Origin of the sequence: Octadecabacter sp. B2R22, assembly GCF_018861045.1 — a bacterium.
Taxonomy (GTDB): domain Bacteria; phylum Pseudomonadota; class Alphaproteobacteria; order Rhodobacterales; family Rhodobacteraceae; genus Octadecabacter.
In genome coordinates this window covers 57,672-282,563 of record NZ_JAHKQJ010000007.1, presented here as the reverse complement: position 1 = coordinate 282,563, position 224,892 = coordinate 57,672, and the positions used below count along the sequence as shown (strand labels likewise).

Below are 224,892 nucleotides of genomic sequence, written 5' to 3'. Positions count from 1 at the left end.
AAATCCATCCCGAAGATGGGGGCTACGGGGATCGCCTATGATATTGCAACCCAGTTCGGGCTAAGCATGAGCGAGACCCGCGCGGCGCTTGTCCCTTTCACCTTTTCGGATGAAAAATTCAAACCCCTCGCCGGTGTGGCGGCCCCCGCCCGCGTGATCACGACCGACGGAACCAGTTTTGACGAGGCTCTGCTGTTCACCCATCGCGGCCTGTCCGGCCCCGCCGTATTGCAAGCCTCAAGCTATTGGCGCGAAGGCGAAGACATCACCGTGGCCCTGTCACCGGACATTGATCTTGCGACCGCGTTGAAAACGGACCGCACGCAGGAAGGTCGCAAAGCGTTGAGCACAACGTTGGCGAAATACCTCCCCTCCCGACTGATCGATTTCCTTTCGGCCGACCTCACCCTGAGCGGCAATACGGGGGATTTGTCGGACGCCCGCATAGATGAGCTGACGGCAGCTTTGCGCAACTGGTCCCTGAAACCCTCAGGCACGGAAGGTTACCGCACCGCCGAGGTCACATTGGGCGGCGTGGACACGAACGGGCTTTCGTCCAAAACCATGGAAGCCAAAGCGCATCCCAACCTGTATTTCATTGGCGAAGCCGTGGACGTTACGGGCTGGCTTGGTGGCTATAATTTCCAGTGGGCATGGTCATCGGGCTATGCTGCGGGCACTGCGATTGCACAGAACTCGTAACACTAAGCACACCAATGTGACTTCTCGTTGGCTTGCTTTTGGGCCTGTCCCCTCCTTTATCAGTTCAAGACCACAGGCTGAGAATGGAAACACGAAATGCCCAAAGCAACTTTGCACCGTATGGACCTGCCCAACTACACATGCGGTTACGGCACCGCTGCACGCGACCTATTGCGCGACAACGGGTTCGAAATAGAAGAACACATCCTTCGTACGCGCCGCGAAACGGACGATTTTAAAGACAAACACCGCGTCGCCACGACGCCACTGATCATAATCGATGGCGTAAAAGTCGGCGGGTATACCGAGCTTAAGAAACACCTAAAGGCGCAAAAATCCAAGCCGCGGCAGATATGGAAACGGCGAACCGCCTAGAGCGATTTGGCGACCTGTTCTGCGAAATCATCGCCACGTGTCTCAAAGCTATTGTACTGATCAAACGATGCCGCAGCAGGCGCCAACAGAACGGTCTCGCCCGTCTGCGCCTCTGCTGCGGCCTTTGCCACAGCCGTCGCCATATCGCCGCAGACTTCTACATCGAGACCCTTAAGCTTCATGGCAAAGGCCCCAGCCTCCCGCCCAATCACATAGGCTTTCACGACAGTCGGCGCAGGCAACAGGGCCTCAAGGCCGCCCTCTTTTTCCAAGCCGCCACAGATCCAGCGGATCTTATCAAAAGCCGCCAATGCTTTGGCCGCGGAATCGACGTTGGTGGCTTTGCTGTCATTCACAAACCGCACCCCATCGCGTTCAGCGATCAACTGGCTGCGGTGCGGCAAACCCTTAAAACTGTGCAGAGCTTGTTCAATGACACGCGGCCCGATGCCAAGACTGCGGCAGGCAGCAAAGGCCGCACAGGCGTTCTGGTGATTATGCGCACCGGGCAATCCAGCGATGGCGCGCAGATCAATCGAGGCCACCTGCCGTCCTTTGCGTGTTTCGCTCAGGAACCCTTTGCGGGCAAAAACATTCCAGCCGTCACCGCCAAGCTTTTGACCGGACGACACGCGGATGACGCGATCATCGGTTGGTCCTTCGGACATCTGGTTGGCGATATAAAGGCCCTCGGGCTCATCAATGCCAATCACGGCACGATCAGGACCACCTTCGGAAAACAGGCGACGTTTGGCGGCGAAATAACCCCCATGGCCCGCATGACGATCAAGGTGGTCAGGCGACAGGTTCGTAAACACAGCCACATCTGGCGTCAAAGACCGCGCAAGATCCGTTTGGTAGCTGCTGAGTTCCAAAACGATGACTTCGCCATCATGGGCTTCGTCGATGTCCAAAACCCCGCGTCCGATGTTGCCCGCCAGCTGTGTCGGCCTGCCGGCTTCTTCCAGAATATGATGGATCAGCGCCGAGGTCGTGGACTTGCCATTGCTGCCGGTCACGGCGATGACTTTGGGGATGGTTTCGAAGTTGTCCCACTCGGAGGTCGCGAAACTGCGAAAGAACAGCCCGATGTCATTGTCCACAGGGCAGCCTTCGGCCATGGCGCGCGCGATCGCTGGGTGTGGTTCAGGGTAGAGATGCGGAATGCCGGGGCTGGTGATTAACGAAGCCACGTCCTTATAGGCATTGGGCTTCGTGAGGTCGCGCAGGGTCGCATCCGCATCATCTGCTTTGGTTTGCGCATCTGGGCTATCGTCCCAAACCACCACATCAGCGCCGCCTGCCTGCAAGGCGGCAACAGTGGCCAGCCCTGAGCGGCCAAGACCCAAAACGGCAACGGTCTTGCCAGAATATCCCTGCACTGGAATCATGATTTAGCGCCCTTTTCCAAACTCGCCGCAGAGTGCCGCGCACGGGTGCGCGACGCAAGACAGGTTAACGCTAAAAACCGCATAGAACTAATGTGGTTCCTTTGTTCGACATCAAGGCCACCAAGATCGCGGGCTAGTAGACTCCAAAGGAACCAACAGGAGGTAACCGATGCTAACGATCCACAAAACGACCCTTAACCGTCTCGATATTGAACTGAGCGCCGTTCTGGACGGTGACATGATGGCCCTTGCGCTGGATGATCTGGTCGAGAAATCCAAAGACATCAAAAACGGCGTGATGATGTATAAGATTCCGTCATTTTCCATGCCGACTGGCGGGGCCTTGGTCGCTGAAATGCTGCGCCTGCCCAAGCTGTTTAAAGTGATCCATCACTTTGATGTCTGCGCTGTTGTCACAGACATCGCTTGGGTGCGCACGGCGGCCGAAGTCGAAGGCGCGATCATCCCCGGGCTGACCATCAAAGCCTTTGCGTCTGATCAAGAGGCCGAGGCCGAGGCTTGGCTTTCGCAGCGTGATGTCACGGCCAGGGCCGATCTAGAAGAAGAGGATGACGACGAATGGAACGTCCCCGTTTAGGGGCTTAGCGCACCTTCAACGTGGCCAGACCAATCACCGCGAGGATGAGGGAAATGATCCAGAAACGGATCACGATCTGGGGTTCTGCCCAGCCCTTTTTCTCGTAGTGGTGGTGGATCGGTGCCATCAGGAAGACGCGTTTTCCTGTGCGCTTGAAATATAGCACTTGGATGATGACGGACATAGCTTCGAGAACGAAAAGGCCGCCAACAATCGCCAGAACGATTTCGTGCTTTGTCGCGACAGCGATAGCACCAAGCGCGCCGCCCAAAGCAAGCGACCCAGTGTCGCCCATGAACACCGCCGCAGGTGGCGCATTGTACCACAAGAAACCCAAACCGCCGCCAATGAGGCCCGCTGCGAAGATGGCTAATTCGCCCGTCCCCGGCACATAGTGGAGGCCCAATTCAGTCGTAAAATCGACACGCCCGACGAAGTAGGCAAACACGGCGAATGTGCCCGCGGCGATCATGACTGGCATAATCGCAAGCCCATCAAGCCCGTCGGTCATGTTGACCGCGTTGGCCGCGCCCACGATGACGATCATCGCAAACGGGATAAACAGGAAGCCAAGGTTAATCAGCGTATCTTTGAAAACGGGCAGCGCCAGTTGATAGGCAAGGCCGTCGGGGTGGTATTGTGCGGCCCAATAGGACGCAATGCCTGCAACGATAAACCCGAGAAGCAGGCGCAATTTGCCTGACACACCAGCTGTATTCTGCTTGGAAACCTTGGCGTAATCATCGGCGAACCCGATCAGCGCAAAGGACATTGTGACAAACAGCACCATCCACACAAAAGGGTTATCCCAACGCGCCCAAAGAAGGGTTGAGGTCAGCAATGCCCCCACAATAAGCAAGCCGCCCATCGTGGGTGTGCCAGCTTTGGCGAAATGGGTCTCTGGGCCATCATCACGGATTGGCTGACCTTTGCCTTGGCGTTTGCGCAAAACACGGATCAGGCTCGGCCCAAAAACAAAGCCGAAAATCAGCGCTGTCAGAAAGGCCCCACCGGCACGAAATGTGATGTAGCGAAACAAGTTAAAGACATCGCCACCATCAGAAAGTGCCGTTAGCCAATACAACATATGCGAGAACCCTTTTTGTGCGCTACTATATCATGTCGGTTGCGAGGCAACCGCTAGAGCGTATCGGGATGCCCCAGTTTGCGGATGGCGTCAACGACAAGGCTGACTTTTGATCCTTTTGAGCCCTTCACCAGCACAACATCGCCACTATCCACAAGCTGTGATGCGCGGGCTGACAACTCAGCCGCGGTTTCGGCCCATTCGCCGCGCTGGCCTTCCGGCAAAGCATCGTAAAGGTGACGCATGCGTGGTCCCGCACAATGAACGAGGTGCAGCGCCGGAATGGACGGATCATCAGCAACACCTGAGTGCATCTCCATTTCATTGCTGCCCAGTTCCAGCATGTCGCCCAAGATCGCCACGCGGCGGCCCTTTACGATGCGGCCCACATTGTCACGCGGTGTGTATGACGCGAGAACCTCAAGCGCAGCCGTCAATGATGTCGGGTTCGCGTTAAATGCGTCATCCAATAGCGCCAAGGTTTCGCCTTGGGTCGCCGGATCTATCGTCACGGTTTCAAGGGTTCCGCGTCCCTCGGGCGGTGCCCATTGGCCGAGATCAAGCGCCGCTTGGACTGGATCAGCGCCCATGGCATCGCAAGACGCCAGAATGCCCAGCCCGTTCATCGCAAAATGGCGCCCCGCAGTGGAGAGTTTGAACATCAACGGCCCGTTCGGGGTATTGGCCTGAACCAGCGTCTGACCTTCGGCCAAGGACACATGTTCCAATTCCCACGTGCGCGACATTTGCCCGAACAGCACCTGACGCACTTCGCGTTTGGACGCGTAGTTTTGCAGCACCGCGCTGGTTTCCGTGTCGGCATTCAAAACGGCCACGCCGTTTGAGGTCAGCCCGTCAATAATTGAAGCTTTTTCGCGAGCAATTCCTGTGATGTCGTCAAAGGCTTCGAGGTGTGCGGCGGCGACCGTTGTAATCATTGCTACGTCAGGGCGTGCCATGCGGGCGAGCGGCGCGATCTCACCGGGGTTGGACATGCCGATTTCGATCACAGCAAATTCGGTATTCTTTGGCATCCGTGCCAGCGTCAGCGGCACGCCCCAGTGGTTGTTATAAGACGCCTCAGCGGCATGGGTCCGGCCTTGGCGCGACAGAACAGTGCGGGCCATTTCCTTGGCTGAGGTTTTGCCGACAGATCCCGTAATCGCCAGAACCTTGGCATTGGTGCGCGCCCGCGCCGCCTGCCCGAGTGCTTCGAGCGCCTTTAAGACATCGGCAACAATCAGCAGCGGCGCATCGTCTGGCACGTTGTCAGGGCGATGGGTCACAAGGGCCGCTGCAGCGCCCTTTTCCAACGCCATTTTCACAAAGTCATGGCCATCGCGTTCCGCCTTGAGCGCGACAAACAAATCACCCTGTGCAATCGTACGGGTATCAATAGAAACACCCGACGCGTCCCATTTTACGGCGGGGCTTCCGCCTGTCGCTTTCGCAGCATCTGCCGAGGTCCAAAGGATCATAGCAAATCTCCATCCAAGGCGCCGACTGCGACGCTTGCTTGTTCCACGTCGTCAAAGGGTAGCACATCATCGCCAATGATCTGTCCGCTTTCGTGGCCCTTGCCTGCAATCAAAAGCGCATCACCAGGTCCAAGCGCATCAACACCGCGCAAGATTGCTTCGGCGCGATCACCAACCTCAATCGCATCAGGACAGCCTTCCATGACAGCGGCTCGGATGGTGGCTGGGTCTTCGGAACGCGGGTTATCATCGGTCACAAAGACCACGTCAGCATGTTCCGCAGCAGCGGCCCCCATCAGCGGGCGTTTGGACGCATCGCGGTCGCCCCCCGCCCCCACGATCGCAATCAATTTGCCCATCACATGCGGGCGCATCGCCTTCAGGGCGGTCGCCACCGCATCAGGTGTATGGGCGTAATCCACAAAAACCGACCCGCCGTTTTTGCGGGTCGCTGCATGCTGCATGCGTCCGCGCACGGTGGTCAGGTAGGGCAACGTGTCAAAGGCTTCTTCTGGATCACCACCTGCGGCAATGACCAATCCAGCAGCCAGCAAAACGTTGTCGGCTTGGAACCCGCCGATCAGGTTGAGGCGTGCTTTGTGGCTGCCGCGCTGCCAATCAAACAGGATTTCCTGCCCCGTCGCGTCAAAGCGCTGCGCCGTCAAACGTAAGCGCGCGTCATCTCTGCGACCGACAGTGATCACCTCCAACCCACGGGCTTCGGCGATGCTCACGACCTCAGGCCCTTTTGGGTCATCGATATTGATTACAGCCACGCCATCCTCAGGAAGCAGGCGCGTGAACAGGCCCATTTTGGCGTCAAAATAAGCCTCAAAGGTTTGGTGATAGTCCAGATGGTCTTGGGTGAAGTTGGTGAACCCCGCCGCTGACAGCACAACACCATCCAGACGGCGCTGATCCAACCCGTGGGACGATGCCTCCATCGCGACATGGGTGATGCCGTTCGCTTTGGCTTCGGCCAAAGTGCGGTGCAGCGTGATGGGTTCAGGTGTGGTGTGTTTAAGCGGATGGGTCCATGCGCCCTCAACACCCGTGGTGCCAAGGTTAACCGCAGACAATCCCATTTCGATCCAGATTTGGCGCGCAAATGTGGACACGGACGTTTTACCATTGGTGCCCGTCACGGCCATCATGGTTGCGGGATGCGCCCCGAACCACAGGCTGGCGGTTTGTGCCAAAGCGCCGCGTGGGTCTTCTGCAATGACCAATGCAACATCACTGTCGGCCAGTTCTTTCGCTGCGATTTCCGCACCTTTGGCATCGGTCAAAACGGCCGCCGCCCCCATGCGCAGCGCATATTGAATAAACTCGCCGCCATGCACCGTGCTGCCCGGAAGCGCGAAGAACAACGTGCCTTCACGCACCTCGCGGCTGTCCACAGTCAGGGATGTTATTTCAGGATTGCGCCCACCTTGGGCACGCAGGCCAAGGGCAGATAGCGCCATTGTCTTTGGGGTTGTGTCGTTGCTCATGGCTGCCCTCGTGGTTGGTGGTCCAGCCCACCGATCCTAGTTTGAGGTCAGTGTTACACCTGTTGGCGTGCTGGTTTCAACGTCCGGTCGCATCCCAAGCAAAGGCGCCACGCGGCGGATCATCTCAGCGGCGACGGGAACGGCCGTCCAACCTGCTGTGCGGCGCTCTTCGCCCAAGGCGTCAACTGAGGGCTCATCGAGCGTTACAATCAATACATATTGCGGATCGGACGCAGGAAATACGCTGGCAAAGGTCGCGATTGTGCGATCGTCATAATAGCCGCCAGAGGGGCGCGGTTTGTCGGCTGTACCGGTTTTGCCGCCAACCTCGTAGCCCGCTACATCCCCAAAGGATGCCGTTCCGCGATCCACAACCGCCCGCAACATGTTACGCGCAGCCGCTGAAACGGATTCGCTTACGATCCGTTCACCGTGCTGAGGGCCGTCCTGACGGATCAGGGTTGGTTCTACACGATACCCACCATTCAACAGGCTGGAATACGCCGTCGCAAGGTGCACCGGAGAGGAGCTTAGCCCGTGTCCATAAGAGATTGTCATTGTTGAAATTTCAGACCAGTTGGGCGGAAGCAGAGGGCGGCCTGTCGGGGCCTCGACCATTTCAACCGGCGTGGCCTCAAGGAAACCGAGGGTTTCCAAGAAACTGCGCTGACGTTCAGCACCGATCATCATAGCGATGCGGGCTGTGCCGATGTTGGAGGATTTAACAATCACATCCGTCGCAGTCAGTTCAGCGCCGTAATCATGGAAATCACGGATACGGAAACGGCCCCATTCCAGCGGTCCACGCGTATTGATCATCGTATTGGCATTGATCAAACCAAGTTCCATGCCCTGTGCTGTGGCGAAGATTTTGAACACACTGCCCAGCTCGTAAACACCCTGCACCGCACGGTTAAACAGGGGGCTATCAGACTGATCGCCTGCCCCATCCGCAGCCGTCAGAACACGCGGGCGGTTATTGGGGTCAAAGTCTGGCAGCGACACCATCGAAACAATCTCGCCAGTGTGCACATCCATCAACACAGAGGACGCGCCTTTTGCAGACATCAGCATCATGCCGCCCTGCAACACGCGTTCACTTGCGGCTTGCACAGTTAGATCAATGGACAATTCCAGCGGCGCGCCTTCGTTGGCGGGGTCACGCAGGAAATCATCGAAGTATTTCTCAACACCAGCGACGCCAACAACTTCGGCGCTGTTCACGCCTTCACGGCCATAGGTCGCGCCACCAAGGATGTGCGCGGCAACGGACCCATTCGGGTAAAGGCGCATTTCACGTGGTCCAAACAACAAGCCAGGATCGCCGATGTCGTGCACGGCTTGCATCTGTTCTGGGGAAATTTCACGTCTGATCCAAAGGAAACGGCGCTGGCCTGTGAAGTCCTCAAGCAGTTCTTCGGCATCCAGTTCAGGGAAAATCGCAGCCAGATCAGTCGCCGCCTTTTGTGGATCAATCATGTCAGGAATTTGCGCATAAAGGCTGTGCGTGTCGAGGTTGGTCGCCAAAACACGACCATTTCTATCAATGATATCAGCGCGCTGACCAACAATCGGCGAGCCAGAGGCTTGCGCAGTTGGCTCCTCTGGAACCGAGCCCGCCAATGTTCCCATACGCGCACCAATCACCACAAATGCACAAAAGAACGCGATCCCCATAACCAGAAGACGCCCTTCGGCGCGGGTGCGGTCACGGTCTCGGTCATCCTCATGGCGCAGCCTGATGTTCTCGGCCTCGATTGCATCAGGGTTTTGCCCTTGATCGCGGGCTTTCAAGATACGGGCAAGCGGGCGAAGAGGTGTGCGGATCATTGTGAAGGTTCCACGGGCAATTGAGTATCAAGGAGCGGCGCGTTGTCAGACGAAACGGTCACGGAATTGGCGATGTCAAAGACGATACCTGTCGGATAGGCGATCTGTTCGACCCGCCCAAACGCATCCGGCATCAGCGGCAAAAGACCAAGACGGTCAAAGTTCAGCTCGGCAAGGTCGCGCAGACGGTCGGGACGGTTCAAATAGGCCCATTCGGCCTCAAGAATATTCAAACGTTCATGCGCCGCACCAATCTGGCGGTGCAAACTGCGCACATCTTTCAATGAGGCCTGCGTTTCATAGTTCTCGTGATAGGCCCAATAGCCCAGCCCAATGACAATCATTGCCGACAAAATGTAAAAAATAGAACGCATTACCTGTGGCCTTTCAGCTGCGGCATACCGAGTTTATTGCGATCGACCGGCCCTGCTGGGGCATCGGTGCGACGTGCAACACGCAGCTTTGCAGAGCGCGCGCGCGGGTTTTGCTCCAGTTCGGCCTCATCAGGGCCAACGGCTTTTTTGGTGAGTATATCGAACGCTGGTTTTACGGCTTCGATTGCAGGGGCATAGCGATTGGCGTTTCCGGTGCCGCCGCCACGTTGCTGCAAGAACCGTTTGACCATGCGATCCTCAACGGAATGGAACGTCACAACCGCAAGATGCCCACCAGGTTTCAGCGCGCGTTCTGCGGCTTCTAGCCCTTCGGCAAGTTGACCGTATTCGTCGTTCACAGCGATGCGGATCGCCTGAAAGCTTCGCGTTGCTGGATGGCTTTGCCCTGGTTTGGAGCGCGGCAAGCAGCTCTCAATCAGCTTCGCGAGGCGGAGCGTGGTGGTAATAGGTTCACGATCACGTTCTGCGACGATTTTACGGGCAATACGCCGCGACGCACGTTCTTCCCCATACGTAAATAGAATGTCAGCAAGATCGGTTTCGCTTGCTTCATTGATAATGTCAGCTGCACTTTGTCCCTCCTGTCCCATCCGCATATCCAGCGGACCGTCCCTCATGAATGAAAAACCACGCTCCGCTTGATCAAGCTGCATGGACGAAACCCCAAGGTCGAGAACGACCCCGTCTAAATTGGATGCAATCGCATCAAGATTGGAAAATGTATCTTCTACAAGCTCAATTCGCGGGTCATCGACCGCCCATTGTGCGTTTTTGAAAACATCAGGATCACGATCAACGCCGATAATCTTCGTGGCACCTGCGTCCAGCAGTTGCTTGGAATAACCGCCAGCACCAAATGTGCCATCAAGCCACGTGCCCTGAACAGGCGAACAGGCCGCAACGAGCGGCCCGATCAATACGGGAATATGTGGGGGAGAGGCGGCAGCTTTCTCCATCTATTCAGACCCTGGCGGGTAGATCAGGGAAAGCGGATCGAAATCACCGTCGAATTCTTCTTCCATCGCGGCAGCTTCGGCAGCCTCGGCTTCGGCGTAGGTCTCGGCATTCCAGATTTCAAAGAAGTCGCCCATGGCAACCATCGTGGCCTCGCCTGTCAGACCAATCTGCTGGCGAAGGCGCTGGGGCAAAACGATGCGCCCATCTTTATCAACTTCGGTGTCCCATGACTTACCAAGGATCATCCGGCTTGCGCGCTTGCGGGCCTCAGAGCCACGCGGCAAGGCCTTGATGCCCTCTTCAATCTCTTCCATCGCCTCAATCGTATAGGCGTGGATTGAATCTTTCAGGTGAGTGCCGTGCAAGACGACCATACGCGGGAGAGGATTTTCGGGGCATCGCGGATCGCCATCTGCAAGCACAGAACGAAAATCGGCGGGGATCGACATGCGCCCCTTTCCGTCAACCTTTTGGTTGAATTCGCCTCTGAAACTCAGACCCACTGTCCCGCGGCTCCCTCACTCGTCCCCCGATAAAAACTTGGTTTAGAACGGAAAACGGCGGATTGATCTGCTGCCACTGATCAATCCGCCGCCCTCGTCCCGCTTTGCGGGCTGTCCAGCTGCGCGCGCCACCTGGGGGGATGTCTGCTCGCTCGCGCGCCGGATCTCTTCGTTCAAGAATTTGGGTGCCTGTATGAAACCTGACCTAAGTTTTCTTAGTGTCGGTGGGGTCGTTTGGTGCCCCGTATTGTCTGCCCGTCTTCTTGTCATCATGTATGCACGGGAATTCATGGTCCGCCAAGTACTTTCTGGGACTTCATGGTACTAGATGGTGTTTTCAGGGTCCATTGAACACAAGACTTTGTGCCGAAACCACCGAGATTGAGCAAAATGCTGTTAGTGAAACCCAAGCAGGCACAAGATGTAGTCACTCAAGCCGCGTTAAAAAAAGTTCCAGACTTTCCCAGAATTTTTGCCGAATCCCCCAAAAACCACCATACGAGGGGCAAGAATCTTGCTCTAGACACGATTCCACGGCGTGAATCCGTCCGATTTAGTAAACTTGATTCGGATTGGCGGTTAAGTGCCATGGTTTCCCAAGAATGCGAAACCGCCCTCCCCGTCAGAGTGTCTTCCACATGATGTGCGCATCAACGAAGCCAAGCTTCGGATGATCAAAGACAGACGGCAACGTGCCGACGATGTCGAACCCCAATTTTTGCCAAAGCGCCACAGCGCCGACATTGGACGCCAGCACAAGATTGAACTGCATTGCGCGGTAGCCGAGATCTTTGGCCTGATGAAGGGAATGGGTACACATCGCACGCGCGATGCCCCTGCCCTGAGCCGCTGCTGCTGTAACGTAGCCGCAGTTGCAGACATGGCGCGCGCCGCCCGCGTGGTTGGTCTTTATATAGTAGGTGCCCAAAACCTTGCCGTCGTCCGCAACAAAGGTAGCGGCGGGCGCGTCCATCCAGATTGCCTTTGCGGCGCCCTCGGATATGTCGCGATCCACCGCATAGGTTTCGCCCGCGCGAAACACAGGTTCCAGAATGGCCCAGATAGCGGGCCAATCGGCATCTGTGGCGCGGCGTATCAACTCATGCCACCATCAATCAGACGTTTAGCGAGTACCGCGTAGGCCTGCGCCATATCGCTGTCGCCCGCCGCGATTGGTGTACCCGCATCACCAGCCAACCGTGTATCCAGATCAATCGGCAGTGAACCAAGGAACGGCACATCAATCGCGTCTGCTTCTTTGGCAACGCCACCATGGCCGAATAGATGTGCCTCGTGGCCGCAGCTGGGACATATATATGTAGACATGTTTTCGATCAGCCCCAGCACAGGGGTTTTAAGCGTGTTAAACATGTCGAGCGCCTTACGCGCATCAAGCAAAGCCACATCCTGCGGTGTCGAAACAACGATAGCCCCCGTCAATGCGGTTTTCTGGCAAAGCGTCAACTGCACATCACCGGTACCGGGCGGCAGATCGACCAACAGGACATCCAGTTCACCCCATTCAACCTGCGTCAGCATCTGTTGCAACGCACCCATCAACATAGGACCACGCCAGACAACGGCCTTTGCGGGGTCAACCATAAGACCAATGGACATCATCGTGACGCCGTGCGCTTGCAGGGGAATGATGGTTTTGCCGTCAGGGGATGCAGGGCGTTTGCTGACCCCCATCATGCGCGGCTGGCTTGGCCCGTAGATATCGGCATCCAACAGGCCAACTTTGCGCCCCTGCTTGGCCAAAGCGACCGCAAGGTTGCTGGAGACAGTTGATTTACCCACCCCGCCTTTACCGGACCCAATGGCAATGATCCGTTTCACACCTGGCACACCTTCTGGTCCGGCTTGTGGCGTCGGATGACGACCAATGGTCAGATTCGGCGGCGTCTTATCCGCAGGTGGTGGCGGCTGGTTTGACGTACCAGCGTTCGTTGGCGCTGTCAGCACAACGGATGCAGAAGACACGCCATCCATTTTTGAAACGATCATTTCCGCCGCTTGGCGGATGGGTTCCATACGGCCAGCCGTAGCCGCGTCTGGCGCTTCGATTACGAAACGGACCGAGTCGCCCTGTACCTGCAAGGCACGGATCATGTCGCGGGACACCAAATCACCGCCGTCAGGCAAACCAATCGTCTTAAGGGCCGCCAGAATAGTTTCATTATTTTGCGTCATGGATTCACCTGCCTGAGTTCAGTGGATACTTAAACTGCCTGACGTCAGGACAACAACGATGAAGTTTTGTGCAATTTTAAGGGTGACCCTACGTCCGATCCCTTAGATGGCGCTAAACGCAACAGTTTCAAGACATTAACCATGCAGTTTCTGCATAGCGGCATTGAGCATCGGGGGGATTGTGCACCTGCAGCAATTGCCTATTTTCAATCAGGAAGGCGCAATACGGCGCTAGAGCAGAAAGCCCCGGAGTTCGGGGCCGACTTAGAAAAGAGACTAAAGATGGCACACGCTACTGACACAAATTTTTCCGCTGGTAACGCACAAGCAGTTTCCAACGCCCGCACATTCGCTTCTGGCTTGGTCCAGTCCATCCGCACAAAGATGGAACAGCGCCGCGTATATAACTCCACACTGGCTGAGCTTCAGTCTTTGACAACTCGCGAGTTGAACGACCTTGGCCTGCACAAGAGCCAGTTGAACACAATCGCTCGTGAGGCTGCTTACGGCGAAGCATAAGAAATACCGGAATCGATGCGGCTTTACCTCCCTTTAGACGCATCGTGATCGCACCTAACCCCGCTTCTCCTCCCTAGGGGTCGGGTGCACAGATCAAGACACGGCGGTGTCTTCCTCCTCCCTGACACCGCCGTTCTTGATCTCAAAGAATACAAGGATCGGGGCTTTTCTTCCTCCCAGAAGCCGCCCTGTGATCGCGCTCTAACCGTCCTCCCACGGGGAAAGCGCATAGATCAAGACGCGGCGATGTCTTTCCTCCTCCCTGACATCGCCGCACTTGATCAAGCTAGACTGGGCCGCCTGTCCTCCCACAGGCTGACCCACCACAAAGGCGATGAAATCCTCCTCCCAGGGTTTCGTCGCTTTTTTGTTTTCGGCAACTTACTGTTGTGAGCGTCAAGCGCGGGTGTCTTTGGGCGACCCCATGACCATATGGCTTGTGATAGATCGGACATGGGGAACTGTGCCCAATTTATCCGTATGGAACGTCTTGTAGGAAGGCAGGTCTGCCACCTCGACCCGTAGCAAATATTCAAAGGCTCCGGCGATGTTGTGGCATTCGGTCACCTCATCGAAACGCGCCATCGCAACCTCAAAACCCTCTTGCGCGGCCTTGGAATGCTCAGCAAGGCCAACAGCCACATAGACCACGTAGGCTTTGCCAGTTTGTGCAGGATCCAGTTGGGCGCGATAGCCCGTAATCACTCCACGACGTTCGAGATCATGAACACGTCGCAGACAGGCAGACGGCGACAGCCCCACCTTGTCTGCCAAGGCCAAGTTGCTGATCCGCCCATCGATGCGAAGCGCGCGCAATATCTGAGCATTTATCGGGTCAATATCCATCATATATTGTGAACTTAAGGAGTTTCGTCACAACTATGCAATTACATTGCGTCATCCTTCGCATAAAATCGCAGTATGTCATTTGAAACCTTTATTGCCCTCATCAGTTTTGCATTCGTCGGAACCGTTACGCCGGGGCCGAACAACGCGATGCTGGTCGCGTCGGGCGCAAATTTCGGGTTGCGGCGGACGCTGCCGCATATGTTCGGGATCACCATAGGGTTCCCAACAATGATCGCGCTTGTTGGTCTTGGGTTGATGCAAGTTTTCGATGCATTTCCGGTTGTCGATCAAACACTTAAGGTCGTTTCAGTCGCCTATTTGCTGTGGTTGGCCTATAAGATTGGCACTGCAGCGCCAAAACTTCCGGATGCGCCCCAGACCGGAGGGCGTCCAATCACATTTTTGCAGGCCGCCGCCTTCCAATGGGTCAACCCCAAAGCATGGTCCATGGCCGTTTATGCGATCACCCGATTTGCGACGGATGCGGACGGCACGCGATCACTGTTGGCCGTTGGGATCGTGACGCTGGCCTTTTTCATGGTGAGCTTCCCCTCGATAACCATTTGGACAGTTCTCGGCCAACAAATGCGGCGGTTCTTGACGTCACCGGCGCGCCTGCGGGCTTTCAATTGGACCATGGCCGCCCTGCTGATCGCCACGCTGATCCCATTGGTTTTCCCAAACCTGTTTACGTCTGCAACCTAGCGGCCATGCCAAACAGGTTAGGCGTTACAAAAGACACTCGAGCGGTCGCATAACCGGAGGCGGAATATGCTCCATCATAGCCTGTGCCTCTTTCATCCGCAGCACTGGGCGCGCGGCCTTCATGCCGTGCAGATCGACCATGGACAGCACATCAGGGAAAAGCGCCCCTGCTTCTGCCGTCGCGTCGTCACTGGGTGCGCGCAAAACGTTCATCGACATTTCACCCAAAAGCAGGCTTTCGCAGGCGACGTCCTCGGCGAGCACGATTTCATGACGATCAAATAGCAAGTGCACATAGGTCACCCGATCAACAGGCGTTTGCGTCACCCCGGGTTGCCCAACAAAGGCGCGCGCCGGCAACAGCACCTCGTCATGGCCAAACATAAGTTCCGCCTTCCAAGACTGCGTTAAAATTCTGTGTTGGGGTGAAACGCAAAGTGGCAGGGCGTTTCCCAGTGCTTCGGGTTCAAACACCACAGGGGCCATAGCATAGCGCCCGCTGATCTTGCGCTGCCCTATCCAGCGCAGTGGTTGCGGCCCATGATCCAGCGTCAAAACGAGGTCGCCCGCCTTCAGGTGCTCAACCCGTGTGATGCCACCGGGGGTCGCGATGTGGGTTCCCTTCACGAAACAGACATATTGATACTGTTCGGCCGCATTCTGGTCGGTTGTGTAGAACCCCGGGGATTCCCCGCCCGAGAAATTGTCGAAATACCAGTCTTCAAGATCGATCCCGGGGGACCAGACAAGGTGAACAGGGTCGCCGTCTTCATCCGTGCCCTCGAAAACGACCGCATGGCCATCTTGCCCCTCATAGCTAATAGGGTCGGAGCGAATGACGGAAAACTGGATCGGGTCTTGCCCGCCGCCCATGCCTGTCCAGCTGATTTCATAGGTATCGCCGACAGAAAAGACAGTTGGGCTATCGTCCCCGTCATACGAGCTAATCGTCAGGTTTTTCGTCGCCGTCGGCGGATAATCAAACGTGCTGATTCCGGCACCGCTGTTAACGTTGTCACCCGTGCTGGCAGCGAACTCATTGTCCGATGCGTATATTGTATAAGCCATTTTCCCACCTCATTCCACAGAGCGAGGGTTAAGGCAGGGCAATGAAGACGCGCTAAACGGCGGGCCTTAATCTATTGAAAGCTTGAGCTAATATTTCGAACGACTTGTCTAAACTTATCAGAATGGCACGTCACTGGCCGCGTCAGCATCAACGACGAATTTCGCCACGACCTTTTTCTCACCCGCTTTGTCGAACTGGATGACAAGCTTGTCACCTTCGATCTCCATCACTTCGCCGTAGCCGAATTTTTGATGGAACACCCGATCACCCGTGGTGAACGAACTGGTCGCGGCCATATCGATCACCATGTTGCGGCTCTCTTTGGGTTGGCTGACGGGGCGTTGTTGGCTGCGTTGTTGCAGGCGGCGCCAACCGGGGGAGTTGTAGACATCCGCACTGGCGACGCGCTCGTGCAGGTTCGAGTGCATGCCGTCGCTGGCGGGGTTGGCTTGGGCGGACATACCGCCCATCCCTGCGGCACCATAACCACCGCCATAAAGGCCGGGCGGTGTGAGCACTTCGACATGTTCTTCTGGCAGCTCGTCAATGAAACGGCTCGGCAATTGGCTTTGCCATTGACCGTAAACGCGGCGGTTGGCGGTGAACGAAATCGTGCACCATTCCTCGGCCCGCGTGATGCCGACATAGGCCAAGCGCCGTTCTTCCTCGAGGCCCTTTAGCCCGCTTTCATCCATACTGCGTTGCGACGGGAACAGCCCGTCTTCCCAACCGGGCAGGAACACCGCAGGGTATTCGAGGCCCTTGGCCGCGTGCAGCGTCATGATGGTAACTTTGTCGTCTTCTTCTTCCTGCGCGTTGTCCATGATCAACGACACATGTTCGAGAAACCCTTGCAGGTTTTCAAAATTTTCCAATGCCTTGACGAGTTCTTTCAGGTTTTCCAACCGCCCCGGACCTTCGGGTGTTTTGTCGTTCTGCCAAAAGCCCGTGTAGCCGGATTCATCTAGAATCACTTCGGCCATCTCGACATGCGTATCGGCTTCGTCGTGCAATTGGCGGTGCCAGCGATCCAGCCCCTGCACCAGCTCGCGCAGGGCATTGCCGCCCTTCCCCTTTATCAAGGCCCCTTCGACACAAAGACGCGCGCCCTCAATCAGGTTGACCCCGTTTGCACGGGCGGTTGTCTGGATCGTTTGCACGGCCTTGTCACCCAGCCCGCGTTTAGGAGTATTAACGATGCGTTCAAACGCAAGGTCGTCGTCTTGCGACACCGCCAGCCGGAAATAGGCCATGGCATCGCGGATTTCTAAACGTTCGTAAAAACGCGGACCACCGATGACGCGGTATGGTAAACCGATGGTCAGAAAGCGATCTTCAAAGGCACGCATCTGGTGCGAAGCCCGCACAAGGATCGCCATACCATTCAACGGCAAAGGTGGATTGCCACGGGTGCCGCGTTGCATGGATTCGATTTCCTCACCGATCCAGCGAGCCTCTTCTTCGCCGTCCCAATGACCGATCAGGCGCACTTGATCGCCGTCTTCACCATCGGTGAACAGGGTCTTGCCAAGGCGGCCCTTGTTGGCGTCAATCACGCCCGCCGCGGCACCAAGGATGTGGCCCGTCGAGCGGTAGTTTTGTTCCAGACGCACGACATGGGCGCCGGGAAAGTCTTTTTCGAACCGCAAGATGTTGCCGACTTCTGCACCGCGCCAACCGTAGATGGATTGGTCATCATCCCCGACACAGCAAATGTTTTTGTGGCTTTGCGCCAACAGACGCAGCCAAAGGTACTGGGCGACGTTGGTATCCTGATATTCGTCCACAAGGATATATTTGAACCAGCGTTGATACTGCTGCAGCACGTCTGGATGGGTCTGAAAGATCGTCACCATATGCAAAAGCAGATCACCGAAATCGCAGGCGTTCAGTTCTTTAAGGCGGAGTTGGTAGGCGGCATACAGCTCAATGCCCTTGCCGTCATAGGCACTGCTTTCGGCGACGGGCACTTGGCTCGGCGTCCATGCCTTGTTTTTCCAGCCGTCAATAATTCCCGCCAACATGCGTGCAGGCCAGCGTTTGTCATCAATCTCAGCGGCGCGGACCAGTTGTTTCAGCAGGCGAAGCTGATCATCGGTATCCAGAATAGTGAAACCGGATTTCAGGCCCACCAGTTCCGCGTGGCGACGCAGTTGTTTCACACAGATGGCGTGGAAGGTGCCCAACCATGGCACGCCTTCAACGGCTTGGCCCATCAGAGCACCCACACGATTCTTCATTTCGCGCGCCGCTTTGTTGGTAAACGTCACCGCGAGAATTTCGTTGGGCTGCGCCCTGCCCGTCACCAAGAGATGCGCAATGCGGCAGGTCAGCGCCTTTGTTTTACCGGTTCCGGCACCCGCGAGCATCAAGACAGGTCCATCCAGCGTTTCGACGGCTTCGCGTTGGGCCGGGTTCAGCTCATCCAGATAGGGGGCCGCGCGTGCGCCCATCGCCCGTTGTGAAAGGGATTGCCCGCCTGCTTGTTGCGGGGCTGCTGCGGCCTCAAAGGCGTCTTCGTCGGAATAACTGCTCATGACGGGTAATCTAGCGTTAATGCCCCGCCAAGAAAAGCCCATGTTCGCGCTATGTTCGCAAACACAACTATCGGTTTGAATTTTTCGTCGCCGCAACGCAAAAAGCGGTTAGCGCTAAATACCCAGTATCAACCAGTTTACACTTCGGAAAATATCGATTTTATTGCTGCAAGTGCAAAACAGAGGACCCAATAATGGCCGACTTTAAGAAAATCCTGATCGCAAACCGGGGTGAAATCGCCATCCGCATCATGCGGGCCGCTAACGAAATGGGTAAAAAGACGGTCGCCGTCTATGCCGAAGAAGACAAGCTGGGATTGCATCGTTTCAAAGCGGACGAAGCCTACCGCATCGGCGAGGGATTGGGTCCGGTCGCTGCCTATCTCAGCATTGAAGAAATTATTCGCGTCGCGCTTGAGTGTGGCGCAGATGCGATCCACCCAGGTTATGGCCTGCTGTCAGAGAACCCTGATTTTGTAGACGCATGCGAAGCCAACAACATCAAGTTCATCGGCCCAAAGGCTGAAACAATGCGCATGTTGGGTGACAAAGCCAGCGCGCGCGATGTCGCGGTAGACGCAGGCGTCCCAGTTATTCCGGCAACTGATGTTCTTGGCGATGATATGGCCAAGATCAAAAAGCAGGCGGCCGAAGTTGGCTACCCGTTGATGCTTAAGGCGTCATGGGGTGGCGGTGGTCGCGGTATGCGCGCCATCAATTCCGAGGACGAGCTGGAAGAGAAAGTGCTTGAAGGGCGCCGCGAAGCTGAAGCTGCGTTTGGTAACGGCGCGGGTTTCCTTGAAAAGATGATCGTGCGGGCCCGTCACGTAGAAGTACAAATCCTCGGCGACAGCCACGGCGCGATTTACCACCTGTGGGAACGGGATTGTTCCGTTCAACGCCGCAACCAAAAAGTTATCGAACGCGCCCCTGCCCCGTATCTGTCGGGCACCCAGCGCGAACAGCTGTGTAACTTGGGTAAGAAAATCTGCGAACACGTCAATTACGAATGCGCTGGTACAGTCGAATTCCTGATGGATATGGACAGCGGTGAGTTTTACTTCATTGAGGTAAACCCGCGCGTTCAGGTGGAACACACTGTTACCGAAGAAGTTACCGGCATCGATATCGTACAGGCGCAGATCAAGATTGCCGAAGGCAAATCCTTGGTCGAAGCCACAGGTTGTGCATCCCAGTATGACGTCAAACTGGATGGCCATGCGTTGCAGACCCGTGTCACCACAGAAGACCCAACCAACAACTTTATCCCAGACTATGGCCGCATTGGGACGTACCGTACGGCAACCGGCATGGGCATTCGTTTGGATGGCGGCACGGCCTATAGCGGCGCTGTTATCACCCGTTACTACGACAGCTTGTTGACCAAAGTGACCGCATGGGCGCCGACGCCCGAAGCTGCGATTGCCCGCATGGACCGCGCATTGCGCGAATTCCGCATTCGCGGCGTCAGCACAAACATTGCTTTCGTTGAGAATCTTCTGAAGCACCCGACGTTCCTGAATTACGAATACCACACCAAGTTCATCGACGAGACACCCGAGCTGTTCAACTTCAAGGCGCGCCGTGACCGTGCGACAAAAATCCTGACCTACATCGCGGATATTACCGTGAACGGTCACCCAGAAACTCAAGGCCGCGCCAAACCGGGTGCGGATGCTTTGCCACCCAAGGCCCCTGCGCCACGGACCAAAGACAATACTCCCGGCACGCGGCAGATCCTTGACCAGTTCGGCCCCGAAGCCGTGGCGGACTGGATGCGTGACCAGAAGCAACTGCTGATTACCGACACAACGATGCGCGACGGTCACCAGTCCTTGCTGGCGACGCGTATGCGCTCCGTGGACATGATCCGCGTTGCGCCGACGTATGCGGCGAACATGTCTGGCCTGTTTTCAATGGAATGCTGGGGCGGTGCGACGTTTGATGTGGCCTACCGGTTCTTGCAGGAATGCCCATGGCAGCGTCTGCGCGACATCCGTGAAAAGATGCCAAACATCATGACGCAGATGCTTTTGCGGGCGTCCAACGGGGTTGGCTATACCAACTACCCTGACAACGTCGTGCAAGAATTCGTGCGCCAAGCCGCCACGTCCGGCGTAGATGTGTTCCGCGTGTTTGACAGCCTGAACTGGGTAGAAAACATGCGCGTCGCGATGGACGCCGTCATCAAGGCGGAAAAGGTCTGTGAAGGCACGATCTGCTACACGGGCGATATGATGGACCCTGACCAGTCTAAGTATGACCTGAAATACTACGTCGCGATGGCCAAAGAGATGGAAAAGGCCGGCGCGCATGTGCTGGGCCTCAAGGACATGGCAGGCTTGATGAAGGCCAACACCGCGACCGCCCTGATCAAAGCACTGAAAGAAGAGGTCGGATTGCCGATCCATTTCCACACGCACGACACATCTGGCGCTGCAATCGCCACGGTTCTTGCGGCCTCGGCTGCGGGTGTTGATTGTATTGATGCGGCGATGGACAGCTTCTCTGGCAACACATCCCAACCGACGTTGGGCTCTATTGTTGAAGGACTGAAAGGCACTGAACGTGACACGGGCTTGGATATCTCTGCAATCCGCGAGATTTCGAACTACTGGGAAACTGTGCGCGCCCACTATGCACCGTTTGAATCCGGCCTACAGGCCCCTGCCTCTGAGGTTTACCTGCACGAGATGCCAGGTGGTCAGTTCACCAACCTCAAGGCGCAGGCACGATCCTTGGGTCTTGAAGAACGCTGGCATGAGGTCGCCCAGACCTATGCGGATGTGAACCAGATGTTTGGTGATATCGTTAAGGTTACGCCATCTTCCAAAGTGGTTGGCGACATGGCGTTGATGATGGTCAGCCAGAACCTGACACGCGAACAGGTCGAAGACCCAGAAACTGACGTCTCCTTCCCTGACTCCGTGATCGACATGATGCGCGGTAATTTGGGCCAGCCTCCGGGCGGCTTCCCAGACACAATCATCAAAAAGGTCCTGAAAGACGAAAAGCCGAACCTCGAGCGTCCTGGCAAATCGTTGAAACCAGTGGATCTGGAAGCTGTTCGTAAAGAACTGTCCGAAAAACTGGACGGTGCAACGATCGATAACGAAGACCTGAACGGTTACCTGATGTACCCAAAGGTCTACACCGATTACGCAGAACGCCACGAGACATATGGCCCTGTTCGCACACTGCCAACGAAGACGTTCTTCTATGGTATGGAACCTTCCGAAGAAATCTCGGCTGAAATCGACCCAGGAAAGACCTTGGAAATCCGTCTTCAGGCCGTGTCAGAGACCACCGAAGAAGGTGAAGTCAAAGTCTTCTTCGAACTCAACGGTCAGCCGCGCACGATCCGTGTGCCAAACCGTGCGGTCACATCTTCAACCCAACAGCGCCCTAAGGCCGAAGCTGGCAACGAAAACCACATTGGTGCGCCAATGCCGGGTGTTGTGGCCACGGTTGCCGCGACTGTCGGTAAAGAGGTCAAAGAAGGCGATCTGTTGCTGACCATCGAAGCAATGAAGATGGAAACGGGTATCCACGCAGAGCGCGACGCAGTGATCAAAGCTGTGCATGTTCAGGCGGGTGGGCAGATTGACGCCAAAGACCTGTTGATTGAGTTGGAGTGATGCTGACACTCACATCCCTCTACGCTGGCCTCTTGGCGATGCTTTATCTCGCGCTGTCATGGCGCGTGATCCAAGGGCGTTTTGCTGCTGGGGTCAGCCTAGGGGATGGTGACGACAAACCTTTGCAACGGCGGATGCGGGCGCATGGGAATGCAGGCGAAAATATTCCACTTGGCCTTATCCTTTTGGCTTTGGTCGAAGTTCAGGGCGCACCTGTTTTTGCCGTCCACGGTTTAGGGGTGATGCTGTTGGTCGGCCGTGTCTTGCACGGGGTTGCCCTGACGCGTTCCACGCCTTGGCCGTTTGGCCGATCCGTGGGGATGGGGCTGACCTATCTGATGATGATCTTGACCTCACTTGGCCTTGTGACGCACGCGATCTTCTAGGCCTTTGCTGATTTTGGCGCTGGAATGGCGTGTGATCTGTGCTTAGATCGCACATATCCCCCCTACTTGCGCACAAGAGGCTCTAATGACCCAGCACGATCTTCCCAAAACAATGTCTGGCGTTGCCACGCTTGGGCATGGTGGCCCCGAAATGCTGGTCTGGCGCGATGATCTTCCTGTGCCTGTGGCGGGCGCCAATGAGGTCGTGATCAAGGTCGCAGCGGCGGCGGTGAACAACACTGATATCAACACGCGGATTGGCTGGTATTCCAAGACGGTTACAGGCGCGACCGATGCGGTGGGCGATATGGATGCTGATGATGGGGGCTGGGCCGGAACACCGCTGAACTTTCCGCTGATCCAAGGCGCGGATTGCTGCGGTCATATTGTTGCTGTCGGGTCCGATGTGGACCCGTCGCGCATTGGCGAGCGGGTGATCGTGCGCGCGATGCAATCTACTGGATCAGGCAATCAACCGTTTATCACCGACACCTTCGGGTCCGAGCACAATGGCGGTTTTGCGCAATACACCAAGACCTTTGACGCCGAAGCCTTTCGCGTTGACGACAGCCTGAGCGATCTTGAATGGGCGACCATCCCCTGTGCGTTTTCCACAGCAGAAGGTATGTTGCAGCGCGCATCGGTCGGGGCGGAAACCGTGCTGATAACTGGCGCGTCCGGCGGTGTCGGGGCCGCGGCGGTTCAGCTTGCCGCAATGCGCGGGGCTGACGTGACGGCCATGACACAAGACAGCAAAGCCGACGCCGTTCGCGCTCTCGGTGCAAAGAACACTGTGGGGCGTGACACAGAACTGCCCAAACACCACTTTGACGTCGTAATCGACCTTGTCGGCGGCCCGTCTTGGCCTGCCCTTTTGGAATGCCTGAAACGTGGCGGGCGCTATGTCACGTCGGGCGCGATTGCGGGGCCGATGGTCGAACTCGACCTGCGCACGCTTTACCTGAACGATCTGACGTTGTTTGGCAGCACCTACCAACCCGCGTCCGTGTTTTCGGATCTGATCGGCTATGTGCAGGCCGGAAAGCTACGCCCTACAATTGCGGCCACTTATGACCTACGGGATATCCACGCCGCGCAAGACGCCTTCGCAGCCAAAACCCACGTCGGAAAGATCGCCTTGAGGGTCCCACAATGAACCAACGACTGTCGACACTCTCAATCCTCGTGCCGGATTATGAAGCTGGCATCGCATTCTTTGTCGACCAGCTGGGGTTTGATCTGCTGGAAGACACGGATCAGGGCCACAAACGCTGGGTCAAAGTGGCACCAAAAGGGGCTGAAACCGCGTTCTTGATCGCAAAGGCTTCGACGCCAGAACAGATCGCGGCCATTGGCAACCAAGGCGGCGGGCGTGTTTGGTTGATTCTCGAGACGGACGATTTCGCCCGCGACTACGCCGCGTTCACAACCAACGGCATCACATTCGAGGAACAGCCACGCCATGAACCCTACGGTACTGTCGCGGTTTTCAATGATCCTTTCGGCAACCGCTGGGATTTGATCGAGTTCGCCTAGTACCACCCGGATTGACGATTCTTCGTTCGGCCAGACGCCGCACATCCTCCAACACCATTCACTCGGTCCAGCCTGCCGTAGCGACACCCAATTTCCGTGAGAAACATTCCGCCGACTACCCCCCAAAAGATGGAGGTAATCCGCCTATTCTTGCTCGACCAAAGTGCACATTTTTTGACCAGATGGCTGGCAAGAATCCACCTACGAACCATGACCCATCACGGCGATAAATGCACATAAGGTACTATTTTTAATATACTTTATTTTACCTTTACCAAAGAAACCGAGCCGCCAAGCAGCCCCCTTAAAGCACCTTTCACGCTCTCGAAAGATCACAACGAGTTCACAAAAACGGGAGTGTTATGGAACCGTTTCTTTTCCCCCTCGTTTCTCTCTCAGGTGGCTCATAGGTCTCCTACACAGCGCACCTCTCCCGTGCGCAACAATGCATTGAAGGAACGAAAACAATGAAAAATACGACACTCTTCTTCGCGGGCACAGCACTGTCCATTCTTGCGACTGGCGCGACTGCCCAGACATTCGGCGACAGCGCCGTTGATACACGCAACGAACAGCTGGCCGAAAACATCGCAGATGACTTTGACCGCGACGTCAGCACGTTCGGCAACACAGGCCGCGCATTGGGCTTTGACGGCTCCATGTCCCTGCAAGGGTCTGCAACATCCGGCAACACAGACAGCTCCTCCATCGGCATCGGCGCTGACTTGGGCTATTACGATGGCACAAACGGCTACACAGCACAGTTGAGCTATCTGTTCTCCGAAAATGACGGCACAACAGACGAAGACAGCCTGTTGTACGATCTGGAATATACACGTGACCTCGGCACGTCCTACTACGGCTTCGCAACACTGCAAGGTAGCGTTGAAAGCATTCCGCTGGACACATCCGACAACTTTCTCGGCTTCGGGGCCGGTTACCGCATCTATGACACAGCCAAGACATACTGGGCCGTTCAGGGTGGTATCGGATACCGCGTTGCAGATCTAAGCTCTGCTGACGATTTGGACGAAGGCGCGATCACAATCGGGTCCGCGTATTCCAACCAGCTCAACGAGACACTGGCTGTCACCATGGATACTGACATCATCTCGTCTGATAGCGATACTGTGGTCTACAACGATTTGGGCCTTAACGTGGCAATGACAGAAGTTCTGGCACTGCGTACATCCTTGGTAACCGAATACCACACAGAGCCAGAAGCAGGCCTGGCCAGCACTGACAACACATACGGCGTTTCCCTCGTTTACAACTTCTAAACGAAACAACTCGCGTTTGCAGGAAGAGGCGGTTGCATCAAGCAGCCGCCTCTTTCATGTTTGGCGTCACCTTAATTATCGGAGCCTCCCATGATCACTGGTCTTTACGCCGCTCTCGTCGCCATTGTTTTCATCGCACTCAGTGCTCGGGTTATCTTGTACCGCCGTGCCCATCAGATTGGCCTTGGGGATCACGGGAACAAAAGCCTGATGAAACGTATGCGCGCGCAGGCCAATTGTGCGGAGTATGCGCCTTTTGGGGTGCTGCTGATGGCACTGGTCGAACTCCAGAATGGCTATGCCCCGCTTTTGCACCTGATCGGTGTGACCCTTTTGGCGGGGCGCATAGTGCATGGGTACGGGTTTTCGGCCTCTCCACCCATCATGGCGATGCGCCAATCCGGAATGATGCTGACGCTGGCGTCTTATCTGCTGAGTATTTTGGCTCTGATTATTCTTGTTTTCTGAGGTTTTCCCAAGCTTTCACAAAAAGGTTCGCGAATTACGTTTTTTCCTCTTGCGGGGTCCCGCGCGACTTTGTAAATGCTGCCTCACGAAACGGTGCGGGCGTAGCTCAGGGGTAGAGCATAACCTTGCCAAGGTTAGGGTCGGGCGTTCGAATCGCCTCGCCCGCTCCATTTCGATCCAGTTCACCCAGCTGGAAGTGCAAAGGCCGCCCTCGGGTGGCCTTTTTGCTTTGGTGGGTCTGAAACGCTCCGGTTTTGATTATTCAGGAATGATCGGCAATTGCGGGGTACTGTCTTTTGGCAAGGCGCCCACAAGCCTAGGATCATCCGCAATTTCGATTTCCCGCTTAAAGGCTGTGAACCCGCTTCGGACGTAGAACGGCAGGGCTTGTGGACTATCTAGCGTGCAGGTGTGGACGTGCAGTCGCGTGATCGGCTCGGCCCATGCCTTGCTCAGGGCCTGCTCCATCAACCAGCGCCCTGCCCCCGTTCCGACCATATCGGCGATCAGTCCAAAATAGCCGATCTCGCATTCACCAGCGATGCGAAAGTCCAGCTCAAGCATCCCGACATCGCGGCCATCAACAGTCACAGAATATATCTGGTTTGCCGGATCGTTCAGAATCGCTGCCAATTCATCGTCGCTCATCCCGAGGCGCGAAAACCAAAGCCAGTCCTGTCCGCCGACCCGCGTGAACAGATCGCGATACCACTCAAGGTCAGGTGTGACGTGGGCGATCAATGTCCCCGCATCAAAGTGAGCCGGGCGTTCGGCGGGCCTCTCAAACATCTGCAAATGCGTAACCACGGCGGCGATTTTGCCCTGCGGCACATCCCAAAACTCAGATTTCATTATGGTACGTCCTTATTCTGCTCAAACCATTACCCGCCAATAACCAAACTCCTGCCCCATTCCCGTCACACCGAAACGATTTGTTTGGTGACAGGAAACAATGACCCTAGCAGGACACGACATGCCTATTGCAACGATGCACGTATCAGACGCCAAACCAGACGCGACATTCAACCCCGATCAAGGGACTGACATCCAAGAGGTGCGCGAAAAGCTGGATGAGTATCGCCAACGCCCAAGAATTGGGTTCGAAGCGATCCGTGACAACACGGATGTCTGTGCCGACCCACAGATCGCGGCCGTCTTTGTGGAATGTTGCATCGCTGCAGAACGCCCTGATGTTGCAGTAATTGCTTTGCCGCTGGCTGACGACCCGCAAGGATGCTTGGCGGCTACGCTGCACATGGTGAACGACGAACCAGCACAAGCCTTGGCAGCGCTCAAGGGGCGCCCACAAGATGCCCGACATCGTTCGCGCATGTACGGGCTGCGGATCCGTGCTCATAGCGCGACAGACAATCATATGGGGGCCGTTCAGGCCGCTCATGAATGGTCCAAGGACGTACCGAATTCACCAGCGCCGATGCGGGTTATGGCCAAAACGCTGGCCCAAGCCGGAGATGCGCGTGCCGAAGCGTGGTTCAAACGCGCGATCAAGGTTTCAGGCGGGCGTCCTGCGCTTATTATGGACCTCGCCGAGTTCTTGATGGGGCAAGGCAAGGCAGAAGCGGCCAAAGACCAACTCAGCACGATCACCCACGCATCCAAACAAGAAAACCGTCGCAAAGCCCGACTGTTGCAGGCCATTTGATGGCGGTTGCCCGAAGGCCCAAACGCGGCCTATAAGGGCGCTGAACCTAAGGGACTGGAATTATGCGCAGCGCAACAATCAGCCGGAAGACCGCTGAAACAGATATTTCTGTGGAACTGAACCTCGATGGAACCGGGGTCTATGACAACCAAACAGGCGTTGGTTTCTTTGACCACATGCTGGATCAATTGTCGCGTCACAGCCTGATTGACATGACCGTGCGCGCCACGGGCGATTTGCACATTGATGACCACCACACTGTTGAGGACGTGGGCATTGCCATTGGCCAAGCCTTGGTCGAAGCACTGGGCGATAAGCGCGGCATCAACCGCTATGGCGACTGCCACCTTGCGATGGACGACGCACAGATCCGCTGTGCGCTTGATCTGTCCGCACGCCCCTATTTGATCTGCAACTTGGATATTCCTACTGCCAAGATCGGCACGTTTGACACCGAATTGGTGCGCGAGTTCTTTCAAGCGCTCGCCACACACGGCGGCATCACGTTGCACATCGACCGTTTGCACGGATTTAACAGCCACCACATCGTCGAGGCTGCGTTTAAATCCGTGGCCCGTGCGTTGCGTGTTGCTGTTGAATCCGATCCTCGTAAATCGGATGCGATCCCGTCCACTAAAGGCGCGCTGTAACGCCATGACAACGGTTCTGATCGATTACGACAGCGGCAACCTTCACTCCGCCCAAAAAGCGTTTGAACGCATGGCGCTGGAAACCGACGCGGGCGACGTTGTTGTCACCGGCGACCCTGATGTGGTGCGTCTCGCGACGCGTATCGTCTTGCCTGGTGATGGCGCGTTCCCCCACTGTCAGGACGAATTGCACGGGATCTCCGGTCTGGCCGAAGCCATCGTCGAAGCGGTTGAAACCCGCGCCGTGCCTTTCCTTGGCATTTGTGTTGGCATGCAGATGATGGCCAAACGCGGTTTCGAATACGAAGAAACACCCGGCTTTGGCTGGATTGACGCCGAGATCAGAAGGATCACACCAAGCGATCCGACCTTCCCCGTGCCCCACATGGGCTGGAATGATCTGGTCATCGACATACCGCATCCGGTTCTGGACGGTATTGCGACAGGGGATCACGCCTATTTCGTCCACTCATGGGCTATGCAAATGGGCGACCCAAAGCAACGTTTGGCCCATTGTGACTACGCTGGCGACATCACTGCGATCGTTGGTCATGACAATATCATCGGGATGCAATTCCACCCCGAGAAAAGCCAAGATGCTGGTTTGCGGATGATTGCAAACTTCCTGAAATGGGCGCCATAGAAAAAGCCGCGCTCGGAGAAATCCAAGCGCGACTTCAAAGAGTCTTATCAAATCCCTAAAGGACGATCCTAACGTGACGCTTTAGTTGCGTGTCCACGTGCCGCCATCGCGACAAATGCCCAGAACGCAGCCTGACACGGACAAGGTATTGCCGTTCAACTGCAGGCGCGAGTTGTAGGTCTTGTCACGGTCAGGGGACCAAACTTGCCCACGATATTCGCCACCACCATTCGGTGTCGTATCAAAGATGATCTGACGGCCAATATTTGCGGATTGCATAGCGGCCCCATTGCCGTCGAATGCTTGTGTCAGCGTGCCGCAAAGCGCCGCGCCACAAGGTGCGACGTTGACGATGCCAGAGTTGCCATTGTCGTCCGCAGGTGTGCGCCAATTGCCTTCCAGTGGATCAGCAAACGCCGCGCCAGCGAAACCCAGCGTCGCCGCAAGTGTAAGTGCGATAGTCTTCATTTTGATATCTCCTCCCTGAGATTGGACGCAGTTTGCAGGGCTTGGGCGATTCTGTTCAAGGATAACGTAGGGTCGCAACGGGTCTGCGCTGAAACGCACCGTGCGTTGCATCCCCTGCTCACCCGTGCATAAAGCGGCCAAACACGTGAAAGGCACTGCTATGATCCTCTACCCTGCTATCGACCTCAAAGACGGACAAGCCGTGCGACTGGTGCATGGGGACATGGACCAAACCACAGTGTTCAACGACGACCCTGCCGCGCAGGCGCTTGAGTTCGTTGAGGCCGGTTGTGAGTGGCTGCATCTGGTTGACCTGAACGGGGCCTTTGCAGGCGAACCCGTAAACGCCGCCCCGGTTGAGGCGATCCTGAAGGCCTGTAAGGTGCCCGCGCAACTTGGCGGCGGCATTCGAGACATGAAAACCATCGAACGTTGGATTGATCGCGGCCTACAGCGCGTGATCCTTGGCACTGTGGCGGTGGAAAACCCTGACCTCGTGCGCGAAGCTGCAAAAGAATTCCCCGGTCATGTGGCTGTTGGCCTTGATGCGCGCAACGGGTTTGTCGCGACCAAAGGCTGGGCGGAAGAGACTGATGTGCAGGTCACAGACCTTGCCAAATCGTTCGAAGACGCGGGCATTTCGGCGATCATCTACACCGACATCATGCGCGACGGCGCCATGAAGGGCCCCAATATCGCCGCCACCGAAGCCTTAGCCCGTGCAGTCGATATTCCAGTCATCGCGTCAGGTGGCGTGTCGTCTATGGCTGATCTTGAGGCGCTCAAAGCGACTGGCGTGATTTCGGGCGCGATTTCTGGACGTGCCTTGTATGATGGTGCCATTGATCTAAAGCAGGCGCTCGAAACGCTCGCGTAAGCCCGCCCGTTTGCGGTCGTGGTGTCTTGGGGTTTCTCGGCGTAAAAACGGCCCCGCTCCCTTGGGGGCCGTATTTTGGTGGCTTAGCCGCCTGTGGCCTGATTGGTCAAACCGTTCAACGCACCATTAATCCGTTCAATAAACGGAGCGTCCGGAGCTACATCCAAACCTTCAAACAATGTGCCTGCATCCTCAAAGCGGATCGTGGTTTCACCATTGTTGTTATAGATCAAAACATGCAGCGGCAGGACCAGTCCCGCGCGCAGATCTTGTTGCATGACGGGTGTGCCGATCATCGGATTGCCGAAAATCAACAACTGCGCATCGGGCAATTCCATCTCAATGGACACCGCGCCTTGTGAATGATCCACGCGGGCAAAAACAGTTGCGCCCGCATTCGTCACCGCATTTTCCAAGGCGTCCATCGCGTCTTCCACGTTCAAAGTACTCGTCTTTTCGACGGTTTCCGCCATCAAAGGCTGAACTGCCAATCCAAGAACTGCCGCTGCCGTAAGTAGATAATTTTTCATGTGTGATCTCCTTCTGGGTGCACCCTAGAAGCAAGCCATGAGCGACAACACTCACGGTTGCGTGAAGGGCACAACAGCCGCGGCGTTTTGGGCGATTGCCCACGGCCCTGAACGCGGCAACACTCCAGTTGAGTAACATTTAGGGACCAACCCGATGACCAACCGTGTTCAAAAGATCCACCTTCCTGCTGAGAGCGCACTTCATGCCCGCCATGAAACCGGTGACTTCCTGGATTGCTACTCAGTGGCGTCCAACATGCCCCCCCGTCAGGCCTCTGAAATTATTACAGACTTCCCCAAATGGGCGCAGTATCTTTTGGTGATCCGAGGGATCGTGACAGCCCCGTTTGGGCTCGACAATGACGGTCCTGAAGCCGCCGATAAGGCAGGGATCTTTCCGATAGAAAGCGAAACCGCGCAGGAGGTTATTGCGGGGTTCAACGACAAACACCTGAACTTTCGCGTCTCGGTTCTGTCCAAGGACGGCCAAGTAAGCCTTGCTACGTGGGTGTCGCCACACAACTGGGGCGGGAAACTCTACCTTGCGGCGATCCTACCGTTTCATATCTTGATTGCCCGAAATGCCCTGCGCCGCGTGTCCCGCGCGGGGTAAGCCCCCTTTTCCTTTTACACCAAAGGCCGTACACCAGCGCCATGTTAAAAACCCGCATCATCCCCTGTCTGGACGTCGCCAATGGCCGCGTGGTCAAAGGCGTGAATTTCGTTGATATCGTGGACGCCGGCGACCCCGTCGAAAGCGCGATCGCCTATAATGACGCAGGCGCAGACGAACTCTGTTTCCTCGATATCATGGCGACCGAAGAAAACCGCGGCACCATGTATGATCTGGCAACCCGTACCGCCGAGGCCTGCTTTATGCCGCTGACAATCGGTGGCGGCGTGCGCACCCATGAAGACGTGCGCAAGCTGCTGTTGGCGGGGGCGGATAAGGTGTCGTTCAACTCGGCTGCTGTGGCCAATCCTGATGTGCTGACCGAGGCCGCATTGCGTTTCGGGTCCCAGTGCATCGTTTGCGCCATTGACGCCAAAACCGTGGCCCCCGGAAAATGGGAAATCTTTACCCACGGTGGGCGCCGCGCCACTGGCATTGATGCTGTTGAATTCGCCCTAACCGCCGAAGCCAAAGGCGCAGGGGAAATCCTGCTGACGGCCATGGACAACGACGGCACAAAATCCGGTTTCAATCTGGAACTGACCAAAGCGGTGACCGATGCGGTCAACATTCCCGTTATCGCGTCTGGCGGTGTCGGCACGCTGGATCACCTCGTTGAGGGTGTCACAAAAGGCGGCGCATCCGCTGTTTTGGCTGCCTCGATCTTCCACTTCGGAACCTACACGATTCCCCAAGCCAAGGCGCATATGGCCGCCGCTGGCGTCCCAGTAAGGCCCTGATATGTCCGTAAAAAACCTCGCCCAGACGATTGCAGCCCGCGTTGGCGCTGACCCAAGCGAAAGCTGGACCGCAAAGCTATTGGCGAACCCCGACAAAGCCGCCGAGAAATTCGGCGAAGAAGCCGTGGAAGCCATTATTGAAGCCACCAAAGGCGACAAAGCCCGACTGACATCTGAGGCAGCGGACGTGATGTATCACCTGTTGGTCATGTGCGCGGCGCATGGGGTGACGCTCGATGATATCGAGGCAGAGCTGGCAAATCGCACCGCCCAATCCGGCATTGCCGAAAAGGCCAGCCGATGATCCGCCATATCGCCTTTTTCTCGGCCATTGATCCCAATGATCTTGATACCATCGAAGCAGGCCTTTGGGTTTTGAAAGACAACCCTCACGCCGAAAGCTTCGCGGTGCATCGCAACCTTAACCTTGATGAAATTCCGGGCCCCCACCCTGACTTCGTGGTCATGGCCGACATCAAGGACGAAGAGGCCCTCGCCGCATATAAAGCCCACCCGCTTTATGCAGAAAGCATCCGCCTTGTTCGCCCACTGCGTGACATCCGGGTGGCCGCGGATTTACGGCTCGATTAACGGCTAAAGTTTTGACGAAATGACGCCGGTGGCGAACCCACCCATGCGCAATTCACCAAACAACCTTTGATATTCGATCTTCGGACAGCGGTTCTGGATGACGGTTACACCCCGCGCCTGTGCTTTTGCTGCGGCCTCAGCGTGTTCAACGCCGATTTGCATCCAGATCGTCTGTAGGTTGGGCCATTTGGCCAATGCCTCATCCACGATGGCAGGCACGGCATCTGAGCGTCGAAAGATATCGACAAAATCCACATCAAAGGGAATATCGCTCAGCGATGCGTAAACTGTTTCGTCAAACAGCTTTTGCCCCGCCAATCCCGGGTTCACGGGCACGACACGCAACCCCCGCCGCTTAAGGTAACGCGCCACGAAATAGCTCGGGCGCACTTGGTTCGCTGACACCCCGACCACGGCCACCGTTTTGGCGCGTTGCAGGACGTCTTTCAGATGATCATCGCTATACATGTCGCTACCCTAACTCTGTTTCTTCAAACAAAAAAGCGCCCGCATCAAAGTGCGGGCGCAAGTGCGGAACGAGGGACAGTGAGACGAAACGAAGGGTTCCAGTCTTCGTTTCCTGATTAAGATATAGGAACGTTTTTCCGTAAAAGTAGAACAGATCAGGAAAACGTGATCTAGCCTAAGATCGTGGGCCAATACCCGTTCGCAAGCTCGATATTGCCCGGAATGTCTTCGGACCACACTTGGCGCACATTGACCGAGTAGTTGAGGTAAAGTTTACCATCATGCACGGTCCACGCTTCGGGCACGGAAGATGCGATCGAACCCTTTGACATCGCAAAGGCGCAGTAGCCACCATATTGCGGCGCGTAGGTTTCTGGGTTGGCCATGAACTGTTCCATGTTCTCGGCTGAGGCGAACTGCCATGTCGTGCCACGCCACATCACGGCGTTGGCAGGATCGCCCTGTGCCGGTGCGCCTTGGGTGAAATAGGCGACGGGATCAGCGCCCCGAATGGCAAACCCGCCGTCCGAAAAGACCTCCGGTTCGGCGGCCATAGCCGGGCGGTTAAACAGAACAGCCAAAGGGGCAGCGGCCGTTGCGGCCAAAAGAGTGCGTCGGGTCAGCATCGCAAACCTCCAATTAAATCAATTGCGTTGGTTCATATTTGGCGCAATCCGCGCCCCAAAAGAACCCACCTCGCCTCCTCGTGACCAAGCGAGAGCAATTGTTTCAATCAAATATATCTTCGATGTCGTCCCAAATCTCTTCGGCGATCTTGTACCATAACCCTTTGCGTTTCCTGCGCTTTTCCACCTTACGGGGGCGTGGATGGGGCTGCTTTGGATGGGTTGTTTTGGGTTTTCGCCGCGGTTTGGCTGGTTCGGCAGAACGCGTCTGCACAGCCTGTTTCGGTAACATTTTGAGATCATGAAGCGGCGCACCACAGCTGGAACAGCTCAATTCATGGCGCCCTTCGCCAGAAAAGACCAGCGCGGCGCGGGTCCCACAGTAACAACAGGTTGCTATCTTACGGACGGGCATAACTGGGTCCGACCTTTAACCACGGCTCGCATAAAGAGCGACGGCAGCGGCGTTTGACACGTTGAGGGACCCGAACTCGCCCGCAAAGTCGATCTTCACCAAGGCATCACATGTTTCTTTGGTCTTTTCACGCAATCCCGGCCCTTCGGCCCCTAGGACCAGCGCAATTGCACGGTCGCGTTTGCCCTCAACGGCCGCTTCGATTGTGCCTTCCGCTTCGCCATCAAGGCCAAGCACCAGATATCCCATGCCCTGAAGTTCAACGATAGCATCCGCCAGATTGCGCACTCGCAGGTAAGGTTGGCGTTCCATCGCACCACTGGCCGTTTTCGCCAAAGCACCGGTTTCTGGTGCCGCATGGCGTGACATGGCCACAACAGCCTGTGCGCCAAACACTTCGGCAGACCGCAAAATAGCGCCAACATTATGCGGATCCGTCACGCGGTCCAGCAAGACCACACGCGGAGGGCGAACACCGTCGCCCATGCAACGGTCCGCGATTTTGCCCCAATCCAGCGGCTTAACTTCTAGGGCGACACCTTGGTGCACCGATTGCGGATCAATTGGGGCCGCAAACCTGCGCGGGTCCGACATTTCCGGTTCAGGACAGCCGTTTTCACCGGGCGTCACGGCATCACCCAAACGATCCAGCGCATTGCGCGTCACGACAAGGCGCAGTTTCTCACGGGCGGGATTTTGCAATGCATCACGGACCGCATGCAGACCAAACAGCCAAACGGTATGATTGGCTGCGGCGCGCTTATCGCGTTCCTTATCGACGACCCACTGAGGTTTTTTCACGGTGTGCTCCTTTGTGATGGCCCTGCCCTAGCGATTAGCATGGTTTGGCGCAAGAGAGCGCGGTTTACTGGGCGCAACCGCACCACACCCTACAGGGCGGGTTGTGGTGATCAGCAACGGACATTTTGCACTGGAAATCAGGGGTATCGGCGCGCCTGAAACAAGGAAGTTTCAAGCACACCCATTTTCCGTCCGTTTTGCAGTTGACGCGCATTGGGGCCGCAGCTATTGACGCCGCCAGTGGGCGACAGGCCGCAAGGTGTGGCAGGGGACTGTAACTCCCTCGCGGAGACGCACGCCTGGTTCGATTCCAGGGTCGCCCACCACTACCACACACCAGTGTCTAACACCTGCGGAGCACGCCCGCAGACGACGTGCCCCCCGTGTGGGCCATTATGTAGGCCACGTGTCAAACGGTTGTTTTTCAAGCTGCATTGACCCATCTTCACCTTGATAGATGTTGATCCAAGCGCGCCAATTCACATCATCCATATCTGGATAATCCAACCTGTAGTGGCTGCCGCGGCTCTCCGTGCGCATTAGAGACGCGCGCATCTTCATTTCCGCGCTTAGGATCATGTTACGGGTCTCATGGGCCAATCGCAGCTCGTGCATGTTGGCGGCCCGCAGCATCGGCACATGGTGATCTCGAAGTTCTTCGACGTAGGCCAATGCGGCCGTCATCATGGACGCTTTCTTTATATACAGGACGAAGTTAGGAATCATGATCCCCTGCAGAGTTTGCGTGACCCAAGCAGGCCCGTAACCCGCATCAAGACGTAGGGGCGCAAGGATTTCGTCTACTATTTCAGAAATCCGTGCGTCGGGAATAACAGGCGTGTCCGCAGTATCGGCGTATTCTGCCGCCGCTTCGCCCGCAATTGCGCCCTGCACGGCAGACCCCGTAAGGGACGATCCGACCTGCGTATAGATGCCACCCGACATATGGCTGCCCAGCGCGTCGCCTGCCGCATATAGCCCCGCGATATTAGACGCGCAGCGACCATCAAACGGGACTAAACCTTCGGACTTGTGAATGGCCATACCCGCCGAAGCACCGCCAACATTGGCGCTTGGCTCAAACCCCGGAGGCGGAGCACCTGGCGCGCCGCCTTCGCCAGAGGGCGGGCCACCCCCTTCGTCGTCCCCACCCGGAGCGCCAAAATCGCGCTGGAATTCTACTGGCGTCTGGGGGCCGCCTTCGACCTCTACCGCGTCTTCATCACTTGGCGCAGAACCGGGGCCACCCGCGACGGGGTTGCCTGTCATGTAGGCCGTGTAGTTCAGATCGACGCCAAGGTCGTGGTGCACCTCAACGCCATTGGTCGAAGGCACGCGTTCAAACATATCGCCCCAGCCGTCATAACAGGCGGCGGGATTATCGGAGCGTGTCATATGCCCGTCATTCCATTCCTTGCCCGTGACTTTTGCGCCAATTTCATAGGCCATGATCGTGCCGTCATGGGTCAGATCACCCAATGGGAAACCGTTGGGTTTGAACCCACCTGCCCCCGTGCACAAAATCACCGACTTCGCGCGGATCGTGACAGTTTCTTCAGCGTCGATGCGAAAGCCTGCCGCGCCTGCAATCTTGCCGTCTTCCTTGATCAGGTGTGTTACGTGGACCCGTTCCAAAAGCGGAATGTCGCGATCTTCGATAGGTTTCATAAAGGGGCGATTGGACAGCGTTTGATCGAAATATCCCCACTCTCGCAGGTCTGCGGCCCGCGCCATTGAATGTTCGGCCATCTGGCGTGTGTAGGTCGGATTGCTTGTGCCCAGCGCCGAACGCGCGACCGTATCAACGAAGTCATCAATCGTGTCGGTTTCAACGTCAGGATCAAAGACAAAGAACCCCTTTCCGAACGGCGTAAGCCCGGATGAACCAAGCCGCCCTTTTGAGACGATCATCGTGGACGCCCCTGCATCATGGGCCTTAACGGCGGCAAACAGACCTGCCATCCCGCCGCCAATGACCAGAACGTCAGTTGCGTGATCTGTGTTGGTGATCGCATCTACGTCGATTTCAACGACGTTCTGCGCCCAAGCAGCCATCCCGAGGGACGCGGCCCCTGCCGTTGCACCAGACAGCGCAAGGAATTCACGACGGTTGGGTGCGTGTGTTTCAGTCGGCGCGGTCATGATGTGGCTCCTTTAGAAGCAGGTTTCTGTTTGGGTGTTGAGGTGCCCCAATACATGTGGGCCAGCATGGCGAACCCCAGAACGGTTAGGACGATAAAGAAGACGGACATCGCGACGTCAGTGTGACGGCCCAAGGCGATGGAATGCCACAGGGCAAACACGGTGAACGCGACCGCAAGCGCGCCATGGAAATAGCGCCAACCACGGTATTTGAGTGTGAATTTTGGGATCAGTTTTCTACGAAAGAAAACCGTCATACCCAGCACCACCATAATAACCCAAGCGATCAGACCCAAAACGATACCGGGGTTTCCGAAATCCGTGATCATGGTGACGAATGCATCCCATGGCTTGATCCCACCCTCAAAGTAACGGGGCAAAACGATCAAAACCGGATGCACAAAGATAATGGTAATCGCCGAATAGGCGATGACCTTATGGACCTTTTGAATTTGGGGCGGCTTGAACAGGCTCAGCAAGGTTTCGTTGCTGCGCGCTAAAAAGAACTGACCAAGCATCATGGTAAAGGCCAACAACGTGATCAGCGATAGGCCCTCTTTGAGCAAAGTGCGCCGCGGCGCATCACCGAGAGCATAAAACAACAGCGGCAGTCCGACGAATACGGCGAGAGCTGAAAGGATGGCATAGGTTTGGGCACTGAGTTTCATGACTTACCCCCACGGCACAATGACAGGGATGGATTTTTCCGGCGACATCTCGATGGCGTCAACGGGGCAATACATCCGGCACAGATGGCAAATTTGGCAATCCGCAGGATAGGCGATCACGGCTTTGCCGTGCTCCATTCGAATGACGTCACAGGGGCAGGATTTAACGCATTCCTGACACCCGATGCAGCCGTTGATACTCTTGATGGTCATCGTTTACCTCCGATACAAAGAGACGCCCAAATGGGGCGATTTATTCTACTACGTTTAAGCCGTGGCTTTCCGTCGTAGGTATCGTGCGGCATTCAGTCATTCGTTGATCTAACGCAAACACCCCGCCCAGAACGACTGGGCGGGGTGGGTTTTAGGGACAATGCCGGCGTTCAGGGAATTCGAACTTCGCTGCGCTCAAACTGGCCAAAATCGCTGGTCCCGTCATCATAGACGATCTCAACGTAGATGCTTTCAACGGACCCAGGCGGGAACGAAACATAGGGCCGATAGTTATCCAGATCGATCATCACATTGGGTTGTGCGTAGTCCAGATTACACGGCTCCATCGGCATCACGTTCGTCGCAGGTTCTCCGTTGATCCCGTAGCGGATATCCCAAAGACCGCAGCGCCACGCCATAAGATGGCTGAAATAAACCAGATCCTGTCCGTCATATTCACGCACCCCGACCCAGTTATTCTTGGTCATGCTAAGGATCGCACGGATTTCGATGGCCGTGGTGTATTTACCTGTCGGGATTTGTGGTTCTGGCTCACGGTCCGCATTCAGATCATCACCAGACCCAAGGGCCAACGGTAAAACCTCTTCTACGGCAGGCGCTGGGGCAGCGGCGGTTTCAGTTTGTTTGGGTTGGGGCGGCTCAATTCCGATCCCGAGCCCGATAATGAGCGGTAAAAATAGATCAATCATTCAGGTCTCCAATGCAAAAAATATGCGGCATTCGGCCCTTCCCTTGGGGGCTGTAGCACCCCTATACTGCCCCTAAAGAGCACACAGGCAAGCAAAATGGCGAAAAAGAAATCTTCCAAGGCGGCGGAACAGCTGTCATCGGACTTTGATATTGTCATCGTCGGTCAGTCCGGTCGGTTGCAGTATGAATGCCTCTTGCTTGCTGCTTCCCTGAAAGAAAATGCGCCGAGTTTTTCTGGCACGCTTTACGTGGCCGAACCCCAAGCGGGCCCGCTTTGGGACAAAGACCCGACCATGGCAGGCGATATTAAAGGCGCATTGACCGATCTTGGTGCGGTGATCCTGCCCTTCGAGAACACCGCTTTCGGAGAAAGCTATCCGAACGGCAACAAAATCGAAGCCCTTTGCGCGATGCCAGAGGGGCGGAATTTTCTATTCCTTGATAGCGACACATTGATTGTTGGCGATATTGGCACGCTGGCGACTGATTTCTCACGTCCGTCTGCCTCTATGCGGCGCACGGGAACATGGCCCGAAGAAGAACTTTACTGGCCGGGGTATTCTGCGATCTGGAAATCCCTTTACGACCGTTATGATCTGGATTTCGAAAGCACGCTCGACCCTGATCAGCCGGATGAATATTGGGAACATTACCTTTACTTCAACGCAGGCTGGGTGACGGGGCATGATGCGCCCACATTCGGTGCGCGCTGGCGCGATTGGGCCGTTGAAACCCGTGACAACCGCCCCGAAGAACTGGTGCTGCAATCCTTTGATCCATGGCTCGACCAAGTCACATTGCCCCTTGTGATCCATAGTTTTGGCGGGGGCCGCCCGGGTGATGATCTAGCTGGACTTGATGGGGATCTCACCTGTCATTACCGTCTGCTGCCCTTACTTTATGCCCGTGAGGCCGATGCCGTAGTGACAGCACTTGAAGACGTCACTGCGCCCAACAAAGTGAAAAAGTGGCTCAAGCAGTATGATCCGTTCAAGCGTATGATCTACCAAAAGCGCGGCCAAAAGGTGCGCGATTTGTTTGACCAGAACGACCTGCCCCCGCGCGAACGCCAGTTGCGCAATCGCATCAAACGCGAAGGCTTCTGGATGCGCTAAGGGCGTTTTATTTGATCGAGCGCAAAGACCGCCTCGATTCCCCCTCTTATCGCTGGGTCATGGAAAATATCGATCTTCTCACCCGCCACGGCCTGTTTGACGCCCAAGTCCCGCGTTACACAAGCTATCCGACCGCCCCCATCTTTTCACAAGACGTTGGCGCTGCTTTTCAATCCGTGGCCATTGCGGCCCTTGATCCCGCTGAACCTGTGTCGGTCTATATCCATATCCCATTTTGCGAACGCCTGTGCTGGTTCTGCGCCTGTCGCACCCAAGGGACCCGCACGCTCAGCCCTGTTGAGCAGTATATCGAGACCGTGAAACAAGAGCTTGCCCAGATGGCTGCCCTGTTGCCAGACGGTGTGCAGATGGGGCGTTTGCATTGGGGGGGCGGCACTCCGACGATCTTACCCCCTGCCCTGATCCATGATCTGGCCCAAGCGGCAAAAGCCACCTTCCCGCCCGCCGAAAAATTCGAATTCTCGGTCGAGATTGATCCAACCTTGGTTGATGATGCCAAGATCGCAGCCCTTGCGAGCGAGGGCATGAACCGCGCTAGCATCGGCATTCAGGATTTCTCGCCTGATGTTCAGGCCGCAATCGGACGCGAACAGCCGTTTGAGGTAACGCAAGCCTGCGTGCAGTCCTTACGCGCGGCGGGGATTACGTCGCTCAATGCTGATCTGGTCTATGGCTTGCCCTACCAGACCGCAGAGAAAATCACAGATACCGTGCAAAAGGTGTTGGAACTGAACCCTGACCGCATTGCTTTGTTCGGCTATGCGCATGTGCCACACATGGCAAAACGTCAAAAGTTGATCAAAGAAGAAACCCTGCCCTCGGACACCGACCGTTTTGCGCTGTCGACCCTTGCAGCCGACATGTTCTGCAAGGCGGGTTATCAGGCCATCGGGACAGACCATTTTGCCAAGCCAGACGATGAACTGGCACAGGCCGCAACGCGCGGCGATCTGCGACGCAACTTCCAAGGCTACACCACAGACACCTGTTCGACCCTTATCGGGGTTGGCGCGTCTTCAATCTCGCGTTTCGCCCAAGGCTATGTGCAAAACGCCGCTGCCACCGGTGCGTATACCCGGCGCATTCAAGATGGGGATCTGTCCGGCTTTCGCGGCCATGAACTCACTGTTGAGGACAAACTTCGCGCCCGCGTCATCGAAATGCTGATGTGCAATTTCGAAATCGATGATGCCGAGCTGGCTGACACCTTTGGTGAGCTCGCAGCCTCCCTCGACGCTACTCACGCACAGGCGCTTGCCAAATTCGATGGCGTGACCGAGCGCGGGCCAAATGGGCTGAGGATTTTGCCCGAAGGCCGCGCCCTCGTGCGGATCATTGTGCAGCTTTATGACGGCTACTCCGACACCAAGGCGATTTTCTCTAAGGCGTCGTAGGGCTATCCGCCTCTTTGGCGAGGTCATTGAGGTTGCTTGGCTTTGCCCTTACGTTGCCCCCCAACTGAAATTGGGAGGACACCATGAGCGAAACGACATCCTACGGCTTTGACACGCTGCAAATTCACGCAGGCGCACGGCCTGATCCTGCAACGGGCGCACGCAACACGCCGATCTATCAAACAACGGCTTATGTGTTTCGCGATGCGGACCACGCGGCGGCTTTGTTTAACCTGCAAGAAGTCGGCTACATCTATTCGCGCCTGACCAACCCAACGGTTGCGGTTTTGCAAGAACGTATCGCAACCCTTGAGGGCGGCGCTGGTGCAGTTTGCTGTTCGTCCGGTCACGCCGCTCAACTTATGGCGCTGTTCCCGATCATGTCGCCTGGTAAGAATGTTGTTGTCTCCACCCGCCTCTACGGCGGTTCGGTCACGCAGTTTAGCCAGACAATCAAACGTTTTGGCTGGGAAGCAAAGTTCGTCGACATGGACGACACCGATGCGGTGAAAGCGGCGATTGATGACAACACCCGCGCCGTCTTCGGCGAAGCGATTGCAAACCCTGGTGGCTACATCATGGACGTGCGCGCGATTGCAGATATTGCTGATGCGGCGGGTGTTCCGCTGATCATCGACAACACAACAGCGACGCCCTACCTGTGCCGCCCGATTGAACATGGCGCGACACTGGTTGTGCATTCCACAACCAAATACCTCACAGGTAATGGTTCCGTGACGGGTGGTTGCGTAGTCGACAGCGGAAAATTTGATTGGGCCGCGTCCGACAAATTTCCAAGCCTGAGCGAGCCTGAGCCAGCCTATCACGGCCTAAAGTTTGCTGAGACGTTTGGCCCGCTTGCCTATACGTTCCACGGCATCGCCATCGGTCTGCGCGACCTTGGCATGACAATGAACCCACAAGCGGCGCACTACACGTTGATGGGGGTTGAGACCCTGTCCTTGCGGATGGACCGCCATGTGGAAAATGCGACCAAGCTTGCCAACTGGCTGGAGGGTGATGATCGCGTGGATTACGTGACCTATGCGGGTCTTGAATCTTCCCCCTATTTCCACCGCGTCAAAGACGTCTGCCCAAAGGGCGCGTCGTCCCTGTTCACCTTTGCGGTCAAGGGCGGCTATGAGGCTTGCGTCAAACTTGTGGACTCATTGGAAATCTTCAGCCATGTCGCCAACCTTGGGGACGCACGTTCGCTGATCATCCACCCTGCATCCACGACCCACCGTCAGTTGACAGCCGAACAACAAGAGGCCGCGTCTGCCGGTCCGGGCGTTGTGCGTGTGTCTATCGGGCTTGAAGATGCCGATGATCTGATCGCTGATCTGGATCAGGCATTGGCCAAGGCGACATCCTAAACCTTAATCGTTTACATCATTGCAAAGGGCCCCTTAATCGGGGCCCTTTTCTTATGTCTTGTGCGGTCAAATAAACCTCCCTACCAATGTTCAAGAATTGGCATTGAAGGGGATCATGATGCAAAAAACTGTCGTTAACAGCTGGAACGAATGGGACCCGCTTCGCCACGTGATTGTTGGCCGTGCAGATGATTGCCACATCCCGCCAGAGGAACCCGCACTGGATGCGAAAGTCCCCGAGGACAGCGACATGCGCGGCCAATGGGGCCGCCGCCCGCAAGAAACCATCGACCGCGCCAATGAACTGCTGGATAACTTTGCATCCATGTTGGAAAAGCGTGGCGTTCGCGTGGATCGCCCGACGTCCATCGACCATTCCCTGCCCGCCACAACGCCGGATTTTCATACCGATAGCCAATTTGGCTGCATGCCACCACGGGATGTCTTGCTGACAGTCGGATCAGAGATGCTTGAGGCGACGATGTCCTATCGCTGCCGCTGGTTTGAATATCTCAACTACCGCCCGTTGATGCAGCAGTATTTCGATGAGGACCCGAATTTCCGCCACGAATCTGCGCCCAAACCACGCCTGACGGATGCGGATTATCACCCTGATTATCTGTCCGAGAAGATTGGCGATGCAAAGCGCTTGCAGTGGGCGGCTGAAAAGTTCTTTGTCACCACCGAAGAAGAACCGCTTTTTGATGCTGCCGACGTGCTGCGGTTTGGCCGTGATTTGGTGGTGCAACACGGGTTCACAACGAACCTTAAGGGCATCGAATGGCTGCGCCGCCACTTCCCCGATCACCGCGTCCACACCGTGAACTTCCCCGGTGATCCTTATCCGATTCACATTGATGCGACGTTCACGCCCCTGCGCCCCGGTCTGATCTTGAACAACCCGCAGCGCCGCTTGCCAGCCGATCAACGCAAAATGTTTGAAGACAACGACTGGGAAATCGTCGATGCGGCCCAGCCGTCCCACAACACGCCGCCGCCGCTTTGTTATTCTTCAACGTGGCTGTCGATGAATGTTCTGGTTCTAGACCCAAAGACAGTTTGTGTCGAAAAATCAGAGGTTTATCAGGCGGAACAGATGGATAAACTTGGTATGGAAGTGGTCGAAGTTGACCTGCGCGATGCTTATGCCTTTGGTGGCGGGTTGCATTGCTGCACAGCGGATGTCTACCGCGAAGGTACGTGCGAGGACTACTTTCCAAAGATGTAGTCGCACCACAAATCCGCATTACAAAACAATGGCTTCGCCCCAGAAAGGCGAAGCCAATTTCTTTAGTCGCCAATCGCATAGACCAACGAAACCGACGCCCGCAATTCGATCTTTCCAGCCGAGATGGGCACATCGTATTGGGGCGACGAAGCCGCCATTTCCAACATCACAGGTTCAGCGCGCATTGGGTTGTAGCCGCTTGAACCACCTTCGCTCAGACGCAAAAGATCACCTAAAGGAACACCCGCCGCCCCTGCATAAAGCGCGGCCAATCGAGCGCCTTCGGCGACAGCACGACGGCGCGCTTCGTCCATGGCTTCGCTTGGATCCTGAAGACCAAACTGGACACCATCCAACCGGTTCGCCCCGTCCCCGACCACTGCCGCCAGCAACCCACCAAGCTGATCCAGATCATTCACGATCACTTCGACAGAATTAACCGCCTGATACCCCGTGATCTGATTGCCCGAACTTAGAACGCTCTGGCTATAGCGCGGGTTAAGACGGATGGCGCCGCTTCTGATATCTTCAGGCAGAACCCCCTCAACGTCCAAAGTGGCCAGTATAGCGGCCGTCGCACCACTCGCACCATCCAGCGCCGTTGCGGCGTCTTCGGCTTCGGTCTGAACGCCGATGTTGATCGTTGCCATATCGGGCTCCACGCTGACCTCTCCGTTGCCGTTTACGGTTATTGTACGTGGTGTTTCTTCCGCTGACGCAGGGGCGACAAGTGCGGCGCTGGCCAAAGTGGCCGCCACGAGCAGCAGGGCAATAATTGAACGCATAAAATTTCTCCGAGAATTAGGACTGATGCTATGTATGACGTATATCAGACCCCGATCCTTGGGGAGAAAGACAAGATTCTTAACCTTGGCGTGCGCGATTCCTTGCTATACCTTGAATCTATAAGAAAAAGGGGTGTTTGCAGCCTCGATTGGGGATGCTAAGTCACGAAGATGAAAACGAATTTTGCACTGTCTTTGTCGTTTGATGGTTTGCGCCTCATGCACCGCGTTGCGGATGGTTGGCATTTGGTCGGTCAGGTGGCGTTGGACAACCCTGACCTGACTGGCGCTTTGTCGAACCTACGCGATGCCGCCGAGACGCTTGAACCCTCAGGAATCTCAACCAAACTTTTGATTCCAAACGACCAAATCAAATACCTCGCGCTGGACACCACCCGCGCAGAGGAGGCCGATGTTTGGGCGGCCTTGGACGGTGCCACCCCTTACGCGGTTGAGGACCTGTCCTTTGACTACGTCAAAGGTGGGGGCCGCACTTATGTCGCGGCCGTCGCCAAGGACACCCTAAGCGAAGCCCAGCAGTTTGCGAGCGAACACGGGTTTAACCCCGTTGGTTTTGCCGCAGTACCCGAACCGTTCACATACGTGGGCGAAGCGTTTTTTGGCGCGACCGAGGGCAATACAGCAGAGCGAGATGCAGAGCCGGTCATCGTAACGGGTCAGTCGGATGTGGTCATCGCGGCCACTGCCGCACCCGAAACGTCTGAAGTTGAAGCAGGTGATGAAGACGTCCCCGTCGAGGATGAACAGCCCGAAGTTGAAACCCTCATCGAGGACGCGGCAGATACCGAAACAGTCGACGTCGCAGAACCTGTACTTGAAGAGCCAGAGCCAGAGGAACCCGTCCACGACATTTTCGAAGATCAAACGCCCGCTGATCCTGAGCCTGAAGCGGCGCCCGAGGTTGAGGCACCCGAAGCAGAGGCTGAAACACCTGAAGTTTTGGTCGACGAAATCGCGGAGAACGTCGAAGCCGTTTCAGACGAGGCTCAAGAGGAAATAACTCAAGAGATCACTGAGGACACGCCCGAGGAAATCCCCGAAGAAGCGCCCGTGTTCGCATCGCGCCTTCGCGCAGATCGCAACGATGGTCACCCCGCGCCACAGTCTGCCACCGAAGCACCTGCCGCGCCCCAGCGCACGGAACCGGTATTCAGCCGCACGGCCCCGCCGCCTCTTGCGGTTCCAACAGGCAAAGGCACAGACGCAATGCCGCCCGTGTCCGCACCGGCCCGTGATGAAACAATGCCCCCCGTGCAGGCGCCAACACCCACTTTGTCGGCCAACGTGCCCGAGCCGGAAACGGCCCCCGCAATCACAGGCGAATCCTCTACCGCCCTGCCCGTAGACGCCGCTGTCGCGTCTGCGTCCTTGATGGTTGAACCCGATCACGTTGAAGACGAAGTGACGGAACCCTCAGACGGCAAAGGCGCTGCTGCGGCAGCACTTGGCGCGGCCGCCGCCGTTGGAAGCACCGTGGGTGGCATGTTTGCCAGCCGCCGCATGGCCCGCGCCGATGCAAAGGCCCAAGCGCCGGAACCAAAAGAAGCCGCTCCAGAAGAGAAATCCCGTCTTACAGTGTTTGGAGCACGCAAGCAGCCCAAGCCCAAGCCCGTTGTTGGCGGCAAGCCTCGGTTCTTGGGATTGATCCTGACAGCTGTTCTACTGCTTTTCTTGCTGGCGTTTGCGGCATTCGCGGCGATGTCAGAAGACGGCATCGCAGGTTGGTTTGGCTTTGGCAGCTCCGATACCCAGATCGCAGCCGATCCTGACACCGTTGACCCGTCGGCTTCGGAGGTGGCCGCGCTGCAGCCAGACGACGCCGACGCCGCGGTCAATGCGCCTGACGCTTTGGCCACACCGACACCCCCTTCTGGAGGACAGGTCCTTTCCCCAGAAGAAGCAACACGCATCTACGCCGCGACCGGCGTATGGCAAAGGGCCCCTCGCATTCCACTTACCCCCCGTACAACCAGCATCGACGCGATGGCGGTTGGTACAGCGTCGCAGGCGGTTCCACGTGTTCCGCCCAGCCCCCTGGCCAGTGCCAGCAGCGTGGCAGGCGACGCTTTGATCGCGACACCGATTGACCCACCGGCCCCAGACGAAACCTTTAACTTTGGCGCTGACGGCGTTGTTGTCGCAACGCCTGAAGGCAGTGCTACACCTGACGGGATCGTCGTGATTGCAGGCCGCCCAGCCCTGAACCCGCCAACACGCCCTGGCACTGTTGCCCCTGAGATTACTCCACAAGATCAACTCGCTGCAGTCATTCCTGACACAGCCGAACCTGTCGAAGACGCGCCGGACGGCGTCGTAATCATCAATGGCCGTCCCGTCATCGAACCGCCAGTTCGCACGGGGACCACGGCCCCAGCGCCCGCGCCCACGGTTGCCGCTGTTGAAGATGGCACAGGGCCTCTCGTTGCAACAGACGGTCTTTTGGTGCTGGCCGGTACACCAACAGTTCTACCGCCGATCCGGCCCGGGACGGTTGCCCCCACGGCGACGCCCGTCACGCCAGTTGAACCTGAAACGCCGGTTGCGACCGCGCCAGAAACCGAACTGACCTCGCCGCAACCCGAGGGGTTGAATGTTATCGCCGGTGCGCCACCGATTCTTCCACCCGCACGCCCTGGCACAACAGCCCCACAAATTGACGCCGCTGTTGAAACACTCTCCAGTGAGGTTGCTGCAGCCCTTTCGACCGGCACGGCCCAAACGCCAACGGCCGACACGCCACGCCCGCTTGTGCGCCCCGCGGCTGTGACACAAGCCGCCGCTGCAGTCGCCAACGCTCCTGTGCTTGGAGAACTCACCACGGCGCAGGCGTCTGCATTCAGGCCCCGCACCCGCCCTACTGGTCTAGCTCCCGAGCCACAACCTGATCCCGAAACTCCCGCCGCGCCAGAACCCGAAGTTGCCGTCGTTCCTGAGGACCCCGCTGGCCTGCAAATCTCGCCTGAGATTGCCGCCGCTGTGCAAGCCGCCGCAAACCGTCCGGATCCGATCATCAACGCGACATCCCAAGCGGTTGCCGTAAGTGAACGTCCTGACACCCGCCCGCGCAACATGGCCCGCATCGTTGAACGTGCGGCTGCCGCTCAAGAACGCGCGGCAACCCAAGTCGCCGCCGTGCCACGCGCCGCTGCGGTTGCGCCAAGCGGGCCGACGTCCGGTTCCGTGGCGCAGAACGCAACGCTGGAAAACGCCATCAACCTACGTGAAGTGAACCTCATTGGCATCTACGGTGGCTCAAGCGATCGGCGCGCCCTGGTGCGCCTGGCCAACGGCCGCTATGTGCGGGTCACGGTCGGGGATCGTCTTGATAGCGGTCGGGTGACTGCGATCAGTGCCAGCGCTCTGAGTTATACAAAACGGGGCCGTGCCATCACTCTTGAGGTTGGCGGCTAAGCTTTCATATTTACCCCGCCTATGGGCGGACAGGATACCGATGCAAGACACGCTCATTCTCGCGACATTGCTCTTGGGGGCAGCTGTGGTTGCCGTGCCGATGGCCGCGCGGCTTGGCCTTGGATCGGTGCTTGGCTACCTGCTTGCGGGGGTCGCTATTGGTCCCTTGTTAGGGGCGGAAGCCGCAGAGCTTCAACATGTTGCAGAATTCGGCGTCGTTATGATGTTGTTCCTGATTGGATTGGAACTGGACCCACGCGCCCTTTGGGGGATGCGGCACCGTCTGATCGGGCTTGGCGGCCTCCAAATCGGCCTAACGACGTTGTTGCTGATGGTGGGGTTCATGGCCTTAGGGCAAGCGTGGCAAACAGCACTCGCCATTGGCATGATCTTTGCGTTGTCCTCGACGGCGATCGTTCTGCAAACCCTTGATGAAAAAGGCCTTATGCAAACGAGCGGCGGGCGGAATACGTTCTCGGTTCTGCTGACCCAAGACATTGCCGTTATCCCCATGTTGGCGTTGTTGCCTCTTTTGGCGTTGCGTTCGCCGGTTGTAATGCAAGACGACGGTTCTATGGCTCTTGGCAGCGACGTAGACGACGCTGCACATCACACAATCAGCCTTGTTGACGGTCTCCCTGCATGGGGGGTGACGCTTGTGACCATTGCAGCGGTTGCGTCAGTCATCCTCGTGGGGATCTTCCTGACCCGCCCCTTGTTTCGCTACATCCACCACGCGCGCCTGCGTGAAATGTACACCGCGTTGGCCCTGCTTATGGTGGTGTCGATTGCGGCATTGATGAGCCTTGTCGGGTTGTCGGCCGCCTTGGGTACGTTTCTGGCTGGCGTGGTTCTTGCGAACTCGGAATTCCGACATGAGTTAGAAAGTGACCTTGCCCCCTTTAAGGGATTGCTCCTTGGGTTGTTCTTTATCACGGTTGGGGCTGGGATCGATTTCGGCACCCTTTTCGCCGCACCGGTTCGTATTTTCGGCATAACAATCGCGATGATGCTGGCCAAAGGGGCTGTGCTTTATCTGCTGGCGCGGATCTTTGATTTACGCGGTCGCGCCCGTTGGCTGTTCACACTTGGCCTCGCGCAAGCTGGTGAATTCGGTTTCGTGTTGCTGGCGTTTTCAGAGCAGCAAAACGTCATCGGAGCGGCGCTCAGTGCAGAATTGCTGCTGGTCGTCGCACTGTCCATGTTGATTACCCCGTTGTTGTTTATTGCCTATGACCGCCTGTCCCACCGCATGGGATCGGATGCCAAGGAACCGCACGAAGAAGACGATATTGACGAAAAAGGGCGAGTCATCATCGCAGGCATCGGGCGTTTCGGACAAGTTGTGAACCGCCTTGTGCAAGCCAGCGGTTACAGCACTGTGGTGCTCGATAGCGATCTGAATACGGTGCAATTGATGCGCACGTTCGGGTTCAAAGGGTTCTTTGGGGATCCCACCCGCCCTGACATACTGCATGCAGCAGGAATTGATCAGGCATCAGTCCTTGTGGTCGCTCTGGATGGCAAAGCTTCGGCGGTGAACCTCGTGAAATATGCCCGCACACACTATCCCGACCTGCACATTGTGGCACGGGCACGTGACCGTGTTCACGTCTACGAACTCTATGCGGCGGGCGCGAACGATATCGTGCGCGAATTGTTTGACGGGTCATTGCGGGCGGGCCGCTATGTTCTGGAAAATCTAGGGCTGTCAGATTACGAGGCTTCAGAGGCCGAGATGGCGTTCTATCACCATGACCGCGCCACCCTGCGTGACCTTGCAGAGGTCTGGGACCCAGACACCCCAATTGCGCAGAACAAAGCCTATGTCGAACGCGCAAAGGCCGCCAACCGCGATCTAGAAACGCAATTGGCGCAGGCTTTGGATGAAACAGAGCGCAATCAAAGCCGTCTCGGTGGCCGCGCGAAGCGGCCCAATCAAGACTAACCTGCCGCGACGCCTGCTTCAGAAAATGTTGCCATGCCGGAATGGCAGGCGATGGCGGATTTAAGAACGCCAATCGCCAAAGCCCCACCGGACCCTTCGCCCAAACGCAGCCCCATAGACAGGATTGGCGGTTTGCCCAAAGCATCCAAAAGACGGCCATGTGCGCCCTCTGCGCTCAGATGGCCCGCAACGGTGTGATCCAAAGACCCTTCAACGGCCTTTTCCAAAGTGGCGGCCGCGGCTGAACAAATGAAACCATCCAAGATCACTGGAATGCGGTGATGACGTGCCGCGGCAATTGCGCCAGCCATTGCCGCCAATTCACGCCCACCAAGGCAGCGCAGGGCCTCAAGCGGATCACTTGTGTCATGCAAAGCAAGTCCGCGATCAACAACATCTACTTTTCGAGCCAACCCATCATCATCAACGCCCGTCCCGCGCCCGACCCAGTCTTGCGCTGTGCCGCCCAAAACAGCCGCAGCGACAGCCGCGGCCGACGTCGTGTTGCCGATGCCCATTTCACCTGTCACGAAAAGATCCGCGGTTGGATCAACGGCATTCCACCCAGTAGTTAGTGCGGCAATTACCTCGGCTTCGCTCATTGCGGCCTCAACTGTGAAATCTTTAGTCGGCGTTTCCAGCTCCAGCGCATGAACATCCATTTTTGCGCCATTGGCCTTTGCCAACTGATTGATCGCGGCCCCGCCATGTTCAAAATTTGCCACCATCTGCACAGTCACTTCCGGTGGAAACGCAGAAACGCCCTGTGCGCAAACACCGTGGTTACCTGCAAAGATCACAATCTGGGGTGCCTCGATGCTGGGGCGGTCCGTATCACGCCAGCCCGCATACCAAATCGCAAGCTCTTCCAAACGGCCCAACGCACCCGGAGGTTTGGTCAGCTGGTTGTTGCGGTCCTTTGCCCCTGCAATTGATGCCATATTTGGGCCTGTCGCTGCCTCTAACGTGGCGCGGAATTCGGAAAGTGTGGTGAACGGTGCGGTCATGGCGTGGCCTCATTGCAAATTTGTGCCTCACTCTCTACCCAATGGAACGGAAATGACCAGACAGGAAACGGCCCGATGACACCTAAGGACGACACAACACCCCTTTTCTCGGCTGGTGATATGTTCGCAGCCTTGGGATTGTTAAGCCGCCTACCCGTTCCGGTGAACACCGAGCTAGCGACATCTCGCGGGGGGGCCGCCGCTTGGGCCTATCCCATCGCGGGCTTGGCCATCGGCGTGATCGCGTGTTGCGTTGGGCAAATTGCTCTTTGGTTGGGGCTACCGGTTTCGCTGGCGGCGGGGCTGATCGTTGCATCATTGGCCATCACTACGGGCGGGATGCACGAAGACGGGTTGGCCGACTGCGCAGATGGGTTCTGGGGAGGCTGGGACAGGATCAATCGTCTTAAGATCATGCAAGACAGCCACACGGGCGTTTATGGTGTCATTGCTCTGGTGCTCGGCCTTGGCCTGCGTTGGCAGGCGGTTGCTCTCCTGCTTGTGACCCCATTTTGGCTAGCGCTGATCTGTGTTGCGATGCTGAGCCGTGCGGCGATGGTGCCGATGATGGCCTACCTGCCCCATGCGCGGACCGAAGGGCTGAGCCACTCTGTGGGTCGCCCGCAGCCCGCTACAGCTTGGGTGGCCTTGGGGATTGCAGGGTTTGCTGCCATCATTCTTTTGCAGCTTGCAGCGCTATGGGTTCTGATCGTGACCCTGCTGGCGACACTGGTTTGTGCGCAAATTGCACGCGCCAAAGTCGGTGGTCAAACAGGTGATGTCCTTGGCGCGACGCAACAGATCACAGAAATTGCAGCGCTGATGACGCTCGTTGCGGTGCTGACTTAGGCGCTAAAGCCCGCAGTCTAGCGCCTCCGCCAACCGCTCTGGCGTAAAGGCCCCCAAAGAGCGCACCTGCCATTCCTCGACAAACCGGATCACCATAAGATCGCTCCAATCCGCATCCGCCGTGACCATTTCTGGCCCAGTCCCACAATCCCGCATGCCGCTGGAAAAGAACGCATCGCCAATCCGGTGGTTCGTCAGCCCTGACACTTCAGCATCCAAACGCAGCCCAACGCCGTCCCATTCAAAAATGCGCAAGGTTTTCGCCAAATGGGGACGATCGACAAATGCCACTTCGACACGCCCGTCACCATCAAAATCCGCTGCTGCGACGGGGGCCAGCCACCGGTTGGACCGACCAATATGCGCCGTTTCAGCGACTTTGCCAGTCTCGTCATAAACCGCCAATGACCCGCCACGCGCCATATCTGTTTCAACCACCACCACTTCGGGTTCACCATCACCGGTGATGTCCCAAAGACGCGGGGTCAAATCCTCGAACACATGATCGCTTGGCAATGTGGCACGGTATTGTATGCGGTTGTTGCCGTCACGGGTCTGGATCACCAGCTCCGAATATTCAATCGCATCGCCCAAAACACCATGCGCATACCGCTGCGTCGGGCCCGCGAACTCGGCCCCGACAATCTCTTCGGCAGCCGCATGTGACGCTGCACCTAGGCACAACATCACCCCCGCGCCGCGCACGAGACCCGTCAGCGGTCGCAATGGGAGACGCGGCGCCATGTTAAATCTGTTTTTCAGGCATACGAACGATCAGGCCGTCCATATCGTCTGTAACCTTCAACTGGCATGTCAGGCGTGATGTCGTTGCATCTGGCTCAAACGCGAAATCCAGCATGTCTTCTTCCATCGCGTCCTTGGCCGGGATCTTTTCGACCCAAGACGGATCCACATAGACGTGGCATGTTGAACAGGCACATGCGCCGCCGCAATCGGCTTCGATCCCGGGGATGCCATTGTCGCGGGCACCTTCCATAACGGTCAAGCCATTTGCAACGTCCACGACGTGTTCTGTTCCGCTATGTTCGATGTATGTAATCTTTGCCATTGTGTTGGCCCTTTTCAATCATTCCGTTGTCCCTAGATAGGCCGCAGCGCGCCCGCCTTCTAGCCCATTTGCGCGAAATTGGTGGCGGATACGACACCATTACCGCTCATTTTTGCGTCATCTAGGCTGTGTGCTTTGTAAAACGGCGAAATCGCGCTAACACGGCTCAATTATAGGGCGCAAAGACCCATAGGCAGAGCAGATGCAAACATCACCGATCCAGCGTACTCGCTTGGCCGCCCGTTTCGGCGCGGTATGTTCGGCTGCCGTTATCATAGGCCTGTCAGGCTGTGTTGAAACGCCGCCCACCCGTCTAGATCAAACCCCCGCGGATCACAGCATAGGGCCACTCGAAACGCCCGTGGTCGTGGACTCCAACATCGGCACTTGCTTTGCGCGCGACACGACACCCGCCGTCATTGAGACCGTGACCGAACAGATCATGGTTCAACCTGCTGTCGTGCGCAGCGATGGCAGTGTCGAGCAACCCGCCGCATTCCGTACAGTGACGCGCCAGCGTATCCTTCGCGAACGCCGCGAGGTCGAATTCGAGACGCCTTGCGGTCACGTTCAAACGCCCGAATTCATCGCCTCGGTGCAACGTGCATTGGTGGCGCGCGGGTACTACCGTGGCACGATTACTGGCGCCATAGATACACGTACAGTCTCCGCCATTGAGCGGTTTCAGACCGACCAAAACGATGTCCACACAGGTGTCCTAACCCTTAAAACGGCACGCTCCTTGGGGTTGGTCGCCCTACCGCGCGACCAGCTTTAAACGGAAAAGGGCGCCCCATTGGGACGCCCTTTCGTACTAGACTGATGTCTAATTTATTCGAGGCCAAGTGCCACAAACCGTGGCGCACCGTCGCGACGTACAAGCAGCAGCAAAGACTTGCGGCCAGCCTCTTGGGCTTCTTCAACACGCGCCTCGAAATCAACGATGCCTGTGATGGGCTGTTGTCCCGCTTCGGTGATGACATCGCCCGCCAATAGGCCTTTGGTCTCGGCTTCGCTATCCGTTTCGACTTCGACAACCACAAGACCGCTGCCCAACTCAAGACCCAATTCCTCAGCCATTTCAGGTGAAACCTCGGACAAGGTCATGCCAAGCATGTTGGTTGTGTCAGGTTCCCCTGCATCTGGTCCATCATCTGGGAAGGCAACCGATTCAGCTGTCTCACGGCGGCCAAGTACGACCGTCAGATCGATCATTTCACCATTGCGCAGTGTCGCGACGGGAACTTCTTTGCCCACAGGGCTGTTGCCAACGATCTGAACCAGCTCACGGGTGTCTTCGATCTCTACACCGTCAAAAGTCAAAATGATGTCGCCGGATTCCATACCTGCATCTTCTGCGGGACCAGCGGGAACATCCGTGACCATTGCGCCGCGTGCTTCGTCCAGCCCGTCAATCGCATCAACCATATCTGCTGTGACGTCCTGAATACGAACGCCCAACCAGCCACGGCGGGTCTCGCCAAATTCTTGCAACTGATCCACGACGTTGGTCACAACAGAAGACGACATCGCAAAGCCGATGCCGATGCTGCCGCCGTTCGGGGACAGGATTGCGGTGTTCACGCCGATCACGTCACCATCCATGTTAAACAGCGGTCCACCCGAGTTCCCTCGGTTGATCGCGGCATCTGTCTGGATGTAGTCGTCATAGGTCCCCTGCAGGGAGCGGTTGCGCGCCGATACGATACCCGCAGACACAGAGAACCCCTGCCCCAACGGATTGCCCATCGCCATCACCCAGTCACCAACACGAGAACCCGCGCCATCGCTGTCGCCAAAGCTGACGTATTGCAGGGGTGTGTCGTGTTCGACCTTGAGAACCGCAATATCCGTGTTCGGGTCTGTGCCGATCAGCTCGGCTGGCAGGAGTTCGGATGGCTGCCCATCACCGGGGAAAAATTCGATTTCGATCGAGTCAGCGCCCTCAATGACGTGGTTGTTCGTTACGATGAACCCATCTGCCGAGATCACAAAACCGGATCCAAGAGCAGACGAACGGCGCTGGCCGCCATCGTTGTTGTCATTAAAGAAGTCTTCAAACGGGGAGCCTTCAGGCACGACTCCCTGCGGGCCTGTCCGGCTGGCGATCACTGTGCTGGTGGTGATGTTTACCACCGACGGGCTGACTTGTTCCGCCAACTCAGCGAAAGTCGCAGGGCGATTTTGCGCATCAACCGGAACAACGGTCGCCACGGCGAGCGCCATACCGACCAACAAAGCGCCTAGCCATTTCTGACGACTGTCTTGTTGGGTTTGGGCACGCACGGCGGCCTGTGGGTGTGATCTCTTTGTCATCTGCACAAAGCGTCTCCTTCTTGAAACTTTAACAAGGGCGCGCGCGCCCGTTGACATAGAATGTAGGTCCAAAGACGCTGGGCGCAACGGCAAACACGTAACCGTCACCGAGACGTGAGCGTTCATAAGCTAAAAGTCGCGTCTATTCCAAGGCGCCCAGTGCGGCGGCCAACCATAACAATGCGACACCCGCGCAAAGTGCAGCGAACCCGACGATCCGCCGCGTTTCCAAAGGCATGGCCCGCAGCGCCGCAAGCATGTCTTCCACAAGCGAAGGGGCCAGTGCGTACACCAGCCCCTCTACGATCAGCACCAGCCCGAAGGCCAGGGTGATTATTCCGATCATTACTCGGTCGCACCCGTCGGTGAACGCAAGTATTCAAAGAATGCATCTGGTGGCGACATGACCATCCGAGCATTCCCTGTTGCCAGACCTTCACGGTATGCCTCGAGCGAGCGGTAGAATTCAAAGAACTCAGTGTCTTGCCCATAGGCGTCTGCGAAAATCGCGTTGCTTGCCGCGTCGGCTTCACCCTCAGTAATGCGCGCCTGACGGCTGGCGTCGGATTCAAGTTCAACCACGGTACGATCCGCTTGCGCAGTGATCCGTGTCGCGGCTTCGCGACCACGTGCCCGTTCGTCCTCGGCCTCACGTTGACGTTCTGAAACCATCCGCAAAAACGTACGTTCAAGGTTTTGGCTTGGTAGATCCGTCCGCTTTAGGCGCACGTCAATCACTGTCAGACCCAAGGAATTGGCCTGCGTAATCGCACCGTTACGGATACGTAGCATCAACGCGTCACGGTCCGTGGACAAGATGTCACCGGAAGAGACCGAGCCCAAAACCGCACGTGTTTGTGCGTTCAGGATACGTTCAAGACGTAGATCTGCGACTGCAATCGCTTGATCGCCACCGGCACCAGTCGCCTGACGGAACAGTTCCACATCCGAAATCCGGTAGCGGGCAAAGGCATCCACGATTAAGCGACGGTCATCGTTTGGAATGACTTCCTGAGCGGCCATATCGATTGAAATGATCCGGTCATCGTAGGTCACGACCTGATCCATCATTGGAATACGGAACCCGAGACCTGGATCTTCTTTGATCTGAACCACGCGGCCAAATCGAAGCACGAGAGCCTTTTCACGTTCATCCACAATAAAGATCGAGCTGATGATTGCCGCCAAGAAAATGACGATCACTGGCAGAATATAAAGTGACTTATTCATCAGTTCGACCCTCCTGTTGATGGGCTACGCAGTTGGTCAAGTGGGAGATACGGGACAACGCCGCCCCCGCCGTCGCCGCCTGTTTCGTCCAGCAAAATGATATTGCCGGAGCTAAAGACGTCTTCGACCATTTCTAGATACAGACGCTGACGGGTTACATCAGGTGCCTTCTGGTATTCCTCAAGAACGGAAACGAAACGCGCGGCCTCACCTTCGGCTTCGTTTACCACGCGAGCGCGGTACCCTTCGGCGTCTTCAAGGATTTGCGCGGCGTTACCACGTGCGCCAGCTGTTTCACGGTTTGCATAAGCGTCCGCTTGGTTTTGCAGCTGGATGCGTTCTTGTTCTGCATCCTGCACGTCACGATACGCGGCCAACGGCGAAGTCTTTTCTTCGACACCGTCAATATCTGTGGTCAGCACTTGGGTTGCGGGTGGATCGGCAGCACCAAGGTTGATCCGCACGATGTTCACACCAGAATCGTAGCTGTCGAGTGTTTCTTGAGTAAGTTCCTGCATCCGTTGTTCGATGCTGTCACGATCTTGGTTCAAGTTCGCCAGCTGAGACTGCGCGATGATTTCGCGCATAACGGATTCAGAAACCGCCGCGATTGTTTCTTCTGGCTCAGCTAGGTTGAACAAGAACTGATCAGGGCGTGTGATGTTCCAAACGACTTGGAAGTCGATATCGACGATGTTTTCGTCACCTGTCAGCATCAAACCGATGTCGCCTTCAAGCATCCGCAACACGGACGGATTGTCGGACAATTCTTGTGGAACAGGGTCTTCACCGATGTTGATGACTTGTTCGCGTGTCACCTGAACGATCTCGTATGTGACCAAAGGCCACGGGGCAAAGTTCAGACCACTGTCACCGATACACGGTTCCATACATTCGCCAAGAAACAGCTCAACCGACTTTTCTTCAGGACGAACTGTATAAAAGCTCGACGCGGCCCATAGGACGACTGCGCCCAATACACCAAGACCGATCATGCCACGGCTGACTTGTGGACCGCCGGCCCCACCGCCACCACCGCCGCCGACGCGACCACGGTCATTGCCACCGCCCATCAGAACACGCAGTTGGTCCTTGGTTTTATTGATGATTTCATCAAATTCAGGGATTTGCGGATCGTTCGGTGGACGTTGCCCGCCATTGCGGTTTCCGTCGCCATTTGGTCGGCGACGGTCATCGTCGTCACCGCCATCATTGCCTCCGCCCCCCCAGGGGCCGCCGTTGTTTCCAGCCATTAAGCCTGTCTTCCCTTGTTGCGACCCATTTCCTCCGGGTCATATTCATCTTGTCTATAAGTGTGCTTTTACGCGCAAAGTTCAAGCAGTTCGCACGGGATCGCGCATTGTCACAAGTTCCTCACTGATCGTTGGGTGAACCGCGCAGGTCGCATCAAACTGTTCTTTGGTTGCCCCCATCTTCACAGCAATGCCCGCAAGCTGGATCATTTCACCCGCATGCGGGCTGACGATATGACACCCCAGAACCTTGCGCGTTGCCTTTGATACAACGAGTTTCATCAACACGCGATCGGGCCGTTCTGCAAACGCCGTCTGCATCGGTCGGAAGGATGTGGCGTAGATTTCTACGGGTTCCTGTTCGGCGGCCTGTTCTTCGGACAGACCAACGGTGCCCATTTCAGGCTGGGTGAAAATCGCGGACGGGATCAGTTCGTGGTCTGGCTTTGTTGGGTTGCCGTTGAACACGGTCTCAACAAAGGCCATGCCTTCACGGATCGCCACCGGCGTCAGTTGCACACGGTTCGTCACATCTCCAACGGCGTAAATGCTTGGTACCTTGGTCTGGCTGTAATCATCCACGATGATTTCACCATTGCGGCCCAGTTCAACCCCGACCTCTTCAAGGCCAAGGCCATCAGTGTTTGGCGAGCGGCCCGTCGCATACATCACCTGATCGTAAACCGCTTCGGACCCATTGGTGCATTTGACCCAAATTCCGTCTTCGTGCTTCTCCATTTCAAGGACGTTTGTCCCGAGGTGCAGATCAACGCCCTTCTCGATCATCATCTCGGACACCAACCCACGGGCTTCGTCGTCAAAGCCACGCAGGATTTGCGCACCACGGTAGAACTGGGTCACCTCGACTCCGAGGCCGTTGAGAATGCAAGCGAACTCGGATGCGATGTAACCGCCGCCCACAACCAAGATCTTCTTGGGAAGCTCTTTCAGCAGGAAAATGTCGTTGGACGTAATCGCCAAATCCGCGTTCTTCATGTCCGGCACAGACGGGCGGCCGCCGACGGCAACGAGAATATGCTTGGCGCTATGAGTTGAGCCATCCGCAAGGGTCACTTCATGGGGGCCGCTGACAGTCGCACGGGAATCGTATATCGTGACGTCGGAATTGCCCAACAATTTGCGGTAGATCCCCTCAAGACGGTCTAGTTCAGCGTGAAGGTTGGGTTGGAACTTTGACCAATTGAACGATCCGTCTTGCACGTCCCAACCATACGCACGGGCATCGGCAAACATCTCTTGGTACTCAGACGCGAAAACCATCAGTTTTTTGGGGACACAGCCACGGATCACACAGGTTCCGCCCATCCGGAATTCTTCGGCCAGTGCAACCTTGGCCCCTGTTGCCGCAGCGACCCGCGCGGCACGTACGCCACCTGATCCGCCACCAATCACAAACAAATCGTAATCAAAATCAGCCATATCGGGCGCGCCTTTCTAAGGGGGATAATTTGGACCTTGGTAAAGCACAGCACTGCAGGCTTGGCCAGTCACAGTACCGTTCATTGGCCCGTCGATACAGACCTAGTCGTTCAGGTCCGCAAACAGGTTTTCGTTCTCTACAAAATCAATGCGGTCTTCTTCGACAGTGCCTTGATTGATGTCGCGAACTTCCACGCGGCCGTCGCCGTAGCCGATAACAACCACGTCACAAATGTCGATGAACAAACCGTTCTCAACAACGCCCGGTATCTGATTGACAACCAATGACAATTGCCGCGCGTTGCCGATCCGGTTGAGGTGAAGATCAAGGATATGGTTGCCTTCGTCTGTGTAGAACGGAGCATCCCCATTCATACGCAAGCTGATTTCACGGCCCAGCACATCCATGCCGATCAGTGTTTCTTCGACCAGTGTTTTTGTGGTCTGCCAACCGAATGGAACCACCTCAATCGGGAGGGGAAAACTGCCCAACGTCTCAACGGATTTGGACGCATCCGCAATGACAACCATTTGATCGCTTGCCGTTGCCACGATCTTTTCCTGCAACAGTGATCCGCCACCACCCTTGATCAGGTTGAGATTGCCATCATATTCGTCCGCACCGTCAATCGTGATGTCGAGCCATTTGGCCTCATCCAAGGAGATCACATTGATCCCAACTTCACGGGCAAGGTCAGCGGTGCGGGTGGATGTCGGAATGCCCTGAATTTGCAGACCCTCTTTCTCGACCATCTCTCCCAGGCATTTCACCATCCACGCAGCAGTGGACCCCGACCCAAGGCCGACTTTCATACCATCTTCGACGTATTGGGTTGCCTGTTTCGCAGCAACGAATTTGGCTTTGTCGATGGGGGACAGTTCAGACGGCATGGGGCAGCTCCTGCGCTGGGATAAAGACTTCCTGTCTATATACGATGCTCGGACGCGCGGCGCTATGGTCCAAATCGGGCTAATTTACGCAAAGCCCGTTCTATCGGTCGCGTTTGGGCGGGTTGGCGTGACTGGAATGCTGAATCCTTGAACCATGACAAAGCTGATCCTGCATTACGCCCCTGACAACGCATCGCTGATTATTCGCCTTGCGCTTGATCACTTGAACCTGCCGTTCGAGACGGTTTTGGTGGATCGTGCCAGCGCGGCACAGCGCGATCCGGCATATCTTACGATCAACCCAAATGGGCTGATCCCGACGCTGATCACGCCGGACGGCGCGATATTTGAGACCACCGCGATCTTGCTTTGGTTGGAGGGTCGGTTTGGGGGCCTGATGCCAACTGGCGATACCACGCGAACATCGGCACTTAAATGGCTGATATGGATTGGGAATACCCTGCACCCGAGTCAACGGATGATGTTCTATCCCGATACATACACCGACGGGGACATCGAAGACCTGCGCGCGCCCACACGGCGCCGCATCGCACGCCTGTTGACGCTGCTGTCTGACGCGAAAGACGCGGACTGGCTTGAAGCCGCACCATCCGCACCGTCCTTCTACCTTGCGCCATTGCTGCGATGGTGCGCGATCTACGGTGGGGATCACTGGTTTGATCTGGCGGATTACCCGCGCCTTTTCGCATTTGCGCAGCGGATGGAACAAACAGAACCCGCTTTTCGCGCAATGCGCACAGAGGGTCTTGGGGCGCACCCATTTACCGCCCCCAAGCCGCCCAATCCACCAGAAGGGAGCGCCGTTTAGATGTTCTTATCCGTATTCGATATGTTCAAGGTCGGGATCGGCCCGTCGTCTTCCCACACGATTGGCCCCATGGTTGCCGCCGCTCGGTTCTTGGACCACCTGCGCGCGCAACCGTTTAAAGTTAGTGGCTTACGGGCCAGCCTTCATGGATCATTGGCGTTTACGGGCGTTGGTCATTCAACGGATCGCGCCACGATACTGGGCCTCGCGGGGTTTCGCGCGGATGATTATGATCGCATCAAAGCAGACGCCGAAATGGCCCGTATCGCGGCTGAAGGTTGGGTTGCCCCTGACGGGTTAGGCCAACTGACATTTGCACCCACAGAACATCTTGAATTCGACTATGGACCCAACCTTCCCGGTCACGCCAACGGCATGAAGCTCATGGGGACGGACGCGCAGGGCGATGTGGTCACCGAAGTGACATACTATTCGATCGGCGGCGGGTTCGTTCTGACCGAACAAGAACTCGCGGCGGGCGTTGATAAAGACGAAGGTGCGCCAGTGCCTTTTCCGTTTAAGAGCGCCTCTGAAATGCTTGAAATGGCGCAACAAAGTGGAATCAGCATCGCACAGATGAAACGCCGCAATGAACTCAGCCGACGGAATGCTACGGACCTTGATGCTGGGCTAACACGGCTTTGGGCGGTGATGAACGACTGCATTGATCGCGGGCTGCAAACGGATGGCATCTTGCCCGGTGGGCTGAACGTCAAACGCCGGGCCAAGGGCATCCATGACGCGCTGAGAGCGGAGTCTGGTGTGAACCTCACTGCGCCCCATACGATCAACGATTGGATGTCGACCTACGCCATGGCCGTGAACGAGGAAAACGCAGCTGGTGGACAGGTTGTCACCGCCCCCACCAATGGTGCGGCAGGCGTCGTTCCCGCGACGATCCGGTACTACATGGATCATGTGCCCAGCGCGACGGCTACGAAGATACCAGATTTTCTGCTGACGGCGGCGGCCATTGGCGGATTGGTGAAATTCAATGCCTCGATCAGCGGAGCCGAGGCTGGATGTCAGGCCGAGGTCGGCAGTGCTGCGGCAATGGCGGCGGCGGGCCTTTGCGCCGTGCTGGGCGGTACACCTGAGCAGATCGAGAACGCGGCTGAGATCGCATTGGAACATCACCTCGGCATGACCTGCGATCCCGTAAAGGGGTTGGTTCAAGTGCCCTGTATTGAACGCAACGGCTTGGGCGCGATCAAGGCGGTGTCTGCGGCGTCCTTGGCGATGCGCGGTGACGGCACGCACCTTGTGCCGCTGGACGCCGCTATCGAGACCATGCGCCAAACCGGCGCGGATATGTCCGAAAAGTACAAAGAAACGGCTTTGGGGGGCTTGGCGGTGAACGTCCCGAACTGTTGAACCGAGCCGATCGTTATAGAAAGCGTCGTTTCCAGACTGGACGCGTTGTGCCGCGACAACCATACCACTTGGATGACAACAACATCTCAAATTTCGCAGGGCCCGGATCGGGTTCCTCTCGGCATGGCTCTGGTGATCGGGTTCTGCGTGGTCGCACCCATGCTCGACGTGTGTGCGAAGATCGCGGCTGACGCGATCCCTGTTGGCCAGATCACGGCTGGCCGATTTTTGGTGCAAACTTTGTTGATGTTGCCGGTGTGCCTGATGATGGGGCTGTCTTTGCGGCTGCGTGTTGGTCTTTGGGTCCCGGTCGCGATGCGCGCGCTGTTCTTGATGCTTTCGACCTATTTCATTATCGCCGCATTGCGGTTCATGCCCTTGGCGGATGCTTTGGCGATTGTTTTTGTCGAACCCTTTATCATCTTGCTGTTTGGCAAGATCATGTTTGGCGAAATCATCGGGCCGCGCCGTTTGCTGGCGGCGGCTGTGGGCTTTGCTGGCTGCTTGTTGGTTATCCAGCCCAGCTTTGTGGCGTTTGGCTATGTCGCACTTTTGCCTTTGGGAACGGCCTTTACGTTTGCCGCCTATGTGCTGAGCACACGGTCCTTGCGCGGGCAATTGCACCCCGTTGAAATGCAGTTTCAAACAGGACTGGCCGCGACGCTGATGATTGTACCACTGATATGGGTCGCGGATGGACGTGGTTGGGATACGCTTGATCCGGTCTGGCCCGAGGGGATCTATTGGCTGTTGATCTTCGGCGTCGGGTTCTTTGCAACTGTGGCCCATATGATGATGACCTACGCGCTGTCGATGGCCCCTGCAGCGACGCTTGCGCCCCTGCACTATCTGGAAATCATCACGGCGGCACTTCTTGGCTATCTGTTCTTTGACGACTTCCCTAACGGGCTGGCCTTGATCGGTATCTTCGTCATCATGGCATCAGGTCTTTATGTCATACACCGTGAACGGGTGAACGCCCGCCAGATCGAACTCCCTGCGGCACCGATTTAGGCCCATCTCTCTAGACGCGCCACGTGATCCCCCCTAGCGTGCCTTGATGACGTCCCAATCCCCTGATCGCCCGTTCCTTGGCATTCTACTGATGCTCGGCTTTTGTGTGCTTGCTCCGCTGGGCGACGCTACGGCCAAGCTATTGGGAGACGAGATGTCAGTGGGGTTTTTGGTGTTCATCCGATTTTCTGTGCAGGCAGCGCTGCTGCTCCCGCTCGTGGTCTTTTTGGGCTACCCGATGCCAAATGGCCGGCGATTGTTGCGCCTGACGGCGCTGCGCACTCTGCTGCATATCGCGGGCATTGGATTGATGTTTTCATCGCTTCAGTATCTGCCGCTGGCCGACGCGATCGCCATCGCCTTTGTCATGCCGTTTATCATGTTGCTGCTTGGGCGGGTCTTCTTGGGCGAAGACATCGGCCCGCATCGGCTGATTGCCTGTGCCGTTGGGTTTTGCGGCACGCTCTTGGTTGTGCAGCCAAACTTTATAGATGTGGGCGCGCCTGCGTTGCTTCCTTTGGGGGTCGCCGTTGTCTTTGCCCTCTTTATGTTGGTAACCCGTAAAATCGCCAAGGATGTCGACCCAATTGGCCTACAAGCCCTCTCCGGTCTGATGGCCGCACCGCTGGTTGGGATCGCACTGGTGATCTTCCCAACGGTTTCGATATTGGAGACCACCCCCGTCTCAGGATCGGCGTGGTGGTTGTTGTTATGGCTCGGCGTCTTGGGGACCCTCGCCCATCTGCTGATGACGTGGAGCCTGCGGTTCGCGCCCTCAGCCACATTGGCCCCGATGCAATACTTGGAAATCCCCATAGGGACTGTGATCGGGTATCTGGTGTTTCGCGACCTCCCCAACGGGCTGGCCGCTGTCGGCATCTGCATCACGATCGCCGCTGGGCTTTATGTTATCCTGCGCGAGCGGGCCATCGCCCAGAGCCTTGCAAAAGCGCCTGCACCGTAAGCTCCAGCGCGCCGCGCGGCAAAATCAACAACAACTTCGGTGCATCGGGCCGCAATGTGACAGGTCCAGTCGCCTTGTTTGATGTCCCGACCCGTCCGTCCGGTGCCAACCGCAACCCATCGGTCGGCCAGTGAAGCCCCTCGCTGGAACACCCTACATCCGCCATCGGGAAAAGTGAGACCAGTGACCCAACCTCGAGATCAAGGTTAATCTCAGGCGGACAAAGTAAACAAAACGTCTCTTCACCGATAAGGATGCAGGGCCGTTCAGGATAACGCACCAAAACGGTCAGGGCCGCCAGCTCATGATCTAGCCGCGCACCACTGAACCCCACGCCAAGCACTAAGGGCGCCTCGATATTGCGCAACGCCTTATCCAGATCGGTGCTATCCTGTTCGCAAATAGGGTGCAGCACGTCTCTCAAGGCATGTTTGCCCGACTCGGAGATCGAATCCATATCCCCCACAACTGCGGCAGGGTTCAGCCCCTCAAGCAGGGCCATATCCGCCCCGCCATCCGCGCAGACCACAGTTTCGCCCCACTTTAACGCAACGGTAAGAGCATCTGGTGCAGGGTTTGCACCGCCGATAAGCGTTATTGGACTGGAACTTGAAACAATTGGCCGGATCACGTTTGATTACCCTCGAGTTTGGAAACTTGCCTTGAAACGGTCACGAAATAATACCCAGTTTATCGCTGTTCTGTTCCGGATTGCGAACCAATTGATGGTAAACAAGGTATCACTGGTTGGGTAGAAAGCGAGCAAACAATGGTTGGAACAAGTAAGATTCTTACCGTCTCATACGGCACTTTCTCGTGCACACTTGAAGGATTCGACGATTCCTTCAGCACGATGAAAGCAATCGCGGAATATTTCCGCGGTCTGGCCGCTGATGATCGGTATTTTGGTGCGGAACCCCCCACCCCTGATGCAGACATGTTGGCAAAAATCGCCGAGCGTGAAATTTCACGCCGCGTAGATGCTCGCATGGATGATGGTGAAATCGTCCTGCGGGCCGCCGCATTGAGCGATCAATCTAGCGGCGATGATAGCGTTGTCCAAGAGGACGCCGACGATATTGCCGAGCGTACCGCACAAGCAGAGGCTGAAGCAGCCGCAGAAGCCAAAGCTGACGCAGAGGCAAAGGCCGCTCGCAAAGCCGAGAAGGCCGCCGCCAAAGCTAAACGCAAAGCGGAAAAGGTTGCTAAGGCGAAGGCCAAAGCCGAGGCTAAGGCGGAAGCCGAAGCAAAAGCGGAAGCTGAAATTAAAGCCAAGGCGGAAGCTGAGGCTGAGGCTGAGGCTGAGGCTGAGGCTGAGGCAACCGATGCATCACAAGATGAAACAACCCTTTTGGAATCCGTAAGCACTGCGACGGCAGAGGCGGCGGACGCGGCGCTTGGGTCCGACGTCGAAGAAACGCGCGATGACGCGCTGTCTTCTACGCTCGCGGCGTCAGACCCAGCGCCCGAAACAGAGGTGAGCGAAACGGTTGCCGTTCCAGCCCACCCTGACTCCGAAAGCGTTGCTGCAAAACTCCAGCGTATCCGCGCTGTTGTTGGCCAGTCTTCTGATATGTCTCCGTCCAATGATCACTCCGACGATCTAACGGAACCGTTCTTGCCAGATGCCGAAGACGCATCCGCACATGATGACGACGATACAACAGACGGGTCGGACACAATCTCCCGTGTGATGGCACACAATTCAGATGAGGCGGACATCCAAGACGCCGCCGTACAATCCGACGCCCCTCGTGCACGTGTTGTCCGGATGAAACGTGCCGATTTCGAAAAAGCCATGGCCGAAGAAAAGGCACCAGAATCAGCAGCACCAACGGGCCCTGATTTTGCCTTGTTGGACGGTGCCGATGATCTGGATGAGTATCTTGAAGACAGCGACTTTACAGACGCTGACATCAATATCGATACGGATGCTGACCTTGACGACGACCTCGCAGAAGACCTGAAATCGATCCATGAAGATGTGATCATTGAGGACGAAGCGGACGCAGTTGAAACGGTCGTTGAAGTTACGCAAGAAGACGATGCAGAGGCCGAAATTCTCGATGCTGAAACTGAAGAGCTGGAAGAAGATGCAGCTGCATCCGACGCGACCCTCAGCAGTGCAATTCTTGGCGTTATGGCACACCAAGACGAAGATGCGGTTGTCAGCGACGTTGACGACTCCGACATGGAAGACAGTGTCGAAGCTGTTGTCGAAGACGCCCCTGCTGCTTCTGAATTCTTCGCCGAAGAACCACAGGTCGATGATTCCGCTCTGGACCGTTTGATGTCTGAAACAGACGCTCAAATGCAGGAACCTGAAGGCAGCCGTCGCCGCGATGCAATCGCACAGCTCAAGGCCGCTGTTGCAGCCAAAGAAGCTGCGCGCATGGCTGGTGAGGCGGATGACGACGACCAGGACGTCGAAAACGCTTTCCGCAACGACCTCTCCGAGGTTGTTCAGCCTGAAAGCGGTGCGGTTCGTCCACGTCCGGTACTCCGTGACAAGACCCGCACTGAGCGCCCGCGCCCCGCTCCGTTGAAACTGGTTGCCGCCCAGCGCGTCGACCTCCCTGAAACGGAACAGCGCGATGGCCCAGTTGTGCCACGCCGTGTTGCCGCCCGTAAGGACGACACACAGCAGCAACAGGCCGCTGGTTCTTTTGCGGAATTCGCGGAAAACATGGGTGCGTCAGAATTGCCGGACCTGCTGGAAGCCGCCGCCGCCTATACCGCCTTCGTTGAAGGTGCGGATGAATTCTCTCGCCCACAGATCCTGCGCCGCGTGCGCACTGTGGCCAGCGACGAGTTCAATCGAGAAGACGGGCTGCGCAGCTTTGCAGACTTGCTCAAGGCAGGGCGTTTCACCAAAGTGCGCAATGGTCGCTTCCAAGTGGCCGATGACAGCCGCTTCAACCCTGAGAAGCGCGCAAGCTAATCTCTCTAAACGAACAAAAAACGGCGCGTCGGGACATCCCGGCGCGCCGTTTTCGTTTGTGATGCCCCGTCTCCGCGATGGGCTCAGGTCGCCACGATGTCTTATAAAAACAACGCCGCGCAGCGGCTCCGCTTGGGTCGTATCAGGCGTCGGGGTCCGCTTGGCCAATGCCTTTGAAGACAAACTTGAACGGAAAGGCCCAAAGAATTCCAAGCCCGACATAGATCGCGAAATTCACCCAGAAGGGCGGCTGATCCAGCGGATCGGGAAACAGCGTGTTCATCACCGTCACCGCGACCACCAGATACGCCGGAAGCCCGATCAACAAGATCACCAGCGACCAACGTTTGCGGGCTTTGTGACTCAGCGCCATCAGATCAGTCCGCGAACGGGTCAGTGACGAGGATCGTGTCTTCGCGTTCCGGAGACGTGGAAACAAGCGCCACAGGGCATTCGATCAGCTCTTCCACACGGCGCACATATTTGATTGCCTGTGCCGGAAGCTGTGCCCAAGACCGCGCACCTTCGGTGCTTTCAGACCAACCTTCCATTTCTTCGTAGATCGGCGTGCAACGTGCCTGAGCGTCCGCAGCCGTTGGCAGATAGTCCAGACGTTCGCCGTCCAGATCATAGCCCACGCAGATTTTCAGCGTCTCAAACCCGTCCAGAACGTCAAGTTTCGTCAGGCAAATGCCCGTGATGCCGGATGTCGCACAAGTTTGGCGCAGCAATGCCGCATCGAACCAACCGCAACGGCGTTTTCGACCCGTCGTGGTGCCAAATTCATGGCCGCGCTCACCAAGGCGTTGCCCATCAGCGTCGTCAAGTTCCGTCGGAAACGGTCCTTCGCCCACGCGCGTTGTGTAGGCTTTCACGATGCCCAGAACGTAGTCAATTGCTGTTGGGCCAAGGCCAACACCTGTCGCCGCCTGCCCTGCAATCACGTTGGAGCTGGTCACGAAGGGATAGGTGCCGAAATCAATGTCCAGCAACGCGCCTTGTGCACCTTCAAACAGGATACGCTTACCGGCTTTGCGTTTCTCGGCCAGCACTTTCCAAACCGGTGCGGCATAGGGCAGGATTTTCGGCGCAATCTCTTGCAGCTGCGCCAACAGCGCATCGCGGTCGATCTCGTCAAAGCCAAGACCTTTGCGCAGCGGGTTGTGGTGTTGCAATGCACGATCAACACGCGCTTCAAGTGTGGCAGCGTCCGCCAAATCCGCAACGCGGATCGAACGACGGCCAACTTTGTCTTCATAGGCTGGGCCAATGCCGCGCCCTGTTGTCCCGATCTTGGTGCCCTTGCTTGCGGCTTCTTCGCGGACACGGTCCAACTCGCCGTGGATCGGCAGGATAAGCGGCGTGTTTTCGGCGATCATCAGGTTGCCTGGGTTGATTTCAACGCCCTGCGCTTCGATCGTGGCGATCTCTTTCATCAGGTGCCAAGGGTCGAGCACGACACCATTACCGATGACCGAAAGCTTGCCGCCACGCACAACGCCGGATGGCAAAGCGTGCAGTTTGTAAACCGCCCCATCAATAACCAACGTGTGGCCTGCGTTGTGTCCGCCCTGAAAGCGCGCGATCACATCCGCCCGTTCGGACAACCAGTCCACGATCTTGCCTTTGCCTTCGTCGCCCCATTGTGCGCCGACAACTACCACGTTCGCCATTTTGAGTCCCCTAAGGTGCCAGAGTAATTCCAGAGTGTTCCAGTGTAAGGTCTGAAAACCCGTGCCCCTCTTAGGGCATCATGCTCCGGTGTGAAAGCGGACATTTTAGTGATCCTATGGACAGATCGCCCCGCCCCCGTCATCTTGCGCCAAAACAACGACACTCTAAGGACGATCATGAGCGGTTTTGCACTACGTTGGCTATTCGCATTTATCCTGTTGGCCGCCACCTATAACCCAACCCAATGGAATTACACGTCGTGGGTTATGGAAAACGGCTCTGAGAATCTATCGATTGCCGTTCTGTGCGGGCTGCTTTTGATTGTAGGTTACATCATCTACATGCGTGCCACGATGAGATCTATCGGCGTGTTCGGCATGGCGCTTGTGCTTGGGCTTGTCGCCGCCCTTCTTTGGGTCGCCTATGATCTGGGCTGGCTCAATTTCGAAAATCAAACTGCCAACACTTGGATCGGCCTTATCGCCATGTCCATCGTTCTGGGAATCGGCCTGTCCTGGTCCCACGTCCGCCGCCGCCTGTCTGGTCAGGCGGATATGGATGATGTTGATGAATAGGCCTAACCGCGGCGAAAGTCAGGTTTGAGCCCAGAGCTCCGGATGCTGCATCATCCACCGATGTCTGCAGTGCGTCGGGCAGCCACCGTCTTAAATCAGATGACGCCAAGAAGCTTCCACCACAGAAAATCAAGCGGCACGAGGACGAGCAGCGTGATGATCGACAAGACAACCGTCACCTTCAACAGCGGGCGTGTGTTTTCCCCCGCCAACCCCATAGCAACGATCAACGGGCCGACCTGATAAGGAAAGATGACGGTCGAGAACCCGATGACCTGTGTCATCAGAACAGCGGTGAGCGAGAACCCCGTGGTTTCCACCAGATCGCTCGCAAGCGGAGTCAAAACCGCCGGCGCGCCGGGCGCGGTAGTAAAGATCGACGTGCCCGTTCCCAAAACCGACAAGGACATGAAGTTCATAAAGTCCTGACCGGCTTGCAATGGAAGGACGGCAAATGCCTCGGTTGCGATGATATCGCCCAGCCCGCTAGAGGCCACGATCGTGCCAAGCGTCAAAGCGCCGGCCACAAACAACAGCATCGAGAAATCGACCGATGATTTGAAAACCGGCGGTGGCACGAACCCCAACTGCGGCACCATCAAAACCAGCGATGCGCCCAAGCCAATCCATGCAGCGTTGATCCCGTGCAACTGGTCCGTCGCCCATAGGCCAAGCGTCAGCAACAGGATTGCCATCAGCGCGGTTTGGCGCCCTCCCGCTACGGCACCTTGTTCCGTTGGGGTATCGGTAGACTGGACCTGTCCCGGAAAGAAATACAGCACGAGGCCGACGATGACGGCAGATTTCAGCACACCCAATACAGGGTAGTGCAGCAACAAGTAGTCGGCGTAACTGAAATGCACCCCGAAGGATTGCTCGGCCACGCCTGACAGGATGATGTTGGGGATGTTGGACGGCAGGATCGCAAAGCTAGGCATGTTCGTCCCGATCGCGATAATTACCGCAACGCCCGTGCGCCCTTTTGATCCTTTACCAAGCCCCAAGGCATCCGCCAGCGCCATGCCGACAGGTACCAAAACCGCAGCCCGCCCGAGAGAGGACGGCATCACAAACCCCAGCAGCATCCCCAGTATCATAAGCCCTGCGATCAACGTCGCGTAGCTTTTGGATAGATGCGGCCGCGCCAAGGCTCCCATGCGTGCGCCCAGCCCCGAATGGGTGATCGCCGCCCCGATGACAAATCCCGCCACCACCAGCCAGATCGCGGTAGATGAGAAGCTGGAAAAGACCTCTTGTGGGGTGGCCAGATTGCCCAAGATCAGCGCGGTGAACAAGAACGTCGACCCGACATAGCCTGGCACCACTCCCGTACCCCATATCGCCAAGGTGACAAGCATAATGCCAAAGGTCGTGGCCTGTTCGCCCGTCATACCTGCAGGCTGCGCGATCGCGGCCCAAGCCGCCAACGCCACCGCCAATACGAAGATAAAGTCTTTTGCGCGTGTCATAAGGATCACTTTGTAAATGGAGGGTTGAATGCAAGTCTTAAGAGGATGAGATTTCACCGGAAAGGGCAATCCGCCCGCAGTCGCAGTGCAGTGGCAAAGTGGCACAGGCTTACGCCGAAATTCTCATCAGAAGAGACAGGATGACATCAACGAAGTGACGTCATCCTGTAAAATGGGGCCGCTGGCTAACGGCTCTCAAAGTAGTTCAAGGGCACCTTCAAATAGGAACGGCCATTGTCCTCCGCTATTGGAAGGCGTCCGCCCCGAATGTTGATCTGTAGCGCGGCCAGCATCAGCTTGGGCAAGGCTAACGTCGCATCACGGGCATCACGCACGGCGCGATATTGGGTTTCGGTCGGGCCATCCTTCCAGTGGATGTTACTTTCTCGGTGCTGTGCAACCGTAGCTTCGCATGCGGCATCGCGTTCAGGGGCGTAGTCGTGCCCAACAAAGACGCGCGTGTCCTCTGGCAATGCAAGAATGGCCGAAATGCTGTCATAGAGCGCCGCCGAACTGCCGCCCGGGAAATCCGCCCGAGAGCTGCCGCGGTCCGGCATCATCAGCGTGTCATGCACGAAGGCCGCATCCCCAGCCACATAGGTTATCGACGCCATCGTATGCCCCGGCGAGAACATCACCGTAACCGGCACATTGCCCACCATGAACGTGTCGCCATCGGCAAACAGGCGGTCCCATTGGCTGCCATCCGTCGGGAAATCCTTGGGGAGGTTGTAGATGTCCTGCCATAGATTTTGAACACCCGTCACCTTTTCGCCAATTGCCGTGGGCGCGCCGGTTTGGGTTTTTAACCACGGAGCGGCTGAAAAGTGGTCCGCATGGGGGTGGGTGTCCAAGATCCAGACCAGCTCGATCCCTGTTTCGCGCACGTAGTCCAAAAGTATCTCTGCGTTCTTGGTCGATGTCGCGGCAGCCAGCGGATCATAATCTAGGACCGGATCAAGAATGGCCCCTTTCATGGTCTCAGGGTCGTGGAAAACATATTGCCAGCTTCCGGTCGGTTTGTCCCAGAAGCCCTTTACGATTGGATTGCTCATTGGTTCTCTCCTGTGCGTGAGTGGTTTGAAGGGTGGCCAAGCCCGAAGGCTTGGCGTCAGTGGGTCAGCGGGTGCTGGCCTTCATCATCCACAGTTCTTTTTCATGATACTCAAGACGGTCTGTCAGCATTCCCGCAGAGACTTCGTCGCCCGCGTCGCCGCTTGCCGCGATGGCACCGCGCAGCGTGTTGGCAAGGGCTTCATGTCCCGCGATCAGTTTTGTCATCATCTCGCCCGAGGACTGGGCGGGCGTGTCTTCCGGACCAGCCAATGCCATTAGGTCGGCCACGGAGGCCGGCGCATAGGCACCTTGCGTGCGGATACGTTCGGCGATTTCGTCCAAAGCGCCCCAGAGGTTCTGGTATTGCTCTTCAAACATCACGTGCAGCTGGCGAAAATTGGGGCCTTCTACGTTCCAGTGATACCCGTGGGTCTGGACATAAAGGCGGAATGTTTCACCCAATACGGCGTTCAGGGCATCAATGTTCTTTTGAGATACGTCAGTCATGGGGCTTTCTCCTTGGGCTATGAATTCATTGCGCTCGGCAGATTTAGAAAAGCGGGGCGGTGGAGAGCGGGCCGTGATGGCCCGCCCTTCGTGTCAGAGCATGCGGGTCGAGAAATACCAATCCACCGTCTCAAAGCCTTCATCAGCACGGGCCATCGCGGCCTCTGGGGTTGCTGGCGTCGGAACAATCACAGGCTCACCTGGTTTCCAGTTTTCCGGCATTGCGCAGGAATTTTCATCCGCGGTCTGCATCGCAACCAACAGACGGTAGATTTCATCCACCGAGCGGCCCGCGTTCATCGGGTAGTAAACCATCGCACGCAGCACGCCTTCGGGGTCGATCAGGAACGTTGCCCGCACAGCGGCGGTATCGGAAGCGCCCGGCTGGATCATCCCGTAGGCTTGGGCCACCGCCATATCAAGGTCGGCAATGATCGGGAACTTGATCTCAACGCCAAACTTTTCCTTGATGTTCAGCATCCACGCGATGTGGCTGTAGTGGCTGTCGATGGACAGACCCAGCAGTTCAGTATTGCGTGCGTTGAAGTCGTCCTGCTTGTTAGCAAAACCAATAAATTCCGTGGTGCAGACTGGTGTGAAATCAGCAGGGTGGGAAAACAGAACCAGCCATTTGCCACGGTAATCTTCGAGTGTTTTGCGCCCGTGTGTGGTTGGGGCGTCAAATGCGGGTGCGGCTTCATTCAAACGGGCGCCGGGCTGTTGTGCTTGGTCGGTCATGTCTGCTGTCCTTCTATTCAGCGTTTCGATGAGACAGGGATAGGCGCTGGACACAGATAGAGGAAATTGAATATAGAACTAATAATGATAGAGGAAATCTATAAGTGATCACGCTCCGCCAAATGCGCTATCTTACGGCCGTCGCGGATACGCTGAATTTTTCGCGCGCGGCTGAACTGTGCTTTGTGACGCAGCCCACACTCAGCGCTGGCATCAAAGAACTCGAAGATCGTCTTGGGGTTCAATTGATCGAACGCACCCGCCAAAGCGTGATGCTAACAACCGTCGGAGAAGACATCACGGCGCGTTCCCGTCAGCTTTTGCTGGATGCCGCAGAGATCGAGACCGTTGCAAAGGCCCATCGAAATCCGTTTGAGGGCGACTTGAAACTAGGGGCAATTCCGACAATTGGCCCCTTCCTGCTGCCACATGCCCTGCCCGCAATCCGCAACGCGTTTCCCAACCTGCGCGTTTACATGCGCGAAGAGATGACCGAGAGCTTGATAGAAGGGCTCCATGCAGGGCGTCTTGACTTGATCCTGATCGCGCTGCCCTTTGATACGGGGGCTTTGGAGATCATGCCGCTTTTTGAAGACGGATATCAGCTGGCCACCCCTGCGGACTGGCCTGTCCCGCGCGGGACAGAAATACTGACGAAGGGCGGGCAGCTTATGTTGCTGGAAAAGGGTCATTGCCTCCAACGCCACGCATTGGAAGCATATCCCGAACGCATCCTGTCCGTACAAGGCAGCTTCTCGGCGACCAGCCTCACGACATTGATTGCGATGGTGTCCGAGGGGTTAGGCGTCACACTTTTGCCGAACCTCGCAATTGAAGCGGGGGTCGTAGGCGGCAGCGACGTTCGCCTCACCCCGCTCCCCGACGCATGCCCACGTCGCGTGGTTCTTGCGTGGCGACCCGGATCGGCACGCGACGAATTTTTCAGAAAACTTGGCGGCCTACTGCAACGCGATGAATAAGGTCCACACGACTGAATGCCAGGTGCCCGTTGGTTTACATGTTTCCCCACTACGAGAAATACGCTTCTCGGTATGGGTTGATATATGCATGATTTGGAATATGTGTATCTCGTAAGATATTCAAAGGAGCTCCAGATGGCTTATACGACCAAATTCCAAACCTTAGCAGACCAAGCACGCGAAAAAGCGCAGGAGGTCTCACCCGAAGATGTTTCTGAATTGATGGAAAATGGCGCGGTTGCACTGGATATCCGTGATCCCGATGAGCACGCGAATGGCCATATTCCCGGTTCGATCAACCTTAGCCGGGGAAAGCTGGAAATGAATGTTGAAGGGATGCTGCCTGAGCTCGATACCGTCATTTTGTGCTATTGCAACGCATATAACCGGGGCGCCTTGTCTGCGGCGAGCCTCCTCGACATGGGCTATAGCAATGCAAAATTCATCGGCGGCGGGCTAAACGCGTGGCGCAAGATTCAGGATGAATTGTGATAAATCGGCGCACTTCCATTGTCACGGGTGCGGCAGCTGCAGCAGTAGCATTTGGGGTTGTGCGCTTCGCAGCTCCCAATACTCCTAGAAATTTAACCCTTGAGCCAACGTCTGGATCAGATCTTGCCTCTGATCAAAATACGCTCTTGGTCGATATTCGGCGTCCAGAAGAATGGAAACAAACGGGCGTAATCGAAGGGGCACTTCTGGTAACGTATGAATCACCTGAAGACTTTCTAAGGACCGTCATCCCAAAACTTGCAAACGGGCAACGTTTGGCTTTGATCTGTCGCTCGGGGAACAGAACCTCCCACGCCTCGAGGCAAATCGCAGGCTTAGTCGATTTTCCCGTTGTGGACATCGATGGTGGCATGCTGAGAGTTCTGGACGAGGGCTACCGATCCGTAGAGCCGACCCAAGGAATGGGCTGCCAAAGCTGCTAATTTCCTTAAAGACCAAAACGGACATTGAACAGCGCTGAACGAAAGGCAACCTCGTCCGCAAAGCGGACATTCACAAATCAACGAAATACTCAAAAACATTGCAATCAAATACCAATCAGCACCTTCACCCAACATTGAGGGGGTTGCGACGCACCACTTTCGCTTCTAGATACCCCCTGTCCAATCCTTAAAGGCTCCGATCCATGGAAAATGTCGTTCTTGTCGTCCACCTCTTGCTCGCACTGTCATTGATTGGCGTTGTGCTTTTGCAGCGGTCCGAAGGCGGCGGCCTTGGTATTGGCGGCGGTGGCGGTGGCGCCCAAGGCGGACGCCCAGGTGCGACGGCCCTTGGTAAGGTCACTTGGATCCTTGCGATTGCGTTTATTTGTACGTCGATTGCACTGACGATCCTGTCCGCTCAGAAGGCCAGCGATGCGTCTGTTGTAGATGGCGCTGGTGTTCCAACGGAATCAGTCGACGGCGAAGTTGCGCCAAGCGCGGGCGAGAGCCTGTTGCCGCCAACAGTAGATGCAGCGACAGACGAACCGCTGACACCTGACGCCGACTAAACCGGCCCTTTAGCCCTCAACACCACTAAGGGTTGCGGGCTAAGGCGTTCTATCCACAGTATATTGCGGTTTTACCGTCTAAAGTTGTTTGGGGCTGGTTGCCAAAGCCCCCCGAATCCGACTAGACTTAAATCCCGTGATACATGCTTTCCGGTGGTTATTCCGCCGGCAAGGTATCCACTCATTTAGCCAATTCTGGCTGGCAGGCTTCACGGGGGTTTCCTGATTTATGGCGCGTTACGTATTCATCACTGGTGGTGTGGTTTCATCACTTGGCAAAGGCCTCGCGTCAGCTGCATTGGGATCCTTACTGCAAGCCCGCGGGTTTTCCGTGCGGTTGCGCAAGCTAGACCCCTATTTGAACGTCGATCCGGGCACGATGTCCCCGTTCGAGCACGGCGAAGTGTTTGTCACCGATGACGGGGCTGAAACCGACCTCGACCTTGGGCACTACGAACGCTTTACGGGTGTGCCGGCACGGATGACGGATTCGGTGTCTTCTGGCCGTGTTTATTCCACCGTTCTGGAAAAAGAACGTCGTGGCGATTATTTGGGTAAGACCATCCAAGTTGTTCCCCATGTGACCAACGAAATCAAAGAATTCCTGCACGTCGGCGAAGACGAAGTCGATTTCATGCTGTGTGAAATCGGTGGCACCGTGGGCGACATCGAAGGCCTGCCCTTCTTTGAGGCCATCCGCCAGTTCAGCCACGACAAGCCGCGCGGCGAATGTATCTTTATGCACCTGACGTTGCTGCCATACCTTGCCGCCTCTGGCGAGTTAAAGACAAAGCCGACACAGCACTCTGTCAAAGAATTGCAGTCCATCGGCATCGCGCCTGATATTCTGGTGTGCCGCTCAGAGCACCCGATCCCTGACAAAGAACGTGAAAAGATCGCGCTGTTCTGTAACGTGCGCAAAGATGCGGTGGTTGCGGCCTATGATTTGAAATCAATCTACGAAGCGCCGCTTGCCTATCACGAACAAGGTTTGGATCAGGCAGTATTGGATGCGTTCAACATCTCGCCTGCACCCAAACCCGATCTGCGTATCTGGAACGATGTGTCAGATCGCATTCACCACACCGATGGCGAAGTGAATGTCGCGATCGTCGGCAAATACACGCAGCTTGAAGACGCCTACAAGTCCTTCAAAGAGGCCCTGACCCATGGTGGCATGGCCAACCGTGTGAAGGTCAACGTATCATGGGTCGATGCCGAAGTTTTCGATTCCGAAGACGCAGCCCCGCACCTTGAAGGCTACCACGCCATTCTGGTTCCTGGCGGTTTTGGCGAACGCGGCACCGAAGGTAAGATTAAAGCGGCTGAATTCGCGCGCACACGTAAGATCCCGTACTTCGGCATCTGTTTGGGCATGCAAATGGCCGTCATCGAAGCGGCACGTAATGTTGCCGGCATTTCCACAGCCGGGTCCGAAGAATTCGACCATGAAGCTGGCGGGAAACGGTTTGAACCCGTGGTTTATCACCTGAAAGAATGGGTGCAGGGCAACGCCAAAGTTAAGCGCAAAACAGGCGACGACAAAGGCGGAACCATGCGCCTTGGGTCTTATGATGCGACATTGACCGAAGGGTCTAAAGTGGCCGAGATATATGGCACAACGTCCATCGAAGAACGCCACCGTCACCGCTATGAGGTCGACACGAAATACCGCGCACAGCTTGAAGAAGGCGGCATGATCTTTTCGGGAATGTCACCGGACGGCAAACTGCCAGAGATTGTCGAGTGGACGGACCACCCTTGGTTTATTGGTGTGCAGTTCCACCCAGAGCTGAAATCCAAACCTTTTGCGCCGCACCCATTGTTTGCAGATTTCGTGCGCGCAGCTGTCGAGGCGTCGCGTCTGGTTTAAATTCGAATGAGCTGCGCTCATCCGATCCGCCGGGGGGCCAGCCCCCCGGATCCCCCCGAGGTATTTGTGAAACAAAGGCAAATAGTTCGGAAAGAGTGAGTATTTGAATGCTGTCTTACCAACACCTCTATCACGCGGGAAATTTGGCGGATGTGCATAAACATTCCACGCTCGCGTGGGTGTTGGATTACATGACCCGCAAGGAAAAACCGCTGAGTTACATCGAGACCCATGGCGGGCGTGGATTGTATGACCTGACCGCTGATGAGGCTATTAAGACCGGTGAAGCGGAAGCAGGGATCGGCAGCGTTGGCGATTGGTTTGACGAAGGCCATCCTTATGCAGCGGCGTTGAATGCCTGTCGTGAAGAGTACGGCGACAACGCTTACCCCGGATCCCCATGGATCGCGTCCCATCTTTTGCGCGGTGATGATGTTTTGCACGTCGCAGAGCTGCACCCGCAAGAACATGCCGCATTAAGACAGGCCGTCGCGGGCGCCCATATTCACGGTCAAGACGGCTTTGATATGGCGTATTCGCTGTGTCCCCCGACCCCACGCCGTGGGTTGATGCTGGTTGATCCATCCTACGAGGTGAAGGCCGAATATATGGATATCCCACGCCATTTCGCAAAGCTTGCGAAAATCTGGCCTGTTGGGGTGTTGATGCTTTGGTATCCTATCCTTACGGATATGCGCCATCGCGGGATGTTACGGGCCTTGCAGACCACGTTTCCTGAGGCTTTGACCCACGAAGTACGCTTTGCACCAGCGCGTGACGGCCACCGCATGGTGGGGTCAGGAATGTTCATCGTTAACCCGCCTTGGGGGCTTGATGAGGCGTTAAACGACCTTGGGGATGCTTTTGAGCAGCTTTGAGGCTTGCGGGAATAGTTAACACGCCTAAACTACCCTTTATGTTTGAAAGAATCCTTGCCCGCCTCACCGCCTCTGCGGCCGATTTAACGCCAATGCCCGAGGCAGATGCACGCCATGCACTTGGTGCGCTGTTGGTCCGTGTGGCCAAGGCTGATGGTGCCTATCTGTTTCAGGAGATTGAAGAGATCGACCATTTGCTGGCCGACCTTTACGATTTGAACGCCATCGGGGCTGCCCGGATGCGAGCCGAGTGTGAAAAGCTGGAAGCCGCGATGCCCGACACGAGCGAACTGGCGAATATCCTAACCTGCGAAGTTACCAGCAGTGAGCGTGACGAATTGGTGAGTGCGCTGTGGAAAGTGGCGGACGCTGATGGTCAGCGCCATGACACCGAACAGCAGGTTGTGGCGATCGCCACTCAGACGTTTGGGATGGCACCCGAGGCAGCAGAAGCCTTGCGGTCGTAATCCAGTCTTGGACTTTGTGAGAAGCGAGCCTATATCCCAATTATGTTTGGTGAACTCTTTAAGCGGCTAACAGCCCCCGACCCTGTAGAATTTTCAGATACAGATGCGCGTGTCGCGCTTGGTGCGTTGCTTGTGCGCTTGGCACGTGCAGATGGCATTTATGATAGCGCTGAAATTGCACAAATCGATGCTGTGTTGATGGACCGCTATGGAGTGTCGCAGCAAGACGCCCAAGATTTGCGGGCGAAGTGCGAGATTGCCGAAACCGAAGCGCCGGATACGGTGCGGTTTACGAAAGCGATTAAAGAAGCCGTCGCTTATGAGGACCGAGAAGCCGTTGTTGAGGCGCTTTGGTCTGTGGCATTGGCCGACGGAGATCGCGACCATCACGAAGATGCATTGTTGCGTATGGTTGCGCCGTTGCTTGGCGTGACGGATCAGGACAGCCACAAGGCCCGCCACCGGATCATGAACCGGAAATGATCGCACGACTGCCGATGTATGATCGCCCGGAAAATGCCGCGGCGCATGATGCACTGTGGTCGGGTGTCAGAGACATCCTCGGCTATGGGGACCCCCAAATCGATCGCGAAACCGCTTATGATGAAGGCTGGGGGTGCGAGGATTTGCAGCTCGGGCAGTTATGTAACCTCCACTACCGTACCAATTTTCGCAACCGCGTGACGCGGATCGGCTGTGCGGACTACAGTCTGCAAGATACGCCCGCAGGATACTATCATTCCGTTTTTGTGGTCCGCGCTGAGGACGCCAGCCGTGGTCTCGCGCCTGCAACATTGGGGCGGTTCGCCTACAATGACGCGCTGTCTCAATCTGGTTGGGGTGCACCGCTGGCCCGCGTGAACGACATGGGTCTGACATTCCACACGACGGTGCGAACCGGTGCACATTACGATAGCATGTTGGCCGTGGCCGATGGGCGTGCTGATCTAACCGCGATTGATGCTGTCACATGGCGCATGTTCGAAGCTTGGGAACCACGCGCGACTGAATTGCGTGTTGTCGGGCGAACCGGACTATCCCCCGGAATGACGTTCATCACCGCGCCACAAAATGATGCAGCCGCGATCCGAGCGGCGCTACAATCGGCGATCTCGACCCTCGCGCCAGAACATGCGGACACATTGGGCCTGCGCGGCTTGGTTGTTTTGCCAGACGCTGCCTATGATATGGCGCTGGCGGCTGCGCCCTAAGGCACATTGCAATCGCCCGAAAAGTAAGCCCTACTCGACCAAATCTTCAAAAGAGGCCGCATGACTTCTCCAGTTCTCGAAATCCGAAACCTTCACAAAGCCTATGGCACACTAGAGGTGCTCAAGGGTGTGGATGTCTCAGCGCCTGCGGGTCACGTCATCAGTTTGATCGGGTCCTCCGGTTCTGGAAAATCAACTTTGTTACGCTGTGCGAACCTTTTGGAAGACAGTCAGCAAGGCGATATCCTGTTTTGCGGTGAACCCGTAAAATGGAAAGGCACCGGCCTTAACCGTCAGCCAAGCGACCATGCGCAAATGATCCGTATTCGCACGAACCTGTCGATGGTGTTTCAGCAGTTTAACCTCTGGGCGCATATGACCATTCTGCAGAACGTCATGGAGGCCCCCCTCACCGTCCTGAAACGGGACCGCGACGAGGTTGAGGCAAGCGCGCGCAAATACCTCGACAAGGTTGGGATCGGTGACAAATGCGATGTCTATCCCGCACAGCTTTCGGGTGGGCAACAACAGCGTGCAGCGATTGCACGGGCGTTGTGTATGGAACCCAAAGCGCTGCTTTTTGATGAACCGACTTCGGCGCTTGATCCAGAACTGGAACAAGAAGTCGTTAAAGTTATCAAAGACCTAGCCGCCGAAGGCCGCACCATGTTGGTCGTGAGCCACGATATGCGCATGGCCCATGACATTTCCGATCACGTGGTGTTCCTGCACCAAGGCATGATCGAAGAACAGGGCCCACCAAAGGAGCTGTTTAACAATCCACAATCAGAACGCTTGCGTGGATTCCTTTCTGCGACGGTGCCGGCATGAAGGCGCTTGCGATTGTTCTGGCCCTGCTGGGAAGCACGGCAGCGGCTGACACGTTGCGGATCGCTACGGGCGGGCATTTTCCACCCTATATTTACGACCCTGAAACCGAACAGGCACGCGGGTTCGACAAGGATTTGTTAGACGAAATTTGCCAGCGCGGCGACTATGACTGCGTCTGGGTCGACCTCCCGATGAGCGATATTTTTCAGGCCCTCGCACGCGGCGACGTGGATGTGGTTACAGGTGGGTTCGGCTATTCATCTGAACGGGATGCAATTGTGGATTTCACCTGCCCCTACGTCTACAGCGGCGAAAGCGCGGGGCATTTCGTGGGGGCCAGCCCAGAGGTTGATCTGATCACCTCGCGGATCGGGACATTGGACGAATCCCTGTACCTAAAGGCCATGCAACAAGCCCAGCGCGATGTTCGCTCTTATCCTACTGAGGCTGCCGCACTGGATGCACTGGCGGCGGGTGAAATCGATGTGGTGTTCGGATCGCACAATATGGTGACGGACGCCGAAGGGCGCGGCGGCTTTTACGAAGTCGGCGAATATCCGACATTTTCAGGCGGAACTGTGCTGGGTGTGTCTGAGGACGCTACGGCGTTGCTCGCGGACCTCAATGACCTATTGGCAAAGATATCGGCGGATGGAACACTAGGTCAGTTGCAATTGCGGTGGCTTGGTCGAGATTCGGGTGACACGATTTCGCGCTGCTTTGACCCAACCGCATTGGCATAAGAAACAAACTAACCAACTTGGAGTAACCAAATGAAAAATATTGTTCTGGCGACGGCTGCTGTCGCACTGACATCCACAATGGCACTGGCTGAAAGCCATTCCGTTGTACGCATGGGGACCGAAGGCGCATATGCACCTTGGAACTTCATCAACGACGCTGGCGAAGTTGACGGTTTCGAGCGTGAACTCGGTGACGAGCTGTGTGCACGTGCTGAATTGACATGTGAATGGGTCACAAACGAGTGGGACAGCATTATCCCGAACCTCGTGTCTGGCAACTATGACACCATCATCGCAGGTATGTCCGTGACAGCTGAACGCGACGAAATCATTGATTTCACACAAGCTTATACACCTGCTGACCCATCCGCCTACCTTGCGCTGGATGCGGATCTGGATGTTGAAGGCGCTGTTGTCGCGGCTCAGACTGGGACAATTCAGGCATCCTTCATCGCTGACCAAGGTTGGACAGTCGTTGAATTCGCTACACCGGAAGAAACACTCGCTGCTGTTCGCGGTGGCGAAGCTGATGCCGTTCTGGCAGATCAGTCTTTCCTCGCCGGTGCTTTGGAAGGCCAGTCCGAATTGGTCATGCTTGAGCGCACAGAAATCTTGGGTGGCGGCGTTGGCATGGGTATCCGTGAAAGCGACACTGAGCTGCGCGAAACATTCGACGCGGCAATCCAGTCCATGAAAGACGACGGCTCCCTGAACGAATTGATCGTTAAGTGGGAAGTTGCGTCTACTTTCGAATAATAAATAATGTGCCCGCCCTTCTTGTCAGGGCGGGCACACTCCTAACCTTGGATCGAACATCCTATCTTTGAATTTTGCGCAGATCCCGACGTCCTGGGGACGTTCCAATGGCTCAGCTGCTACCTGACCACAGGCAAGCATATAGGGTTCTATTGGTCGTTTCTAACAGTTTTGACGTTGTTGGCGATCACTGCCCCGCTCGCATTATCATTCGGATTTGGCGGCGCGATGGCCGCCCGCAGCAAAATCGCGCCCGTATCGTGGTTTGGCAAAGGCTACATCGCAATCGTGCGCGGTGTACCTGACATTGCGTTCTTTCTGTTCTTCGTGATCGCATTAGATCAGGGCATTGAATACATCCGCCACCAGATCAAATGCCCTGACTGGCCCGACGCTATCCGCCAAGGCAATGACTTTATCGTCTGCACGGCAGCTAAAATGCCGCTCGGCAATGCTCCGCAATGGGTGCATGAGACCTACGGTTTCTTTATTGCCGTATTCACCTTTGCGATCGTTTTTGGTGCTTTTGCGGCCAACGTTTTGTTTGGCGCGATGAAGGCTGTCCCCAAGCCCCAAATTGAAACCGCGCAGGCCTATGGCATGAACACCCGCCAGACATTCTGGCGCATCATTGTGCCGCAGATGTGGGTCTATGCCCTGCCCGGTCTTGGTAATCTTTGGATGGTACTGATCAAGGCGACGCCGTTGTTGTTCCTGCTGGGTGTTGAGGACATCGTTTATTGGGCGCGTGAACTTGGCGCGACCAAAACACCGCAGTTCACCAGCTACCCCCACGGCGACTGGCGCATGTGGTATTTCTTGGCGTTGCTGGTTTTCTACCTCGCGTTTACGCGTGTGTCTGAAATTGCATTGGATCGCACGATGCGCCGTTTGACACGCGGTCAGGCAACATCGGGCGGCGAAGCCCAACGTAGGGTGGCTGGCTGATGGAAGAGTGTTTTCAAACCATATCAGACTATGCCTTCCGCTCGATCGGGTTTGGTGAACGGCTATTGCCACGGTCGGATTTCACACTGTGCCAACAGTTCACGTTGATCGGGTCAGGCATGATCTGGAACGTGTATTTCGGCGTAATTGCATTGGTCTCGGGCTTCTTTTTGGCAACCGCTGTGGCTCTTGGGAAAGCTGCGAAGAACCCTGTGATCCGTAAAGCATCTGAGTGGTTCATTTTCCTGTTCCGTGGCTCGCCGCTGTTCATCCAATTCTTCTTTGCCTACTTCTTCTTTCTGTCGCTCAAGGGGCAGTTCGCCTTTTTCAGCCCCTTCACCGCCGCATGGCTTGGAGCGCTGATCGTACTGTTCCTCAACACCGCCGCCTACTCGGGAGAGATTTTCTATGGTGCGTTGCAGTCCATCCCTAAAGGCGACACCGAGGCCGCCGACGCCTATGGGTTATCTGGCTGGACCCGTTTTCGCCGTGTGATCTGGCCGACCATGCTGCGCCTTGCGTGGCCCGCCTACACCAACGAAGCAATCTTTTTGTTCCACTCAACCACGTTGGTCTATTTCAGCGGATTTCCAGCATGGCAGCAAAAGGGCGATGCGCTGTATTACGCGAGCTTCTTTGCGGACAAGACGTTCAACCCGTTCGTACCCTACCCCATTTTGGCGTTCTATTTCATCCTCGTGACGCTTGTGATTATCGCAATAATGGGGCGTATTGGCCGACGTTTGAACCGCCACCTGCCGCAGGATGCCCCCCGCCCCAAGTTCCGTTTTCGTCCTCAAATCATCAGGTAACCCTTTATGTCATGGCTTCATGAGAACCCCGATATCAAGACAATCCGCGTTGCAGCCGCAGACCTGAATGGCATTGCACGCGGCAAACGTATTCCAGTGCGGTTTGCTGATAAGATCGAAGAAGACGGAACGCGGCTTCCGTTGTCAGTGCTGAACTTGGATATCTGGGGCGAAGACATCGACAACAGCCCACTGGTATTTGAAGCAGGCGATCCGGACGGTGTGTGCCTGCCAACCAATCGCGGTTTCATTCCAATGCCATGGCTCGATAGCCCATCGGCGCTTTTGCCGATGTGGATGCACCGCGAAGATGGCCGCCCCTTTGAGGGCGACCCCCGCCATGCGCTGGCCGCCGTGTTGAAACGCTACAAAGACCGCGGGCTGACGCCAATCTGTGGCACGGAACTTGAATTTTACCTTGTGGATGACAGCGGCAAGGACCTTGCTGTGGTCCCGTCCCCTCGGTCTGGCAAACGACGCCCGGGTGCGGAAATCCTGTCCCTGCGCGCACTCGATGCCTTCGATAACTTCTTCACGGCGTTTTATGATGGCGCAGAGGCCATGGATATCCCCGCCGAGACAGCCATTTCCGAAGCGGGTCTTGGCCAATTTGAAATAAACCTGTCTCATGGCGGCGCGATGAAAGCTGCGGATGATACATGGCTGTTCAAACTACTAATGCGCGGGCTTGCGCGTCAGCACGGGTTCGCCGCCAGCTTCATGGCGAAACCCTATCCCGAATACTCCGGCAATGGTCTGCATGTGCATTTCTCGGTGCTTGATGAGGACGGGAACAACATCTTTGACAACGGTGGCGACGAAGGCACCCCAGCTTTGCACCACGCTATTGCTGGCTGCATGTCGGCCCTGCCCGCATCGGCGCTAATCCTTGCCCCGCATGGCAATTCTTATGACCGGTTGGTCCCGAATGCCCACGCACCTACATCGATTTGCTGGGCTTATGAAAACCGCACAGCGGCAATCCGCGTACCTGGTGGTCACCACAAAGGCCGCCGCATTGAACACCGTGTCGCTGGCGGGGACGTGAACCCCTACTTAATGCTGGCGGTCGTCTTGGGCGCCGCTCTGAACGGTATCGAAGACGCGATGGACCCGCCCGCGCCAATCACGGGCAACGCCTACGACCAAGGCCTGCCGCAGCTCCCCGCCAGTTGGGCCGAAGCCATTGATCGCTTTGAAACAGACCCCGAGATCGCCCGCATATTTCCGGCTGAATTGATTAACAATTTCGTTGCGACAAAGCGGCAGGAGTTAAAGGCCTTTGCGGACCTAAGCCCCGAAGAACAGGTTGATTTATATTTGGACACTGTCTAGCGCGGCACGGGTTGTGTGACAGCCCCCCTCGGACTAAGTTAGAGCCAAGCTAAATACTGGTGTTTCATGAAAATCGGCATATTGCAGACAGGCCACTCTCCGGACGAACTCCGGGATGTGTTGGGCGACTATTCCAACTTGTTTGAACGCCTTCTGGACGGTCAAGGATTTGACTTTGAGACATTCAACATTGTTGACGGAGTGTTCCCTGAGGCAGTGGACGTCTGCGACGGCTGGTTGATTACGGGCTCCAAACACGGCGCTTACGAGGACCATCCTTGGATTCCCCCGCTCGAAATCTTGATCCGCGACATTTACGCAGCGGGCCGGCCTTTGGTTGGTATTTGCTTTGGCCACCAGATCATCGCGCAGGCGTTAGGCGGTAAGGTTGAAAAGTTCAAAGATGGCTGGGCCGTGGGGCACCAAACCTATAACTGGCAGGGTGAACAAGTGTCCTTGAATGCATGGCATCAAGATCAGGTCACGCAGCTCCCTGACGGCGCGCGGCCTATCGCGTCCAACAGTTTTTGCGAAAATGCGGCAGTGGTTTATGGCGACAAGGCCTTTACCGTGCAGGCCCATCCTGAATTTGGTTCTGATGTCATCGACGGGTTGATACGCACGCGCGGTGGCGCTGTCCCTCCCGAACTTATCGCGCAGGCACAAGAGCGTCTGAACGCCGATGTGGAAAACGCCCGATTGGCGGCGCAGATCGGGGCATTTTTGAAAGGCCAATCCGTATGAGCTGGATGACCAAAATCCCACAAGCGGCCCGCGACTATCTGGAAGCCAATCGGCTAGATGAAGTGGAATGTATGATTTCCGACCTGCCCGGCATTGCCCGCGGTAAGGCGGTTCCGGCTGGAAAATGGGAAAAGCAAACACAGTTCCACCTGCCAGAAAGCATCTTCTTCCAGACCCTCACGGGCGGTTGGGGCGAAGCGGCCGGTGATGCGGGCTTTACCGAACCTGATATGATCCTGAAGCCGGATTACAACACGGCAACAGCGGCCCCATGGGCCGAGGACGGAACGTTACAGGTGATCCACGACGCGTTTGCGACCAACGGTGATCCGATCCAGTTTTCGCCGCGCAATGTGCTGAAACGTGTTGTGGCCCTATACGAGGCCGAAGGTTGGACGCCTGTCGTCGCGCCGGAGATGGAATTCTTCCTCGTCGCTCCAAACACGGATCCAGCCAAACCGATTGAACCTATGATCGGTCGTTCCGGACGTCCTGCCGCTGCGCGCCAAGCCTATTCCATGACTGCCGTGGACGACTATGGGCCCGTTATCGACGACATCTATGAATTCGCTGAAATCCAAGGCTTTGAGATTGATGGCATCACCCAAGAAGGTGGCGCTGGTCAACTTGAGATCAATCTCAACCACGGTGATCCTGTTGAACTCGCCGATCAAGTCTTCTTCTTCAAACGTCTGCTGAAAGAAGCCGCGCTTAAACACAATTGCTTTGCCACCTTTATGGCCAAGCCGATCGAAGACGAGCCCGGAAGCGCGATGCACATCCACCACTCGATCCTTGATAAGGATGGCAACAACATCTTCACGGGCCCTCAGGGTGGGGAAACGGATGCGTTTTTCCAATTCATTGGCGGTTTACAGGAATACCTGCCAAGCGTCGTCGCCATCATGGCCCCCTACGTGAACAGCTACCGCCGTTACGTGAAAGACCACGCCGCCCCGATCAACCTTGAATGGGCCCGCGACAATCGCACAACTGGCCTGCGCGTTCCGCTGTCTGATCCCAAAGCCCGCCGAATTGAAAATCGCCTCGCGGGGATGGATTGCAATCCATATCTTTGCATCGCAGCGTCACTGGCCTGTGGTTATCTTGGCATCAAGAACGAACGTTGGGCGGACAAACGATACAACGGTGACGCCTATGAAGGCGACGGTGAGTTGCCTCAAGGGTTGTTCACAGCGCTTGATCTGTTTGATGCAAATACGGAAATGCACGACATTCTCGGTCCAGATTTTGCTCGGGTCTATTCGATCGTCAAACGCGCCGAATACGAAGAATTCCTGCAAGTCATCAGCCCGTGGGAGCGTGAACACCTCCTGTTAAACGTATGATTAAACTCGCTTTCACCGCCGTAATCTTACTTGCTGGCATTCTGACGTTTTCAGCGTTCTACCTTGCCAAGGGGAGCGAGGGGCAGCCGACCGAAATCACCACGGGCACCCCTGATGGCCCCAGCCCAGCCGCGCAAGCACCCGACACGCCAGAAGTTGAAAAGCTGTTCTTCCTGCGCGGGATCGATTTTGAGATCGGGGAAATTACGCTGGTCCTGTTTCAGGCCGGACCGGATCACGAGCGCCTGATCATTCGCGATCAAGACGCCCTGCTTGCGGCCCAAGACAAGGCTTTTGTGAACACCACAACGCCGGACGGCGAAGAAGCCGGTAGCTTATTGCTCAATATGATGGGCGCCCCGTCGGAAGAAACCATCGCACAGATTTTCCGGGATGATGTCCTTATTGCTGCGGTGAGCTGCCCCAGTTCGTCTTGCGGTCATTTCGCCGACAGCTCGGATATCAATTACGCTGGGCTGACGGATATCAGTGTGCCCCATCAGACCATCAACGACGAATTCAGCACTTATGAGACCTACATCGCGACGATCGAAGGCATTGCGAACGACCCAAATTATATGTTGTTGGATCAACGCCCGCTGGTCGATTTCCCACTGGCACAAAGGCCTGCCCATCTGATTGTTGAACTGCCCAATGTCATCACCGATGATGCCTCGTTTGACCCGACATTGCACGAAGCCTTGGTGCAAACCGCAATCGTGCCATTGCTGCCTGACGGGGCAGATTTGGACTGGGTGCAGATTACCGACCAAGGGCCTGCCGTTCTGGCGGACAAAGACAACAATCACCCAGTGATGGCAGGCGGCGTTCCTATCGTCTTTACAGACGCGCAGTTTTATTCAGTTCGCGCCCGCATCAACGGCGTCACGACCCTGCCGACAGATGTTTATAACGCCCTGACCCAAGCCAGCCTGCGGCAGGTCGATATCGACGCCGCCTTCCCCGACTTCGTGACAAGCCGCCTGCAAACCGATTGCGTCGACTGCTATCTTCTAAAGGTTGAGGGCGGTTATTCCGATGAAGCCCACGCCTTTGATTGGCGTAGCGAAGCCTATTATCTGAACTACTACGACCTACGCGAGGCACCGTAACATCATGTCAAATGCTCTGTATCGCAATGACCGTCCCGGCGCGTTCCCCAAAAGTTGGTATGCAGCCACAGCAGACATTCCAGCCGAACGCCCTGCCCTAAAGGGCCAACATACGGCAGACGTTTGTATTGTCGGGGCTGGGTTTACGGGATTGATGGCGGCTTTGGATCTTGCAGAGGCGGGCATGAAAGTCATCGTTCTGGACGCGCACCGTGCAGGCTGGGGAGCGTCCGGGCGCAATGGCGGACAGGTTGGTAGTGGTTTCAACAAGGACCAGCGCTGGCTGTCTGCACGGTTGGGCAAAGGCCCCGCCAAAGCACTATGGGACATGACCGAAGAGGCCAAGGACCTGCTCAAGGCAAAGGTCGAAAAACACGCACCAGAAGCCCGTTTTCGGTCTGGCGTCGCCCACGGTGCCTATGACGCCGTGGAAGCCCGAGAGCTGCGCGATGAGGCTGAGTTCCTACGACGCACTTACAACTACGACGACATCGAGGGTCTGACCCGTGATCCGTTTCAAGCCATTGTTAAATCGCCCCATTATCAAGGCGGTTTGATCGACCGCGGCGCGGGCCACATCCACCCGCTGCGTTATGCGCTTGGGCTTGCGAAGGCCGCAGAACATGCTGGCGCCGAGATTTATGAACGATCCGAAGTGCACCATATCGACGACGGCGCGACTGTGACTGTCGCAACAGGTCAAGGCCGAGTACAGGCACCCTTCGTGATTTTGGCCGGCAACGGATATTTACCGAACCTCAAACGCAAGGTCGCGGCCCGTACGATGCCGATCAATTCGTTTATCGCGGCAACTGAACCCTTGGGCGATCGTGCCAAGGACGTGTTGACGCAAGATATCGCGGTCGCAGACAGCAAATTCGTCGTAAACTACTTCCGCCTCTCCGAGGACAATCGCCTGTTGTTTGGCGGGCGTGAAAACTACGGCGTCGGATTTCCGCAAAACATCGAACCTGCCCTGCGCAAACGGATGGAACACATGTTCCCGCAGCTTGAAGGCATCGGCATCGATTACACGTGGGGCGGCACGCTTGGCATCACGCCATCACGGCTGCCACTTGTCACACGGGTCGCGCCAAATATCGTGAGCGCGGGCGGGTTTTCCGGCCACGGCGTTGCGCATTCTGGGTTTGCAGGCCGCCTCATGGCGGAAGCCGTGCGCGGTCAGGCGGAACGGTTTGACGTGTTTGCAAGTCTCCCGACACCTGCCTTTCCGGGCGGAACAATGCTGCGTGCCCCGCTGCTGGCGGCGGCGATGTCATGGTATTCCTTAAGGGATCGCTTGGGCTTTTAATCAACTGGCGCAACAATGCAACGTTACATTTGAAATGTAATTCTTGCAAAACTACCGTAGCATTGACCCTGCTTCGTTCCTATAAGGTTGGCAAAACGCAACTGAGGAAAGTCGAGCAAGATGACCCAGATTCCCAATGTTTACGACGCAGAACCCATCCCAGCCACCGCCCTAGACGAGGTTATGAAACTTCTTACATCCGCGGACCTGTTTCGTTACACGGCTGCCGAAAATGCGCCTGTTTCCTTGCTGGAACAAGAGTTCGCCGCGATGATGGGCACCAAATATGCACTGGCCGTGTCCAGCTGTTCCGCTGCCCTGTTCCTCTCTCTGAAAGCCTTGGACCTGCCGCGCGGTGCGCGTGTTTTGATCCCTGCATTTACCTTCGCGGCTGTACCGTCATCGGTTGTCCATGCAGATCTTGTCCCGCTTTTGGTGGAATGCGGCGACAATTACCGCATCAACATGGACGATTTCGCGGCCAAGCTGCCGCAGGCCGATGCCGTATTGATTTCACACATGCGCGGCCACACCTCGGATATGGATGCGATCATGACCCTGTGCGATGCGGCAGGCATTCCAGTGATCGAAGACGCGGCACATAGCCTTGGCACGACGTGGAACGGCCGCAAGATCGGCACGATCGGGCGGATCGGTTGCTTTAGCTTCCAAAGCTATAAGATGATCAACGCGGGCGAAGGCGGAATTTTGGTTACAGATAACGCCGACTTGGTGGCACGGGCGATCATAATGTCCGGCGCGTATGAGCATACTTGGATGAAGCATGCCGTGCCGCAAAAGGCGATGCAGCACTGGCAGAACAAGCTACCGCTTTACAACTTGCGGATTTCGAACCTGTCCGCAGCGATCATTCGACCGCAATTGGATGAACTTCCGCGTCGCGTGCGCGACGGGTTGCGCAACCATGACCATGTGGCAGAGCAGCTTAACCGTTCACCCTATCTAGACGTCCCTGCACCACTATCTGGTGAGGTACGCGCACCGGATTCCATCCAGTTTAACCTTGTGAATATGACGGACGCCCAAACCCAAACCTTTGCTGCCCAAGCAGCGGACATGGGACTCAAGGTCCAGATTTTCGGCCAATCGAGCGACAATGCACGGGCCTTCTGGAATTGGGAATTCTTGGGAGAAGCGCCAAAACTACCGATGACCCGCTCAATGTTGATGCGGGCCTGCGATGTACGCCTCCCTGCCCGCCTAACGCTGGAAGACTGCGACGTCATCGCGCAAACGCTTGTTACAGCGGTGCAGGACGCTACGTCACAAAAGGCCGCTTAACGGGTCTATTACTTGCCAAGCTTTGAAAGCTTGGCCTGCAATGCGGCAAGTTCAGCTTTGATGTCATCAAGGTCTTCGGCCTTTTCAGCCTTATCACTGGCTGCGCCCTCGGGTGCGGCCCCATCAGCTTGACCGGTCGGCACAATGCCACCAGTCATCGCCTTCATGAACGCTTCTTGCTGGGTCTTCATCGCTTCAAAGCCGGGCATGGTTGCCAATGGGTTCATCGCGCCCATGTTTTCCATCATCTTAGACTGGCGGTCCCGCAACAAATCAAACGACTGCGCAAGAAACTGTGGAACAACGGAAATGCTTTGGGATGTGTAAGAGCGAACCAAATCGGTCAGAACATCAACCGGCAGCACACTTTCGCCGCGGCTTTCGTGTTCGGCGATGATTTGTAGGAGGTACTGGCGGGTAAGATCATCACCGGATTTCAGATCGACGATCTGCACTTCACGCCCTTCACGAATGAACGCTGCGATGTCTTCTAAAGTCACGTAGTCGCTGGTTTCAGTATTATAAAGCCGCCGACTTGCGTAGCGCTTGATGAGTAAGGGCTGTGATGTGTTGGCCAACGCGTGCTCTCCCTAGCAAATGTTGCAGTGCAGAGAAGCCTATGCCGCATATGCGCAAATGGAAAGGCCCCTGTGAAACCGCCTATTTGCATCAAACATAAAAAAGCCGCGCTGCCGGGAGAGGGACAGCGCGGCTTCTTTCTAACCGCAGCGTTTAGGGAGGAGGAAACGCGCGATCTATTCAGTCACTTACTTGGAAGTGGCTTTTTTAGCAGCAGCAGCAACATCGTCAGTTGCTTTTTTAGCAGCAGCGGACATGTCTTCGCCCATGTCTTTGCCAGCAGCCATCAGAAGCTCAAGAGTTTCTGTCTGAACTTTTTTCGCGATTTCAGCGAAAGCAGCCATGTTTTCAGCAGCAGCTTCAGCGGAAGCGGATGCGAAATCAGTTACGGATTTGGCGTAGTCAGCTGGCTCTGCTTTAGCGGAAGCAACTGTTGTGATTTTCGCCAGTGTGTCCTGAGCCCATTTTGCGGAAATCTCAGTGGATTTCTTTGCAGCGTCGATGGAAACAGCGGACAGTTTCTCGGAGAGAGCTGTCTGTGTTTTGTACGCATCTTCGAATGCTTTTGTGTCTACTGGAAGTGCGCCCATAACGTCTTTGAGTACGGCGGTGAAATCTTGTGTCTTAGCAGCCATTGTGGTGCTCCTTGAATTAAGTGCCGGATCATTCCAGCGTTTCTGCGTCTGCAAACAACCTACATGCTGCAGCGCAGCATTTCAAGTTTTTTTCTGCAGTGCAGCATAAATTCAATTTGTCGCACCCTAACGGTTTGATTTAAAACAAAAACAAGGCGGAACCCCGCAACCCATGCGGGAAATATCGAGACTTTTATGCGAAAATTCACCCTACCCGCGAGCGACATAGGTCCCCGGAGCAGGTGAAATAGGCGGGTGAGTCGCACTCCCAGGAGCGCGGGCGTCGACCTTTTTGCCCGACTTCTTCGCCAACCACGCGCCCCACATCGGCCACCACGATCCCTCATGCGCCTCTGCACTCGCTTGCCAGTCGTCCGGAGACAGGCTCAGGTCAGTGTTTGTCCAGTGACCGTATTTCTTCTTGGACGGCGGATTCACGATGCCCGCGATATGGCCCGACCCTGACAAGACAAACGTCTTGTCCTTGGATCCAAATTTTTGGACCCCACGAAATGACGATTTCCAAGCGGCAATGTGATCGCTTTCGCAGGCAATGGCGAACAAAGGCACATCGACGTCCCCGATCTTTGCCACACAGCCAGCCACTTCAAATCCGTCGGTCGCGAACTTATCGTCCTGACACAGCCCACGCAGGTATTCGACTGTCATCTTCCCCGGAAGGTTCGTGCCGTCCCCGTTCCAATACAGCAAATCAAAAGCGGGCGGCGCCTCGCCGAGCATGTAGCTGCGGATCGCGGGCTGATAGATAAGGTCATTGGAGCGCAAGAAACTGAACGTCCTGCTCATATAAAAACTCTCAAGGACACCTGCCTCAGAAATCTCCGCTTCAATGCCGTCTACAAAGTCGTCTTGCAGGAAAACGCCAACTTCCCCGCGATCAGAAAAGTCGGTCAAGGTTGTGAACAAGGTGGCTGAGTTCACGTAATCAAGGCCGCGTTGCTTCATGACGGCCAGCGACAAAGACAACGTCGTGCCTGCAATGCAGTAGCCAACCGCATTAACCTTCTTGGTGCCGCAAATCTCTCGGACGGTCTCAAGCGCGGTGATGTATCCATCTTCAACGTAGTCTGTCATGCCAACATCACGATAGGACGAATCCGGGTTGACCCAAGACACCACAAACAGCGTGAACCCTTGATCGACGATCCATTTAATCAGGGAATTCTGCTCTTTCAGGTCAAGAATGTAGAATTTATTGATCCATGGCGGGAAAATAATCAGCGGAGTGCTGTGCACCTTCTCGGTCGTTGGCGTGTATTGGAGGAGTTCAAACATATGGTTTCGAAAAACCACTTCGCCGGGCGTGGTCGCAAGGTTCTCCCCGACCGTAAACGCGTTCTCATCAGCCAAGGACACTACAAGGTCGCCCCCATGGGCCTCCATATCCGCGATCATGTTCTCCAAACCCCGCACGAGGCTTTCACCCTCGGTTTCGACAGCCTTTGCTAATGCGTCAGGATTGGTCGCCAAGAAATTCGTCGGCGCGAGCATATCAACGATCTGGCCGCTGAAGTATTCCAGCCGCTTGCGTTCCTCATCATCCAAACCCTCCATTTCGGACACGGTTTTGGAGATTGCTTCGGAGTTCAGCATGTATTGCTGCTTGAGAAAGTTGAAATAGGGGTGTGTTTCCCAAAGTTCGTTTTTGAAACGGCGATCTGTCTTGGTGTTATCTGTCGGCGCTTCGAGCTTTCCACTTGCAAGGACTTGTTGTGCTTCGACGAAGTGTTGCAACGTTTTGCCCCAGTACCCCACCTGTTGTTCAATGATCTTTGACGGATTGTGGATCAAGTCATTGATATATGACGACGTCGCCTTCGCATAAAGTTCTGGCGCGGGTCCTTGCAGGTCCTGCGGCACTTTGCGCGCATGCGACATTGTGTTGACCAAGCGCGTGGTCAGCTCTTGAATTCGTTCAAGATTTGCCTCCAGCTTGGGTAAAGCTGCGTCTTTTGCAACGTTATCGCCTGTTGGTTCATCGTTCGTTGAGTCTTTGACCGTCATAATCCTTGTTGCCCCAATCGTTATTTCGTGCATTATGCACTTGCAGCATTTTCTAAGTCCCACTCCCGAATAGCAGGGGGCCGGGTCAAAGTGACCAATATCGTCGCGCTTCGAGGCTTAGGTCGTTCAGACCTTCATCAGTCAGGTAGCGGCACAAGCTTCGGGACGCGAACACATGAAGTATATGGCAACATATGACGTTATGGAAACTATTCGGAACACAAATGAATGGTTAGGTGCCTCTGCGCGTGCCATGGCATCCTATCCTGCCGTCGCAATGTGGCCTGGTCCCGGCATGGAAATGCTGCGTGCTTGGGGTGAAGTCACCGAGCGCAGCTTTTCCCGCATGGTCACAAAACCTGACTGGGGAATCGATAGCGTTCCGGCGGAAGACGGCAAAGACCACGTAATTCTTGTGCGTAAAGTCGTCGAAAAGCCTTTTGGCGATCTCATCCATTTCTGTGCGGTTGGTCGTCAGGAACGCAAACGCAAAGTTTTGCTGGTTGCGCCAATGTCCGGCCACTACGCGACTTTGCTGCGCAAAACAGTGATGTCCCTGCTGCCCGATTGTGAAGTTTACACGACCGATTGGCACAACGCCCGCGACATTCCCGTATCCGAGGGCAAGTTCGACGTTGAAGATTACACACTCTATCTTTCTGAATTCATGAAAGAAATGGGCCCCGACACGCATGTTATTGCGGTCTGCCAGCCGGTTCCTTTGACCCTTGCGGCGACGGCCTATCTTGCCGAGCAAGACCCAGAGGCGCAGCCCCGTTCCCTGACGCTGATCGGTGGCCCAGTCGACCCAGAAGCGAACCACACCGAAGTCACCGACTTTGGCCGCTCTGTGACGATGGGCCAGCTCGAAGAAACCATGATCCAGCGCGTTGGCTTTAAGTACCCAGGTGTGGGCCGCATGGTTTATCCGGGTCTGTTGCAACTGGCATCGTTCATTTCCATGAACAGCGAAATGCACAGCAAGGCCTTCCAGAACCAGATCATGGCTGTTGCAAAGGGCGAAGGCTCCGAACACGACAAGCACAATGCGTTCTATGATGAATACCTTGCCGTCATGGATATGACTGCGGAATTCTACCTTTCTACAGTTGAGCGGGTCTTCAAGAACCGTGAAATCGCGACAAATTCCTTTACCGTGGAAGGCCACAAGGTCGACTTCGCAAAGGTAACAACCGTTGCGGTAAAGATCGTTGAAGGCGAAAATGATGACATCTCTGCGCCGGGCCAATGTTTGGCGGCGTTGGACCTTTTGACCGGTTTGCCAGACAGCAAGAAAGCGTCCCACCTCGAACCGGGCGCGGGTCACTACGGGATTTTCGCAGGCAAAAGCTGGCGCAACAACATCCGCCCGCTGGTTCTGGACTTCATTGACGCAAATTCTGAAGCCCCCACGAAACCGGCAAAAGCCGTCAAAAAACCTGCGAACAAGAACGCGGTCGATAAAGCGAGCTAACCCATGTCAAAAGACGTTCCTTTTACCTGTTCTTGCGGAGCAGTAAGGGGCGTTTTGCGCGACATTCGTCCAAGGTCGGGTGGGCATTTGCGTTGCTATTGCGCTGATTGCAGACAAGCTGCCGTTTGGGCAGGAGATGTCACACCGACTCCAAATGGCATCCACTACTATCAGACCACTCCAGACCGGATAGATTTCGCCACGGGGCTCGCTAGTCTTCGCGTGTTCAAATGGAAAAAAGGGCGCTTGCTGCGCTGGTATGCGCCCTGTTGCGGCTCACCAATGTTCAACACGCTGGACAGCCCCAAATGGGCCTTTGCAAGCATCAATACCGAACGCTTTAGCACCCCCGACGCCTTGGGCCCTGCTGTTGCTTTTGCATTCAAGCCTATGCCCAACGGCAAATCAAAAACCAAAGGGTTCGTAGGTTTCATCGCTGGTTTCGCCCGCCGCACCATCTGGGCGCGTATTTCGGGCGCTTGGCGAAATACGCCATTCTTTGATGCAACAGGTGAAACAATCACCTCGATCAAACAGCTCACCGCGCAAGAACGCGCGCGCGTACGACAAACCTAGCCAGTTTAACGCAGAACCAACGGTTGCTGCATCCAAGCGAATAACGCCTCTGCGGTGCCTTCGGGGTCTTCCAGCATCGTCATGTGCCCGACCCCGTCGAGAACAGCCAGCTTGGCGTATGGAATAAGCTCGGCCAAGAATTCTTGGCGTTTCAAGGGCACGATTTTGTCGTCCCCCCCCGCCAGAACCAAAGTCGGTTGGGTAATGCGTCGCAAGGTCGACTGCTGGTCACGCCGCCGCTGCATCGCCCGTTCCTGACGTGCGTAGACATCTGGGCCAAGCGACAGCGCCATTTCTTGTAGTTCCGCCATCGCATGGGCACGCAATGGCCCCTGCCCGACATGGCGTGGCAAAATATCCGTTTCCAGTAACGTCTCGAACCGTCCGGATTTCGCGCCAATCATACGCGGTTCGCGATCAGCGGCTTCTTGCGGGGTGTCCGATAAAGGGTTTGTCCCAATCAGCGCCAACCGGATCACCCGTTCGGGCGCACGGCGCACCAATTCAAGGGCAATCGCCCCCCCCAATCCATGCCCACAAAGCGCGAATTTTGAAGGCAACGAAGACAGCAAGCCGGACGCGATCTCTTCTATGCGGTCGCCAACGCAGACGGGCGCAATCGTGACCGGACGTTCATAGCTCATCACCGTCAATTGTGTCGCCCAGACGCGCGCGTCCGACATCATACCTGGCAATAGAATAAGGGGTTCGGCCATAGCTTCTTTCTGTCTATCCGGTTGCCTGTTTTGAATGATTGTTCATGCCAAGCGCCCAGACGCAACCCAAATCTACAGATCGCGCAACCATGTGATGATCCGGTCCGCCAAAGGGGCGGTTTGCCGCGGACTCATGACGTCGCCGGCCATGACATGGCCGTCTGTGTCGTCGTCGGGCCCTTGGACAAGAACGTCTTCTTTCGTCGGCCCCGCCCAGCGCGCCATAACGGCCCGTATCTTCGCAGGATGGACGACCCGATCCGCGTCGCACAGGGCGAAATAGGCAGGCCTTGTGATGGATTCGATAGGTTGGCTCAGGGCGTCGCTAACTGCATCTTCCATCGTGAACACGGCCTGCGTGTCGTAGTTGATGGTCCAGTATTTCTCATGCGCATCCGAACGCGGTTCAAACGAGATGTTCTTGCCCACAACAAAGCGGCCCCATGTTCGAATTCCGGGCATTCGCAGCAATAGCCCCGCGAAAACATGGCGTAAGCCGAAGTTTGGAGAGACGTGAACGACGGCTTTCACATCCGCCCCCCGCGCGAATGCGCTGGTCAGCAATGTGCACCCAGTCGAGCACCCGATGACGATGACCTCGTCCCCGATCGCAGCCCCGATGTCCAAGGCTTCTGCGACGTCCGCGTGCCATTCATCAAGCGTTGCACGTCCCATCGCGGCCCCATCCTGACCGTGCCCTGTAAGCCGCGTATAAAACAGGTTCGCTCCAAAGGCCTTCGCGATCAGGTCCGGAAGCGGGCGCACTTCGCCCAAGCTGGCCGAAAACCCGTGGACATAGACCACACCGACCTTTGTCTTCTTGGGCCCATCCGCCCAGATGATCTGTTTTTCGCAACCAGGACGAATGCCTCCGACGGCAGCTTCGTTCTGGCTCAGATAGGCATCAAGACCGGCAAGTTCTGGCAATTCATACGACATCTAGGACCCTTTTCGCTTTGGGGCGATAAAACCCCCAAAGCAGGACAACTGAAAGGGCCAAAATTGCAGCAGGCACCAATGTGACCGCCCAGCGCAACGCGTTCAAGGCTGCTTCGGGCTGCTCTGCGATACCCTCTGTCGTTTCTACCCAACCGTAGGCGCCGACAATCAAGCCGAGGATCAGGGGGGCGATTGCATTGGCCGCCTTCTGTCCGAACAGCCAGATCGCTGAAAATGCACCCTCGATTGCTTCGCCTGTTTCGTTGCTCGTGACGTCCATAAGGTCGGGATACATCGCCCAAGGGATCTGCTGATACGATCCGTTCGTCATCCCGGCCAGCACGAACATCCCAGCTACGGCCGTAACGTTCACGGACGGAAGAACCAAAAACAGGCCGTAAAGCAGCGCAATATACAGGCAAAGCCCAAGGACCAAAGCGCCTACTTTTCCAAGCTTGGCAGACGCAAAGACCCAACCGGCTTGGCTTAGAATTGATCCGACAGTAAAGGCCGCAAACATAAGGCTTAGCACGCTCAACGCCTTAGCCGCACCCGACAGCAGCGTATCACCTGTGTCTGTCACCAAATAGATGGCCGCAAATGGCAAGCCTGCAGTGATCAGAGCGATCGCCAAAGTCATGACGCCATAAAGGGCTGCAAGGATCACAAACGCGCGGTTGGACGCCACCAATGAAAGCATCCGGACCGGACTAACGCTGGACGGTTTGGAAACCCGAGGAGCGCGCCGCGTTGCGAAAACGGACAGCCAAATCGCACCGATAATCAGCGGGCTCACTTTCAACGCGGCTACGGAATACCCCTCATTGGCGGCAATACCGGGGATAAGCGCGCCGCCGATCAAGATACCAACCGAGGCAAACCCCATACGCCAAGCGGTCATTGCTGATCGTTCTGTCGGGTCTTTCGTGACCTCGCCTGCCATCGCGCCATAAGGAATAGACACCATCGTGAACCCCAAGGTCGCCAACACGAAGAAACCCAACACCCAAGGCAGCGCCGCGACACCCGTCATGCCGTCTGGGACCGAAAACAGGCCCACCATTCCGACCGACATCACAACCGCGCCTACAACCATCCAAGGTGCGCGCCTGCCCCACCGGCTGTGCGTGCGGTCACTCAGATAGCCGATCAGCGGGTCAGTGATCATGTCAAATATCAACACGCCTGTCGTCGCTAGACCGGCTATTTCTACTGGGACACCCAAGACGGACGTCAAATAAGCAAATACCAAAAGCTGTTTGACCACTACGAAAACGACAACGCCCATATCCGCCAGACCCCAGCCCGCCTTTTGCCCGAGTGATAATGCCATGCTGCCCCCTCCCAAGGATAATGTGGGGACCTTAGCCAGATGACCCGATCAATCCATAGCGGAACGTAGGGTCACATCCTCAATCGCTTGGGTGATCAGCGGCAAACACTCTGGCGTCGAAAACGAATGATCTGCACCGTCCACAAGCGTGAGCCGCATATCCGGACTTTGCGCGTGGTCCAAAAGCTGGATCGCAGTTGTAGTGGTAACGGATGTATCCGCCGTGCCTTGTAAGAACCGCACGGAAAACGGCAGCGATAATGGCGTGCGCAAAACCAACCTGTCACGGCCTTCCTCAATCAGGCGTTTGGTGATGATATATGGGTCGCCGTAATCAGACGGCAGCGCGACCTTACCATCACTTTCCAATTCTAGCTTTTGCGCATCCGTGAAATTGCCCCAGAACCCGTCTTCTGTAAAATCAGGCGCAGCTGCGATCCCGACAAGCCCTGCGACCCGTTCGGGAAGCGCGCGCGCAATTTGCAGTGAAATCCAGCCGCCCATGCTGGACCCAACCAAGACCAACGGACCATCAATCAGCGCGATCGCTTCACAGGCATCTTCAAACCAATCGCCGATACAGCCATCCTCAAAGGCTTCGCTGCTTTCACCGTGGCCCGAATAGTCGAACCGCAGAAACGCGCGGCCCTGATTCTTTGCCCAATCTTCAAGAAAAACGGCCTTTGTGCCGGCCATATCCGACTTGAAACCGCCCAAGAACACCACGGCTGGGCCCTGCCCTGCAGTCAGATGATAGGCGATTTCGCGCCCCTTGGTGGTTGTGAATGCATCAGTCATTTCAAAGCTCTACTAAATGTCACGGCTATCTTAACGCAGTCGCAACACGAGGTAAATCATGTTACCCTATTGTCACGTGACTAATTACTCACGTATAAAGTCTTCATGGAACATATCTTCAAAGCCCTTTCTGATCCAACCCGCCGCGAATTGCTTGATGCACTGCGCCGCCGCGATGGTCAGACGCTCACGGAGCTAGAGGCCTCGCTGGCGATGTCACGGTTTGGGGTCATGAAGCACCTCAAGCTGCTCGAGGATGCCAACCTTATCGTCACGCGCAAATCAGGACGTTTCAAACATCACTACCTCAACGCACTGCCCCTGCAGGACGTCATGGACCGCTGGGTCGCACCATTTCTGCAACCACAAGCCAAGGCCCTTTCCGATCTCAAAGCCAAACTTGAAAAGGACACGTCGATGTCAAAACCCGATTTTATGATGCAAACCTTTATACGCTGCACCCAAGACGCCCTTTGGGATGCCCTAACCCAAGCCGATGATATGGCGCGATACCATTTCGCTTGTAACACGGTGCAAGGCAACGCAGCCGTGGGCGGGGAAACGACCTTTATCCTGCCGCACGGCGAAGCGATGTTGCGGCAGGTCACAACGGCGCTTGATCCTAAATCCAAAATCGCGATGACATTTGAACCCTTGTTCATGGGCCCCGACGCTCCGCCCAGCCACATGGTTTATTTGATCGAACCGCAAGGCGACACCTGCAAGCTGACAATCGAGCACTACGATATGGCACCTGGCCAAGACGGCTTTGCCGAAGGTTGGGCGCGATTGGCGGCATCTCTCAAATCATTTCTTGAAACTGGTGAACCGCTTAAGGCGGTAATGTAAGGAACTAAACTCATGGATAATTTCCCAACCGAACTTGGCATACTGACCTGCCTAATGATCCTTGCGGCGTCATTGTGGATTCCGTTTATCGTCGGCTCAAACAACGACGAAGGCGCAGTAGACGGGTTCACTCGCCCTCATGACGTGACGAAGATGAAGCCCTGGGTGCACCGCGCGTTTAGGGCACACCTCAACCTTCTGGAGCAGGCATTTCCGTTTGCGATCCTTGTGCTGATCATCGACGGGTTGGATGGCTTTACTTCCCTGACATATTGGACTGCGATTGCGTTTTTCTGGCTGCGCATCGCCCATGCTGTCGGCATGATCACGGGTCTTGCGAAGCTCCCGCTGCGCCCGATCATTTTTGTGCTTGGCTATGTTTGCGTCCTGATCATGGCCTATTCGGTGTTCGCGGCGTCCTAGATCAATCGACGTTCGTCCGAAGTGCGACGGACGTCACCCATCAACACTTTGCGCCAACACGCGTGAGATTTCCGTTAACCCTCGGCCTGATTGTTCCGCCCATGTGTTAAACGCGCCCTGCACTGCTGCCATTGCCTTTTGTGACGTCGGCGCTTTGTCGATGACCCCTTCGGCGACCAACCGAGCGACCACGTCGTGCGAGAGCAAGAAACTGTCGACGCCAAGACGACGTAACGCGTAGCTGCCCGTTGACCCGCCCAAGCGCGATCCGTTTTTCTTTAACCAGAGCATTAGCCCTGCGAAATCCTCGCGTGGCCAGTCAGCGATGAAGGCCCCGAAATCGCCGGCCTCTTGGATCATCACGGCGTTTTCCTGGATTGCGCGGATTTTCGGAGCGCTGCGGATGACGCGTTTGTCTTCGACCAGATCATAGAACCAGTCATCCGACATCATCGCGATGCGGGGCACATCAAAGCCGTGAAAAGCCTCGAGGATATCGGGCCATTTGTTTTTGACGACAGTCCACGCCAGCCCTGTTTGAAAAATCCCCTCGGCAAAGGAGGCGAGGAAGGCCTCCGCTGGAATTGCTGCGATCTCATCGCGGGATTTCGGCAGGTCTATGCCATCCAGAACCGCGCCACGCCCGCCTTTGCGATCCGCGGCGATATCCAAAATCTCGTCGAAATGTCTCATGTCAGTGTCCTCACCGTGAACGCACCTAATCAAGAACTATGCGCAAAAAGGTTTCAAGTGCTGCATCTGATCGCGCCTGAATTTCATGCGGGTTCAAGGGCGGTAATACGCCCGTCACACGCCGGATTTGAAGGTCACCTATCAAAAGCGTAAAATAGAGCTCAGCCATTGCGAAAAGTTCAGATGCAGACTTTTCGCCATGGAACGTGCCCATCACGTCAACAAGACGCGGCCGCACAACATCGCGCCCACCAATTGCCAGCGCTTTCCCCAGCTCACCCGAGCTATCCGTTGCCGCCGCCCGATTTAGCGCAATAGCGCGCGGCCCCAGCAGCATGCCCAACAAGGCAGGCCCGAACCCTGCCAACACATCGCGAAGTTCACCGTTTCCGACTTTCAGGTGCGCGTCTAGTTCCGCCACGTTGCGTGCAACAAGAGCCATAAAAAGCCCCTGCTTATCCCCATACCAGCGGTACAACGTTTCATTGGACGCTTTCGCCGCACGGGCAACGCCCAACATCGACACCCCGTCAAACCCCTTTTCTTCGAGCAGCGCATAAGCCGCTTCGACAATCTGCGCTTCGCGCTTTTCACGATTTTCTGGTCGCATGATGCCTCCTTGACAGAATCTGTATTCAGAATTACGGATACTGTAAATGCGTATTTGTAATTACGGAAATGGACATAACATGCTTACCAATCTCCTCGCCCTAGTCGCTCTGCTGTTTACCGCTGCGATCTTTGGATTTTTCTATGCCTATTCGGTTTCGGCCATGTGGGGGTTGGATGTCGTGGCCCCCGCCACCGCCATCGAAGCTATGCAAGGCATCAATTCACAGGTACGAAACGCCGCCTTCTTTCCAGCATTCTTCCTGACGCCTGTTCTGCTCGCCCTGTCGGCGTGGTCGGCTTATGGCACAACCAAACCCGCAGCATTTGCATTTGGCGCCGCAGCAATCATTTACCTGAGTGGCGGGTTGATCCTGACGATGCTCGTGAACGTGCCGATGAACGAAGCTTTGGCGCAAATCATAATCCCTGATGATCCAACCGCCGCCGCGCAAATCTGGGCAGAGTATTCTGCACCTTGGCTGCTTTGGAACCATATCCGTACTGCGTTTTCAGGAGTTGCTGTTCTTTTGGCGGGGGGTGGGCTTTTGGCCCTCTCCCTTCGCGTCTGACCCGACAGTTCCGCCACCCTTGACGGGGGACTTGTGCTAGGCCAAAAGCGGCTTACATCATAACCCGCAACCGGGCGCTTTGTAGGCGCCAAACTGACGAGGAGCCCATAGCATGGCCCAAATCTCCCTTACATTTCCTGACGGCAATTCACGTGACTACGACGCAGGCGTAACCCCTGCTGAAGTGGCTGCATCTATTGCGTCGTCCTTGGCGAAAAAGGCTATCTCTGCGACCGTAAATGGCCAGCACTGGGATATGCAGTGGCCGATTGATGCGGATGCATCCATTGCCATCAACACAATGAAAGACGAAGAACCTGCGCTGGAATTGATCCGTCACGACCTCGCACACATCATGGCGCGCGCGGTGCAGGAACTTTGGCCTGACACTCAGGTGACCATCGGGCCTGTCATCAAAGACGGCTGGTATTACGATTTTGATCGCAAGGAACCTTTCACACCAGAAGACCTCGCGGTGATTGAAAAGAAGATGAAAGAGATCATCAACAAACGCGACGCCGTGCGCACCGAAGTGTGGGACCGCGATGTTGCGATCCAGCATTATAAGGACAAGGGCGAACCCTATAAGGTCGAGCTGATCGACGCCATTCCGGGCGACGAGCCATTGCGCATGTATTGGCATGGCGACTGGCAGGACCTGTGCCGTGGTCCTCACTTGCAAAACACAGGCCAAGTTCCGGGCGATTCATGGAAGCTGATGTCCATCGCAGGCGCCTACTGGCGCGGTGATAGTGATCGCGCGATGTTGCAGCGTATTTATGGTGTCGCGTTCCAGAACAAGGAACAGCTCAAGGCGCACATGAACATGCTGGAGGAAGCGGCCAAACGCGACCACCGCAAGCTGGGTAAAGAAATGGGCTTGTTCCACATGCAAGAAGAAGCCCCCGGTCAGGTGTTCTGGCATCCGAACGGCTGGAAGGTTTACACAACCCTGCAAGACTACATGCGCCGCAAACAAGAGGCTGGCGATTATGTTGAGGTGAACACACCGCAGGTTGTGGATCGTAAGCTTTGGGAAGCGTCGGGCCATTGGGACAAATACCAAGAGAACATGTTTATCGTCGAAGTGGACGAGGATCACGCACGCGAAAAGGCCGTCAATGCGCTTAAGCCAATGAACTGCCCGTGCCACGTGCAGGTGTTCAACCAAGGTTTGAAATCTTACCGTGACCTGCCTTTGCGGATGGCCGAGTTTGGATCATGCGCCCGTTACGAACCATCTGGCGCCTTGCACGGTATCATGCGTGTGCGTGGCTTTACCCAAGATGATGGCCACATCTTCTGTTCCGAAGATCAGATCACTGCTGAAACCAAAACGTTCATCGATTTTCTATCCACAGTCTATTCCGACCTTGGTTTCGACAACTGGAGCATCAAACTGTCCACCCGCCCTGAAAAGCGGATCGGGTCGGATGAGGTCTGGGACCGGATGGAAGAAGCCTTGGGCGAGGCCTGTAAGGCCGCTGGTCACGACTTCGAAATCCTTGAAGGCGAAGGCGCGTTCTATGGTCCGAAGTTGGAATTCACTTTGACCGATGCGATTGGTCGCGAATGGCAGTGCGGTACTTTGCAGGTTGATAGCAACCTGCCCGAACGTCTGGACGCGAACTATATCGGTAAGGATGGCGAAAAGCACCGCCCTGTTATGTTGCACCGCGCGACGCTCGGGTCTTTTGAACGCTTCATCGGCATCTTGATCGAAGAACACGCAGGCAAGCTGCCGTTCTGGCTGGCCCCGCGTCAGGTTGTTGTGGCGTCCATCATCTCGGACGCGGATGATTACGTGCACGAAGTTGTAGCTGCCCTCAAAGCCGTCGGCGTGCGCGCCGAAGCCGACATTCGCAACGAGAAGATCAACTATAAGGTCCGCGAACACTCTCTCGGTAAGGTTCCGGTGATTCTGGCCTGCGGCGCACGCGAGGTGGAAGAGCGTACAGTCTCCGTTCGCCGCCTTGGTCAGAAGCAAACATCTGTAACATCTCTGGATGCGATCCTTGAAGAGCTGCAAAAATCGGCCACACCACCCGATCTTTTGTAACATTCTGCACCGCAGCAGTGTTACAGGCCCGATCGCCCCGTGCGGTCGGGCCTTATTTTTATGGAATTCCGAACCACTACGTTCTGACGTCAGATAACGCACACGCGATACACGCGCCCGTGAATAGCTTAACACGCCAACGCCAGCATAAAGTTAGGAAGTCGCCAATCACGGCGCATCTCTGCAACTGAACAACAGGAATTATCCCATGTCCAAGACAACAACTTCACTCGCACTCGCAGCTTCCGTAGCAACAGCAATCGCTGGTCTGTCCACAGCGGCACACGCTCAGGAAAACGAAAAGTGCTTCGGTATTTCCCTTGCTGGCGAAAACGACTGTGCAGCTGGCCCAGGCACAACATGCGCTGGTACATCCACAATTGATTACCAAGGCAACGCATGGACATTCGTTCCAGCAGGCACATGCGAAGGCACGATGATCGAAGCAATGGGCGACTCCCCTGAGCGTTCCGGTTCCCTGACTGAGCTGGACCGCGACATCCCAGCATAAGCTGATCCAGTTCGTTTTGTGACTTTGGCGCCCATCCGCATTAGGGTGGGCGCCATACCCTTAAGGAGCCCGACTATGCTTGATGCTACGCGACAACCTTCCCTGCCCAATCGCCCTGGTGTCGGCTACAAGGCCCAGCATTTTAATGACATCATGAAAGACGCAGGCCCCGTTGGCTGGCTCGAAATTCATGCTGAAAATTACATGGGAATGGGTGGCCGTCCCCTCGCGCAATTGCGCCACCTTTCCGAACAGTTTCCGTTTTCCGTCCACGGTGTGGGTCTGAGTATTGGCGGCGAAGGCCGCTTGGATGCCGACCACCTTGCACGTTTGAAAACCCTATGTGACTGGCTGAACCCAGCCAGTTTCTCCGAACACCTTGCGTGGTCCACCCATGAAAGCGCATTTTTGAACGACCTTCTGCCTCTGCCCTACACGGCGGCAACGGTCACCCGCGTTGCCGATCACATTGACGAAGTGCAATCTGTGCTGGGTCGTCAAATGCTTCTTGAAAACCCGTCCAGCTACCTCGCCTTCGCCGAAAGCGACATGTCTGAGACAGATTTCCTTTCTGAAATCGTGACGCGGACTGGCTGTGGCTTGTTGCTGGATGTGAACAATGTTTTTGTTTCCGCCACCAACCTTGGTTATTCCCCGCAAGGCTACATCGACGACTACCCCCTTGATGCGGTTAAGGAAATTCACCTTGGTGGCCACGACGCGGACGAAGACGAAACAGGTGCCCCGCTGTTGATCGACAGCCACGGCGCTGAAGTTGTCGATCCTGTTTGGGCCTTGCTCGATTACACCTTGGCCAAGTCTGGCCCCAAACCTTTGCTGATCGAATGGGACACCGATGTTCCCGAATGGGCAGTTCTGGTCGAAGAAACCAGACGCGCCGATACGGCCCTGTCGGTGCTCGCATGATCACGACGCAGACGGAATTCCGCACGGCCCTTCTGGACCCCACCAGCCCGCCGCCAGAAGGCGTGCGAAACCCTGATGGCGTACAGGCCACCAAACGGTTTGACGTTTACCGCAACAATGTCGCCGTGAGCCTGACAGACGCCTTGGGCGCTGCCTTTCCAGTTGTTGCCAAGCTCGTCGGAGATGACTTTTTTCGCGCAATGGCGGGGGTTTACCTGCGTGCCCACCCGCCAAGCTCACCTGTGATGATGTTTTATGGCGAAGAAATGCCTGAATTCCTTGCGGGGTTTGGCCCTGCACAATCCGTGCCCTATTTGCCAGACATCGCCCGTCTTGAGCTGGCCTTGCGCCACAGCTACCACGCCAGCGACGCAACCCCGATCGCAGCCGATGCGCTGGCACAGATCGCACCCGACAGCCTGCCGCAGGTGACTTTCACCTTTGCGCCTTCTGTTTACCTGATCCCGTCGCGCTATCCGCTGCAATCGATTTGGGCGGCCAATACATCGGGCGGCGATATCGCCAAAGTCGCGCAACCCGCACTGGTGACGCGCCCTGAATTTGACCCTATGGTCGATGCCTTGACGCAAGAACAAGCCGCCGTCACCCAAGCCCTGATCGGCGGCCAACCGTTGGGCCAAGCCTTGCAAAATGGTGGTGCTGGTTTTGACCTCGGCCCGCTTCTTGGCCTGATTTTGTCCCGTAATGCCCTGATTTCCCTCAAGACCTGAAAGACCAATACTATGCTCGCAACCTATGACCGCCTCACCCAGTCCCTGAACGCTTCTGCAGCGGCGATCTTGCCTACGCTGGCCCGTTTCGTCTTTGCAGCGACGTTGTTGTTCTATTTCTGGAACTCAGCGAATACTAAATGGGATGGCACGCCATTTTCACCCGGCGTCGGCGGCTATGCGCAGATCTTCCCAAAGGCGATGGAAGCCGTGGGCTATGACATCTCGCAAATGTCCATCTTCCATTGGGCCGTCGTTGTGGCAGGCACCTTGGCGGAATACATCCTGCCATTGCTGATCGTGATTGGCTTGTTCACACGTTTCGCCGCCCTCGGGATGATTGGCTTTGTCGTCGTACAATCCCTCACAGACCTCTATGGCCACGGCGGGATTGCGCACACCGAAACGCTTGGCAAATGGTTTGACGGGCTGCCAACAGGCGCGATCTTGGACCAACGCGCGTTCTGGATGGTTGTTCTGGTGACGCTGGTGCTCAAAGGGGGCGGCCCATTGTCCGTGGACCGCCTGCTCAGAAAAAACCGTTAAAAGTGCGCGACGTCTTCATCCGGCTTGCCGGCGGCTATCGCTAAGATACCGCCCAAGCCTGCGAACCCGATCGGGAACATCGTCGCCACGTTGAACCCAAAGGCGGCATAAAACAGGCCAGCGCCGATCAACAATGCAATTCCACCCCATAGCGCACGCGCCTTGGCCATCGCGCCCCCTGCGATACAGGCCAATGGCGCGGCAAAGCTTGCGAACTGGACAAAGCCCGGGCGTTCAAACATGCCCAACTGGCTTGCTTCAGGGACTTCATTGGTGAGGGTGACCCAGCCGTAGCCGAAAAGCCCGACGAAAATCCCCATAACCCCTGCAATGATGCCCAAAATGGCTGCTGCGTTGCGCATTATTCTACTCCTATTTCGGCTTTGGTAGCAGGTGTCCAACCTTGATGCCATGCGCCATCCATTTCGATCACGGGGCGTTTCATTAAGGTCGGATGGGCCGCCAAAAGCGCGGCTGGATCGCGGGCGCGGTCTTCTTCGCTTAACCCCCGCCACGTCGTTGAACGAGTGTTCAGAACCGCTGCCCCAAACGCTTTAATCATTGCCGCTTGATCCTCGGCGCTCACGCCATCGGCGCGCACGTCGATGACTTCAACCTCGCGGCCTGCAAGCTGCTTGAGCGCCTTGCGACACGTATCACATGTTTTTAAGCCAAAGAACCGCAAGACTGCCTCCGTTTTAATCATTTCGCGTATCATCCCCTGATTTCTCAAGATTGTCATTTGCCTTTTTCATTCAAGTCTTAACGGTAGCGCAAGGGTCCGCCTTGCGATGCCCGAAAGACAATATGAAGGAGAAGACAATGGCCAAAGGCACAGTGAAATGGTTCAACACAACCAAAGGCTTTGGATTTATCGCACCTGAGACAGGCGGCGCAGATGTGTTCGTGCACATCTCTGCTGTGGAGCAGTCTGGCCTAACTGGTTTGGCGGATGACATGCCCATCGAATACGACCTGATCGAAGGTCGTGACGGGCGTCAAATGGCAGGGAATTTGCAAGTAGGTTAAACCTACTTCGCGTCCTGTTCTATCAGCTTAGAGAATAATTCCCGTACCTGCTGAGGCGTCAGCGGGTACAGTGGGTTGTGCTGTGTTGTTTGATTTTTCATGCAATACATATGGCGCACCCTTGGCAGCAATATCAGGGGAGAATGGATTTCCCATTCCCCGCACCTGATACATTTCAAATCAGTGGAAGAACCACCGCTTCTTTACGGGTTCGGGTGGATCGTTCTTTACAAGTCCGTCGGCGGTGTCGGACAAGCGATCCAAAAGATCCGTACGGATTTTTGGAAATGTATGTGTTGGTTTAGTACTTGTTACTGTCGTTTTCACTTTAGCCCCCATAGGTTTTTGGTGATGCAACCTTTCTACAGGGCGAAATGACTGACCAAAGCGGGAACAATAAATATCCATTCCCCAGAGCACGTAGCGTCACATGGATTGACTCTCCGATTCGACGGCGGATTTTTCAATTTTTTCAAGATATTAGATTGCACCTCAAAAAAACGCCTATTAATTCCGTAAAAGAAACAGTCGGAATAATTGCTGCCTATTGTTTCCAAATATCGAACCAATAGTTAACGAATGTGGCCGCCAGCAGACAGGTGCTGCCTTATTCTTGCACGAATCGATGGGGCACCACCCCAATTAATTAGGAGATTACGTAACCTATTATCGGTGACCGACTTTCAGTGCTTGGCGCGTGCTATAGCCATTCTGCTTTCGTCGCCTCGTCCCAACCCAACGTGGACTTGGTTCCATCTGTAATAACGGGGCGCGCCATTACGGCTGGGGTGTCGGCCAATTGCGCCTCGGCCTCGCTTTCTTTCATCCATGCGTTGAGGTTGCGATAGGCTTGGGACTTGCGGTCCACCAGATTGTCCCCGAACTCAGCGATCAGGCTTGTCCACTCATCTTCGGACAAAGGTTCTGCGCGGACATCACGGAAGGTGACCTTGATCCCCTCGTCCTCAAACGCCTTGAGCGCTTTCTTGCAATCAGTACAGGTCGGGAGGCCGTAAAGGATCATGAGGTCTGGCTTTCTCTATTCTAGGCAAATTCCGCTGGGCAAGATGGCGCGTTAGCGCCGCAAATATTCACGGACGATGCAGAGCGGGTCATCCGCCCGCAGGGATCTCTCGTTCACCATCCGCCAGTCGCTCAGGTCGACCATAGGAAAGAACGTATCGGCATCCTCAACCCGCATCGCGACGTCTGAAACCAACAGCCGATCCGCCAGCGGGAGCATCTCGGAGTAAATCCCAGCGCCGCCCATGCCATAGATGCGATCATACCCTTGGTCCGATGCAAACTGCACCGCCTCCGCTACGGAAGACACAACGGTTTCCGCGGCGTCGGCCCTCGAGGACACCACCACGTTAAGGCGTTTCGGCAGTGGCTTAAACGGAAGGCTGTCCCACGTGTTACGCCCCATAATCAGCGCACCGCCCAAGGTTTCACGCTGAAAGGATTTCAGGTCTTCGGGGATGTCCCAAGGGATTGTCCCGTCTCGGCCAATGGCTCCGTTTTCATCACGGGCGACAATCAATGTAATCATAGTCTAAACCGCCACTGGTGCGCGAATTGCAGGATCGGGCTCATAGCCAATGATCTCGAAATCCTCGTAGCGGAAATCGAAGATCGACGACACATCCCGTGTTATTTTGATCTGCGGCAATACTTTGGGCGTGCGCGACAGTTGTAATTGCACTTGATCCATGTGGTTGGAATAGATGTGCGCATCCCCCAAGGTATGAACGAAATCGCCAGGCTCATAGCCGGTCACATGGGCCAGCATCACCTGCAGCAAGGCGTAAGACGCGATGTTAAACGGAACGCCCAGGAACATGTCGGCGGAGCGTTGGTACAATTGCAGGTGCAATTTGTTTTTGATGATACGCACCTGCCACATCGTGTGACATGGCGGCAAAGCCATGCGCGGTACATCACCCGGGTTCCACGCCGAAACGATAAGACGGCGGCTATCAGGCGACGTTTTGATCATCTCTACGAGATTGGCGATCTGGTCGATCTCGCGCCCCTTGAACAACGGCTCTCCGTCAAGCGTTTGATCTGTCGGCTCAAGCGCAGGAAAAGAGCGCCACTGATGGCCATAAACAGGGCCAAGGTCACCATTCTCATCGGCCCATTCATCCCAGATCGAAACGCCGTTGTCTTTCAGGTATTTGATGTTGGTGTCACCAGACAAGAACCACAGAAGTTCATGTATAATGGAGCGCAGGTGCAGTTTCTTCGTTGTAACCAACGGAAATCCGTCCGCGAGACGATAGCGCGATTGCAGCCCAAAATAAGACAGCGTCCCCGTCCCCGTCCGATCCGAGGACTCTTCGCCATTCTCCAGAATCGTGTTCAATGCATCGTGGTATTGCCGCACTTTAGTCCTCGTTTCTCATGTCTTTGCCCGGTCATCATGCCGAGGATTAGATCGATATGCCATCCAATTGCGTGCACCCTTGGCTCGCCCCATTTTCGCCTGACAGATCGCACAGTGCGCCTACACGTGGGGAGGTCAATTGAATGTGTCGTTTCCCCCCGCTTGGGTACAAATCGTAGGCGGTGATTCTGCCTTCAAGCATCTGACATACTATATCTGCGCAACAAAGTGGCGAAAACCGCCACATACGGTGGAGTTTCTCGTTAACCACGCGTTGACTTGAGCGCGTCAATTTCGGACTATGCACGACAAGAACGCAAACAGCGCAGCATTAATCTGGGGACGGCCGTTATGAGCAGAATTATTACCGCACTTTCTATAGCGGCCCTCTTGGCAGGGTGTGATGGGAAAAACCCGTTTCAGGATGAAGTCGTCGCAACGAACGAAGAGACCGGTGAAACCGAACTCGTGGATGACAATGATCCCAATACAGACGTAGACAACAAGTTTGCTTATGATCCTGAGCGGAACCTCACCATGAACTCCGTCGACTACGATGACAACGGTACCCCAAATGACCCGACGGATGATACCGTGGTCATCAACAACCTGCCGTTTGACGGCCCTGATGGCGTTTATGATGATATCGCGGGTGCGGATACAACCAACGCCGATGGTCAGACGACGAACATCTTCCAAAACACAGAAAATACCATCAGTGGCGAGATACAATACTATGCCGTCATGGTCAGAAGCGACTTCCTAGAGGCGTCATCCGCCGCAAGTGAGGACTGGACCAATTTCGGTTTTGCTGGTGCGAATGTGAACCGGGAAAGTTATGTTATCCCCGATGATTTCCAAGGATCTTACGTCTATGCTGGCGTTTATGCAGCAACGCGAACCTATGATGAGCGCGGCGGTCTTGAACTTATTCGCGGCGATGCAACTCTGAGACTTGATGTTCCGGATATTGACCCACTGGATGGGCTGCAGGGCACCATAGCCGGCAACATTACAAACCGCACACGCGACGGCATCGGGGATCAAATGGTCGGCGATTTGCCTGATATTTCCCTTCGGACCGTCACGTTCAATACGGATACTGGCGTCTGGGAAGATGGCGATGCAGGGACATACGATTACGTTAACGGCGACCGCATCGAACGCGATAGCGGGACATATGACGGCTTGATCGCTGGAACAAATGGCGAAGAACTGGGTGGTTATCTTATCGTCGAAGGTGTGGCCGACATCCAAACAGTCGAGTTCGAAGTTGTTATTTGGGAAGACATTGACGGCAACATTAACGAAACAAACGGCTATGACGTTGCCGATGCCGTAGCTATCCAAACGACAGTGAACAATGGTAACCCGGTTGGGCTTCTGAGTGTCACCGGGGGGATTGATATTCCTGCGACCGCAACGGTTCTCAGCACAACGACCGAAACCATCGACATCCAAACCGATTACAACGCGCGTGAAATTGGCGTTTTCGTCACCGACCTTCAGCCCTAAGCGATGCAAAGCCCGCGTCTCCTGATTGTGGCTTGGGCTAAAGCCGCTGTTATCAGTTGTGCGTTGAGTACCGGCTGGTTGCCCGCGGGCGTAGCTGCGCAAACCGAAGGCCAACGGATGACACCGCTAGACGCGCGGACCCTCGCCGGTCAGTTGATCGACGCGCGCCAACCAGCTGCGGCCCGCGAAATCGCGTTGAGCCTCGTGGATGCAAATCCGAACGATGTCGCGTCACTGGTTGCCCTTGCACGGGCCGAGATTGCACTGGGCAATCACGACGCCGCCATCACCGCAGCCCGCGCAGCCAAGACAGCGGCGCAAACACCGACACAAAATTATCTCGCCTCTCTCGCGATGGCAGATGTTTTGGCACAATCGGAACGGTTCACGCGGTCGCAATTCTGGCTACGTCGCGCAATCCAACATGCACCAAACACCCAAGCCGAACAGGTCGCCGTGCAGGCCTTTCGCCGCGTGCGGCGAGCGAACCCGCTTGCAATAGAGCTCAGCTTCGGGCTGGCGCCGTCCGACAACGTCAACTCCGGCAATGCAAACCAAACTATCAACTTTGCCTATTTGCCCGGCGTGCTTGGGGAAGTCGAATGGCTTGTGCCTGCGGATGAACGCCCCCTCGCGGGGTTGGAACTTTCGCTCCAGACTGACCTGCGATACCGCATCGCTCAATCGGAAACCAACCGCACATCGCTCGAATTCGGTCTGTTCGGGCGCACCTATATTATGTCATCGCAAGCACGAGAATCCGCGCCAGATGTCACGGGCGAAAGCCTGTCCTACTATAAGGTCTCGACCGGCATTCTACATGAATGGCGTCCGCAGGGGCCCAATAATCCCTATTTTGCACGGCTGAACTTTACAAACGCTTGGTCGGGGGGCGATCCATACCAATTCGAAATCGATGCAACCCTTGGAACAGGGTTTACCTTGGCCAACGAAGACCGCCTGTCTATCTCGGGCGGGGTGCGTCACACGTCTCGCCATAACAGTGACTCCGAAATCCTCACCTATTCGCTAAGGGGGCGTTGGGCGCGGACCCTTGGGAACCGTGACGTGATTAGCCTCAACGCGCAACGCGCGCACGCGACGTCCGACACCACGGACCTCGCCTATCACGGCACCACGATTGGGGTCAGTTATGACTTCGGTGACATCATCGATGGGATCGACCTCGAGACCAGCTATTCTGAACAGTTCCGCGTCTACGAAACGTCTGCCTTTGATCCGGCGGGCCGTGAAGATCGGATTTCATCGCTTCGGTTTGATGTTGGAATCAGCAGAGTGGATTTTTTCGGGTTCCAACCCGTCGTCACTGTCCAAGGTCGGCGCACAGATTCATCCGTGCCGCGTTTTGATACGGAAGGCGTGCAAGCCGGAATAAACTTTCGATCCAGCTTCTAACGACTGGTCCTCTGTAACATCCATGATAGGTTCCGCTTAATAACCTAGGAGGTCACATGTCCCTAAAGTATCTACACACAATGGTCCGCGTCAAAGATCTGGACGCTTCAATTGCATTCTACAAACTGCTTGGTCTCGTTGAACGAAAACGAACAGACCACGAAGGCGGGCGGTTCACGCTGGTCTTTTTGTGTCCGCCGGATCAGGCCGACGGTCATGCTGACGTAGAACTGACTTACAACTGGGACGGCGATGATGCGCTGCCGTCCGACAGCCGTCATTTCGGTCATCTCGCCTATACGTGCGATAATATTTACGATCTATGTCAGACACTTATGGACAATGGCATCACTATCAACCGCCCGCCACGCGATGGCCATATGGCATTCGTTCGCAGCCCTGACAACGTCTCGATTGAGCTGCTGCAAGAAGGTGACCGTCTCGCCCCTGCCGAGCCTTGGGCCAGCATGGAAAACACGGGCCACTGGTAATGCCATGATCCGCGCGGCGCTTTTGTGTTTGGCGGTCGGGTTCTGGGCCTCTGGCGCTCAGGCCTGCCGACTGGCCTTGGTGTTGGCGCTGGACGTGTCTTCCTCAGTGAACGCCGAAGAAGACATCTTACAACGCCAAGGCGTTGCGGCAGCCCTTGTCGCCCCGCGTGTTCAGGCGGCCTTCTTGGCGGGCAACGCCCCCGTTGCCTTGGCCATCTTTGAGTGGTCGGGCCGCTACAATCAGATGGTCTTGCAAGACTGGACCTTGATCCACAGCGAAGCAGAGCTGCTTGCGGCGGCCAGTCGTGTTTCATCTACACCGCGCAGCCATTCCAATTATCCGACGGCACTCGGGCACGCTATGGGCTTTGCTGCAACAATGTTGCAGCAAAGCCACTGTGTGATGCGCAAACCATCGATGTCTCAGGTGATGGCCCCAACAATGACGGAATTAGCATTAGCAGCGCCTATGCGGCTTTTCCGTTTGAAGACGTGACCGTCAATGGGTTGGTCATTAATGTCCCTGAAGACATGGCCGCCCGTGCCCCCGATGCCGATTTGGTCGACTACTATCGGCGCACTGTCATCCGCGGGCCCGCCGCCTTCGTCCAGACCGCTGACGGGTTTGAAGACATCGCTCGCGCAATGGAGGTCAAGCTGATCAGGGAATTGGGTGTGCTCGTGATTGGCCAATCGCACCGCTTAGAAGAGCTCGGTCAGTAGATGTAGCGAATTTGGTCTGTCCAGTATCGTTCAACGCGACGTAACGCGGTTGCGATTTCATCGAGGCCGTTCATGTCCAACACGCCCCGTTCCTGCAGGCCTGTTGCGTGATTGGCAAAAAGGCGCGACACCACATCCCGGACTGCGCGTCCCTTTTCGGTGAGGCGCACGCGCACGGATCGGCGGTCAATCTCGCAACGTTGATGGTGCATATAGCCCATTTCAACCAGTTTCTTGAGATTGTAGCTGACGTTACTGCCTTGATAATATCCGCGACTTTTCAGCTCTCCGGCGGTGACTTCGTTGTCACCGATATTAAACAGCAGCAGTGCCTGAACGGCATTGATTTCCAACACGCCAACCCGTTCGAATTCGTCTTTGATGACGTCCAACAGCAGGCGATGCAGCCGTTCGACCAAGGTCAGTGCGTCTAAATAGGTCGTCATGAATTCAGCTTCGGCCCCAGTGGGGGCAGTGCTGGAAGTGGGCGGCAGCGAATGCAGGCTCATCTTAAACTCCGTCACAAGATTTTCTGCGACTCGATTGCCATGCGGAGATAAAATATTCCGTTAAATTGCTGGAAATTCGATACGACCTGTCGAGGGTTTCGACCTAAGGTTTGGTCAGGCCAACAGCACCTTCACGGATCATCGCCATCAAGCCCGTGTAGTGGTCAGGCTCTACCACTTGCCCCGTAACCCATTGATATAAATCATGATCGTTTTCTGACAGAAGCGCATCATATTGCTGCAGCTGCGGTTCATCCAAGTCTGCTAAATGCGCCTCGGAGAATGCCATTAAAATGATATCCATTTCTTTGATGCCGCGGCGGATAGACCGCATGTGCAGCCGCTTTCGCATGACGTCCAATGCTTCGCTCATGATTTCCCCACCGCTCGGAACCGTTTTTCCAACAAGGCCAAACGCTCGGCAGACACCGCCATTTGTGCACGTACCGATCGCAGTTCAGTCAGCAATACCGTCATGTCAGGGGCCAACTGATCCTCTTCTTCGGGGGCCTCAACGCCTTCGCCTTCGCCGGTCAAAAGCCAGCTAAGGGACACCCCAAGGATACCTGCAAGAATGCTCAGCCGGTTCGCGCGCGGCTCACTCAGGTCGTTTTCCCAATTGCGCATCGTGCTGTTTTTAACACCGACCCGCTGCGCCAGCCCTTTTTGGCTCAGTTTGGCGGCTTCTCGAGCCGCAGCCAAGCGATCCCCAAAGGTTGCAGTTTCTTCACTGTACCAATCTTGATTGTCGTCTGCGTCAGTCATGCTTGTGCCTTATCTGAATTGCGCGTTGCCAGCGCCTACCCTGCCCCATATGACAGGTCTTAACCCATCTTGCTACACGAGGCCCCCAATGCCCTTCCTTTCTGCGACACTCGACCGCGTCAAACCGTCCCCGACCATTGCCATGAGCACCAAAGCCGCTGAACTGAAAGCCGCAGGCAAGGACGTCATCAGCCTCAGCGCAGGTGAGCCTGACTTTGACACGCCGCAAAACATCAAGGACGCAGGGATCGCCGCGATCAATGCCGGCAAGACGAAATACACGGCCCCCGACGGTATCCCCGAGCTGAAGCAGGCAATCTGCGATAAGTTCGCGCGCGAAAATGACCTGTCCTACCAGCCCAACCAGATTTCGGTCGGCACGGGCGGCAAGCAGATCCTTTATAATGCGTTAATGGCGACCCTGAATGAGGGCGACGAAGTCGTGATCCCTGCGCCCTATTGGGTCAGCTATCCCGATATGGTTCTGCTGGCTGGCGGCACACCCGTCATCGCCGAAGCCACGATCGAGGATGGGTTCAAACTGACGCCAGAGCAGCTTGAGGCGGCGATCACCGACAAGACAAAGTGGTTGATCTTCAACTCTCCGTCCAACCCAACGGGCGCGGGTTACAGCTGGGACGAGCTAAAGGCCCTGACAGACGTTTTACTGCGCCACCCCCATGTCTGGATCATGTCGGATGACATGTACGAACACCTCTCATATGGGGACTTCAAATTCTGTTCCCCCGCGCAAGTTGAACCGCAACTATATGAACGGACATTGACCACCAATGGCGTGTCCAAGGCCTATGCCATGACAGGATGGCGGATTGGCTATGCGGGCGGACCTGTGGCGCTGATCAATGCCATGCGCAAAGTGCAAAGCCAGTCCACGTCCAACCCCTGCACCATTAGCCAGTGGGCCGCGCTAGAAGCCCTGAACGGCACACAGGATTTCCTCGAAAGTAACCGCGCACTGTTCCAACGCCGTCGCGATCTGGTTGTGTCGATGTTGAACGACGCCGTTGGTATTGAATGCCCCGTCCCTGATGGCGCGTTCTATGTCTACCCCAGCATCGCGGGCTGCATCGGCAAAACCAGCGCAGCTGGAACCGAAATCTCCAATGACGAAGTGTTCGCAACGGCCTTGCTTGAGGAAACGGGTATTGCTGTTGTCTTCGGCGCGGCCTTTGGCCTCAGCCCGAATTTCCGCGTGAGCTATGCCACGTCGGATGAGGCGCTGGAAGACGCGTGCACTCGTATTCAAACCTTCTGTGCGGGTCTGCGCTAGGCCCTAGCGACATCACATTCGCGCTGCTAAGATACCGCAAACCAGCAAGTAGGCCCCACCATGAGTGCAGAGCTTCCCGACTACTATTTCCGTGTCCGTGAGAACGGCGCTGCGGTGTTTCGTGTGGACACGGAAAACCGGCAGCGACGCATTGAGATGGACCAGATTGCGGTCATCAACATCAAGAACGGTGAAGTAAAGCCGCACGGGGATCGCACGCTAAGCGAAGAAGACATCGCAGAAATCGAAAACTGGATGACCGAGCGCAAAGCCCTACTTGCGCGCCGCGATATCGACGACATTCACCGCGCTGTGGATTACCTCAACATCACGACGCAGTGGGTTCAGTCAAAGGCGGAAGATGACCAGTTGGAAGAGGTGACTGACGATCTGCTTTTGGCGATGCATGACCTGCGTTCGCTTCTTGTGCGCAAAAAGGCCGACCGCCTGATGAAAGCGCAAGACGCTGCCGAATAATCGCGCCTCGATCAGCTCGTGCTGCGCGGTGTGCGGTTCCAAAACCGTAGGCTAAGCAGAATAGCAGCGACACCTAGCCCGACTGTCAGACCCAACCACAATCCGACAGGCCCGATCCCAAAGGTAAACGCCAGAAGGTAGCTGGCCGGAATGCCGATCACCCAATAGCTGACAATCGCCAGCCACATAGGAACGCGCGTATCTTGCACGCCGCGCAACACCGACAGCGCCACGATCTGCCCTGCATCCACAAATTGGAACAACGCCGAAACGATCAGCAGTGAAATGCCGAGCGTCAAAACGGCGTCACGGGCCGGGTCGGCAGGATCAATGAACATGGATACCAAGACACTCGGCATCGCCAGATAGACCACGACAACCAGCAACCCAAAGGTCAACGAAACACCGTAAGCCGCATAAGCCCCGCGTTTTAAGTCAACTTCGTTGCGCGCGCCGAAATGGCGGCTGGCGCGGATCGTTGCGGCCTCGCACATGCCGACGTGGAACATGAACATAAAAGCCGTGAGTTGCAGCGCGATCCCGTGGGCTGCCAGCTCTACTTCGCCGATCCATCCCATCATGATTGAGGACCCAACAAACAGCCCCCCTTCGGCAAAGGACGTCAGCCCAATCGGCAGGCCAAGCCGGAACACTTCGCCCATTGCTTCGGCGTCACTGCGCCAAATACGGCGGAACAATTCGGCCTCTGGCTTGGTGCGCTGTGTATAGATCATGAGGGCAACCATCTGGAGCAACTGGATCACAACTGATGCAATCGCCGCCCCTTCGATGCCAAGTTCAGGTGCGCCAAAATTACCGAAAATCAACGCGTAATTGACCAAGGCATTGGCCCCGAGGGCAACCAAAGTGATCCACAATTGCACGGCCGTCAGTTCCATCGCGCCCAGATAGGACCGCATCACTTGCGCGCCCATTGCGGGGAACATGCCAAGCACCGCAATACGCAGATACAGCCCACCCTCGGCGGCAACGCTCGGTTCCTGCCCGATCAGCAGCAGTACCTGTTCGCCATACATAAACGGAACGATCAGTAGCGCTGAATAGATCGCCGAAAGCCACAACGCCATGCGGGTCACGCGGCGTGCGCGGGTCTCATCGCCCTGCTCGATCGCTTCGGCGACCATTGGTGTGACCGCGCGACCAAAACCTGCCCCGATGATAAAGATCACAAACCACAGACCGGTTGCGACAGTCGCTGCAGCCAAGGACGAAACCGAATACCACCCAAGCATGATCGTATCCGTCATATGGATCGAAAAGCCTGCAACGTTAGCCCCGACCAAAGGCAGGCCCAGTTTCAGCAGTCGCGAGACATGCGTTTGATATGACATTGGAGTAGACATGAGATCGGCATAGGCCCAATCTTGGCTTGGGTCTAGCCAATGTCTGTGAAGCGGAGCGCACAATGTTTGATACTTTGATAAACGATGCGCAGCTCTTTCTACGCGCCCTGTCGCACGACAACACCCGCGATTGGTTCCACGCCCATAAGTCTGAATATGACAGCAAGCTGCGCGACCCCGCCAAAGCGCTGCTGGAAACGATGTCACCAAAGCTTACGACGCTTACAGGGTTTGATGTGACGCCAAAGCTGTTCCGCGCCCATCGCGACGTCCGGTTTTCAAAAGACAAAACACCCTACACCACCCATCTGCATATGATGTGGGCGGTTGAGGCTGGCGCGCGTCAAAATCCCGTCGTGTTCTTTGGCATCAATCTGACTGAGGTCACGGTTGGCACCGGAATGATGGAATTTAGCAAGGACGTGCTGATGGACTGGCGCAAGATGGTCGACCTTGATGGTGATCACATGGTTGGCCGCATTCGCCCCGTCACGGATAAGGGCTACGCCCTTTGGGAACCCAAGTTAAAACGTGTGCCGCCCCCCTTTGACAAAGATCACCCCCATGGTGACCTTTTGCGCCAAAAAGGGCTGGTCGCCACAGGGCAGCCCGAGATGTCGGGGGATCTGGTCGAACATTTGGATGGTGCCTTTGGTGATCTTTGGCCTCTGTCAGACATGTTGATCGGCGTCGCTGAGACGCCGACCCTTTAGCCTAAAGGACTTGATCAGCGACGTCCGTGAACGCTTTTAGCGTCGCATCAACGTCGCGCAGTTTATCAATGCCAAACAGCCCAACGCGGAATGTGCGAAAATCTGCAGGTTCATCGACGGCCAATGGCACGCCAGCTGCGATCTGCATCCCAGCACCTGCGAACTTTGAACCGTTCTGAATATCTGGATCATCCGTATAGCTGACCACCACACCCGGTGCGCCGAAGCCGTCAGCAGCAACGGATTTGATGCCTTTGCTTGCGAAATAGGCCCGCACGCCGTCGCCCAGTTTCCATTGGGCGTCGCGCAGTGCGTCAAAGCCCATTTCTTCGGTTTCCTGCATCGTGTCGCGAAAATCGCGCAGGGCGTCTGTCGGCATTGTTGCGTGGTAGGCATGACCGCCATTCAGATAGGCCTGCATGATCGAGTGCCATTTCTTCAGATCGACTGCGAAGCTGTCAGAAGTCGTCGCCTCGAGACGTTCCAAAGCACGATCAGACATCATAACCAAGCCAGCGGACGGGCTGGACGACCAACCCTTTTGCGGGGCCGAGATCAGCACATCAACGCCTGTGGCCTTCATATCAACCCACGCACAACCGGATGCGATGCAATCCAGAACCATCAACGCGCCAACCTCATGAGCGGCCTCAGCAAGGGCAGACACATAATCATCAGGAAGGATAATTCCCGCGCTGGTTTCAACGTGCGGCGCAAAGACGACATCAGGCTTTGCCTCACGAATGGCGGCTGTGACGTCTTCGATTGGCGCCGGCGCGAATGGCGCGCGGCTGTCGTTGCCTGTCTGGCGTGCCTTATGAACCGTCTGCTTGGCGGCAAAATCACCCGCATCGAAAATCTGGCTCCAACGGTATGAAAACCAGCCGTTGCGCACGATCATCGCGTGCGCCCCTGCCCCGAACTGACGTGCAACGGCTTCCATCGCATAGGTGCCGCCACCGGGCACAATCGCCACGCCGTCCGCGCTATAAACCTTCGCCAGCATCCCGTTCAGATCGCGCATGACGCCCTGAAACACCTTTGACATGTGGTTCAACGAGCGATCGGTGAACACGACGGAAAATTCCATCAAGCCATCGGGATCAACTGGGGAATGATTAGCGGTCATCTGAATATCCTTTGCACGTTAAGGCAACGACACTGTGCCCCAACTGGTTGTGCAAAGTCTTTCGCAGAATACTGGAAACTGTCTAGCCTAAATCGAACTTGGCCCAAATCGGACTAGGCCTAAATGGGTCCGGGTCTGCGTTCGTCGCTCAACAACACGTTGGCTTCTACATCGCCAACACCGGGTAACGTCATGACACGGCGCCGCAAGACCCGTTCGAAATCGGCCAGATCGCGGGCGACGACACGAATGCGGTAATCATAAAGCCCCAGCACGTGTTCAACCAACTGCACTTCGGGGATCGCTGTCACGGCGCGTTCAAAGTCATCCAGACTAACGCGCCCCTTCGTCGCCAGCTTAACCCCCAGAAAAACAGTAACCCCAAACCCAAGCGCTTGCGCGTCCAGCGACACCCGTTGCCCCGCAAGAATTCCAGCCTCGCGCAGGCGTTTTATCCGTCGCCATGTCGCGGGTTGGCTTAACCCAATGCGGCCCCCAACAGCCGCAGCAGTCTGCGTTGCATCCCGTTGCAGTGCCGCCAAGATGGCGCGATCCATGTCATCCAGCGTCATAACGGCAGGCTTTCGTCATTCAACAACGTCGCCACGGTCATCAAGGCCTCGATGTCCGCGATATGGGGCAGAGCAAGGATTTGGCCGCGGTAGATTTGCTGGTAATGCGGCATGTCGCGGGCGATCACGCTCAGGCGCACATCGACGCGCCCTAGAAACGTCTGGATCTCGGTGACCTCGGCGATGCCGCGGGCCGCTTCCATGAATTCGTCAAAGGCACGGGCTTGGGTTTTGTCCAAGGTGATCCGCAACGAAACCCCAACCGCATAGCCCAACGCTGCCCAATCGATTACGGCATGTTGCCCCTTAAGAATGCCCTGTTCTTGCAAACGCCCTAAACGGCGCGTGGCCTTTAGGGCAGACACACCAGCACGCTGCGCCAATTCGGCGGCAGTCAAGGTAGGTTCGGCCTGCAACTGACGCAGCAAACGGCGATCTGTATCGTCGAGCATGATTATCTCAATTTATCTACAAATCACGAATAACAACTTCATCAAATGAAATAAACCCATAAGAACGACACTCGCATACATCCAAAACCTACGCCATAAGGACCGCAATCTAACCGCAACCAAAGGATTTCCCCATGCGCGTTTATTATGACCGTGACTGCGATGTTAACCTCATCAAAGACAAAAAAGTCGCCATCCTCGGCTATGGCTCCCAAGGCCACGCCCACGCTTTGAACCTGCGTGACTCCGGCGCGAAGAACCTCGTCGTTGCTTTGCGTGACGGTTCCCCGTCCAAAGCCAAAGCCGAAGGCGAAGGCCTGAAAGTTATGGGCATCGCAGAAGCTGCGGCTTGGTGCGATGTGATCATGTTCACAATGCCCGACGAACTTCAGGCAGAAACATACAAAAAATACGTCCACGACAACATCAAGCCGGGCGCAGCTATCGCATTCGCACACGGCCTGAACGTCCACTTCGGCCTGATCGAGCCTAAAGAAGGTATCGACGTGATCATGATGGCGCCAAAAGGCCCAGGTCACACAGTGCGCGGCGAATACACAAAAGGCGGCGGTGTTCCGTGCCTCATCGCGATCGACACAGACGCATCCGGCAAAGCCCAAGAAATCGGCCTGTCCTATTGTTCCGCAATCGGTGGCGGTCGTTCCGGCATCATCGAAACGAACTTCCGTCAGGAATGTGAAACTGATCTTTTCGGCGAACAGGCTGTTTTGTGTGGCGGTATCGTTGAACTGATCCGCATGGGCTTTGAGACACTCGTAGAAGCTGGTTACGAGCCTGAAATGGCGTACTTCGAATGCCTGCACGAAACAAAGCTGATCGTGGACCTAATCTATGAGGGCGGCATTGCGAACATGGATTACTCCATCTCCAATACAGCTGAGTACGGCCAGTACGTCACAGGCCCGCGCATCCTGCCATACGAAGCAACGAAGAAAGCAATGAAAGAATCCTTGGCCGACATTCAGTCCGGTAAATTCGTTCGTGACTTCATGCTCGAAAACGCTGTTGGCCAGCCAACAATCAAAGCGTCCCGTCGTGCAAACGACGAGCACCAGATCGAACAGGTTGGTGCAAAGCTGCGCGCAATGATGCCTTGGATCTCCGAAGGCAAAATGGTCGACAAAGCGAAGAACTAAGTTCTAAGCATTTAGAACGCGAAAGGCCGCCCCATATGTGGGCGGCCTTTTGTTTTTCAGGTTCTGTTCCCGCCAGATGATGGCCTGCAGTTCAGAGGTTTTGGCGCACATAACCCGGATTGGTGTAAGTGACCCCCTCTTGGTATCCCGTACGCAGGTGAATACGACCGGCATTAAACAAAGCCCTGCAATCATTTGCGTCTGTGTAGGCATCCTCAGGCAATAAGATCGTGTGCGCACCGGGGCCATCGAAACGCGGATCATCACAATCCCCGTCATTTGCCCATTGGCTTTCATTGGTGCCCCAAACGAACCCCTCAGGAACCGTCATACAGCCAGCAACGGCCCCCAAAAGACAAACCCCAACAATCATCTTTCCAACACTCACAGCCATTTCGCGAAACTCCATTTCGACACTATAAACACCCAACAATGGGTGCTTCTTATGGCCACTCTGCGAAACTCTCAGAGAAGAGACAAGGCAGCTAATACACGCCACCTCGATCTGCACCGCGTTATCCAATGGACATGGCAACTGGACATGCCCCAATCCATCTGGTCCAAGGCCTCTATGACATCCCAACCAACCGCAACAAATTGGCTGTCCATCTTCCTGCTCGGCCTCATCTGGGGCGGGACGTTTATGGTCGTGGCCATTGCACTGGAGGGTTACGGCCCCCTGACGGTGGCCTGTGCGCGCACGACCTTGGGTGCCGTGACTTTGCTACTGCTTGTGCGGCTGTTGAACCGCCCGTTGCCGCGCGGACGTGCTGTGTTTGCCTACCTCGGGATCATCGGCGTTTTGAATACGGCCCTGCCCTTTGCGTTGCTGTCTTGGGGCCAGCAGTATGTCCCGTCGGCCTTTGCCGGTATTTCAATGGCCGCACTACCCCTCTTCGTGCTGCCCTTGGCCCATATTTTTACCGACGAGAAACTGTCTTCCCGTAAATTGCTCGGCGTCATGCTCGGCTTTCTCGGGGCGGCTGTCCTGATCGGGCCAACGGCGTTCGATTTCTCCGAAGGGTCCCTCGCCCTGCCACAATTGGCCTGCATCGGAGCGTCTTTCAGCTATGCGATTTCCAGTGTGTTGACCCGCCGCTGCCCGCCGATCGACAGCATCACGATGGCGGCCCTGACCCTCGTTGTTGGCGCGATCTGTTTGATACCGGCGATGTTGGTGTTTGAAGGTATTCCTGAATGGACTGGCACGCGTTCCAGCTACGCCATTGTCTTTCTTGGGCTCGTTCCAACGGCGTTCGCGGCCCTGTTGCGGGTCGCGACGATCCGAACCGCAGGCGCCGTCTTTATGACGATGGTCAACTACCAAGTCCCTGTTTGGTCCATGATATTCGGTGCGTGGGTCCTGTCCGAAGTCCTACCTCTGCGCTTTTTCGTGGCACTCGCGATCATTCTAACCGGATTGGCCATCAGCCAATGGAACAGCCTAAAGGCAATGTTCAGGCGCTGACAGTAGCGACCGCTTCGACCTCGGCTACAATGCTGTCGACAACCTTTTCCAACAATGCATCATCCACACATTCCGCCATGACACGGATCAGCGGTTCTGTTCCTGATTTACGGATCAACAAACGGCCTTTGCCCACGAGGGCCTTTTCAGCCGACGCAATTGCAGCCTTAACCGACGCTTCGCCCAGTGGATCGGCCCCGTCGCCGTAGCGCACGTTTTTCAGCATCTGAGGCACTGTCTCGAACACGCGGCACAGCTCGGACGCGGGTTTGCCGGTTTCGATCATCGCCGCAAGGAACTGTAGCCCCGCCAGTAGGCCATCGCCTGTGGTCGCGAAGTCGGACATGACGATATGGCCGGATTGCTCACCGCCAAGGTTAAAGCCGCCTGCACGCATGCCCTCAACCACGTAGCGATCCCCGACCGAGGTGCGCAGCAGTGTTAGGCCTTTATCTTCGAGGTGGCGTTCCAGCCCGAGGTTGGACATGACCGTGGCCACCAAAGTGCCGCCATTCAAACGCCCCTGCTCGGCCCAACGGGTCGCAAAGAGGCCCATGATCTGATCGCCGTCCGCGACCTCTCCGTTTTCGTCCAAGATCATCACGCGGTCTGCATCGCCATCAAGGCAAATGCCAACATCTGCGCCGTGGGTCACAATGGTTTCGGCCGCGGTGCGTGGTGATGTCGACCCGCACCCTTCGTTGATGTTGAACCCGTCTGGCGCGGTGCCGACGGGAATAACTGTCGCGCCAAGCTCCCAAAGGACTTCGGGGGCGACTTTATAGCCCGCCCCGTTGGCGCAATCGATAACCACTTTAAGACCATCAAGGCGCATGCCCGCTGGAAAGGTACCTTTCAGACGTTCCGCATAGCGGAAACGGCCATCATCAATGCGCTTTGCACGGCCAATGTTGTTCGCCTGCGCTGGTTCAATTTCGCTTTCCATTAGACGCTCGATTTCGGCCTCTGCTTCATCAGACAGTTTGAAACCGTCAGGGCCAAAGAATTTGATGCCATTGTCCATCGCAGGATTGTGGCTGGCAGAAATCATAATACCAAGGTCAGCGCGCATAGACGTTGTCAGCAAGCCAACGGCCGGCGTCGGGATGGGGCCCAGTAACAGCACATTCATGCCCGTGCTGGTTAGCCCCGCCGTCAGTGCGTTTTCAAACATATATCCAGAAAGGCGTGTATCTTTGCCGATAACAACGCGGTGGCCGTTGGACCCGTCATTACGGAAATATCGCCCCGCAGCCGCGCCAATCTTGAGCGCCATGTCGGCTGTCATTGGGTATTTGTTAGCTGTGCCCCGAACGCCATCGGTTCCGAAAAATTTACGCGCCATCTATGTCTACTCCGCTCAGTGCCTTTTGCAGGCTTAGCGCCTGTCTGGTTTCCTTTGTATCATGGACCCGCAGTATCTGAACACCCTGTGCGGCCCCATGTAGCGCTACGGCAACCGAACCCGCCATACGATCGGCAGCAACGTCCGTTTCAGAGATGGTTCCGATGAACCGTTTGCGCGAAGCCCCCAGCAAGATTGGTAGCCCAAGGTCATGATAGATCGCCAAGTGGCGAAGGAGCGTCACGTTGTGTTGCAGTGTCTTACCAAACCCGATGCCGGGATCTGTGATGATAAGATCGCGGGATATTCCTGCTGTAATCGCAAAATCGATACGTTCTGCAAGGTGATCAAAGACATCCAACACCACGTCGTCATACTGTGGATCATCCTGCATGGTCACTGGCGTTTCAACGGAATGCATCAGGCACACGGGCACTCCGGCATCCGCGACAACCCCCGCCATATCAGGGTCGAACCGCAATGCGGTTACGTCGTTCACCATATCCGCCCCCGCCGCGAGGGCCGCAGCAGCAACGGCGGCTTTCCGCGTATCAATCGAGATAGGCGTCATTATTCCGGCGTCGCGGATCGCCCGAATGACAGGCGCCGTGCGTGTCACTTCTTCTTGGACATCAACCTCAGCCGCCCCGGGGCGGGTGCTCTCGCCGCCAATATCGAGGATATCAGCGTCCTGCGCCATCAACCGAGCGCGCGCTACGGCCTGCTTCACCGTTGCCAAATCCCCGCCATCTGAAAAGCTGTCTGGCGTGACGTTCAGAATCCCCATGATACGTGGGCGATCCAACGTAAGCCCGCACATTGGCGCACGCGGTGCGCTCAACCGGTTGCGGGCGTCTTGTGGTACGTCCTGCAGACGCAGTTCAGTTGGGGACTCTGCGCGAACGATCTGTTCCAACCGATCAAAATGAACATAGCCACTGCCGCCTAAACCGCAGAACTGCGTTTGGGATATGCCTTGAAAGGTCTCAGGGATCGCGCGTCGGTATATCGTCACACGGTTTCTCCTGCGGTCATCACCCGCACGGGAAAATCCACATCAGGTGCATCTGCCCCGATTACGATCATTTCAGCTGCCTGCATTTCGCCTGCAAACCACGCCGCCAACGCCACTGCATCATTCGGCCCTGCATCGGGGCCATCAACGGCATCCAGCACAATCTTGGACGGGGCCCAAACACAGATTTGACCGTTCTTCATCGCCCAATCAAGCTCGGTACGGGTCCCGACCACAACACAGCGTTTGTCGCGCCCCGCAAGCACCCATGCGTTTTGTTCAATGGCCAACAAATCAATGCGACGCTGTGCTTGCGGGATATTGGAACGTGGCGCGGCAGTGCCTCCAGCCCCGAGACAAAAGATCAACGGCGTCTCATCCTGTAGCAGCCCGTCAATCGTACGCCCCAGATCACCAGAGGCCATGGCCTCATTTGACAAGAACACCATGCGCGGGTGTGGGGCCTCTACGGTTTGCACAGCGGCATCCAAATTCCCGCCCTTTTCGCGGGCAATCTCAACCCCAAGGGAATACGGCCCACGGTCGATTTTTTCGATCCGCACAAAAACCCGCAAAGCCTGTGGTTCCAACAGAATGCGATCCGCCACGCGGGCCGCCAGCGTTTCAAGGAGGTTTAGGCGTTCATCGCCAAGTTCGGCGTCGATTGCTTCTGTAACGCGGTCATAGGACAGGATGCGATCCACATCATCGTCAATGGCACCTGTCAGGGGTTCGACCTCAACAACCACATTGAATTTGATGCGCTGAAGCGTGCCACGTTCCTGTTGGAACGCTCCGATCTCGACTTCACGCGTATAGTCACGCAAGGAAATCCGGTCACGTAGCCCGCTAGGGGCAGTTGCCTCTGCCCTCTCGGATGGGTGGGCGAATGCCAATTTGGTGTCACTGCTCATGTCATCGCCCTTTTTAGTATCCGATATGGGATACTAAGCGCACAGCGCGACGGCAAGCGCCTGTTGCGGCACGTTGCCTAAGGGACGCGACTAGCTTTGACGGTAAAAGTGATGTGACCCGATGGTGGTCGTGCGTGGGAAAACACGCGCCCAACGTGGGTTCACGGCACGAGTGTGATAATGCGTTGCGCCATCCGTCAATGTGCGCGGTGCACCATCGACCAACAAACGCGCTACCTTACCGACACGCGCCCAAGCGGCAGGTTCATGGATGACCTCAGCGGCACCGTCACAGGTATAGGTGAACTGGCAGGCGTATTGGCGGCCTGTGCCTTGGTTGATCACACCGCACAGGGTGCTCGGAAAACGATGGGAATCGACGCGGTTCATGATGACCTCGCCAACCGCGAACAAGCCGCGCACGCTTTCGCCGCGGGCCTCAAAGTAGAGCGCTTCGGCAAGGCAGCGCCATTGTTCACCACCCGAAGCAGCGGGCTGGGTCGCCAGAAACGCATTGTCATAGGTGATAACATCAGGCGCGGTCGGGATATTGCGTACGGAGGCAGGCGGCACAGACGTCAACGCCGCAAGGCTCGCGTCTGGCACTTGTTGGATCGCAGCACGTTCTTGGCCAAGCAATGCACCCAAGCGGGCAGCTAAAACCTCATCTGCGTTCGCAGGTGCCAATGCCGCAATTCCCATGCTCGTGGCCAAAACAGCCGTCGCGCAAATACGCATTCCCAGTCGCTTAATCATCAATCAGTCCAGATCGGCACATGGCAAGCCCCATGCAAGCGCCCCGCCTTTAAGGGAAACTTTGGCAACAGTCTAGGATGTCTGATGCGTCAGGAACGCGCAGTGCTGTGGTTAAGACACTAGTTAAACTATGACTCACAAGATATTGCGGAACCACAAAAAAACCAATCAAGGGATGGACGCTTAGCGAGGTTCTTTTTTGTCCTCGATTGCCAATTGAGCGGCGGAAAGTCGCGCGACTGGAACACGAAACGGTGAACAAGACACATAATCAAACTTTTGCGCTCGGCAGAATGCGATGGCGTTGGTGTCCCCGCCATGTTCACCACAGATCGACAATGTCACATCAGGACGGCCTTGCCGGCCCCTCTCAGCGCCAAGCTGCAACAGCTCTCCAACACCCTCCAGATCAAGGGTGTGAAAGGGGTCTTCGGCGTAGACATGTTGGTTAACGTACTCCGACATAAACTTGCCTGCGTCATCGCGCGACAGCCCATAGGTCATCTGGGTCAGATCGTTTGTCCCGAACGACAAGAAGGCCGCGTGCTCGGCGATATCCGCCGCCCGCAACGCAGCACGCGGTGTTTCGACCATGACGCCAAGACGGTAATCAAACTCAACACCCGTTTCTGCGTGCACAGCCGCAGCCACAGAATCGACCCGCGACTGGACCAGCTCGACCTCGCGCATCGCACTCACCAGCGGGATCATGATTTCCGGCACGACGGCTTCGGCCTCAGCGTTAATAGCCACGGTCGCCTCAAAAATCGCGCGGGCCTGCATTTCGTAGATTTCAGGGACCGTGATCCCCAAACGCACGCCACGCATCCCCAACATAGGGTTATACTCGGACAAATCATCAACACGCGCTGTCACCTGCGCCAAAGGCACATCCAACAATTCAGCAAGTTCGCGCATGCCTGCTTTGCCCGCAGGAAGGAATTCATGCAGGGGTGGGTCAAACAAACGAATGCAAACCGGCTGGCCCTGCATGATGCGGAACAATTCCGTGAAATCGGATCTTTGAAGCGGCAGCAGGCGTTCCAAAACAGCCGCGCGACCTTCTGATGTTTCCGCAAAGATCATCTCGCGCATTAGATCGATACGATCCCCGTCAAAGAACATATGTTCCGTCCGGCACAACCCTATACCTTCAGCGGCAAAGTTGCGTGCAGTCTGCGCATCTGCAGGCGTGTCTGCATTCGCACGGATGCCGATATCACGCACCTCATCCGCCCAAGACAGCAAGGTTTGGAACCCATCATCGAGGGCCGCTTCCAACATCGCCGTTTCGCCCGCCAGCAATTGGCCGGTCGTACCATCTACAGTCACCATGTCACCGGCGGAAAAGCTGCGTCCATCAGGTACTTTAATGCAGCGTTTGCGTTCATCAACGTCAAGATCCGCTGCACCCACGATACAAGGCAAACCAATGCCGCGCCCAATCACGGCAGCGTGGCTTGTTACCCCGCCGCGCAAAGTTACCACGGCTGCGGATGCATGCATTCCACGAATATCTTCGGGCGTTGTCTCACGCCGCACAAGTACGCAAGCTTCGCCACGGGCCGCACTGGCTTGTGCTTCACTGCCTGAAAAGACAAGACGACCACTTGCGGCCCCTGGACTGGCGGCAATGCCACGCACCAAGAAATCTCGTTTCGCACTGCTGTCGACCTGACGGTGCAAGAGTTCTGACAAAGCCGCAGGTTTGACCCGCATCACGGCCTCTTCTTTGGCGATAACGCCGGATTCCGCTAAATCCACAGCAATCCGCACCGCTGCGCGGCTGGATCGCGGCAATCGAATACCATCCAGAATGGACAGCGCGCCATCACGCACAACGAACTTGATCTCCATCTCTTCACGCAAGCGCGTGCGAACCAGTTCCCCGTATTCAATGAGTTTTTGATAGGCCTCTGGCGCTTGTTCTTCCAAAGACGGTCCGCGCTTATCGCGCGATAGGAATTCGGCGTTCTTGCTGTCACGCAAAGATGCGGTTGGCGCTGCCTGCGGCACAAACCGACCAATGACCTGTTTACATCCAGTGGTGCTGTCGACGAACTGCACCACACCGGAACCCGACACCCCAGCCCCAAGCGCCAACGCCATTTCCTGCACCACAAGGCCAAGCCCTGCGTCAGCTGGCGCGCCCTTTGCTTGACGGAGCAACCGCGCAGTTGTTCCTTCCCAAGCACGGGCCATAGAACGTAGCACTTCGCTTAACTGTTCACCGGCATCTTGCGGGAACTCGGCATCCATTTCCGACTCATATGTGGCCAACATTGCCTTCAAAGCGTCATGAGACGGGTGATCTGGTAGATAAAACTCTTCAGGGTCCAACCGCGCAACTTCGACCGCAAAGGACTGGATGTGGCGCATATAAAGGCGTGTTGCGACGTCTTCGCCCAAGCTTTCGCACAGTTCTGCGTGCTTGACGTCGTTCAGCCCGATGTTGAGCATCGCCCCTGGGCCGCCCCAGTCTGGGTCCATGCTGCTAGGCCGCACGGACAGCAGCGGGGTTTCCTCAAAGTGCCTCAAAATCTGTTTAATATCAGCGCCTTGACCAGCAGCGATTGCACGAATAGCATCAAATGATATCGCCACAGTCGTCGGCACAGGCATGTCGAGACGGATCAACCGCTGAAGACATTTTGCCCGTCCACCATGGATGTCCGCGGCCATCGGCGCGGTCTTGGTAACAAGACACAAGTCTTTTAGCGTAATAATCTTCTGCACCGCAGCATTCCTTTTTCCCGCACCTTAGTCAGGTAGACAGGTTGAGCAAGGATAACCTTAATACGTCCTTAACCGGCAAGTTTTCTCAAGTCGGCAACACTCAGGCAAATCGTGCGGATGCGGTGCAACAGGTTCAAACGGTTGCGACGCAGCAAATCACTGTCCGCATTGATCTGAACAGTTTCAAAAAACGCATCGATTGGTTTGCGCAAATCAGCCATCGCAGACATAGCCGCCGCAAAGTCCTCGGCCTCCATTGCGGGGGCGATTTTGGCATCTGCAGCATCCAACGCAGCGAACAACGCTTTCTCCTCATCGGTTTCAGCGAACTTGATGTCCGCCCCGAATGAATACTCAACACCGTCTTTTTCTTCAGCTTGGGACAGGATGTTGTTCGCCCGCTTAAAGCCTTGGATCAGGTTTTCACCGTCGTCCGTTTTGAGGAACGCAGCCAAAGCTTCGGCGCGGTTCACCAACAAGAGCAAGTCGTCGTTGCCCGGCATCGCGAGAGAGGCGTCGATCACATCGTGGCTGATGCCTTCATCGCGCAAGTAGACCTTTAGGCGGTCGTGGAAGAACGCCAGCAGCTCTACAGACTTGTCAGGCACGGACTGCTCCAATGCCCCGAAGCCGTCAGACAAGACCTTGTCGGACTTGCCCCAGACGTCTTTCATGGTGCGGTAAGCCGCGCCAAACACGCCATGCTTGGCGATCAGCTCAACCAGTTCGTTCACTTCGTCGTTGGTGAGGCTGTCTTCGACCTTGAATTTCTGCCGGACCAATTGCGCATCAATGAACCTATCAAGGTTAAGGCGCAGATCGTTTTCCAACACCAGACGGATCACCCCAAGTGCCGCGCGGCGCAGCGCGAATGGGTCTTTGGACCCCGTCGGCTTTTCATCAATCGCCCAGAACCCCGTAAGCTTGTCGATCTTTTCGGCCAAGGCGACAGAGACAGATACCGGCGCGGTTGGCACATCATCAGACGGGCCAAGCGGGGAATAGTGATCCTGTGCAGCGGCGGCGATTGCGTCTGATAGGCCCGCCTCTTTGGCGTAATAACGCCCCATGAGCCCTTGAAGGTCAGGGAATTCATAGATCATTTCAGACGACAGGTCCGCTTTGGCAAATCGAGCAGCGGCTGCGGCTTCGGATGCATCTGCATTGACCAGCGGCGCAACGTCAGCGCTAAGGGCCGCCATGCGGTTGACCAGTTCAGCGACAGTCCCAAGCTTATTGTGGAACGTCACATTGCCAAGCGCGTTAAGCCATTCGGCCCCACCCGTCTTGGCAATTCGAAGATCGTTTTCCCAGAAGAATTTCGCGTCCGACAAACGGGCGAAAAGAACCTTTTGGTTACCTGCCAAAATCGTCTCACCGTGGTCTTTCGTCTCACGGTTGGCGACCGTCACAAAGCGCACGACTTGGCCCGTCTTGTCACGCACAGAAAAGAATTTCTGGTGCTCTTTCATCGACGCAGTCAGGACCTCAGGCGGCAAGCCCAAGAAGTCGTCCGCGATGGTTCCCATCAACACAACAGGCCATTCAACAAGGCCCGAGACCTCGGCCAACAGACCCTTATCCTCGACCAGTTCCAGACCCGCGGCAAAAGCTTGATTGGACGCTTCAGACCAAATCATGTCGGCGCGTTCATCGGCGCGCAAAATGACTTTGGCGCGCTTTAGCTTTGACTCGTAATCATCGAAAGATGTTACAGAAAACGCATCCGGAGCCATGAAGCGATGGCCCTGAGTGTTATCGCCAGATTTGATGCCATCGATATCAACGGCCACGACGTCTGCGCCGGCTTCATCACTGAGAATGCAGATAATTGAATGCAGCGGGCGCACCCATTTGAGCGAACCACTGCCCCAGCGCATGGACTTGGGCCATGGGAAGTTACGGATCGCATCCTCAAGCACTTCAGCGATAATTTCCGCAGCTTTGCGCCCCGGCTTTTCGATCACGGCAAAATAGACTTCGCCCTTGCCCGTGTCGCGCGCCTCAAGGGTTTCGCGTGCAATACCTGCACCACGGCAGAACCCTTCGATCGCCTTTTCGGGTGCGCCCACTTTTGGGCCTTTGCGTTCTTCGCGCGTGTCAGGGGATTCAGCGGTCAAACCTTCAACGGACAAAGCCAAGCGGCGCGGCGTAGAGAACGCGCCAGCACCTGAATAGGTGAGGCCTGCTTCAACCAGTCCATCCGTCACAAGACGTTGCAAATCGGAGGCGGCTTTTGCCTGCATCCGTGCTGGAATTTCTTCGGAAAACAATTCAATCAGAAGATCAGGCATCAGGTTTCCTCCGCTGAGATTTCAGGGACATCGGGGCAGCCTTCTGGGTTATTTTCACCGTCGAAAACCGCTTCGCCGCAGGCGTTCAGCTGATGCCAAACAAAACCACGTCCGTCCGGCAAAACCGCGACGACGCGATCAACACCAAACGAGATGTTTTCTTCGCTCATGAAGGCAATTGCATTGCCTTCTTCTAAGGCAAGACCGATTTCCTGCGCATCAAAACAATCAAACCACGGCGGCGCGTTCAAAGGCACGGCGTCCTCAAAGATCACGAAGGTCTCAGACAGCATCGCCTGACTTTGTGGAGTCTCGAAGCATGCTCGGAAAGAGATAGCGCCAGACAAGCGAACACCGTCTGTCACCGTATCAATAGCCTTTACATTATCCGACACGATAGGCTCTGCTTCGCCGGAAACAACGCTAACAAGTTGGATTTCTCCAACCTCAGAACGGGTGAGCTCAGCATAGCCGGCATAGACCAGCTGATAATACATTAAGACAGCGGCAATCAAAGCGGACCCCAATATAGCAACGATAGCAAGACGAGTCGCATTCATGCTGCCCCCCCCGCTGCGGTCTGCACAAAGGCATCCGCGCAAAGTTTCGAAAGTGTGCGAACGCGGCCAATGTATGCTTGACGCTCAGTCACAGAGATCACGCCACGTGCGTCCAACAGGTTGAACAAATGGCTGGCCTTGATCGCTTGGTCGTAGGCAGGTTGCGCCATAACGATCTTGTGCCCCGTTTTCGGGTCGATCTGTTCATGGCTAAGGATCGCAGCACATTCTTTTTCTGCGTCCTCAAAGTGTTTCAGCAGAATTTCCGTATCCGCGATGTCAAAGTTGAACCGCGAATATTCTTGTTCCGCTTGTTTGAACACGTCTCCGTAGGACAGCGGAATCGGTGCATCGGGGTCGTTGAACGGCATGTCCATCACGTGATCCACACCCAGAACGTACATCGCAAGGCGTTCAAGACCGTAGGTCAGCTCACCAGACACGGGGTGGCAGTCGTGACCGCCAACCTGTTGAAAATAAGTAAATTGTGACACTTCCATGCCATCGCACCAGACTTCCCAGCCAAGACCCCAAGCGCCCAGTGTCGGGCTTTCCCAGTCGTCTTCCACAAAGCGGATATCGTGCATTTCCATGTCGATGCCGATGGCCTGCAAAGACCCGAGGTACAGCGCCTGAAGATCGGGCGGGCTGGGTTTGATCAGCACCTGATACTGATAGTAGTGCTGCAAGCGGTTCGGGTTTTCACCATAGCGGCCATCCGTCGGGCGACGGGATGGCTGCACATAAGCGGCTGCCCATGGCACATTCCCCAAGGATCGCAGGGTCGTGGCCGGGTGAAAGGTCCCCGCGCCCACTTCCATGTCGTAGGGTTGCATAATTGCGCACCCCTTGGCGGCCCAATAGGCCTGAAGCCTTAGGATAATCTCCTGAAAACTGCGCGGTGTATCACTCATATCGGCCCTCTTGGCATTATGGCGCTTGCATAGGGGGACGCGCGGTTGGGGTCAATGTTTGCAAATGCCGCTAAATCGAGCCGAATGAGGTTAATTTACCCCGTTTCACATCACTTTGGGCGTGCGCTTTGGCGCTGTGGTGATAAATTGCGCCAAATGTCCGACTCCCTAAGGCGGACGACCGTATTTCTAAGGACGTTTATTCAATTATGTTTCGGATTCTCTCAGCACTCTTCGTCAGTCTTTTCTTGGCATTGCCCGCAGCCGCACAACAACCGGTTTGGGTTCAGATCGAAGCCCAGCGCACGCTCACGGGTGCGCAGGACGCAGCACGAGGTTATGCGGCCCGCGGTGTGGATGATGTCACAGGATTTGCCCTACCGGGTGGGTGGTACGGAATTGCCCTAGGCCCCTATTCAGCCGCTGACGCCGCAAGCCAACTGCGCCGCTTGCGCGCCTCCGGCCTGATCCCAAGCGACAGCTACACGGTCGATGGCGGACGCTTTCGCACCCAGTTTTGGCCCGTCGGCGTAACAGCCCCAGCTGATCCAGTTGCCGTTGAGACACCCGCGACCACGGAAACGCCAGTCGCCAACGTTCAACCAGTTGTCGTGCCAGAACCCGACCCAATCCAGACACCGGACGAAACCCTGCGCGAAGCTCAGGCCAGCGAACAGGCCCTTGATCGGGACGAAAAGCGTCTGCTTCAGACGGCGCTTCAGTGGGCCGGCTTTTATAACTCTGCGATTGACGGGTCTTATGGGCGAGGCACACGCCAATCGATGCGGGACTGGCAAGAGGCCAAGAACCACGAAGTGACTGGTGTTCTAACAACGAACCAACGTGCCGAATTGCTGAATGATTATAACTCGATCCTTGATGGCATGGGGCTTCAATTGGTCCGTGATGATGCAACTGGTATCGAGATGCAGATCCCGACGGGTGTGGTTAAGTTTGCCGAATACGAACCACCCTTTGCACGGTTTGATGCCTCTGGCGACCTTGACGCGCAGGTTCTTTTAATCAGCCAACCGGGCGATCAAACACGTATGTTCGGGCTTTATGAAATCCTGCAAACGCTGGCGATCATCCCACCAGAGGGCGAGCGTCGCCGTCGCGATCGCGGCTTTGAGATCGAAGGCATCGACGAAAACATCCATTCCTACACGTCTGTTGTGCTGGAGAACGGCGAAATCAAAGGGTTCACACTGGTTTGGCCTGCGGGAGACGATGAACGCCGCCGTCGTATTCTGACCGAAATGCAGGCGAGCTTTGCGACAGTTGATGGTGTCCTTGATCCGGCCATCTCGCGCCCTGACGAAGACCAAGCGATTGATTTGATCGCAGGGCTTGCCGTGCGCAAACCTGTCCGTGATCGGTCGGGCTTTTACATCAATACTGCAGGCGAAGTGTTGACCAGTGTTGAGGCCATCGCCGAATGCACATCTATCACGCTGGGCATGGAACACATCGCGACTGTCGTTCACCAAGATGATGCCCTTGGTCTGGCGGTCTTGCGCCCCACAGATCGCCTGTCGCCGCCAGCGGTTGCGGAATTCCAGACAGGTGTTCCACGCCTGAACGCGGACATCGCTGTGGCTGGATTCCCCTATGGTGGCGTGCTGACGACCCCTGCCCTGACCTTTGGACGCTTGGCTGACATTCGCGGTCTGAACGGTGAAGACGAAGTCAAACGCCTGTCGATCTTTGCTCAGCCCGGTGATGTTGGCGGCCCGGTCTTTGACAATGGCGGCGCGGTCTTGGGCATGTTGCTGCCAAAGGTACAGACGAACGGGCAGTCTTTGCCGCCTGAGGTGTCTTTTTCAGTGGATGCCGACCAGATCATCACATCCCTCACGGATGCAGGTCTGGCAGTGCAAACCACCGATTCCCTTGCCTATATGACCCCCGAAGTGCTGACACTGATGGCCGCTGATATGGCCGTGCTTGTAAGCTGCTGGGAAGACTAAGCCGCGATTGCAGAATTACTGACAAAGGGTCGGCGTCACACGAATGATTGTCGGCCCTTTTGCTGTGAAGGCCGCAGCAAGTGCGGGTGCAATATCGCCTAACGTCTTTGGTTCCACGGCTTCTGCCCCGTAAGCCCGCGCTAGGGCCAGAAAATCCGGATTGCCTTGGATGACTGAATTCGGGGCGATCTGTGCGGCGATCATGCTGTCCTCAATCGCGCCCAGTTTACCGTTGTCCCACAGCAGGATCGCCAAAGGCAGCCCCAGTTCAACAGCCGTCCCCAGTTCTGCGATCGTATATTGAATACCGTAGTCCCCGATGATGCAGACCGTTGGTTTGCCCTTACGCGCGACAGCCCCGCCAATGGATGCCGGTAGCGAATACCCCAACGTGCCAAAGCCGGATGGGTGATGCCAATGTCCGGGCCGTGTCATGTCCCAGCATTCTTTTGCGGCATAGGCGAATTGGGTCATATCGGAATAAATCATCGCGTCGTCCGGCATGGCATCCCGAAGGGCGTCCATGATCGGAAGGATGTTGGGGAATTCTGCGTCGACCTCCGTGCGCCATTTCGCGCGTGCCTTTACGACGTCTGCCGCGGACCAATCTGACGGCTGGCTGCCCTCCCCCAGTTCCGCCAACAAAGCGTCTACAAAGGACACCGCATCAGCACGGATGTTGTAATAGGCGTCCGCAAAGGTCGTCAGCGCCTCTTGGTTGGAATCCACACGGATCATCTTGGCGGTATGGCCCAAGTGTTCACGCCAGATATCAACCTCTGCCAGCTGTGACCCTATCACAAGAACAAGGTCGGCCTCAGCGATAACGCGAACGCTGTCAGGGCGGCTCAAGGCGGGTCCGTAGTGAAGCGGGTAGTCCAATGGCACAATGCCTCGCCCCGCAAAGGTACAAAACGTCGCCGGATGAATGCGGTCCAGCAATGGCGTCATATGATCTGGCGCGATGCCCTTCGCGCCGCCGCCAAATACGATCAGCGGCTTTTTGGCTTTTCTCAACGCGTCTGCCGCAAAGCGCAGGTTCTCGGCCGCAGGTGGGTGTCCTGCCGCACCTCTGATAGGCGCGCCATGTGGTTCGGCCATGCCTTCTAGGGCGGCAATCGGCACATTGATCGTCTTAGGGCGCGGATCACCAAACGAGAAGTCTGCCAAAGCGCGGTCAATCAACCGATATGCTGTTTTCGCGTCTTGTGCGGTTTCGGACCAATCGCAGACGGTCGCAGCAGCGCCTTCTTGGTCTTTCATCTGGTGCAGTTGGCCTTTTCGCCCTGTCACATCGTCCAGACAACTCGCCAAAGTCAGCACAGACACACTGTCCGAATAGGCTTGGCCAAGCGGCGTCATGATATTGCACAAACCGGGTCCCGTGATGACATAGCACACGCCAAAGCCCCCAGTTGCGCGGGCATAGCCATCTGCCATGAACCCTGCACCCTGTTCGTGACGCGCCAGCACATGGGTGATGCCGGCCTCTTCGATGCCGCGATACATTTCCTGATTGTGCACACCTGGAATGCCAAAGATCGTATCGACACCACGGTCTTTCAACATATGGGAAATCTGTGCGCCCAAGGGCCGTTCAAGGGGTCGTGTCATCATGCTCTCCAGAAGTGCCAGCTAATAATTGTGAACACGGCCATGATCTCAAGCCGCCCCACCAACATTGCAATCGCAAGGATCCATTTCGCCGCGTCGTTAAGGCCAGCAAAGTTGCCAGCCGGTCCAATTTCGTTTCCGAGCCCCGGTCCCACATTGGCAAGCGCTGTCGCAGCACCAGAGATCGATGTGATAAAGTCGAGGCCCGTTAAAGCCAGCGCCACTCCAACGACGCCAATCGCCACCATAAAGGCAACAAAGAACGCCATAACCGAGTTCAAAACGTCTTCGCCCACAGGGCGCCCTTGATAGCGCGGCGTAAAAATACCGCTTGGGCTGTGGATGCGATTGATTTGCGCTTTGATGGAGGCAAACAGCAGCTGATAGCGGAAGATTTTCACACTACAGGCCGTTGATCCCGCGCAGCCGCCAATCAGGCCAATAAAGAAGAACATGGTGACGGCAAACGGTCCCCATTGCATGTAATCCGCGCTGGCGTAGCCCGTGCCAGTCAGGATCGAGACCACGTTAAACAAGGATTTACGAAAGGCGGTTTCTGTCATTTCTGCGCTAAGCGACCATTGCCAAACCGAGATCAAAACCACCAACACAGCCGCGACGATAAAGAACGTGCGGATTTGGCTGTCCTTCAGTATTGGCGTCGCCCCCCCGCCCGAAATCAGCTGCACGTAACGCACAAACGGCAAAGCCGCGAGCATCATGAACACCACGCCAGCGTATTCCACCCCGGACCCGAACTGCCCGAACGAGCTGTCGTAATTGGCAAACCCGCCTGTGGCGATTGTGGTCATCGCGTGGATGATGGCATCAAACGAATTCATGCCCAGCGCCGAATAGGTCACGGCACAGGCTAATGTCAGCCCCACATAAATAACCGAAATACGCGATGAAATCTCAGTCGCGCGTGGTAGAATTTTGCCCATAGTATCAAATCCTTCACTGCGGAAGATTTGCATACCACCAACGCGCAGTTCCGGCAGAAACACCATGGCCACAACAATAATACCAATGCCGCCCAGCCATTGCAGAACGCCGCGCCACAGCTTGAGACCTTCCGGAAGGGATTCAATGTCACTGATGACGGTTGATCCCGTCGTCGTCAGGCCTGACATGGCCTCAAAGAACCCATCGGTGAAATTCAGTGCCGACCCGCCCAGAACAAAGGGAATTGACCCAAACAAAGGCAGCGCAAGCCAGACCATCGTTGTAAGCAAGAACGTCTGTCGAATGCTAAGCCCTGATGACACGCCGTTCTGGCAAGCCAAGGCAACCAGACCGCCGATCAGAATGGTAATCACCGCGCTTTCAAGAAACACTGGCCAATGACCATTGCCCGCCATCAAATCCGCCAACAAAGGCGCGAACATGGTGACCCCAAGAGCCGCGACCAAAAGGCCGATAACATATCCAACGGGTCGAACGTCAATCATAGCGCAGGGTTGGCTGGTGAGGCGGCGATAGTCAAGTCACCCCCTTACCTAGACCGCATCTTAGGGTCGAGGCGGGCGGCCGCTGTCTGTGGCGTCACACATCCCGTCAGCATCCGAGATGCTGCAGCCGGTCTCCGCAGCAAAGCAGCCGATGATCTGGTTATCCGCGGTAGGATTAACATGGTAGTGATATCCGAGCCCTTCGACTTCGTGACCACGGCATGCGTCCAGATCAGCGGCTTGCGTGCCGTCAAGATCCAAACGGTCATAGATGTCATGCCCATCCATAGCGACCCCAATTTGGGCCGCATGACCTTCAATTGCTGCATCTACACGCGCACCACAGCCTTCGGTAACACCGTGGTAATGGTACCCAGAGTAAGGGTTGATGTGCCCCGTGCAATCATCAAACGGCCCTAAAGTGTGGCCGCCCAAGATAAGATCCAGAGGTGCAGGCGCATCAAACTTCGCGCCGTTAAATGCCAACCCGATGCCTGAATTCGGACCTATCCGATCGCTAACCTCTGAGACTGCGACGGGGTCTAGTGGAATAAAATAGGTCTGAGTAACGGTGCGCCCGATAAAGGCAAGCCCACAATCAACGCAAATATTGGAGGGTTGATCAGTTTCGTTGTTTGGGTCACCTGCAACAATACAACCAATCTCGTTCGCACGAACGTAAACGTCGCCCGTTTCCGGATCAAACATCTGCCATTCTTCATCGTCGTAAATCTCGGACAGGTTGGCGATAAACGCACCGTCGACGTCACGAACTTCACCGTCTACGAACCACTTGCCACCCTCTTCTGCCGTATCCGTTATCGACGTCGGGCAATACGGACCCGTGATATGGTCCGACGGAGCAGCGACCACAGTGATTTTCATACAATGGGTTTCTTCACCGCCAGACAACGTGCAATCGGCGATACTTGGAACCCCTACGATTGTCGCCGCTTGGTAAAGTTCAACGAGCGTTTCAAATCGTTCGGTCTGCGCTTGGGTTTGCCCTGTTGCTGCGGTTGCGACTGACAGCGCGAAAACGAAAGAGATGGGTTTAAGGCTTCGTTTCAAAAAATTCATGATGTCCGTCCTAGATGGCTTGGCACCCGTACCATTACATCACGGGTTAGATCATTCCACAGGCTATTAAGATATCGGCGGACTTACCCCACATGAAACAGCGTTGCGAACAGGCGCGGGTCGAGGCTTTCGGCGTCAAACGTTGTGCCTTCGGTCAAAACGGACACCGCGTCATGGCTGTGTAGGCTTTCTTGGTGGCTCGCGATCACGCGATAATCGAGAACCCGTGCGTCCGCATGCAACCCTTCCGCAAACAGGCGTGCTGCGTCTTCGACAAAAATCGGGTTGGCGGCGTTGAGTTCTGCAAAGGCCTGTTCGTCTTCGCGTTTCACCATGACTTGGGTTTCCGTCGGAACGGCGATGCGGCACAGATCTATCAGGTCTTCGAACCATAGGATTTCTCCGTCTGGAGCCATTTCCACTGAAATCCGAGCCACGGAGCGTTGCGAATGCGGCGTCGCGAGTTGTCCACGGAACTGGCGGGCATGTTCGGATAACTCAAGCGAACAGGGGCATGTGCTCGAATAGACGTAGTCCAGATGAACGATTTTTTTGCGTTTTCCGGCGGTTTCGATCAGCTCAAGTGCGATGTCGTAGTATTGATACCCAGCCAGCCCTGAACGCAGCGAATTCACCTTCATCGGAAAGGACATGCGCATCATAATACGGGCGTCAAAGCTTTCGAGGTCCGTCTTATACGCATCCAGCGCGGCGTCGATGACTTCGAAACTGAACGTTTCTTCGGCGTGTTTGTAGAAGGTCCGCATGATGCGGGACATGTTGATGCCCTTCTTTTCCGCCTCAAGGCTCACCGTGCCTGTGACGGAGGTTTCCACAGCCAGATCAGCGCCATCGCGGGTGTGAAACCGAATTGGCAGGCGGAAGTTGGAAATACCGACGTGCTGGATCGCCCGTTTGGCGCCTTTGATCAGGCTGCTTGGGCCGTTTTGCAGGTCAGGCATCGTCGCGCGATAAATTTCATCGGCTTCGAATTCTTCGGGATAGGCGCGTGCAAGGGCTGGGTAATTGCTCACCTCACGCCCGGGCACAAGCCGTGACACCAACGGATCAAGGGCTGCGATTTCCTCATCACTGACCGTTGACGCCCAATGGCGAAGCCGCTCGAGCGCCTCTGCGGCGTCGTCATGAGTCAATTCGGTGTCAAAAGACTTTGTGTGTTCCGTCATGCCGGTCCCTTCAGGGCTCGCCCTTAGAACCTCTAAGATGGGTCGTTTTGGGGAATTGTCCACTGATACGGCTCCTGAAACTGATCGCGCAGCGAAGGATGACTGTAAATCGATGGAAACGCCAGACGGCTGTTTCAGATCGCGTCTAGCGCAGCCAACAGATCGTCGATCAGATCATCTGCGTCTTCCAACCCTGCCGACAAGCGCACCAGTCCCCCGCTAATGCCCAACATGTCCTTCTGGTCCTGAGGCAACCGCTGGTGGGTCGTGGTGGCCGGATGGGTGACGATAGACTTGGCATCCGCGAAGTTGTTGGAGATCGTGAACAATTCCAACGCATTGAGGAATTTGAAACAGGCCTCTTTACCGCCCTTCACCTCAAGCGCCATTACAGTGCCGCCTGTTTCAGCCTGCGCGCGTGCAAGTTCATGTTGCGGGTGCGCTGCGTGGGTCGGATAGCGGACAGCGTTAAGTTTGGGGTGGCCGTCCAGCGCCTCGGTGATCGCGAGTGTTGTGGCGGACTGCTGATTGACCCGCAGATCAATGGTTTCCAGCCCTTTGAGATGGGTCCAAGCGGTGAACGGGTTCATCGCGCCGCCTGTGTGTTTCATGTAGGTTTCAATGGGGCCGCGGATCAAGTCCTTGTTGCCCGCAATCAAACCGCCCAACAAACGCCCCTGCCCGTCAGTGTGCTTGGTTGTCGAGACAACAGCTAGATCGACACCGCATTCGGCAGCATACGAATAGATCGGCGTGGCCATGGCATCGTCTACCACGACCAAGGCACCAACAGCGTGGGCAGCCTTGCAGACATGTCCAAGATCAACAACTTCAAGCGTCGGGTTCGAGATGCTTTCCAGGAACACCAATGTTGTGTCCGACCGGATCGCAGCGTCCCAAGCGGCAGTGTCGGTGCCATCAACCAATGTGATTTCAACGCCAAACCGCGCAAGGATGTCTTCCAAAACATAAAGGCACGACCCGAACAAGGCGCGCGACGAAACAACGTGGTCGCCAGCCTTAAGCAATGCCGTTAACGCACCGGATACGGCGGCCATGCCTGATGTGCAGGCAAATGCATCTTCATACCCAAGAAGGTCGGCCATGCGGTCTTCGAACATCCGCACAGTCGGGTTGCCGTAACGGGCGTAGATGAATTCATCCTCGCCAAGGGCCTCAAAGCGCGCTTCGGCGGCTTCGGCGGACGGGTAAACAAACCCCTGCGTTAGAAAGATCGCTTCACTGACTTCGCCGTAGCTGCTGCGGCGCGTGCCCGCGTGCACGGCCCGTGTGCGTTTCTTCCAAGTCTTCTTTTTCTCTGTGCCCATTTGAATTGCCCTCCTACGGCAAACAAAAACCCTGACACCGGTAAAGGTATCAGGGCTGACCCTGTTCCTCTTTAGCGGCATGTTTAAAGTGGCCCGCAATCCGGTAACAAATCGCCACTGATGGGGGGATACGCCTGCGACAACCTGTCGTCAACTGCCTTGCGCCCAATCGTGGAACAGGCATTGTGCGAAGAAAAGGAGCCTATGCGATGATTGATCTTTATTTTTGGCCAACCCCCAATGGATGGAAAACCACCATCGCCCTCGAAGAGATGGGCCTGCCCTACCGCGTCAACCTGATCGACATCGGCGCGGGTGATCAATTCAAGCCGGACTTTTTAGAAATTGCGCCGAACAACCGGATGCCCGCGATCACGGATCCCGATGGGCCAGATGGCGAACCGATCTCGATTTTTGAAAGCGGCGCCATCCTGCAATATCTGGCCCGTAAGACTGGTCAATTCGGCGGCCCAACTGAACGTGACCGTATCGCGGTGGATCAATGGTTAATGTGGCAGATGGGTGGGCTTGGACCCATGGCAGGCCAAGCGCATCATTTCTTGAAATACGCCCCCAACATGACGCCGCCCAATGATATTCCTTATGCCAAAGACAGGTATCGCAATGAAACGGCTCGGCTGTACGGGGTTCTGGATCGCCAGTTGGCCAAACACGAATTTGTGGCCGGTGATTTCTATTCAATCGCGGATATGTCGATTTGGGGGTGGGCCTCTCTTTGGGAAGGCCAACAGCAAACACTTGATGACAAACCGCATATGAAACGGTGGTTGGAAACTGTCTCAGCGCGCCCTGCAGTGATTGCGGGCCGTGCCGTTGCCGCTGAAAAGCGTGGGGATTACAAACCAGACAAAGCGGCCCAAGACGTTCTTTTCAAACCGCGCGACTAACCAAATCTTCACGAATTGACGCGACCATAGATCTGTAAGTTCAGGAGTGGCCAATGTCAGAACGTGATAAAAGATACCCAACCAAGTATCCCGTTGTGCTGCGCAAAGGGCCTGACATGTTTGCGGCCACGCTGTGCAATGTCAGCCATGGGGGCGGCTGTGTTCTTGGCGCACCTTCGGTAAAAAAGGGCGATACTTTCGTTCTTGATTACGGATCGGGCCAAACACGCGCGACGGCAATGTGGACCATGGCCCGCATGACAGGCCTGAAATTTGAAAGTCGGTTGTCTCGTGATGGTCTCAACACGATTCGTGTGTTGACGGCGCCGGCTTAGGTTTCTTCCGCTTCGGGTTCGATCACGTATTTCTGAAGCGTCACAATCTGCGCCCAGAGGTACAGGAACAAGGCCAGCGGAAAGCCGAATGTTTCGATCTTTACCCATGCATCGGTGGACATTGTCCGCCAGACGATTTCATTCGCAATGGCCAACACAGCAAAGCCAATCGCCAAACGCTTGGTCAAAATCATCCAACCTTCGTCTTCCATGGGCAGCACTTCACCCATCACATATTTCAACAGGCTTTTGCCACGCATCAAGCCCACACCAAGGATCACAGCGAACAACCCGTTGACGATGCTGGTCTTCATTTTGAAGAACCTTTCGTCATTAAACCACGCTGTTAGGGCGCCAAAAAAGATCACCATAAAGGCGGTAAACACCTGAATTCGGCTGAGTTTTCCAGTCAGGAACCACAGGATGCCCATCGCGGCCAAAAGGATCGGCACAAAGATGATCGTTGCGGCGATGAACCCAGAATACTCGGTTCCGCCGTATGTATAAACTTCATCCTTGATCCGCAGATACAGCAGGAAGAACACAATCGTCGGCCCAAGTTCGAGGACTTGTTTCAACACGGGGTTTATCTTTTTCTCACTCATGCGAACCACTTAACCCCCAATTTGCACCATTACAGCCCCCAAAGCGATGAAACCCATCAAGATAAGGCGACGTGGCCCAACGGTTTCACCCAAAATGAACCAACCGATCAAGGCCGCGAAGACCGTTGAGGTTTCCCTTAGCACCGCCGCTTCGCCAACGCCGCCCAGACGGGTCGCGAGCATCACACCGCCAAAACTGATCCAAGCGATCACCGCGCCGGCCATTCCGCGACGGATCAAAGACCCCATTCCACCCGGCGCGCCCGTGCGGCGATATCGAAAGGCGGCCAGCACAGGGAAATCCAGCGCCGTCAGAAAGAAGAACCAAGCCAAAAATGTAAACGGATCAGGGCTTTGTCGAATACCATAGGCATCCCAAACGGTGTAGACCGCAACCAGAATCCCGCCCGCGAAGGCCCAAAGCAAGCCGATCTTTAGCCCACGTAGATCGACCTGTTCGGCGGACATATTGCGCAGTGCTAGCATCATCATTGCAGCGGACAATAGCACCACACCGGCCCATTGCAGCGGCGCGAAATGCTCATGAAACAATAAGCTCGCGCCGACGACCGTCACCAGTGGCCCCGTGCCACGGATCACCGGATAGACGACCGTATAGGCCGCCCGTTCATAGGCCAGCGCGACCGTCATTTTGTAAGCAAAGTGAACCACCATCGCACCAAGCAACATCACGAAGGTTGGGCCATTCGGCCAAGGCACCAAGAACAAGGCGACCGGCGCGGAAATGACAATCAACGAGGCATCAATCGACCCCCGCATCAGCCACGGATCATGGCGTCCTTTTTGCAGCGCACCGAACACAGCGTGCGCGAGTGCCGACATCAATGCCAACGCCGTCGCCCATGCCGCCCCGGCAGGCGTTCCGGATAGGTTGATAATCCAATCAGACACTTAGCTTAGTCGGCATTCTGAGCATCAGGGCTCCAGTCGGCGGACACAGTCAGCCCATGAAACAGAATTTCCATTTGGTTCCCTGACGCACTGCCGTTTTCATCCATAATGTCAGTCGCCATCGTCGCCATCGACATCACGACTTGCATCAAACCCAAGCCGGCCACTGAGTCCACCGACACCTCAAGGGTACCAACCGGTTTGGGCAGATCACTGGCAAAGGCTGTCAATTCCGCACGAGACGCATCATCAATGACACCATCCGGTAAAGACGAAATGGTCTCAAAAGCCGCATCGAATTGCGCCTGAGGATCACCGCGCATTTCCACCGAGACACCAAACCCGAACGGGTTTTCATGGGTTCCGTCTAACGTCAGGGTCATCAACCCTGCCTTGAACGCCGCTGACCCCATGGACACTTGCATCATTGACGAGGACGATAAAAAGACGCGCTCGAACACACCCGAAACAGCCAAACTGTCGCCTGCATCATTTTCCATCACGGCACGTTCAACGACGATCATTCCTGCTTCGGGAATTTGGCGCAACGTCACTTCTAAGTCGACAGGTGGGCGAGGCGTTTCATCGCTCCCTTGGATGTCATCCGGGCGCACATCAAATACGCGCACCTCAAGGGCAAGGGGCGGTATGCCACCGTTTGTCCAACGAATGCTTTCATCCATACGCCATTCGATTGACCTGAAGTTCAGGTTATCCATCGCGTCGGTCACCGTAAATTCACACCACCCTTGCGGCGTCGTTCGAATGGTCCGGATTGCATCTAGAATGGCCGCGTTTTTTGTCTCGTTCTCGAATGGCATAAGATCAACGGCCCGTTGCACGCCGTCCTGACAGTCACTGCGCGACATCCTGTCAAACGCCGCTGCAGGCACTGCGGTCAAGCCAATAAGAGCGGCTGGAACAAGATGTCTCATGATCAATCTCCCGTTGGGGTCCAAGTCACAAACAGATCCACGCCCTCTAGTCCGAGGTCGATAATCTGTTCTGGTGTTGGTTCCCCCCCCAGCAAGGCGAATGGCGCCATGCGTGCGGCGCCGATTGGTGGGTCCGCATCCAATTGGAACCGCAAGGCCCCACGCGGTTCAGGCAGCTCATTAATAAACTCGACCAGAGCCTGTTCACTGGCATCGGGCAAGACCGTATCGGGGAATTCAGAAAGGAAATCAGCAGCTTGGGTCTTGAGAAGAGCGACCTGCGCTTCCGGCGGCGGGCCATCGCTTTCCAACACTTCCATGCCAAGCGGAAGCGCAACATATGCCTCGAACCAACCGGAAAAATCACTGGTGATCAAAAGATCACTGAGCCCCATCGAACCGAAGCTCGTCTGAATCGTTTGGGCATCGGTCAGATCGACGTTATCGATACGTGCCGAGGCCTCGATCCGGTTGCCCGCTGAGATATCGACATACAAATCCTCGATCATGAGGCTATTTTGCACGCCGTCCCAGCGCACCGAAAACCCGAAACCGGACTCAGCGGTACTCGCGAGCAGCCCGATGAGATAATCCATGACCGGGTCACCGGTCTGCGCAACAACAGCGCCCCCCTTGCCAATCACTTCGATCGAACGCGGTGGCAGCCCGTCCTCAATCAACCGCTCAATACCGCCAGCGCGCCACCGTAAGGTATCAAGGCGATAGCTTTGTCGTGGGTCGGTGATCAAAGTCAGATCATGGACGACACACCAGCCCTCTTCATCTGCCTCTGCCGCACCGCGATCGCCGCCTTCGGGTCGGCCAAGCAATGTTTCAACGGCCTGAGCCGACAAAACGCATTCTTCGGAAGACATGCGTTCTTGGGCATAGGTCGGCGTGCTCAGTGCAAGTAGCCCCACCAGAAAATACTGTTTCATCGGTCAAGTCCTGTCAAAGCGGCGGCAAATTCTTCGGGATCAAACGGGGCAAGGTCGTCAATCTGTTCGCCCACTCCGATCGCATGGATCGGCAGGCCGAACTTATCAGCCAAGGCCACCAAAACGCCGCCCTTTGCGGTCCCGTCCAGTTTTGTCATCACAAGGCCGCTGACGTCGGCCAGCTCTTGGAACGTTTTCACTTGGCTCAACGCATTCTGACCCGTGGTCGCATCAAGCACGAGCAATGTGTTGTGGGGGGCATCGGGGTCTTTTTTGCGGATCACGCGTACGATCTTTGACAGCTCTTCCATCAGGTCAGCGCGGTTTTGCAATCGCCCGGCCGTATCAATCATCAACAGATCAGCACCGTCTTGGGCGGCTTGTTCCATCGCATCATAGGCCAAGGACGCGGGGTCGCTGCCTTCGGGCGCTGTAAGAACCGGAACGCCTGCGCGTTCACCCCACACCTGCAATTGTTCAACCGCGGCTGCGCGGAATGTGTCACCGGCCGCAATGACAACCTTTTTGCCTGCTGCCTGAAACTGGCTGGCGAGCTTGCCGATTGTCGTCGTCTTCCCTGACCCGTTCACCCCGACGACCAAAACCACCTGCGGCTTGGTCGGATATAGCGGCATAGGGCGCGCTACTGGTTCCATGATGCGGGCAACTTCTGACGCCAATAGCTCTTTGATTTCTTGTGTTGAGAGTTTTTTCCCGAAGCGTCCTTCGGCCATATTCGCGGTGACACGCAGCGCGGTATCAACACCCATGTCAGCGGTAATCAAAAGCTCTTCGAGCTGTTCCAACATGTCATCATCAAGTTCGCGTCGCAGGACGGTTTTCTTTTCACCACGGCCCAGAAGGCGCCCAATAAGGCCTGGTTTGGCAGCGGCCTCTTGGGCCTTTCGGTCTTCTTCAAGTTTGGCATTTTCTGCCTCGCGGGCGTCTGCCGCTTTGCGCGCGTCTTCCGCTTGTCGCGCGGCTTCGGCGACGCGGGCTTCTTCGGCCTCTCGGGCTTCGTCTGCCAAACGTGCCTCTTTGGCCAGCTTGGCTTCTGCGGCCTGTTGAGCCTCTTCGGCGCGGCGCGCTTCTTCAGCAGCCTGCGCGTCCTGCGCTCGTTTCGCTTCGAGGGCTACTCGTTCAGCTTCAGCGACGCGCTCAGCGGCCTGACGTTCCGCCTCAGCAGCGGCAGCTTGGGCTTCGGCCTTGGCAGCGGCTTCGCTTTCGGCCGCCAACTGTTCTGCACGGCGAGCTTGTTCGTCTCGGGCATTTTGGGCTTCAGCTTCGGCCTTGGCGGCTGCTGCGGCACTTTCGGCGGCCAATCGGTCTTGTTCGATCTGTGCCTCACGGGCGGCATCGGCTTCGCGTTTCAGCTCTTCTTGCTTTGCTTCTTCTGCGCGGCGGGCTTCCTCCGCGTCGGCCTGCGCTTGCAGTGCTGCTTGCTCCTCAGCAGCGGCTTGCGCTTCTGCCGCTGCCGCCTCAGCTTCGGCAACCGCCTTTGCCTCAGCTTCGGCCGCTGCAGTTGCTTCGGCTTCGGCACGTTCTACCGCATCGTCATCAACGCTCTCTAAATCGACCTCGACGCTCTCTTCGACGCCTCCATCACTGACAATGGCATCCAATCCATCCTCAATTCTGGATGAAGATTTGAACAATCGATCTTTGAGCTTTTTAAAAAACGCCATTCAGGGCTCCGCTAAAGGTTTTGTAATACCTAATGGCCTAATAAGGCGGGTGAAACCCACGGCGCACAATTATTCTACTTCTTGCACGGTTGTCAGGCCCTTCCACCGTACAAAAACCGCAATCGATAGGTTAACAAATAGTTACCGAAAGGTTAACGCCTAGGTCACCCTTCATCTCGGATTAGTATTTTGCGAAACCCAATGCCGATTTTCACCGCAGTAACCCTCACCGCGCCAGTCTTGGTCGCGGCCGGTGCGGTTTTGGGCGGCGTTTGGGCTTTGGCGGGGTTGCTTTGGATGACCGCCTTAACCGCTTTTTTGGATCGCTTGATCACCGCGACCTTGCCGGCCGTCGAAGGGGATGAATTTCCCGCGGCGGATTACCTCTCGCTTACGCTCGCTGTCGTGCATTTTGCACTTTGGATCTTGATCGTTGCGGCATTGTCAGGTTCGACAGGACTTGTCCTTTGGGAAAAACTTGCGGTTTTCCAAGGTGCGGCCCTGTTTATGGGGCAAGTAAGCAATTCAAATGCACATGAATTAATCCACAGACCGGGGCGTTGGCTGCGCCGTGCAGGTCGCTGGATCTACATCTCGATCCTTTTTGGCCATCATTTATCCGCCCATACGTTGGTGCATCACGTCCATGTGGGCACCCTGTCCGATCCAAACACCGCGCGTTTGGGCGAAGGGTTTTACCGTTTTTTTCCGCGTGCTTTGTTTGGCAGCTTCAAAGAAGGTTTACGCGCTGAAAACAAACGCTTCCCTCGGCTAGGGCGTCCTGCGTACCGCCACCCCTACGTCGCATATATTGGCGGTGCGATTGGCTTTTTGGTTTTGGCGGCGCTTATTGGTGGGCTCAATGGCGTGATCGCGGCGTTCCTTCTTGCAACTTTTTCACAGACACAGTTGATGCTTTCAGATTACGTGCAGCACTACGGTCTGTCGCGGCGCATTATGCCAAACGGCAAGCCCGAGCCGGTGAATTCACGCCATTCTTGGAACGCCCCACAGCCAATGTCATCGGCTCTGATGCTGAATGCGCCACGCCATTCCGATCACCACGCCAATCCGGTGCGCCCTTATCCAACCCTGAGGCTGGATGAAAACATGCCGATGCTGCCACGGTCTTTACCTGTGATGGCCACGCTTGCGCTTTTCCCACGCTATTGGCGTCGCGTCATGGACCCGCGCGCCAAAGAATGGCAGTCCCCCGCCAGCTAAACAGCATACGATAGTTTAACTAGTAAGCGTGTAAATGCTCTGGCACAGTTGCTCCATGAAATACGTATTAATCCTATCGCTACTCGCAGCCCCTGCCCTTGCGGAAACTCCAATGTCAGGCGACGAATTCGAATCCATGGTCGAAGGGAAAACTCTGACGTTCTCTGCAGAAACGGCGCCCTTTGGAACAGAATACTACGCCCCAAACCGGCGCGTAATCTGGTCGTTCGTCGGCGGTGAATGCGTCGCCGGAGAATGGTACGAAGACCCCCGCGAGACAGGGCCAAGCATCTGCTTTGTATATGAAAACGATGAAACCCCGAAATGCTGGTTCGTCTATGACGTAGACGGAAAAATTCGCGCGGATTTTGTGAACGCGCCCGGAACGACCGTACTTTATGAGGCCGTTGAAGCAGAACCCTTGGTCTGTGGCGGCGTGGGGGCGTGATATTCCGCTAAAAGAGCGATCCTTGATCAGATGGATCAGGTTTCTTCTTTGCAGGTTTGGCTTTTGGCGGAGTTGCCTGTCCTACGCTTCCACCGGCAACCATCGTCCCATCGGCGAATTCAATCTCAAGTGATTTGGCATTCGTCGCTTTTTTGGTTGTCGTGACGACCTCGCCGTCTCCGCGCACAACCGCGTAACCCCGTTTGAGCGTTTCGCGATACCCCAGCGTCTCATGCATCCGGTCCAATGCGCGCAACCGGCTATGGTTGCGTTCTGTTTGGGTTGATGCGGCAGTGGTCAAACGCTGCACGACCGCCGAAAGCTCTTTGGTGGACCGGTTTGAAACCGACAAAAGCACGTCAGGTCGCAACCGGCGCGTCTGTTGATCCAAATCCCGTTTGGCTTGAGAGCTCGTGCGCCCCAAGGCCGGAGCCATTCGTGCGTCCCAGCCCGAAAGCCGTTCGCGATGGCGCTGCATTTGCGCGTTCAGCACCGAGGGTCGCAAAAGGCCAGACGCCTCACCCAAACGCAAACGCCCGTCTTTGATGCGCCCAATCAGAACGGAATCCAATTTTTCAGACCAGTAGTCGAACCGTTGGCGGGCATCCTCGACCAATTGTTGCGGCTTGGGCATGACACGCGCCAGATCAGCGACCCGTTGTTTGCGCCGCGTGACCCCATCGCCCACAGAACGCGACGCCCGTGCGCCCAGTTGATCCACTCCCGCCATGAGCTCAAGGCGAACGGGCACGGCCATTTCAGCAGCGGCACTTGGCGTCGGCGCGCGCCTGTCGGACACGTAGTCAATCAAGGTCGTATCGGTTTCGTGCCCCACGGCAGAAATCAACGGGATCTCGCTGGCAGCAGCCGCGCGGGCCACGATCTCTTCGTTGAAGCCCCAAAGGTCCTCGATGGACCCACCACCACGCGCGACAATGATCAAATCGGGCCGCGGCAAAGCCCCGCCCTTGGACATTGCGTTGAACCCAGCAATCGCACGCGCCACTTGCGGGGCGCATTCTTTGCCTTGAACGGCAACCGGCCAAACCAGAACCTTGCGCGGGAACCGGTCCCGCAAGCGATGCAGGATATCGCGAATAACAGCCCCCTGCGGCGACGTGATGACGCCAATAATCTCGGGGAGGAACGGAATCTCTGTTTTGCGGTCCGAGGCGAAAAGCCCCTCGGCTTCCAGTGCTTTTTTGCGTTTGTCGAGCATCGCCATCAACGCTCCGACCCCAGCCACCTGCACTTGCAGCACATTCAATGAATATTGGGACTTGAACCCGGAGGCGGTCATGCGACCCGACACAACGACTTCCATCCCCTCTTCCGGACGCACATCAAGGCCAGACATCTGGCCTTTCCACGTCATGCAGGACAGCACATTACGATCATCTTTGAGGTCAAAATACATGTGGCCAGACCGTGCCAAAACTACGCGCCCTACCTCACCTTTGACGCGGACATGGCCGAATTCGCCTTCAATCGTGCGTTTGACCGCGCCTGACAATTCACTGACTGTAAACTCGGGTGTGTTGCCTGCGGTTTCGGGTTCGTCGATCAAGTCCAAGGGCGGCCTCTTGTGCTGGGGGTGCTGGCACCATAGAACGCGCCAAACCAGAAGGGAATTGCCAGATGAACATCCTGATCTTGGGCGGCGGCGGACGCGAACACAGCCTTGCATGGGCCGTAAAACAGAACCCCAAATGTGATCGCTTGATTGTAGCACCAGGAAACGCTGGCATTGCCCAAATCGCCGATTGTGCTGCCATCAACATTGAAGACGGGGATGCTGTGGCGTCCTTTTGCGTCGAGAACAAAATCGACTTCGTCATCATCGGGCCAGAAGCGCCGCTTGCTGCGGGCGTCGCTGATACGCTGCGTGCTGACGGGGTGTTGGTGTTTGGCTGTTCCAAAGCGGCCGCACAGCTGGAATCATCCAAGTCCTTTACCAAGGCGATTTGCGATGCCTGCGATGCGCCAACCGCTGGCTATGCGCATTTTACGGAAGCTGAGGCGGCTAAGGCTTATGTCACGCAGCAAGGCGCACCAATCGTCATCAAAGCCGACGGCCTTGCGGCGGGCAAAGGTGTCGTTGTGGCTATGGAGCTGGAAACAGCACTTGCTGCGGTGGATGACATGCTCGGTGGCCAATTTGGCGAAGCCGGTGCTGAGGTCGTGATCGAAGAATTCATGACCGGCGAAGAAGCCTCGTTCTTTATTTTATGTGACGGCAAAACCGTTCTGCCTGTTGGCACGGCCCAAGACCACAAACGCGCCTTTGACGGTGACGAAGGCCCGAACACCGGCGGCATGGGCGCCTATTCCCCTGCCCCTGTCCTGACAGACGCAATCGCCGAGAAAGCCTTGGCCGAAATCGTGCGCCCGACTGTGGCCGAAATGGCCGCGCGTGGCACACCGTTCGAAGGCATCCTTTACGCGGGCCTGATGATCGAAAACGGCCAGCCCCGCCTTGTGGAATACAACGTTCGGTTCGGTGATCCGGAATGTCAGGTCTTGATGATGCGCTTGGGGGCTCAGGCGCTTGATCTGCTTTTGGCCTGCGCCGAAAACCGACTGGATGAAGTCACGCCAAACTGGGCGGACGATCACGCGATGACAATTGTCATGGCGGCGGATGGCTACCCCGGGGCTTATGAAAAAGGTAGCGTGATTAACGGTTTGAGTGCCCTGCCTGAGACGTCTTTGGAAATGACGTTCCACGCAGGCACGGCAGAAAAAGACGGCCAAGTCATTGCAACTGGTGGGCGCGTTTTGAACGTCACGGCACGGGGCGCGACACTCAAAGACGCCCACGCAAAGGCCTATGACATGACGCGTCAAATCGATTGGCCCGAAGGGTTCTATCGCACTGACATCGGGCACCGCGCCCTCTAAGGCCGCGCCTTAGACACAAAAAAACCCACGCTTTCGTTGGTGAAAGCGCGGGTTTTTTATTGTCTGAAAGACACTTAAGCAGCGGATGCGCGGCTTTGCAGTGTTTCCATGATCTCGGCGTTGGCATCTGTTTCGTTGCCATTGCCGACTGCCGCGATTTCACGGGTCAGGCGTTCCAATGCAGCCTCATAGAGCTGGCGTTCGGAATAGCTTTGCTCACGTTGATCATCGGCGCGGTGCAAATCGCGCACCACTTCGGCAATCGCGATCAGATCGCCGGAGTTGATCTTTTGCTCGTATTCCTGTGCGCGACGGGACCACATGGCTTTCTTGACCTTGGCCTTACCTTTAAGGGTTCTCATCGCGTCCGCAACAACGTCAGCAGAAGCAAGGCTACGCATTCCAACTTCTTCGGCTTTGTTGGTTGGAACGCGCAGGGTCATCTTGTCCTTTTCGAACGCGATCACGAACATTTCCAACTCAAAACCAGCAATTTCTTGTGTTTCAATCGAAACGATTTTTCCGACACCATGGGCCGGATAAACTACAAAATCGTTCGGGCTATAATCATACTTCTTCTTCGCCATGAGATTTCCTTTGCTCAAAGCAGCATCACCAGACGCAAAAAGACTGGCGGGGATCATTTGATCTCCGTCAGTGCATCTTCGGGTCTGGTTCAGCAATTACGCGGCATTGAAGCCACCATATCATAAAAAACGGCTGATTCCCACAGGAAACGAAAGCATTGCAACGTAGCGTTTTAGCCGCCTTCGCCGGGCGCTTCGGAGAACAGCTCCATCTTGCCTTCTTTGCCGTCCATCTCTTCGGCGTTCGGCAATTGGTCTTTCTTGGTGATGATGACCGGCCACATCTCGGAATACTTGCGGTTGAACTCTACCCACTTTTCCATGTCCGGCTCTGTGTCGGGGCGGATCGCGTCGGCAGGGCATTCTGGTTCGCACACACCACAATCGATGCACTCGTCTGGGTGGATCACCAACATGTTCTCACCCTCATAGAAGCAATCTACGGGGCAAACTTCGACACAGTCGGTGTATTTACAGGCGATGCAGTTATCGTTGACGATGTATGTCATGGGGCGTCCAAATATATGGGTGTAGAACTTGTTTCGCGACGTCTGTAACGCCCACCTGCCCTGCCTTCAAGGGCCGACATGGCGGCAGCGTCAACGCGACCCTTTCAGAATGTCCATATCGCGGCGGTCCTTCTTGGTCGGACGGCCACCAACCCTATGTTCTAAAGGGTTAACTTTCGGTTCTCGCGCTGGAGTCAAATCTTCGTATAGGGCTTGGGCTTCCGGTGCTGGACCACGTCGAACACCCAGTCCCACGACCTTAATCACCCGTACTTCGTCTTCTTTCGGGAAGGTCAGAACCACACCGGCGCTGATTGTGCGGCTCGGTTTGGAAACGGGTGTGCCATCAACACGACACCGCCCCGATTTGACCAGTGCTGCGGCCAGCCCGCGCGACTTAAAGAATCGCGCGTGCCAGAGCCATTTGTCTAAACGGAGTGTGTCCGCCTCGCTCAATCTTTCTTGAGCCCCGCCAAAGCAGCCGCGAACGGGTTGTCCGGATCGATGGCTTTTTCTTTCTTGGGTGGACGCGCAGAGAAGTTCTGCGCTTTGTCACGCTGGGGTTTGCCACCCTTTTTGCCGCCCTTGCCTTTTGGTGGGCCACGGCGCTGGGGTTTGTCACCTTGCGGACGTTGCTGACGCTTTGGTGCCCAAGAGATCGTGTAGAACACTTCCATTTCAGGGGCGTCTTCTTCGGCAGCGGCTGCCGTCTCACCCTCTGGGATCGGGTTGGCCGGCGCATCATCGGCTGGGGCCTCAACAACAGCCTTCACCTTCTCGCGTTCGCCCTTTTCAGCCTTATAACCAAGGCCTTCCATCAAGTTTGCGAATTGCTCCAGCGTCATACCTGTGATCGACAGCATATCAGCGGTCGCTTCAAATCCAGAACGTGTGTTCTGGTCGCGCAGCATATCGGCCAAGCGTTCCAACATATCGATGCGGATCGCACGCTCACCTGCGGCACGGTAGCCGGACATTGCGTAGGTTCCTGGCTCGAGGCCGGAAATCGTTGGCACCGTCACAAGACCCGGAGGAGGCGCTTCTGGGAAGTCCTGCAAGCCCTTGGAAAGAGACCACAAAACCAAACGAAGACGTGTCGGTGCAGGTTTTAGCAACAACGGCATAAAGATCGTGAACTGGCCGAAACGCACACCATGTTTGCGCAAAGCGCCACGGGCGTCTTGGTCCAATGCTTTGACGTCGTCAGCAACGTCGCCGCGTGGCAGAACGCCAAACCCTTCGGCCATTCGGAAGGCGAAACCCTTCGCGAGACCTGTCAGAGTTTCGTCAGCCTGCATTTTGATCATCGGCTCGAACGCCGATGCGATTTTGCGGTCAATGAAATGCTGCAAACGGCGCTGGACCTTTTCGGCCACATCAGCGCCTGCTTCGTCATCAACAAAGGCTTCGACGCGAGGCTTGAGCGGATCATCGCCACTGGTCAACTTACCGACAGCTTCGGCGCCCCACATCAGGCCACCTTGCTCGGTGAAATCAATCTCTGTGTCGGGGGCGTTGTAGAAACGATCCGCGCGCAGATGGAACTGCGGCGCCAACGCCTGAATGGACGCGGCGCGAATTGTTTTCGCCTCTTCCGCGCTGGCATCCTTATCTTGACGGAACCGGAAGCCCTCGATTTTACCAACAAACTGCCCTTCGACAGTCACTTCACCTTTGTCGTTTACGTCGGCCACGAGGCCCTCCTTTTGGTTGAGCCGGCGAAGCAGAACACTGGTCCGCCGGTCCACAAATCTTGCTGTCAGACGCTCATGAAGGGCATCTGATAAACGGTCTTCTACAGCGCGCGTCGCGTCACGCCAATGGCTTTCGTCTTGGACCCAGCCTTTGCGTTGCGCAACGTAGGTCCAAGTCCGGATATAGGCGAGTCTTTTGGACAGCGCGTCAATGTCACCATCCGTACGATCAATGCGATTCACCCGACCTGCCAGCCATTCATTTGGAACGCGGCCAGATTCGTGTAAGAAATTGTAAATCTCGGTCAAAAGCAGCGCATGTTCTGCATGGCTGATCCCCCGAAAATCTGGAATTCGGCACACATCCCATAACAATCGCACAGATGGGCCGTCAGTTGCCCGCGCTGCGACCTCTGCGTCGGCCGATAAAGCCTTGAGTGCGCCAAGATCATCGCTTTCGCGCACGCGGGACAACCACGGATCATCCGTTCTCTCTTCGAGCGTTTGTATCAACCGCGCGGTAGACCCGAATTGTAGCCGTGCATTGCGCCATTGCAGTTTTTTAACCGGCGCGAACTGGTTGTTTGAAATTGCATCGACAACGTCTTCGTCCAAAGTCGGGGCTTCGCCTGTGACGCCGAATGTGCCGTTGTTCATGTGACGCCCCGCCCGCCCCGCGATCTGCGCCAGCTCATTGGGCATCAAATGGCGCATGCGCCGGCCATCGAACTTGGTGAGGCTGGAAAACGCGACATGGTCGATGTCCAGATTGAGGCCCATCCCGATGGCATCCGTCGCCACAAGGTAGTCCACATCCCCATTTTGATACATTTCCACTTGGGCATTGCGGGTTCTGGGGCTTAATGCCCCCATAACCACCGCAGCACCGCCCTTTTGACGGCGCAAAAGCTCTGCGATGGCATAGCAATTCTCAACCGAAAACCCGACAATCGCCGCGCGCGGAGGCATGCGGCTTATCTTTTTGGAACCTGAATAGGTGAGCGTGCTGAAACGGTCCCGTTTCAGAAAATCGGCCTCGGGAACCATGGATGCAATCGCGCCCCACATGGTTTCAGCCCCCATGAAAAGGGTCTCTTGCAGGCCACGCATACGCAACAAGCGGTCCGTAAAGACATGGCCACGGTCAAGATCGGCGCACAGCTGGATTTCATCAATCGCAACGAAATCCGCGCCCATATCTTCGGGCATCGCTTCCACGGTGCAGACCCAATAGGCCGCACGCGGCGGCACGATACGTTCTTCGCCCGTGACCAGTGCCACAACGCTCGGGCCGCGGATCGCAACGATACGATCGTAAACCTCACGCGCCAACAGACGCAGCGGCAGACCAATAACACCCGTGCGATGCGCCAACATACGTTCGATTGCGTAGTGGGTTTTGCCCGTGTTTGTGGGCCCCAAGACAGCCGTGATCCGGCCTCGATTGGTCATAGTTACGATTCCGATACCGAATTAGAGAGCTTCGCCAGACAGTTGTATTTCCAGCCGTTCAATCATCGCCACAACTTCGGGGTCAGATGGGCTAAAGGCAGCAACACGGTGCCAAACTTCAAGCGCATCTTCTGGTCGTTCCAGTTCCTCGAGAATCACCGCAACCCCGATCATTGCCCCGAAGTGACGCGGTTCGAGCACCAAAACCTGCCGCAAATCATCAATTGCAGGGCCATAAAGCCCAAGTTGGTAATAAGCCGCAGCGCGGGCGTTATACCCTTCGGCGAAATTCGGCGCATGATCGACCAAAGCGCTGAAATGTTCCAAGGCGACCTCGGGCATGCCCACGTCGATGGCGTCTTCGCCACGGCGCAGCAGCAAATCCATCGCAGGCGATGCGCTTTTGCTCCATTCGGTCATGATCTGGTCTTCGATGCGGGCCACGTCCTCGGGTTCCGCGTCAAGCAGACGTTCAAATAGCGTATCCAAACGTTCGGTTTGTGACCAAACGGGTGTGGAAATCCCTACTCCAAAAAAAAGTGCCGTAAGGATAGAATTGAGAAGCTGTTTCTTAATGCCCATAGTGAGAGTGTAGCGCATCATGCGCATGATACCAGAGGGCCTGAACGCAAACTGTTCACAATACCGAGGCCCGCAACCGAAGGATTGACCAAACTATGAGCGACGTAATTTCCCAAGCTGTAACAGCCCTGAACGATAAAATCGGCGGTTCTGGCTTTGACGGCACAGCAAAGTTCGAAATCGAAGGCGAAGGCGCAATTGTTGTCGACGCTGACGGCGCGCGCGAATCTGATGACGAAGCAGATGTCATCTTGAGCGCTGATGCCGACACGTTCCAAGCGATTCTTGAGGGCGAACAAAACCCAACAGCGGCTTTCATGACCGGCAAACTGACAATTGATGGCGACATGGGCCTTGCCATGAAGCTCGCAGGAGCGTTGGCTTAACATGTCTCAAGCGGCCCCATACCATGCTGATATTGCAGGCAATCCCGACGGGATTTGCCATTGGTTGACCACAGTGGATGGGGTCCGCATTCGAGTAGGCCATTGGCCTGCCCCGAACGCTCTAGGGACTGTTTTGATTTTCCCAGGGCGTACTGAGTACATCGAAAAATATGGCCGCACCGCGACCGAACTTACAAAACGCGGATTTGCCTGTGTTGCGATTGACTGGCGTGGCCAGGGAATCGCGGATCGCCTGCTGCCCAATCGTGCGGTCGGCCATGTCGATGTCTTTGAAGACTACCAACTGGATGTGAAAGCCGCGCTTTTGCACGTCAAATCCCTTGGCCTGCCCGAGCCCTATCATCTGCTTGCCCATTCCATGGGGGGCTGCATCGGATTGCGGTCTCTATACGATGGTCTGCCCGTCAAATCCGCTGTGTTTTCTGCCCCTATGTGGGGAATCAAAATGTCCCCCGCGTTGCGACCAATCGCTTGGGGCCTTAGCTCGGTCAGCAAACAACTTGGTTTTGGTGGCGTGTTCGCCCCAGGTCAGCAAGCCGAAACATATGTGTTGCGCGCTACAGCCGACGACAACACGTTGACCTCTGACAGCACCAACTTTGATATTTTGCAGCAACAGCTGAAAGTGCAACCGGATCTGGCCCTTGGAGGCCCATCGTTGCATTGGCTAAATGAATCGTTGCGCGAAATGCGGGTACTGGCACAGCGCCCGTCCCCTGACATTCCGTGTCTGACGTTCCTTGGGTCCGATGAGGCCATCGTAGACCCGACCCGTATTTACGACCGCATGGCCAACTGGTCGAATGGCGAATTGGTGGTGCTTGAAAAAGGCCGTCACGAAGTGCTGATGGAAGTGCCTGACATTCGCACACGCGTTCTTGACGGTGCATCTGCGCTGTTTTCTGCACATTCACCGGAAATGGCCTGACTTTCTGACGCTCGCCCACACCGACCCATGGTCAAGCCGCCCACGCGCCCCTACATAAGGGGAAACACCAACACGTGAGGCGCTATGTCATTCCCAGTTTTCACCCCCCGTCCCGCAACTGATCCCCGTACGTTTGATGCGAACGCGTCATCTGGCGACGCATTTGGTGATCTGCCCGAATGGGATTTGACCGACCTGTACGCTAGCTCCGACGCCAAAGAACTTTTGAGCGATCTGGACTGGCTGGAAACGGCATGCAGCAGCTTTGCTGATGACTATGAAGGCAAACTTGGCGCCCTAGACGCTGCCGGATTGCTCGAAGCGGTCAAACGATATGAACAAATCGACATCACTGCGGGGCGGATCATGTCCTACGCAGGGTTACGTTACTATCAGCACACAACAGACGCGAAACGCGCACAGTTCATGTCCGACATGCAGGACAAGATCACCACATTCACGACCCCACTTGTGTTCTACGGGCTTGAGTTTAACCGCCTCGAAGACACGCATGTCGATGGTCTTCTCGCCGCCAATGCAGACCTCGCCCGCTATAAGCCCGTCATGGACCGAATGCGCGCGATGCGCCCCTATCAGTTGTCTGATGAGTTGGAAAAATTCCTGCATGATCAATCCGTTGTCGGCACATCCGCATGGAACAAACTGTTTGATGAAACCATCGCGGGACTGAAATTCACCGTAGACGGCGAAGAGTTAAACATCGAAGGCACGCTTAATTTGCTGTCCGAACAAGACCGCAGCAAACGCGAAGCAGGTGCACGCGAATTGGCCCGCGTTTTTGGGGAACAGGTCGGTCTGTTCGCTCGTGTCCACAACACCCTCGCCAAAGAAAAAGAGATCGAGGACCGCTGGCGCGGCATGCCATCCCCACAAGCAGGGCGGCACCTGTCCAACCACGTGGAACCCGAAGTGGTCGAAGCGCTGCGCAACGCCGTCGTTGATGCGTACCCACGTCTTTCGCACCGCTATTATGCGCTGAAAGCCAAGTGGATGGGCCTTGAGACAATGGAAGTTTGGGACCGCAACGCCCCGCTTCCTATGGAAGCCGATCGCACTGTTTCATGGGACGAAGCCGAAACCACAGTCATGGACGCCTACGCCGCTTTTGACCCGCGCATGGCCGAAATCGCCAAACCATTCTTTACAGACGGCTGGATCGATGCCGGCGTCAAAGAAGGCAAAGCGCCCGGTGCGTTTGCGCATCCAACTGTCACAACCGTGCACCCCTATGTCATGCTAAACTACCTCGGTAAGCCACGCGATGTCATGACGCTTGCCCATGAACTGGGTCACGGTGTGCATCAGGTTTTGGCCGCAGAACAAGGTGAATTGCTCAGCTCTACTCCACTGACCCTTGCTGAAACTGCCTCCGTCTTTGGGGAAATGCTGACGTTCCGCAAACTTCTGGATCAGGCGGAAACCCAAGAAGAACGCAAAGTTCTTCTCGCCGGTAAGGTCGAGGACATGATCAACACCGTCGTGCGACAGATCGCGTTCTATGACTTTGAATGCAAACTCCACGATGCACGCGGCAAAGGCGAACTCACTCCGGATGACATCAACGAACTCTGGATGTCCGTTCAAGGCGAAAGCCTCGGCCCCGTGTTTAACTTCATGGATGGCTATGAAACATTCTGGGCCTACATCCCGCACTTCGTCCACTCCCCCTTCTACGTCTACGCTTACGCGTTCGGCGACGGCCTCGTGAATGCACTTTATGCCGTTTATGAAGACATGGGCGACGCGTTCAAAGACAAGTACTTTGATATGCTCAAAGCTGGCGGGTCCAAGCACCACAAAGAATTGCTGGCCCCGTTTGGCCTAGACGCGTCTGACCCTAAATTCTGGGCCAAAGGTCTCGGCATGATCGAGTCCATGATCGACGAGCTGGAAGCAATGGAGGGCTAACACGCCCACCTGCCTTTGTTTCGAAAATACCTCGGGGGGAGTCGCTTCAGCGACGGGGGGCTGGCCCCCCTGACCCGCCCGCCGCAGGCGCTGACGACTTAAATGTCAGTCCAACTCGGTCCAGGGCCAAGGCTTCACTTCCGACGCCGCCGTCTGATAGCGGGTCGCCTTAGCGACCCAAATGCCGACGTCCGTTCCAAGCTCTGCAATCCGCTCGTTGGGCTGCTTGTTGCTCGCCAACATTATAACGAATTGAATCAACGCCAGCACACCAATCACCGTGCCCGCAAACGAGATCATGAACGCAATGATGATCATATAAATAAGACGTGTGAACAGGTTTTCCTGAACAGGTTCTTCCGGCTGTCGGCGGGACGTGTTTTCCGGCATCACGTCGTCAAATTCATTCGGATCGGCCATCGTTCGAATCTCCTTGTTCCGGCAAGTCTAGCGTTTGGCGTCCGCCGTATAAACCACAACAATATCGTTCACCCAAAACAAAAGGCGCCAACCTTGCGGTCGGCGCCTCTGCGGGAGGGAAGTTTATGCCGCTGGCAACATGCCCTTTTCGCGGGCCAATGTTTGCATCTTGGTTTGCAGTTTCTCAAACGCCCGTACTTCAATTTGGCGGATACGTTCTCGGCTTACGTCGTATTGACCGCTAAGTTCTTCAAGCGTCACCGCCTTTTCAGTGAGGCGGCGTTGCATCAGAATGTCTTTTTCACGGTCATTCAAAACGTCCATAGCCTCAGCCATAAGTTCGCGACGCATGTCGAGTTCGTCTTTTGCCTCGTAATCACCAGCTTGGTCGGCGGATTCATCTTCCAACCAATCCTGCCATTGCATGGTGCCTTCGCCCTCGGACCCGACAGTAGCGTTCAGCGATGCATCCCCACCGGACATTCGGCGGTTCATTGAAATCACTTCATCTTCTGTCACACCAAGATCGTTGGCGATGCGTTCGACGTTTTCAGGGCGCAGATCACCCTCTTCCAGCGCGCCAATACGGTTCTTGGCTTTACGCAGGTTAAAGAACAGCTTCTTTTGCGCGGACGTCGTACCAAGCTTAACCATAGACCAGCTGCGCAGCACGTATTCCTGAATGGACGCACGGATCCACCACATTGCGTAGGTCGCAAGGCGGAAGCCCTTTTCGGGGTCAAAACGTTTTACAGCCTGCATCAGGCCAACGTTCGCTTCCGAGATCACCTCAGCTTGTGGCAAACCGTAGCCACGATAGCCCATGGCGATTTTAGCTGCCAAACGCAGGTGTGATGTAACCATTTTATGGGCCGCTTCGGTGTCCTCATGGTCCACCCAGCGTTTGGCCAGCATATATTCTTCATCCGGTTCCAGCATTGGAAACTTGCGGATGTCTTGCATGTAGCGGTTCAACCCCTGCTCGGGTGATGGCGCCGGTAGATTTGAATAAGAGCTCATAGTGTCCCCCTAAATTAGTGTCGATCGCCGTTGTTTATATGGCGTAATGCCTATTATGTTTACGGCCTTAACATGGATATGGGTATGAAGCATGCCCAATTCAAGACCGTTTCGTTTAGTTTTCGTAAAATAGACTTAAGGGTGTGTGAACGGATAACCAGAGTTGTTTCTGCGCGCTCACGCACATGGGAAAGATTGTTTCAGTAGAATTATACCGAAACCTTACCCGTCGCATAAGTTTTGGGCAAAAACGCTAGCTCAACCGAACGGCTGCACGACTGCTCAATATGTTGGTCCACAACACTCGTCAGCTTTTCCAACAATGCCTGCATAAACGCGGCATCGCGATGTGGTTTGTCCAAAACCCGAACCGTGAGGAAAACATGGGTATGATTGAATTCAGCGGCCGGATAGGCGCGTCCCTTGCAGTCACCTGCCCCGCTATCAAAGTCACTTATCTCGGTTTCGATTGCAGCCAACAAAGCGGCCGCATCAATCTTCATATCCACCGAATATTTGAGATCAGCTTGGGGCATGGCTTAGTCCTTTGGCGCGTTCAAGGCGGCGATCAGTTCGTTCATGTCGTCGGGCATCGGTGCCTCGAAACGGATCATTTCTTTGGTTACTGGGTGCTCGAACCCCAGTGTCGCAGCGTGCAGTGCTTGTCGCGGGAAAGTGCGCGCGGCTTCGCGACCTGCTTCGCCGACGGCCTTTTCCGACAGCTTGCGGCGACCGCCATAGGTCGGATCGCCAATCAAACCGTGACCCGCATGGGCCAAATGCACACGAATTTGGTGCGTGCGGCCCGTTTCCAGCCAACAATCCAGCAGTGCGGCAACGGCGGGTGTGCCCAATGGCTCAACAATTCGCGCACGCGTAACCGCGTGACGGCCATTGTGCCAGACCACGGCCTGTTTCTGGCGGTCATGTTTATGACGCGCCAATTGCGTTTGCAGTTTCAAGATATTGCCGGGCTCAAAGGACGCCCCTTTGATCCCCCGCACCCGTGGGTCAGCGGAATCAGGCACACCGTAACAAATCGCCCGGTAATGGCGTTCAACGGTGTGGGCCTCAAATTGGGCAGCAAGACCGTGATGTGCCCGATCAGTTTTGGCGACAACCAACAGCCCGCTGGTTTCTTTATCGATCCGGTGCACGATACCGGGGCGTTTTTCGCCGCCCACGCCAGAAAGCGCATCACCGCAATGGTGCAAAAGTGCGTTCACCAAAGTGCCCGACGGCGTACCGGGGGCGGGGTGAACCACCATGCCCGTGGGCTTGTTGATGACAATCAGATCGTCGTCTTCGTACACAACATTCAGTGGAATATCTTCGCCCGCGACATGGTAATCATCCGCAATTTCAACAACGATCTCAACGGCATCCCCCTCAACCGGCTTTGCGCGTGGGTCGGTCACGACGACCCCGTTCACCATTACCGCGCCATCCGCCAAAAGCCGCATCAAACGGGATCGGCTAAGCGACGCTTCGATGGGCACATCACGCGCAAGGGCTTTGTCCAGCCGCGGGGCCGGGTTTTCGGAGATGGTGAATGTCACAGTTTGAGAAGTCATAAACGCCTCTTAGGCCAGCGCGACGATCATGTCACGCAGGACAGGCTGACTAAAGCGTCTCGTCTACAAATAAGGGGTGGTGGTACCGCCTCCCCGGCTCGAACGGGGGACCCCTGGTTCCACAAACCAGTGCTCTAACCAACTGAGCTAAGGCGGCAACAAGGGGGGATTTAGCGAGGCCCCGCCACGATTGCAAGACAATACAGTGGTCTTTTTTTGAAGGTTTGCAGATCCCAACGGGGCCACCACGCGAGGAAAGGGCCTGCCCCCTTGTCATTGGCCACAGGCGCAGGGTAAATCCAAAGGACTAAAACACAGCAGCAGTTCCGAGGAACCATTATCATGGGCATCAATACCGAACGCGACATCGAAGCGAACTTGCAGATCGGGCCGACAGATCATGGGCAAGTCCGACTGTTCATCGAAGGCGAAGGCATTGAAATTCCTATGGATTTCCTTCCAGAAGAAGCTGAAGAAATCGCCGAGGAAATTCTGGCCGCTGCGAAAGCTGCGCGGCTCGTAAAGCCCTGATATAGTGACCACGACCCCGCACGGGCCACCGCTGTGGCAGGTCGGCGCCATCATGCTGACGTCGATGACGTTGATTGTTGGGGGCGACGTAGCCGCCAAAGTTCTATCCCAAGACGGAATTAGCCCGATTTTTGTCGCGTGGACACGGTTTGCGCTGGCGTCGGTCCTTCTCATTCCATTCAGCGGTCTAACCCGCAGCGACGCCCCTGCCCTGCGCGATCCCGGTGTTTGGTTGCGTGCGCTTCTGATTATGGCCGGCATCAGCTGTATTCTGACGGCGCTCCGCACAGAACCCGTCGCCAATGCATTCGGGGCCTTCTTTGTCGGGCCAATCGTGGCCTATGTGCTGTCCGTCATCGTGCTGAAAGAAAAGGTAACGACCTCTCGGACGCTCTTACTCGGGCTGAGCTTTATCGGCGTTCTTCTGGTCGTGAAACCTGGGTTCGGGGCAACGATCGGCATGGGATTTGCTATTTTGGCGGGCGTTTTCCACGGCAGCTATGTGGTCGCCACACGCTGGATCGCACCAAGATACCGCCCAAGGCTTTTGTTGATTTCACAACTGGTGTTGGGGGCCATCCTGTTGGCCCCGTTCGGTCTGGCAGCGCGCCCCGAGGCGATCACGTGGGGCATTTTCGGACTTATTGCGATCAGCGCCATAGGGTCAGCGATTGGCAACCTGTTGCTCGTCTCGCTTAGTAAAACAACGCCATCGAGCATCATCGCCCCGCTGATCTACACGCAGCTATTGTCAGCAACTTTGCTTGGGTATCTGGTGTTTTCCGATTGGCCTGACTGGATCGCCTTCGTCGGGCTGGCTGTGATCTTTGCCAGCGGCGTTGCATCGCTCGCCCTGTCACGAAACCCGCGCTAAAGCATCCCGCTTTTCATGTGGTGCGTTGGGTCGCGAAAGCTGTGAAGCCGCTGCGCCGCCGTGCGGGCGAACTTGTGCACCATCACTTTGCGCCGCGCGGCTGCCAGTTTGTCGTCTGGCCCCATACGGACGATTTCCGCGTCATAGGCATCGCCAAGGATCAGCCCCGTATCATCGGGCAGCAGTTCTGTCGGGAAATCCGCATCGACGGCCCAAAAGAACCGATCACACCATTCCAGATAGCCCTGCCATTTGTTGTCCGATTGAAAATCGGCTCGGCTGGATTTGCACTCGATGATCCAGACGTCACCTTTCGGTCCTAGCGCCATGACATCGACGCGTAGGCCTCGCGTTGGCACAAGTTCTTCGACACAAACAAAGTCCAAACTACGAAGATGACGGCATACACCCCGCGCAAGAAGTTGGCCGGGTTGATAGGCGGTTAGGTCATCTAGGATCGCGTCATCAGGCATCCCTCAAACATGAACAATATGTGAACATCCGTCAAGACTCAGGCCGTTTGATTAAACACCCTTGACGCAATACCATTTGGTATCACATAAACATGAAACCTTTTGGTACTATGTGAGTCGAAAATGAACGAACCCCAACCCCTCTTCCGCGCCCTTGCTGATCCAACTCGCCGCGACATCCTTTTGATGCTCCGCACAGAGGACATGACAATCGCGCAAGTCGCGGAGAACTTCGATATGACCCGCGCAGCCGTCAAAAAGCACCTCACCGTGTTGTCGGACGGCGGGCTGATTACGGTTCGTGCCGAAGGTCGTGAAAAGATCAACACCCTAAACCCGAACGCGTTTGCCCCCATCAAAGACTGGCTGTCCTACTTTGACGCCTTCTGGGATGACCGCTTGGGTGATTTGAAATCTGCTATTGAAAAGGACGTCCAATGACCAACGTATTGAGAAAGAACATCTATCTTCGCGCCACTAAGGCACAGGTTTGGGCCTATCTGACCGATCCGAACAAGCTTGCGATTTGGTTTCACAAACCCACGCAGACCCTCACGGAAGGGTCAGATTATGAGATGCACGGCGTGCAATCCGGTGACAGATTGATGTGGGGCAAGGTCACAAAATCCCAGCCCCATGACCAACTGGAATACACATTTACGATTGCCCCGATGGGCGATGCTGTCAGCACGGTGTCTTGGACCTTGACCGAAGTCGCAGGTGGCACGCAGCTCTCTCTTGAACACTCCGGTCTCCCGCAGGGCGAAGACGCCTTCGGTCTAACGCTTGCTTTGGACAAAGGGTGGGACGATCACTTGGGCCGCATGCGCGACGATATTCATACGGTGGAGTGCTGAATGGACTATTGTGCGACCATAACGGTACCTGCTGCTCCGGTGGCGGCTAGCCATGCGATCCGTAAAGAAATGCACCTCTGGTGGTCTACTCAGGTTGAGATGAAAGAGGACGGTGCGACCGTTCGGTTCAACAACAGCCATGTAACCTTCGCTTTTGACCCGATGGATCCTGCTCTGAGAATGATCTGGCCCTGCACAAAAGCGCATATGATTATTGAAGATGTCCCAGACACCGAGGAATGGGAGGGGACATCCCTGATCTGGGACATCTCTGCGGCGGGGACTGGCAGCGAAATAACGTTGACGCACAAAGGGTTAAACAGTGACCTGCAGTGCCTAGATGTCTGCTCGCGTGGCTGGGATCATTTCTTTGCCGGATCTCTTTGTAGACACTTGAACGGAGAAGCCCCAACACCGGAAACAAGCACTTAGCCCTTGTTTGACCCGCTGTGCCGCACTACCTGTATAGGCGGCGGGCTTCTGCTCTTCTCGTAAACATGAGGCAACATTCCAGTGGCCTTAAGCAAATCCGAGGTGGCTGGCGCTGTCGGGGCTCTGGCTTCGTTACCTGGCTACCACCTGTACATACAGGTCCTCGGGAATTAGACCTCTACGGTCGCTGCGGGGCCCGCCACCTTATCCCGAACAGTTATCCACGACGACGTTGTGCAGGGCGCTCAACGCGCACGGGGACCGGTTCCGCGAGAAAGACTCTAGCGGGACGACCGCCGCGTGGTTCGTCGTCGTCATCTTCCGCCATGCTCATGATTGCAAAGGCAAATTGCACGCCCGCAAAGACGATCCCGTTAAAGATCCAGATCATCATGACAGCGACAATACCGATGTCAGACCCCAAGATCAGGCCACGCAGACCCTTCACATCAAAGCCGATCAGCAGACCAACAAAGACCGCCGACGCAAGAAAGCCGATCAAACAGCTCTTGATATAAAGCTTGATGAGTTCAGGCATTTGATTTGGGTGTTTTTGAGTGGACATGACAGTGCCTCCTTCCCTTAACTTAGGGGCTGAAGGCGCAATGTCCAAGCGTCAGAACGCCTCAGGCTTGGCTTCTTTTGCCATATGGTCCAGAACCGCGTTTACGAACTTCGGTTCATCGCCATCCTCAAAGAATGCTTTGGCAACATCGACGTATTCGGTAATTGCAACGCGCGGCGGCGTATCGCGGCCAATCAGCTCAACGCCGGCGGCCCGAAACAAGGCACGCAATGTTGGGTCGATCCGGCCCAATGGCCAACGGGCCACAAGTGCGCGATCTGTCATCTGGTCAATCTCTGCCTGGTGATCCACGGCCCGCTCAACCAACATTTTGAAATGTGAAATGTCGCCATCGATCATTTCAGCGCCTTCATAGGTTTCGCCAAATCGGAAATTCAGAAACTCGGCTGTGACTGCGTCAATGGTCTGTCCGCTGTGTTCCATCTGAAACAACGCCTGAACCGCATAAAGCCGCGATGCGGATTTCATTTTACGCCGCTGGTTGCCAGACTGGTTTGATTGCGTTTGCGTCATGCTGTGGTGCTGCCATCCGTATTGCCTGCCATCAAGATATCGTTGGTGAATCCAACGCCCCGGCGAGAGTTGCCCCACTTACGACTGAGTGCGATCAGGTGCAAGGCCGCAGCTGCTGCGCCGCCCCCTTTGTTTTGATCTTTCGGATCAGCCCGCACTTCGGCTTGTTTCTGTGTCTCAACAGTTAAGATGCCATTACCGATGCACAATCCCTGCAAGCCAAGCAGTTGAATCGCGCGAGAACTGTCATTGCAGACAGTATCGTAATGCGTGGTTTCCCCGCGAATAACACAGCCCAGCGCGACATAGCCGTCAAAACTGCTCATGCGTTCTGCGATTCCGATCGCTGTTGGAATCTCCAACGCTCCGGGCACGTGGACAACATCCAAAGTCGCACCAGCGGCTTCGAGTTCGGCAACGGCCCCCGCGATCTGATTATCGCTGATCTCTTTGTAATAGGGCGACGCCACGATCAGGACTTTGACAGGCATGTCAAAATTCGGGCGTTCAAGAATGTGATGTGATGATCCGGCCATTAGCCAAGCTCCGAAATTTTACGTGTGCCAATGATTTCAAGGCCATATGCATCGAGCCCGACAATCTTGGGCTTGGGTGAATTTGTCAGCAGTTCGATCTGCCCCAACCCAAGCGAGGACAGGATCTGCGCACCTAATCCGTATTGCCGCAACGTCTGAGGAGATACCTCATCATGGGCCTGCATTTTCATCGCGGTGTCGCGCAAAAGCACGACAACGCCGCGCCCTTCTTCGGCGACACGCAACATAGCTTCACCAAATTCATTGGTGCGCCCCTTTGGGCCAATACCGACGACGTCTTGCATCGGATCCATGGAATGCATCCGCACAAGGACAGGCGCGTCACCGGAAATATCGCCCTTGGTTAGAACGATATGTTCATCGCCATGGGTTTCATCCGCGTAGATCTTCATCTTCCAATCGCCACCGAACTCCGATGTGATGGTTTCTTCGCCCTGAACGCGAACCAGATTGTCGTTGCGGCGACGGTAGGCGATCAGATCGGAAATTGTTCCGATCTTTAGGCCGTGCTTTTGCGCAAAGGCAACCAGATCGGGCAAACGTGCCATTTCGCCGTCGTCTTTCATGATTTCACAAATCACACCGGACGGGTTCAGCCCTGCAAGACGGGAAATATCAACGGCAGCTTCTGTGTGACCGGCACGGACCAGAACGCCCCCTGCCCGAGCACGCAACGGAAAGACATGGCCCGGTGTGGCGATATCGGTCGCGCCTTTGGTCGGGTCGATTGCAACGGCAACCGTTTTCGCGCGATCCGCAGCAGAAATACCTGTAGTCACGCCTTCGCGGGCTTCGATTGAGACCGTAAACGCTGTTTCGTGACGGCTGGAATTGTGCGTAGACATCAATTGCAAGCCCAGCGCATCAAGCCGTTCTGCTGGCAAGGTCAAACAGATCAACCCGCGCCCGTGTGTCGCCATGAAATTGATCGCATCGGGCGTGGCCATTTGCGCAGGGATTACCAAATCGCCTTCGTTTTCGCGATCTTCGTGATCGACCAACACAAACATTCGGCCGTTACGCGCGTCATCAAGAATGTCTTCGATGCTGGAAATCGCGTCTTTCCAGTCGTCTTCAACAGGGCCGGGCTTTTCGAACGTCTGGTTCATGGTGATCCTTTGAGCAACTGTAGCGCAAATAACCCTTTGCCTGCCCGTTGAAAAGGGGCGCGTGCCCGGCTCAGTCTAAAAGCCAATCAACATTGCGCATTGCGGCTGAATAGGCTGCGTATTCCGTTTTGAATGTTGGCACCTCGCCGTCAACGGCATTCCACTCGTCGCCTTCTCGGTGCAGTTCGGCATAGGTATAATGCCCCTCTGGGTGACGCGCGATTTCAACGACGCGTGCGTCGCCATCGTCATGAAGTGTTTGGACGATCTCAATTGCTTCATCGCTCATGGTGTTGCCTCAAAATACTGGGACGCGCTCAAAACGCCCGCCATGCGGCCCGCTTCGGCCCATTCACGTTCTAATTCTGTCTCGCAAATCAACACGACGCGGCTGGACGGCGTACCTGCCGCCGCGAACACATTGCGCAACTCAGCGCGGGTCTGCACCCACGGGGCCAAGGGTTTTGGCGCATTGAACGCCGCCTCTAACGGCGGCACCAACTGTGTCGGCTCGATGGGAGCATGGACGACGCCCAGCGTCCGCGTATCTTTCAGCGCGCTTAATTTATCGGCCTTTGGCGTAGGCACGGCATCCGAGCGGCGCAACACATCCAACGCATTGTTGGAAAACATAAACCCGATCAGATCATCCCCAGACGCAGCACGCAGCCCCGCGTAGGTTTTATAGGGCAGCCCGAGTTCTTTGGCGCGGGCCACACGGCGGCGGATCACCTCGATCGGGAGCTTTGGCATCAATTGCTGACGCGCCTTGGCCCAAACATGGGTGCGCCAGCTTTTGCCCGGCTCATCCACACGGCCCGAGTTATGGCCGATGCCGCTCACGAATAGTCCTGCAAACGCGCCACATAGCGTGCCATTGTATCTACCTCGAGGTTAATGGCGTCGCCGACTTTGGCGTCCCCCCATGTGGTGACTGTCTTTGTATGCGGGATAAAATTGATCCCGAACGAAGCATCATCAACCTCGTTCACGGTCAAGGACGTCCCATTCAGCGCGACGGACCCCTTTGGCGCGATGAAACGCGCTAGATCGTCAGGCGCCTTGAGTGTCACACGGGTACTGTCGCCTTCATCCACCATCTTAGTGATTTGGGCTACGCCATCCACGTGGCCAGACACGATATGCCCGCCCAGTTCGTCACCAACCTTAAGCGCGCGTTCCAGATTAACGCGTTTCCCGACAACCCAATCACTCAGATTGGTCAGGTTTACAGTCTCCGCAGAAATATCGACATCATACCAGCCACTTGGGTCAGTCCCCTTGTCCACGACAGTCAGGCAAACACCATCTGACGCAATCGAAGCGCCGATCTCTATGCCCGAAATGTCGTAATCCGTGCCGATCCGCGCCCGTAAATCACCGCGATTTTCGAGGGCCAAAACGGTGCCCACGTCGGTGATGATCCCTGTAAACATGGCATGTCCTTTCGAATTTTCCCCGCGTCACGACAGGCGTATCCCCTTGATCGCGCGGGGGCAAGGTGGCTAGGTAATCCACAGTCTTTGACGGCTCGGCGCAACTGCCATAATTCGGCCCTACTGCGTCATTAACCATAGGGAAACCCCCGCGCGATAACGATGGGATCGAAGTGAGCGAGCACGACACCAAATCCTTCCTGTTTTTACAGGGGCCCCACGGGCCATTCTTCCACCGGCTGGGCAAGATGCTCCGCGCGGCGGGGGCGGATGTGTGGCGCGTTGGGTTCAACGCGGGGGATCGCGCGTTCTGGTTTGGGGGTAAGGGGTACATCCCGTATCACGGCGGCCCGGATGACTGGGTCGATACATTCCGCGCAATCGTCACCCAGAAAAACATCACCGACATCGTCCTTTATGGCGACACGCGCCCGATCCATGCTGACGCTGTTGTCGCTGCCAAAGAACTGGGCCTGAACGTCCATGTCTTTGAAGAAGGTTACATGCGCCCGTTCTGGATCACCTATGAGCGTGGCGGCACCAACGGCCATTCAAAGCTCATGAATACAAGCGTAGAAGACATGCGCACAGCGTTGGCGCAATCCGAACTCGACGTACCAGAGGCGCCCGCCCATTGGGGTGATATGCGTCACCATGTTTTCTATGGCGCATTGTATCATTGGTTCGTGATGTTCAGAAATCGCGAATATCGCAACTTTCAGCGTCACCGTGAACTTCCGCTTGTTGCAGAAACCGCGCTTTATACCCGCCGCCTGCTTTTGATGCCTGCCATCGCGATGGACCGGATCATTTCTACGTTTCGGATCAAACACGGCGGCTACCCCTATCATATTGCGCTCTTGCAACTGGAACATGACAGCAGCTTTCAGATGCATTCGCCCTTCAACCGGATGGAAGAATTCCTGACAGTCGTGATCGAGGGCTTTGCAAAGGGTGCGCCGAAACATCACCACCTTGTTTTCAAAGCCCACCCGCTTGAAAACGGTCGCAGCCCCTTGCGAAAGATCATCCGCCGATTGTCCAAAGAAAATGACGTCTTTGACCGTGTGCACTACGTGCGTGGCGGAAAACTGGCGCAAGTTCTGGATCACGCCCGCACGGCGGTCACCGTCAACTCGACAGCCGCACAACAGGTCTTGCACCGAGGAATCCCGCTGAAGGTCTTTGGCAAAGCGGTCTATTCCAAACCGGAATTCGTATCCGATTTGCCCGTAGAAAAGTTCTTCGCCCAGCCCGAACGACCAGATAACCGCGCGTTCAAGGATTATCGCCGCTATCTGCTGGAAACATCACAGGTTCCGGGTGGCTTTTATTCCGCACGTGGGCGCAGGCAATTGATGCGCCAAGTCGTCGATATGATGTTGGATCAGCGCGATCCTTATGATGCGCTACGCTCTGGCAAGGCCCCGCCACGCCAGCAGTTGCGTATCGTCAAATAAGCACCACAATACTTAGGGGGGCCGGTGGCACGGCTGCCACACCCCGCCAACAGTGCAAGGTAAGACTGGATTTTGTGACGGGATTCCCGTAGCTTCCATACAAAAGGTGAGGTGAATAAAAATTCGCCCGCATACGACTGAGGCAGTTTTAAATAGGTCGAGGAGACCGGAGCAGTGAAATCTAATAGATTGCGCCTGACAAAAGGCGTGGCCCTAATTGCCGCATTGGCAGTTGTAGCGTCTTGTGGGTTGCCCCGTTCGGGCCCAACCAAGAATGAAATTTTCTCCGGCTCGGTGATGGAAGAAGGCGACGCCTTTGTTCTGTTGGTTGATGACCGTGTAAATCTGGTCGCAAGCGTGACCCCTGCCCTCGGCTTTTCCGCTGGTTTCCGTGATGCCGCCAGCCTTGGTAGCGACACGATCCGCGCAGGCGACGTGCTTGGCCTGACGATCTGGGAAAACGTACGTGATCCATTGCTTGTTCCAGCCGGTCAAAACGCGACAGTCCTTGCAGAAGTGCAAGTTGACGGGTCCGGCTTTATCTTTGTGCCCTATGCAGGTCGCATCCGCGCCGCTGGCAACACACCAGAAGCCATCCGCCGCATCATTACAACCAAGCTCGAAGAACAAACACCTGATCCACAGGTCCAAGTCCGACGTTTGGCAGGCGATGGGGCTACTGTGTCAGTTGTTGGTGCCGTTGGCGCACAGGGCGTCTACGCGATCGAACGTCCAACACGCACCTTGGCCGCAATGCTGGCCCGTGCTGGCGGCGTGTCCGTGCAGCCTGAAATTGCACAGGTGACTGTAGTACGCGGCAGCCATTCCGGATCAATCTGGTTCGAAGACCTTTATGATCACCCCGGCCATGACATCGCATTGCGTGCTGGGGATCGGATCTTTGTCGAACAAGACACCCGCAACTTTACAGCATTGGGCGCAACAGGCGCGCAGTCCCGTGTGAGTTTTGAAAGCCAGACCATTTCTGCAATCGAAGCGATTGCCCAAGTGGGCGGCCTAAGTACCAACCTCGCCGATCCAACAGGTGTTTTCGTGTTCCGCAATGAACCCGAAGAGATCGCCAACCAGCTTGTTGGGCGCACTGACCTGGTCGGAACACAACGAGTTGTCTATGTCCTCGACCTAACAGAGCCCAATGGCATGTTCATGGCACGGGACTTTTCGATCCGTGATGGCGACACTGTTTACGTCACCGAAGCGCCGTACAGCCAGTTCAGCAAGACCATTTCTGCCGTATTCGGCACATTGAACGCGGTTGATGCAGCAACCAGCCTCTAATCCATGACGATGGTTAAAGAAGATCTAGCCGCCGTGAGGGCAACCTCCCGGCGGCTTTTCGTTTACAACGGTGGCTTTCTGACCAAATCGCGCATCAAACGCATTTTGGCGCTGTCAGGTTATGACGTTTCAATCGGGAAACCATCGCCAAACGATCTAATCGGCGTTTGGGGCCAATCCCCCACATCATGGCGGGGCGAGGCTGTCTCCGAACGCACATCAGCCCCCGTCTTGCGTGTTGAGGATGCGTTTTTGCGGTCCGTCCTTCCTGGTCGCGATGGGGAACCGCCCATCGGGCTACATCTGGATAGCCGCGGCGTGCATTTCGACCCGTCTAAACCCTCCGATCTGGAAATGATCCTGCGCGAAGACCCATTGGATGACACCGCCCTGCTAAACCGTGCACGCGACGCAATGGAGGCAATCAAGCGCACCCACCTAAGTAAATACAACGCCTTTGATCTTGGATTGGATGCGCCGGAACCGGGTTATGTGTTGGTCATTGACCAAACCGCTGGGGACGCATCCGTCACAGCGTCCCGCGCCGATCGCAATACGTTCCTTGAAATGCTGTTCGTCGCCCGCGAAGAACATCCCCGCGCGCGCATCCTGATCAAAACGCATCCAGAAACGGCACAAGGCCACCGCGACGGCCATTACCGCGACGCTGATCTAGGTGAGAATGTCGAATTCTACAGCGATCCGATTTCCCCTCATGTGCTGCTTGACGGTGCCGTGGGCGTCTACACCGTGTCATCGCAATACGGATTTGAGGCGATCCTCGCTGGCCATAAACCCGTTGTGTTTGGTCAACCGTTCTACATCGGTTGGGGGCTGAGCGATGACCGAATGCCACTTGATCGTCGCCAACGAAAATTGACCCGCGCGCAGCTCTTTGCGGGCGCTATGATCCTTTATCCGCGCTGGTATGACCCGTTTCACGACACTCTCTGCGAGATTGAAACGGTAATCCAATCGCTGGACGCAGCGGCCCGCGCTTGGCGCGACGATGCGAACGGCTGGGTCGCGTCTGGCATGCGGCTTTGGAAACGTGCGCCGCTTCAAAAGGTTTTTGGGCAGCACCGCAAGGTCGTGTTTGAGGATGATCCCGAAAAGGCGGACGCGATCGCAGCAGACACAGGGCGTGGTCGGATGGTTTGGGCGGGAAAAGCCGCCGATCATGACAGTGCTTATCGCGTAGAAGACGGGTTTCTGCGATCTCGGGGCTTGGGCGCAGACCTGATCGCGCCCTTGTCTTTGGTCGTTGATGATCTTGGCATTTACTACGACCCAACAGGCCCTAGCCGCCTTGAGGCTTTGATCGAAGCTTCCTCAAGCCTACACGATGGCGCGATCCGCCGAGCCGAAAGCCTGATCACCAAAATCACATCCGCAGGGTTGAGCAAATACAATCTGTCCGCCGCAGACCTGCCAGACGGCTTGCCCAACGGGCGGCGTATCCTCGTGCCTGGACAGGTAGAAGACGATGCCTCGATCCGTTTGGGCGCCACTGACATTAACACAAACCGTGCCCTACTGGCCGCAACCCGTGCGGCGAACCCTGCCGCTGTCATTCTGTATAAACCGCACCCCGATGTCGAAGCGGGCCTGCGTGATGGCCACGTACCAGACGCCGCAGAACTGGCCGACGTCGTTTTAACCCACACATCACCGATCGCCGCACTCGACGCGGTCGATGTGGTCTGGACGATGACATCAACGATCGGGTTCGAAGCCTTGCTGCGCGGTAAAGACGTTACTTGTTTTGGCACGCCGTTTTATGCGGGGTGGGGGCTGACGGACGACCGCGCAATACCAACGCCGCGCCGCATGGCGCGGCCAACTTTGGCACAGTTCGTACATGCTGTTCTCGTGGATTATCCAAGGTACTTTGATCCGGTAACGTCCCAGCCCTGCCCCATCGAGGTGGTGATTGAACGTTTAGAAACTGGGACACTCCCCCGCCCATCGCGGGCAAATCGCCTTCTGGCGAAGGTACAAGGGGTGTTTGCCAGCTATGCGCACCTGTGGCGTTAGGTTCGTACCCAGCGATGCAGCGTGTCCGCCCCCAATTGGCGAGTTTCGATTAGGCGAAAGCGTGGCGCTTCGGCCAAAGACTCAATGCCCATCGCGCCGATTGACGGTGTGCCTTCTGCGCCCAACGTCACCCCTGCCGTGAACCCGACAAGTTCATCGACCAAACCTGCGCCCAATAACGACGCTGCAAGGCTGCCACCACCTTCACAGAAGACCCGAGTAAGGCCAGCGGTCGCTAACTTCTGCATCATATCAAGCGGATCAATTTGGCGGCCCTGCGCTGTGCAAGCGATTGGCGTGGCCCCACGATCAACCCAGCCCCCCACGGACGCATCAGGCCCATGGCACAGCCAAAGCGGGGCGATGTCTTGGGTGTTCAGCAGGTTCGTCGCAGTAATGTCCAACTTTCGCGAGGCGACAACGCGAACAGGTTGGAGTGTCATCCCCATGTCGCGCACGGTCAGGGTCGGATCATCGGCACGAACGGTCCCTGCCCCGACCAACACTGCATCATGACGCGCACGCATGGCATGTACCGCGCGGCGTGCATCGGGACCCGTGATCCATTTGCTCTCACCGCTTGCTGTCGCGATGCGCCCATCAAATGAACTCGCGAGCTTTAGCGTCACAAACGGCCGGTTTTGAGTGATGCGAAGTAAAAAACCCGCCATATCAGAACGGGCTTCGTCTTCTCTCACGCCGGTATCGACCGTAATCCCAGCGGCGCGCAGCATAGCAATGCCTTTGCCCCCGACACGCGGGTCTGGGTCACCGGCCGCTATCACGACCCGAGCAACGCCAGCAGCAATCAGTGCTTCACTACAGGGCGGTGTCTTACCGTGATGGGCGCAAGGTTCCAACGTAACATAGACCGTGGCACCACGTGCATCGATCCCATCCAGCGCTTGAGGTTCCGCATGCGGTCGCCCGCCATCTGCCGTCCAGCCGCGCCCAATCACGCGACCGTCTTTCACAACCACGCACCCCACATTGGGATTGGGCCACACACGACCAAGGCCCCGCCGCCCCAGCGACAGGGCCATGCCCATGAATTTATGGTCTAAATCCGCGCTCAATCGTCCGGTTTTTCAGGCGGACGCAGTTCGCTTACGAACTTGTCGAAGTCATCTGCAGCCTGGAAGTTCTTGTAAACACTCGCAAACCGCACGTAGGCGACGGTGTCGATACGGGCCAAAGCCTCCATCACGATCTCACCGATTTGCTTGGACCCTATATCGGTCTCACCCATGCTTTCTAGGCGACGCACGATACCGGAAATCATCTGATCAACGCGTTCCGGTTCTACGGGGCGCTTCTGCATGGAGATCCGCACGGATCGTTCTAGTTTCGGCCTGTCAAAATCTTCGCGACGTCCATTGGATTTGATTACGATCAGATCGCGCAATTGCACGCGTTCATAGGTCGTAAAGCGCCCCCCACAAGCCGGGCAAAACCGACGGCGCCGAATGGCGACGTGATCTTCCGCAGGGCGGGAGTCTTTCACTTGGGTGTCGACGTTTCCACAAAAGGGGCAACGCATGTCTGTCCTCGTTTTTCTGCCTCTGGGGTCTAACGCCCCATTTATCCACAGCCACTATAGGCGTTGGGATAAGTTTTGGGTAGTGGGCAAATCAAACCACAACATCATGAGTCGGATCGGCCACAGTCTGAATTCAGTCGGGCAATGCGATCCACTCATTTGCCTCGAAACTCCAGGCATAACCAAGGTCGTTTTTCGCTTCTCCGAGGGTAACATCCCAAGTAAAATCGACGGTCTCACGTGCACAGCTCAGTTCTTGAACGACGGTCTCTCCCTGCGTCACGCGGACGCCGCCGAAACTGCGGTGTGGGACGTCTTCATATTCCTCATCGTCGAACATCCGCTCGAACCCACCATGCACTTCGTATGAGTAGTCGAGGTTCTCAAATTGAACAGCCTCCCAGATGGATCTCCCAACTCCGGGCCATAGGGTATAGGACACCGTCTCAATGGACTCTTTCAGTTCTAGCTCAGGACGTTCATCCAGCGCGCCAAAACGGTAATATGCAGTGTGCGCGTTGAAACAAACGCGCAGGCTCTTGCTGCTGCCTTCGATCTGGCAGGTCATAAATGTCTGTTCGCCCGGCAAGCAAGCGCCCCAAGCAGGGTTTGTGATAAAAATCACGGCAATAGCGAGCCTCATAGTGCCTCCAATGTTGGATTATGCCAATCAGCCCGCGATTGGATTGGACGTTTTTTGATCATTTCGACGAACGTCAGTGCGGGTGATCGCATTGTGCCGGCAGGTTCACAGGTAAAATGTAGCCTACTTTTCATGTGATGATGCCCCCGCCCCTGCCATAGCGCCCCGCAACCGGTTTACGGGCTGATCAGGTGTGCGCCAAACAGAATTCCCGCAATTTTCAGCCGTTATCTGGTTGGCACTTCTGGTCATGACATCATCCCGATGACCTGCCGTCGATGCGGAGCGGTTCTATGTTCGAAAAGGTAAATTCCTTGCCATGTCCCCAGCTGCATTTTCCCGTCAACAACAGGAATCTGTAAACTGGTTGGAAGGATTGCAGCCTTAATATGCGCTGGCATATCGTCGGGCCCCTCATAGGTGTGGCGCAAGTAGGACATGGACGGATGATCCGAGGGCGGAACGAGCCGTTCAAAAAACGCCGAAAGGTCGGACTGGACCTCAACGTCAGCGTTTTCTTGAATAAGGAGTGAACACGATGTGTGGCGCACAAAAAGGGTCAATACCCCCGTGCCGTGCAGCTGTCCTGCGACGTCGCGGGTAAATTCATAAAGGCCAGCGCCAGATGTCTGAATATCAAAGTTCATTGGGCAAGTTTCCCTGCCCAATGAAGAAATCACAAGCGTTTACTACTCAGGCTTTTCGATAACCTGATAGCCCGTCTTCTCCAACGTTTTCAGCGCCTTCATGCCGATCTTCGTGAAGTCTTTCTGGACTTCGTACCAAGCGGCACGACGTTCTTCTTTGGTTGCGTTGGGGTTTTCGGCTTTAAAGCCAGTCATCCAAACACCGCGACCGATCGTGCGGCCAACGCGCATACGCAATTTATGCTCTGATGTTGGGCCGTCTTTTTTAGCGTCGGATGTTGCTGTCGTCGTGCTTTTAGTCGTGGTGGCCATGTTCAGGTCTTCCCTTGTATTGGGCAAATTGCCCTTTACCGTTACTCGATTACTGATCCAAGAATGACCGCAAACGACGCGACCGGCTTGGGTGTTTCAACTTACGAAGCGCTTTCGCTTCGATCTGGCGAATACGCTCGCGGGTAACGCTAAACTGTTGACCAACTTCTTCAAGCGTGTGGTCGGTATTCATCCCGATCCCGAACCGCATCCGCAACACACGTTCTTCACGTGGCGTAAGCGATGCAAGCACGCGCGTCGTGGTTTCCTTCAGGTTTTCCTGAATAGCGGAATCCAGTGGCAGAACAGCGTTCTTATCTTCAATGAAATCACCAAGCTGGCTGTCTTCCTCGTCGCCGATCGGCGTCTCGAGGGAGATAGGTTCCTTAGCGATCTTCATGACCTTGCGGACCTTCTCAAGCGGCATCTGCAGCTTGGCGGCTAATTCTTCCGGCGTCGGCTCGCGGCCGATTTCATGCAACATCTGACGACCTGTTCGGACCAGTTTGTTGATCGTTTCGATCATATGGACCGGAATACGGATCGTGCGGGCTTGGTCGGCGATGGAACGGGTGATCGCCTGACGGATCCACCACGTCGCATAGGTCGAGAATTTATAGCCGCGGCGGTATTCGAACTTATCAACCGCCTTCATCAGACCAATGTTACCTTCCTGAATCAAATCAAGGAATTGCAGGCCACGGTTCGTGTACTTTTTAGCAATCGAGATAACCAAACGAAGGTTGGCTTCGACCATTTCTTTCTTGGCCTGACGGGCTTCTTTTTCGCCCTTCTGAACCTGTTGCACAATGCGGCGGAACTCGGAAATATCGACACCGATGTAGTTACCTACCTGTGCCATCTCAGCGCGCAGGTCTTCGATTTTACCGGTGGAGCGTTCAATCAGCATCTGCCAACCGCGACCTGACTTCTGGCCCATCTCTTCAAGCCATGTTGGGTCAAGTTCACGGCCTTTGTAGGCATCAACGAATTCACGACGGTTGATACGGGCTTGGTCCGCCAGTTTCACCATGTTGGAGTCGATCTGCATGATACGGCGGTTGATGCCATACAGCTGGTCAATCAGCGCTTCGATACGGTTGTTGTGCAGGTGAAGCGAGTTCACAAGTTCAACGATTTCAGACCGCAGCTTTTGGTATTTTTTCTCTTCCTTGCCAGAAAAACTATCGTCTTCGTTCAGGGTCGCGGACATACGCGCGTCCTGCATGTCGGACAGTTTGGCAAAGTCGCGCGCGATCAGTTCCAGCGTGTCCAAAACCTGTGGTTTCAGTTGCGCTTCCATCGCGGCGAGGGACAGGTTCGCAGCATCTTCTTCATCATCGTCATCGTCTTTAGCGATTGGGTTGCCGTCTGCGTCGAGTTCCTGTTTTTCTTCTTTTTTGTCGTCATCACCAGCTGAGACGACCGCGCTTTGCTCGGTCTCTTCGGCCAGTTGGTCGCCGAACGTTGTCTCAAGATCGATCACATCGCGTAGCAAAATGTCTTCGGACAGCAATTCGTCGCGCCAGATTGTGATCGCCTGGAATGTCAGGGGGCTTTCGCACAGCCCAAGGATCATCGTGTTACGGCCGGCCTCAATGCGTTTCGCGATGGCAATTTCGCCTTCGCGCGACAGCAGCTCAACACTGCCCATTTCGCGCAGGTACATGCGAACGGGATCATCGGTCCGGTCAAGCTTTTCAGTCTCAGCCGCACCGAGAGTAACTTCACGCCCACCAGCCACATTAGCCACTTCTTTGGACTTACCGTCGTCATCGACTTCTTCGGATTCTTCTTCTTCGGTGACCTGAATGCCCATCTCGTTGAGCATCGACATCACGTCTTCGATTTGGTCCGAAGACACCTGATCGGGCGGCAAAACGGCGTTCAGTTGATCATAGGTGATCGTGCCGCGTTCGCGGGCTTCGGCGATCATCTTCTTGACGGCGGCTTGGCTCATATCAAGGGAATGTGCACCGTCGGCGTCTGCGTGGCGGTCATCAGTGTCTTTGGCGGCCATGTGTCGTTGTTCCTTCGACTAATGTGGGGCGATTCGCCCGCACCTGATTCGCAGTGATTCGGTTATCCACGAATCAATCAATCTGTAGAGTGATTCGCAATGGCCAAACGTCTTGTTTCTTTGGGTTGTTGCCCCGCGGCTATCCTTGCTGGTTAACGCGCAGTTTTCACCAATAAGGCATTTCGAACAACCACTTAGGTGTTGCGGCCTGATTTTGCAAAGTCGATTTTGTCTAAAAGTGCATCAAATGCACTACGTTCTTCTTTTTTGATTCGGGCTCCGTTGCCGCTGGTGTCGTATTCGGCACTGTCATCATTGTCTTGGCGGCCTGCGTTGTTCATGGCCGCAATGGATTGCGCCAGTCGTTGCGTGAGCCGTTCATCGGCCACGTCGGAATTCATCTCTTCGATGGCGTCTTCTACTTCATGTGCATGGCCGCGCCGTGCGGTCAGTTTGGCGAGTTCTTCGGCGAGGCACATACGCGCCATGTCACCATTGTCAGGCCGACGAACCGGCGGTGTAATTGCCACGTGGGCTTGGCGGAACAGCATTTCAAGTGGCTCTTCGCCAATCTGTTCAATCAACTGATCCTGCAGTCCCTCCTCGGCCTCCATGCGCAGCAGGGCTTGGCGTAGGTGGTCGGCCTCGGGCGTGGAACAGCGCATCCGCTCCAGAGCGCCGTAGAAGTCATTCAAAATCAACGGATTGCGGATCAATACCGCGAGGATAACAGCCTCACGAAGGTGATCTTCGGATAGACTGTTCCCCGCCAGCATCGACGCCTTTGTGCTCGATTGCGCGGGCAGTTTTGCGCCTTTCGGCGTCCATGTATTTCGCTGACCGCCGCTGGTGGCTGCCGGGCGTTTCGCCCCGAACAACTCCCAGCGCATGTCCTTGATCGCCTGCCCATAGTGGCTGCGAATAGACGGATCCTTGATCAGCTTGATTTTCTCGCGGAGCGATTTGTCCAAGGCGGCTTTGCGTTCAGGACTGTCAAAATTCTTGCCCTCAACCTCGCGATCCCAAAGCAGTTGCACCATCGGCAACGCGCCTTCGATCTTATCGCGCATGGCCCCTGCCCCTGCGGATTTCAGAAGATCATCAGGGTCCTGCCCTTCGGGCATCATCGCAAAGCGAACCGATTGCCCCGCCTCTAGCAATGGCAAAGCCAGATCAATCACCCGCATTGCAGCCCGCTGACCCGCTGTGTCCCCGTCCAGTGTGATGACGGGTTCCGACGATATGCGCCACATCATCTGCAGTTGGCTTTCGGTGACCGCAGTACCCAGTGGTGCGACAGCGGCCTCAAAACCGGCCTCGCTCAACGCGATCACGTCCATGTACCCTTCGGCAACAATCAACGGTTGCCCTTTTCCGGCGGCTTCGCGCGCGGGTTTGAGGTTGAACAGATTACGGCCCTTATCGAACAGTTCCGTTTCAGGAGAGTTCAGATATTTTGCGTTGTCATTGGGGTCCATCGCACGACCCCCAAAGGCAATCGCACGTCCGCGCGCATCGCGGATCGGGAACATTATGCGGTGGCGGAACGTATCATATGGCTTCTTGCCCTGATTGCTCGGCTTGCCGAGCCCTGCGCCAAGGATCAAGTCTTCGGCCACGCCTTTGCCCGTCAGATGATCCCATAAGTTTTGCCATCCCGGCGGTGCGACGCCAATCTCCCAGCGTTCAAGTGCACGATCACCCAACCCGCGCCCAGACAGATACGCACGTGCTTCTGCCCCAGCCCCCGTCTTCAGTTGAAGCCGATAAAATTGCACGGCCATTTCCATAACCTCGGCCAGTTGAGTGCGTCGGTCGGATTTTTGCTGCGCTTGCGGATCACGCTTGGGCATCGGCATCCCAGCTTCACCTGCCAAAATCTCAACAGCTTCCATGAACCCGACATTTTCGGTTTCGCGCACAAACGAAATCGCGTCCCCTTTGGCGTGGCATCCAAAGCAATAGTAATACCCTTTGCGGTCATCCACGTGGAAACTTGCGGACTTTTCCTGATGGAACGGGCACGGCGCCCAAAGATCGCCTTTGCCTTGATTGCTTTTGCGTTGATCCCACATGACCTTTCGCCCGACGACCTGCCCAATGGACAGTCGCGTGCGCAGTTCATCTAAAAATCCCGGTGGCAATGACATGACGTCTATATTGGGTCTGTTGGCGCTAGAGTCCAGTTACCCTTTGGTTTGATACGCAGATGGAGTGATCCGCCGCTTCGCCACGGCTTCGCGCCACGTGATGAAACTGACCGACGCCAAAATGACACCCCCGCCCAACAAAACCCAGGCATCCACAGGTTCGTTGAACACGGCCGCTCCAAGGATCACGGCCCAGATCAACTGCAAAAACGTCACCGGCTGTGTCACCGTCAAAGGCGCGGCAGCGAATGCCAACGTCATTGAATAGTGACCCGCGGTGGCAAAACAGGCTACCAGAAAAAGCCAGCCAATGTTGGCCATGCTCACAGGTTCCCAAACCATAGCCGCGAATGGGGCCAGACCAATCGTCACCGTAATCGAAAGCATCCCGACGACAACCGCCGCGCTGACCTCACCGCTCAACTGTTTGGCGATCAAATACCCTGCTGCAAACATCAAAGCCGTGCCCAACATTGCGATATGACCTGTATCGATCTCTCGCAGACCGGGGCGAAGAATAATCAAGGCCCCCAACAAGGCCGCAACCACAGCTGCCAAACGGCGTGGCGGCAAAGGTTCCTTTAGTAAGACCGCCGCCCCTAGCGTAATGTAGACAGGCGACAAATAGTTCATCGCGGTGACGTCGGCGATTGGAATGCGCGCCATGGCAAAGAACCACAAGATGACTGCAATGGTGTGCACCACCCCGCGCGATGCAAACAACTTTAGCTGACGTTTCGTAAGGCGAGCGGCCAAAATGGGCCGGATCATCGGCACCAAGAACACCAGACCCAACAGATAGCGCAGGAACGCCCCCTGCGCGGCGGGAACGTCTGACCCGACGTGTTTCACCAGCGCAGTCACCGCTACGAAGTTCAACCCCGTGAGGGCCATCCAGAAAACACCTATGAGGGGACGATCTTGCGCTGCCATAGTGGCACCAGACGCCTCTCGCGGCAGAAGATCAAGCCCCTCGAATAAGACCGTAAGCAATGGCCCACATCACACAGCCAATCAAGGCCTCGAGCACACGCCAAGACAGCGGCTTTGCCATGACGGGCGCCAGCAATCGCGCGCCATAGCCAAGGCCGAAAAAGAAGGTGAATGAAGACGTGACCGCCCCCGCCCAAAACCCGACCTCAAACCCGGGGAACTGCGTCGCCACCGACCCGATCAGCATGACTGTGTCCAAATAAACATGCGGGTTCAGCCATGTAATCGCGAGGCAAAACATCACCGCCGCTTTTAGGCTCAAGCCCTTACCCGATGCTGGATCCAGACCAGCGCCGCCTTTCCAAGCCCGCCAAAAACTAAATGCGCCATAAGCCAGCAAGAAGAGTGCCCCAAGCCAAAGCATCACGGGCGCCAAACTAGGCATCACATTCGTAAGGGCGGCAAACCCGAACACGCCAACGGTAATCAAAATCGCATCCGACAGCGCGCAGACCAATGCAATTGGCAGCACGTATTCGCGTCTAAGTCCCTGTTTTAGAACAAAAGCATTCTGCGCCCCAATCGCCAAGATCAGAGAAAACGCAACACCGAACCCATTCAGATATGCCGATAGCACTGCGTAACCTTCTTTGTATCTTGTTCAGAATTACCGTTGCCAATGGCACCGATCAATAACACAGGCCCCGCTTTCCGTGATTGGCTCACACCAAAACTACAGTCTAAAAATCATGCAGTGGCGTTAGCCACTCCATTCAGATCAACCGTCGCTTTCGGCAAACGCCTGCATCACTTCGTCAGACGCGTCCAAGTTGGTCGTAACGGACTGAATATCGTCGTCATCTTCAAGCGCCTCAACCAAACGCATGACCTTTTCCAAGCCTTCCAGATCGACTTCGGATTGGATGTTTGGCTGCCAGATGAGCTTGGTGGTTTCAGATTCACCCAGCTCGGCTTCCAATGCATTGGACACATCGTTCAAGTCAGTATCGCCACAGATGATCACGTGGCGTTCTTCGTCGCTTTGCACGTCTTCTGCACCGGCTTCGATCGCAGCCATCATGACAGTGTCGTCATCGCCAACGGACGCTGGATAAACCACCTGCCCTTTGCGGTCGAACATAAAGCCAACGCTGCCTGTTTCGCCCAGATTGCCGCCCGCCTTGGAAAAGGTGGATCGCACTGTAGACGCTGTGCGGTTCTTGTTGTCCGTCATCGATTCAACGATCACCGCAACGCCACCGGGCGCATAGCCCTCATAGCGGATTTCGTCGTAATTCTCTGCGTCCCCACCAATCGCCTTTTTGATAGCGCGATCGATGTTATCCTTTGGCATGGAGAGGCTCTTGGCTTCTTTCACGGCCATACGCAGACGCGGGTTATTGTCCACGTCGGGGTCGCCCATCTTGGCAGCAATCGTGATTTCCTTGCTCAACTTACTGAACAATTTGCCCCGGATCTTGTCCTGACGCCCTTTGCGGTGCTGAATATTTGCCCATTTTGAGTGGCCGGCCATTGCTGCTCTCCCGTTCGATCACATCTCGTTTCGCCGCCCTCTATAGGGCACGGGGCGACCTGCCTGCAATCCCATCCGGCGTCAGACCTTCGCCTACTGGTCAATTACGGTGTTTTCGTCTGGGGGCCGGCGCGTTACACCTCTGACATGAGTACAGATCAAATCATTCTATTCACCCTCTTTGGCGCCGTGTTCGGCATGTTGCTGTGGGGACGTTTTCGTTACGATCTTGTGGCGTTCACCGCCTTGATGATTGGCGTCATCTTAGGCGCGGTCCCGACGAAGGACGCGTTTTCAGGCTTTGGACACCCCGCAACGATCATTGTGGCCTTGGTGCTGGTGGTTTCGGCCGGGCTGGTGCGCTCTGGCGCGGTTCAACTGATCACCAGCACGCTGGTTGATTCTTCAAGGAAACTTGGGTCCCACATCGCGATCATGGGGGCCATCGGCGGGGTTCTATCTGCGTTCATGAACAATGTTGCGGCCCTCGCCTTGTTGATGCCCGTTGATATCCAAACCGCCAAAAAGGCGGGACGTTCACCCGGTTTGTCACTGATGCCGCTGAGCTTTGCGACCATTCTTGGCGGCATGGCCACGTTGATCGGCACACCGCCCAACATCATCATTGCCTCTATCCGAGAGGAAACACTGGGCGAGCCGTTCAAGATGTTCGATTTTGCCCCCGTCGGCGGCATCACCGCCATTGTTGGCCTGCTGTTTGTCGCACTCATCGGATGGCGCCTGATCCCGACACCCGAGGGCAAATCCGCCAGTGCATCGCTCGAAAGCTATACAGATTACCTTGCCGAGCTGACGGTCCCAGAAGGCAGCAAACAAATCGGCAAACGCGTAAGCGAGCTTTATGAGATCGCTGAAAAGAGCGACGTTGCGATCCTTGGATTGATCCGAGACGGCAAACGCCGCTACGGCACCGCCAAAAACGCGACCCTTCAAAGTCACGATATCTTGGTTATGGAAGCCGCCCCAGAAGCATTGGATGAATTCCGGACGGCATTGAAACTGAATTTCTCCGATACAAAACGTGAAGAAATCCTATCCGCCGCAAACGACGGGCTCGTAAAGATCGAGGTCGTCGCGACCGAAACATCCCGCATTACGGGCAAAACAGCCGAGGCTATCGGCTTGTCATGGCGGCAACGCACGGTGCTGATGGGGCTGTCCCGCAAGGGTAAGGCTGTCAAATCCCAGATGCGCAAAACCGTGATCCAAGCGGGTGATATATTGCTGTTGCTTGCCCCGCAGGACGCGGCGAATGACGTGATTGAATGGCTCGACTGTCTGCCTCTTGCGGACCGTGGTGTCGCGGTCACTGCCAATTCCAAGGTCTGGCTCGCCATTGGCCTGTTCGCGGGCGCTGTGGCACTGGCCAGTTTTGGACTGGTCTACCTGCCTATCGCCCTTGGCCTTGTGGTTGTCATTTATGTGCTGGCCAAGATCGTTCCGCTGTCGGAACTTTACACCCATATTGAGTGGCCCGTGGTTGTCTTGCTTGGCTCGATGATCCCGCTAGGGGCTGCTTTGGAAACCTCGGGCGGCACCGAACTGATCGCTGGGGCCTTGGTAAGTCTGACCGAAGGGCTCGCTCCGTGGATGATCCTGACGGTTTTGATGATTGTCACGATGACCCTGTCGGACGTTCTCAACAACACCGCCACGACCATTGTTGCCGCGCCTGTTGGCATCCAGATGGCGCAATCCCTCGGGGTCTCGGCTGACCCGTTCCTCATGGCGGTTGCCGTTGCTGCATCAAGCGCGTTCCTCACTCCGATTGGACATAAGAACAACACCTTGATCCTTGGCCCCGGCGGGTATTCCTTTGGCGACTACTGGCGCATCGGCCTACCGCTCGAAATCCTTGTGGTTGCCGTTTCCATTCCTGCAATTCTGGTATTCTGGCCCCTATGACTAAACCATTCTTGATCCTGCAATTGCGTCCAGAAGCCGAAGCCTCGGATGATGAATACGCGGCCTTTTTGCGCTTTGGTGGATTGGCTGCGTCCGACACGCACCGCATTCGTCTGGAACGCGATGACCTGCCGGATCTTGATGTCACCGACTACGCTGGCGTGATTGTTGGAGGTGGCCCCGGCTGCGTGTCCGATGCGCCCGAGGACAAAACCGAACTGGACGCCCGCGCTGAGGCGGCGTGCCTTTCGCTGATGCCACAGATCACTGAAATGGATCATCCCTTTATGGGGTGCTGTTATGGCATTGGCATCCTTGCCCATCACCTTGGTGCGGAGGTGTCTAAAGCTCAGTACGGGGAACCTGTCAGTGCGGTCACCTGCACCCAGACCGCCCACGGTGAGGTCGATGCGATGCTGCAGGGGCTGCCGCAGCAGTTTGATGCCTTTGTGGGGCACAAAGAAGCAGTGCAGCACCTGCCCGATGGGGCGGTTCAATTGCTAAGTGGTGACACCTGCCCGTTCCAGATGATCCGTTACAAATCAAACGTCTACGCAACACAATTCCACCCTGAAGCAGACGGGCACGGCTTTGCGACACGTATTCGTATCTACAAAGACAAAGGGTATTTCCCGCCCGAGGATGCACAAGCCCTGACAGACATGGTGCATTCAGCGGATGTCACCGCCCCACCCGCAATCTTGCGAAATTTCGTCGAGCGGTATCGCTAGTTTATAGCGGCCAGAAGTATGGGATCGCCGCCGACGCGAGCAGCCCAATGGTCAGGTTCAACGGAACGCCGACCTTTAGAAAATCGCTGAACTTATAGCCCCCAGGGCCATAGACCAACGTATTGGTCTGATACCCGATTGGGGTCGCAAAGCTCGCCGAGGCGGCGACCATAACTGCCACCACCAGCGGACGCGGATCAAGCCCCATGGCTTGCGCCAATCCAATCGCGATCGGGGTCACAACAACGGCAACCGCATTGTTGCTGACCAGTTCGGTCAAGATCGACGTCAGCAGGTAAATCGCCCAGATAATCAAGAACGGCGGTAGCATGGCCAGTGCTGGTGCGACGGCCTCAACGATCAGCGCCACCGCACCTGACGCCTGCAAAGCAGCGCCAATCGCCAGCATCGAAAAGATCAGCGCCAGAAGCCGACCATCAACAAATGAAAACGCCTCTTCGGCGTCGATGCAACGTGTGATCAAGACCACCGCAACGGCAAGAATGCTGAGCAAGAAGATCGGCGCGACCCCAAAGGCCGCAAGCCCGACAATACCAACCAAAGCAATCAATGCGATCGGCGCTTGCGCACGGCGATAGGCCCGCTCGGACGGGCGCGAGACGTCAACCATATCCATGTCAGCGGCAAGGCGCTGGATGTCCTCACTGGACCCTTCCAGCAAAAGCGTGTCACCCACGCGAACGACCAGCTCATCCAGCTGCCGGCCAATGTTCTGATTGCGGCGATGCACCGCCAAAACGTAAACACCGTAGCGGCGACGAAGGCGCAACGCGCCCAGCGTGCGACCAATCATTTTACACCCAGGGGTAATCAGCACTTCGACGGTTTGGGTTTCCACCGCCGAGACCTGATCCACGCGCCGCAGGTCCTTGGTTGCTTGCAACGACAACAGTTCCGTCATCGCGGTGCGCAAAACAACGCGGTCCCCAACAGCCAGTTCGACACCCGCCAAATTACGACGCAGCGACAGATCCCCGCGCACCACATCGATTAGCCGAACGCCATCGCGTTTGAACAGTTGAACGCCCGTCACTTCACGGCCAATTAGGTTGCTGTCCGGAGGGATCACGGCTTCGGTAAAGAACCGCATCTTTGATCGGTCAGACAGAAGGTTTGCCATGCTGTCGCGGTCCGGCAAAAGGCGCGGCGCGATCACGCCCAGATAGATCATGCCCCAGATCACAAGGATAATGCCCAACGGGGTGACTTCAAAAATCGTGAACGGTTCAAGACCTTCGGCCCGAGCAACACCATCAACCAACAGGTTGGTTGAGGTCCCGATTAACGTCAGGGTCCCGCCCAAAATTGCGCCATAAGACAGCGGGATCAGCAGCTTAGATGCCGAAAGCCCCATGGACTTCGCCAGCTGGACAAAGATCGGAATCATAACAACAACGACGGGCGTGTTTGACACAATCGCCGATGCCAAAACGACAAACGTCATCATTGCGCCTAGCGCGACAAAGGGTCGATCTTTTGCGTTTCGTTCAGCCAGTGCTGTTAACGCCTCAAGCGAGCCAGTACGCACAAGTGCGCCCATAACGATAAACATCGCCGCAATCGTCCATGGCGCGGGGTTGGACAAAACCGTCAAGGCGTCTTCGTAGGGCAACACGCCCGATGCCAACAGCAACGACACGCCCGTCAGCGCGACAACCTCTGTAGGGTAGGTTTCGCGCAGGAAAAGAACGAACATGATCGCCACCACCGTGAGCGTCATCACCGCTTGGCCTGTTTGTGTTATTCCAAATAGTTCGACCACGTTTTCTAGGTCCTTCGCGTGAGGTTAACGCAGTTTCGCTTGAGGGCGACGTCTGCGCAAGCCGCGATTAATGCAGCTTCCACTACATAGGCCCCTGCTGAGACAGCAGCCCGCCCTGTCGAACCTGTTCTACGCGCGTGGCTTTGCCGCTGCGGTCATCGGTTTCGACATACAGGCCAGATAGGGTCGCCTCGCCTTTAGCTGGCTCAAACCGTGCTTTGGGCATTCCGGTGATGAAACGTCGAAGCGGTTCTTCTTTTTGCATACCGATCACGGAATTATAATCACCGCACATGCCTGCATCAGATTGAAAAGCGGTTCCGCCAGATAGGATCATGGTATCAGACGTCGGGACATGGGTGTGCGTGCCGACAACAATCGAGGCCCGCCCATCGCAGTAGTGCCCCATCGCCATTTTTTCAGACGTGGCTTCGCAGTGAATATCGATCAGACTGGCGTTAACATTGCCTCCCCTTGGATGTGCCCGAAGCACGGCGTCCACGGCAGAGAACGGATCATCAAAGGCGCGTTTCATAAAGACCTGCCCAAGCACCTGCGCGACAAGAACCTTGCGGCCGCGCGTGGCCTCAAAGACCCGTGCGCCTTTGCCGGGGGCGGCTTTTGAGAAATTTAAGGGCCGGATGATGCGTGGCTCTGCCTCGCAGTATTGCATCATGTCTTTTTGATCAAAGGCGTGATCACCCAAGGTCAAAACGTCAGCACCGGCGTCTAGCAGTGCTTTGGCGTGGGTTGATGTCAGCCCCATACCGTTGCTGGCATTTTCGCCGTTAACCACTACGAAATCGAGTTTCCATGCCTCGCGCAGTTTTGGCAATCTTTCGATGATTGCGGTGCGGCCTGCGCGGCCCATGACGTCGCCTAAGAAGAGTATTTTCATGGTGTCGGGTATTCCAAGCCTGCCACGGTTGAGCAAGGATGAATTTGCACAAACGGGGGCCAGCCCCCGCACCCCCGAGGTATTTTTGAAACAAAGGCAGGGTTAACAGGGTTCGATGATGCCTTGTTCTGTCACGATCAGGTCGAGCGGTTGATCTGTTGGTTCCAGCGGGAGATCGTCGAGTTCTTGTGCTGAAAAGGCATAACCGATGGCGAGTGTCGATTTCTTTGCCCGAAGTTGTTCGAGGGTTCTATCATAGAACCCACCGCCATAGCCCAAACGTCCGCCGTCCCGTGAGAAAGCAACCAAGGGCACGATCAAGATTTCTGGTGTGATCCAATCGCCGTGTTCCGGAACTTGCGCCCCAAACGGGCCATCCACCATCACGCAGTCCGGCGTCCATTCGCGAAACTTCAGCGGTTGCCCCGCGGCTTGGATCACGGGCATCGCCACCGGCCCGTGGGCGCTGGCCTCTGCCATGGCAGGGGTTGGGTCAATCTCGGTGCGCATTTGGGCATACCCAGCAAGGGGCACTCCGCGATAACCCGCCAACACCGAGGACAGGTGGCCTGCGTAGCTAAGTCCCGCATCGTGGGCCGCTTTGCGGGCGGCAAAGGCTGCCTTGCGGGCTGCGTCTTTGCGGGCTTGCAGGGTCATAACAGCATCACCGCGGCAAGGCCAAGGAAGGCAAAGAAGCCGACGACATCGGTCACCGTCGTCACGAACGCGCCCGATGCCAGAGCGGGGTCAATGCCCATTTTCTCAAGCACCACGGGAATTGCCGTCCCCGCCAGGCCTGCAACAACCATGTTAATCACCATAGCCAGCGCGATCACTACACCCAACATCGGTTGACCAAACCAGATCCAGCCAACGATCCCCATGACGACGGCGAAAATCACGCCGTTGACCAAGCCCACAAGCACTTCTCGTCGAATAACGCGCCAGACGTTTGCGCCTGTAAGGTCTTTGGTCGCAATGGATCGTACGGCAACCGTCAGCGACTGCGTGCCAGCGTTGCCGCCCATGGAGGCGACAATCGGCATTAACACGGCAAGCGCCACTAGGCTGGCGATCGTTTCCTCAAACATCGAGATAATCAGCGACGCCACGATCGCTGTTGCAAGGTTCACGGCCAGCCACGGGAAACGACGTTTGGTGGTCGCTATGACTTTGTCGGTGAGGCTGGATTCCCCATCGACACCCGCCAAACGCAAGATGTCTTCCTCGTGTTCTTCGTCCAAAACGATCATCGCGTCATCAATGGTGATGACACCGACCAAGCGATCATCTTCATCGACAACGGGCGCGGAAATCAGGTGATACTGGTTGAACGCATAAGCAACATCTTCCTCGTCTTGATCTACGCGGAACGTGCGGAATTTGTCTTCGGTCAACGCGGTCATTTTGATCTGACGAGGTGTGCCAAGAAGGCGCCCAAGGGTGACGTATCCTACTGGTTTCATCCGTGGATCAACTAGAATGACGTGGTAAAAATGCTCAGGCAGGTCGTCATTGGCACGCAGATAATCAATCGTTTCACCGACGGTCCAATGTGACGGCGCGCGCACGACTTCCATCTGCATCAAACGGCCGGCAGATTCCTCGGGATAGGCGAGCGCTTTTTCAACAACGAGGCGATCGCCCGCCTCTAGCGCGTCCAGCACCTGATCTTGTTGCGCCTGTTGCAGGTCTTCGACCAGATCAACAACGTCGTCAGATTCAAGGTCGCGCACGGCGTCGGCCAATTCGCTTGGCCCAAGGACATCAATAATCTCTTCACGCAGATCATCGCCAAGTTCGGACAGGATTTCCCCGTCCATCCCCCCTTCCCAAAGCGCCAGCAAAGACGCACGGTCTCGTTCGTCGATTTGTTCCAACAGGTCGGCGATGTCGGCCGCGTGTAGTGGGTCAAGCAACCCTTCCAATGCAACGGCATCCCGTGCGCCGACCGCGTCGACAACGGACGCGACAAGGCGCTTGGGAAGAGCCTCTTTTTCGTCTGTAATGGTGTTGATTTGATCGGCCATAGGACCCCCTGTTGCAGCGCAGCATATCCAGTTGCCAGCAACCCTCAAGAGGTATCCTTGATTTCGCGATTTACGACCATGGGGAGTGGGGCTAGGTTGATGGAATGAAAGACATTCTCCTTATTGGTCAGACTTTGCGCTTCACGGCGGATCCATTTACCGTTCCGCTGGAAGACGCCGCTAAAACCAGCGCTCGTGGGGCTGTTTTAGTGCGTGACGGCAAGATTGCCCAAACCGGTGAGGCCGTTGATTTGCAGCGCGAAAACCCACTGGCCAAGGTTATTGATCACGGCGACAACGTCATTACGGCCGGATTTATTGACGCGCACATGCACTTCCCACAGACAGCCATGATTGCCTCGTGGGGGTTGCGGCTGATTGATTGGTTGAACACTTATACTTTTCCAGAAGAAATGCGGTTTGCGGACCCGGATTATTGCGACAAGATCGCGGGCCGTTCTTTGGATCTTGCTCTGGCGCATGGCACGACGACACTCACCAGTTTTTGCACGATTCACCCTGCCAGTGTTGACGCGTTCTTGGGCGCGGCCGCAAAGCGGAACATGGCAGTGGTCGCAGGCAAGACTTGTATGGATCGAAATGCGCCGGATGGGCTGCAAGATACGGCACAAACTGCTTATGATGACAGCAAGGCGTTGCTGAACAAGTGGCATGGCAAAGGGCGAGCGACCTATGCTATCACGCCTCGATTTTCGCCGACCTCTACACCGGATCAGCTCGCAGCGCTTGGGGCGCTTTGGGGCGAACATCCCGACGCTATGATGCAAACGCATCTGTCTGAACAGCTGGACGAGATTGAATGGGTGCGTGGGTTGTTTCCAAATGCCCGCGACTACTTGGACACCTACGAAACATTCGGACTTCTGGGCGAGCGGGGCTTATACGGCCACGCGATCCACCTTGAAGATCGAGAGATTGACCGTCTGGCCGAAATGAACGCTGCCGTGGTCCACTGCCCCACGTCTAATACATTTATTGGGTCGGGGCTGTTTGACATGGCCGGCCTTAAATCGCGCGGTATCCGCACAGGACTGGCAACAGACACAGGCGGCGGATCGTCATTTTCCATGTTGCGGACAATGGCGGCAGCCTATGAAATAGCCCAATTGCGCGGGACGGCACTACACCCGGCTCAACTCATGTGGCTCGCGAGCGAAGGATCTGCATCCGCCCTTCATATGTCCGGCGAAATCGGGTCGCTGAATGTCGGGGCAATGGCGGATATTGTCGTGCTCGATCTGTCATCAACCCCAGCCACCGCGCAACGCACGGCTGAGGCAGAAACGTTTTGGGAAGCACTGTTCCCCACCATCATGATGGGCGATGATCGTGCAATCGCGCAGGTCTATGTGGCAGGGCAGCCAGTCTAGCAGCCGCGCCCCATCATCAAGACCCACATGTTCCCGACACGCCCGATGCCGAACTCGCGCGCATCCCTAAGCAGGATGTTGCGACGATGCCCGCTGGAATTCATCCAAGTCGTGAACACCTCAGACTCAGTTTCTTGTCCCGACGCGATGTTCTCTGCCGCAGCACAGGCATATCCCGCCGCCCGCGCACGATCTGTGAACGATGATCCAGTCCGACCCGTGTGGGAAAAATAGTCGTTCGCAACCATATCGGTCGCATGGAACCGCGCGGCTTGTGACAAACGCGCATTTTCACGCACAGGGCCAAGCCCCGTATCTGCCCGCGCCGCATTCAGCAAAGACACCATATTGTCCGCCGGAATCTCGGACCCTACTTCGATGGGTGTCGGAAGCTGTGTGGGCTGACAGCCCGCAAGGGCAATGGCCGCGATAAAAACAAGGCTGCGCATCTTTGTCTCCTTAAGTCTGCAAATTCTGAACCATCTGGTTCTGGCGCACAACCGCGCTCTTCAAATCAAAGCTGACCACGCGGCCATCCGCCACAATACGCCGTCCTTCAACCAATAGATCACGCACTTTGGTTGGGCCGGCCAAGAGCAGTGCAGCAGGATCCCACGACCCCGCGCTCTCGACGCCGCTCACATCCCAGATCGCGATGTCTGCACGTTTCCCGACAGCGATTTGCCCGCAGTCATCACGGCCCAACACCTCTGCTCCGCCGCGCGTCGCAATCTCCAGTGCTTCGCGAGCTGACATGGCGTCGGCCCCTTGTGCGACCCGCTGCAACAGCATGGCTTGGCGGGCCTCTCCGATCAATGATCCAACGTCATTGGATGCGGATCCGTCCACGCCCAGACCGACCGGAACACCCGCATCCCGCATCGCGCGAACCGGTGCGATACCTGATCCAAGGCGGCAGTTGGAACACGGACAATGGGCGACTCCGGTTTTGGTTCGTGCAAATAAATCAATCTCTTGCCCGTCGAGCTTCACGCAGTGTGCGTGCCACACATCAGGCCCTGTCCAGCCGAGGTCTTCGGCGTATTGCCCCGGTCGGCAACCGAACTTTTCAAGGCTGTATGCGATGTCTTCGTCGTTTTCAGCCAAATGGGTGTGCAGCATCACGCCCTTGTCCCGCGCAAGGACCGCCGCATCGCGCATCAGATCGCGACTAACCGAGAACGGCGAACACGGTGCGACGCCAACGCGGACCATCGCGCCTTCGGACGCATCGTGGTGGGCATCGATCACACGAATGCAATCTTCAAGAATGGCGGCTTCTTTTTCGACCAGCGAGTCAGGCGGAAGTCCGCCATCGCTTTCACCGATGCTCATTGCGCCACGGGTCGGATGAAACCGCAAGCCCACTTCGGACGCCGCTGCAATCGTGTCGTCCAGCCGCGACCCGTTGGGATAAAGGTAAAGGTGATCGGACGTCATCGTGCAGCCCGACAACGCCAATTCAGCCAGCCCGACTTGGGCCGAGATGAACATCTCTTCGGGGCCAAATCGCGCCCAAATCGGATAGAGCGTTTGCAACCAGCCAAACAGCAGTGCGTCCTGCCCCCCCGGCACGGCGCGGGTCAATGTTTGGTAAAGGTGGTGGTGCGTATTGACCAACCCCGGCGTCACGACACAGCCAGCGGCGTTGATGACATCGGCGGTTCCGGCCTCAAGACCAACCCCGATTTCAGTGATCACGCCGTTTGAGATTAGAACATCGGCGCCCGTCAGCTCGCGGCGCGTGTCGTCCATTGTCAGGATTGTCGAAGCACCCCTAATCAAAACATCAGGCATAAGCCCCCCTTTCGATCCCGTTCGGCAAGGATGCTGTCGCCAGAACGGGTAAGGACGCGACGGTTTGAATTAACGAGAAATCAAGGCAGTTTTCAAGTCATCGATGCCTTTGACAGTATCTCAAGCGCGCGGGCGTGGATGTCCGCGTTTGCGGCGGCCAAGACCTGCCCACCTTCATGGGCCGGACCACCCTGCCAGTCTGTCACGACCCCGCCTGCGGCTTGGATCACTGCAATGGGTGCTTGAATGTCGTAAGCGCTCAGGCTGGCCTCAACGACCAGATCAATCTGCCCCGCCGCGATCAGCGCGTAAGCATAGCAGTCCATCCCGTAGCGGGTCAGTTTGCACTGGGCGGCAACTGACCTGAACGCGGCGCCCTCAGCCTCACTGCCGACTTCCGGGAAAGTCGTCAAAATCGTCGCATCCGCCAGATCGGTTGTGGTTTTGGTGGCAAAAGAGGCTGTTCCTAAGGGGCCGACGACCTCGCCAATGCCAAAGCCACCCTCAAACCGTTCTCCGATGTAGGGTTGATCGATGATCCCGTAGATCGGGCCACTGGCATCACGCACCGAGATCAGAACACCCCATGTCGGTGTGCCGCTGATGAACCCACGAGTGCCATCAATCGGGTCCAGAACCCATTGCAGCCCGCTGGTCCCGTCTTTGGTCCCGTATTCTTCGCCCAAGATGCCGTCATCAGGCCGCAACCGCGCTAAAACATCCCGCATGGCAAGTTCAGCGGCGCGGTCGGCCTCGGTTACAGGGTCAAATCCGCCGGCTTCTTTGTTGTCAGACGCAATTCCCGTCCGAAACAGGGGCAAGATCACAGCGCGTGCAGCGTCAGCCAATGCGTGCGCGCAGGCGCGCAAAGCGGCCTGATCGTCCGTGTTCAACGTAATTTGTTTTAGGGTCATTGTGCCCCCCCTTTGGCTGCCTGTGTCCAGCGGTAGCGGGACTGGCAGTCAAAGGTCAAGAGGGTCGCTTAAGCGGCTTCGCTTAGGACACGTGCCAGATCGAACAACCGGCGACGCTGGTTTTCGGGAATGGCATAGTATGAGCGCAGCAAATCCAGCGCTTCTTTGTCGGACAGAACATCGCTTGGCATGTCTGATCCGTCTGCTTCGATCAACGCGGCATCTAGACCTTCAAAGAAGAAAGAGACGTCAACACTCAGAGCATGAGCGATATCCCAAAGACGGGACGCACTTACACGGTTCATACCGGTTTCGTACTTCTGAATCTGCTGGAATTTGATTCCAACTTGGTCGGCCAACTGCTGCTGAGTTGTACCACTTACCCAACGGCGATGGCGAATACGCTTGCCAACATGGACGTCAACTGGGTGCTTCATAACTTGGTTCCTGTTTTTTCGGCCTGCCTGGTGCAACGATTTTGTCGTACCTTGCAGACTAATAGGGTGACAGATTTCTCTGCTGATGAGCCTTTACACGACGCCAAGCACAGAACACGCAAGGGTTGCACGCCCACCCCTATCCTTTAGGACAGGTTTTGCATCTGCTACCCTGTCGAAAAGGACAGTCTTCCGTTTCTTTGGCTTAAAAACAAACACCTGATGAACCCGTCCCAATACAGTATCCCGCCGACTCAAAAGGGTTTAATTCCATGAAAGATCACATGCGCGCCTATCAAGTTATCAAGTCAGGGGCCGAGCCCGAAACCGTCAACGCCCCCATTCCAACTCCCGCACAAGGCGAAGTCTTACTCAAAATCGAAGCCTGCGGACTTAACTTTGCTGACCTTTTGATGGCCAAAGGCACTTATCAAGACACACCAAACGCACCTTTTACATTGGGAATGGAAGTCTGCGGCACGGTCTTGGCACAAGGTCCGGGGGTAACAACCCCCGATGTAGGGGCGCGGGTCGCGGTGTTTGGCGGGCAAGGCGGGTTGGCGGAACAGGGCGTCTTCTCTGCTGATCTGTGCCAGCAAGTGCCGGACGGAATGAGCGCTGAACAAGCTGCTGGTTTTCAGGTCGCCTATGGAACCTCCCATTTGGCGCTAACACGTCGTGCCCAGTTGCAAGCCCATGAAACATTGTTGGTTCTAGGTGCCGCAGGCGGGGTTGGCCTGACGGCTGTTGAAGTTGGTAAGGCGCTTGGGGCAACCGTGATTGCCGTTGCGCGCGGTGAGGACAAATGCGCCATCGCCAAAGCCGCAGGGGCAGATCATGTTTTTGATGCAAGCGCCGACATCACAGCCGAGGTCAAAGCATTGGGCGGTGCCGATGTGGTTTATGATCCTGTTGGGGGTGATGCCTTTGCCGCTGCGATGCGGGCAACCAACCGCGAGGGACGCATTCTGACAATCGGATTTGCCAGCGGCGATGTCCCACCAATTCCCGCCAACCACCTTCTGGTGAAGAACATCAGCGTAATAGGCTTCTATTGGGGCGGTTATCTTAAATTTAATCCCGAAGCGCTCACAACCAGCATGGCAGAGCTGTTCACTATGTTCTCTCAAGGACGTCTCGCGCCCCATGTCAGCCACGTTCTACCGCTCGAACAAGCGAGTGACGCGCTGGAACTTTTACGCAGCCGCAAAAGCACCGGCAAAGTCGTCGTCACGCCCTAGGCGCGCAAACGTGCGTCCTCGACGGCCCATTCTGACATGTAAGAATGGCGGATCATGTCATAGAGAGCAGCCTGAACCGGATCGGCCTTGGACTGCATATAAAGGACGATCTGTGATTTCCCCGGATCTGGCAGGTTTGCCTCTGCTGGGATTGGCACCGTTTGGCGGGCATAGACCCCTTTGATGACAGCGTGCACGGCCAAGTCCGCACTCACGACCGCTTGGATCGCCGTGTCCGTATGGGAATCAACGATCATCTCCCATTCGAACTTTGCGTCGTCCATACGCTTCAAAACGCCTGCGCGGAAAATACAGTTGCTGCAAAACGCGACAGGTAGTGGGCGTTGCTTCCATGCGTTGCCCCCTTGGGACCCGACCCAGACCAGCGGCAAAGTGACGAGCGACTCGCCCCCAGGGCCAGGTTCAGCTTCGGTGGTGATAATCGCGTCGCATTCGCCTCGATCAAACATCTCCCGCAGGACGCGCGTCGGTTCCGACACCAAATGAATTTTCATCCGTGGAAAATCAGACGCAAAGCGACGCAGCACTGCAGGAATATAAGGGTCAATAATGTCGTGCGGCACACCGAGGGTGATCTCACCCTCGAAATCATCCGCCGTCAGCCGCTGTAAAGCTTCGTCGTTCAACGCCAACATCCGGCGCGCATAGCTAAGAAGCTGTTCCCCTTCGGGTGTGACGCCGATCTGGCGGGCAGAGCGGTCCAGAAGCGACGCCCCAAGGCTTTCTTCCAACCGTTTAAGCTGCATGGAAACCGCCGATTGCGTCAGGTGCAGAACGCCCGCGGCTTTCGTCACGCCGCCAGCATCTGCAACGGTCACAAAAGAGCGCAGCGCCGTCATGTCCAAATTTCTCGCCATATCAAATATCCTGATGCTTCATCTATCAATCATTCATTTCACTTATGCCATAGGATCGCGGATATATCAACTTACAACATATGAATAGCACAACACATCACGAAAGGACTTGTAATGACACATTCACTGAGCCGCGCAGATTGCCTGCCACGCACCACATCCCAATCCGCTCCCCGCACGACCCTAGGCACTTACATGGCCGTCTGGAAACAACGCCGCGAACTGGCCTCTATGGATGTTAACCGTCTGAAAGACCTTGGCATTTCCGCAGAAGCCGCCATAAAAGAGGCAGCACGCCCGTTTTGGGACCTGCCCCTTTGACCCCGAAAACGCGGCGCTGAGCAGTAATCCAGACAAATTCGCACGGATTTACTGCACCGCGCCGCTGGTTTCCCTTGAAAATCAGGGCGAACGTGCCAATATCCAATCCAAGGGAGTTCATAAGAGGCGTTGTGCCTCTTTTCGGGCCCGTATTTTAACGTTCACCCCTGGAGGGACTTCATGGCCGACTATAGAAACCCGCAGATGACAGCTGGAGCTGGCGTCCGCACCGCAGAAATCGACGCGGGCCTTCGCGCCCACATGAACAAGGTCTACGGACTTATGTCCGCGGCCATGGTTGTCACAGCAGCGATTGCCTACTTCATCGGCACAAACAACGCAGCGCTGGCAACAATCTACAACACACCGCTGTTCTATGCCGTGGTCTTTGGCCCGCTGGCCTTGGTTCTGGTGCTAAACTTCAGCTTCGCCCGCCTGTCTGTTGGCGCGCTGAACGGTATCTTCTGGGGCTACGCAGCCCTCACTGGCGCATCGCTCGCCGTGATCTTCGCCATGTTTAACTTGGGCGAAATTTTCTTGGCATTCGGCATCACGTCTGTTGCCTTCCTTGGCTTGTCGCTGACGGGCTACACCACAAAACGTGATCTTGGGCCAATGGGTGCCTTCTTGATTATGGGTGCATGGGGCCTTGTTGCTTTGTCGCTGGTGTCTTGGATCTTCGGCTTTAGCTTTAGCGGCATGTCGTTCTTCATCAACGTTGCAGCGCTGGTGATCTTTGCTGGCCTCACAGCCTACTACACGCAGAGCATCAAAAACGAATACCTGCAGGCCCGCCAGTACGGTGGTCCAGAAGCAGAGCAGTACCTTGAAAAAGCCGCCATCGTTGGCGCGTTGAGCCTCTACATCTCGTTCATCGCGATGTTCCGCTCTATCCTGTTCTTGCTGTCGTCCAACGACTAAAGACCAGCACTACCAAACGCAAAGGGCCGCCTCGGATCTAACATCCGGGGCGGCCTTTTTATGTCTTACGACGCTTTAGACGTCCCAAGATCTAACGGTGCGGTGGCGGTAACCTGCTTGATTGCAGCACTGTCCCGCCCCGCCCGTTTCTTTGATGCGATTGAGGCGCTAACGTCTTTACCACTGGCACAGGTGTCTGGGCTTGGGGGCGACATGGGGCGAAATTCTTGAACTTGATGAAGCGACTTTTCGGCGATGGGCCAGACGAACAGACCACTTTGGTTCGCTCCGAACTTGCGGCCGCCGACACTGCCAAAGTCGCTGGTCCATGGGCCCACATCGCGGCTTTGGACATCCCTTATATCAAGGCGCTCGGGTTTGACCGTGCCAGCGAAGACATGCTGGTTGTAACCAGTAACGGTCAAAGCGTGATCTGCGGCCAGACGGGCGACATCCTTTATCGAAATCGCGATGAAGATGGCTTCGACGCTGAGGCGCTTAAGGGGACCCGACTGGACCACCCTGCAAACGAACGCTTTGACATGGCTGGGCTGTTCGGTGGGGGCCTACGGACCCACCTCAAGGATGGCTGGAAGGTCGAACAATTGGACCACTACCGCGTCCTGACACCCGCCCTTGGATCGATCCATTTTCGCGGCCCGTCATGGGACGGGTATGACCACGACGATACGTTCTACTTGCTGGACCGCTCTGGCGACAGCTTGCAGGTTCTTGGCTTTTCATGGACGGGCCGCACCCTTGTCTGCGCGACATCGAAAACCCTGAACATCTGGGGCCGCCCTGCCCCCTTAACGCTTTAACAAACGAAAACGGGCCGCCGCAGAATTTAATCTGGGGCGGCCCGTAATTCCGACATAGAAAGGCGATCTTACTTGATCTTGCCTTCTTTGTATTCGACGTGCTTGCGGATGACTGGGTCGTATTTGTTAACGACCATTTTTTCAGTCATCGTACGTGCGTTCTTTTTGGTCACGTAGAAGTGGCCAGTGCCTGCAGTGGAGTTCAGGCGGATTTTAATCGTGGTTGGCTTCGCCATGGTGTGTCTCCGGCTTCGCGCGGCAAAATGCGACGCGTAAATTGAATCTGAACCCGCCTTTTAGGGGGTTTGCCCACCGAGTCAACAGCAATCGGCGCTAAACATCCTCCGAAGACGTCGCCCAGAGGTTTAAGCCTTTATCCCCCGCGAATTTATCGATCTCAGACAGCTCTTTTTCGGTGAAGTCCAGATTGGATACCGCACCCGCACAATCCACGATTTGGCTGGCCTTAGACGCCCCGATCAAGGCCGTGGTAATGCCCTCGTCGCGCAACACCCAAGCGATCGCCATCTGCGCAAGTGTTTGCCCGCGCGCCTCGGCGATATCATTGAGTCCTTTTAAGGATGCGATCATCTCGTCTGTAATTGCGCCCGCATCAAGTGAGCTGTCTTGCGTCGCGCGGCTGCCTTCGGGAATGCCGCCAAGGTATTTTTTCGTCAAAAGCCCTTGCGCCAGTGGGGTAAAGGCAATCGACCCCACCCCGAGTTCGTTCAGCGTGTCCTTAAGGCCATCACGTTCCACCCAACGGTTCAGCATGTTGTAGCTGGGCTGGTGGATCAAACAGGGCGTCCCAAGGTCCTTTAGGATCGCTGCGGCCTCACGGGTGCGTTCGGAGTTGTAGGACGAAATACCGACATACAAGGCACGGCCTGAACGCACGATGTGATCCAGCGCGCCCATGGTTTCTTCAAGCGGTGTATCGGGGTCAAAACGGTGCGAATAAAAGATATCGACATAATCAACGCCCATACGTTTCAAGGACTGATCACACGATGAGATCAGATACTTACGGCTGCCCATTTCGCCGTAAGGCCCATCCCACATGTGATAGCCCGCTTTGGAACTGATGATCAGCTCATCTCGGTAGCCCTTAAAATCTGTATTCAGGATTTCACCAAAGGCTTCTTCGGCGCTGCCTGCTGGTGGGCCGTAGTTATTGGCAAGGTCAAAATGCGTAATTCCGTGGTCAAACGCTGTTTGGCACATCTCGCGTTTGGTATCATGTGCTGTTGCCCCGCCGAAATTGTGCCAAAGGCCAAAGGAAACGGCGGGCAGCTTTAGCCCAGAGTTCCCACAGCGGCGGTAGGTCATTTTGGAATAGCGGTCAGCGGCGGGTGTATAGGTCATCATAAGGCTCCTTTGGCGGAGACCGTGGCAGAGCCACTTGAAACACGCAACACGTTCACATCTATCTGACGCGCCTTAAGTCCTGAGTGGCTGCGGATCTGGCTGCGCCAGACACGCTTTGCCACCCGTATTTTCGCCCCTACGGGCGAAAATACGCGGAGGATCTATAAGCCGGATTTTGTTCCCCGCTCGCCTCGAAAGACGAAACGGTTCGATGACCATTCATCTAAGGTGCCTGTTACCAGACACCCTCTAGCTGCCAACCCGGACCTGCTCGGATCAAGACGATCCTGCGAAGGTTGCCCTTCACGCGCGGCCCCTATTTGGCATTGCTCCCGGTAGGGCTTGCCATGCCAGCGATGTTGCCACCGCCGCGGTGGTCTCTTACTCCACCGTTTCACCCTTACCCCGCTTTACGGGGCGGTCTGTTCTCTGTGGCGCTCTCCGTCAGGTTACCCTGCCCGGGCGTTACCCGGTACCGTGCCTTGATGGAGTCCGGACTTTCCTCGAACGGGTTACCCCGCTCGCGGCCATCCGATCCTCCGCGTAAGACGTGTCCTAAGAAGTGAGGTTGAACTTAGCAATAGGGAACCGTGCAGCCAGATCGGCGGCGATTGCACAATCCCACCCGTCCAGCGGGCCGACATGCCCCTGACGGTGCCGCATCCGCAGCGCTGAGATCAGCACATCAAGTTCGGGGACGTCCCCGTAACCAATAGCAGACAGGTCCGTGCGAAAGGCGTCTTCACTCACGGTGGTCGGCGCATTGGGGGATGCCTTCACGGCCAGCCCTGCCCGCACCAAACGCGCCCAATCAAACCGCGCACCCGGATCGATTTTGCGGCCTGGCGCAAGGTCGGAATGGGCAATGACGCGCTCTGGGCGGATTGCCCAGCGCTCCATGATCTTTGACAGTAACGTTTCGACAGCGTCCATCAAAGGCGCGGAAAACGGCGAAAAACCATCATTGGACAACTCAATCCCGATTGAACGGGAATTGACGTCAGCAACATTACCCCACGACCCTGCCCCAGCATGCCACGCGCGTTGATCTTCATCGACCAAGGACACAAGCTCACCTTGCGGGGAAATCAGATAATGAGCGGAGACTTCGGCTTCTGGATTGCACAGCCAATCGCGTGCTTTGCGCCAGTCGGGCATCGCGGTGTAGTGCAAAACGATAATGTCGGGTGTCGCGCCGTCGCGACGCGGGCCGAAATTAGGCGAAAGGCCCAATCTTAGTTTCCAGTTGCGACCGAACGGAACGCCTGAGGGTCCCAGCCACATGCAAAGCCGTCGCCATCGGGGTCAATGCCCATACGGTCACGCTGTGGCCCGCCACTGGTCAAGAAATCGCGCTGTGCTTCGTCTGGTGTGCGGTACTTGGCGCAGTTGCGCTGGAACCGACTATCCCCAGACAGGCCAGAGCGATCAAAAACTTCTTCGCCACGGTTGTTGGGCGCTTGAAGGGCATAGAGCACGATGTTGGGTTCAACACGGCCATTGCGCACGGGCAAGGCTGTTGCTTCGATCAATTGATACGCGGCGGCTTGACGGGCACGACGCTCAGCGTCGCTTTCGATGCTTTCACGGCCAGACACGGCGCTGAAGTCTTGTTCGTCGGAAATATCAGGGTTGGACGCCAGCGCGCCCTGTTGCTGAACAGGGTCTTGCGTCGTTGTGGTCGTTGCGATCCCCGCGTCAGCAAGGTCGCTTGTGGTGACACCGTTCGTTGCTGGCGGCACAAACGTTCCAGTGGTCGCGCCTGTGGTTGGAACAGTATCCCCTCGCAACGCGGCCTCACGGCGGGCGCGCTCAAGTTCAAATTCGGCATAATCGCTAAAGCCAACGCCAGCGCCACTGTCAGGAACCTGTGGTGCACAGGCGGTAAGGACCAATAGGCTCGCACCAAGAATTGCAATCTTCTTCATATACTTATCCACGAAAATGGCCTTGTCTGACTGACTTCAATCTGTTGCTTTTAGGCGGTTTACCACCAACGGCTTGGTTTTGCTACAAATTGCGCAGCTTTCTCAAGTGCATAGGCAGTATTCAGCAACTCGCCTTCTTCCCATGGACGACCAATCAGCTGCAAACCAAGCGGCAAACCGTCTTTGTCGACGCCTGCAGGCACGGCCACACCAGGCAGCCCAGCAAGGTTCACAGTCACTGTGAACACGTCGTTGAGATACATTTGCACCGGATCCGCATCCTTCATCGCGCCCAATTCGAAAGCGGAGGATGGCGTTGCAGGTGTCAGGATGGCATCCACACCGTCAGCGAACACGTTTTCAAAGTCGCGCTTGATCAGCGCACGAACCTTACGGGCGCGGTTGTAGTACGCGTCATAGAAACCCGCACTCAGGACGTATGTCCCAATCATCACACGGTTTTGCACTTCGTGGCCAAACCCTTCGGCGCGGGTCTTTTCGTACATCTCGGTGATGCCATCGCCTGCGTCGAGCTTGGCGCGGTGGCCAAAACGCACCCCATCATAACGCGCAAGGTTTGACGACGCCTCAGCAGGCGCAATCACGTAATACGCAGGCAGCGCGTATTTGGTGTGTGGCAGTGTAATATCGCGGATTTCAGCGCCTGCGTCTTTCAACATTGCAGTGCCATCAGCCCAAAGCTTGCTGATCTCTTCGGGCATGCCATCCATGCGGTATTCTTTCGGAATACCAATGACTTTCCCACGAATATCACCCGTAAGGGCTGCTTCAAAATCCGGCACGGCGATATCAGCCGATGTGGAATCTTTCGGATCGTGACCAGACATCGCGCTCAGCATGATTGCGCTGTCACGCACGTCTTTGGTCATTGGGCCCGCTTGATCCAGTGAACTTGCGAACGCAACGATGCCCCAACGGGAAACACGTCCGTATGTTGGCTTGATGCCTGTGATCCCTGCAAAAGCGGCAGGTTGGCGGATAGATCCGCCAGTATCCGTGCCGGTCGCACCAAGACACAAGTCAGCCGCCACAGCAGACGCTGATCCACCCGATGACCCACCAGGTGTCAATTCAGCCGCGTCATTTCCGCGTTTCCACGGGTTCACGGCGTTGCCATAGACAGAGGTTTCGTTGGACGACCCCATCGCGAATTCATCCATGTTGAGTTTACCCAACATGACAGCACCCTGCCCGAACAACTGCGTTGTCACTGTCGATTCATATTCGGGCTTAAACCCTTCAAGAATACCGGACGCCGCCTGCGTTGCCACGCCTTTGGTGCAGAACAAGTCTTTGATACCCAATGGAATACCATTCAGGTCACCGCCGTCTTTGCGCGCATCGGCTGCCTTGGCTTGTTCCAATGCAACTTCCGGCGTCTTGTGGACGAATGCGTTCAATGTGCCAGCCTTGTCGATCTCGGACAGGCAGGCTTCGGTTAGCTCAACGGATGTCACTTCGCCTTTTTTCAGGGCATCGCGCGCTTCGGAGATTTTCAGTTTGCTCAGCTCGGACATTATTCAACCACCTTCGGAACAGCAAAGAACCCTTCACGGGCATCGGGTGCGTTTTTCAAAACGGCTTTCTGCTGATCGCCATCTGTCACCACATCGTCACGACGTTTCAGGCGCTGCGGCGTCACGGATGTCATCGGTTCGATACCGTCAACATCAACTTCGTTCAGCTGTTCGATAAATCCAAGAATCGCGCTGAATTCATCGGCCAAGGCTGGCAATTTGTCTTCTGGCACCTGAATGCGGGCAAGTTTTGCCACGCGGCGTGCGGTTTCCGTGTCGATGGACATGAAAGGTCTCCGGTTTGACTGTTAAGTTCGCTTTACCTGCGGCGCGGCGCGGCTTCAACCATTGTGGCGTCAGCGATCACGTTTTGCGGCAAAGAAACCCCTAAGCAACTCTTCTGAGGCGGTTGCGGACAGGCCGTCATAGATTTCAGGCACGTGGTGGCATTGCGTATGTGCAAAAACACGAGGCCCCTGCGCTACGCCACCAGACTTCGGGTCTGCGGCCCCGTAATACAGCCGTGCAATACGCGCATTCGAGATCGCTGCCGCACACATCGGGCACGGTTCAAGTGTCACATAAAGGTCGTGTCCGATTAGGCGTTCTTGGCCCAACGAAGCACAAGCAGCACGAATAGCGAGTATTTCTGCGTGGGCTGTCGGGTCGTTCAGTTCACGAGTGCGATTGCCAGCCGTCGCCATCACGTCGCCAGACGGGGAAACAACAACGGCGCCCACAGGCACTTCGCCGCGGGCGGCGGCGGACTTGGCCTCAATAAGGGCGGCGTCCATGTGGCTTTTGAAACTCATGCGCTTTGATGGGCTGATCTGGATGACTTTTGCAAGGGTCGGGTGATCCCCTTGGTTGAGAAGATTCTTCTTAAGGGCGCCGAGGATTTCAGCATGATTGGCCCCTATTCCAAGCAGTTTGGTGGCTGTGACGGTATTGCGGAAGCCTTGCGCGCCGAAGGGCTTGAGGTGCGGATAAACCGCCACTTCTTTGGTTGTGCGACGTCTGTGTCGGGGCGAAAGCCTGTTGCGTGAAGGCGGCCGAGTGCTTAGGCGGACATCATGACAGATGAAAAGAACAAGACACCCGCGGGTGATCGTATCGCAAAAGTTTTGGCGCGTGCTGGTATCGCCAGCCGCCGCGAAGCCGAAAAGATCATCGAAGCCGGACGTGTGACCGTGAATGGCAAGACCATTCTGACCCCTGCCCTGAATGTGACGGGGCGCGACCGCATTGTCGTGGATGGCAAAGAACTGGCCGAGCCCGAAGCCCCGCGCATTTGGATTTATCATAAGCCTGCTGGGTTGGTCACGACAGAACGCGATGAAAAGGGCCGCGACACAGTGTTTGATGCTTTGCCCAAGGACATGCCCCGCGTGATGTCTGTTGGCCGCTTGGATATCAATTCAGAAGGACTGCTGTTGCTGACCAACGACGGCGATCTCAAGCGCACGATGGAACTGCCCGCCACAGGCTGGTTGCGCCGGTATCGCGTTCGGATCAAAGGGTCCCTTTCAGAGGCCAAGTTGGACGAATTGCGCGCCGGAATCGAAGTCGATGGTGTGCGTTACGCTGGCGTCGAAGTGAAATTTGACCGCCAGCAAGGGGCAAATGCGTGGCTGACGATGGGGTTACGTGAGGGCAAGAACCGCGAGATTCGGCGCCTCATGGAAGCCCAAGGCGTGATCGTGAACCGCTTGCTGCGCATCTCTTACGGACCATTCCAGTTGGGCACGCTCAAACCGGGTGCCGTTGAAGAAGTAAAACAACGCATTGTACGCGATCAGATGGGATTGAGAGACGCTCCAAAGCCGTCAAGACCCGTGCCTAAGGGCAAACGCCCACCGCCAAAACGCGGCACCGCGGCCTCTGCCAAGCGCCACACTGGCGTTTCAAGAGGGGGCACAGGGGGGAAATCTGGCAACAGATGACCCTTGCCCAGATTTTGTGGCTGTGCATGGATAGGCGTGCTGATGAACGCAGCAAAGTTTGGGGGCACGTTTTTTGCCAGAGTTTCAGGACTATTCCGCGCACTATGCGCCGTGCGTAACAATGTCGTGGACTCGTAAGACGGACGTAATGCCCCTATCCTTGTTAAAGATCGCGAATACTGGAGGCTTTTGTGCCTAAGACAACCAAGACAATATCTTTCGCATTGCTCATTGTGCTCATGCTTGGCGTGGTCACGGGCTGGCTTGGAGGGCTTTGAGCATGGCCAAGAAGTTTGGTGGAAAATTTAGCCCTGACGGAACAACGCAAGACGGCATCCGCGAGGCGGTCGTTGATCAGCGCAAGGTTAATGCGGCTGGCGCCAAGGCGAATTTGCTATTTGTTCCAGGCGTTTTGCTGGCGTTCTTATCATTGAACGAAGGCGCGACAGGGCTTCTTATGGGGCTTGGTGGCGCGGCGTTGATGTCGCTTGCGGCTTGGCTCACGCGGGATGGTATGCGCGCGGCGGCGGCTTATGACCTACGCAAAGTGGCACGTAAACCCGCCATTCCGCGCAAAATCATCGGGTCCGTGCTGACGGGCCTTGGCGTTGCCCTTGCTTCGTTAATGAATGATCCCAGCATGTTAGCGGCAATTCTTTATGGGGTCGCGGCTGGCGGCCTTCACACAATGGCCTTTGGCATCGACCCTCTGCGCGACAAACGTATGGAAGGGATCGACACCTTCCAACAGGATCGCGTGGCAAAGGTCGTAGACGAAGCCGAGGCAAACCTAGCGTCGATGACAGACCACATCGGCAGCATTGGCGACCGCCACCTCGAAGCCCGCACAGCGCAGTTTCAAGCGACGGCCCGCAAAATGATCCGCACCGTCGAAGAAGATCCGCGTGATCTGACCGGCGCACGCAAATTTCTTGGCGTGTACTTGATGGGTGCGCGGGATGCGGCGGCAAAGTTCGCCGACCTCTACAAACGCCAACGCGATGAAACTGCACGCGCGGATTTTGAAAGCTTGCTCAGCGATCTTGAGCAAAACTTCGCCGCACGGACCGAAAAGCTGTTGCTCGATGACCGAAGCGACATGGATATTGAAATCAAAGTGCTGCGCGATCGACTGCAGCGAGAAGGCCTGTAAACGGGCCGTATTATAGGGGGACATTATGTCTGACACAGTCGCAAAAAACATGGAGGCCGCACAAGCGAGCCTTGGGCAATTGGAAAAAGTCACTGCCGTGATCTTGGCTGAACCAAAAAACGAACTGGTGCCACTGGCAGCTGCGGATAAACCGACAAGCGCCGAAATCACCAAACGCATGGCCGAGCTGGACATGGAAGACACCAATTCCATCATTTCCTTCGGTTCATCGGCCCAAGCCGAACTGCAGACGATTTCACAGTCCATGCTGCAAGGCGTGCGCAACAAGGACGTTGGCCCTGCTGGCGATTCCCTGCGCGAGATCGTCACAACGATCCGTGGCTTTAACGTTTCCGAACTGGACGTGCGCCGTAAACGCAGCTGGTGGGAAAAGCTTTTGGGTCGTATGGCCCCTGCTGCGAAATTTGCGGCGAAGTTTGAGACCGTTCAAGGCCAGATCGACAAGGTCACGGATGATCTTCTCAAGCATGAACACGTTCTTTTGAAAGACATCGAAAGCCTCGACGTTCTTTATGACAAAACACTGAACTTCTACGACGAGCTGGGTCTTTATATCACCGCTGGTGAAGCCAAGCTTGCTGAAATGGATGAAACTGTCATCCCAGCAAAAGAAGCCGAAGTCGCCGCCGCGCCAGAAGATCAAGGCGTGATGAAAGCGCAGGAACTCCGCGATCTGCGTGCCGCACGTGACGATCTGGAACGCCGCGTTCACGATCTGAAACTGACCCGTCAGGTGACAATGCAGTCCTTGCCGTCCATCCGTTTGGTTCAGGAAAACGACAAGTCCTTGGTGACAAAGATCAACTCTACGCTGATCAACACCGTGCCACTGTGGGAAACCCAACTGGCACAGGCCGTTACGATCCAGCGTTCTGCAGAAGCCGCTGTTGCGGTCCGTGAAGCCAACGACCTCACCAATGAGCTGTTGACTGCAAACGCTGAAAACCTGCGCTCAGCCAATAAGATGATCCGCACAGAGATGGAGCGTGGCGTCTTTGATATCGAAGCGATCAAACAGGCCAATGCGGACCTGATCGGCACCATCGAAGAGTCTTTGCAGATCGCCGACGAGGGAAAGCGCAAGCGTGCCGAAGCCGAAGCCGAGCTGCAAAACATGGAAGCGGAATTGAAAGAGACCCTTTCCGCAGCAAAGGCCCGTGGCACGGCATCCGGCCACAACATCGGTTCCGCCGCTGGCGAGGCCTAATCCTTGACGACAATGGCAAGCGGCATCAAAGCGATCAGCATGGGTTTGACGGCCCTGCTCACGCTTGCCGCTTGCGAACTTACCGATCCACTTCCCCCACCCGTTGTGCCGCCTGAACGGCCCAGCGCGCTGGTGCCGCCGGTCGAGCCGCCTGCCCCTGTGATCAGGCCGCAGCCATCGGATGCCAGCCACGCCCTTTCCGTCCATTACCAACGTGTTCAGAATGACCTTATTGCGCGTGGGCTGCTGCGCACGGATGGCGGTGGGCCCGACACGATGTTCACCGACACGGTTCTGGCACGAAACTTCGTTCGCATTGCGCTGTTTGATGAATATGCAACAACGCCTACTGGCCTACGTGCGCAACCTACCATCAGCCGGCTGCGTCGCTGGGAACAACCGGTCCGCTTTACGGTGCAATACGGCCCCACAGTGCCGGACGACCAGCGGATCGAAGACAGCCAAAACATTCGCAACTATGTGTCCCGCCTGGAACGTGTTTCTGGCCACTCCATGAGCATGGACGACACGGACCCCAATTTCCATGTTCTGGTCTTGAACGAAGATGATCGACTTGGATTTGAAGACCAGTTGCGGGCCCTCGTGCCAGGCATCAACGAAACCAGTGTGCGGGCCTTTTTGGACGTGCCTCGCGATACGCTTTGTCTGGTTTTGGCATTCAGCGTGAATGACAGTCCCGAATATTCGCAAGCCGTCGCAATGGTCCGCGGAGAGCACCCTGATTTGATGCGCCTTGCCTGTATCCACGAAGAACTGGCGCAGGGTCTTGGACTGGCCAACGACAGCCCGCGTGCGCGCCCCAGTATCTTTAACGACGACGAAGAATTCGGGTTGCTGACAACCCACGATGAACTCCTTCTGAAGATGCTATATGATGACCGTTTCGAGACAGGAATGGCCGCCGCGGAAGCAGCCCCAATCGCACGGGTTATTGCGCGTGAGTTGATGGATACTGGTCCAAGTTGATCGAAAGGATATAGATATGTTGAATAAGTGGAAAACCCTCGCTGTGGCAGTTGCCTTTGCTGTCCCAATGGCAGCGCATGCGGACAATTGCGACCAGCCGAACCTAACCGGTTTTGACAGCGTTTACTGCTTCTCAAAGATCTACATTGGCGAAGACACCCGTATGGGCGACAACTACCGCACCATGCGCAGCCTGCTGAGCAGCGGTGAATTCGGAACGTTGCGACAAGCACAACGCAACTGGTTGGACTACCGCGACCGGACCTGCATGGTTGGCCCAACAACTGTGAACGTAGATTGCGCCTTGAACGTCACCCGTGCGCGCGCCGATTTTCTACAGGCGCGGATTACTGAATGCCGCTCGGTGGGCTGTGCAACCAGCCGCCTAAGCGAATACTGATCTAACATAAGGAGTCCTCACATGGGCATTCTCGATTTTCTCACTGGCGAATTTATTGACGTCATTCATTGGACAGACGACACGCGCGACACCATGGTTTGGCGTTTTGAACGCGAAGACCATGAGATCAAATATGGCGCCAAGCTGACCGTCCGCGAAGGTCAGGCCGCTGTGTTCGTCCATGAGGGCCAATTGGCGGATGTGTTTACGCCTGGGCTGTACATGCTTGAAACCAACAACATGCCGATCATGACGACCCTGAACCACTGGGATCACGGTTTCAAATCTCCGTTCAAATCCGAGATTTACTACGTCAACACGACGCGGTTTAACGATCTGAAATGGGGCACTAAAAACCCGATCATGCTGCGCGATCCTGAATTCGGTCCAACCCGTATTCGCGCCTTTGGGACCTATTCCGTCAAAGTGACGGACCCTGCCAAATTCCTGACCGAGATCGTCGGCACAGACGGCGAATTCACAATGGATGAGATCAGCTATCAGGTGCGCAATATCATCGTGCAGGCCTTTACCCGCACGATCGCGGCATCCGGGATCCCTGTTCTGGATATGGCCGCGAACACCGCCGATCTGGGTAAGCTGATCGCGGGTGCGATTGCCGACACGATTGCGCAATACGGTATCTCGATCCCTGAACTTTACATCGAAAACATCAGCCTCCCGCCTGCCGTGGAAAAGGCGCTGGACACACGCACGTCCCGTGGTTTGACGGGCGATCTGGACGCACACATGAAATACGCTGCCGCCGAAGCGCTGCGCGCTGGCGGCGAGGCTTCAGGTGCGATGGGGGCCGGTATGGGCGCTGGCATGGGCATGGCAATGGCACAACAGATGGCGAACCCGTGGGCGAATGCTGCGGCACCGCAGGCGGTCCCTGCTGCTGTTGCACCGCCCCCACCGCCTGTTGAACACATTTGGCACATTGCCAACGCAGGCAAGACAACGGGTCCGTTCTCCAAGGCTGACCTTGGAAAGATGGCCGCCGATGGGTCCCTCACCCGTGAAACGCACGTCTGGACTGCTGGGCAAGACGGTTGGAAAACCGCCGATGAGGTCGCGGAACTTGCGCAACTGTTCACGGTAATGCCACCTCCGGCACCGGGCGCTTAAATTCGAAAGGCGGCAATTCAAGTTTATTGCCGCCTTCAATCGCCCGAACAGCTTCGGGTTTTGCGGCACATGCCGACCATCACATTCAGCTATGAAACGTTTTGATGTCTGAGACATACCTAGAAGACAAACCGACACCGGCCGATGAGCACCGTTTCCCTTGTGATCAGTGTGGGGCTGATTTGCGTTTTGACCCCGGTCAAGATCAGCTGATCTGCGACCACTGCGGAAATACGCATCCGATTTCGCAGGGCCCTTGGCGTGGCGGGTCTTTGGCCGAGCTGGATTTCCGCGCGGCCGTTTCTGGCGATATGCCGGAAGCCGAGATCGAGGAAACCCGCGTTGTTTCCTGCCCCAATTGCGGGGCGCAAACTGAATACGACGAAACGGTTCACAGCGCCGAATGCCCGTTTTGCGCAACCCCTGTCGTCACAGATACCGGCCTGCATCGTCACATCAAACCAAAGGGGCTTTTGCCGTTTGCGTTGGATGAACGGGCGGCGCGTGGCACAATGTCTGACTGGCTCGGCTCGCTTTGGTTCGCGCCAAACGGGTTGAAAGACTACGCACGAAAAGGGCGGTCTTTGTCTGGTATTTACGTGCCTTACTGGACCTTCGATGCCGACACCAAAAGCGCATATACCGGACAGCGCGGGACCCATTACTACGAAACCAAAACCGTCACCCGCGATGGCAAACGCCAACAAGTACGCGTCCGCAAAACCAAATGGCGCGGCGTTTCTGGCCGTGTGGCGCGGTTCTTTGATGATGTTTTGGTGCTGGGGTCACGCAGTCTTCCGAAACGTTACACCGACGCGTTGGAGCCTTGGGACCTGTCAGCGATGGAACCTTACCAGCCGGAATACCTCGCTGGGTTTCGCGCCGAAGGGTATCAAGTGGAACTTGAGGATGCTTTTAAAGAAGCACGCGACGTCATGGATCGCGTGATCCACCGTGATGTGAAATTCGACATTGGGGGGGACGCCCAACGGGTCGGAACCGTGGACACAAAGATCGGGACGCTGACGTTCAAACACGTTCTGCTGCCCGTCTGGATGGCCGCCTATAAGTATCGCGGCAAAACCTACCGCTTTGTCGTGAACGGGCGGACTGGCCGCGTTCAGGGCGAACGCCCCTATTCTGCAATCAAGATCGCAATCGCGGTGGTCTTGGGATTGATCCTTGCGGGTTGCGTCGGATTTGTTATCGCTAACAGTCAGTGATAATACGTCGCAAACTTCGGGGAGATAAGAAATGATTCTGACATGTGGTGAAGCACTCATTGATATGTTGCCGCGTAAAAGCACCGAAGGGGAAGATTGTTTCACCCCCTATCCCGGTGGTGCCGGGTTCAACACGGCCATTGGCCTAGGGCGGCTGGGCGTTGATGTGCAGTTTTTCTGTGGAATGTCGTCCGACTTCCTCGGCGATATCTTACGCAACGCCTTGGACGCGAGCGGTGTTGATCACACGCCAAGCCCTCGCATGGTCGCGCCTTGCACGGTTGCCTTTGTTAAACTGGTCGACGGTCAGGCAACATACGCGTTCTATGATGAAAACTCTGCCATGCGCACCCTCACTGCGGCCCCCGAGATCGAGGCAAACGCCCTGCTTTTTGGCGGCATCTCACTCGTGGGCAACGGTTGCGGAGAAGTTTATGAAGCGATGATGCTGCGCGAAGCACCGCGCCGCGTTACCATGATCGACCCTAACATCCGCCCGTCCTTCATTAAGGATGTGGTCGCCTATCGCGCTCGGATCGACCGCATGATGGCAACGGCCGACGTGATCAAACTCAGCGACGAAGACCTACATTGGCTCGAAGGCGAAGGTGATTTGGCGGAACTTGCACGCGGTCTGATCACCAAGGGTGCCAAATTCGTATGCATCACCGAAGGTGCAAATGGCGTGACCGGTTACACTGCTGAGCACGAAGTCTACGTGCCATCAGAGCGCTCTGTCGTAGTCGACACCGTTGGCGCTGGCGACACATTCAACGCAGGTACTTTGGCTGGCTTGGACCGCCTTGGTTGCCTGACGAAAGAACGGATTGCCCATCTCACCAAAGAGGAAATCCAAGAAGCCCTGCATCTGGGTGTTCGCGCTGCGGCAGTCACTGTGTCCCGTGCTGGTGCGAACCCGCCAACGGCAGCGGAACTCGGTCTCTAAATGCGGGCCCTAGTTCAACGCGTAAAATCAGCACAAGTGCATGTAGATGACGCGTTGATTGGCGAATGTGCGGCAGGTGTTTTGGTGTTGGTCTGCGCCATGCAAGGCGACACTGATGATCTGCCGGCCAAACTAGCGGCAAAGATTTCCAAACTGCGCATATTTAAGGATGACGACGGGCGCATGAACCGATCCCTTGCCGATATTGGCGGGCAAGCCTTGGTTGTCAGCCAGTTCACATTGGCGGCGGACACCTCACGCGGCAATCGACCGGGGTTTTCTGCCGCGGCATCGCCTGAAGACGGCAATCGGCTTTATGAAGCCTTTGCAGCTGAAATGGGCGCTTTGGTTCCAACGCAAACCGGCCAGTTTGGCGCGGATATGGCGGTGTCCTTGGTCAATGATGGGCCTGTCACGATCTGGATGGACACCGACGCCTGAACCATCAGGCTAAAGCGCTTTGCCAAACAAATGCAGGCGGTGCATTCGGCTGCTGCCCGCCTTTTCCGCCTGAGCAAGCGACATAGGGTTCACGTCAGCAATCCACGTGTTACCGATAGACATATAGCCCGCGTCACGCGCGTTCTTTAGGACATGATGTAGGATCACAGGGTTCACGCCCCGCCCTTGCAGATGCGGCATGATCCCCGCAAATATCAAAACAGCACGTTTATTTGCCATCCTTTGGCGGATAAAGTGCCAAGGTGTCGTGATCCCGATCCGCGACCGAATACGACGCAAGAACGGGTTCATGTCCGGCACACAGATCACGCAACCCGCGGGTTCACCTTTGTAATGAAGCACCGCAGAGATGCGTCTATCCATCACCCACTTCATATCCTTTGCCTGAAAATGAAACTCTTGTGCACTGACGGGAACGAACATCGGGTTCTCGGCGAAGGACGCGTTCAGGATCAAACGCGCCTCTTCAAGTCGTTGGCCAATCGTGCCCTGCGTGATAGGTGCAAAAACAAAGTCTGGATCATCAAGGATCGCCTGATGTTTCGGACCAAGGGCCATTTCGGAAGCGGATTGCAGGTCTTTGGTTTCCATCGTGGCCATCGGAAACGTCGCGTCATAGCCGTTCTCGCTCAATAGGCGGGCGATATGGGGCGGTGACCATGTTTGATCCAAGTAAGGAGCATGTTCAAACCCCTCTGTGACAACACCAATTTGCTGCATCGCCGTGAGATTGAAATTTCCCGCAATCTCGGTCAGACCCCGCGCACGGCACCAGTTTTCAGCGGCCCCTAGCAGCGCGTTGGCGGCTTCGGCATCATCTGCACAGTCGAAGTATCCAAAGTAGCCCCGTTCAACACCATGGATGCGGTTCGAAGCGCCATGAACATGCGCCGTAATCCGACCAACTGCGCGGCCTCCGCGATGGGCCGTAAAATAGGTTAACGCGCCTTCACCAGCGCCGCTCACCAACGGGTTTGCTTGTGATAAGAACCGTTTCAAATCCCCCTTTAGGGGCGAAACATAGGGGCTATCTGCTCCGTAAGCATTGAACGGAGCATCAAAGAAAGCGTCGAAGTCTTCGGTGCGAACCTCGATGTCCATACAGTGCAATACCCTTATCTATTGTCGTAAACGAGCATCCGACCGCTAGACGCCCAACCACGCGGGCAAATCCGCGATTGAACGCAGGACCACATCCGCATGTGGAGCGAGCTCTGCATGCTCTGCAACGCCAGTCAAAACAGCGACCGTTGTCATCCCCGCAGACCGGCCTGCGTGCAGGTCATGGGTGCTGTCACCGACCATGACACAAACATCCGGCGAAAGCCCTGTCGCCTCGCAGAATGCATGCAATTGACCCGCCGCAGGTTTGCCACCGAAGCCGGAATCAAACCCCGCGATAAAATCAAAGAACGGCGTCGCACCAGCGACATCCAGATGCGCCCTTGCAGGTTCTTCAGCGTCGTTCGTGGCCACGCCAAGTTTCAGTCCCGCGTTTTTCAGGCGCTCAAGGAAAGGCACCAAAGGAGCGGCCTCAACCTGCGGCACATCCATCGTTGCCGCATTAAACCGTGCAATGATCGAGCCCGTTTCACTGTCCGGCAGGTAGGGCAGCGCGGCCAGAGCCACGTCTTTAATGGTGCCCGCAATCACAATACTTTGCGGCTCGAAAAGCCCGGCATCCAGGCTATAGCCCAGCGCCTTTGCAAGCGGTTCTAGCATATCAGGCGCATTGGCCGTCTCGGCGGCCAGCATTCCCCGCGCCCAAGCCCCCCATGTCGCGTTGAAATCAAACAAGGTGCCATCCTTGTCAAAAACCATCCCTTTTATCACCTGCTGGGTCATGTCCAATGCACCGCTTCTGCTCCCGGTAGCGCATAACGCGCCGTTAAGGGTTCTTCGTACTTAAGGCGGTGAGCATCACAAAACTCAACAACCCACGCATCATCCATCGTGAGGAAATCGAGCACCGAAGCCAGAAAAGCGGGGTTTTCCGCCTGTGCTCTCAGATCATCGGCGTTTGCCCCCGAAGCCCCTAAAAACACAGGAAAAAGTTCATCGCTCTGGCCAAGCCATGACAGTGCCAAAATAGCTATTTGTTCAGCGCGTTCGGGGGGCATCACATTCATTACTTTCGCGGAAAGGGTTTCTTAACCATTTAATAGGCAAACTTAGTGAACAGTAGATTGATGCAAAGCGTGAAAGGTTTCAAGAATGCCTGGGGACATACTGATTATAGACTGCGTCGCCACCAACCGGATCATCTTGAAGGTCAAGCTGCTTGCGGCGCAATATCGCGTTCGCCCTTGTTCAAATGTGGCCGAGGCCAAGGCCGCAATCACGGCGTCTCTTCCGGATCTTATCTTAATCGACGTCGGCACGGACACTGCGGCGGTCATGGCGTTTTGCCAGTCCCTGAAAGCACACGAAGACACAAGTTTGATTCCAATTATTGCAACGGGAGGGTTTTCTTCCCCTCAAGACCGTGTCGCCGCACTGGAAGCCGGGGCGGATGACGTTCTTACAAAACCCTTTGATGATCATATCCTTCAGGCCCGCATCAGAAGCATGTTGCGCGCCCGTGACGCCCGCCAAGAACTCCGCATGCGAGAAGGAACGCGCACAGCCCTCGGATTTGCCGAGGCTTGCCGCGACTTCACCGCTCCATCGCGCGTGGTCATCGCCTCTATTGGAGGCAAAACCGAAGGCGGCGCGCTGAAGCTTGATAACTGCCACGTTTCTGGCAACGCCATTGAGCAGTTGACCACAGGCACCGAAAGAAATGCGCCAGCGGATCTATATATTGTGGATTTCCGTTCAGGACTGCTCGACGATGCAGTCTTGTTTCGCCTGCTGTCTGAATTGCGCAGTCGGTCCAGCACCCGCCATTCCAGCATCCTAGCTCTGCTGCCCGCAAATTCCCGTCAAGCCGCGGCTATGGCACTTGATCTGGGGGCCAATGATATCGTCACATCTCCGGTCGCGGATGATGAAATCCGGCACCGGTGTCGCGTTCTTCTGCAAGCCAAACATGAAGCCGCCGCTTTGCGCCGCACCGTTGCATCGGGGCTTGAGGCTGCGATTACAGATCCTTTGACGGGTTTGTTTAACCGCCGTTATGCCCTGCCCCATCTGGCAAGGCTCTCTGAGCAAAGCCGTAAGACAGGCCGTCAATTCGCGATCATGGCGCTCGATCTGGATCATTTCAAAGGGATCAACGACACGTATGGCCACAAGGCAGGTGACGAAGTGCTGCGGCAGGTTGCATTGCGGTTGCAAGGGAACCTGCGGGCGGTTGATCTTTTAGCGCGTATTGGCGGTGAGGAATTCTTGGTCGCGATCCCAAATAGCGACGTCGTGCACGCGCGCACAGCGGCAGAACGGCTCTGTAAACTCATCGGCGACACCCCGTTTTTCGTAGGCGAAGACGGGACCGAACTGTGCGTTACGATGTCTGTTGGCGTAAGTCTGAACGGCGGCCCGCAGGCCGACGGCGAAGAAGCCGATCTCGAAGAATTGGTGAACTCTGCCGATGTTGCGCTGTATGCGGCGAAAACCGGCGGGCGTAACAAAGTCAGCTTGTCGGCTGCTTGATCAATTCTTGCGGGGGGCGCGGCGATCTTCGCGCGGAGGCGGTGCTTGACGGGATTGTCTTTCAAGACGATCCGCAAAGGCGGCCCTCTCCTGAGATGACATATTGGAGATTTCGGCACTCACCACATCCAGCACCGCATCTTGCCCAACTTGCAACCGGTGGCGTTGTCGCTCGAGTATCTCCAGGAATTTCTCACTGTCGAAGGTCTCGGCACGGATGGTTGCCACAAGCGCCTGCATGTCAGCCTCCATCTCAGAGCGATCTCGACGTTGAAAAACATCACTCTCGCGCAGGGCCGTGCGAACCGCAGTGCGGTTGTCGTCATCCATCGCGCGTGTCAGCGGGCCTGCCGTCAAATCAAAGCGTTGCGAAGAACCAGGAGGGCCACCGTTAAGAACAACGCCTGCAACAACGCCAAGAACCACAAGGTTCAGCGCCAGTGAAGACACCAGCAAGACGCGCCGCCACCGTTTTGTTTTTCCTTGCTCATTCGCCATTCTTAACCCTCCAACGCCGCAAATAAATCGCTCTCAAGAAGCGGCACCTCAATGGTGTCTCCCCATAGTTCTGTCGAAAAATCCGTAAGGGCTGCGGGCTGAACCGCCCCGATCCAAACGCCAGCCACGGTCGCCGCAGCAAGGCCCGAAAACGTCGGCCAGCCGCCAATGACGTCCAAAAGCATCGCGCCAAATCCAGGTTTGGACCGTTGCGGCGCTGTCGCGTCATCGGCCAAGACCATATCTGCATCCAGCATAATCCGGTTCATCAGATCCTCTGACGGCACTGGATCAGCAACACGCATTTGCGCGAAGGCCTCATTCAGCATTTTTTCGTCAATGTCAGTGGTCATCTTCATACCCCAATTCTGCTTTGCGTCCCGCCAACCTGGCGATCAAGGAACGCTTTCCCCGTGCTATCAGACTTTCGACTGTGCGCACATTGGTCTTCATAATCTCTGCAATCTCCGGATTGCTTCGGTCTTCTAAGTGGCGCAGCGTGACCGCTTCTGCCTGTCGTTCTGGCAGGTCACACAGCGCTGAACGCAAGGCCTGCGCGCGGGCTTTATCCTGCAGTGTTTCTGCCACGGAGGGCGCTGTGTCGGCGGGTTCTTCGATACTGTCGATGTCCACACCACGACCGGACTTTCGCAATCGGTCCGTGCACAGGTTCGCCACAACTCGGTACAGCCACGTCGTCACTTTGGCCCGTTCCGGGTCCCAATCTGGCGCGATCTTCCACAGGCGCAACATCGCTTCTTGCGCGACATCTTCGGCTTCTGCCCGGTTGCCCAGCATTCGGTAGGCTTGCCCCATGACACGCGGGGTCAACCGCTGGGTCAATTCCAGCGCAGCACTGCGGTCGCCGCCAGAAAAGGCCGCAAGTAAATCCGCGTCTGTTAAGGTCTTCGCCGAGTCTGTCATAGAACGTAGTGCTATCCATGTCGTTGGGCCGTCACAAGGTTAGATAGGGTGGCACGGCGGGTCGTCCGCCGTGCCACAGGTCTCTCTTAGTTGTCGCCGCGCTGGCCACGTTCGCCACGCTCACCGCGTTCAGCCATACGTGATTTCGCTGCCTCGAATTCTTCCGCGCTGACAGTGCCGTCTTCGTTGGCATCTACGCGGTCGAACATACGTTCAAGGTTTGGCCCACGACGGCCTTGGCCCTCTTGGCGGTCTTCCATCTGGGCTGTGATTTCGTCAGCCTGCAAAAGCCCGTCACCATTTGTGTCGGCATTCTCAATGCGTTCGGCAAGGCGCTCTTGGGCACGTTCGGCGCGCTGAGTGTCACGTTGGGCGGTCATTTCCTCAGCGGACAAGCCACCGTCG

240 protein-coding genes, 3 tRNA genes, 1 other RNA gene, 1 pseudogene and 1 riboswitch (2 of these 246 running past the window's edge) are annotated in these 224,892 nt (G+C 56.1%); of the genes and pseudogenes, 111 read left to right on the top strand and 134 right to left on the bottom strand.

What is annotated here, in order from left to right; genetic code table 11:
- Both KO486_RS06860 and KO486_RS06855 read left to right on the top strand, forming a co-directional pair.
- A protein-coding gene (locus KO486_RS06860) for an NAD(P)/FAD-dependent oxidoreductase (protein WP_216036505.1) crosses the window boundary here: on the top strand, positions 1-702 show its 3' portion. The gene continues 480 nt to the left of window position 1, outside the view; only the last 702 of its 1,182 coding nucleotides appear in the window; its start codon lies off the left edge, out of view; it ends in the stop codon at positions 700-702.
- Positions 703-798: 96 nt separating this feature from the next.
- Positions 799-1,077, top strand: coding sequence for a glutaredoxin (locus tag KO486_RS06855; RefSeq protein WP_216036504.1), 279 nt, complete (start codon positions 799-801; stop codon positions 1,075-1,077).
- Here the strand turns inward: KO486_RS06855 and murD are convergent.
- Positions 1,074-2,468 carry a UDP-N-acetylmuramoyl-L-alanine--D-glutamate ligase gene (gene murD / locus KO486_RS06850; RefSeq protein ID WP_216036503.1) on the bottom strand — a complete coding sequence of 465 codons (1,395 nt, stop codon included), beginning with the start codon at positions 2,466-2,468 and terminating at the stop codon, positions 1,074-1,076. The genes KO486_RS06855 and murD overlap by 4 nt on opposite strands.
- Positions 2,469-2,637: 169 nt before the next feature.
- On the opposite strand from murD, the gene KO486_RS06845 reads away from it, so the two are divergent.
- Complete coding sequence (locus KO486_RS06845; RefSeq protein WP_216036502.1) at positions 2,638-3,066, top strand: STAS/SEC14 domain-containing protein; 429 nt, start codon at positions 2,638-2,640, stop codon at positions 3,064-3,066.
- A 4-nt stretch (positions 3,067-3,070) separates the two neighbouring features.
- Here the strand turns inward: KO486_RS06845 and mraY are convergent, their stop codons facing one another.
- The 9 genes from mraY to KO486_RS06800 form a co-directional block, all read right to left on the bottom strand.
- Complete coding sequence (mraY, locus tag KO486_RS06840; RefSeq protein ID WP_216036501.1) at positions 3,071-4,153, bottom strand: phospho-N-acetylmuramoyl-pentapeptide-transferase; 1,083 nt, start codon at positions 4,151-4,153, stop codon at positions 3,071-3,073.
- Positions 4,154-4,206: 53 nt separating this feature from the next.
- Positions 4,207-5,631: a UDP-N-acetylmuramoyl-tripeptide--D-alanyl-D-alanine ligase gene (gene murF, locus KO486_RS06835; RefSeq protein WP_216036500.1), complete on the bottom strand. Its 1,425-nt coding sequence runs from the start codon at positions 5,629-5,631 to the stop codon at positions 4,207-4,209.
- Positions 5,628-7,124 carry a UDP-N-acetylmuramoyl-L-alanyl-D-glutamate--2,6-diaminopimelate ligase gene (locus KO486_RS06830; RefSeq protein WP_216036499.1) on the bottom strand — a complete coding sequence of 499 codons (1,497 nt, stop codon included), beginning with the start codon at positions 7,122-7,124 and terminating at the stop codon, positions 5,628-5,630. The genes murF and KO486_RS06830 overlap by 4 nt, the downstream gene beginning before the upstream one ends.
- Before the next feature lie 36 nt (positions 7,125-7,160).
- The gene (locus KO486_RS06825; protein WP_216036498.1) at positions 7,161-8,954 is read right to left on the bottom strand and encodes a penicillin-binding protein 2; all 1,794 of its coding nucleotides are present in this window, start codon (positions 8,952-8,954) and stop codon (positions 7,161-7,163) included.
- Entirely contained in the window at positions 8,951-9,328 is a 378-nt protein-coding gene (locus KO486_RS06820) for a cell division protein FtsL (protein WP_216036497.1), read from the bottom strand. The genes KO486_RS06825 and KO486_RS06820 overlap by 4 nt, the downstream gene beginning before the upstream one ends.
- Complete coding sequence (gene rsmH, locus KO486_RS06815; protein ID WP_216036496.1) at positions 9,328-10,305, bottom strand: 16S rRNA (cytosine(1402)-N(4))-methyltransferase RsmH; 978 nt, start codon at positions 10,303-10,305, stop codon at positions 9,328-9,330. The genes KO486_RS06820 and rsmH overlap by 1 nt, the downstream gene beginning before the upstream one ends.
- Complete coding sequence (locus KO486_RS06810) at positions 10,306-10,755, bottom strand: division/cell wall cluster transcriptional repressor MraZ (protein WP_303435110.1); 450 nt, start codon at positions 10,753-10,755, stop codon at positions 10,306-10,308.
- Positions 10,756-11,431: 676 nt separating this feature from the next.
- On the bottom strand, positions 11,432-11,908 hold the full coding sequence (locus tag KO486_RS06805) for an N-acetyltransferase (protein WP_216036494.1): 477 nt from the start codon (positions 11,906-11,908) through the stop codon (positions 11,432-11,434).
- Positions 11,905-13,002, bottom strand: coding sequence for an Mrp/NBP35 family ATP-binding protein (locus tag KO486_RS06800; protein WP_216036493.1), 1,098 nt, complete (start codon positions 13,000-13,002; stop codon positions 11,905-11,907). The genes KO486_RS06805 and KO486_RS06800 overlap by 4 nt, the downstream gene beginning before the upstream one ends.
- Before the next feature lie 282 nt (positions 13,003-13,284).
- Here KO486_RS06800 and KO486_RS06795 point away from each other — a divergent pair, with 282 nt between their 5' ends.
- Entirely contained in the window at positions 13,285-13,521 is a 237-nt protein-coding gene (locus tag KO486_RS06795; RefSeq protein WP_216036492.1) for a DUF1127 domain-containing protein, read from the top strand.
- Between the two features lie 396 nt (positions 13,522-13,917).
- On the opposite strand, the gene KO486_RS06790 is transcribed toward KO486_RS06795, so the two are convergent.
- A complete protein-coding gene (locus KO486_RS06790; RefSeq protein ID WP_216036491.1) occupies positions 13,918-14,370 on the bottom strand; it encodes an Lrp/AsnC family transcriptional regulator in 453 nt (150 codons plus the stop codon).
- Between the two features lie 72 nt (positions 14,371-14,442).
- On the opposite strand from KO486_RS06790, the gene KO486_RS06785 reads away from it, so the two are divergent.
- Entirely contained in the window at positions 14,443-15,075 is a 633-nt protein-coding gene (locus tag KO486_RS06785; protein WP_216036490.1) for a LysE family translocator, read from the top strand.
- Positions 15,076-15,099: 24 nt separating this feature from the next.
- Here KO486_RS06785 and KO486_RS06780 read toward each other — a convergent pair whose 3' ends face one another.
- Complete coding sequence (locus tag KO486_RS06780) at positions 15,100-16,143, bottom strand: Hint domain-containing protein (RefSeq protein ID WP_216036489.1); 1,044 nt, start codon at positions 16,141-16,143, stop codon at positions 15,100-15,102.
- Positions 16,144-16,260: 117 nt separating this feature from the next.
- Positions 16,261-18,681 (bottom strand): UvrD-helicase domain-containing protein, encoded by a 2,421-nt coding sequence (locus KO486_RS06775; protein ID WP_216036488.1) that lies wholly within the window; start codon positions 18,679-18,681, stop codon positions 16,261-16,263.
- A gap of 194 nt (positions 18,682-18,875) precedes the next feature.
- Here KO486_RS06775 and pyc point away from each other — a divergent pair, with 194 nt between their 5' ends.
- The 7 genes from pyc (at position 18,876) to KO486_RS06740 (ending at position 26,159) form a co-directional block, all read left to right on the top strand.
- Positions 18,876-22,319, top strand: a complete 3,444-nt coding sequence (gene pyc, locus KO486_RS06770) for a pyruvate carboxylase (protein WP_216036487.1) — start codon at positions 18,876-18,878, stop codon at positions 22,317-22,319.
- Complete coding sequence (locus KO486_RS06765; RefSeq protein ID WP_252734670.1) at positions 22,319-22,705, top strand: MAPEG family protein; 387 nt, start codon at positions 22,319-22,321, stop codon at positions 22,703-22,705. Before pyc ends, KO486_RS06765 begins: the two co-directional genes overlap by 1 nt.
- A gap of 85 nt (positions 22,706-22,790) precedes the next feature.
- Positions 22,791-23,861 (top strand): zinc-binding dehydrogenase, encoded by a 1,071-nt coding sequence (locus KO486_RS06760; RefSeq protein ID WP_216036485.1) that lies wholly within the window; start codon positions 22,791-22,793, stop codon positions 23,859-23,861.
- Positions 23,858-24,241, top strand: coding sequence for a VOC family protein (locus KO486_RS06755; protein WP_216036484.1), 384 nt, complete (start codon positions 23,858-23,860; stop codon positions 24,239-24,241). The genes KO486_RS06760 and KO486_RS06755 overlap by 4 nt, the downstream gene beginning before the upstream one ends.
- A gap of 467 nt (positions 24,242-24,708) precedes the next feature.
- Complete coding sequence (locus KO486_RS06750; RefSeq protein ID WP_216036483.1) at positions 24,709-25,521, top strand: DUF481 domain-containing protein; 813 nt, start codon at positions 24,709-24,711, stop codon at positions 25,519-25,521.
- A gap of 90 nt (positions 25,522-25,611) precedes the next feature.
- Positions 25,612-25,989, top strand: a complete 378-nt coding sequence (locus KO486_RS06745) for an MAPEG family protein (RefSeq protein WP_216036482.1) — start codon at positions 25,612-25,614, stop codon at positions 25,987-25,989.
- 95 nt (positions 25,990-26,084) lie between these two features.
- Positions 26,085-26,159 (top strand) — tRNA-Gly (locus KO486_RS06740).
- An 88-nt stretch (positions 26,160-26,247) separates the two neighbouring features.
- Here KO486_RS06740 and KO486_RS06735 read toward each other — a convergent pair.
- Positions 26,248-26,841: a GNAT family N-acetyltransferase gene (locus KO486_RS06735; RefSeq protein WP_216036481.1), complete on the bottom strand. Its 594-nt coding sequence runs from the start codon at positions 26,839-26,841 to the stop codon at positions 26,248-26,250.
- A 121-nt stretch (positions 26,842-26,962) separates the two neighbouring features.
- Between KO486_RS06735 and KO486_RS06730 the strand changes: the two genes are divergently transcribed.
- The 3 genes from KO486_RS06730 (at position 26,963) to hisH (ending at position 28,945) form a co-directional block, all read left to right on the top strand.
- On the top strand, positions 26,963-27,652 hold the full coding sequence (locus tag KO486_RS06730) for a tetratricopeptide repeat protein (protein WP_216036480.1): 690 nt from the start codon (positions 26,963-26,965) through the stop codon (positions 27,650-27,652).
- Between the two features lie 62 nt (positions 27,653-27,714).
- Positions 27,715-28,302 carry an imidazoleglycerol-phosphate dehydratase HisB gene (gene hisB / locus KO486_RS06725; protein ID WP_216036479.1) on the top strand — a complete coding sequence of 196 codons (588 nt, stop codon included), beginning with the start codon at positions 27,715-27,717 and terminating at the stop codon, positions 28,300-28,302.
- Positions 28,303-28,306: 4 nt separating this feature from the next.
- A complete protein-coding gene (gene hisH, locus KO486_RS06720) occupies positions 28,307-28,945 on the top strand; it encodes an imidazole glycerol phosphate synthase subunit HisH (protein ID WP_216036478.1) in 639 nt (212 codons plus the stop codon).
- Positions 28,946-29,026: 81 nt separating this feature from the next.
- On the opposite strand, the gene KO486_RS06715 is transcribed toward hisH, so the two are convergent.
- Complete coding sequence (locus KO486_RS06715) at positions 29,027-29,413, bottom strand: DUF2147 domain-containing protein (RefSeq protein ID WP_216036477.1); 387 nt, start codon at positions 29,411-29,413, stop codon at positions 29,027-29,029.
- 160 nt (positions 29,414-29,573) lie between these two features.
- Here KO486_RS06715 and hisA point away from each other — a divergent pair, with 160 nt between their 5' ends.
- Complete coding sequence (gene hisA / locus KO486_RS06710; RefSeq protein WP_216036476.1) at positions 29,574-30,290, top strand: 1-(5-phosphoribosyl)-5-[(5-phosphoribosylamino)methylideneamino]imidazole-4-carboxamide isomerase; 717 nt, start codon at positions 29,574-29,576, stop codon at positions 30,288-30,290.
- A gap of 83 nt (positions 30,291-30,373) precedes the next feature.
- On the opposite strand, the gene KO486_RS06705 is transcribed toward hisA, so the two are convergent.
- Positions 30,374-30,820: a DUF302 domain-containing protein gene (locus KO486_RS06705; protein ID WP_216036475.1), complete on the bottom strand. Its 447-nt coding sequence runs from the start codon at positions 30,818-30,820 to the stop codon at positions 30,374-30,376.
- A 154-nt stretch (positions 30,821-30,974) separates the two neighbouring features.
- Here KO486_RS06705 and KO486_RS06700 point away from each other — a divergent pair, with 154 nt between their 5' ends.
- From KO486_RS06700 to KO486_RS06685, 4 genes are read left to right on the top strand one after another with little or no spacing between them, the layout of a single operon-like run.
- Positions 30,975-31,433, top strand: coding sequence for a DUF2867 domain-containing protein (locus KO486_RS06700; protein WP_216036474.1), 459 nt, complete (start codon positions 30,975-30,977; stop codon positions 31,431-31,433).
- Between the two features lie 41 nt (positions 31,434-31,474).
- On the top strand, positions 31,475-32,233 hold the full coding sequence (gene hisF / locus KO486_RS06695) for an imidazole glycerol phosphate synthase subunit HisF (protein ID WP_216036473.1): 759 nt from the start codon (positions 31,475-31,477) through the stop codon (positions 32,231-32,233).
- Between the two features lies 1 nt (position 32,234).
- Positions 32,235-32,537: a phosphoribosyl-ATP diphosphatase gene (locus tag KO486_RS06690; protein ID WP_216036472.1), complete on the top strand. Its 303-nt coding sequence runs from the start codon at positions 32,235-32,237 to the stop codon at positions 32,535-32,537.
- Positions 32,534-32,824 (top strand): Dabb family protein, encoded by a 291-nt coding sequence (locus tag KO486_RS06685; protein ID WP_216036471.1) that lies wholly within the window; start codon positions 32,534-32,536, stop codon positions 32,822-32,824. The genes KO486_RS06690 and KO486_RS06685 overlap by 4 nt, the downstream gene beginning before the upstream one ends.
- A 3-nt stretch (positions 32,825-32,827) precedes the next feature.
- On the opposite strand, the gene KO486_RS06680 is transcribed toward KO486_RS06685, so the two are convergent.
- From KO486_RS06680 to rlmB, 4 genes are all read right to left on the bottom strand, one after another.
- The gene (locus tag KO486_RS06680; protein WP_216036470.1) at positions 32,828-33,292 is read right to left on the bottom strand and encodes a CoA-binding protein; all 465 of its coding nucleotides are present in this window, start codon (positions 33,290-33,292) and stop codon (positions 32,828-32,830) included.
- 170 nt (positions 33,293-33,462) lie between these two features.
- Positions 33,463-33,918 (bottom strand): YHS domain-containing (seleno)protein, encoded by a 456-nt coding sequence (locus KO486_RS06675; protein WP_216036469.1) that lies wholly within the window; start codon positions 33,916-33,918, stop codon positions 33,463-33,465.
- A gap of 103 nt (positions 33,919-34,021) precedes the next feature.
- On the bottom strand, positions 34,022-34,333 hold the full coding sequence (locus tag KO486_RS06670) for a hypothetical protein (protein ID WP_216036468.1): 312 nt from the start codon (positions 34,331-34,333) through the stop codon (positions 34,022-34,024).
- 15 nt (positions 34,334-34,348) lie between these two features.
- Positions 34,349-35,134: a 23S rRNA (guanosine(2251)-2'-O)-methyltransferase RlmB gene (gene rlmB, locus KO486_RS06665; protein WP_216036467.1), complete on the bottom strand. Its 786-nt coding sequence runs from the start codon at positions 35,132-35,134 to the stop codon at positions 34,349-34,351.
- 242 nt (positions 35,135-35,376) lie between these two features.
- Here rlmB and KO486_RS06660 point away from each other — a divergent pair.
- Positions 35,377-35,460, top strand: a tRNA-Tyr gene (locus tag KO486_RS06660).
- Between the two features lie 67 nt (positions 35,461-35,527).
- On the opposite strand, the gene KO486_RS06655 is transcribed toward KO486_RS06660, so the two are convergent.
- The 4 genes from KO486_RS06655 to KO486_RS06640 all read right to left on the bottom strand — a co-directional run bounded on the left by KO486_RS06655 (position 35,528) and on the right by KO486_RS06640 (position 38,867).
- Positions 35,528-37,276 (bottom strand): FAD-binding protein, encoded by a 1,749-nt coding sequence (locus KO486_RS06655; protein WP_216036466.1) that lies wholly within the window; start codon positions 37,274-37,276, stop codon positions 35,528-35,530.
- Positions 37,273-37,944 (bottom strand): ferric reductase-like transmembrane domain-containing protein, encoded by a 672-nt coding sequence (locus tag KO486_RS06650; RefSeq protein ID WP_216036465.1) that lies wholly within the window; start codon positions 37,942-37,944, stop codon positions 37,273-37,275. The genes KO486_RS06655 and KO486_RS06650 overlap by 4 nt, the downstream gene beginning before the upstream one ends.
- Positions 37,945-37,947: 3 nt before the next feature.
- Complete coding sequence (locus tag KO486_RS06645) at positions 37,948-38,157, bottom strand: 4Fe-4S dicluster domain-containing protein (protein ID WP_216036464.1); 210 nt, start codon at positions 38,155-38,157, stop codon at positions 37,948-37,950.
- A 170-nt stretch (positions 38,158-38,327) separates the two neighbouring features.
- A complete protein-coding gene (locus tag KO486_RS06640) occupies positions 38,328-38,867 on the bottom strand; it encodes a hypothetical protein (RefSeq protein WP_216036463.1) in 540 nt (179 codons plus the stop codon).
- Positions 38,868-38,963: 96 nt separating this feature from the next.
- Here KO486_RS06640 and KO486_RS06635 point away from each other — a divergent pair, with 96 nt between their 5' ends.
- The 4 genes from KO486_RS06635 to KO486_RS06620 all read left to right on the top strand — a co-directional run bounded on the left by KO486_RS06635 (position 38,964) and on the right by KO486_RS06620 (position 44,002).
- Positions 38,964-39,983, top strand: coding sequence for a hypothetical protein (locus KO486_RS06635; protein WP_216036462.1), 1,020 nt, complete (start codon positions 38,964-38,966; stop codon positions 39,981-39,983).
- A gap of 59 nt (positions 39,984-40,042) precedes the next feature.
- Complete coding sequence (gene hemN / locus KO486_RS06630; RefSeq protein WP_216036461.1) at positions 40,043-41,398, top strand: oxygen-independent coproporphyrinogen III oxidase; 1,356 nt, start codon at positions 40,043-40,045, stop codon at positions 41,396-41,398.
- Positions 41,399-41,481: 83 nt separating this feature from the next.
- Positions 41,482-42,774 carry an O-acetylhomoserine aminocarboxypropyltransferase/cysteine synthase family protein gene (locus tag KO486_RS06625; protein ID WP_216036460.1) on the top strand — a complete coding sequence of 431 codons (1,293 nt, stop codon included), beginning with the start codon at positions 41,482-41,484 and terminating at the stop codon, positions 42,772-42,774.
- Between the two features lie 118 nt (positions 42,775-42,892).
- Positions 42,893-44,002, top strand: a complete 1,110-nt coding sequence (locus KO486_RS06620; RefSeq protein ID WP_216036459.1) for a serine/threonine protein kinase — start codon at positions 42,893-42,895, stop codon at positions 44,000-44,002.
- 62 nt (positions 44,003-44,064) lie between these two features.
- Here KO486_RS06620 and KO486_RS06615 read toward each other — a convergent pair whose 3' ends face one another.
- Positions 44,065-44,787 carry an SIMPL domain-containing protein gene (locus tag KO486_RS06615; protein ID WP_216036458.1) on the bottom strand — a complete coding sequence of 241 codons (723 nt, stop codon included), beginning with the start codon at positions 44,785-44,787 and terminating at the stop codon, positions 44,065-44,067.
- A 171-nt stretch (positions 44,788-44,958) separates the two neighbouring features.
- On the opposite strand from KO486_RS06615, the gene KO486_RS06610 reads away from it, so the two are divergent.
- A complete protein-coding gene (locus tag KO486_RS06610) occupies positions 44,959-48,219 on the top strand; it encodes a hypothetical protein (RefSeq protein WP_216036457.1) in 3,261 nt (1,086 codons plus the stop codon).
- Positions 48,220-48,259: 40 nt separating this feature from the next.
- A complete protein-coding gene (locus tag KO486_RS06605; RefSeq protein ID WP_216036456.1) occupies positions 48,260-50,167 on the top strand; it encodes a cation:proton antiporter in 1,908 nt (635 codons plus the stop codon).
- Here KO486_RS06605 and cobT read toward each other — a convergent pair.
- The gene (gene cobT, locus KO486_RS06600; protein ID WP_216036455.1) at positions 50,164-51,174 is read right to left on the bottom strand and encodes a nicotinate-nucleotide--dimethylbenzimidazole phosphoribosyltransferase; all 1,011 of its coding nucleotides are present in this window, start codon (positions 51,172-51,174) and stop codon (positions 50,164-50,166) included. The two genes, KO486_RS06605 and cobT, sit on opposite strands and share 4 nt — an antisense overlap.
- A 75-nt stretch (positions 51,175-51,249) precedes the next feature.
- On the opposite strand from cobT, the gene KO486_RS06595 reads away from it, so the two are divergent.
- Positions 51,250-52,023 carry an adenosylcobinamide-GDP ribazoletransferase gene (locus KO486_RS06595; protein ID WP_216036454.1) on the top strand — a complete coding sequence of 258 codons (774 nt, stop codon included), beginning with the start codon at positions 51,250-51,252 and terminating at the stop codon, positions 52,021-52,023.
- A gap of 3 nt (positions 52,024-52,026) precedes the next feature.
- On the opposite strand, the gene KO486_RS06590 is transcribed toward KO486_RS06595, so the two are convergent.
- Together KO486_RS06590 and KO486_RS06585 are read right to left on the bottom strand one after the other, a co-directional pair.
- Positions 52,027-52,767: a VCBS repeat-containing protein gene (locus KO486_RS06590; protein ID WP_216036453.1), complete on the bottom strand. Its 741-nt coding sequence runs from the start codon at positions 52,765-52,767 to the stop codon at positions 52,027-52,029.
- Position 52,768: 1 nt separating this feature from the next.
- A complete protein-coding gene (locus tag KO486_RS06585) occupies positions 52,769-53,092 on the bottom strand; it encodes a 2Fe-2S iron-sulfur cluster-binding protein (RefSeq protein ID WP_216036452.1) in 324 nt (107 codons plus the stop codon).
- A 202-nt stretch (positions 53,093-53,294) separates the two neighbouring features.
- Between KO486_RS06585 and KO486_RS06580 the strand changes: the two genes are divergently transcribed.
- Positions 53,295-53,870, top strand: a complete 576-nt coding sequence (locus KO486_RS06580; RefSeq protein WP_216036451.1) for a peptidoglycan-binding domain-containing protein — start codon at positions 53,295-53,297, stop codon at positions 53,868-53,870.
- Positions 53,871-53,923: 53 nt separating this feature from the next.
- Here the strand turns inward: KO486_RS06580 and KO486_RS06575 are convergent, their stop codons facing one another.
- The 6 genes from KO486_RS06575 to rpiA all read right to left on the bottom strand — a co-directional run bounded on the left by KO486_RS06575 (position 53,924) and on the right by rpiA (position 60,222).
- Positions 53,924-55,318 carry a Do family serine endopeptidase gene (locus KO486_RS06575; protein ID WP_252734669.1) on the bottom strand — a complete coding sequence of 465 codons (1,395 nt, stop codon included), beginning with the start codon at positions 55,316-55,318 and terminating at the stop codon, positions 53,924-53,926.
- Positions 55,319-55,550: 232 nt separating this feature from the next.
- Entirely contained in the window at positions 55,551-55,751 is a 201-nt protein-coding gene (locus KO486_RS06570) for a DUF2065 domain-containing protein (RefSeq protein WP_216037524.1), read from the bottom strand.
- A 2-nt stretch (positions 55,752-55,753) separates the two neighbouring features.
- Complete coding sequence (locus KO486_RS06565; protein WP_216036449.1) at positions 55,754-56,638, bottom strand: protease modulator HflC; 885 nt, start codon at positions 56,636-56,638, stop codon at positions 55,754-55,756.
- On the bottom strand, positions 56,638-57,891 hold the full coding sequence (hflK, locus tag KO486_RS06560) for an FtsH protease activity modulator HflK (protein ID WP_216036448.1): 1,254 nt from the start codon (positions 57,889-57,891) through the stop codon (positions 56,638-56,640). Before hflK ends, KO486_RS06565 begins: the two co-directional genes overlap by 1 nt.
- A gap of 81 nt (positions 57,892-57,972) precedes the next feature.
- Positions 57,973-59,331: a glutathione-disulfide reductase gene (gene gor, locus KO486_RS06555; RefSeq protein WP_216036447.1), complete on the bottom strand. Its 1,359-nt coding sequence runs from the start codon at positions 59,329-59,331 to the stop codon at positions 57,973-57,975.
- Positions 59,332-59,433: 102 nt separating this feature from the next.
- On the bottom strand, positions 59,434-60,222 hold the full coding sequence (gene rpiA, locus KO486_RS06550; RefSeq protein WP_216036446.1) for a ribose-5-phosphate isomerase RpiA: 789 nt from the start codon (positions 60,220-60,222) through the stop codon (positions 59,434-59,436).
- A 154-nt stretch (positions 60,223-60,376) separates the two neighbouring features.
- Here rpiA and KO486_RS06545 point away from each other — a divergent pair, with 154 nt between their 5' ends.
- The 4 genes from KO486_RS06545 to KO486_RS06530 all read left to right on the top strand — a co-directional run bounded on the left by KO486_RS06545 (position 60,377) and on the right by KO486_RS06530 (position 64,403).
- On the top strand, positions 60,377-61,051 hold the full coding sequence (locus KO486_RS06545; RefSeq protein ID WP_216036445.1) for a glutathione S-transferase family protein: 675 nt from the start codon (positions 60,377-60,379) through the stop codon (positions 61,049-61,051).
- Positions 61,052-62,425 carry an L-serine ammonia-lyase gene (locus KO486_RS06540; RefSeq protein ID WP_216036444.1) on the top strand — a complete coding sequence of 458 codons (1,374 nt, stop codon included), beginning with the start codon at positions 61,052-61,054 and terminating at the stop codon, positions 62,423-62,425.
- 72 nt (positions 62,426-62,497) lie between these two features.
- Positions 62,498-63,439 (top strand): DMT family transporter, encoded by a 942-nt coding sequence (locus KO486_RS06535; RefSeq protein ID WP_216036443.1) that lies wholly within the window; start codon positions 62,498-62,500, stop codon positions 63,437-63,439.
- 46 nt (positions 63,440-63,485) lie between these two features.
- Positions 63,486-64,403: a DMT family transporter gene (locus KO486_RS06530; RefSeq protein ID WP_252734607.1), complete on the top strand. Its 918-nt coding sequence runs from the start codon at positions 63,486-63,488 to the stop codon at positions 64,401-64,403.
- Here KO486_RS06530 and KO486_RS06525 read toward each other — a convergent pair.
- Positions 64,348-65,034 carry a thiamine diphosphokinase gene (locus KO486_RS06525; RefSeq protein WP_216036442.1) on the bottom strand — a complete coding sequence of 229 codons (687 nt, stop codon included), beginning with the start codon at positions 65,032-65,034 and terminating at the stop codon, positions 64,348-64,350. The genes KO486_RS06530 and KO486_RS06525 overlap by 56 nt on opposite strands.
- Before the next feature lie 222 nt (positions 65,035-65,256).
- On the opposite strand from KO486_RS06525, the gene KO486_RS06520 reads away from it, so the two are divergent.
- Positions 65,257-67,344, top strand: coding sequence for a hypothetical protein (locus KO486_RS06520; RefSeq protein WP_252734606.1), 2,088 nt, complete (start codon positions 65,257-65,259; stop codon positions 67,342-67,344).
- A gap of 142 nt (positions 67,345-67,486) precedes the next feature.
- Here the strand turns inward: KO486_RS06520 and KO486_RS06515 are convergent, their stop codons facing one another.
- Both KO486_RS06515 and KO486_RS06510 read right to left on the bottom strand, forming a co-directional pair.
- On the bottom strand, positions 67,487-67,717 hold the full coding sequence (locus KO486_RS06515) for a DUF2842 domain-containing protein (protein ID WP_216036440.1): 231 nt from the start codon (positions 67,715-67,717) through the stop codon (positions 67,487-67,489).
- 4 nt (positions 67,718-67,721) lie between these two features.
- Positions 67,722-69,017 carry an adenylosuccinate synthase gene (locus KO486_RS06510; protein ID WP_216036439.1) on the bottom strand — a complete coding sequence of 432 codons (1,296 nt, stop codon included), beginning with the start codon at positions 69,015-69,017 and terminating at the stop codon, positions 67,722-67,724.
- Between the two features lie 177 nt (positions 69,018-69,194).
- Between KO486_RS06510 and KO486_RS06505 the strand changes: the two genes are divergently transcribed.
- Positions 69,195-69,593 carry a DUF6524 family protein gene (locus tag KO486_RS06505; RefSeq protein ID WP_216037522.1) on the top strand — a complete coding sequence of 133 codons (399 nt, stop codon included), beginning with the start codon at positions 69,195-69,197 and terminating at the stop codon, positions 69,591-69,593.
- 95 nt (positions 69,594-69,688) lie between these two features.
- On the opposite strand, the gene KO486_RS06500 is transcribed toward KO486_RS06505, so the two are convergent.
- The 4 genes from KO486_RS06500 to KO486_RS06485 all read right to left on the bottom strand — a co-directional run bounded on the left by KO486_RS06500 (position 69,689) and on the right by KO486_RS06485 (position 73,363).
- Entirely contained in the window at positions 69,689-71,062 is a 1,374-nt protein-coding gene (locus tag KO486_RS06500) for an SLC13 family permease (protein WP_216036438.1), read from the bottom strand.
- Positions 71,063-71,247: 185 nt separating this feature from the next.
- Positions 71,248-72,117, bottom strand: a complete 870-nt coding sequence (locus tag KO486_RS06495) for an MBL fold metallo-hydrolase (protein ID WP_216036437.1) — start codon at positions 72,115-72,117, stop codon at positions 71,248-71,250.
- Positions 72,118-72,181: 64 nt separating this feature from the next.
- Positions 72,182-72,625 carry a DNA starvation/stationary phase protection protein gene (locus KO486_RS06490; RefSeq protein WP_216036436.1) on the bottom strand — a complete coding sequence of 148 codons (444 nt, stop codon included), beginning with the start codon at positions 72,623-72,625 and terminating at the stop codon, positions 72,182-72,184.
- A gap of 93 nt (positions 72,626-72,718) precedes the next feature.
- Positions 72,719-73,363, bottom strand: a complete 645-nt coding sequence (locus KO486_RS06485) for a peroxiredoxin (RefSeq protein WP_216036435.1) — start codon at positions 73,361-73,363, stop codon at positions 72,719-72,721.
- A 104-nt stretch (positions 73,364-73,467) separates the two neighbouring features.
- On the opposite strand from KO486_RS06485, the gene KO486_RS06480 reads away from it, so the two are divergent.
- The 20 genes from KO486_RS06480 to KO486_RS06385 all read left to right on the top strand — a co-directional run bounded on the left by KO486_RS06480 (position 73,468) and on the right by KO486_RS06385 (position 91,520).
- Entirely contained in the window at positions 73,468-74,343 is an 876-nt protein-coding gene (locus KO486_RS06480) for a hydrogen peroxide-inducible genes activator (protein ID WP_216036434.1), read from the top strand.
- A 135-nt stretch (positions 74,344-74,478) separates the two neighbouring features.
- Positions 74,479-74,835, top strand: coding sequence for a rhodanese-like domain-containing protein (locus KO486_RS06475; RefSeq protein WP_216036433.1), 357 nt, complete (start codon positions 74,479-74,481; stop codon positions 74,833-74,835).
- Complete coding sequence (locus KO486_RS06470; RefSeq protein WP_354667489.1) at positions 74,832-75,278, top strand: rhodanese-like domain-containing protein; 447 nt, start codon at positions 74,832-74,834, stop codon at positions 75,276-75,278. The genes KO486_RS06475 and KO486_RS06470 overlap by 4 nt, the downstream gene beginning before the upstream one ends.
- 203 nt (positions 75,279-75,481) lie before the next feature.
- Positions 75,482-75,847 (top strand): preprotein translocase subunit SecG, encoded by a 366-nt coding sequence (gene secG, locus KO486_RS06465; protein ID WP_216036432.1) that lies wholly within the window; start codon positions 75,482-75,484, stop codon positions 75,845-75,847.
- Between the two features lie 229 nt (positions 75,848-76,076).
- On the top strand, positions 76,077-77,720 hold the full coding sequence (locus tag KO486_RS06460) for a CTP synthase (protein WP_216036431.1): 1,644 nt from the start codon (positions 76,077-76,079) through the stop codon (positions 77,718-77,720).
- A gap of 107 nt (positions 77,721-77,827) precedes the next feature.
- On the top strand, positions 77,828-78,598 hold the full coding sequence (gene rlmJ / locus KO486_RS06455) for a 23S rRNA (adenine(2030)-N(6))-methyltransferase RlmJ (protein WP_216036430.1): 771 nt from the start codon (positions 77,828-77,830) through the stop codon (positions 78,596-78,598).
- A 38-nt stretch (positions 78,599-78,636) separates the two neighbouring features.
- On the top strand, positions 78,637-79,065 hold the full coding sequence (locus KO486_RS06450; RefSeq protein ID WP_216036429.1) for a TerB family tellurite resistance protein: 429 nt from the start codon (positions 78,637-78,639) through the stop codon (positions 79,063-79,065).
- A gap of 42 nt (positions 79,066-79,107) precedes the next feature.
- Complete coding sequence (locus KO486_RS06445; protein WP_216036428.1) at positions 79,108-79,548, top strand: TerB family tellurite resistance protein; 441 nt, start codon at positions 79,108-79,110, stop codon at positions 79,546-79,548.
- Positions 79,545-80,276: a PhnD/SsuA/transferrin family substrate-binding protein gene (locus KO486_RS06440; protein WP_216036427.1), complete on the top strand. Its 732-nt coding sequence runs from the start codon at positions 79,545-79,547 to the stop codon at positions 80,274-80,276. The genes KO486_RS06445 and KO486_RS06440 overlap by 4 nt, the downstream gene beginning before the upstream one ends.
- 60 nt (positions 80,277-80,336) lie before the next feature.
- Positions 80,337-81,107, top strand: coding sequence for an amino acid ABC transporter ATP-binding protein (locus KO486_RS06435; RefSeq protein WP_216036426.1), 771 nt, complete (start codon positions 80,337-80,339; stop codon positions 81,105-81,107).
- Positions 81,104-81,850 carry a transporter substrate-binding domain-containing protein gene (locus tag KO486_RS06430; RefSeq protein ID WP_216036425.1) on the top strand — a complete coding sequence of 249 codons (747 nt, stop codon included), beginning with the start codon at positions 81,104-81,106 and terminating at the stop codon, positions 81,848-81,850. Before KO486_RS06435 ends, KO486_RS06430 begins: the two co-directional genes overlap by 4 nt.
- A gap of 30 nt (positions 81,851-81,880) precedes the next feature.
- Positions 81,881-82,606: a transporter substrate-binding domain-containing protein gene (locus KO486_RS06425; protein WP_216036424.1), complete on the top strand. Its 726-nt coding sequence runs from the start codon at positions 81,881-81,883 to the stop codon at positions 82,604-82,606.
- 63 nt (positions 82,607-82,669) lie between these two features.
- Positions 82,670-83,554, top strand: coding sequence for an ABC transporter permease subunit (locus tag KO486_RS06420; protein WP_216037520.1), 885 nt, complete (start codon positions 82,670-82,672; stop codon positions 83,552-83,554).
- Positions 83,554-84,366: an ABC transporter permease subunit gene (locus KO486_RS06415; protein WP_216036423.1), complete on the top strand. Its 813-nt coding sequence runs from the start codon at positions 83,554-83,556 to the stop codon at positions 84,364-84,366. Before KO486_RS06420 ends, KO486_RS06415 begins: the two co-directional genes overlap by 1 nt.
- A 6-nt stretch (positions 84,367-84,372) precedes the next feature.
- A complete protein-coding gene (locus tag KO486_RS06410; RefSeq protein WP_216036422.1) occupies positions 84,373-85,701 on the top strand; it encodes a glutamine synthetase family protein in 1,329 nt (442 codons plus the stop codon).
- 66 nt (positions 85,702-85,767) lie between these two features.
- Positions 85,768-86,445, top strand: a complete 678-nt coding sequence (locus KO486_RS06405) for a type 1 glutamine amidotransferase (protein ID WP_216036421.1) — start codon at positions 85,768-85,770, stop codon at positions 86,443-86,445.
- Positions 86,442-87,794, top strand: coding sequence for a glutamine synthetase family protein (locus KO486_RS06400; RefSeq protein WP_216036420.1), 1,353 nt, complete (start codon positions 86,442-86,444; stop codon positions 87,792-87,794). The genes KO486_RS06405 and KO486_RS06400 overlap by 4 nt, the downstream gene beginning before the upstream one ends.
- Positions 87,791-88,906: a hypothetical protein gene (locus KO486_RS06395; protein ID WP_216036419.1), complete on the top strand. Its 1,116-nt coding sequence runs from the start codon at positions 87,791-87,793 to the stop codon at positions 88,904-88,906. The genes KO486_RS06400 and KO486_RS06395 overlap by 4 nt, the downstream gene beginning before the upstream one ends.
- Positions 88,907-88,910: 4 nt before the next feature.
- On the top strand, positions 88,911-90,218 hold the full coding sequence (locus KO486_RS06390; protein ID WP_216036418.1) for an FAD-binding oxidoreductase: 1,308 nt from the start codon (positions 88,911-88,913) through the stop codon (positions 90,216-90,218).
- A 120-nt stretch (positions 90,219-90,338) separates the two neighbouring features.
- Positions 90,339-91,520, top strand: a complete 1,182-nt coding sequence (locus KO486_RS06385) for an aminotransferase class I/II-fold pyridoxal phosphate-dependent enzyme (RefSeq protein WP_216036417.1) — start codon at positions 90,339-90,341, stop codon at positions 91,518-91,520.
- Between the two features lie 8 nt (positions 91,521-91,528).
- Here KO486_RS06385 and phaR read toward each other — a convergent pair whose 3' ends face one another.
- The 3 genes from phaR to phaC form a co-directional block, all read right to left on the bottom strand.
- Positions 91,529-92,098, bottom strand: a complete 570-nt coding sequence (phaR, locus tag KO486_RS06380) for a polyhydroxyalkanoate synthesis repressor PhaR (RefSeq protein WP_216036416.1) — start codon at positions 92,096-92,098, stop codon at positions 91,529-91,531.
- Between the two features lie 189 nt (positions 92,099-92,287).
- Positions 92,288-92,734 (bottom strand): Phasin, encoded by a 447-nt coding sequence (locus KO486_RS06375; protein ID WP_216036415.1) that lies wholly within the window; start codon positions 92,732-92,734, stop codon positions 92,288-92,290.
- 210 nt (positions 92,735-92,944) lie between these two features.
- The gene (gene phaC, locus KO486_RS06370; RefSeq protein WP_216036414.1) at positions 92,945-94,759 is read right to left on the bottom strand and encodes a class I poly(R)-hydroxyalkanoic acid synthase; all 1,815 of its coding nucleotides are present in this window, start codon (positions 94,757-94,759) and stop codon (positions 92,945-92,947) included.
- Positions 94,760-94,934: 175 nt separating this feature from the next.
- On the opposite strand from phaC, the gene phaZ reads away from it, so the two are divergent.
- Both phaZ and KO486_RS16520 read left to right on the top strand, forming a co-directional pair.
- A complete protein-coding gene (gene phaZ / locus KO486_RS06365) occupies positions 94,935-96,233 on the top strand; it encodes a polyhydroxyalkanoate depolymerase (RefSeq protein ID WP_216036413.1) in 1,299 nt (432 codons plus the stop codon).
- Positions 96,234-96,236: 3 nt separating this feature from the next.
- Positions 96,237-96,809 (top strand): DUF6151 family protein, encoded by a 573-nt coding sequence (locus KO486_RS16520; RefSeq protein WP_289847961.1) that lies wholly within the window; start codon positions 96,237-96,239, stop codon positions 96,807-96,809.
- A 5-nt stretch (positions 96,810-96,814) separates the two neighbouring features.
- Here KO486_RS16520 and KO486_RS06355 read toward each other — a convergent pair whose 3' ends face one another.
- The 4 genes from KO486_RS06355 to KO486_RS06340 form a co-directional block, all read right to left on the bottom strand.
- Positions 96,815-97,525: an alpha/beta hydrolase gene (locus KO486_RS06355; RefSeq protein ID WP_216036411.1), complete on the bottom strand. Its 711-nt coding sequence runs from the start codon at positions 97,523-97,525 to the stop codon at positions 96,815-96,817.
- 72 nt (positions 97,526-97,597) lie between these two features.
- A complete protein-coding gene (locus KO486_RS06350; protein WP_216036410.1) occupies positions 97,598-98,464 on the bottom strand; it encodes an alpha/beta fold hydrolase in 867 nt (288 codons plus the stop codon).
- On the bottom strand, positions 98,454-99,797 hold the full coding sequence (locus tag KO486_RS06345; RefSeq protein WP_216036409.1) for an MFS transporter: 1,344 nt from the start codon (positions 99,795-99,797) through the stop codon (positions 98,454-98,456). The genes KO486_RS06350 and KO486_RS06345 overlap by 11 nt, the downstream gene beginning before the upstream one ends.
- Before the next feature lie 48 nt (positions 99,798-99,845).
- On the bottom strand, positions 99,846-100,595 hold the full coding sequence (locus KO486_RS06340; RefSeq protein WP_216036408.1) for an alpha/beta hydrolase: 750 nt from the start codon (positions 100,593-100,595) through the stop codon (positions 99,846-99,848).
- A 105-nt stretch (positions 100,596-100,700) separates the two neighbouring features.
- Between KO486_RS06340 and KO486_RS06335 the strand changes: the two genes are divergently transcribed.
- Together KO486_RS06335 and KO486_RS06330 are read left to right on the top strand one after the other, a co-directional pair.
- A complete protein-coding gene (locus tag KO486_RS06335; RefSeq protein ID WP_216036407.1) occupies positions 100,701-101,444 on the top strand; it encodes a metalloregulator ArsR/SmtB family transcription factor in 744 nt (247 codons plus the stop codon).
- A gap of 12 nt (positions 101,445-101,456) precedes the next feature.
- Entirely contained in the window at positions 101,457-101,867 is a 411-nt protein-coding gene (locus tag KO486_RS06330; protein WP_216036406.1) for an MAPEG family protein, read from the top strand.
- A gap of 33 nt (positions 101,868-101,900) precedes the next feature.
- Here the strand turns inward: KO486_RS06330 and KO486_RS06325 are convergent, their stop codons facing one another.
- Together KO486_RS06325 and KO486_RS06320 are read right to left on the bottom strand one after the other, a co-directional pair.
- A complete protein-coding gene (locus tag KO486_RS06325; protein ID WP_216036405.1) occupies positions 101,901-102,560 on the bottom strand; it encodes a DNA-3-methyladenine glycosylase I in 660 nt (219 codons plus the stop codon).
- A gap of 25 nt (positions 102,561-102,585) precedes the next feature.
- The gene (locus tag KO486_RS06320) at positions 102,586-103,170 is read right to left on the bottom strand and encodes a TetR/AcrR family transcriptional regulator (RefSeq protein ID WP_216036404.1); all 585 of its coding nucleotides are present in this window, start codon (positions 103,168-103,170) and stop codon (positions 102,586-102,588) included.
- 79 nt (positions 103,171-103,249) lie between these two features.
- Here KO486_RS06320 and KO486_RS06315 point away from each other — a divergent pair, with 79 nt between their 5' ends.
- The 6 genes from KO486_RS06315 (at position 103,250) to KO486_RS06290 (ending at position 108,515) form a co-directional block, all read left to right on the top strand.
- Positions 103,250-103,741 (top strand): anthrone oxygenase family protein, encoded by a 492-nt coding sequence (locus tag KO486_RS06315; RefSeq protein WP_216036403.1) that lies wholly within the window; start codon positions 103,250-103,252, stop codon positions 103,739-103,741.
- 112 nt (positions 103,742-103,853) lie between these two features.
- Positions 103,854-105,800 (top strand): threonine--tRNA ligase, encoded by a 1,947-nt coding sequence (thrS, locus tag KO486_RS06310; protein ID WP_216036402.1) that lies wholly within the window; start codon positions 103,854-103,856, stop codon positions 105,798-105,800.
- Between the two features lie 208 nt (positions 105,801-106,008).
- Complete coding sequence (locus KO486_RS06305) at positions 106,009-106,311, top strand: DUF2282 domain-containing protein (RefSeq protein WP_216036401.1); 303 nt, start codon at positions 106,009-106,011, stop codon at positions 106,309-106,311.
- Between the two features lie 75 nt (positions 106,312-106,386).
- A complete protein-coding gene (locus KO486_RS06300) occupies positions 106,387-107,238 on the top strand; it encodes a DUF692 domain-containing protein (RefSeq protein WP_216036400.1) in 852 nt (283 codons plus the stop codon).
- Positions 107,235-107,969 carry a DNA-binding domain-containing protein gene (locus KO486_RS06295; protein ID WP_216036399.1) on the top strand — a complete coding sequence of 245 codons (735 nt, stop codon included), beginning with the start codon at positions 107,235-107,237 and terminating at the stop codon, positions 107,967-107,969. Before KO486_RS06300 ends, KO486_RS06295 begins: the two co-directional genes overlap by 4 nt.
- A 12-nt stretch (positions 107,970-107,981) precedes the next feature.
- Positions 107,982-108,515, top strand: a complete 534-nt coding sequence (locus KO486_RS06290) for a DoxX family protein (protein ID WP_216036398.1) — start codon at positions 107,982-107,984, stop codon at positions 108,513-108,515.
- Here KO486_RS06290 and KO486_RS06285 read toward each other — a convergent pair.
- A complete protein-coding gene (locus KO486_RS06285) occupies positions 108,512-108,877 on the bottom strand; it encodes a hypothetical protein (protein WP_216036397.1) in 366 nt (121 codons plus the stop codon). The genes KO486_RS06290 and KO486_RS06285 overlap by 4 nt on opposite strands.
- Positions 108,877-109,221, bottom strand: a complete 345-nt coding sequence (locus KO486_RS06280) for an ArsC/Spx/MgsR family protein (RefSeq protein WP_252734604.1) — start codon at positions 109,219-109,221, stop codon at positions 108,877-108,879. The genes KO486_RS06285 and KO486_RS06280 overlap by 1 nt, the downstream gene beginning before the upstream one ends.
- Before the next feature lie 116 nt (positions 109,222-109,337).
- Between KO486_RS06280 and KO486_RS06275 the strand changes: the two genes are divergently transcribed.
- Complete coding sequence (locus KO486_RS06275; RefSeq protein ID WP_216036396.1) at positions 109,338-109,544, top strand: cold-shock protein; 207 nt, start codon at positions 109,338-109,340, stop codon at positions 109,542-109,544.
- A gap of 700 nt (positions 109,545-110,244) precedes the next feature.
- Here KO486_RS06275 and KO486_RS06270 read toward each other — a convergent pair.
- From KO486_RS06270 to KO486_RS06260, 3 genes are read right to left on the bottom strand one after another with little or no spacing between them, the layout of a single operon-like run.
- Positions 110,245-110,568 (bottom strand): ArsC/Spx/MgsR family protein, encoded by a 324-nt coding sequence (locus KO486_RS06270; RefSeq protein WP_216036395.1) that lies wholly within the window; start codon positions 110,566-110,568, stop codon positions 110,245-110,247.
- A gap of 51 nt (positions 110,569-110,619) precedes the next feature.
- A complete protein-coding gene (locus KO486_RS06265) occupies positions 110,620-111,096 on the bottom strand; it encodes a dihydrofolate reductase (protein WP_216036394.1) in 477 nt (158 codons plus the stop codon).
- Between the two features lie 3 nt (positions 111,097-111,099).
- Positions 111,100-111,933: a thymidylate synthase gene (locus KO486_RS06260; protein WP_216036393.1), complete on the bottom strand. Its 834-nt coding sequence runs from the start codon at positions 111,931-111,933 to the stop codon at positions 111,100-111,102.
- A 351-nt stretch (positions 111,934-112,284) separates the two neighbouring features.
- Between KO486_RS06260 and KO486_RS06255 the strand changes: the two genes are divergently transcribed.
- The 4 genes and pseudogenes from KO486_RS06255 (at position 112,285) to KO486_RS06240 (ending at position 116,078) form a co-directional block, all read left to right on the top strand.
- On the top strand, positions 112,285-113,448 hold the full coding sequence (locus KO486_RS06255; RefSeq protein WP_216036392.1) for a hypothetical protein: 1,164 nt from the start codon (positions 112,285-112,287) through the stop codon (positions 113,446-113,448).
- Between the two features lie 117 nt (positions 113,449-113,565).
- Positions 113,566-114,864 (top strand): surface lipoprotein assembly modifier, encoded by a 1,299-nt coding sequence (locus KO486_RS06250; protein WP_216036391.1) that lies wholly within the window; start codon positions 113,566-113,568, stop codon positions 114,862-114,864.
- Between the two features lie 56 nt (positions 114,865-114,920).
- Positions 114,921-115,355, top strand: a complete 435-nt coding sequence (locus KO486_RS06245; protein ID WP_216036390.1) for a VOC family protein — start codon at positions 114,921-114,923, stop codon at positions 115,353-115,355.
- Positions 115,237-116,078, top strand: a pseudogene (locus KO486_RS06240) (DUF1194 domain-containing protein). Before KO486_RS06245 ends, KO486_RS06240 begins: the two are co-directional and overlap by 119 nt.
- Here KO486_RS06240 and KO486_RS06235 read toward each other — a convergent pair.
- The 3 genes from KO486_RS06235 to KO486_RS06225 all read right to left on the bottom strand — a co-directional run bounded on the left by KO486_RS06235 (position 116,072) and on the right by KO486_RS06225 (position 117,352).
- Positions 116,072-116,587, bottom strand: a complete 516-nt coding sequence (locus KO486_RS06235; protein WP_216036389.1) for a winged helix DNA-binding protein — start codon at positions 116,585-116,587, stop codon at positions 116,072-116,074. The pseudogene KO486_RS06240 and the gene KO486_RS06235 sit on opposite strands and share 7 nt — an antisense overlap.
- Before the next feature lie 103 nt (positions 116,588-116,690).
- Entirely contained in the window at positions 116,691-116,960 is a 270-nt protein-coding gene (locus tag KO486_RS06230) for a succinate dehydrogenase assembly factor 2 (RefSeq protein ID WP_216036388.1), read from the bottom strand.
- Positions 116,957-117,352, bottom strand: coding sequence for a helix-turn-helix transcriptional regulator (locus tag KO486_RS06225; RefSeq protein WP_216036387.1), 396 nt, complete (start codon positions 117,350-117,352; stop codon positions 116,957-116,959). Before KO486_RS06225 ends, KO486_RS06230 begins: the two co-directional genes overlap by 4 nt.
- Before the next feature lie 88 nt (positions 117,353-117,440).
- Between KO486_RS06225 and KO486_RS06220 the strand changes: the two genes are divergently transcribed.
- Together KO486_RS06220 and KO486_RS06215 are read left to right on the top strand one after the other, a co-directional pair.
- Positions 117,441-118,643 carry a pyridoxal phosphate-dependent aminotransferase gene (locus tag KO486_RS06220; RefSeq protein ID WP_216036386.1) on the top strand — a complete coding sequence of 401 codons (1,203 nt, stop codon included), beginning with the start codon at positions 117,441-117,443 and terminating at the stop codon, positions 118,641-118,643.
- A gap of 60 nt (positions 118,644-118,703) precedes the next feature.
- Positions 118,704-119,120, top strand: coding sequence for a hypothetical protein (locus KO486_RS06215; RefSeq protein ID WP_216036385.1), 417 nt, complete (start codon positions 118,704-118,706; stop codon positions 119,118-119,120).
- An 11-nt stretch (positions 119,121-119,131) separates the two neighbouring features.
- Here KO486_RS06215 and KO486_RS06210 read toward each other — a convergent pair whose 3' ends face one another.
- Positions 119,132-120,484 (bottom strand): MATE family efflux transporter, encoded by a 1,353-nt coding sequence (locus tag KO486_RS06210; RefSeq protein WP_216036384.1) that lies wholly within the window; start codon positions 120,482-120,484, stop codon positions 119,132-119,134.
- A gap of 62 nt (positions 120,485-120,546) precedes the next feature.
- Between KO486_RS06210 and KO486_RS06205 the strand changes: the two genes are divergently transcribed.
- Positions 120,547-121,197, top strand: a complete 651-nt coding sequence (locus KO486_RS06205; RefSeq protein ID WP_216036383.1) for a DUF2461 domain-containing protein — start codon at positions 120,547-120,549, stop codon at positions 121,195-121,197.
- 1 nt (position 121,198) lies between these two features.
- Here the strand turns inward: KO486_RS06205 and KO486_RS06200 are convergent, their stop codons facing one another.
- The 3 genes from KO486_RS06200 to KO486_RS06190 all read right to left on the bottom strand — a co-directional run bounded on the left by KO486_RS06200 (position 121,199) and on the right by KO486_RS06190 (position 123,350).
- Positions 121,199-122,326, bottom strand: a complete 1,128-nt coding sequence (locus KO486_RS06200; RefSeq protein ID WP_216036382.1) for an aminotransferase class V-fold PLP-dependent enzyme — start codon at positions 122,324-122,326, stop codon at positions 121,199-121,201.
- 119 nt (positions 122,327-122,445) lie between these two features.
- Positions 122,446-122,898 (bottom strand): Lrp/AsnC family transcriptional regulator, encoded by a 453-nt coding sequence (locus tag KO486_RS06195; RefSeq protein WP_216036381.1) that lies wholly within the window; start codon positions 122,896-122,898, stop codon positions 122,446-122,448.
- Positions 122,895-123,350, bottom strand: coding sequence for an Lrp/AsnC family transcriptional regulator (locus KO486_RS06190; RefSeq protein WP_216036380.1), 456 nt, complete (start codon positions 123,348-123,350; stop codon positions 122,895-122,897). Before KO486_RS06190 ends, KO486_RS06195 begins: the two co-directional genes overlap by 4 nt.
- A 134-nt stretch (positions 123,351-123,484) precedes the next feature.
- On the opposite strand from KO486_RS06190, the gene ilvC reads away from it, so the two are divergent.
- Positions 123,485-124,507, top strand: a complete 1,023-nt coding sequence (gene ilvC, locus KO486_RS06185; protein WP_216036379.1) for a ketol-acid reductoisomerase — start codon at positions 123,485-123,487, stop codon at positions 124,505-124,507.
- A gap of 91 nt (positions 124,508-124,598) precedes the next feature.
- Here ilvC and KO486_RS06180 read toward each other — a convergent pair whose 3' ends face one another.
- Entirely contained in the window at positions 124,599-124,901 is a 303-nt protein-coding gene (locus KO486_RS06180) for a hypothetical protein (protein WP_216036378.1), read from the bottom strand.
- 177 nt (positions 124,902-125,078) lie between these two features.
- On the opposite strand from KO486_RS06180, the gene KO486_RS06175 reads away from it, so the two are divergent.
- On the top strand, positions 125,079-125,975 hold the full coding sequence (locus tag KO486_RS06175; RefSeq protein WP_216036377.1) for a DMT family transporter: 897 nt from the start codon (positions 125,079-125,081) through the stop codon (positions 125,973-125,975).
- Here KO486_RS06175 and glmM read toward each other — a convergent pair.
- The 8 genes from glmM to KO486_RS06135 all read right to left on the bottom strand — a co-directional run bounded on the left by glmM (position 125,965) and on the right by KO486_RS06135 (position 136,509).
- Positions 125,965-127,320, bottom strand: a complete 1,356-nt coding sequence (gene glmM, locus KO486_RS06170; RefSeq protein WP_216036376.1) for a phosphoglucosamine mutase — start codon at positions 127,318-127,320, stop codon at positions 125,965-125,967. The genes KO486_RS06175 and glmM overlap by 11 nt on opposite strands.
- Positions 127,310-128,227, bottom strand: coding sequence for a dihydropteroate synthase (gene folP, locus KO486_RS06165; protein WP_303435203.1), 918 nt, complete (start codon positions 128,225-128,227; stop codon positions 127,310-127,312). Before folP ends, glmM begins: the two co-directional genes overlap by 11 nt.
- A gap of 104 nt (positions 128,228-128,331) precedes the next feature.
- Positions 128,332-129,249: a dihydroneopterin aldolase gene (locus KO486_RS06160; RefSeq protein ID WP_216036375.1), complete on the bottom strand. Its 918-nt coding sequence runs from the start codon at positions 129,247-129,249 to the stop codon at positions 128,332-128,334.
- Between the two features lie 90 nt (positions 129,250-129,339).
- Positions 129,340-130,005 (bottom strand): cell wall hydrolase, encoded by a 666-nt coding sequence (locus KO486_RS06155; protein ID WP_216036374.1) that lies wholly within the window; start codon positions 130,003-130,005, stop codon positions 129,340-129,342.
- 183 nt (positions 130,006-130,188) lie between these two features.
- Positions 130,189-132,687: a putative PEP-binding protein gene (locus tag KO486_RS06150; protein WP_216037517.1), complete on the bottom strand. Its 2,499-nt coding sequence runs from the start codon at positions 132,685-132,687 to the stop codon at positions 130,189-130,191.
- A 122-nt stretch (positions 132,688-132,809) separates the two neighbouring features.
- Entirely contained in the window at positions 132,810-135,035 is a 2,226-nt protein-coding gene (glyS, locus tag KO486_RS06145) for a glycine--tRNA ligase subunit beta (protein ID WP_216036373.1), read from the bottom strand.
- On the bottom strand, positions 135,035-135,595 hold the full coding sequence (locus KO486_RS06140) for a DUF6446 family protein (protein ID WP_216036372.1): 561 nt from the start codon (positions 135,593-135,595) through the stop codon (positions 135,035-135,037). Before KO486_RS06140 ends, glyS begins: the two co-directional genes overlap by 1 nt.
- Positions 135,592-136,509, bottom strand: coding sequence for a glycine--tRNA ligase subunit alpha (locus KO486_RS06135; protein WP_216036371.1), 918 nt, complete (start codon positions 136,507-136,509; stop codon positions 135,592-135,594). Before KO486_RS06135 ends, KO486_RS06140 begins: the two co-directional genes overlap by 4 nt.
- Before the next feature lie 209 nt (positions 136,510-136,718).
- On the opposite strand from KO486_RS06135, the gene KO486_RS06130 reads away from it, so the two are divergent.
- On the top strand, positions 136,719-138,479 hold the full coding sequence (locus KO486_RS06130; RefSeq protein WP_216036370.1) for a trypsin-like peptidase domain-containing protein: 1,761 nt from the start codon (positions 136,719-136,721) through the stop codon (positions 138,477-138,479).
- Positions 138,480-138,494: 15 nt separating this feature from the next.
- Here the strand turns inward: KO486_RS06130 and KO486_RS06125 are convergent, their stop codons facing one another.
- From KO486_RS06125 to KO486_RS06105, 5 genes are all read right to left on the bottom strand, one after another.
- Positions 138,495-140,093 (bottom strand): thiamine pyrophosphate-binding protein, encoded by a 1,599-nt coding sequence (locus KO486_RS06125; RefSeq protein WP_216036369.1) that lies wholly within the window; start codon positions 140,091-140,093, stop codon positions 138,495-138,497.
- The gene (locus KO486_RS06120; protein WP_216036368.1) at positions 140,093-141,544 is read right to left on the bottom strand and encodes a TrkH family potassium uptake protein; all 1,452 of its coding nucleotides are present in this window, start codon (positions 141,542-141,544) and stop codon (positions 140,093-140,095) included. The genes KO486_RS06125 and KO486_RS06120 overlap by 1 nt, the downstream gene beginning before the upstream one ends.
- A gap of 60 nt (positions 141,545-141,604) precedes the next feature.
- The gene (locus KO486_RS06115; protein WP_216036367.1) at positions 141,605-142,624 is read right to left on the bottom strand and encodes a YHYH protein; all 1,020 of its coding nucleotides are present in this window, start codon (positions 142,622-142,624) and stop codon (positions 141,605-141,607) included.
- 83 nt (positions 142,625-142,707) lie between these two features.
- Positions 142,708-143,811, bottom strand: coding sequence for a GTP cyclohydrolase FolE2 (gene folE2, locus KO486_RS06110; protein ID WP_216036366.1), 1,104 nt, complete (start codon positions 143,809-143,811; stop codon positions 142,708-142,710).
- A gap of 134 nt (positions 143,812-143,945) precedes the next feature.
- Positions 143,946-145,139: an aminotransferase class I/II-fold pyridoxal phosphate-dependent enzyme gene (locus KO486_RS06105; protein ID WP_216036365.1), complete on the bottom strand. Its 1,194-nt coding sequence runs from the start codon at positions 145,137-145,139 to the stop codon at positions 143,946-143,948.
- A 50-nt stretch (positions 145,140-145,189) separates the two neighbouring features.
- A riboswitch (SAM riboswitch) is annotated at positions 145,190-145,267 on the bottom strand.
- Positions 145,268-145,348: 81 nt separating this feature from the next.
- On the opposite strand from KO486_RS06105, the gene KO486_RS06100 reads away from it, so the two are divergent.
- Both KO486_RS06100 and KO486_RS06095 read left to right on the top strand, forming a co-directional pair.
- Positions 145,349-146,047 carry a glutathione S-transferase N-terminal domain-containing protein gene (locus KO486_RS06100; RefSeq protein WP_216036364.1) on the top strand — a complete coding sequence of 233 codons (699 nt, stop codon included), beginning with the start codon at positions 145,349-145,351 and terminating at the stop codon, positions 146,045-146,047.
- Between the two features lie 53 nt (positions 146,048-146,100).
- Positions 146,101-146,382 carry a PilZ domain-containing protein gene (locus tag KO486_RS06095; RefSeq protein WP_216036363.1) on the top strand — a complete coding sequence of 94 codons (282 nt, stop codon included), beginning with the start codon at positions 146,101-146,103 and terminating at the stop codon, positions 146,380-146,382.
- Here KO486_RS06095 and KO486_RS06090 read toward each other — a convergent pair.
- Genes KO486_RS06090 through ftsY form a run of 5 tightly spaced genes read right to left on the bottom strand, consistent with a single transcriptional unit; the run spans position 146,379 to position 151,109 of the window.
- The gene (locus KO486_RS06090; RefSeq protein ID WP_216036362.1) at positions 146,379-146,987 is read right to left on the bottom strand and encodes an inner membrane-spanning protein YciB; all 609 of its coding nucleotides are present in this window, start codon (positions 146,985-146,987) and stop codon (positions 146,379-146,381) included. The two genes, KO486_RS06095 and KO486_RS06090, sit on opposite strands and share 4 nt — an antisense overlap.
- A gap of 9 nt (positions 146,988-146,996) precedes the next feature.
- Positions 146,997-147,899 carry a DMT family transporter gene (locus KO486_RS06085; protein WP_216036361.1) on the bottom strand — a complete coding sequence of 301 codons (903 nt, stop codon included), beginning with the start codon at positions 147,897-147,899 and terminating at the stop codon, positions 146,997-146,999.
- A 5-nt stretch (positions 147,900-147,904) separates the two neighbouring features.
- Positions 147,905-148,834 (bottom strand): hypothetical protein, encoded by a 930-nt coding sequence (locus KO486_RS06080; protein WP_216036360.1) that lies wholly within the window; start codon positions 148,832-148,834, stop codon positions 147,905-147,907.
- Between the two features lie 2 nt (positions 148,835-148,836).
- Complete coding sequence (locus KO486_RS06075) at positions 148,837-149,772, bottom strand: hypothetical protein (protein WP_216036359.1); 936 nt, start codon at positions 149,770-149,772, stop codon at positions 148,837-148,839.
- Positions 149,769-151,109: a signal recognition particle-docking protein FtsY gene (gene ftsY / locus KO486_RS06070; RefSeq protein ID WP_354667496.1), complete on the bottom strand. Its 1,341-nt coding sequence runs from the start codon at positions 151,107-151,109 to the stop codon at positions 149,769-149,771. The genes KO486_RS06075 and ftsY overlap by 4 nt, the downstream gene beginning before the upstream one ends.
- 549 nt (positions 151,110-151,658) lie before the next feature.
- On the opposite strand from ftsY, the gene KO486_RS06065 reads away from it, so the two are divergent.
- On the top strand, positions 151,659-152,681 hold the full coding sequence (locus KO486_RS06065) for an alkane 1-monooxygenase (RefSeq protein WP_216036357.1): 1,023 nt from the start codon (positions 151,659-151,661) through the stop codon (positions 152,679-152,681).
- 55 nt (positions 152,682-152,736) lie between these two features.
- Entirely contained in the window at positions 152,737-153,129 is a 393-nt protein-coding gene (locus KO486_RS06060) for a hypothetical protein (RefSeq protein ID WP_216036356.1), read from the top strand.
- Between the two features lie 7 nt (positions 153,130-153,136).
- Here the strand turns inward: KO486_RS06060 and xseA are convergent, their stop codons facing one another.
- Complete coding sequence (gene xseA, locus KO486_RS06055) at positions 153,137-154,702, bottom strand: exodeoxyribonuclease VII large subunit (RefSeq protein ID WP_252734603.1); 1,566 nt, start codon at positions 154,700-154,702, stop codon at positions 153,137-153,139.
- 65 nt (positions 154,703-154,767) lie between these two features.
- Between xseA and purD the strand changes: the two genes are divergently transcribed.
- Entirely contained in the window at positions 154,768-156,030 is a 1,263-nt protein-coding gene (gene purD / locus KO486_RS06050) for a phosphoribosylamine--glycine ligase (protein ID WP_216036354.1), read from the top strand.
- Positions 156,031-156,104: 74 nt separating this feature from the next.
- On the opposite strand, the gene KO486_RS06045 is transcribed toward purD, so the two are convergent.
- The 5 genes from KO486_RS06045 to KO486_RS06025 form a co-directional block, all read right to left on the bottom strand.
- Entirely contained in the window at positions 156,105-156,617 is a 513-nt protein-coding gene (locus KO486_RS06045) for a CarD family transcriptional regulator (protein WP_216036353.1), read from the bottom strand.
- 173 nt (positions 156,618-156,790) lie between these two features.
- On the bottom strand, positions 156,791-157,126 hold the full coding sequence (fdxA, locus tag KO486_RS06040; protein ID WP_216036352.1) for a ferredoxin FdxA: 336 nt from the start codon (positions 157,124-157,126) through the stop codon (positions 156,791-156,793).
- Positions 157,127-157,216: 90 nt separating this feature from the next.
- Entirely contained in the window at positions 157,217-157,582 is a 366-nt protein-coding gene (locus KO486_RS06035; protein WP_216036351.1) for an RNA-binding S4 domain-containing protein, read from the bottom strand.
- Positions 157,579-160,272, bottom strand: a complete 2,694-nt coding sequence (locus KO486_RS06030; protein WP_216036350.1) for a helicase-related protein — start codon at positions 160,270-160,272, stop codon at positions 157,579-157,581. Before KO486_RS06030 ends, KO486_RS06035 begins: the two co-directional genes overlap by 4 nt.
- A gap of 21 nt (positions 160,273-160,293) precedes the next feature.
- The gene (locus KO486_RS06025; RefSeq protein ID WP_216036349.1) at positions 160,294-160,875 is read right to left on the bottom strand and encodes a hypothetical protein; all 582 of its coding nucleotides are present in this window, start codon (positions 160,873-160,875) and stop codon (positions 160,294-160,296) included.
- Positions 160,876-160,949: 74 nt separating this feature from the next.
- Here KO486_RS06025 and KO486_RS06020 point away from each other — a divergent pair, with 74 nt between their 5' ends.
- From KO486_RS06020 to KO486_RS06010, 3 genes are all read left to right on the top strand, one after another.
- Positions 160,950-161,240 carry an SCP2 sterol-binding domain-containing protein gene (locus KO486_RS06020; RefSeq protein ID WP_216036348.1) on the top strand — a complete coding sequence of 97 codons (291 nt, stop codon included), beginning with the start codon at positions 160,950-160,952 and terminating at the stop codon, positions 161,238-161,240.
- A gap of 1 nt (position 161,241) precedes the next feature.
- Entirely contained in the window at positions 161,242-162,189 is a 948-nt protein-coding gene (locus KO486_RS06015; protein ID WP_216036347.1) for an alpha/beta hydrolase, read from the top strand.
- A gap of 84 nt (positions 162,190-162,273) precedes the next feature.
- Entirely contained in the window at positions 162,274-164,118 is a 1,845-nt protein-coding gene (locus KO486_RS06010) for a M3 family oligoendopeptidase (RefSeq protein ID WP_216036346.1), read from the top strand.
- Between the two features lie 105 nt (positions 164,119-164,223).
- Here the strand turns inward: KO486_RS06010 and KO486_RS06005 are convergent, their stop codons facing one another.
- The 5 genes from KO486_RS06005 to KO486_RS05985 all read right to left on the bottom strand — a co-directional run bounded on the left by KO486_RS06005 (position 164,224) and on the right by KO486_RS05985 (position 167,289).
- Positions 164,224-164,538: a DUF4389 domain-containing protein gene (locus tag KO486_RS06005; protein WP_216036345.1), complete on the bottom strand. Its 315-nt coding sequence runs from the start codon at positions 164,536-164,538 to the stop codon at positions 164,224-164,226.
- Between the two features lie 123 nt (positions 164,539-164,661).
- A complete protein-coding gene (rpoH, locus tag KO486_RS06000; RefSeq protein WP_216036344.1) occupies positions 164,662-165,558 on the bottom strand; it encodes an RNA polymerase sigma factor RpoH in 897 nt (298 codons plus the stop codon).
- Between the two features lie 209 nt (positions 165,559-165,767).
- Positions 165,768-166,094: a hypothetical protein gene (locus KO486_RS05995; RefSeq protein WP_216036343.1), complete on the bottom strand. Its 327-nt coding sequence runs from the start codon at positions 166,092-166,094 to the stop codon at positions 165,768-165,770.
- Between the two features lie 3 nt (positions 166,095-166,097).
- Positions 166,098-167,132, bottom strand: a complete 1,035-nt coding sequence (locus KO486_RS05990; RefSeq protein ID WP_216036342.1) for an RluA family pseudouridine synthase — start codon at positions 167,130-167,132, stop codon at positions 166,098-166,100.
- 80 nt (positions 167,133-167,212) lie between these two features.
- Positions 167,213-167,289, bottom strand: a tRNA-His gene (locus tag KO486_RS05985).
- Positions 167,290-167,474: 185 nt separating this feature from the next.
- On the opposite strand from KO486_RS05985, the gene KO486_RS05980 reads away from it, so the two are divergent.
- Positions 167,475-167,663: a DUF6324 family protein gene (locus KO486_RS05980; RefSeq protein WP_216036341.1), complete on the top strand. Its 189-nt coding sequence runs from the start codon at positions 167,475-167,477 to the stop codon at positions 167,661-167,663.
- A gap of 52 nt (positions 167,664-167,715) precedes the next feature.
- The gene (locus tag KO486_RS05975) at positions 167,716-168,537 is read left to right on the top strand and encodes a DMT family transporter (protein ID WP_216037516.1); all 822 of its coding nucleotides are present in this window, start codon (positions 167,716-167,718) and stop codon (positions 168,535-168,537) included.
- Here the strand turns inward: KO486_RS05975 and KO486_RS05970 are convergent.
- Positions 168,534-169,010 (bottom strand): MmcB family DNA repair protein, encoded by a 477-nt coding sequence (locus KO486_RS05970; RefSeq protein ID WP_216036340.1) that lies wholly within the window; start codon positions 169,008-169,010, stop codon positions 168,534-168,536. The genes KO486_RS05975 and KO486_RS05970 overlap by 4 nt on opposite strands.
- 123 nt (positions 169,011-169,133) lie before the next feature.
- Here KO486_RS05970 and KO486_RS05965 point away from each other — a divergent pair, with 123 nt between their 5' ends.
- The 3 genes from KO486_RS05965 to KO486_RS05955 are packed head-to-tail and all read left to right on the top strand — an operon-like array spanning position 169,134 to position 170,299.
- A complete protein-coding gene (locus KO486_RS05965) occupies positions 169,134-169,451 on the top strand; it encodes a metalloregulator ArsR/SmtB family transcription factor (RefSeq protein ID WP_216036339.1) in 318 nt (105 codons plus the stop codon).
- A complete protein-coding gene (locus KO486_RS05960; protein ID WP_216036338.1) occupies positions 169,448-169,867 on the top strand; it encodes an SRPBCC domain-containing protein in 420 nt (139 codons plus the stop codon). Before KO486_RS05965 ends, KO486_RS05960 begins: the two co-directional genes overlap by 4 nt.
- Positions 169,868-170,299, top strand: coding sequence for a hypothetical protein (locus KO486_RS05955; RefSeq protein ID WP_216036337.1), 432 nt, complete (start codon positions 169,868-169,870; stop codon positions 170,297-170,299).
- 217 nt (positions 170,300-170,516) lie between these two features.
- Here KO486_RS05955 and KO486_RS05950 read toward each other — a convergent pair whose 3' ends face one another.
- The 7 genes from KO486_RS05950 to KO486_RS05920 form a co-directional block, all read right to left on the bottom strand.
- Positions 170,517-170,864, bottom strand: a complete 348-nt coding sequence (locus KO486_RS05950) for a hypothetical protein (protein WP_252734602.1) — start codon at positions 170,862-170,864, stop codon at positions 170,517-170,519.
- A 51-nt stretch (positions 170,865-170,915) separates the two neighbouring features.
- A complete protein-coding gene (gene nusB / locus KO486_RS05945; protein ID WP_216036336.1) occupies positions 170,916-171,398 on the bottom strand; it encodes a transcription antitermination factor NusB in 483 nt (160 codons plus the stop codon).
- Positions 171,395-171,934, bottom strand: coding sequence for a 6,7-dimethyl-8-ribityllumazine synthase (locus KO486_RS05940; protein ID WP_216036335.1), 540 nt, complete (start codon positions 171,932-171,934; stop codon positions 171,395-171,397). Before KO486_RS05940 ends, nusB begins: the two co-directional genes overlap by 4 nt.
- Positions 171,934-173,064: a 3,4-dihydroxy-2-butanone-4-phosphate synthase gene (gene ribB, locus KO486_RS05935; RefSeq protein WP_216036334.1), complete on the bottom strand. Its 1,131-nt coding sequence runs from the start codon at positions 173,062-173,064 to the stop codon at positions 171,934-171,936. Before ribB ends, KO486_RS05940 begins: the two co-directional genes overlap by 1 nt.
- 70 nt (positions 173,065-173,134) lie before the next feature.
- Positions 173,135-173,353, bottom strand: coding sequence for a hypothetical protein (locus KO486_RS05930; RefSeq protein ID WP_216036333.1), 219 nt, complete (start codon positions 173,351-173,353; stop codon positions 173,135-173,137).
- The gene (locus tag KO486_RS05925; RefSeq protein WP_216036332.1) at positions 173,350-173,907 is read right to left on the bottom strand and encodes a hypothetical protein; all 558 of its coding nucleotides are present in this window, start codon (positions 173,905-173,907) and stop codon (positions 173,350-173,352) included. Before KO486_RS05925 ends, KO486_RS05930 begins: the two co-directional genes overlap by 4 nt.
- Positions 173,904-174,500 carry a riboflavin synthase gene (locus KO486_RS05920; protein WP_216036331.1) on the bottom strand — a complete coding sequence of 199 codons (597 nt, stop codon included), beginning with the start codon at positions 174,498-174,500 and terminating at the stop codon, positions 173,904-173,906. The genes KO486_RS05925 and KO486_RS05920 overlap by 4 nt, the downstream gene beginning before the upstream one ends.
- Before the next feature lie 173 nt (positions 174,501-174,673).
- On the opposite strand from KO486_RS05920, the gene KO486_RS05915 reads away from it, so the two are divergent.
- The 3 genes from KO486_RS05915 (at position 174,674) to KO486_RS05905 (ending at position 179,296) form a co-directional block, all read left to right on the top strand.
- Positions 174,674-175,960: a capsular biosynthesis protein gene (locus KO486_RS05915; protein WP_216036330.1), complete on the top strand. Its 1,287-nt coding sequence runs from the start codon at positions 174,674-174,676 to the stop codon at positions 175,958-175,960.
- 174 nt (positions 175,961-176,134) lie between these two features.
- Entirely contained in the window at positions 176,135-177,259 is a 1,125-nt protein-coding gene (locus tag KO486_RS05910; protein WP_216036329.1) for a polysaccharide biosynthesis/export family protein, read from the top strand.
- Between the two features lie 3 nt (positions 177,260-177,262).
- The gene (locus KO486_RS05905) at positions 177,263-179,296 is read left to right on the top strand and encodes a capsular polysaccharide biosynthesis protein (RefSeq protein WP_252734601.1); all 2,034 of its coding nucleotides are present in this window, start codon (positions 177,263-177,265) and stop codon (positions 179,294-179,296) included.
- Here KO486_RS05905 and ribD read toward each other — a convergent pair.
- From ribD to KO486_RS05855, 10 genes are all read right to left on the bottom strand, one after another.
- Entirely contained in the window at positions 179,293-180,345 is a 1,053-nt protein-coding gene (ribD, locus tag KO486_RS05900) for a bifunctional diaminohydroxyphosphoribosylaminopyrimidine deaminase/5-amino-6-(5-phosphoribosylamino)uracil reductase RibD (RefSeq protein ID WP_216036328.1), read from the bottom strand. The two genes, KO486_RS05905 and ribD, sit on opposite strands and share 4 nt — an antisense overlap.
- Before the next feature lie 23 nt (positions 180,346-180,368).
- Complete coding sequence (nrdR, locus tag KO486_RS05895; RefSeq protein WP_216036327.1) at positions 180,369-180,836, bottom strand: transcriptional regulator NrdR; 468 nt, start codon at positions 180,834-180,836, stop codon at positions 180,369-180,371.
- A gap of 133 nt (positions 180,837-180,969) precedes the next feature.
- Positions 180,970-181,479, bottom strand: coding sequence for a hypothetical protein (locus tag KO486_RS05890; protein ID WP_216036326.1), 510 nt, complete (start codon positions 181,477-181,479; stop codon positions 180,970-180,972).
- A 248-nt stretch (positions 181,480-181,727) separates the two neighbouring features.
- On the bottom strand, positions 181,728-182,126 hold the full coding sequence (locus KO486_RS05885; protein ID WP_216036325.1) for a secondary thiamine-phosphate synthase enzyme YjbQ: 399 nt from the start codon (positions 182,124-182,126) through the stop codon (positions 181,728-181,730).
- Positions 182,127-182,168: 42 nt separating this feature from the next.
- Entirely contained in the window at positions 182,169-182,438 is a 270-nt protein-coding gene (locus KO486_RS05880; RefSeq protein WP_216036324.1) for a hypothetical protein, read from the bottom strand.
- Positions 182,439-182,487: 49 nt separating this feature from the next.
- Positions 182,488-184,458, bottom strand: coding sequence for an RNA polymerase sigma factor RpoD (rpoD, locus tag KO486_RS05875; RefSeq protein WP_216036323.1), 1,971 nt, complete (start codon positions 184,456-184,458; stop codon positions 182,488-182,490).
- A gap of 194 nt (positions 184,459-184,652) precedes the next feature.
- Complete coding sequence (gene dnaG, locus KO486_RS05870) at positions 184,653-186,608, bottom strand: DNA primase (RefSeq protein WP_216036322.1); 1,956 nt, start codon at positions 186,606-186,608, stop codon at positions 184,653-184,655.
- Between the two features lie 36 nt (positions 186,609-186,644).
- Positions 186,645-187,541, bottom strand: coding sequence for a DMT family transporter (locus KO486_RS05865; protein ID WP_216036321.1), 897 nt, complete (start codon positions 187,539-187,541; stop codon positions 186,645-186,647).
- A 31-nt stretch (positions 187,542-187,572) separates the two neighbouring features.
- Entirely contained in the window at positions 187,573-188,178 is a 606-nt protein-coding gene (locus tag KO486_RS05860) for a LysE/ArgO family amino acid transporter (RefSeq protein WP_216036320.1), read from the bottom strand.
- Positions 188,179-188,319: 141 nt separating this feature from the next.
- Complete coding sequence (locus KO486_RS05855; RefSeq protein WP_216036319.1) at positions 188,320-189,075, bottom strand: YebC/PmpR family DNA-binding transcriptional regulator; 756 nt, start codon at positions 189,073-189,075, stop codon at positions 188,320-188,322.
- Between the two features lie 147 nt (positions 189,076-189,222).
- Here KO486_RS05855 and KO486_RS05850 point away from each other — a divergent pair, with 147 nt between their 5' ends.
- A complete protein-coding gene (locus KO486_RS05850) occupies positions 189,223-191,001 on the top strand; it encodes an SLC13 family permease (RefSeq protein WP_216036318.1) in 1,779 nt (592 codons plus the stop codon).
- Positions 190,998-191,732 carry a glutamine amidotransferase gene (locus KO486_RS05845; RefSeq protein ID WP_216036317.1) on the top strand — a complete coding sequence of 245 codons (735 nt, stop codon included), beginning with the start codon at positions 190,998-191,000 and terminating at the stop codon, positions 191,730-191,732. Before KO486_RS05850 ends, KO486_RS05845 begins: the two co-directional genes overlap by 4 nt.
- Position 191,733: 1 nt before the next feature.
- On the opposite strand, the gene KO486_RS05840 is transcribed toward KO486_RS05845, so the two are convergent.
- The 4 genes from KO486_RS05840 to mgtE all read right to left on the bottom strand — a co-directional run bounded on the left by KO486_RS05840 (position 191,734) and on the right by mgtE (position 196,443).
- Entirely contained in the window at positions 191,734-193,473 is a 1,740-nt protein-coding gene (locus tag KO486_RS05840) for an SLC13 family permease (protein WP_252734660.1), read from the bottom strand.
- A gap of 124 nt (positions 193,474-193,597) precedes the next feature.
- The gene (locus tag KO486_RS05835) at positions 193,598-194,413 is read right to left on the bottom strand and encodes a TIGR00282 family metallophosphoesterase (RefSeq protein ID WP_216036315.1); all 816 of its coding nucleotides are present in this window, start codon (positions 194,411-194,413) and stop codon (positions 193,598-193,600) included.
- Between the two features lie 102 nt (positions 194,414-194,515).
- Positions 194,516-195,070, bottom strand: a complete 555-nt coding sequence (locus KO486_RS05830; protein ID WP_216036314.1) for a 5-formyltetrahydrofolate cyclo-ligase — start codon at positions 195,068-195,070, stop codon at positions 194,516-194,518.
- On the bottom strand, positions 195,067-196,443 hold the full coding sequence (gene mgtE, locus KO486_RS05825) for a magnesium transporter (protein WP_216036313.1): 1,377 nt from the start codon (positions 196,441-196,443) through the stop codon (positions 195,067-195,069). The genes KO486_RS05830 and mgtE overlap by 4 nt, the downstream gene beginning before the upstream one ends.
- A gap of 104 nt (positions 196,444-196,547) precedes the next feature.
- On the opposite strand from mgtE, the gene guaD reads away from it, so the two are divergent.
- Positions 196,548-197,834 carry a guanine deaminase gene (guaD, locus tag KO486_RS05820; RefSeq protein WP_216036312.1) on the top strand — a complete coding sequence of 429 codons (1,287 nt, stop codon included), beginning with the start codon at positions 196,548-196,550 and terminating at the stop codon, positions 197,832-197,834.
- Here guaD and KO486_RS05815 read toward each other — a convergent pair.
- The 4 genes from KO486_RS05815 to KO486_RS05800 all read right to left on the bottom strand — a co-directional run bounded on the left by KO486_RS05815 (position 197,831) and on the right by KO486_RS05800 (position 200,982).
- On the bottom strand, positions 197,831-198,283 hold the full coding sequence (locus tag KO486_RS05815; RefSeq protein WP_252734600.1) for a CAP domain-containing protein: 453 nt from the start codon (positions 198,281-198,283) through the stop codon (positions 197,831-197,833). The genes guaD and KO486_RS05815 overlap by 4 nt on opposite strands.
- A gap of 10 nt (positions 198,284-198,293) precedes the next feature.
- Positions 198,294-199,631, bottom strand: a complete 1,338-nt coding sequence (locus tag KO486_RS05810) for an 8-oxoguanine deaminase (protein ID WP_216036311.1) — start codon at positions 199,629-199,631, stop codon at positions 198,294-198,296.
- A gap of 92 nt (positions 199,632-199,723) precedes the next feature.
- Positions 199,724-200,545: an inositol monophosphatase family protein gene (locus KO486_RS05805; protein WP_216036310.1), complete on the bottom strand. Its 822-nt coding sequence runs from the start codon at positions 200,543-200,545 to the stop codon at positions 199,724-199,726.
- A gap of 68 nt (positions 200,546-200,613) precedes the next feature.
- Positions 200,614-200,982 carry a helix-turn-helix transcriptional regulator gene (locus KO486_RS05800; RefSeq protein WP_216036309.1) on the bottom strand — a complete coding sequence of 123 codons (369 nt, stop codon included), beginning with the start codon at positions 200,980-200,982 and terminating at the stop codon, positions 200,614-200,616.
- 284 nt (positions 200,983-201,266) lie between these two features.
- Here KO486_RS05800 and KO486_RS05795 point away from each other — a divergent pair, with 284 nt between their 5' ends.
- Positions 201,267-202,223, top strand: coding sequence for an NADPH:quinone oxidoreductase family protein (locus tag KO486_RS05795; RefSeq protein ID WP_216037512.1), 957 nt, complete (start codon positions 201,267-201,269; stop codon positions 202,221-202,223).
- Here the strand turns inward: KO486_RS05795 and KO486_RS05790 are convergent.
- On the bottom strand, positions 202,220-203,101 hold the full coding sequence (locus KO486_RS05790) for a LysR family transcriptional regulator (protein WP_216036308.1): 882 nt from the start codon (positions 203,099-203,101) through the stop codon (positions 202,220-202,222). The genes KO486_RS05795 and KO486_RS05790 overlap by 4 nt on opposite strands.
- Positions 203,102-203,215: 114 nt before the next feature.
- Here KO486_RS05790 and KO486_RS05785 point away from each other — a divergent pair, with 114 nt between their 5' ends.
- The 4 genes from KO486_RS05785 (at position 203,216) to KO486_RS05770 (ending at position 205,164) form a co-directional block, all read left to right on the top strand.
- On the top strand, positions 203,216-203,422 hold the full coding sequence (locus KO486_RS05785; RefSeq protein ID WP_216036307.1) for a hypothetical protein: 207 nt from the start codon (positions 203,216-203,218) through the stop codon (positions 203,420-203,422).
- 180 nt (positions 203,423-203,602) lie between these two features.
- Positions 203,603-204,343 carry a Bax inhibitor-1/YccA family protein gene (locus KO486_RS05780; RefSeq protein ID WP_216036306.1) on the top strand — a complete coding sequence of 247 codons (741 nt, stop codon included), beginning with the start codon at positions 203,603-203,605 and terminating at the stop codon, positions 204,341-204,343.
- Positions 204,344-204,403: 60 nt separating this feature from the next.
- Positions 204,404-204,574, top strand: a complete 171-nt coding sequence (locus KO486_RS05775) for a hypothetical protein (protein ID WP_216036305.1) — start codon at positions 204,404-204,406, stop codon at positions 204,572-204,574.
- 5 nt (positions 204,575-204,579) lie between these two features.
- Positions 204,580-205,164 (top strand): hypothetical protein, encoded by a 585-nt coding sequence (locus tag KO486_RS05770; protein ID WP_216036304.1) that lies wholly within the window; start codon positions 204,580-204,582, stop codon positions 205,162-205,164.
- 68 nt (positions 205,165-205,232) lie between these two features.
- Here the strand turns inward: KO486_RS05770 and rpmG are convergent, their stop codons facing one another.
- The 8 genes from rpmG to KO486_RS05730 all read right to left on the bottom strand — a co-directional run bounded on the left by rpmG (position 205,233) and on the right by KO486_RS05730 (position 210,810).
- The gene (gene rpmG, locus KO486_RS05765) at positions 205,233-205,400 is read right to left on the bottom strand and encodes a 50S ribosomal protein L33 (protein WP_048597310.1); all 168 of its coding nucleotides are present in this window, start codon (positions 205,398-205,400) and stop codon (positions 205,233-205,235) included.
- A 97-nt stretch (positions 205,401-205,497) separates the two neighbouring features.
- On the bottom strand, positions 205,498-206,529 hold the full coding sequence (gene mgrA / locus KO486_RS05760; protein ID WP_216036303.1) for an L-glyceraldehyde 3-phosphate reductase: 1,032 nt from the start codon (positions 206,527-206,529) through the stop codon (positions 205,498-205,500).
- A 151-nt stretch (positions 206,530-206,680) separates the two neighbouring features.
- Positions 206,681-207,075: RNase P RNA component class A (rnpB, locus tag KO486_RS05755), an RNA gene on the bottom strand.
- Positions 207,076-207,087: 12 nt separating this feature from the next.
- Positions 207,088-207,816, bottom strand: coding sequence for an N-acetylmuramoyl-L-alanine amidase (locus tag KO486_RS05750; RefSeq protein WP_252734599.1), 729 nt, complete (start codon positions 207,814-207,816; stop codon positions 207,088-207,090).
- Complete coding sequence (locus KO486_RS05745; protein ID WP_216036302.1) at positions 207,768-208,460, bottom strand: hypothetical protein; 693 nt, start codon at positions 208,458-208,460, stop codon at positions 207,768-207,770. The genes KO486_RS05750 and KO486_RS05745 overlap by 49 nt, the downstream gene beginning before the upstream one ends.
- Positions 208,461-208,519: 59 nt before the next feature.
- The gene (gene gatA, locus KO486_RS05740; RefSeq protein ID WP_216036301.1) at positions 208,520-209,998 is read right to left on the bottom strand and encodes an Asp-tRNA(Asn)/Glu-tRNA(Gln) amidotransferase subunit GatA; all 1,479 of its coding nucleotides are present in this window, start codon (positions 209,996-209,998) and stop codon (positions 208,520-208,522) included.
- Complete coding sequence (gene gatC, locus KO486_RS05735; RefSeq protein ID WP_216036300.1) at positions 209,998-210,285, bottom strand: Asp-tRNA(Asn)/Glu-tRNA(Gln) amidotransferase subunit GatC; 288 nt, start codon at positions 210,283-210,285, stop codon at positions 209,998-210,000. Before gatC ends, gatA begins: the two co-directional genes overlap by 1 nt.
- Before the next feature lie 69 nt (positions 210,286-210,354).
- Entirely contained in the window at positions 210,355-210,810 is a 456-nt protein-coding gene (locus tag KO486_RS05730) for a nucleoside deaminase (protein WP_216036299.1), read from the bottom strand.
- 51 nt (positions 210,811-210,861) lie between these two features.
- Here KO486_RS05730 and KO486_RS05725 point away from each other — a divergent pair, with 51 nt between their 5' ends.
- The 10 genes from KO486_RS05725 (at position 210,862) to dtd (ending at position 219,450) form a co-directional block, all read left to right on the top strand.
- Complete coding sequence (locus KO486_RS05725) at positions 210,862-211,044, top strand: hypothetical protein (protein WP_216036298.1); 183 nt, start codon at positions 210,862-210,864, stop codon at positions 211,042-211,044.
- A 27-nt stretch (positions 211,045-211,071) separates the two neighbouring features.
- The gene (locus KO486_RS05720; RefSeq protein ID WP_216036297.1) at positions 211,072-211,941 is read left to right on the top strand and encodes a pseudouridine synthase; all 870 of its coding nucleotides are present in this window, start codon (positions 211,072-211,074) and stop codon (positions 211,939-211,941) included.
- A 280-nt stretch (positions 211,942-212,221) separates the two neighbouring features.
- Positions 212,222-213,094: a 5-bromo-4-chloroindolyl phosphate hydrolysis family protein gene (locus KO486_RS05715; RefSeq protein WP_216036296.1), complete on the top strand. Its 873-nt coding sequence runs from the start codon at positions 212,222-212,224 to the stop codon at positions 213,092-213,094.
- Between the two features lie 25 nt (positions 213,095-213,119).
- Entirely contained in the window at positions 213,120-214,322 is a 1,203-nt protein-coding gene (locus KO486_RS05710) for a toxic anion resistance protein (RefSeq protein ID WP_216036295.1), read from the top strand.
- A gap of 12 nt (positions 214,323-214,334) precedes the next feature.
- Positions 214,335-215,309: a DUF2927 domain-containing protein gene (locus tag KO486_RS05705; protein WP_252734659.1), complete on the top strand. Its 975-nt coding sequence runs from the start codon at positions 214,335-214,337 to the stop codon at positions 215,307-215,309.
- A gap of 16 nt (positions 215,310-215,325) precedes the next feature.
- Complete coding sequence (locus tag KO486_RS05700; protein WP_216036294.1) at positions 215,326-215,709, top strand: lysozyme inhibitor LprI family protein; 384 nt, start codon at positions 215,326-215,328, stop codon at positions 215,707-215,709.
- Between the two features lie 21 nt (positions 215,710-215,730).
- Positions 215,731-216,840 carry an SPFH domain-containing protein gene (locus KO486_RS05695; protein ID WP_216036293.1) on the top strand — a complete coding sequence of 370 codons (1,110 nt, stop codon included), beginning with the start codon at positions 215,731-215,733 and terminating at the stop codon, positions 216,838-216,840.
- A 104-nt stretch (positions 216,841-216,944) separates the two neighbouring features.
- Positions 216,945-218,063 carry a TFIIB-type zinc finger domain-containing protein gene (locus tag KO486_RS05690; RefSeq protein WP_216036292.1) on the top strand — a complete coding sequence of 373 codons (1,119 nt, stop codon included), beginning with the start codon at positions 216,945-216,947 and terminating at the stop codon, positions 218,061-218,063.
- A gap of 31 nt (positions 218,064-218,094) precedes the next feature.
- The gene (locus KO486_RS05685) at positions 218,095-219,009 is read left to right on the top strand and encodes a carbohydrate kinase (protein WP_216036291.1); all 915 of its coding nucleotides are present in this window, start codon (positions 218,095-218,097) and stop codon (positions 219,007-219,009) included.
- Positions 219,010-219,450, top strand: a complete 441-nt coding sequence (dtd, locus tag KO486_RS05680) for a D-aminoacyl-tRNA deacylase (protein WP_216036290.1) — start codon at positions 219,010-219,012, stop codon at positions 219,448-219,450.
- A 9-nt stretch (positions 219,451-219,459) separates the two neighbouring features.
- Here dtd and KO486_RS05675 read toward each other — a convergent pair whose 3' ends face one another.
- From KO486_RS05675 to KO486_RS05665, 3 genes are read right to left on the bottom strand one after another with little or no spacing between them, the layout of a single operon-like run.
- Entirely contained in the window at positions 219,460-220,572 is a 1,113-nt protein-coding gene (locus tag KO486_RS05675; RefSeq protein WP_216036289.1) for a hypothetical protein, read from the bottom strand.
- 45 nt (positions 220,573-220,617) lie between these two features.
- Complete coding sequence (locus tag KO486_RS05670; protein ID WP_252734598.1) at positions 220,618-221,292, bottom strand: HAD family hydrolase; 675 nt, start codon at positions 221,290-221,292, stop codon at positions 220,618-220,620.
- Between the two features lie 20 nt (positions 221,293-221,312).
- Complete coding sequence (locus KO486_RS05665) at positions 221,313-221,591, bottom strand: DUF3572 domain-containing protein (RefSeq protein ID WP_216037509.1); 279 nt, start codon at positions 221,589-221,591, stop codon at positions 221,313-221,315.
- A 94-nt stretch (positions 221,592-221,685) separates the two neighbouring features.
- Here KO486_RS05665 and KO486_RS05660 point away from each other — a divergent pair, with 94 nt between their 5' ends.
- A complete protein-coding gene (locus tag KO486_RS05660) occupies positions 221,686-223,065 on the top strand; it encodes a diguanylate cyclase (RefSeq protein ID WP_216036287.1) in 1,380 nt (459 codons plus the stop codon).
- Here KO486_RS05660 and KO486_RS05655 read toward each other — a convergent pair whose 3' ends face one another.
- The 4 genes from KO486_RS05655 to KO486_RS05640 all read right to left on the bottom strand — a co-directional run.
- On the bottom strand, positions 223,066-223,563 hold the full coding sequence (locus tag KO486_RS05655; RefSeq protein WP_216036286.1) for a periplasmic heavy metal sensor: 498 nt from the start codon (positions 223,561-223,563) through the stop codon (positions 223,066-223,068).
- 2 nt (positions 223,564-223,565) lie between these two features.
- Entirely contained in the window at positions 223,566-223,916 is a 351-nt protein-coding gene (locus KO486_RS05650; protein ID WP_216036285.1) for a hypothetical protein, read from the bottom strand.
- On the bottom strand, positions 223,906-224,487 hold the full coding sequence (locus KO486_RS05645) for an RNA polymerase sigma factor (protein WP_216036284.1): 582 nt from the start codon (positions 224,485-224,487) through the stop codon (positions 223,906-223,908). Before KO486_RS05645 ends, KO486_RS05650 begins: the two co-directional genes overlap by 11 nt.
- An 86-nt stretch (positions 224,488-224,573) precedes the next feature.
- A protein-coding gene (locus KO486_RS05640) for an EF-hand domain-containing protein (protein ID WP_216036283.1) crosses the window boundary here: on the bottom strand, positions 224,574-224,892 show its 3' portion. 212 nt of this gene lie beyond the right edge of the window; the window shows 319 of its 531 coding nt (coding positions 213-531); the start codon falls outside the window, past its right edge; it ends in the stop codon at positions 224,574-224,576.

Bases quoted from the DNA above. Each gene is read 5' to 3' on its own strand.
- KO486_RS06855 (WP_216036504.1), top strand. From the start codon at position 799: ATGCCCAAAGCAACTTTGCACCGTATGGACCTGCCCAACTACACATGC.
- murD (WP_216036503.1), bottom strand. From the start codon at position 2,468: ATGATTCCAGTGCAGGGATATTCTGGCAAGACCGTTGCCGTTTTGGGT.
- KO486_RS06845 (WP_216036502.1), top strand. From the start codon at position 2,638: ATGCTAACGATCCACAAAACGACCCTTAACCGTCTCGATATTGAACTG.
- mraY (WP_216036501.1), bottom strand. From the start codon at position 4,153: ATGTTGTATTGGCTAACGGCACTTTCTGATGGTGGCGATGTCTTTAAC.
- murF (WP_216036500.1), bottom strand. From the start codon at position 5,631: ATGATCCTTTGGACCTCGGCAGATGCTGCGAAAGCGACAGGCGGAAGC.
- KO486_RS06830 (WP_216036499.1), bottom strand. From the start codon at position 7,124: ATGAGCAACGACACAACCCCAAAGACAATGGCGCTATCTGCCCTTGGC.
- KO486_RS06825 (WP_216036498.1), bottom strand. From the start codon at position 8,954: ATGATCCGCACACCTCTTCGCCCGCTTGCCCGTATCTTGAAAGCCCGC.
- KO486_RS06820 (WP_216036497.1), bottom strand. From the start codon at position 9,328: ATGCGTTCTATTTTTTACATTTTGTCGGCAATGATTGTCATTGGGCTG.
- rsmH (WP_216036496.1), bottom strand. From the start codon at position 10,305: ATGGAGAAAGCTGCCGCCTCTCCCCCACATATTCCCGTATTGATCGGG.
- KO486_RS06810 (WP_303435110.1), bottom strand. From the start codon at position 10,755: ATGTCGATCCCCGCCGATTTTCGTTCTGTGCTTGCAGATGGCGATCCG.
- KO486_RS06800 (WP_216036493.1), bottom strand. From the start codon at position 13,002: ATGACGCAAAATAATGAAACTATTCTGGCGGCCCTTAAGACGATTGGT.
- KO486_RS06795 (WP_216036492.1), top strand. From the start codon at position 13,285: ATGGCACACGCTACTGACACAAATTTTTCCGCTGGTAACGCACAAGCA.
- KO486_RS06790 (WP_216036491.1), bottom strand. From the start codon at position 14,370: ATGATGGATATTGACCCGATAAATGCTCAGATATTGCGCGCGCTTCGC.
- KO486_RS06785 (WP_216036490.1), top strand. From the start codon at position 14,443: ATGTCATTTGAAACCTTTATTGCCCTCATCAGTTTTGCATTCGTCGGA.
- KO486_RS06780 (WP_216036489.1), bottom strand. From the start codon at position 16,143: ATGGCTTATACAATATACGCATCGGACAATGAGTTCGCTGCCAGCACG.
- KO486_RS06775 (WP_216036488.1), bottom strand. From the start codon at position 18,681: ATGAGCAGTTATTCCGACGAAGACGCCTTTGAGGCCGCAGCAGCCCCG.
- pyc (WP_216036487.1), top strand. From the start codon at position 18,876: ATGGCCGACTTTAAGAAAATCCTGATCGCAAACCGGGGTGAAATCGCC.
- KO486_RS06765 (WP_252734670.1), top strand. From the start codon at position 22,319: ATGCTGACACTCACATCCCTCTACGCTGGCCTCTTGGCGATGCTTTAT.
- KO486_RS06760 (WP_216036485.1), top strand. From the start codon at position 22,791: ATGACCCAGCACGATCTTCCCAAAACAATGTCTGGCGTTGCCACGCTT.
- KO486_RS06755 (WP_216036484.1), top strand. From the start codon at position 23,858: ATGAACCAACGACTGTCGACACTCTCAATCCTCGTGCCGGATTATGAA.
- KO486_RS06750 (WP_216036483.1), top strand. From the start codon at position 24,709: ATGAAAAATACGACACTCTTCTTCGCGGGCACAGCACTGTCCATTCTT.
- KO486_RS06745 (WP_216036482.1), top strand. From the start codon at position 25,612: ATGATCACTGGTCTTTACGCCGCTCTCGTCGCCATTGTTTTCATCGCA.
- KO486_RS06735 (WP_216036481.1), bottom strand. From the start codon at position 26,841: ATGAAATCTGAGTTTTGGGATGTGCCGCAGGGCAAAATCGCCGCCGTG.
- KO486_RS06730 (WP_216036480.1), top strand. From the start codon at position 26,963: ATGCCTATTGCAACGATGCACGTATCAGACGCCAAACCAGACGCGACA.
- hisB (WP_216036479.1), top strand. From the start codon at position 27,715: ATGCGCAGCGCAACAATCAGCCGGAAGACCGCTGAAACAGATATTTCT.
- hisH (WP_216036478.1), top strand. From the start codon at position 28,307: ATGACAACGGTTCTGATCGATTACGACAGCGGCAACCTTCACTCCGCC.
- KO486_RS06715 (WP_216036477.1), bottom strand. From the start codon at position 29,413: ATGAAGACTATCGCACTTACACTTGCGGCGACGCTGGGTTTCGCTGGC.
- hisA (WP_216036476.1), top strand. From the start codon at position 29,574: ATGATCCTCTACCCTGCTATCGACCTCAAAGACGGACAAGCCGTGCGA.
- KO486_RS06705 (WP_216036475.1), bottom strand. From the start codon at position 30,820: ATGAAAAATTATCTACTTACGGCAGCGGCAGTTCTTGGATTGGCAGTT.
- KO486_RS06700 (WP_216036474.1), top strand. From the start codon at position 30,975: ATGACCAACCGTGTTCAAAAGATCCACCTTCCTGCTGAGAGCGCACTT.
- hisF (WP_216036473.1), top strand. From the start codon at position 31,475: ATGTTAAAAACCCGCATCATCCCCTGTCTGGACGTCGCCAATGGCCGC.
- KO486_RS06690 (WP_216036472.1), top strand. From the start codon at position 32,235: ATGTCCGTAAAAAACCTCGCCCAGACGATTGCAGCCCGCGTTGGCGCT.
- KO486_RS06685 (WP_216036471.1), top strand. From the start codon at position 32,534: ATGATCCGCCATATCGCCTTTTTCTCGGCCATTGATCCCAATGATCTT.
- KO486_RS06680 (WP_216036470.1), bottom strand. From the start codon at position 33,292: ATGTATAGCGATGATCATCTGAAAGACGTCCTGCAACGCGCCAAAACG.
- KO486_RS06675 (WP_216036469.1), bottom strand. From the start codon at position 33,918: ATGCTGACCCGACGCACTCTTTTGGCCGCAACGGCCGCTGCCCCTTTG.
- KO486_RS06670 (WP_216036468.1), bottom strand. From the start codon at position 34,333: ATGCCCGTCCGTAAGATAGCAACCTGTTGTTACTGTGGGACCCGCGCC.
- KO486_RS06655 (WP_216036466.1), bottom strand. From the start codon at position 37,276: ATGACCGCGCCGACTGAAACACACGCACCCAACCGTCGTGAATTCCTT.
- KO486_RS06650 (WP_216036465.1), bottom strand. From the start codon at position 37,944: ATGAAACTCAGTGCCCAAACCTATGCCATCCTTTCAGCTCTCGCCGTA.
- KO486_RS06645 (WP_216036464.1), bottom strand. From the start codon at position 38,157: ATGACCATCAAGAGTATCAACGGCTGCATCGGGTGTCAGGAATGCGTT.
- KO486_RS06640 (WP_216036463.1), bottom strand. From the start codon at position 38,867: ATGATTGATCTATTTTTACCGCTCATTATCGGGCTCGGGATCGGAATT.
- KO486_RS06635 (WP_216036462.1), top strand. From the start codon at position 38,964: ATGGCGAAAAAGAAATCTTCCAAGGCGGCGGAACAGCTGTCATCGGAC.
- hemN (WP_216036461.1), top strand. From the start codon at position 40,043: ATGGAAAATATCGATCTTCTCACCCGCCACGGCCTGTTTGACGCCCAA.
- KO486_RS06625 (WP_216036460.1), top strand. From the start codon at position 41,482: ATGAGCGAAACGACATCCTACGGCTTTGACACGCTGCAAATTCACGCA.
- KO486_RS06620 (WP_216036459.1), top strand. From the start codon at position 42,893: ATGCAAAAAACTGTCGTTAACAGCTGGAACGAATGGGACCCGCTTCGC.
- KO486_RS06615 (WP_216036458.1), bottom strand. From the start codon at position 44,787: ATGCGTTCAATTATTGCCCTGCTGCTCGTGGCGGCCACTTTGGCCAGC.
- KO486_RS06610 (WP_216036457.1), top strand. From the start codon at position 44,959: ATGAAAACGAATTTTGCACTGTCTTTGTCGTTTGATGGTTTGCGCCTC.
- KO486_RS06605 (WP_216036456.1), top strand. From the start codon at position 48,260: ATGCAAGACACGCTCATTCTCGCGACATTGCTCTTGGGGGCAGCTGTG.
- cobT (WP_216036455.1), bottom strand. From the start codon at position 51,174: ATGACCGCACCGTTCACCACACTTTCCGAATTCCGCGCCACGTTAGAG.
- KO486_RS06595 (WP_216036454.1), top strand. From the start codon at position 51,250: ATGACACCTAAGGACGACACAACACCCCTTTTCTCGGCTGGTGATATG.
- KO486_RS06590 (WP_216036453.1), bottom strand. From the start codon at position 52,767: ATGGCGCCGCGTCTCCCATTGCGACCGCTGACGGGTCTCGTGCGCGGC.
- KO486_RS06585 (WP_216036452.1), bottom strand. From the start codon at position 53,092: ATGGCAAAGATTACATACATCGAACATAGCGGAACAGAACACGTCGTG.
- KO486_RS06580 (WP_216036451.1), top strand. From the start codon at position 53,295: ATGCAAACATCACCGATCCAGCGTACTCGCTTGGCCGCCCGTTTCGGC.
- KO486_RS06575 (WP_252734669.1), bottom strand. From the start codon at position 55,318: ATGGCGCTCGCCGTGGCGACCGTTGTTCCGGTTGATGCGCAAAATCGC.
- KO486_RS06565 (WP_216036449.1), bottom strand. From the start codon at position 56,638: ATGAATAAGTCACTTTATATTCTGCCAGTGATCGTCATTTTCTTGGCG.
- hflK (WP_216036448.1), bottom strand. From the start codon at position 57,891: ATGGCTGGAAACAACGGCGGCCCCTGGGGGGGCGGAGGCAATGATGGC.
- gor (WP_216036447.1), bottom strand. From the start codon at position 59,331: ATGGCTGATTTTGATTACGATTTGTTTGTGATTGGTGGCGGATCAGGT.
- rpiA (WP_216036446.1), bottom strand. From the start codon at position 60,222: ATGCCGTCTGAACTGTCCCCCATCGACAAAGCCAAATTCGTTGCTGCG.
- KO486_RS06545 (WP_216036445.1), top strand. From the start codon at position 60,377: ATGACAAAGCTGATCCTGCATTACGCCCCTGACAACGCATCGCTGATT.
- KO486_RS06540 (WP_216036444.1), top strand. From the start codon at position 61,052: ATGTTCTTATCCGTATTCGATATGTTCAAGGTCGGGATCGGCCCGTCG.
- KO486_RS06535 (WP_216036443.1), top strand. From the start codon at position 62,498: ATGACAACAACATCTCAAATTTCGCAGGGCCCGGATCGGGTTCCTCTC.
- KO486_RS06530 (WP_252734607.1), top strand. From the start codon at position 63,486: ATGACGTCCCAATCCCCTGATCGCCCGTTCCTTGGCATTCTACTGATG.
- KO486_RS06520 (WP_252734606.1), top strand. From the start codon at position 65,257: ATGAAAGCAATCGCGGAATATTTCCGCGGTCTGGCCGCTGATGATCGG.
- KO486_RS06515 (WP_216036440.1), bottom strand. From the start codon at position 67,717: ATGGCGCTGAGTCACAAAGCCCGCAAACGTTGGTCGCTGGTGATCTTG.
- KO486_RS06510 (WP_216036439.1), bottom strand. From the start codon at position 69,017: ATGGCGAACGTGGTAGTTGTCGGCGCACAATGGGGCGACGAAGGCAAA.
- KO486_RS06505 (WP_216037522.1), top strand. From the start codon at position 69,195: ATGAGCGGTTTTGCACTACGTTGGCTATTCGCATTTATCCTGTTGGCC.
- KO486_RS06500 (WP_216036438.1), bottom strand. From the start codon at position 71,062: ATGACACGCGCAAAAGACTTTATCTTCGTATTGGCGGTGGCGTTGGCG.
- KO486_RS06495 (WP_216036437.1), bottom strand. From the start codon at position 72,117: ATGAGCAATCCAATCGTAAAGGGCTTCTGGGACAAACCGACCGGAAGC.
- KO486_RS06490 (WP_216036436.1), bottom strand. From the start codon at position 72,625: ATGACTGACGTATCTCAAAAGAACATTGATGCCCTGAACGCCGTATTG.
- KO486_RS06485 (WP_216036435.1), bottom strand. From the start codon at position 73,363: ATGACCGACCAAGCACAACAGCCCGGCGCCCGTTTGAATGAAGCCGCA.
- KO486_RS06475 (WP_216036433.1), top strand. From the start codon at position 74,479: ATGGCTTATACGACCAAATTCCAAACCTTAGCAGACCAAGCACGCGAA.
- secG (WP_216036432.1), top strand. From the start codon at position 75,482: ATGGAAAATGTCGTTCTTGTCGTCCACCTCTTGCTCGCACTGTCATTG.
- KO486_RS06460 (WP_216036431.1), top strand. From the start codon at position 76,077: ATGGCGCGTTACGTATTCATCACTGGTGGTGTGGTTTCATCACTTGGC.
- rlmJ (WP_216036430.1), top strand. From the start codon at position 77,828: ATGCTGTCTTACCAACACCTCTATCACGCGGGAAATTTGGCGGATGTG.
- KO486_RS06450 (WP_216036429.1), top strand. From the start codon at position 78,637: ATGTTTGAAAGAATCCTTGCCCGCCTCACCGCCTCTGCGGCCGATTTA.
- KO486_RS06445 (WP_216036428.1), top strand. From the start codon at position 79,108: ATGTTTGGTGAACTCTTTAAGCGGCTAACAGCCCCCGACCCTGTAGAA.
- KO486_RS06440 (WP_216036427.1), top strand. From the start codon at position 79,545: ATGATCGCACGACTGCCGATGTATGATCGCCCGGAAAATGCCGCGGCG.
- KO486_RS06435 (WP_216036426.1), top strand. From the start codon at position 80,337: ATGACTTCTCCAGTTCTCGAAATCCGAAACCTTCACAAAGCCTATGGC.
- KO486_RS06430 (WP_216036425.1), top strand. From the start codon at position 81,104: ATGAAGGCGCTTGCGATTGTTCTGGCCCTGCTGGGAAGCACGGCAGCG.
- KO486_RS06425 (WP_216036424.1), top strand. From the start codon at position 81,881: ATGAAAAATATTGTTCTGGCGACGGCTGCTGTCGCACTGACATCCACA.
- KO486_RS06415 (WP_216036423.1), top strand. From the start codon at position 83,554: ATGGAAGAGTGTTTTCAAACCATATCAGACTATGCCTTCCGCTCGATC.
- KO486_RS06410 (WP_216036422.1), top strand. From the start codon at position 84,373: ATGTCATGGCTTCATGAGAACCCCGATATCAAGACAATCCGCGTTGCA.
- KO486_RS06405 (WP_216036421.1), top strand. From the start codon at position 85,768: ATGAAAATCGGCATATTGCAGACAGGCCACTCTCCGGACGAACTCCGG.
- KO486_RS06400 (WP_216036420.1), top strand. From the start codon at position 86,442: ATGAGCTGGATGACCAAAATCCCACAAGCGGCCCGCGACTATCTGGAA.
- KO486_RS06395 (WP_216036419.1), top strand. From the start codon at position 87,791: ATGATTAAACTCGCTTTCACCGCCGTAATCTTACTTGCTGGCATTCTG.
- KO486_RS06390 (WP_216036418.1), top strand. From the start codon at position 88,911: ATGTCAAATGCTCTGTATCGCAATGACCGTCCCGGCGCGTTCCCCAAA.
- KO486_RS06385 (WP_216036417.1), top strand. From the start codon at position 90,339: ATGACCCAGATTCCCAATGTTTACGACGCAGAACCCATCCCAGCCACC.
- KO486_RS06375 (WP_216036415.1), bottom strand. From the start codon at position 92,734: ATGGCTGCTAAGACACAAGATTTCACCGCCGTACTCAAAGACGTTATG.
- phaC (WP_216036414.1), bottom strand. From the start codon at position 94,759: ATGACGGTCAAAGACTCAACGAACGATGAACCAACAGGCGATAACGTT.
- phaZ (WP_216036413.1), top strand. From the start codon at position 94,935: ATGAAGTATATGGCAACATATGACGTTATGGAAACTATTCGGAACACA.
- KO486_RS16520 (WP_289847961.1), top strand. From the start codon at position 96,237: ATGTCAAAAGACGTTCCTTTTACCTGTTCTTGCGGAGCAGTAAGGGGC.
- KO486_RS06355 (WP_216036411.1), bottom strand. From the start codon at position 97,525: ATGGCCGAACCCCTTATTCTATTGCCAGGTATGATGTCGGACGCGCGC.
- KO486_RS06350 (WP_216036410.1), bottom strand. From the start codon at position 98,464: ATGTCGTATGAATTGCCAGAACTTGCCGGTCTTGATGCCTATCTGAGC.
- KO486_RS06345 (WP_216036409.1), bottom strand. From the start codon at position 99,797: ATGGCATTATCACTCGGGCAAAAGGCGGGCTGGGGTCTGGCGGATATG.
- KO486_RS06340 (WP_216036408.1), bottom strand. From the start codon at position 100,595: ATGACTGATGCATTCACAACCACCAAGGGGCGCGAAATCGCCTATCAT.
- KO486_RS06335 (WP_216036407.1), top strand. From the start codon at position 100,701: ATGGAACATATCTTCAAAGCCCTTTCTGATCCAACCCGCCGCGAATTG.
- KO486_RS06330 (WP_216036406.1), top strand. From the start codon at position 101,457: ATGGATAATTTCCCAACCGAACTTGGCATACTGACCTGCCTAATGATC.
- KO486_RS06325 (WP_216036405.1), bottom strand. From the start codon at position 102,560: ATGAGACATTTCGACGAGATTTTGGATATCGCCGCGGATCGCAAAGGC.
- KO486_RS06320 (WP_216036404.1), bottom strand. From the start codon at position 103,170: ATGCGACCAGAAAATCGTGAAAAGCGCGAAGCGCAGATTGTCGAAGCG.
- KO486_RS06315 (WP_216036403.1), top strand. From the start codon at position 103,250: ATGCTTACCAATCTCCTCGCCCTAGTCGCTCTGCTGTTTACCGCTGCG.
- thrS (WP_216036402.1), top strand. From the start codon at position 103,854: ATGGCCCAAATCTCCCTTACATTTCCTGACGGCAATTCACGTGACTAC.
- KO486_RS06305 (WP_216036401.1), top strand. From the start codon at position 106,009: ATGTCCAAGACAACAACTTCACTCGCACTCGCAGCTTCCGTAGCAACA.
- KO486_RS06300 (WP_216036400.1), top strand. From the start codon at position 106,387: ATGCTTGATGCTACGCGACAACCTTCCCTGCCCAATCGCCCTGGTGTC.
- KO486_RS06295 (WP_216036399.1), top strand. From the start codon at position 107,235: ATGATCACGACGCAGACGGAATTCCGCACGGCCCTTCTGGACCCCACC.
- KO486_RS06290 (WP_216036398.1), top strand. From the start codon at position 107,982: ATGCTCGCAACCTATGACCGCCTCACCCAGTCCCTGAACGCTTCTGCA.
- KO486_RS06285 (WP_216036397.1), bottom strand. From the start codon at position 108,877: ATGCGCAACGCAGCAGCCATTTTGGGCATCATTGCAGGGGTTATGGGG.
- KO486_RS06280 (WP_252734604.1), bottom strand. From the start codon at position 109,221: ATGATTAAAACGGAGGCAGTCTTGCGGTTCTTTGGCTTAAAAACATGT.
- KO486_RS06275 (WP_216036396.1), top strand. From the start codon at position 109,338: ATGGCCAAAGGCACAGTGAAATGGTTCAACACAACCAAAGGCTTTGGA.
- KO486_RS06270 (WP_216036395.1), bottom strand. From the start codon at position 110,568: ATGATCCTTTACGGCCTCCCGACCTGTACTGATTGCAAGAAAGCGCTC.
- KO486_RS06265 (WP_216036394.1), bottom strand. From the start codon at position 111,096: ATGATTACATTGATTGTCGCCCGTGATGAAAACGGAGCCATTGGCCGA.
- KO486_RS06255 (WP_216036392.1), top strand. From the start codon at position 112,285: ATGAGCAGAATTATTACCGCACTTTCTATAGCGGCCCTCTTGGCAGGG.
- KO486_RS06250 (WP_216036391.1), top strand. From the start codon at position 113,566: ATGACACCGCTAGACGCGCGGACCCTCGCCGGTCAGTTGATCGACGCG.
- KO486_RS06245 (WP_216036390.1), top strand. From the start codon at position 114,921: ATGTCCCTAAAGTATCTACACACAATGGTCCGCGTCAAAGATCTGGAC.
- KO486_RS06235 (WP_216036389.1), bottom strand. From the start codon at position 116,587: ATGAGCCTGCATTCGCTGCCGCCCACTTCCAGCACTGCCCCCACTGGG.
- KO486_RS06230 (WP_216036388.1), bottom strand. From the start codon at position 116,960: ATGAGCGAAGCATTGGACGTCATGCGAAAGCGGCTGCACATGCGGTCT.
- KO486_RS06225 (WP_216036387.1), bottom strand. From the start codon at position 117,352: ATGACTGACGCAGACGACAATCAAGATTGGTACAGTGAAGAAACTGCA.
- KO486_RS06220 (WP_216036386.1), top strand. From the start codon at position 117,441: ATGCCCTTCCTTTCTGCGACACTCGACCGCGTCAAACCGTCCCCGACC.
- KO486_RS06215 (WP_216036385.1), top strand. From the start codon at position 118,704: ATGAGTGCAGAGCTTCCCGACTACTATTTCCGTGTCCGTGAGAACGGC.
- KO486_RS06210 (WP_216036384.1), bottom strand. From the start codon at position 120,484: ATGTCTACTCCAATGTCATATCAAACGCATGTCTCGCGACTGCTGAAA.
- KO486_RS06205 (WP_216036383.1), top strand. From the start codon at position 120,547: ATGTTTGATACTTTGATAAACGATGCGCAGCTCTTTCTACGCGCCCTG.
- KO486_RS06200 (WP_216036382.1), bottom strand. From the start codon at position 122,326: ATGACCGCTAATCATTCCCCAGTTGATCCCGATGGCTTGATGGAATTT.
- KO486_RS06195 (WP_216036381.1), bottom strand. From the start codon at position 122,898: ATGACGCTGGATGACATGGATCGCGCCATCTTGGCGGCACTGCAACGG.
- KO486_RS06190 (WP_216036380.1), bottom strand. From the start codon at position 123,350: ATGCTCGACGATACAGATCGCCGTTTGCTGCGTCAGTTGCAGGCCGAA.
- ilvC (WP_216036379.1), top strand. From the start codon at position 123,485: ATGCGCGTTTATTATGACCGTGACTGCGATGTTAACCTCATCAAAGAC.
- KO486_RS06180 (WP_216036378.1), bottom strand. From the start codon at position 124,901: ATGGCTGTGAGTGTTGGAAAGATGATTGTTGGGGTTTGTCTTTTGGGG.
- KO486_RS06175 (WP_216036377.1), top strand. From the start codon at position 125,079: ATGACATCCCAACCAACCGCAACAAATTGGCTGTCCATCTTCCTGCTC.
- glmM (WP_216036376.1), bottom strand. From the start codon at position 127,320: ATGGCGCGTAAATTTTTCGGAACCGATGGCGTTCGGGGCACAGCTAAC.
- KO486_RS06160 (WP_216036375.1), bottom strand. From the start codon at position 129,249: ATGAGCAGTGACACCAAATTGGCATTCGCCCACCCATCCGAGAGGGCA.
- KO486_RS06155 (WP_216036374.1), bottom strand. From the start codon at position 130,005: ATGATTAAGCGACTGGGAATGCGTATTTGCGCGACGGCTGTTTTGGCC.
- KO486_RS06150 (WP_216037517.1), bottom strand. From the start codon at position 132,687: ATGGCCGCGGACATCCATGGTGGACGGGCAAAATGTCTTCAGCGGTTG.
- glyS (WP_216036373.1), bottom strand. From the start codon at position 135,035: ATGCCTGATCTTCTGATTGAATTGTTTTCCGAAGAAATTCCAGCACGG.
- KO486_RS06140 (WP_216036372.1), bottom strand. From the start codon at position 135,595: ATGAATGCGACTCGTCTTGCTATCGTTGCTATATTGGGGTCCGCTTTG.
- KO486_RS06135 (WP_216036371.1), bottom strand. From the start codon at position 136,509: ATGAGTGATACACCGCGCAGTTTTCAGGAGATTATCCTAAGGCTTCAG.
- KO486_RS06130 (WP_216036370.1), top strand. From the start codon at position 136,719: ATGTTTCGGATTCTCTCAGCACTCTTCGTCAGTCTTTTCTTGGCATTG.
- KO486_RS06125 (WP_216036369.1), bottom strand. From the start codon at position 140,093: ATGACACGACCCCTTGAACGGCCCTTGGGCGCACAGATTTCCCATATG.
- KO486_RS06120 (WP_216036368.1), bottom strand. From the start codon at position 141,544: ATGATTGACGTTCGACCCGTTGGATATGTTATCGGCCTTTTGGTCGCG.
- KO486_RS06115 (WP_216036367.1), bottom strand. From the start codon at position 142,624: ATGAATTTTTTGAAACGAAGCCTTAAACCCATCTCTTTCGTTTTCGCG.
- folE2 (WP_216036366.1), bottom strand. From the start codon at position 143,811: ATGACGGAACACACAAAGTCTTTTGACACCGAATTGACTCATGACGAC.
- KO486_RS06105 (WP_216036365.1), bottom strand. From the start codon at position 145,139: ATGGGCACAGAGAAAAAGAAGACTTGGAAGAAACGCACACGGGCCGTG.
- KO486_RS06100 (WP_216036364.1), top strand. From the start codon at position 145,349: ATGATTGATCTTTATTTTTGGCCAACCCCCAATGGATGGAAAACCACC.
- KO486_RS06095 (WP_216036363.1), top strand. From the start codon at position 146,101: ATGTCAGAACGTGATAAAAGATACCCAACCAAGTATCCCGTTGTGCTG.
- KO486_RS06090 (WP_216036362.1), bottom strand. From the start codon at position 146,987: ATGAGTGAGAAAAAGATAAACCCCGTGTTGAAACAAGTCCTCGAACTT.
- KO486_RS06080 (WP_216036360.1), bottom strand. From the start codon at position 148,834: ATGAGACATCTTGTTCCAGCCGCTCTTATTGGCTTGACCGCAGTGCCT.
- KO486_RS06075 (WP_216036359.1), bottom strand. From the start codon at position 149,772: ATGAAACAGTATTTTCTGGTGGGGCTACTTGCACTGAGCACGCCGACC.
- KO486_RS06065 (WP_216036357.1), top strand. From the start codon at position 151,659: ATGCCGATTTTCACCGCAGTAACCCTCACCGCGCCAGTCTTGGTCGCG.
- KO486_RS06060 (WP_216036356.1), top strand. From the start codon at position 152,737: ATGAAATACGTATTAATCCTATCGCTACTCGCAGCCCCTGCCCTTGCG.
- purD (WP_216036354.1), top strand. From the start codon at position 154,768: ATGAACATCCTGATCTTGGGCGGCGGCGGACGCGAACACAGCCTTGCA.
- KO486_RS06045 (WP_216036353.1), bottom strand. From the start codon at position 156,617: ATGGCGAAGAAGAAGTATGATTATAGCCCGAACGATTTTGTAGTTTAT.
- fdxA (WP_216036352.1), bottom strand. From the start codon at position 157,126: ATGACATACATCGTCAACGATAACTGCATCGCCTGTAAATACACCGAC.
- KO486_RS06030 (WP_216036350.1), bottom strand. From the start codon at position 160,272: ATGACCAATCGAGGCCGGATCACGGCTGTCTTGGGGCCCACAAACACG.
- KO486_RS06025 (WP_216036349.1), bottom strand. From the start codon at position 160,875: ATGATGCGCTACACTCTCACTATGGGCATTAAGAAACAGCTTCTCAAT.
- KO486_RS06020 (WP_216036348.1), top strand. From the start codon at position 160,950: ATGAGCGACGTAATTTCCCAAGCTGTAACAGCCCTGAACGATAAAATC.
- KO486_RS06015 (WP_216036347.1), top strand. From the start codon at position 161,242: ATGTCTCAAGCGGCCCCATACCATGCTGATATTGCAGGCAATCCCGAC.
- KO486_RS06010 (WP_216036346.1), top strand. From the start codon at position 162,274: ATGTCATTCCCAGTTTTCACCCCCCGTCCCGCAACTGATCCCCGTACG.
- KO486_RS06005 (WP_216036345.1), bottom strand. From the start codon at position 164,538: ATGGCCGATCCGAATGAATTTGACGACGTGATGCCGGAAAACACGTCC.
- rpoH (WP_216036344.1), bottom strand. From the start codon at position 165,558: ATGAGCTCTTATTCAAATCTACCGGCGCCATCACCCGAGCAGGGGTTG.
- KO486_RS05995 (WP_216036343.1), bottom strand. From the start codon at position 166,094: ATGCCCCAAGCTGATCTCAAATATTCGGTGGATATGAAGATTGATGCG.
- KO486_RS05990 (WP_216036342.1), bottom strand. From the start codon at position 167,132: ATGACTTCTCAAACTGTGACATTCACCATCTCCGAAAACCCGGCCCCG.
- KO486_RS05980 (WP_216036341.1), top strand. From the start codon at position 167,475: ATGGGCATCAATACCGAACGCGACATCGAAGCGAACTTGCAGATCGGG.
- KO486_RS05975 (WP_216037516.1), top strand. From the start codon at position 167,716: ATGCTGACGTCGATGACGTTGATTGTTGGGGGCGACGTAGCCGCCAAA.
- KO486_RS05970 (WP_216036340.1), bottom strand. From the start codon at position 169,010: ATGCCTGATGACGCGATCCTAGATGACCTAACCGCCTATCAACCCGGC.
- KO486_RS05965 (WP_216036339.1), top strand. From the start codon at position 169,134: ATGAACGAACCCCAACCCCTCTTCCGCGCCCTTGCTGATCCAACTCGC.
- KO486_RS05960 (WP_216036338.1), top strand. From the start codon at position 169,448: ATGACCAACGTATTGAGAAAGAACATCTATCTTCGCGCCACTAAGGCA.
- KO486_RS05955 (WP_216036337.1), top strand. From the start codon at position 169,868: ATGGACTATTGTGCGACCATAACGGTACCTGCTGCTCCGGTGGCGGCT.
- KO486_RS05950 (WP_252734602.1), bottom strand. From the start codon at position 170,864: ATGTCCACTCAAAAACACCCAAATCAAATGCCTGAACTCATCAAGCTT.
- nusB (WP_216036336.1), bottom strand. From the start codon at position 171,398: ATGACGCAAACGCAATCAAACCAGTCTGGCAACCAGCGGCGTAAAATG.
- KO486_RS05940 (WP_216036335.1), bottom strand. From the start codon at position 171,934: ATGGCCGGATCATCACATCACATTCTTGAACGCCCGAATTTTGACATG.
- ribB (WP_216036334.1), bottom strand. From the start codon at position 173,064: ATGAACCAGACGTTCGAAAAGCCCGGCCCTGTTGAAGACGACTGGAAA.
- KO486_RS05930 (WP_216036333.1), bottom strand. From the start codon at position 173,353: ATGAGCGATGAAGCAATTGAGATCGTCCAAACACTTCATGACGATGGC.
- KO486_RS05920 (WP_216036331.1), bottom strand. From the start codon at position 174,500: ATGTTTACAGGGATCATCACCGACGTGGGCACCGTTTTGGCCCTCGAA.
- KO486_RS05905 (WP_252734601.1), top strand. From the start codon at position 177,263: ATGACGATGGTTAAAGAAGATCTAGCCGCCGTGAGGGCAACCTCCCGG.
- ribD (WP_216036328.1), bottom strand. From the start codon at position 180,345: ATGGGCATGGCCCTGTCGCTGGGGCGGCGGGGCCTTGGTCGTGTGTGG.
- nrdR (WP_216036327.1), bottom strand. From the start codon at position 180,836: ATGCGTTGCCCCTTTTGTGGAAACGTCGACACCCAAGTGAAAGACTCC.
- KO486_RS05890 (WP_216036326.1), bottom strand. From the start codon at position 181,479: ATGAGGCTCGCTATTGCCGTGATTTTTATCACAAACCCTGCTTGGGGC.
- KO486_RS05885 (WP_216036325.1), bottom strand. From the start codon at position 182,126: ATGAACTTTGATATTCAGACATCTGGCGCTGGCCTTTATGAATTTACC.
- KO486_RS05880 (WP_216036324.1), bottom strand. From the start codon at position 182,438: ATGGCCACCACGACTAAAAGCACGACGACAGCAACATCCGACGCTAAA.
- rpoD (WP_216036323.1), bottom strand. From the start codon at position 184,458: ATGGCCGCCAAAGACACTGATGACCGCCACGCAGACGCCGACGGTGCA.
- dnaG (WP_216036322.1), bottom strand. From the start codon at position 186,608: ATGTCATTGCCACCGGGATTTTTAGATGAACTGCGCACGCGACTGTCC.
- KO486_RS05865 (WP_216036321.1), bottom strand. From the start codon at position 187,541: ATGGCAGCGCAAGATCGTCCCCTCATAGGTGTTTTCTGGATGGCCCTC.
- KO486_RS05855 (WP_216036319.1), bottom strand. From the start codon at position 189,075: ATGGCCGGCCACTCAAAATGGGCAAATATTCAGCACCGCAAAGGGCGT.
- KO486_RS05850 (WP_216036318.1), top strand. From the start codon at position 189,223: ATGAGTACAGATCAAATCATTCTATTCACCCTCTTTGGCGCCGTGTTC.
- KO486_RS05845 (WP_216036317.1), top strand. From the start codon at position 190,998: ATGACTAAACCATTCTTGATCCTGCAATTGCGTCCAGAAGCCGAAGCC.
- KO486_RS05840 (WP_252734660.1), bottom strand. From the start codon at position 193,473: ATGACGCTCACGGTGGTGGCGATCATGTTCGTTCTTTTCCTGCGCGAA.
- KO486_RS05835 (WP_216036315.1), bottom strand. From the start codon at position 194,413: ATGAAAATACTCTTCTTAGGCGACGTCATGGGCCGCGCAGGCCGCACC.
- KO486_RS05830 (WP_216036314.1), bottom strand. From the start codon at position 195,070: ATGACCCTGCAAGCCCGCAAAGACGCAGCCCGCAAGGCAGCCTTTGCC.
- mgtE (WP_216036313.1), bottom strand. From the start codon at position 196,443: ATGGCCGATCAAATCAACACCATTACAGACGAAAAAGAGGCTCTTCCC.
- guaD (WP_216036312.1), top strand. From the start codon at position 196,548: ATGAAAGACATTCTCCTTATTGGTCAGACTTTGCGCTTCACGGCGGAT.
- KO486_RS05815 (WP_252734600.1), bottom strand. From the start codon at position 198,283: ATGCGCAGCCTTGTTTTTATCGCGGCCATTGCCCTTGCGGGCTGTCAG.
- KO486_RS05810 (WP_216036311.1), bottom strand. From the start codon at position 199,631: ATGCCTGATGTTTTGATTAGGGGTGCTTCGACAATCCTGACAATGGAC.
- KO486_RS05805 (WP_216036310.1), bottom strand. From the start codon at position 200,545: ATGACCCTAAAACAAATTACGTTGAACACGGACGATCAGGCCGCTTTG.
- KO486_RS05800 (WP_216036309.1), bottom strand. From the start codon at position 200,982: ATGAAGCACCCAGTTGACGTCCATGTTGGCAAGCGTATTCGCCATCGC.
- KO486_RS05795 (WP_216037512.1), top strand. From the start codon at position 201,267: ATGCGCGCCTATCAAGTTATCAAGTCAGGGGCCGAGCCCGAAACCGTC.
- KO486_RS05790 (WP_216036308.1), bottom strand. From the start codon at position 203,101: ATGGCGAGAAATTTGGACATGACGGCGCTGCGCTCTTTTGTGACCGTT.
- KO486_RS05785 (WP_216036307.1), top strand. From the start codon at position 203,216: ATGACACATTCACTGAGCCGCGCAGATTGCCTGCCACGCACCACATCC.
- KO486_RS05780 (WP_216036306.1), top strand. From the start codon at position 203,603: ATGGCCGACTATAGAAACCCGCAGATGACAGCTGGAGCTGGCGTCCGC.
- KO486_RS05775 (WP_216036305.1), top strand. From the start codon at position 204,404: ATGTCTTACGACGCTTTAGACGTCCCAAGATCTAACGGTGCGGTGGCG.
- KO486_RS05770 (WP_216036304.1), top strand. From the start codon at position 204,580: ATGAAGCGACTTTTCGGCGATGGGCCAGACGAACAGACCACTTTGGTT.
- rpmG (WP_048597310.1), bottom strand. From the start codon at position 205,400: ATGGCGAAGCCAACCACGATTAAAATCCGCCTGAACTCCACTGCAGGC.
- mgrA (WP_216036303.1), bottom strand. From the start codon at position 206,529: ATGACCTATACACCCGCCGCTGACCGCTATTCCAAAATGACCTACCGC.
- KO486_RS05750 (WP_252734599.1), bottom strand. From the start codon at position 207,816: ATGTGGCTGGGACCCTCAGGCGTTCCGTTCGGTCGCAACTGGAAACTA.
- KO486_RS05745 (WP_216036302.1), bottom strand. From the start codon at position 208,460: ATGAAGAAGATTGCAATTCTTGGTGCGAGCCTATTGGTCCTTACCGCC.
- gatA (WP_216036301.1), bottom strand. From the start codon at position 209,998: ATGTCCGAGCTGAGCAAACTGAAAATCTCCGAAGCGCGCGATGCCCTG.
- gatC (WP_216036300.1), bottom strand. From the start codon at position 210,285: ATGTCCATCGACACGGAAACCGCACGCCGCGTGGCAAAACTTGCCCGC.
- KO486_RS05730 (WP_216036299.1), bottom strand. From the start codon at position 210,810: ATGAGTTTCAAAAGCCACATGGACGCCGCCCTTATTGAGGCCAAGTCC.
- KO486_RS05720 (WP_216036297.1), top strand. From the start codon at position 211,072: ATGACAGATGAAAAGAACAAGACACCCGCGGGTGATCGTATCGCAAAA.
- KO486_RS05715 (WP_216036296.1), top strand. From the start codon at position 212,222: ATGGCCAAGAAGTTTGGTGGAAAATTTAGCCCTGACGGAACAACGCAA.
- KO486_RS05710 (WP_216036295.1), top strand. From the start codon at position 213,120: ATGTCTGACACAGTCGCAAAAAACATGGAGGCCGCACAAGCGAGCCTT.
- KO486_RS05705 (WP_252734659.1), top strand. From the start codon at position 214,335: ATGGCAAGCGGCATCAAAGCGATCAGCATGGGTTTGACGGCCCTGCTC.
- KO486_RS05700 (WP_216036294.1), top strand. From the start codon at position 215,326: ATGTTGAATAAGTGGAAAACCCTCGCTGTGGCAGTTGCCTTTGCTGTC.
- KO486_RS05695 (WP_216036293.1), top strand. From the start codon at position 215,731: ATGGGCATTCTCGATTTTCTCACTGGCGAATTTATTGACGTCATTCAT.
- KO486_RS05690 (WP_216036292.1), top strand. From the start codon at position 216,945: ATGTCTGAGACATACCTAGAAGACAAACCGACACCGGCCGATGAGCAC.
- KO486_RS05685 (WP_216036291.1), top strand. From the start codon at position 218,095: ATGATTCTGACATGTGGTGAAGCACTCATTGATATGTTGCCGCGTAAA.
- dtd (WP_216036290.1), top strand. From the start codon at position 219,010: ATGCGGGCCCTAGTTCAACGCGTAAAATCAGCACAAGTGCATGTAGAT.
- KO486_RS05675 (WP_216036289.1), bottom strand. From the start codon at position 220,572: ATGGACATCGAGGTTCGCACCGAAGACTTCGACGCTTTCTTTGATGCT.
- KO486_RS05670 (WP_252734598.1), bottom strand. From the start codon at position 221,292: ATGGTTTTTGACAAGGATGGCACCTTGTTTGATTTCAACGCGACATGG.
- KO486_RS05665 (WP_216037509.1), bottom strand. From the start codon at position 221,591: ATGCCCCCCGAACGCGCTGAACAAATAGCTATTTTGGCACTGTCATGG.
- KO486_RS05660 (WP_216036287.1), top strand. From the start codon at position 221,686: ATGCCTGGGGACATACTGATTATAGACTGCGTCGCCACCAACCGGATC.
- KO486_RS05655 (WP_216036286.1), bottom strand. From the start codon at position 223,563: ATGGCGAATGAGCAAGGAAAAACAAAACGGTGGCGGCGCGTCTTGCTG.
- KO486_RS05650 (WP_216036285.1), bottom strand. From the start codon at position 223,916: ATGACCACTGACATTGACGAAAAAATGCTGAATGAGGCCTTCGCGCAA.
- KO486_RS05645 (WP_216036284.1), bottom strand. From the start codon at position 224,487: ATGACAGACTCGGCGAAGACCTTAACAGACGCGGATTTACTTGCGGCC.